This window comes from Tistrella mobilis (assembly GCF_041468085.1).
Taxonomy (GTDB): domain Bacteria; phylum Pseudomonadota; class Alphaproteobacteria; order Tistrellales; family Tistrellaceae; genus Tistrella; species Tistrella mobilis_A.
On record NZ_CP121017.1, the window covers coordinates 1016186 to 1245735 of the forward strand.

Consider the following 229550-nt stretch of genomic DNA (forward strand, 5'->3'; position numbering starts at 1 on the left):
AGATGCTGGGCGACCTGGCGTTTGTAGAAATCGGTGGCCATGCCGGGCAGCTTCAGCTCGCCATGGAGCGGCTTGTCCGAAACGCAGAGCAGGGTGCCGTAGGGTACGCGGAAGCGGAAGCCGTTGGCGGCGATGGTGGCCGATTCCATGTCGAGCGCGATGGCGCGCGATTGCGAGAAGCGCTGGACCAGGGCGCTCTGGTTCCAGAGTTCCCAGTTGCGGTTGTCGATCGAGGCGACGGTGCCGGTGCGCATCACCTGTTTCAGATCATAGCCGTCGAGGCCGGTGACATCGGCCACGGCATGTTCCAGCGCCACCTGAATCTCGGCCAGCGGCGGGATCGGCACCCAGACCGGCAGGTCGTGGTCCAGAACATGATCGTCGCGGACATAGCCATGGGCGAGCACGTAATCGCCCAGCCGCTGGCTGTTGCGGAGGCCGGCGCAATGGCCCAGCATCAGCCAGGCATGGGGGCGCAGCACCGCCACATGGTCGGTGATGGTTTTGGCGTTGGAAGGGCCGACGCCGATATTGACCAGGGTGATGCCGGACTGGTCGGGCCGGGTGAGGTGATAGGCCGGCATCTGCGGCAGCTTGCCGTCGGGCAGGGCGAGGCCGCGGCCGGTTTCGCCCGCACGGGTGACGAGATTGCCCGGGGCCACGAAGCTTTCATAACCGCTGCGGGCATCGGCGAGCAGGCCCGACGCCATGCGGCAGAATTCGTCGACATAGAACTGGTAGTTGGTGAAGACGATGAAATTCTGGAAATGCTCCGCCGCGGTGGCGGAATAGTGCTGCAGGCGGTGCAGCGAATAGTCGACCCGGGGGGCCGTGAACGGGGCGAGCGGCATCACCCCGTCCGCCGCCTCGTAGGTGCCGTTGGCGATGGCGTCGTCCATCAGCTTCAGATCCGGCAGGTCGAAGATGTCGGCCAGCGGCCGGTCGATGCGCAGCGCCGCGGCGCCCTCGACATATGTGCCGTCCCAGAAGGCGAAATGCAGCGGAATGGGCACGGCCGAATCGCCGATCAGCACCGGCACGTCGTGATTGCGGATCAGCAGCGAGATCTGTTCGGTGAGATAGCGCCGGAACAGGTCGGGGCGGGTGATGGTGGTGGCATGCACCCCCGGCCCCGAGACGAAGCCATAGGAGAGCCGGCTGTCGACCCTGGTATGGCTGTCGGTGACCAGGCGGATCTGGGGGTAGAAGGCGCGCACCCGTACCTCGCCCAGGCTGCCGTCGAGCAGCCGGGCGAAGGCCTCGCGCAGCCAGCGGGTGTTACGTTCGAACAGCTCGACCAGCCGGTCCACCGCCGCCACGGGGTCGCGGAAGGGCTGGAGCGGCGCGGCCGGTGCCTGCTCCAGCGGGCGGCTGCCGGTCGCCCGGCCGGTGGTCTCGGGGTAGGGCACGGGGCTCGTCTCCGTTCTCGCCATATGATCAGGCAAGATCGGGTGCGGCGGCGCCGGTATCAAGGGAAGAGCCTGTGACGGCGCCGGCCGCCCGGCCTCAATACCGGCCCTTGCGTCAATGTCTGTCCTCGCGCGAATAGGGGCGGCCCAGGGCGGCCGGCCCCATGGCGCCGTCGCGGCGCAGGATGGCGGTGGCAACCAGCACCACCAGGGCGGCGAGATAGGGGGCCATGAACAGGATGAAGGTGGGCACCGCCACACCGGCGGCCTGCAGCCGGGGCACCAGCGCATCGACCGCACCGAAGAGCAGCGCGCCGCCGATCGCCGCGACCGGGTTCCAGCGCGCCAGGATGACCACGGCGATCGCGATCCAGCCGCGGCCGTTGGTCATGCCCTCGATCCACATCCGGCTGCCGGCCAGCGCCAGATAGCCGCCGGCCAGGCCCGAAAGCGCACCGCCGGCCAGCACTGCGCCCATCCGGGTGGCGGTGACCGGCACACCCGCCGCATCGGCGGCATCCGGCGCCTCGCCCACCGCCCGCAGCTTCAGCCCGCCATCGGTGCGGGCGAGATACCACCAGACCAGGGCGGCCAGCGGCAGGCAGGCATAGAGCAGGGCATCCTGGGCGAAGAGAACCGGGCCGATGCCGGGCAGATGGGCGAGGCCATGATCTTCCAGCCGCGGGAAGCCGGGCACGCCCTTCTGGGCATAGTCGCGGCCCAGAAGCCCGGTGATGCCCGCGCCCAGCGCCGCGAGGGTGAGGCCGGTCACCACCTGGTCGGCCTTGAAGATCAGGCAGGCGACGCCGAAGACCAGGGCGAGGCCGGCCCCGGCCAGGATCGCGGCGGCGGCCCCGGCGACCGGGCTGCCGGTGGCGAGCGAGGCGACGGCACCGGCAAGTGCGCCGCACATCATCATGCCCTCGGTGCCGAGATTGAGCACGCCCGCCCGGCCGGCGAGAATGGTGCCGAGCGCCGCCAGCAGCAACGGCATGGTCATCGGCAGCGCCGCCGACGCCCAGTTGATCAGGAAGATGCCGTCGGTCATGGCCGGTCCCCTCTTCCGGAATGCGGGCCGACGCGGTGCAGGCGGATGCCATAGCGGGCGAGCATGTCGGCCGAGACCACCGAGACCAGGATCACGCCCTGGATCAGCAGCACCACCGCCCGCGGCAGCTGGTAGAAGACCTGGGCGGTATCACCCGCGACATAGAGACCGGCGGTCAGGATCGCCACGATCACCACCGGGATGACGCCGAAGCGGGCGAGGAAGGCGATCACGATGGCCGAGAAGCCGGTGCCGGTGGCGAGCGCCTGGGTCAGGCGGTATTCCTGGCCGGCGGCGATCATGAAGCCGCCGAGGCCGGCAAGCGCGCCCGAGAGCAGCACGGCGCCTGCGATCACGCCCGCGACCGGCAGGCCGCAGGCGAAGGCGACCCGGGCATCGGCCCCGACCGCGGCCACCCAGGCGCCGATGCGCGAGCGTTCCGCCACCAGCCAGAGCAGGGCGGCGAGGACCAGCGCCACGATCAGCCCGACATGAACCTTGCCCCAGCCCAGCCCGGCCAGACGCTCCACGCCCGGCTCGAAGCTTTCGGAATAGGGGAAGCTGGAGGCGGGATCCTTCCAGACCCCGAAGACCAGATGCTGGACGAAGAGGGCGGCGACATAGTTCAGCAGCAGGGTGGTGATGATCTCGTTGACGCCGAGGCGGCGCTTCAGGATCAGCGGCGGCAGGGCCATCAGCGCCCCGCCGGCCATGGCGGCCAGGGCCATCAATATCAGCCGCGCACCGGGGCTGCCGATATCGGCGACGGCGACCCAGGTTGCGCAGACGGCGCCCATCCAGGCCTGGCCCTCGATGCCGATGTTCCAGAAGCCGATGCGCAGCGCCGCGGCGGCGGCAAGCCCGACCACGATCAGCGGCGTGGCCGCGACCAGGGTCAGCGCCAGACCTTCGCTGCTGAAGAAGGTGTAGATCACGAATTCGTTCAGCACGTCGCGCGGCGGCACGCCGGCGGCGGCGAGCATGGCGACGGTGGCGCCGAGCCCGACCCCCAGCCCGACGGCGAGGGCGAGCAGGGTGTGACGGGGCCGGACATCGCGGCGCGGTGTGGCGATCAGCCGGACGGGCAGGCGCGGCCGGCGGCCGGCGGGAACGGTCAGGTCAGCCATGGGCCGTGCCTCCTTGATCGCCGACCATCAGGGCGCCGATGGCGGTGCGATCGGCCGCGCCCGGCAGCTCTCCCACGATGCGGCCACGGTTGATCACCCCGATCCGGTCGGCCAGCGCCAGGATCTCGTCCAGATCGTCGCTGATCAGCAGCACGGCGGCGCCGGCATCGCGGGCGCGGACCAGGCTGGCCCGCACCGCCTGGGCGGCGCGAACGTCGAGCCCGCGGGTGGGCGAATGGGCCAGCACCACCGCGGTTGCCGGATCACCCAGTTCGCGGGCCAGGACCAGCTTCTGGGCATTGCCGCCCGACAGCAGCCGCGCCGTGGTCCAGGGGGTGGCGCCGGCGACGCCGTGGACCGCGATCAGCTTGCGGGCACGATCGGCCAGGGCCTTGCGGTCGAGCAGGAAGCGGCCGCGGCGAAGCCCGGTGAGGGCGAGGTTGAGCGCCACCGGCAGATCGGCGGCAAGTGCCGCGGCGAAACGGTCGGCCGGCACGATGCGCAGCCCCGCCTGCCGGCGTGCGGCCGGGTGCTGGCGGTCGAAGGCATGGCCGTCGATCACCACCTGGCCGGCATCGGCGCGGCGCAGCCCGGCGATCATTTCGGCCAGTTCGGTCTGGCCATTGCCGCCGACGCCGGCAAGGCCGTAGATCTCACCGCCATGCACGGCCAGCTGCACGCCATGCAGCATGGGCGCGCCGTCATCGCGCCGGCCGGCGAGGTCGTTGACATAGAGCCGGACCTGGCCCGGCCGCGCCGGCGCGGGCGCGATGGCCGGCCCCGGCTCCCCCACCATCAGCCGGGCAAGTTCGGCAGGCCCCAGGCCGTCGGCGGGCAGGTCGGCGGCGACCGTTTCGCCCGCGCGCATCACCGTCACCCGGTCGGCGACGGCGGCGATTTCATGCAGCTTGTGGCTGATCAGCACGATCGCCCGGCCCTCGTCGGCCAGGCGGCGGAGCGTGGCGAGCAGGGAGGCCGCCTCGACATCGGCCAGAACCGCGGTCGGCTCGTCCAGGATCAGGATCCGGGCGCGGGTGATCAGCGCCTTGACGATCTCCACCCGCTGCATCTCGGCGACCGAGAGATCGGCGACGCGGGCCTCGGGATCGAGGTCGAGCCCGGCCTCCGCCCCCGCCTCCGCGATCCGGCGGGCGATCTCGGCCCGCGAGAGGCCGGCGAGCGCCTTCGCGCAGGCGAGGCGCAGGTTTTCGGCCACCGTGAACGGCTTCACCAGCTTGAAATGCTGGTGGACCATGGCGATGCCGAGACCGGCGGCGATGTCGGGGTCGAAGCCCGGCACCGGTACGCCCGCCACCGCCACCCGGCCCCGGTCGGGGGCGTAGAGCCCCGTCGCCACGGTCATCAGCGTCGATTTGCCGGCCCCGTTCTCCCCCAGCAGGGCGTGGATCTGGCCGAAACGGGCGATGAAGCCGGCGGCCTTCAGCGCCGGCTTGCCGTCGAAGGCCTTGTCGATACCGGCGAGCGACAGCGCCTCTGCCCCCACCGCAGGCGCGGCGGGAGCGGGTGAGACGGTCGATCGCGCGCGGGGCGGGGCGGCGGTCATTTCGGCAGCGTGCCGGAGGTGCCCTCGACCAGGAAATCCATGCCGAAGAGCTGGGCGGTATCGAGGGTGGCGCCGTCTGCGACCACGACCTTGCCGGTCTGGTCCTTGATCGGCCCCTTCCAGATGTCGAGCCTGCCCTCGGCGATGGCGGTTTTGGTCTCCAGAATCTTCGCCTTCTGGTCGTCGGTCAGCGCCGTGCCGGTGAAGGCGGAGATGCCGACCAGGCCGGTTTCCAGCCCCTCGAAATAGGTGCCGCCCTCGAAGGTGCCGGCGATCGCCTTTTTGATCTGCGGCACCACGAAAGCGCCCCAGTTCCAGGTGGCGGCCATGATATGGGCATTGGGGGCCGAGGACGACATGTCGGCGTTGTAGCCGATCGACTTCACACCGGCGCGTTCGGCCGCGATCTGCGGTCCGGGGGTGTCCTGGTGCTGCCCGATGACGTCGGCGCCCTGTTCGATCAGCGCCTTGGCGGCGGCCTCTTCCCGCACCGGATCATACCAGGTGTTGGTGAAGGAGACGGCGACCTCGGCCGCCGGGTTGACCGAGCGCGCGCCCAGCGCGAAGGCATTGGCGTTCCACAGCACCAGGCCCAGCGGATAGGCGGCGACGAAGCCCAGCTTGTTGGATTTCGTGGCATAGCCCGCCGCCATGCCGGCCAGATAGAGCGATTCGTAGGACTTGCCGTAATAGGAGGCGAGGTTGGGTGCCGAGGTGTAGCCGGCGGCGTTCATGAACACCACCTCGGGATGGCGCGTGGCGGCTTCCTTGAAGGCATCCGAATAGCCGAAGGCGGTGCCGACGATGATGTTGAAACCGCGCCCGACATAGCGGTCGATCACCTGCGACACCCGCTCGGTGACCTCGGGAATGCTCTCGGTATAGGCGGTCTGGACGCCGAGTTCCTTTTCGACCGCCTTGCGCGACTGGTCGTGGGCCCAGGTCCAGCCCAGATCGCCGACCGGGGCGATATAGATGAAGGCGACCTTGGGGTCCCCCTTGATGCCCATCGCCGCATCGGCCGGCGCCGGCACCGCCGACATCAGGCCGAGCGCCATCATCGCCGCCGTCAGGGCTGCGCGTATCCGCATGTGTCCGGATCCTCGGAAAGATCGTGGAAGAGGAGAAGATCGTAGAAGAGGGGGGATGAGAGAGGGCGGCCGGTCAGTCGAGCATCTTGTTGATCCGGAAGACATTGCCCTCGGGATCGAGCAGCACCGCCTGGTACCAGTCGTAATAGGTGCGATAGGGCGCCTTGATCAGCGTGGCACCCTTCTCCACCGCCTTCGGCACCATGGCGTCGACCTCGTCCACCGTGTCGACATCGATGTTGAGCAGGAATTTAACGCCCCTGGTGTCGGCGAAATCCTGCAGTTTCAGCAGCTCGTAGGCGTCGAGCGCGTTGAAGCCGATCGCGGTGCCGCCGGCATCGATCCCCCGGAAGATCGGCGAGCGGATCGCCTCGATTTCGGGGAAGCCGAAGACCTCGGAATAGAAGCCCGACAACGCGACCACGTCGCGGGCGAAGACGTTCACATAGCTCAGATGCGCCATCGGGCGTCGCTCCGACTCGGGGTGGATGCGCAAGGGGCGCCGCCGCTCAGGCGGCGTCGCGGCCCTGGGCGGTCTGCTTGGTGAACTTCATGTAGAGATGATCGCCGGACGAGACGGGCGCGTATCGGGCCGGGTTGCCGGGGCCTTCGCAGCTTTCCAGGCACGACACCGTCGCGTCGTAATTCGGCTGGTGGAAGAAGACCAGCGAGATGCGCCGACTGTCGAGCGCCTTGTCACGCGGCGGATTGATCACCCGGTGCATGGTCGAGATCCAGGTGTCGTTGGTCCACTGCATCATCAGATCGCCGATATTGACGACGAAGGAGCCGGGGATGAAGGGCACGTCGACCCATTCGCCCAGCTTGTTGCGCACCTGCAGCCCGCCCGGCCGGTCTTCCTGACGCACGATGGTCAGGCTGCCATAGTCGGAATGGGCGCCGGCCCGCATCTGGCCGGGCAGCGGCTCGTCCTTCTGGTCGGGATAGTTCAGCACCCGGAACATGCTGATATGGCGGTCGATCTTGTCGTCGAAGAAGGTCTCGGGCAGGTCGAGCGCCAGCGCGAACAGCCGCATCAGATCGGCGGCCAGCGTCTCCTGACTCTTGAAATAGGCCTCCCAGATCGGGCGCAGCGCCGGCAGATCCTCATCCGGCCAGAGATTGGGCGCGAAATGCACCGCGGCCGATCCCTCGGTGAAATAGGGATCGTCGGCGGGCACATCGATCGGGCCGACCGAGAAGCTCTCTTTCAGGTCGGGCGGGGTGGGGTCGTCCAGGCTGTAGGACAGGCCCTCTTCGCAGAGCCCGCTATAGCCGCGGACCTGATCGGGCGAGGGCTGGGCGACCTTGCGCTTCACCGGCTCGGGCAGGTCGAAGAACTGCCGCGAGATGTCGTAGGTGGAGGCGACCAGATCCGCCGGCACCTGATGGCCGGTCACGACCATGAAGCCGATATCGCGGCAGGCGCGGCCGACCTCGGCGGCGACCTGCGCCTTGCCTTCGGGCGTGCCGTCGTAATAGCCCGCAAGGTCGATGATGGGAACGTTTTCGAGTGGCATGACTGCCTCCACAACGCGGGGACCACCGTCCGGCGTCGTTCATCGCGCGCCGGCCCTGTCTTTGCTTGGCGGTTGCGGCGACTCGCCCCCGATCCCCGCCGCCCCCCTTTGGGGGTGCGGACGTCTCCCGGATCCGGGCCGTCATCGCCGTGTGCGCATGCGGGGGCATTGCGTCACCACCCCCGTCTCCCCGGGGGCGCTGGCGGCTCGGAAGGTTAGCAAAAGCCGTGCCATGGCACGGACGCAGCCCTGCCATGGCATGATGGCGGAAACCCTGACCAACTGGTCAGAAAATGCGGCCGGAACCGGGAATGTCTGCATAAAAATTATGCGATTGCCCGATTCCTCGTCATTTTGCCTGTTTTTCGCTCAGATCCTGGTCGTGAGGATCCCACGACCGCGCGGCAACATGTTGCAACAGATGATCGCGTGCCGGTGACGGAGTCCGCAGGCAATCTCGCTGTGTGATTCCGGATGGATCGGCATCCGGAAAGATGGAGCGAAGACATGGCTGACATGATCGTGGTCGATACGCTGGCGGATCTTCTGGCGATTCCTGCAGGTTCGCGGGGGCCCGCGCAGATTCTGGGCCGCAATGTGGTGAATGACGGGGGCGGCGGTGTGTTTCAGTGGGATGCCGCCAGCACGGCGACGCCCGACCGTGGCACCGTCTTTCAGCCGACGGCGGGCGGGACCGGGCGCTGGATCCGGATCTGGTCGGCGATCGCCGACCTGCCCTGGTTCATCCGTGCGGCGGACGGCAGCGCCAGCCCCGGCCTTGCCGCGGCACTGGAGGTGGCCGATGTGGTCCGCATCCCCGTGGGCAGCTGGAGCCTGGCCGACATGCATGTTCTGGAAGGCAAGCGCCTGATCGGCGACGGCATGGGGCTTTCGGTCCTGACGCTTGCGAATACGGCTGCCGGCGTGACGCTGTCGGGCCAGGTCGACGGCACCGGCATCTCGGGGCTGACGATCGACGGCGGCCAGCTGACCGATACCACCGGCGCCTCGGGGCTGATCTTCCGCAATGCCCGCCACAGCCGGGTCGAGAATGTCGAGACCCGCGCGCTTCCCGCCGGCACCGGCTTCGACTTCGTCAATGTCGATGGCGGTTTCAACGAGAGCAACATCCTGATCGGCATCCGTGCGACCGATTGCGGCTGGGGCCTGCGTTTCCGCCGTGCCGCCGGCTCGACCGCCGACAGCTTCTACTACAACACCATCATCGGCACCGTGAGCCGGATGCCCGAAGGCGGCACCGGTCTTGCGGTGGAAAGCGTCACCGATGGTGGCACCACCCGCTTCAGCGTGCTTTCCGGTGCCTTCGTGCGTCTGAACGTCTACGGCAATGTCGCTGCCGGTTCGCGCATCGTGGACATCGGCGGGCGGGTGACCTCTTCGGCGCTGTTCGTGACCGGCGAGGCGGCGGGCGGATCGACCGCACATACCACGCTGCGGCTTGGCCCCACGGCCTGGTTCCGCGAGAACACCGGCCAGATCACCTATATCAACGGCAGCTTCGACATCGATGCCGGGGCCACCATCGCCAACAACAAGATCCTGCTGCAGGCGGGCGAAGACATTCGGGTGTTCGAGACCGCCACGGGCGGTGCCGAGCGGCTCAGCACGGCCTTCACCTTGTCGACCGGCAGCTGGGTCGCGCTCGACGCGGCAAGCTGGACGCGGATCTACGACCGGCCCAGCCCCTGGACCTCGGGCGAGCAGATGAATGGCGGCCGCTTCGTCACCGTCGTGACGGCGCGCTACCAGATCGCGGCCGCCCTGCTGATCTCGGGCGTGTCGGCCGGCCAGACGGTGGAGCTGCAGGCGGTGCTCGACGACGGCACCCGGCTGATGATCGACACCCGCACGGCCGGCGCGGCCGGTGACCTCGCCATCGGCGGCATCGTCGCCACCACGCTTGCCGCCGGTGTCACGGCGACGCTGGAAGTGCGGGTGACCGGCGGCAGCTCCGTTCAGGTCGTGCCGGGGGCGGGCGTCCAGGCCTCGACCTGGTCGGTCACCAGCATCGGGACCTGAACGATCGTCCCGGCCTGCATCACCCCACCCGCGGCCGCACCGGATGCAGGATCGCCTCGCCCGCCTGAAGGCGGGCGAGGTTGGTCATGGTGACGGCGGCCAGGCGCTCGTCGATGGCGCATGATCCGCCGCCGGCGACATGGGGGGTGATCATCAGATTGGGCGCGCGCCAGAGGGGGGCATCGGCGGGCAGCGGCTCGGGGTCGGCGACGTCGATGCCGGCGCCGGCGATCGAACCCGAGAGCAGGGCTTCGAGCAGGGCGGTCTGGTCGATCACCGGCCCGCGGGCGACGTTGATCACCAGGGCATGGCGGGGCAGGGCCGCCAGCACCTCGCGCCCGATCAGCCCGCGGGTGGCATCGCCCAGCGGCAGGCAGGCATAGAGCACGTCGCTGCGGGGCAGAACCGCTGCCAGATCGTCGATGCGGACGGCCTCGTCGGCCAGATCATGCGGGCGGGCGCTGCGGGTGACCGCGATGATGCGGGCCCCGAACGGCTTCAGCCGCTTCGCCGTCTCTTCACCGATCGAGCCGAAGCCGAGCATGGTGACGGTGCGACCTTCGAGCGAGCCCATCTCGCGCAGGATGCCCCGATCCCAGTTCTGATGCGCCTGGGCGATGCCGGCCTGGGGCAGGCGGCGGAGCAGGGCGAGCATCATGGCGACGGCATGTTCGGCGACGGTCGGCGAATACGAACCGCCGGCATTGGCGACCATCAGCCCGGCGGGCACGCCATGGGCGTCCAGCGGGTCGAAACCGGCGGTCAGCAGCTGGACCAGTTTCAGCCGCGGCATCGCCGCGGCCACCAGATCACGCACCTTGGGTGACCAGTATTGCGAGATCATCGCCACCATGTCGGCGCCTTCGGCCAGAATGCGGGCGAAGTCTTCACCGTTCTGGGCCACCGCCGGCTCGTGCCCGGCCGCAGCGACACGAGCGGCGATCAGGTCGCGGGCGTTGGGGGTCCAGATGGCAATGCGCATGCGGGCCGTCTCCTCGGGCTTTGTCGAACGGGTAGAGTGACTGCTTGCAGACTACCTGCGCGCGCGGTTTCCCGGTACCCCCTTCAGAGGGTCACCTTTCGGGTGATGCTGCATCGAGATTTCCTCTGGCGACGCGGCCCCCGGGACGGCATATCCTTGATACTCAAGAATGGCGACCGGCGGGGCAACCGCGGGCGGCAGTGGAGGAGGCAGTTACAATGTACAGCATCGAACCCGTGGCGCCGCGGGGTCTGGAACGGCTGGTCGACCGCCTGGCCGGCTATGGCGCCTATCACCGCGACGCCCGTAATCTGGCAACTCATCTGATCGGTATTCCGATGATCGTGGTCGCGGTCGCGATTCTGCTGTCGCGGCCGACGCTCGATCTGGGCGCCATTCATCTGAATCCGGCCATGGTGGTGGCGGGGCTGGCTGCCGCCTGGTATCTGGGCCTGGATCTGCGCTTCGGCGCGGTGATGACCGTGCTGCTGACGGCAGCCGTGGTGACGGGCGACGCCCTTGCAGAGCGCAGCACCAGCGTCTGGCTGGGCTGGGGGCTTGGCCTGTTCGTGGTCGGCTGGATCTTCCAGGCCGTGGGCCATGTCTTCGAAGGCCGCAAGCCCGCTTTCCTGGATGACATCGCCGGCCTGCTGATCGGCCCGCTGTTCGTGGTGTCGGAGACCGCCTTCATGATCGGGCTGCGCCGCGAGGTTGCGGCGGCGATCGAAGCCCGGGTCGGCCCGCTTCGGGTGCGCGAACGTCGCCGGCCGGTGAGGCCGCACTGAGGTCGTGAATTTTCTGTGGTTGCCCGACGGGGCGGTGGTCAGTCCACCGCCCCGTCGTCGTCTGTGGGGGTGGGGCGCGGATATGCCGGCAGGGCGCCCGACGAGCCGTGGCGGCCGAAGGTGAAATAGCGCAGCGCCGCCTCGTCGGTGATGCCGGGGCCGGGCTCGGGAGTAACGCGGCGCGGATCCAGCGGTTCGCCGCATTCCGAGCACGAAACCACCGGGCGGAAGTGGTGGCCGCAGTCCAGATGGCGGTGCAGCACCGGCACGCCCTCGCTGTCGGTGCGCCAGCGATCGCCCCAGCTGAGGATCGACATCAGCACCGGGTAGATGTCGAGCCCCTTTTCCGTCAGCCGGTATTCCTCGCGCAGCGGCCGTTCCTGATAGGGCACGCGCACCAGCAGCCCCGCCTCGACCAGCTTGCGCAGCCGGTCGGCCAGGACATGGCGGGTGATGCCCAGCCGGTTCTGGAAATACTCGAACCGGCGCACGCGCATGAAGCATTCCCTCAGGATCAGCAGCGTCCAGCGATCGCCGATGATCGAGAGGGTGCGCGCGATCGAGCAATGCTCCTCGTCCAACTCGTTCCACCGCATCGGGCGGGCTCTCCCAGGGTCTACGGGGGTGCATCGGGGCCAGGCGACCCAGACCTTGATGCGCTTGACAGGTTCCGATTTGGAACGCACTCTGTCAATACAGGGTTCCGATAAGGAACGGACTACCTGAACCGACAGGACGGGCGCCCGCATCGAACGACGGTCGCCCTTGGGGGACAACGCCTGGGAGACGCTTCGAGATGAGCCTGCCCGACAGCCTCGCACGCCGCCTGCAATTGCCGGTGATCGGCTCGCCGCTGTTCATCGTGTCGAACCCCGATCTGGTGATCGCCCAGTGCAAGGCGGGCATCGTCGGCTCGTTCCCGGCGCTCAACGCCCGGCCCGGTCCGGTGCTGGAAGACTGGCTGAAGCGGATCCGCGACGAGCTTGGCCAGTGGGACGAGGAAAACCCCGACCGTCCCTCGGCCCCCTATGCGGTGAACCAGATCGTCCATCGCTCCAACGACCGCCTCAATCACGACATCGACATGTGCGTGAAATACGAGGTGCCGGTGGTGATCTCGTCGCTGGGCGCGCGGGAAGAGCTGAACCAGGCGATCCATTCCTATGGCGGCGTGGTGCTGCACGACATCATCAACGACACCTTCGCCCGCAAGGCGATCGAGAAGGGCGCCGACGGGCTGATCGCGGTGTCGGCCGGCGCCGGCGGCCATGCCGGTACCTGGTCGCCCTTTGCGTTGATCCAGGAAATCCGCAAATGGTTCGACGGGCCGCTGGCGCTGTCGGGCTCGATCGCGAACGGCGCCTCGATCCTGGCGGCGCAGGCGATGGGCGCCGATCTCGCCTATATCGGCTCGGCCTTCATCGCCACGAAGGAAGCCAATGCGACCGATGCCTATAAGCAGGCGATCGTCGACCATGGCGCGGGCGATATCGTCTACACCAATCTCTTCACCGGCGTGCACGGCAACTATCTGAAGCCCAGCATCGTCAATGCCGGTCTCGACCCCGACAATCTGCCGGTCAGCGACCCGTCCAAGATGAATTTCGGCTCGGGCGGCAATACCAAGTCCAAGGCCTGGCGCGACATCTGGGGCTGCGGTCAGGGCATCGGTGCGATCGATGCCGTGCTGTCGGCGGGCGAGCTGGTCGACCGCTTCAAGCGCGAATATGCCGCTGCCCGCGACAGCCTTGCCGCCCGGTCGGCGCCCTATGTCTGATTTCTGAAACCTGTGGGCCCGGGCATTCCGCCCCGGCCCCGGATCCCGCACCCTCCCGGTGCAGACGCCTGGTTGCGGGCACGGACCGGCCGCCTTCCATCCCCTCCGGCCGCCCGTTCCGCACGCCGCCCCCGGTCGCAAGACCGGGGGCTTTTTTCATGAGCGGCCGGCGGCAACCAGCGTCGCCATCTCGCGATCCGCCGGGCGGTCGCTTGCGGCCAGCCCGGCCGCGACGCCTTCACGATCGGCGGCGGGCCGGTTCTGGCTGGCCTTGCACTTGCCCTCGATCCGGCTGATCTGAAGGCGCAGCCCGACGATGCCGCGCAGCTGGGCGCGGATGAAATCTTCCGGCGCATCGGCCACCGACCAGGGCATCGGCCGGCCGGCTTCGTGGCGCTCGGTCAGGCGCCGGACCAGGTTCAGCAGCCGGTCGGCATCGTCGAACAGCTCCAGCGTTCCATAGGCGTGAACGGCGACATAATTCCAGGTCGGCACCACCCGGCCGGTCTCCCGCTTGGTGGCGTACCATGAGGGTGTCACATAGGCATCGGGGCCGGTGAACATCGCCAGCGCCTCGGCCGTTGCGGGCAGCCGCCCTTGCGGATTTGCGCGGGCCAGATGGCCGTAGAGCGTGCCAAAGGGTCCCTCGGTCTGGTCCAGCAGCAGCGGCAGCGGGGTCGCCATCAGCCCCTCGGCCGTGGCGGTGACCAGGGTGGCGAGGCCGGCGGCGTGCATGGCGGCGAAAAGGCTCTGCCGGTCGTCGATGCGGAAGGCGGGCGGGGTGTACATGGTGAAACTCCCTTGCGTGCGCCCCCAGAATGCCGCGAGTCTGGACCGGCAGGAATGTCCGGTTCCGGAGAAATCAGGTGGGCCAGTTTGACGAGGACGGCATTGCCCGCCGGATCGTTGCGTCGATCCGGGCGCGGATCGACGAGGGCGTCTGGCAGCCGGGGGAGCGCCTGCCGTCGACCCGCAGCTTCGCCGCCGAATGGGGGGCGTCGCGCACCACCGTGACCGCCGCCTACGGCCAGCTGGTGGCCGAAGGCTACATCACCACCCGGCCGGGGGCGCGGGCCGAAGTGGCCGCAGGGCTGGGGCGGGACGTGGTGCCGGCGGCGCCCGAATCGGCCCCGCCGCGGCAGCTGTCGGCCTTCGCCCGGCGGCTTGCCGACCTGCCGGCCCCGGCGCCGGCGCGCGTGTTCCGGATCGCGGATTTCCGCTATGGCGATCTGGCGGGAGCCGATTTCCCGGTGCTGGCCTGGCGGCGGGTGATGAACACGGTGCTGCTGCGCCGCCCCGACCGGCTGGCCTATGGCGATCCGCAAGGGGTGCCGGCGCTGCGCCGGGCACTGGCCGACTATCTGTGGCGGGCCCGCGGCATCCGCTGTGGCCCCGACCGGATCATCGTGGTCAACGGGTCGCAACAGGCGCTGGACCTTGCAGCGCGGCTGCTGCTCGATCCCGGCGACTGCTTCGTGATCGAAAATCCGGGCTATCTGCTCGCCCGCGGGGCTTTCGCCGCGGCGGGTGGGGTGGCGGTGCCGGTGCCGGTGGATGCCGAGGGTCTGAGCACCGATCGTCTGCCCTCTGCCCGGCTGGCCTATGTCACGCCTTCGCACCAGTTTCCCCTGGGCGGGGTGCTGTCGGCGGCGCGACGGCGGGCGCTGCTCGCCTGGGCCCGGGCCCGGGCGGCGCTGATCGTCGAAGACGATTACGACGGTGAATACCGCCACGACGTCGCCCCCGTCCCTGCCTTGCAGACGGCGGATCCGGCGCGGGTGATCTATGTCGGCACGGTCTCGAAGACGCTCTCGCCCACCCTGCGCCTGGGGTATCTGGTGGTGCCGGCCGATCTTGCCCCGGCCTTTGCCGAAGCCAGGCGCGTGACCGACCGGCACACCGCCCTGATCGGGCAGGAGGCCCTGGCCCTGATGCTGGAGAGCGGCGCCTATGAGCGCCATGTCCGTGCCATCCGCCGTCGCAACGCCGCGCGGCGTGCGGTGCTGCTCGACGCGCTGGCGGGGCTGCCGGTGACGGTTGCGGGGGCCGCCACCGGCCTGCATCTGGTCGTCTGGCTGAATGGCGTGCCGGCCGGCCGCGAAGCCGCGGTCATTGCAGCCGCGGCGGCGGCCGGGGTGGGGCTTTACCCGGTCTCGGCCCTGTATGATCCGGCAGCCCCCCGGCCGGAGACGGCCGGGTTGATCCTCGGCTATGCCGGGCTCGACCCGGCCGCGATCCGGTGCGGGGTGGCGGTGCTGGCCCGGGTGCTGGGGCGCTGAACGCCGCCGTCAGCCCAGGGCGGCATCCAGATCGGCGATGATCGCCGCCGGATCCTCGAAGCCGAGGCCCAGGCGGATCAACCCGGCGGGCAGGCCCGTCAGGGTCAGTTGATCCGGCGTCATCATCGCCGACCACATCGCCGCCGGATGGACCGCGACCGTCATCGGCGTGCCGAAACTGGCCGAGCGGCGGATCAGCCGCAGCCGGGACATCATGGCCTCTGCGGCATCCAGCCCGCCGGCCACCTCGAAGGAAAGCAGGCCGCCAGCGCCGTCGGGCATCTGCCGGCGGGCCAGATCGCGCTGCGGGTGGCCGTCGAGGCCCGGATAATGAACGGCTGCGATCCGCGGATGCGCCGCCAGATGGCGGGCGACGGCAAGTGCCGTGGTGTTCTGGCGCGCAACCCGCATCGGCAGGGTGCGCAGGCCCCGGAGCACCAGCCAGGCGGCGAAGGGATCGGGCGTCGCCCCCAGCAGATGCGCTTCCTGCCAGACCCGTTCGACCAGATCGGCACGGCCGGTGATGATGCCGGCCGAGACGTCGCCATGACCCGACAGATATTTGGTGGCGCTGTGCATCACCAGATCGATCCCGAAGCCGAGCGGGCGCTGGTTGAGCGGGGTGGCGATGGTGTTGTCGATCATGGTCACGATGCCGCGGTTGCGCGCGAAGGCCGCAACACCGGCCAGATCGGTCAGCCGGAGCAGGGGGTTGGAGGGGCTTTCCAGCAGGATCAGCGTCGTGTTCGGACGGGCGGCCCGGGCGAAGGCGCCGGTATCCTCCTGATCGACCAGATCGACGGTGATGCCGAGCCGGGGGGCCAGACGGGTGAGCAGGCCGGTGGTGCCGCCATAGAGCAGGCGCTGCGCCACCACGTGATCGCCCGCGCCTGCGAAGGCGAGCAGCACGGCGGTGATCGCCCCCATGCCCGAGGCGGTGGCGACCGCGGCCGGGCCGCCTTCGAGCGCCGCCACCGCCTGTTCCAGGGCGCGGGTGGTGGGGTTGCCATAACGGGTGTAGAAGCCCTCATGCATCGGCGTCGTCGCCATCCGGGCGAAACCTTCGGCGTCCTCGGCAGAGAAGGCGGCGGTCTGATAGAGTGGCGGGGCGATCGGCACCGAGCCCTCGGGCAGGGTGACGGCAGCCTGCGACAGCAGGGTCCAGGGATCGGAATGCGGAAACATGGGCCAGAACCTCGATCGACAGCGGAAGACCTCTGCCGAGCCTAGCGATCCGGCGGGCCGGGTCTTGTCCGATCCTGCGCAGGGTTATGCCGGGCTGACCGACGGCGTGCGGCTGGTCGCCGCCGGGACGACCGGGGTGGAGGCCACCTTCGCCCGCCTGCGCCGGCACCGCTTCCGCCCCCATACCCACGACACGCTGATGCTGGGGCTGATCGAGGCCGGGGTGAAGGAATTCCGTCGGGAACGGGCCACCCATGCCGCCGCCCCCGGGCGGATCTCGGTGGTCGATCCGGGGGATCTGCACACCGGCAGCCGGGTGGTGGGCGACGAGCTGCGCTATCGCGCGCTCTATCTGCCCATGGCGCTGCTGACCGAGGCGGCGGCAGCGGCCGGATTCGGCCCCGGCGGCGGCGTTGCCGGCGGCGATGCGCCCGAGGTGGGGTTCCGATGTGCGGTGATCGAGGATGCCGGGCTTCACGCCCGGCTGATCGCCACCCATCAGGCGCTGTGCCGGCCCGAAACCCGGCTTGCCCGCGACGTGCTGCTGCGCGAGGCGGCGGTGATGCTGGTCGCCCGCCATGGCAGCGGCCGCACGGCGCGGGTTGAGGCCGCCGCCGCTTCACCCGAAATCGCCCGCGCACGGGCGCTGATCGATGCCCGCTTCGCCGAAGACCTGCCGGTGACCGAGATCGCCGCCGCGGCCGGCCTCAGCCCCTGGCATCTGATGCGCCAGTTCCGCCGGCTGGTGGGCCTGCCGATCCATGCCTATCAGATCCAGCTCAGGGTCGAGGCGGCGAAGCGGCTGCTGGCGGCGGGCTGCCCCACGGTTCAGGCGGCGCTGGAGACCGGCTTTGCCGACCAGGCCCATTTCAGCCGCCGTTTCAAGGATCTGGTCGGCGTGTCGCCGGCCGCCTGGGCGCGCGACCGGCGGGGGGCCGCCGGTGCCTGAGCGTTGACACTGCGTCACCGCCGCCGGGACTATCCTGGCGGGGAGCTGCGGGCTAGCCTCAAGGCAATAACGGGCTTTGAGCGAGGACGGATCCTATGAGCAGGTTCGAGGACGGGATGGCCGGCGAGGCCGCCCCCGGCGGGTGCCCGGCGGTGGAGATGGTGATCCGCGGGCGGGTGCGCGATATCGGCGGGCTGAACGTCGCCCGGCTGCTGCCCTATGCGAAGCGGCGCGCGATCGGGCCCTTCGTGTTCTTCGACCGGATGGGACCGGTCGGCTTTGCACCCGGCACCGGGCTCGACGTGCCGCCGCATCCCCATATCGGCCTCGCGACGCTCACCTATCTGTTTCAGGGGGCCATCGTTCATCGCGACAGCCTGGGCACGGTTGCGACCATCCGCCCCGGGGCGGTGAACCTGATGACCGCCGGCCATGGCGTCGCCCATTCGGAACGCACCGCGCCCGAAGACCGGCCGGGAGGATCGGTGCTCGACGGGGTGCAGATCTGGCTGGCGCAGCCGAAGCCCGAAGAGCAGGGGGCGCCCGGCTTCGCCCATCATGCCGCGGAAGACCTGCCCGAACTGCGCATCGGCACTGGCATCATCCTGCGTGTGGTGGCGGGGGAGGCCTATGGCGCGCGCTCGCCGGTCGAGGCGCCGGGCGGCGCGCTCTGCCTGGATCTGGCGCTGGAAGACGGCACGGCATTTGAGGTACCGGATGCCGCACCGGAACGCGGGCTGGTGGTGATCGACGGCGCGGTTCTGATCGACGGCGAACCCCACGAGGCCGGCATGCTGGCGGTGCTGCGCGCGGGCAGCCGGCCGCGGCTTCAGGCCGCAGGCGGCGCGGCGCGGGTGATGCTGATCGGCGGCCCGCCGCTGGATGGGCCGCGGTCGATGTGGTGGAACTTCGTCGCCAGCGATCCGGCGTTGATCGAAGACGCCAAGCGCGACTGGGCCTCGGGCGATCCCCGCTTCCCGGCGGTGGCAGAGGAAGACAGCCGCCTGCCCCTGCCGCAGTCCTGACCCCGCGACCGACCGATGGTGACACCGGCTTGCTCCCGGATGCTCGCAGAGGATCCGGGCGGCACGAACCATATCTGAACAGGAGACCCCGCCCCGCCAGAACAGATGAGAGGCCGCCATGATCGATGCCGCAGGACTGATCGATGCCCCCGGAGTTGTGGCGCTCTACCTGTCGGCCGTGATGCTGGGGGCCATGGTGTTCTTCTCAGGGATCGTGGCGCCGACCGTGTTCACCACACTGGAGCCGCAGCCGGCGACGCGGCTGATCCGGCGGATGTTTCCGCGCTATTACCTGCTGATCATCCTGACCGGCTTCGTCACGGCACTTGCCGCGGCCTTTGCCGCGCGCTGGCTGCCGGCGCTGCTGTTCACCCTGGTGGCGGCGCTCGGGTTGATCGCCCGCCACGGCATTCTGCCCGCGGTGAACCGCGCCCGGGATGCCGAACTTGGCGGCGATCCTGCCGCCGGCCGCCGCTTCGCCCGGCTGCACCGGGCAAGCGTGACACTGAATGTCGTTCAGCTGGTCATTGCGGCGGTGGGGTTCGGGCAGCTGGCCTGAGGCTGCGGCCGCCCCGCGCCAGCCATTGCAGCTGCGGCCGGACCACCAGGAAGCCGCGATAGCCGATCTCCAGCAGCCAGGGCAGGGGTGGGATCCGCAGCAGGCGCGCGGCGACGCGAAACCCCGGCAGCTGCTGCCAGAGGGTGAGCATGGCGCGGGCGCCCGTCTCCACCCGGCCGTCGGCGGTGATCAGATGCAGCCGCGCCATGGCCCGGCGCCGGTCGATGCCGGCGGGCAAAGGGCGGCCGTCTTCCGCCGAGACATCCAGGAAGCCGACGCGGCCGTCTTCGGGGGCAAGGCGCCGGTAGAGCGCCACCTCACGCGCGCAGAGCGGGCAGCTGCCATCATGCAGCAGGGTGCAGGCGGGGACAGGGACAGGGACAGGGACAGGGCGTTCGGTCATCGGCGGCTCTCGTCGGTGAGGCAGACCTCTTCCGCCCCGCCCGAGAGGGCGAGATCGACCAGCGGTGGCAGGCCCTCGCGGAAGCGGAAATAGCCATGGGTGGCACCGGCCCAGGCGGCGGCATCCCAGCGCCGCAGGCGGGTGGCGAGGCGCAGGCCCGCAGCCTGCAGCCGCGGCGCCAGCTGATCCACCACCATGGCGGCATGACCGGCGGCGGGATGGGGCAGCACGATCTGCCGGGCGCCGGCGGCGTGGGCATCATCGATCAGCGTCGTGGCAAGCGCCCGGAGTGTGGTGGCACTGACCGGCAGGGCCGGGGGGCCGCCGGCGGCGGCCAGCCGGGCGGCGGCATCGGCCAGCGCCCCCCGGGCGAAAGCCGCGGCCGGCTCTGCGACCGGGCCGGCGACGGCGCGGAAGGGGGTGAGGTCCAGCGCCACCGCGCCGCGCATATCCAGCCCGTCGAACAGGGTTTCGGGCCGGCCGTCATCCTCCGTCAGCACCAGCAGGGCGGGCAGGCGCGGATCGGCCGGGTATGGCCGGGGCACCGGGCCGGCGGGTGGCGGTGGCGCCTCGTCCAGCGGCTGCGGGGATTCGTTCAGCCGGCCCGCAGGGTTGAACCGCCCGTCGGTGAAGGCATGGATGTTGGCGGCGCGGGCGGCATAGGCCTTGCCCCGGCTGTGCAGCCCGGCAACCTGGCGCCAGGACAGGGTGTTGGAGGCCGGATCGGCATCGATCAGCCGGCGCATGAACAGATCCGCCCCCAGCCGCCAGGGCAGGTTCAGCGTGAAGATCCAGATGCTGGCGAACCACATCCGGGCATGATTGTGCAGATAGCCGGTCCGAGTCAGTTCCCGGGCCCAGTGATCGAAGCCGTCGATGCCGGTCCGCCCGGCTTCGGCCGCCTCGACCGCGGCCGCCAGGCGGCGGTCGAGGGCGAGCCGGGCCAGATCCTGCCCCACCCCCTGCCGCCAGGCCGCCCAGACACCGGGCCGGCGGGCCAGCCACCCCTTCCAGTAGCAGCGCCAGCCCACCTCCTCGACGAACTTCCCCGCCGCCGCCCCGTGCCGCCCGACCGCGGCGGCGATCACCTCCGCCTCGCTGACCAGCCGGTGGCGCAGAAAGGGCGAGAGCATCGACACATTGCCCCGCACCACCGCGGCTCCGCGATCATGATTGCGATCGCGGGCATAGGCGGTGCCGGCGCGCGGCAGAAACCCGTCCAGCCGCTGCAACCCGGCAGCCCGACTGGCCTCGGGGAAGAGGGGCAACAGGGGAAGCTCCATCCATCCGGCCTCGACATGTGGTCCCGGCGGTTCTACGTGGCCGGCGGCCGGTCGGATGCCCCGCCAGTCCGCTCAACCGGATCGGGGGGGCGTTTTAAGGTTTTAATTAGTTTTATATAGTTTTAGGGCTCCATGAGGCTGATTTTCATGTTGATTTTCAATGTATTATCAGAGGGTGGTGGTTCCTAATAGACGGGTTTTGGTTCCTAAAAGACGGCTTTTGGTTCCCAATAGACGGCGCGCGGGCATTTTCTGATGTTCCCGGTTCCCAAAAGACGGATTTTATCCACAGGAATATACCGCACTGCGGAACTATATCAGACAGTGGGCGGCCTGGTCCTCCCGAGACGGGCGCGCGACCATCCGCCCCACATCTCCGCCTTGCACGTGTGGTGATCGCATCGTAACCTGCTGGGGCCCCATTCCCCGCATGCGGTCACGACATGCCGTTTTATGCCCATTCGCTGAAGGACCGGCCCGAGACCGCGTGGCATCTGCTGGCCGATCACCTGCGGGCGGTGGGCGAGGGCGCGGGGTTTCGGGCGGCGCGGTTCGGGCAGGAGAGCGTTGCCCGGACGGCCGGGCTGCTGCATGACAGCGGCAAGTATTCCCCGGAATTTCAGGCGCGGCTGCGCGGGGATGTCGCCAAGGTCGATCATGCGACCTGGGGCGCGCGGGTGATGTCCGACATGATCCGCGACCGCGCCGGCGGGCTGGCCGGGGGTCTGCCCGGGGCGCAGGCGGTGCTCTATGCCGTGGCCGGGCATCATGCCGGGCTGGCCGATTTCGAGGATCAGGGCGATGGTGGCCGCGGCAGCCTGCGGGAGCGGGTGGAGAAGAAGCGGCTCGATGATGCCTCGGCCTGGAAAGACGAGATCCCGCCGCCCGAACCGGATGAGAGCTGGCTCCGTCTGCCGCCGCCGCGGCCGGGGGAGGCGCCGGACGACCGCGCCGGGTTCCGCTTCGCGGTGATGACCCGGATGGTGTTCTCCTGCCTGGTGGATGCCGATTACGCCGACACCGCCGGTTTTCATGCCGCCGCCGAGGGCCGGGAGGATCCGGAGGCGGGTTTCGCACCCGCGCCCATGGCGGTGCTGCGGGGGCGGGTGGACGGGTTCATCGACGGCCTCGCCGCCGATGCTGCGGCCAGGGCCGCCGGGCAGGCGGGGGCGGAGCGGGTGGTGGCCGCCCGCGCCGGGGTGTTGGCCGATTGCCGGGCGGCGGCATCGGCAGGGCAGGGGGTGTTCTCGCTTTCGGTGCCGACCGGCGGCGGCAAGACGCTGGCCTCGCTCGCCTTCGCGCTGACCCATGCCGAGGCGCATGGCCTCGACCGGGTGATCATCGTCATCCCCTATACCTCGATCATCGAGCAGACCGCCGGGGTGATCCGGGCGGCGCTCGGGCCGGAGCTGGCCGATCAGGTGCTGGAACATCACAGCGCCTTCGATACCGAAGCCGATCTGGACCGCCGCAACATCCCGCCGGAGGCCCAGGAGCGCTGGCAGGGCCGCGACAAGCTGCGCCGGGCGATGGAGCGCTGGAACCGGCCGATCATCGTCACCACCGCCGTGCAGTTCCTGGAAAGCCTGTTCTCGGACCGCCCGGCGCGCTGCCGCAAATTGCAGGCGATCCCGCGCTCGGTGGTGATCCTGGACGAGGCCCATATGATGCCCCGCGGCCTGCTGCGCCCGACGGTCGCGATGCTCGACGAGCTGGCGGCGAATTACCGGGTGACGGTGGTGCTGGCGACGGCGACGCAGCCGGTGCTGGTGGCGCCCGACGACAGCCAGGAGGTCGTGGACGAATACGCCCAGGTGTTCGGGCTGGAGGGCGGGTTCCGGGCGGTGCGCGAGATCGTCTCCGACGCTTCTGCCCTGCATCAGCGGCTGGCGCGGGTGCGTGTGCAGGATGCGGGCAGTCTGGACGATGCCGGCGTGATCGCGCGGCTTCTGACCACGCCCCAGGCGCTGGCGGTGGTCGACACCCGCCTTCATGCCCGGCGGCTTTACGAGGCACTGGCGGCAGCGGCGCCCGAGGGCGCGTTCCACCTGTCGGCGCTGATGACCGCCGCCCATCGCAGCCGGCGGCTGGACGAGATCCGCGCCCGGCTGGCGGCGGGCGGGGCCTGCCGGATCATTTCCACCACCGTCATCGAATGCGGCGTCGATATCGACCTGCCGATGGTGCTGCGCGCGGCGGCGGGTTTCGATTCGATCGCCCAGGCCGCGGGGCGCTGCAACCGCGAGGGCCGGCTGGGCCAGGGCGGGATCGTCGAGGTCTTCACCCCCGCCGACCCGGCGGACCAGCCCAAACGCCTGGCCCAGGCGCTGGCGGCGGCCGCGACGGCGCGGACATTGATGGCCGAGCAGGGCATCGCCGACCCGCTCTCGCCCGAGGCGATGCGGCTCTATTTCGACGCTCTGTTCTGGCAGATGCTCGACAAGCTGGACGGCGCAAACATCATGGCGCTGCACGACAGCCCGCGGCGCCTCGCCATCCCCTTCGCCACCATCGCCGCCCTCTACCGGATCATCGAGGACGGCATGCTGCCGCTGATCATCCCGACCACGCCCGAGGCCGAAGCCTGCGTGGCGGCACTGGATGCCGCCGACCCGGCCGCCCTCGACCGCTTCGGCGGCGCTGGCGGGGCCGCACGGCTGCTGCAACGCCATGTCGTGACCCTGCCGCCGCGGATCCGGAAGATGCTGGTGGAGGCAAGTGCGGCGCGTGTGGTGGGTGGGGAGCGGTATGGGGAGCAGTTCATGGTTCTGACCAATTCCAGCCTGTACCGCGAGGATGTGGGGTTGGTTTGGGACGAGCCGGCGTTTGTGGCGGTGGAAAAACTGCTCTTCTGACGTTTTCAAAATCATCAGAAATAGCGCTTGACGCTCATTCTTCCAAAAGGGAATAATGTGGTTACAAATTACTCTGTCGGCTGATATTTCACATCGGCCGTGGGTTGAAACTGATGTTTTTGGAAGACGGTCATCCGGGGGCCGGCGGCGTCGGCCCCCAACGACCCTTCATGTCTTCTCCCTCGGAAAGGTGAGGACGATGGCTTTCGGCGTTCGGCTCCACGTCACCGGTCCGCGTGCGCTCTACACACGCCCGGAGATGAAAGTGGAGCGCGTGTCATATGATGTTATGACACCTTCTGCGGCGCGCGGGATCATAGAGGCGATCCACTGGAAACCGGCGATCCGCTGGCGGATCGACCGGATCATCGTGCTCAACCCGATCCGCTTCGAGACCATAAGGCGCAACGAGGTCGGCTCGAAGATCGCGGCCGGGGTGGTCAAGCGGGCGCGGGCGGCCGGGAGTACCGCGGGCGTCTATACCATCGTCGAGGAAGACCGCCAGCAGCGCGCCTCGGTGGTGCTGCGCGATGTCGCCTATATCATCGAGGCCCATTTCGAGCTGACCGCGGCGGCGGGGCCGTCGGACAACGAGGGCAAGCATCTCGACATCTTCAACCGGCGGCTGGCGCGCGGGCAGTGCTATCAGCAGCCTTGCCTGGGCACGCGCGAATTCGCCGCCGATTTCGGGCCGGTGGAGGGTGATCCGGTGCCACATGCGGACCTGGCCGGCACGCGGGATCTGGGCTGGATGCTTTATGACATCGACTATGCCCATGGCATGCAGCCGCGTTTCTTCCGGGCACGGATGGTCGATGGCGTGATCACGGTGCCGCCGCCGCAGTCGGATGAGGTGGTGTCGTGATCCTGCAGCAGCTGTCCGAGTATTACGACCGCCGGATCGAGGGCGGGGATACCGATCTTCCCGAAGAGGGGATGTCGGAACAGGCGATCGACGCCGCGGTCGATCTGGAGCGGTTCCAGCCGGGCGGCGTGCCGCCGGTGCTGTTGCTGGGCGACCGCAGCGGCAAGAAACCGAAACCGCTGCGCATGACGGTGCCGGCGGCGATCAAGCGCACCTCGGGCGTGGCGGCCAATTTCCTCTGGGACAAATCCGCCTATGTGCTGGGCGTGAAGCGCGCCGGCAAGACGCCGGATGCCGGTGCGGTGGCGGCCGAGAAGGAGTTCGAGGCCTTCCGGCAGCTGCATACCGAGGCGCTGGCGGGAACCGAGGACCGCGCCCTGCTCAAGCTGCTGGAATTCCTGGAGGACTGGACACCCGAACGGGCGGTGGCGGCGGTCGAGGCCGGCGAAATTCCGATCGAAGCCGTGGACGGTAATCTCATTTTCCGCTTCGGCCGTGGCACCGTGCGTGATCTGCACCGCTTCCGGGCGGCCCGGGCCGCCTGGGCAGCACGACGCGAAGCGGTGGCGGGGGCGGCCGGGCGTTGCCTGGTCAGCGGCATCGTGGCCCCGATCGCCAAGCTGCACCCCTCGATTAAGGGCGTGCGTGGTGCGCAGACCGCTGGTGCCTCTCTCGTCTCGTTCAATCTGAGTGCCTTCACCTCCTTCGGCAAGGAACAGGGGGCGAATGCGCCGATTTCGGAACGGGTCGCCTTCGCCTATGGCGCGGTGCTGAACAAGCTGCTGGCGCCCGATGGCGCACACCGGGTGCAGATCGGCGATGCAACCACGGTGTTCTGGACCGACGCCCCCAACCCCGCCGACGACACCGCAAGCCGCGTGCTCGTCAATGCCGTCTCCCCCACTTACGGGCTGATGGACGAGGACGCGGGTGCAGAGGTCGACGAGGCGGGCGAGGACGGCACCGCAAAAAAGCCCAAAATCGACCTGAAGATGAGCGACGAGGAGGCGAAGCGGGTTCGCACCGCGCTCTCGGCGCTCGCCCGCGGGCGGACGATGGGCGAGGCGATCTCGGCGGATCTCCACCCCGATACCCGGCTCTGGGTGCTGGGGCTGGCGCCCAACGCCGCCCGGCTGGCGCTGCGCTTCTGGTACGAAGACCGGCTGGGCGATGCGGTCGATCATGTCCGCCAGCACTGGCACGACCTCCGCCTCGACCCCGGCATCGATCCGGGGCGGCCGGTGTCGGTTTATGCGCTGCTGAAGGCCCTGGCGCCGCAGGGCAAGCTCGACAATCTGCCGCCCAAGCTTGGCGGCGACATCATGCGGGCGGTGCTGAGCGGCCGCCCGTACCCCGCCAATATGGCGGCACTGGCGCTGATGCGCATCCGTGCCGACGGAGAGATTTCCGCCCTCAGGGTCGCCATGCTCAAGGCCTGGCTGCTCCGGCGGTCGGGAAAGGAACCCCTGGAGAGGGAGGGCGATCTCGTGAGTCTGGATCCTGCCGAAACCAATACCGGCTACCGGCTGGGGCGGCTGTTTGCGGTGCTGGAGAACCTTCAGCGGGCGGCACTGCCGGGGCTGAACGCCACCATCCGCGACCGGTTCTACGGCGCGGCCTCGGCAACGCCCGGGTCGATCTTCCCGGTGCTGATGCGGGGGAGCACCCATCACGCGGCGAAGCTGCGCAAGGATCGCGGCGGTCTTGCCCACTGGTACGACACGACGATCGCCGAGGTGATCGACGGCCTGCCCTCGAACCTGCCGCGCCATCTGGGGGTGGAGGATCAGGGCCGGTTCGCGATCGGCTATTTCCATCAGCGTCAGGCGATGATGACCCGCGCCCCGGCCGAGGTGAAGGCCGCGGAGGCCGGCGAGCCGGCCGCGGTCGGCGACGACGACGCCTGACCGCCGCATCGCCCTGTTTCAGGATATGAGCCCCGTCTTTGAAAGCGCCCGTTTCCCATGACCGCGATCAGCAACCGCTATGATTTCGTCTATCTCTTCGACGTCACCAACGGCAACCCGAACGGCGACCCGGATGCCGGCAACCTGCCGCGACTCGACCCCGAGACCAATCAGGGGCTGGTGACCGATGTCAGCCTGAAGCGCAAGGTGCGCAATTTCGTCGACATGGTCGCCGGCAGCACGCCCGGCCATGAGATCTACATGCGGGAGCGCTCGTATCTGAACGAGCAGCACGAACGTGCCTACAAGGCGCTCGACATCAAGCCTGAGCCGAAGAAGCTGCCCAAGAAGGAGGAAGAGGCGCGCGCGGTGACCGCCTGGATGTGCGCCAATTTCTTCGACATCCGCACCTTCGGCGCGGTGATGACCACCGAGATGAACACCGGCCAGGTCCGCGGCCCGGTGCAGCTGACCTTCGCGACCTCGATCGACCCGATCATGCCGCTCGAAATCTCGATCACCCGCATGGCCGCGACCAAGGAAGAGCCGGGCAAGAACGACATCCGCACCATGGGCCGTAAGCATATCGTGCCCTACGGTCTCTATCGTGCCCATGGCTTCATCAGCGCCCATCTGGCGGGGCGGACCGGCTTTTCTGACGACGACCTCGCCTTGTTCTGGGCGGCGCTGCAGAACATGTTCGACCACGACCGCTCGGCTGCACGCGGGGAGATGACCGCGCGCGAACTGGTGGTGTTCCGGCATGACAGCGCCATCGGCAACGCCCCGGCGCACAAGCTGTTCAAGCGCGTAACCGTCACCCGCGCCACCCCCGACGAGGCCCGCCCGCCGCGCAGCTTCGACGACTACCGCGTGGAGGTGGACACCGCCGGGCTGCCCGAGGGGATTACGGTCGAGCGGATGATCTGATCCGCAGGGCGCGCTGGTGCGGGGGATGGTGCCATATCGAAAGCCTTCGCGATGGCGGTCGTCATAGGCACCATCTGGACCGGCATGGCTTCCGCCGAGGTCATTGCCCGCTGCGGCAAGCCTGTCGGCCAGTCCTGACGCATGCCCGGCACGCCGCTGCCCGGCGGGGAAGAAGGATGGATCGAAGAGGAAGGATATGCTGATCTACCCTCGTATGCGCACTCTTGGCGACCGCGTTGTTGGAGCTCTGATGTGAGCTGCTGTCCTTATTTATTTGATTGTCCAGCAGAAAGGTTTTTATATTCGCGCTCATGCCGGCCTTGTATTGAAAAGGTGCAATGTCAATGCAGGACGACGAGTTCTGCTGCCCGCCTGCATGAAGGGTGCACAACGATCACCTTTAGTATATGATTAATTTCCTAACCGCGCGTAAATATCGTGGGCTTCAAAACACGGATTTAGTAAACTTGAGAGGTATTTAATGTCGGCGGGGTCAAACGCAGGCCGCGGTTTCCGTTATCAGGACCATCTGGGGGCATTATTTGCCATAAGAATGGTAACTGGGGAAATCAATTTTCATGAACTCGTCCCCGAGGGCTCCGATGACTACGAATTACGCGCGAATGATGGACGAATTATGCTGGTGGATGCCAAGTCAACGCGCCCCGGTGCTCGGCCTCGTAGCAACGCTGAAGACATTAAATCGTTCAAGAATTTGTGGCGCAGGTCAGTAGATTTAGATGCCAATATTGTGCAATATATTCTCGTTTGTGAGCGTTCGAAAAACATCAATAAAGAAAAAATTGTTCCGGCGAGTATATTATTTAAAAATTCTCCGCCTGAGGCGCGACAATCTTTCTTGATGATTGAGCCTGATCCTTTGGCATCAGCAATGTCATTACTTATAGATTATAAGAATGTGACGCCGATCTCAGCTGAATTAACGGCGATCACACTTGCTCGCGAAGTGGGGCATCTAGCGAGTCTGAATGGGGATCGATCAGGTGAAAATAAAAGATATTTAACTGTAAACGATATAGACAAGATTATCTCACATGTACTCTTAGCAGTAGATTCATCTCGACTCAAACAACTTCTTGTGTCCGGATTCTGTGCGTTTGTAGATTTAGATTCTCAAATATTTGATGATGGGTTCTATTTGGGGGTCGATGTACAGCCGGGTCATTTTGCGGCTGGCCTCGCTATCGATCGGCCTGATGCTACCGCACCTATCCTCCATGGGCTCGAAAAAACACGTGCGGTTATTGTCACGGGGCCTTCAGGAGCGGGGAAATCGGGGTTGATGTGGAATGCGGTAATTGCTGCACGCAGTCATCGCCGTTGGCTCAGGGTCAATGGTGTAGATGCTCCTGACAACGACGCACTGACAGCCTTTCTGGAGGCATATGCAAGTGTACCAATCGGCTTCGTTGTGGATGATGTTGGCCGAGGGAGACTGGAGGCCTGGAATGCTCTCCATTCTCGTTTGGCTTCGCACCCGAATTTAGTATTGCTCGGATCTGCACGTTCGGAAGATATAGCGCTTCTGTCAAGTCGACACAATATTCTTGAAATATTTGCAAAGCCAGATGAAAATCTCGCTAAAAATATTTGGGAGAAGATGCAAAAATTATTACACACAAAGTGGCCTGGCTGGCGCGAACCCTGGAACAGATCCAACGGTCTTCTACTTGAGTACACCCATATTTTAAATAAAGGTCAGCGTCTTGATGCTATAATTTCTGATCAAGTAAGTGTCAGACTCCGGGAAAAAAGAGACGATGAGCTAAATATTCTATCAGCAACAGCTCTCATTGCTGCTCACGGAGGCACAGTTCTTTTAGATGATTTGTGTAACTCAATTCAAATAAATCGAGGAGATATGACTCGTGCTCTAGGTAGACTAATTGATGAGCATCTGCTGCGAATCAACGAGGACCGTACACGAATCGTGGGTCTGCATTCGTTGCGAGCTATTGCGATCAGTAAGGTACTTTCTGCAGTGGGTTATTGTTCGGAACGTGAGCAGGCTGTTATTGCGTTGCAATTGGCAGCTCCTGACTCACTTGTTCAATGTGGCCGAGGTATTATAACTAGCGAAATCATAAACGAGACAGAAGCTACCAGAATCATCTCCTGCCGCTTTTCGTCAAACTCTGTTCCTTCAGAGGTCAGTAACGCACTTCGTGGTTTGCGAGAAGGTGTACTTATATTATTGGCTCGTCAATGGGTAGAGGAGCTGGAAGTCCACGGTATACCACCTAAATTTGCAACATTTTCTGTTATAGTAGGGAATTCACCAAGTCAATTTCCAAATACTACAGATTTGCAGAAAGTAGCAGATCGGGGACGAGCTCTGATGGAGCGGGCGAGGTCGCGATTTCATCCTCCGTATATAACTTCAATAATATTTGAAGCACTTTTGTCGGAGAAAAAGATAGCTCCAGATGATCTGATCTGGATGCTCCGAATTCTTGTGAGTTCAAATTTGGATCTGCTTCAGAAAAACATCCTAGCTGAAATTTGCATTCCTTTTGAAAATTATGAGTTAGGGCAGATTATAGAGATAATGGATGCAGCTGAAGCAATAGATATTTTGATATCAAAATCCTATAAATCAAAATATATTAATAAAAATAAACAAAATTTAATCGAAATTTTTGTGAAAAACACGCCTTTTTTTCTTCCGATTGTTTTTGATTTCTCTGATGAAAAAAAGATTGCGCGCGCTGATATTTTTGAAGCAGTTTTGGATCGTAATGAAAATCCGAGCGAGCGGTTGTTTCGATACGCAAAATGTATTCTGCGACTTGACCCGTCAATTGATATCGCCTGCGTTAGGCTTGTAGATTTTTCTGGCAGAAAGTCACTTCAATTGGATGCAGAAAAAAGAATTTCTCGAGAAGTGGGATGTCCAGATGCTCTAGTTTATTTAAATCATAGCGTGGTGGAAGCGGTCGCACGTGCCGTGGGTACTGATAGCTGGTCTGTGTATCTGTCACGAGGGATAAACCTTCTTACACAAGGATACCACGCGCTCAATAAGTTACTGGATAGCGCTATGGTTAATTCGGTAAATGATAATGCTCTCAAGATATTGAACTCAATCGTGGATGAATGCGATAATTTACTTGCGCCGGCCGATCCCCCGACAATTTCAGATATTTCGTCTATGCCAATTAATATTACTTTGACACCTCTGCAACACTTGGTTTTCAGTTTAAATGGCCGAATTGCCTACAATATTTGCAGCCTTCCGGAGGGCGCTCTACCGTTTGCGGTAAATATCTACGAATTGCGGCTTCACGTGGAAAAGGTTCGTGGGGAGCCGTGGTCGCTCATATATAAATCTGCACCTAAAATACTAGATTTTGTTGAGGAATTACTTATGGACATAGAGATCGTGGCGCTTGAAGCGGCTGCGTCCGGTGAGAAAATACAGAAACGCTGGACCATGCGTCACTCATCTTCAAAATCTGCATTTAAGGCTATCGTAACTAGATCAAAGAGTTCTCTTTCAAGAAGAATAATGGCGCGGGCGTGTATAATTAAGGAGATTGCGATGGAGGAGATTCCTAATATCAAGATATATGCTCCTTCTTTGGAAGATGGATGGCTATGGCCTTCGCGGTTTGTTGCGTCATTTCAGATTGAAGATTATGACAACTTTAAGAATTGGATAAGCAAGGCTACAGAAATAGGTGAAAGAATATATAATAAACTTTCATATAATGAAGACATATGTGTAGCTCCGGTAATTAACAACATGATTCCTATGGACTATGCATATTTGTTGAGCCGTAGAAATCAACACAGCATTTTGAGTGAACAGGTGGGAGAGCCGATTCTGAGGATGATGTTGGGCGTTTATGATGAGAAAATACTCTCGCGTACAGGCATCACGCTCTTCAGGCGACCTCCTGAGTTCGATGAATTTTTTATTGCTCTGCGCGACTTTGTTGGTATGACGGCCCTGGGCCTGGGAGTAGAGGGGCGGCCGAAGCCCGAAGTGGAATATTATATGAAAATCCCGTCTTTTATCCGCAGTAAAGGGGAATATCTCCTCTCTTTTTTTGAAAAAATAACACACCAAGATGTCCAAGGTCTGCGAGAAATTCTAAGAAAGGCGTCAATTTTTGAAATGAAAGATCAGCACGAGTTGGGCGATATTTCACTAGAAGAGTGGCGAGATGCTTATGCTCGGCTCGCATGGGAGCTAGCATTTACCAAGTGCTGAATGGATGATCTGTATACTCCAGAAGCGGGACTTAACCACTCTTTTAATCCGGCGATTACTATCAAATTGTAAGGGCCGCATGATAATATAGAACAGAATGTTTTAGCTCGCTCTGATGTAACTATATCACTCGCCCCGCCCCACCGGCGGCGGCACATCCGTCGCACCCGGGCGGTTCGCCGTCATCATCCGCAGCGTGGTGAGATAGCGAAGCAGGTTTCGGGCGCCCGTCGCCGCGGCGATCAGGGTGCGGGTGCGCTCGTCGTCCGGCATATCACCGCAGGCGGCGGTGGTGATGTCGAGTGCGATCAGATGGGCCTGGAAGGCGGCGCCTGCGGCCGAGGTCGGCGCCAGGGCCAGGGCGCGGGCGGTCAGGGCGTTGCGCCAGGTGTCGAGGGCCAGGCACAGCCCGCCCTCGGTTTCCGGGTTTGACCAGAGTGCCGTGACGTGATCGTCGAGGATCGCCCAATCCGCAGCGAGCAGGGCGACGGGGCAGGGGGCAGGCATCTGCCGGTCGCACATGTCGTTGTCCGGCAGGCCCCCGGTCGGGGCACTGTCGCCGATCGTGCTGCCATTCACGGTCGTCTCTTCATTCCGGGGCATGGGCGTTTCCTCGACGATCCGGCCGCGACGGGGCGACAAGTCCGGCCGTTCGTCATTTTGAGCACCAAAATGGTGTATTATCAAGAATGATTCACCGGAATGGTGCTATTCCGGTGCCGGTGCGATCTGGTGGGATCGCCCCTATGACCACGCGACCCAAGGAGGCCGCCCGGCTGACGATCCTGCGCGAGGCCGCAGGGGTGTCGCGACGGGAACTGGCCGATCGCCTCAATACCAGCTATCAGCAGATCCACCGTCTGGAGACCGGGGAGCGCAAGCTGTCGCCCGACTGGATCAGGCGGATCGCCCGGGTGATCGGCGTGCGCGAAGAGGCGTTGCTGTCTGATGGGCCGGTGGTCGACGCTTTCCTGGCCGGAGCACCCTCTGGCGGTGTGTCGGCTCGCTCCGCAACTGGTGCGACGCTGCTGCCGGTGTTCGGTCGCCGGGAGAGGTCCTGCGAGGGCATGCTTTGGCTCGACGGAGATGCTGTTCAGTACATTGACCGTCCCCGCTCGCTGGACCGCGCGCCGGCCGCTTATGCCGTGTTCGTGCATGACACGAGCATGGAGCCGCGCTATTCGCCGGGACAAGTGGTCCTGGTGAACCCGGCCCGGCCGGTGACGCCCGGGTGCTATGTGGTGGCGCGTTTTCCCGGCGCGGACGGTGTCACCCTTGGCGCCGTGCGGCGGCTGGTCGCGCAGGCGGAGGGTGTCGTGGTGACCGAAACCCTGAACCCGCTGGTACGGCATCGGGATACAGAGGACATCGTGGCTGCGCTGCACCGGGTGGTCGGGGCGCTTGACGTCTGAGACGGCCCGGCGAAGGGCATCACGCGGCACCAAAGGTGGATCCCCGCCTGCGCGGGGATGACGGAATTCTCAGTTTTTTAGGGAATACGGAAAGAAAGATGTCTGGCCCGTGCGGGGAGGGGGCGCTTACTGCGGAGGGAGCGGGGGCGTCGGCTGATGATCCCGCTCGACATCAATATCCACACCGCCGGCTTCGCGACCGATCGCGGCAAGCAGGGAGCCGAGCCGCACCGGCTGATCTTCGGCAGCCTGGCGTTCGGGCCGGACGGCTTCTTCCAGAATCACCCGCAATTCGGCTTCAGCGCTCCGTCCGTTCATGGCGGCCCTGACGCGCAGCGCATGATCGGTCTCGTGAGAAACATCCCTGACCGTAATCGACGGCATGCCGGCCTCCTCGGGCTGCGGGCGTTGTAGACCCTATGTGGGGGACGGGGGCGCGCAAGGCTGAGCGCCAGCCACGGCGTCTCGTCCGGTGTGCGGATCATGCCGCTTATGCCGCCGTGCCCTTCGAGGCGCCGGCATCCGCCGCATCCCGCCGGTCCAGCGCGCCGATGCCCTTGACGATGATCCGGGTGATCTGCTCGGCCGCGCGGTCGAATTCGGCGCGGGGCAGCCGGTCGCGGTCGAGCACCGCCTGGATCTGGCACGAGAAATCGGCGTAATGCTGGGTGACCGCCCAGATCATGAACAGCAGATGATAGGGGTCGACCGGGTCGATGCGGCCCTGGGCGACCCAGCGGTCGATATCCGCGGCGCGTGTGGCGGCCCAGTTGCGCAGCGTCGTGCGCAAATAGACCATCAGCTGCGGCGCACCGTGGATGATCTCGTTCGCGAAGACCTTCGAGGCGGCGGGGCGGGTGCGCGACAGCTCCATCTTGGCGCGGACGTAATGGTCGATCGCCTCCACCGGGTCGTCACTGACCCCGAAGCGGTCGGCGGCCTCGAACCACTCGGTGATGATGCTTTCCAGCACGCGGGCGTAGAGTTGGTTCTTGGTGCGGAAATAGTAGTGCAGATTGGCCTTGGGCACGCCGGCGCGTTCGGCGATCGCCGCCGTGCTGGCGCCGCGAAAGCCCATCTCGGCGAAAACCTCTTCCGCCGCCGCCAGGATGGCGACGGTGTTCTCCTCGCGGATCTGGGCCTTGCGCGGCAGGGGCTGCCGGGGGGACTCGGGAGCAGGTCCGGCGGGGTCGGGCATCGATCGGGGGCGTCCTTGGGAAGATGGAAGTGGGGCAGAGCGCAGAGGCACGGGGGCGGACATGGGAGGCGGGGCGGGCATGGGAGGCAATGGCACAACGGTCGCGCGATGCGGACCGATCTGTCAAAACCCGTTCAGGACATCTTGACCGCTTGGTCAGGATACGTCTAACCTGTTCTTCAGGCGATGAAGATCGAGAACGATCACGTCGCTCCCGGGACCGGTGAAGCGCCCCCCGCGCACATCGTTCCAGGATCAGGAAGACAGAGGCCGCGTCAAGCGGCCCGGTGAGGGCGAGCACCGGTGGGAGAGACCCGGCGCCGTCTGACAGTGGAGCAGTATGGCCGAGCCGAGCGGGCGTGTGGACACCCTCCACCCGTTTCGACCGATATGCCGGGAGGCCCTTTGAGAATGACCAGCTTCGACTGACCGACCCTCGGTGACCCATGTCGGGTGACCTGCGCGGGACGCTATCCGCCCCCTGACCCCCTGGGGCCGGGCTGCGTTGTCGTTTCCGAAGCCCGACATCCGCCGCATGGATATGTGACGACGCCCGCTTTCCGTCTGCGGACTGCCCGCGACGCGACGGGAGAGCTGCGTCCGAAGCCGGCTACGCCCAGGCGGCCGCCCCCTTCCGACCATTACCCGCTTCCGACCATTACCCGCTCCCGACCGGTATTCCCCCCGCAAACATCCCGCCCGATGGCGTTCAGCCGCCAGGGCGGCCCGCAGAGGACGAAAGACCACCCCATGTCCCGGACCATCGAGCATCTGATCGGCGGCGCGCGCGTCGCCCCCGCAGGCCCCCGCCGCAGCCCGGTGTTCAATCCTGCAACCGGCGAGCAGACGGCCGAGCTTGGCCTTGCGACCCGGGCCGAGGTGGAGCGCGCGATCGGCGTGGCGGCAGAGGCCTTCCCGGCCTGGGCGGCGACCCCGCCGGCCAAGCGCGGCCGGATCATGTTCCGCTTCAAGGAGTTGCTCGATGCCCGCGCCGACGAGATCGCCCGCGCGATCAGCGCCGAACACGGCAAGACCCATGCCGATGCGCTGGGCGAGGTGGCCCGCGGCATCGAGGTGGTGGAATTCGCCTGCGGCATTCCGCAGCTGCTGAAGGGTGAATACAGCCGCAATGTCGGCCCGGCGATCGACAGTTTCGATGTCCGCGAGCCGCTGGGCGTGGTCGCCGGCATCACGCCGTTCAACTTCCCGGCCATGGTGCCGCTGTGGATGTTCCCGCTGGCGATCGCCGCCGGCAACACCTTCATCCTGAAGCCGTCGGAGAAGGATCCGAGCGCTGCGCTGCTGGTGGCCGAAATCGCGCACGAGGCCGGCCTGCCGGCGGGGGTGCTGAACGTCGTCCATGGCGACAAGGAAGCCGTGGACGTGCTGCTGACCGATCCGCGGATCGAAGCGGTGAGCTTCGTGGGCTCCACCCCGATCGCCGAATATGTCTATGCGACCGGTACCGCGGCCGGCAAGCGGGTCCAGGCGCTGGGCGGCGCCAAGAACCACATGGTCATCCTGCCCGATGCCGATCTGGACCAGGCGGTGGATGCGCTGATGGGGGCCGGCTACGGCTCGGCGGGCGAGCGCTGCATGGCGATTTCGGTGGCCGTGCCGGTGGGCGAGGAGACCGCCGACCGGCTGGTCGAAAAGCTGATCCCGCGGGTCGAGGCTCTGAAGGTCGGCCCCGCGACCGACAGCGCCGCCGAAATGGGGCCGCTGATTTCCGACATCCACGCCCGCAAGGTGCGCGGCTATATCGACAAGGGCGTGGAAGAGGGCGCGAAACTGCTGGTCGACGGCCGCAATTTCCGCCTGCAGGGCTATGAGAACGGCTATTTCGTCGGCGGCACCCTGTTCGACCGGGTGACGACCGACATGACCATCTACCGCGAAGAGATCTTCGGCCCGGTGCTGTCGGTGGTACGCAGCGGCTCGTACGAAGAGGCGGTGGGCATGATCAATGCCCATGAATACGGCAACGGCACCGCGCTCTTCACCCGCGACGGCGATGCGGCGCGCGATTTCGTGAGCCGGGTCCGGATCGGCATGGTCGGCGTCAACGTGCCGCTGCCGGTGCCGGTCGCCTATCACAGCTTCGGCGGCTGGAAGCGCTCGCTCTTCGGCGCCCATCATATCTACGGACCGGAAGGCGTGAAGTTCTACACCCGCCTCAAGACCGTCACCCAGCGCTGGCCCACCGGCATCCGCGCCGGCGCGCAGTTCAATTTTCCGACGATGGGATGAGCGGGCACGGCAGATCCGATGCCGCCGCCCATGCGGCACGGGTGTAGACTCATCTCATCGCATCGTATTCGAGACACAGGATCAGGGGACGATCACACCATGTCGAACATCCGGATCAACGGCGAGCGGCTCTGGGACAGCCTGATGGAGATGGCGAAAATCGGTGCCACCGAAAAGGGCGGCGTCTGCCGCCTGGCGCTGACCGATCTGGACCGCCAGGGCCGCGATCTGTTCGTGAAATGGGCGAAGGAGGCGGGCTGCACCATCACGGTGGACAAGATGGGCAACATCTTCGCCCGCCGCGAAGGCCGCAACCCCTCGCTGCCGCCGGTGATGACCGGCAGCCATCTGGACAGCCAGCCCACCGGCGGCCGTTTCGACGGCGTCTATGGCGTGCTGGCGGGTCTTGAGGTGCTGCGCACGCTCAACGACCTCAATTACGAGACCGAGGCGCCGGTCGAGGTGGCGGTCTGGACCAATGAGGAAGGCTCGCGCTTCGCCCCGGCCATGGTCGCGTCGGGCGTGTTCGCGGGGGTGTTCGACCTGGAATACGGTCTCAGCCGCGCCGATCTGGACGGCAAGACCATGGGCCAGGAGCTGGAGCGGATCGGCTATGCCGGCGACCAGCCGGTGGGCAAGCCGGTCGGCGCCTATTTCGAGGCCCATATCGAACAGGGCCCGATCCTGGAGGCCGAGGGCAAGACCATCGGCATCGTCACCCACGCCCAGGGCCAGCGCTGGTACGAGGTGGTGCTGACCGGCCAGGAAGCCCATGCCGGCCCGACCCCGATGCCGATCCGCCGCGACGCCCTGCTGGGGGCGGCGAAGATCGTTCAGGCGGTCAATAAGATCGGTCTCGACAATGCGCCGGTCGCCTGCGCGACGGTGGGGCTGATGCAGGTTCATCCCAACAGCCGCAACGTCATCCCGGGCCGGGTGTTCTTCACCATCGACCTGCGCCATCCCTCGGACGAAGTGCTCTCCAAGATGGATCGCGAGCTGCGCGCCGCCATCGACGAGGTGGTGGCCGACGGCCGGCTGGACGCCAAGGTCGAGCAGATCTTCTACTACGCGCCGGTGCCCTTCGAAGAGGGCTGCGTCAACGCCGTGCGCGCCGCCACTGCGGCCGCGGGCTTCAGCAACCGCGACATCGTCTCGGGCGCCGGCCACGATGCCTGCTATCTGGCGAAGGTCGCCCCCACGGGCATGATCTTCATCCCCTGCATCGACGGCATCAGCCACAACGAGATCGAGGATGCGAAGCCCGAATGGGTTGCGGCCGGGGCGGAAGTGCTGCTGGGCGCGATGCTGGAACGGGCCAATGCCGGATCGGGGGCCGCTGCCGACGCGGCCTGATCCGACGCTTTCAGGAACGTGACGACCCCCTGCGGCACCCGAGGGTGCCGCAGGGGCAACGGATCGGCGGACCCGCGAAGGGCAGGGGTGGTTCTACCGTCTCTATCCTTGGTTGAGAGAGCCCCGGCCGACAACCAATGACAGACGAAGGACGAGCTTCATCATGGACGAGACGGGTGACATCCGGGCCGGCCGTCTGCCGGCGGAAGACCTGGGCCGGAACTTCCTCGATGCCCATCCGCCGCTGAACCGGCGGGCGGCGCTGGTCGAGGCGAGCCGCTGCCATTTCTGCTGGGACGCGCCCTGCGTGAAGGCGTGCCCCACCTCCATCGACATCCCGAGCTTCATCCGCAAGATCGCGACCGAGAACATGAAGGGGGCCGCGACCGATATCCTGTCGGCCAACATCATGGGCGGCATGTGCGCCCGGGTCTGCCCGACCGAGATCCTGTGCGAACAGGCCTGCGTGCGCCACGACCAGGACGACAAGCCGGTCGAGATCGGCCTGCTGCAGCGCCACGCCACCGAATGGGTCTATGGCAGCGACACCACGCCCGCAACCCAGCTGTTCCGGCGGGCCGCCCCCAGCGGCCGGCGGGTGGCTGTCGTGGGCGGCGGGCCGGCGGGGCTTTCCTGTGCCCATCGCCTGGCCGTGCTGGGCCATGACGTCACGGTGTTCGAGGCGCGCGAGAAGGCGGGCGGGCTGAACGAATACGGCATCGCCGCCTATAAGACGGTCGATGATTTCGCCGCCCGCGAGGTCGCCTGGATCCTGTCGATCGGCGGCATCGAGGTGAAGACCGGCCAGATGCTGGGCCGCGACATCACCCTGGATCAGCTGCGCGCCGAGTATGACGCCGTGTTCCTGGGGCTTGGCCTGGGTGCGGTCCGCGCGCTGGGCGCCGGGGGCGAGACGCTGGCGGGGGTGGAGCCCGCCGTCGACTTCATCGCCCGGCTGCGCCAGGCCGATGACCTTTCGACCCTGCCGGTCGGCCGCCGGGTGGTGGTGATCGGCGGCGGCAACACCGCGGTCGATGCGGCGGTGCAGTCGAAGAAGCTGGGCGCCGAAGACGTCACCATGGTCTATCGCCGCGGCACCGGCCAGATGAGCGCCACGCCGGTGGAGCAGGATTTTGCCCGGTCGAACGGCGTGGTGCTGCGCACCTGGATGCGGCCGGTGAAGGTTCACGGGACCGATGGCCGGGTGACGGGGGTGGAATTCGCCTATACCCGCGCCGGCGAGGACGGGCGCGCGGTGGATACCGGCGAGACCCGGCTGATCGCCGCCGATCAGGTGCTGCTGGCGATCGGCCAGGTGCTGCTGCCCGACGGTTTCGGCGGTGCGGCGGTGTTGGAAATGGCCGGCGACCGGATCGCCGTCGATGCCGGCTTCGCCACCTCGCTTGTCGGCGTCTGGGCCGGCGGCGACTGCGTCGCCGGTGGCATCGACCTGACCGTTCAGGCGGTGGAGCACGGCAAGCAGGCGGCGCTTTCGATCGATGCCGCCCTTGCCGCCGCCCAGGGCCGCGCGGCCTGACCCAGAATTTCGGAAGGATATCCCGTCATGGCCGACCTTTCCTGCGACATCGCCGGCATCCGCTCTCCCAATCCGTTCTGGCTGGCATCCGCCCCGCCGACCGACAAGGAATACAACGTCGTCCGCGCCTTCGAGGCCGGCTGGGGCGGCGTGGTCTGGAAGACGCTGGGCATCGACCCGCCGGTGGTGAACGTGTCCTCGCGCTATGGCGCGGTGTCGTATAACGGCCAGCGCATCGCCGGCCTGAACAATATCGAGCTGATCACCGACCGGCCTCTGGCGGTGAACCTGGAAGAGATTGCGCGGGTGAAGCGCAACTGGCCCGACCGGGCGGTCGTGGTCTCGCTGATGGTGCCCTGCAACGAGGCCGACTGGGCCTGGATCCTGCCCAGGGTCGAAGAGACCGGCTGCGACGGGCTGGAGCTGAATTTCGGCTGCCCCCACGGCATGTCGGAACGCGGCATGGGTGCGGCCGTCGGCCAGGTGCCGGAATATGTCGAGATGGTCACCCGCTGGGTGAAGAAGCATTCGCGCCTGCCGACCATCGTGAAGCTGACCCCCAACATCACCGATGTCCGCCAGTCGGCGCGGGCGGCGAAGAATGGCGGCGCCGATGCGGTGTCGCTGATCAACACCATCAACTCGATCGTCTCGGTCGACCTGGACGTGATGGCGCCGACGCCGACGGTCGACGGCAAGGGGACCCATGGCGGCTATTGCGGCCCGGCGGTAAAGCCGATCGCGCTCAACATGGTGGCCGAAATCGCCCGCGATGCCGCGACCCGCGGCCTGCCGATCTCGGGCATCGGCGGCGTGCAGTCCTGGCGGGATGCGGCGGAGTTCATCGCGCTGGGCTGCGGTGGCGTGCAGGTCTGCACCGCCGCGATGCATTACGGCTTCCGCATCGTCCGCGACATGATCGACGGGCTGAACAACTGGATGGACGAGAAGGGCTATGCCCGGATCGACGACTTCCGCGGCATGGCGGTGCCGAACGTCACCGACTGGCAGTTCCTGAATCTGAAATACGACATCAAGGCGCGGATCGACCAGGACAAGTGCATCAAATGCGGCCTGTGCCACATCGCCTGCGAGGATACCTCGCATCAGGCGATCACGGCCGAGAAGGACGGCGCGCGCTATTTCGACGTGGTCGACAGCGAATGCGTCGGCTGCAATCTGTGCATGCTGGCCTGCCCGGTGGACAACTGCATCACCATGGAACGGGTGGATGCCGGCACCGAATACCTGAACTGGACCCAGCACCCCAACAACCCGATGGCGCAGCCCGCCGCCGCCGGCACCCCGGAGACGGTCGACGCCGCCGAGTGATGGCCGACGAAGGGGGCCGGCTTCCCCGGAACCGGTGCAGAAGATAAGAACAGGCTGGACGATCACGGACCACCGGCATCCATGCCCCCGCATCCCCCGTCACACCCCCGCGTCCGCGCGCGACGGAGGATGGCCAGGGGCGGGCTGCCGGCGGTCCCATGCCCGGGAGGATGAGAGATCCCATGTCGGATCGCATGGAGTACGGTGCTGCCGCGCGCGGTGCGGCCCCGAAACCGAGCGCGGCGCACGGCGCCGCATCACGGCATGCCGCCGTGCACGACCCCGCCCTCTGGAACGAGGATCTGGCCCCGACCACGGCCGATCAGCGCAATTGGGACTGGCCGTCGATCGCCGCCCTCTGGGTCGGCATGGTGGTCTGCGTGCCGACCTATATGATCGCCGCCGGCCTGGTGTCGGAAGGCATGACCTGGTGGCAGGCGGTTGCGACCGTGCTGGTCGGGAACCTGATCGTGCTGGTGCCGATGATGGCGGTGGGCCATGCCGGCGCCAAACACGGCATCCCCTTTCCGGTGCTGCTCAGGGCATCCTTCGGCACCCGCGGGGCAAGGCTGCCGGCGCTGATGCGCGGCCTGGTCGCCTGCGGCTGGTTCGGCATCAACACCTGGGTCGGCGGTCAGGCGATCTATGTGATCCTGAATGCGATCACCGGCGGCGGCGTCACCGGTGCGCCCCTGCCGGGGCTGGGCATTGATGTCGCCCAGCTGCTGTGCTTCCTGGCCTTCTGGGGCCTGCATCTGTGGTTCGTGGCCAAGGGCACCGAATCCATCCGCTGGCTGGAAAAGGCCGCGGCCCCGGTGCTGCTGGCCATGGGGCTGGCGCTGCTGGGCTGGGCCTATGTCAATGCGGGCGGCTTCGGCGCCATGTTCTCGCAGCCGTCGGCCTTCGGCCCCGGCGGTGCCAAAGAAGGGCAGTTCTGGTCGGTGTTCTGGCCCGGGCTGACCGCCATGGTCGGCTTCTGGGCGACGATGGCGCTGAACATCCCCGATTTCACCCGCTTCGCCCGCAGCCAGCGTGACCAGTTCCTGGGCCAGGCGATCGGCCTGCCGCTGCCGATGGCGCTGTTCGCCTTCATCGGCGTCGCCGTCACCTCGGCCACCGTGGTGATCTATGGCGAGGCGGTCTGGGACCCCGTGGCGCTGGCCGGCCGCATGGGCGGCATGGGCGTGGTGCTGGCGCTGTTCGCCCTGCTGGTGGCGACGCTGACCACCAACATCGCCGCCAATATGGTGGCCCCCGCCAACGGCTTTTCCAACCTGGCGCCGGCAAAGATTTCGTTCAGGATGGGGGGCTACATCACCGCCGCCATCGGCATCGCGATGTTTCCCTGGAAGCTGATGGAGAGTGCGGGCGATTATCTCTTCGTCTGGCTGGTGGGCTATTCGGCGCTGCTGGGCCCCATCGCCGGGCTGCTGATCGCGGACTATTTCTTCCTGCGCCGCACGCGGCTGGACATCGACGGGCTGTTCTCGTCCGACGGCCCCTATACCTACAAGGGTGGCTGGAACCCGGCCGCCATCATCGCGCTGGTGCTGGGCATCCTGCCCAACCTGCCGGGCTTTCTGTCCAAGGCCGGTATCATCGGCGCGGTCGCCCCGTTCTGGACCGATCTTTACGGCTATGCCTGGTTCGTCGGGCTCGCCGTCTCGGCCGCGATCTATCTGGTGCTGATGCGCGGCCGCACCGCCGACTGACCCGTCCCTTCCGGCCCCCCGCCTGGAACCCCGTCCGAACCGTCACCAAGGAGCAGATACATGTCGTTGCTGATCAAAGGAGGCACGGTCGTCACCGCCGACGCGACGACGCGGGCCGACGTCTACTGTGCCGATGGCCGCATCGTCGCGGTGGGCGAAAACCTGGACGTGCCCGCGGGCGCCGAGGTGGTCGATGCCGGCGGTGCGCTGGTGATGCCGGGCGGCATCGACCCGCACACCCATATGCAGCTGCCCTTCATGGGCACGGTCGCGAGCGAGGATTTCGAGACCGGCACCGCGGCGGGGCTGGCCGGGGGGACCACCTCGATCATCGATTTCGTGATCCCCGATCCGCAGCAGCCGCTGATGGAGGCCTATCGCACCTGGCGCGGCTGGGCGGAGAAGGCGGTGGCCGACTACGGCTTCCACGTCGCCGTCACCTGGTGGGACGACAGCGTCCATGCCGATATGGGCACGCTGGTCCGCGAGGAAGGCGTCAACAGCTTCAAGCACTTCATGGCCTATAAGGGCGCGATCATGGCGCCCGACGAGGTGCTGGTCCGCAGCTTCCAGCGCTCGCTGGAACTGGGCGCCATGCCGACCGTCCATGCCGAGAACGGCGAACTGGTCTGGACGCTGCAGCAGAAGATCAAGGAGATGGGCATCACCGGCCCCGAGGGTCACCCGCTGTCGCGGCCGCCCGAGGTGGAAGGCGAGGCCGCCAACCGCGCGATCCGCATCGCCCAGGTGCTGGGCGTGCCGATCTATGTGGTGCATGTCAGCTGCAAGGAGGCGCTGGAAGCCATCACCCGCGCCCGGCTGGAAGGCCAGCGGGTGTTCGGCGAGGTGCTGGCCGGCCATCTGGTGGTCGACGACAGCGTCTATCGCCACCCCGACTGGGATACGGCGGCGGCCTATGTGATGAGCCCGCCCTTCCGGTCGAAGGAGCATCAGGAGGCGCTGTGGCGCGGCCTGCAATCCGGCAATCTGCAGACCACCGCCACGGATCATTGCTGCTTCTGCGCCGATCAGAAGCGGATGGGCCTGGGCGACTTCACGAAGATCCCGAACGGCACCGCCGGTGTCGAGGACCGCATGGCGGTGCTCTGGCATCACGGCGTCAATGCCGGCCGGATGACCCCCAACGAGTTCGTTGCCGCAACCTCGGCCAATGCCGCCAAGATCTTCAACATCTATCCGCGCAAGGGCGCGATCACGCCCGGCGCCGATGCCGATCTGGTGGTCTGGGATCCCAAGGCCACCAAGACTATTTCGGCCAGAACCCATCATCAGCGCATCGACTTCAACATCTTCGAGGGCATGACCGTCGAGGGTCTGGCGGCGGTGACCGTCTCGGCCGGCGAGGTGGTGTACCGCAACGGCGCGCTGGACGTGAAGACCGGCCGTGGTCGCTATGTCAAGCGGCCGAACTTCGCGCCGATGTTCGACGCACTGGGCAAGATCGCAACCGCGAAGACCCCGGTGCCGGTGGATCGCAAACTGCCCGACGCGGCAGAGTGACACGACGCGGCGGAGTGATCGCGCCGCTGTAACGGATCCGGACCATTTTCGGCCCCGGCTGGGATGCATCCCCCTGCCGGGGCCTTTTCGTCCGATGGTCCTGCATGACGCGGGTGACCGGCCGGTGTATCGTTGAACCGAGAGCACGAGAGCGAAGCGCGGCCGGCGGCCGCGAAGCGGGAGTCTGGGATGGCGATCGATCCGGTCGCGCTGAACCGGAGATTGTTGCGTGCAGCTGCCGATGCCGAAGGGCCGGCGGCGGCTCTGCTGGCATGGACCGCCGCTCTCGGGGACGCGACCGGGGCGGTGAGGGCCACGCTCTGGCAGCCCGGCCGGACAATGGCGGCCATCCGTATCCTGGTCGACTGGAAGGCGCCGGATGTCGATGGGACAGCCGATGGGCCGCGCTGCGAGCAGGTGATCCGCCTGTTGGTGCAGCCGCGCCAGGTGCTCGCGACCCTTGTGATGCCGGGCAGCGCCGGCGAGGGCCTGGACCCTGAGCTGGTCCGGGATATGGCTGCGCAGCTGAAGATCCTGTTGCACGGCATTGCTGCGGAGGAACGTGCCACGGCACTGGCGGCCGGAATCGATGCCGGCCGGGACGGGGTGGTGATCGTCGAGGCGCGCCCGGTCGACGGCCCGCCGGGCCGGCTGGTCCATGCCAGCCGCCATTTCGCGCCCGCGGTTGAACCGGCGGTGCTGCCGCCGCTGCTCGACCGGCCCGGCATGACCAGACCGCTGCGCGAGGCGGCGGCACGGGCCGCGGCCCTGGGGGAGGCGCAGGCCCTGGAGATGCTGCATCCCGGAGACGGCGCGCCCAGGGTTCTGAACATGACCCTCTCCGCCCTGCCGCCGACGCGGCTGTTCGAGGGCGGCTGGCTGGGCGTGGTGCGCGACCCCGGGGCGCCCCCCGGCCAGGCCGAGGTGATCGCCAGCCAGCAGAAGATGATCCAGGCGCTCTACGATGCCAATCCGCTGCCGATGTGGATCTATGACGAGCAGGATTTCCGTCTGCTGTCGGTCAACGAGGCGATGGTGCGGAAATACGGGTACGACCGCGACACGCTGCTGGGCATGACCCTGCTGGATCTGCGCCCGGCCGAGGATGTGCCGGCCCTGATGACCCGGCTCACCACCCGGGCCAGCGGCCACGAGGTCAGCGGCCCCTGGCGGCACAGGGCGGCCGATGGCGGGACCTTCTATGTGGAGATCGCCACCCATCGGCTGGACTGGGAGGGGCGGCCGGCGATCCTGACGGCTGCCATCGACATCACCGGCCGGGAACTGGCCAATCATGTGCTGCGCAGCCGTCAGAGCGAGACCGACCGGCTGCTGCGCATGCAGACCGCGATCATCGATACCATTCCGGCCCAGGTCTGGCTTCTGGATGTGGCGGGCAATGTGATGGCGGTGAACCGCGCCTGGAGCCGGTTCGCCGAAGAGATGGGCGAGACTGCGCCGGATGTTCAGGTCGGCCGCGACTTCCGCGGCGCGGCCGGCGGCTATGGCGGCGCCGAGCCGGCCGGCCCGGCCCGCATGGCGCCGCCGATCCAGGCCGATGCCGTGGCGGCAATCCTGTCGGTGGTGACCGGCCGGCTGCCCGAAATCACCCATGAATACCGGCTGAAGGTGCGCGACCAGACCCGCTGGTTCCGGATGACCGCGGTGGGCGTCACCGACGGGTCCGGGCTGCCGAACGGTGCGGTGGTGATGTCGGTGGAGATCACCGACATGAAGCGCGCCCAGTTCGAGATCATGGCGGCTCAGAACCGGGCGATCGCCGCCAGCGCCGCCAAATCGCTGTTCCTGGCCCATATGAGCCACGAGCTGCGCACGCCGCTGAACGCGGTCATCGGCTTTGCCGATGTGATCGAAGGCCAGATGCTGGGTCCCGTGGGGGTTGGTACCTATCGCGATTATGCCGGCCATATCGCCGTGGCCGGTCGGCATCTGCTGCAGATCATCGACGGGCTGCTGGACCTTGCCAATATCGAAAGCGGCCAGCTGTCGCCGGAACGGCGGGCGGCCGCGCTCGATGGGCTGGTGCGCGAGGCGGCGACGTCCTGCACCGCCGTGCTGCGCCGTTATGGCGCGACGCTGGATATCGGGGCCCGCGGCAACACCACCGCCGATGTCGATGCCCGCCTGACCCGGCGCATGATCGGCTTCCTGATCGACAATGCCATCCGCTACGGCCATAGCGGCGGCCGTGTTCAGATCCGCATCGACGGCAGCGCCGATGATCGTGTGTCGATCGACATCACCGACGACGGGCCGGGTGTGTCGGCGGAGCGCTTGCAGACCGTGACCGAACCGTTCTCGATGCCGTCGGGGTCGGTGCGGCCCGAACGCGCCGGGGTGGGGTTGGGCCTGCCGCTCGCCCGCCATTATGCCGAGCTGCATGGCGGGCGGCTGGAGCTGACCGACCGGCGTGCGGCGGGGGAGGCCACAAGCGGGCTTCGGGTCCGGATCACTCTGCCGCGGCATCCGGACGCCTGACGCTTACGTCCCTATCGCCAGACCCGGGCCAGCGCATCCAGAACCCGTGACGCTGTCTCGGCATGGATCGCGGCCCGGTCGCGGCCCTCGCCATCCCGGCAGAGCACGCCGTCACCCGGCTGCTCCCGCTCCAGGATCGCCGCCCCCTGAGGTTTGCAGAGGCCGATGAAGCTGAAATGGGCGGCATCGGCGATTTCATGGACGCGGGTCTGTGCTGCCGGCAGCAGGGCGGCGAGGCGCCGGGCCTCGGTTTCAGCCGGCAGATGGATCCGGTCGACACCGGCGGCGATCACCAGCACCGGAATCGTGATGCCCTTGAGGCTGGCTTGCGTGAAGCCGCCGATGCCGCCCGGATCCAGGGTGATGACCGCACTCACACGCGGATCCGCCAGATCCGCCGTCATGCGCGACCGCCAGTCGGGATCCTGCAGCCGGCCGATCCGCGCCAGGATGGTGCAGGCGATGCTGGCGGTTTCGGCGCAGTTTCGGATGAAGCCGTTGGCATCGAACCGGCCGCCGGCGATTTCGATGGCGGTCCAGCCGCCCAGCGAATGGCCGATGACGGCGATGCGGCCCGGATCGACCATGGCAGAGAGATCCGCATCCCCGGTGAGATGATCGATCACCCGGCTGAGATCGGCCGGGCGCTTCCAGAGTGCGGCCGCCTGATCGGGATCGCGGTCGAAGGTGGAGGTGCCCGGATGATCGGTCGCGGCAACCACATAGCCCGCGTCTGCAAGTTGTACGGCAAGCCAGGCCTGGTTAAAGCGGTTGCCGCCGAAGCCGTGGGAGAGCACGACCAGCGGGTGGCGGCCGGAGAGGGGGGTGGCGGCCTCGCGGACCGCGACGCCCTGGAAGACCGGGTTGTCGCCCACCAGCCGGGGCGTGCCGTCATCGGCCGCCGGGTACCAGATCGCGAGCGTGAGAGGCTGTGGCCGGTCGGGGGTCTCGATCGTGGCGGCCCGGAAACCGGGCGTGGCCGACGCGCCGGTGATGCCCAGCAGGAACCAGGCGAGGGCGAGCAGGAGGCGGGAGCGCAGACGGGGCATGCAGAGAGCCTTCAGGTGATGGGAAACACCCGGCCGTCATGCCCGATCTGCTGCCGCGCGGCGTCCTTGATCACGATCGAGAACGTCCGGGATCGCGATTCAGGTCAGCCGATCCGCGAAAAAGCGCAGAATCTCGTCCCGCGCGGCCAGGGTCGGCTGGCCGGCTTCGTCGATCAGATGGGCGGTGACCACGCTGTGGGGGGTGGGGACATGGCGGGCGAAGAAGGGGGAAAGCCCCTCGCGCCGGGCAGCCGTGTCGGGCAGGGTGCGCGGCAGGAAGCGGTCGCCCAGCGCGCGTTCATAGGCGGCGAAGCGCTCGGCCCGGCAGACGGCATCGCCGGCGAAGCGATAGGCCAGCACCGTCAGATCCTCGCGCTCCAGCCGGGCGCGGACCGCGGCCAGTTCCCCGGGCGGGCTCTCGATTGCTGCGGGCGCATCCAGCGGCAGAGAGGGCTGGCAGAGCACGGGGGCGAGCACGGCCGGCTCCAGCATCATCGACAGCGCGTAATTGCCGGTAAAGCACATGCCGATCGCCCCCACGCCCGGCCCGCCGCAGGCCTGGTGCGCGATCCGGGCGAGACCACGCAGCCAGGCGGTGACGGCATCCGCGCCGCCGGTCGCCACGGCCCGGAAGGTGGCGGAAATACAGGTGCGTCGGAAGATCTCCGCGCCCTCATCCGCCCCCGGCACCGCGCCGTCGCGGCCGAAGAGCGAGGGCATCCAGACGGTGAAGCCGGCATCGCGCACCCAGCGGGCGAAGCGGGCGACCTCGGGGCTGATGCCCGGCATTTCGGTCATGACGATCACGGCGGGCCCCCCGGCTCCTGCTCCCTGGCCGCCCACCCAGACCCGGCGGGTGACATCGTCGATTGTGATGTCGCGCGGCTCGAAATCCGCCAGATCGTCGTCCCGATGGGGGCTGTACATGGGATGCCATCCTTTTCGCCGGTTGGTCTTGCCGGAAGCATGCCGGGCGGTCATGCTGGCTACCAGTGGCCGGATTGACATGTTTCGGGGATTTTTCGCCAGAATGATCATCGAGCTGATCGCCCTCGACGGCATGATGGCCTCGGGGCTCGCCATCACCGCCGATCTGGTCGAAACCGCCAACCGGCTGCGCAGACAGGCGGGGCGGACGCGGCTTTTCACCCTGCGCCTCTCCGGCGCCGGCGCCGCGGCGGCCGGGGGATTTCTGAACCTGCCGCTGGCCGGTGACGCGGCACCCGCTGCCGATCTGCTGGTGGTGCCGGGGCTGGGCTTCGCGACGCCGGAAGCGCTGACGGCGGGGCTGGCCCGTCCGGATGTGCTGGCGGCGGGTGCGCGGCTGGCGGCGGCGGTCGGCCGCGGGGCCGAGGTGGCGGCGGCCTGCTCCTCGGTCTTCCTGCTGGCGGCGGCGGGCCTGCTCGACGGGCGGCGGGCGACGACCAGCTGGTGGCTGGCGCCGCTCTTCGCCCGGATGCATCCGGGGGTCCGGCTCGATGCGGATGCGCTGGTGGTGCGCGACGGGCCGGTCACCACCGCCGGTGCGGCGATGGCGCAGATGGATCTGATGCTTCAGATGGTGGCGCGCCATGGCGGACCGGGCCTGGCGCAGGATTGCGCGCGGCTGCTGCTGCTGGACCAGCGGTCATCCCAGGCACGCTATATGGCGCCGGGTTTCATGGCCGCGGCCGATGACCGCATCGCCCGCGCCGAGGCCTGGGCGCGGGCGCGGCTGGATCAGCCCTTCACCGCGGGCGACATGGCGGCCGCCGCGGGGCTGTCGCCGCGAACCTTCGCCCGGCGCATGGCCCGCGCCACCGGCCTGTCGCCGGTGGGCTTCATCCGGCGCCTCCGGCTGGAGCGGGCGACGGAACTGCGCGAGACGACCAGGCTGTCGATGGAAGAGATCGCCGTCCGGGTCGGCTATGCGGATGCGTCCACGCTCCGCCGGCTGATGCGTCGGGTCGGCACAACCGGCCGGCGGAGGTGATGCGGTCGGATCAGGCCGGCTTCTGCCAGGCCATGACCACGAAATAGGGCACGCGGGCATATCGCGCCGCCTGATCCGCGGGGCCGCCGGTGGGGGAAGGTTCGTCGAACCAGGTGAGGCGGAGGCCGGCTTTCAGGAACAGCTGCATATAAGTCGACAGCGGCCGGTGCCAGTTCACGATCCGGATGCCGCGCCAGCCGACCTGCATCGGCCGGGTTTCCAGATAGCGGTCGAGCGCGAAATGGTCGGGCCGGCCGTCGGCATCATACTGCCAGCCGCGATCGGCCGAGGCGCTGGTGAAGCCGGTCAGATTGGCGACCAGCAGGCAGCCGCCCGGCTTCAGCACCCGCGCCATTTCGGGGATGGCGGCGTCGATGTCGGGGATGTCGATCAGGGTCAGATAGCTGACCACCAGGTCGAAGCTGGCCTCGGGAAAATCCAGAGCCTCGGCGCGGCCAGGGCGGTAATCGCCCTCGGGGTCGCGCGCGCGGGCGACTGAGAGCAGGTCCGGCGTGGGGTCGATACCGGTCGCCCGGATGCCTTCGCGGGCGAGGATCCGGCAGAAGCGGCCTTCGCCGCAACCCACATCGAGTGCGGTGCGGAAGCCCCGGCCGCGAAGCCAGGGGATCAGAACCGGGTCGAGCACATGGGCGCGGCCGTAATCGCCGTGCTCACCCTGCTCGCGCACCCAGGCCCCGGCAGATGCCTGCCAGCCATGGTCGTTCTCACCGGTCATGATCCCGTCTCCCGGAAGCGGTCAGCGTCCGCCGGCCACCCTGAGGATGGTGCCCGACACGTAAGAGGAGGCGTCGGATAGCAGGAACAGAATGGTCTCGGCAACCTCTTCCGGGCTGCCGGCGCGGGCGAGGGGGATGTTGGGGGCCAGGCGCTCGACCCGGTCGGGCATGCCGGCATCGGCATGGATGCCGGTATCGATCAGCCCGGGCGAGACGGCGTTCACCCGGATGCCGTCGGCCGCCAGTTCGCGCGACAACCCGATGGTCAGGCTGTCGATCGCGCCCTTGGAGGCGGCATACCAGACGAATTCTCCCGGGCTGCCAAGGGTTGCGGCTGCGGAAGAGACATTGACCATCACGCCGCCCCGGCCGCCGCGGCTGGTGGCCATGGCCTGCGCTGCCGCCCGGGCGACCATGATCGCGCCGGTGACGTTCAGATCGATCACCCGGGTGATCATGGCCGGATCGGCATCGGCCAGGCGCGCGCCGGTGCCGGTGATGCCGGCATTGTTGACCAGATGGGTGAGGCCGCCGAAGCGTTCGACCACGGCTGCCACCAGCGCGTCAGCGGCACCCGGCTCGGCCATGTCGCCCCGAAAGGCCGCCGCATCGGCCCCGGCAGCCGTGAGTTCGGCGACCAGCGCCGCCGCTGCCGCCTCGTCGCGGGCATAATTGACCGCCACCCGATAGCCGGCCGCCGCCGCCAACCGGCAGGTCGCCGCCCCGATGCCGCGCCCGCCACCGGTCACCAGCAGGATCTTCTCAGCAGCCTGGGTCATCCTGTCTCTCCCTTGCCCATGGAAATCACCCCACGACCGCACATCCGCGCATTGACCGCAAGGCCTGGACGTGAAGATACTTGATGATCTTTGATCAAACAATGCGGGCCGAGCGAGCGATGTCCACCGACAGCATTCCTGCCACCGATCCTGCTCCCGTCACCGACCCCTGGCCGGCGGACGAGCCGCGCTCGCTCACCCTCGCCAACCGGACCATGGTCGATGCGCTGGCGGCAACGGCGGCGCGGCTGCCGGACCGGACCGCGCTGTTCTATTACGGTGCCGTGCTGGATTATGCCGGGCTCGTTTCCCGGGTGGAGCGGCTGGCGGCCGTGCTGGTCAGCCGCTTCGGGGTCGGGCGGGGCGATCGGGTGCTGATCGCGCTGCAGAACTCGCCCCAATATGTGATCGCCTATCATGCCGTGCTCAGGGCCGATGCGGTCGGCGTGCCGGTGAACCCCATGTATCGCGGGGCGGAGCTCGGCCATATTCTCGCCGACAGCGGCGCCCGGGTCGCGATCGTGGGCGATGAGCTGGTGGAGAGTTTCGCGGCGCTGTCGGGCGCGGATGGCCCGTTGAGGACGGTGATCGCCGCGCATTACGACGACATGGCGGGCCGGGATCCGCGCTTTCCGAAACCGGTGGTCATGACCGCCGGCCGGGCGGTGCTGCCCGAGGGCTGGCACGACTGGCGGCAGGTGATGGCGCAGGAGACGGCACCGCTGCCGCCGGCCGCGGGCGGGCCGGACGATCTCTGCCTGATGCCCTATACCTCGGGCTCGACCGGGCGGCCCAAGGCCTGCATGCACACCCATCTCGCGGTGTTGTTCACGGCGGAGGCGCAGCAGCGGCTTTATCGGATGACCGCGGAGGACGTCGTCACCGCCTTCCTGACCCTGTTCCATGTCGCTGGCATGCAGGCCTCGATGAACGCGGCCCTGGTTGCGGGATGCGAAATCGTGCTGATGACCCGCTGGGACCGCGATCTGGTGCCGGTGCTGCTGGCCGACCGGCGGGTGAGCTTCTGGAACGCGGCACCGGCGATGGTGGTCGACGTGCTGGGATCGGAGAGTTTCGATCCCGCCTGCCTGGATCGGGTGCGGGTGCTGACCGGCGGCGGCGCTGCGATGCCCGAGGCGGTGGCCGCCGAGCTGAAGCAGCGCTACGGCCTGACCTTCATCGAGGGCTATGGCATGACCGAGACCATGTCGCCCACCCATATGAACCCCATGCATGCCCCCCGGCCGCAATGCCTGGGCATTCCGATCCACGACACCGACGCCCGCATCGTCGACCCCGACACCCTGGCCGAACTGCCGGTGGGGGAGACGGGCGAAATCGTGGTGGCCGGGCCGCAGATCCTGAAGGGCTACTGGCGGCGCCCCGATGCCGATGCCGAAGCCTTTTTCGAGCGCGACGGCAAGCGCTTCCTGCGCACCGGCGATCTGGGCCGGCGCGATGCCGCCGGCTATTTCTATGCCGTGGACCGGCTGAAGCGGATGATCAATGTCGGCGGTTTCAAGGCCTGGCCGGCGGAGATCGAGACGACATTGTTCCGCCATCCCGCCATACGCGACGCCTGCATCATCTCGGTGCCGGACGACCGCCGCGGCGAGGCGGTGAAGGCGGTGATCGTGCTGAAGCCCGAGGCCAGGGGCCGGGTGACGGCAGAGGACATCATCACCTGGGCTCGCGGCGAGCTTGCCGCCTACAAGGTGCCCCGCTTCATCAGCTTCGCCGACGACCTGCCGCGCACCGCCACCAACAAGGTCGACTGGCGCGGCCTGCAGGAGGCGGAGCGGGGGCGGCTCAGGCAGACCGGGCCATGACCTGCCGCATCTCGTGCATCACCCGGTCGGTTTCCTCTGAGGCGGTCAGGGATTCGCCGCAGGCCGGGCAGTAATCTGCACGTACCTGCCGTATGACCGTCGTGGTGCCGTTGCAGGTGAACGTCCGATCGTGCGTGTCGGGCACAAGCTCCGCTGCACCACAAACCGGGCATTTCATCCGGGGACCTCCTTGAACCAGGGGTGGGCGGGTAAGAGCGGGCAATTCTTCACCCCCGCCGCCCGCCCATCAACCGCACTCCGATCACGGCGGCGGCGGCGCCGAAGCAGAGATACCAGGCCGGGGCATGCGGGTCGCCGGTGACGCCGATCGCCCAGGTGGCGATGAAGGGGGCGAAGCCGCCGAACAGGGTGACGGCGAAGTTGTAGGCGATGGACATGCCCGTGGCGCGGGTCTCAGGGGGGAACAGGCCGGCCATGGCGCCGCCGGCCGGGCCGGTGAACGCGGCGATCGGGATGGCCAGCGCCGCCTGGACCAGGATCAATGTCGGCAGCTGCGGGAAACTGGTGAGGGTGGCGAGTGCCGGCCAGCTGGCGGCGAGCAGCACCAGCGCCGCCGCGGTCATCACCGGCCGCGGGCCCCGGCGGTCGGCCAGGATGGCGAAGCCCGGCACGAAGAGGACGGCAACCGCCAGCGCCACGGCATTGGAGATCAGCGCCCCGTCGGCGGCGATGCCCAGTTCGCGGATGGCATAGGTCGGCATGTAGACCAGGAAGAAATAGGTACAGATCGTCCAGAGGATGGTGATGCAGAACCCGGCCAGCGCCGCGCGGGGATGGGCGCGGATGACGCTGGCCGGAGAGATCCGTGGCGCATGGGGGTCGCGGGCGGCCCGGCGGGCGGCGAATTCCGGCGGCTCTTCCGTATGACGGCGGATGTACCAGCCGATCGGCCCGATGATCAGGCCGACCATGAACGGCACCCGCCAGCCCCAGGCCTCGACCTCGGCGGGGGAGAGCAGGCCGGTGACCAGCGCGCCGGTCAGCGAGCCGGCGAGCAGCGCGGTCAACTGGGTCATCTGCTGAAAGCTCGCCTGGAGCATGCGGCGGCCGGGGCCGGCATATTCCACCAGCCAGGCGGTGGCGACCCCCATTTCGCCCCCCGCCGAAAACCCCTGGATCAGGCGGCCGATCACGATCAGCACCGGCGCCCAGAGGCCGATTTCGGCATGGGTGGGGGCGAAGGCGATGAGCGCGGTGCCGAAGACCATGGTGGTGATCGTCAGGCTGAGCGCCGCCTTGCGGCCGTGCCGGTCGGCCAGCGTGCCCAGCACCAGCGCACCCACCGGCCGCATGGCGAAGCCCACCCCGAAGGTTGCGACCGCCAGCAGCAGCGAGGTCCAGTCCGAGCCGGTCGGGAAGAACAGTTTCGCGATCACCACGGCGAAATAGCCGTAGACCGCGAAATCATACCATTCCAGCAGACAGCCCACCGTCGCCGCGATGATCGGCCTGAGGCGCCGCCGCCGCGTGGTGGCGACCGGAAGCGGTATCGTGGACATGGGCGCTTCCCCCTTCGCCGGTGCCCGTTATCAACCTATGATTATGCGATGGGGCGGGAGAGGCAAGCCCCTTCGGCGGCGGGCGCGGATCCGGTCGATCCCGGTCCTGTTCCTGCAGGCGCCGCAGCTGCGCCGGCGGGCGGTGCCCGTCACCAGCCAGAGGCTGATCTTTGCAGCCTTCCCCAAGGCGCGAAGCCGGCTGGTCGGCGGTCTGTCCGTTGGGGCGGGGATCAGTGCGGCCGGCCTGATCTTCCATCTCGTGACAGGCCGCGGTTCGCCTCAGGCGAAAGATGCGCATCCGCGGGAGACGGGAGGGGAGGAGACGCTGCCTCCCGCGGATGCAGGGCGGTGGAGATCGGATCGGGAGCTACCGGGGAGGAGCCGTCCTCATTCCGCCGCCGCGATCCCGGAGGCGGTGCCGTAGCCGCCACCACCGGGGGTCTCGAAGATGACCTTGTCGCCGCGCTTCAGCGCGATATTGGCCTTGCCGGGCAGGTCGGTGCGGCTGCCGTCGGGGCGCAGCAGGGTCGCGCGCGCCGGGGCGCCGGGCTGGCCGCCCTTCAGCCCATAGGGCGGCACGATCCGGCGTTCGAACATGGTGGTCAGCGACATGCCGTCGGTCAGCACCTCGTAGATGCGGATCTGGCCTTCGCCGCCCTTGTGCGCACCACCGCCGCCCGAGCCGCGACGAAGGGTCTGGCGTTCCAGGCGGAGCAGGTATTCCGCCTCGATCACCTCCACCGGCGTGTTCATGACATTGGTCAGGTGCACGCGGACCACGCTCATGCCGTCGCGGTCGATGCGCGCACCCTCGCCGCCGCCATGGGGTTCGTAGAAGGTTGCCCAGCGGCCATGGGGGCCGGGGCCGCTGAAGATCAGCAGCCCGGCCGAGGTGTTGCCGCCGGCGGTCATCCGCTCGCCCAGCACCGGCTCGAAGGCCATGAACAGGGCGTCCACCGCGCGCTGCGAGGTCTCGTGATTGCCGCCGACCACCGGCTTGTCGGGGCCGGGATCGAGCACCGATCCCGGACGGGTGATGATCTCAAGCGGCCGGTAGCAGCCGCCATTGGGCTGGATGGCCGCCCCCGCCAGCGATTTCACCACGTAGAAGACCGCGGCACCCGCGATCGAGGGCGTGGTGTTGAGCGGGCCTGCGATCGCATCATCGGTGCCCGACCAGTCGAAGCGCGCCCGATCACCCGAAATCTCGACCCGCACCCGGATCGCAACCGGCCGGTCGCCCGGGCCGCCGTCGTCCAGATAGTCGACACCCTCATAGACGCCGTCGGGCAGGGCCTGGATCGCCGCGCGCATCTGCGCTTCCGAGATGTCCTGAAGGGCGGCCATCGCCGCGGCGACGGTGTCGGCGCCGTGGCGTTCGACGATCTCCAGGATCCGGCGCTCGGCGACGCGGGTTGCCGCCACCTGGGCCAGCAGGTCGCCCTCGCGCTCGGCAGCGCCGCGGACATTGGCCAGAATCAGGCCGATCTTTTCGTGGTCGGGCTGGTCGCCGGCGAAGATCCGGGTCGGCGGGATCCGCATGCCTTCCATCCAGGCATCGGTGGCGGCGGCGTAATAGCTGCCGGGCGCCGCCCCGCCGATATCCGCCCAATGGGCGAGCTGGACCGAGAAGGCGAGCAGACGATCGCCGGCGAAGACCGGGCGGATCACCTTGACGTCGGGCAGATGGTTGCCGCCGACATCGGGCAGGTTGAGGATCCAGACATCGCCGGGGGCCAGACGTTCCGCCGGCACCTTTTCAAGGAAGGCGCGGATGGTGAAGGCCATCACGCCCAGATGCACCGGCACGTCATGGCCCTGGGCGATCAGCCCGCCGTCATGATCGGTCAGCGCCGAGGACAGGTCGCCCGCCTCGCGCAGCAGCGGCGACCGGGCCGAGCGCATCACCACCAGCGACATCTCCTCGGCAGCCGAGGTGAGGGCGTTGCGGATGATCTCGACGACGAAGGGATCGACGGTGGTGGGGAGATCGGTGCTCATGGGCTCAGCTCCCGGTCGCGAGGCGGATGTGCAGATGGCCGAACCGGTCGGTCCAGGCGGTGGCGCCCGGCTCGACCACCACGGTCGAGACCGCGTCCTCGATGATCGCCGGGCCTTCGACCTTCAGGTCGACGGGCAGGCGGTCACGGTCGATGCGCGGCGTGTCGACCGGGCCGGTGCCGTCGAACCAGCAGGTGTTGCGGGAATTGACCGGCAGCGCCGCACCGGCCTCTGCGGCGGCCACCGGGGCGGCGGCGATGTCGGTCGCCGGCACCGAGGCGCGCACGCGGATCGATTCCACCTCCCAGGGCTCGTCGGTGGCATAGCCGTAGAGCCGGATATGGGCCGCATGGAAGGCGCGGGTGATGTCGTCCGCCGCCCGCATGCCGGCGACCGGCACCTCGACCGCGTCGGACTGGCCGACATAGCGCAGCAGGGCGGTTTCGGCCGCGGTGATCAGCCCGGCGTCGAAGCCGGCCTCGATCAGCGGCTCGGCCGCCTGGGCGCGCAGCTCGGCGAGCGCGGCGTCGAAGCGGTCTTCCGACCAGTCGCTGCGCTTCAGGCGCACGGTGCGCTGGAGCGTAAAGGAGGGCTCGGCCGAAATGCAGCCATAGGCCGAGAAGCCGCCGGAGACGCCCGGCACCAGGATGTGGTCGATGCCGACCTCGCGGGCGAGACCGCAGGCATGCATCGGGCCGGCGCCGCCGAAGGCGATCAGCGTGCAGCCGCGGATGTCGACGCCGCGTTCCACCGTCACCCGGCGCAGCGCCCGGGCCATGACCGCATTGGCGACCTGCACCACGCCGAGGGCGGTGCCGTGGGTGTCGCGGCCCAGCGCCTCGCCGATCGGCGCCAGCACCTTCGCCGCCGCGTCGAGGTCGAGCCTGATGGAGCCGCCCAGGATCCGCTCAGGATCGAGATAGCCCAGGATGGCATTGGCGTCGGTGATCGTCGGCCGGGTGCCGCCGCGGGCATAGACCGCAGGTCCCGGATCGGCACCGGCGCTGTCGGGGCCGATGGTCAGCCCGCCATGGGCGGCGCGCACGATCGAGCCGCCGCCGGCACCGATCGATTCGATCGCGACCATCGGCTGGCGCACCGGCCGGCCGGCGAGCCGGCGGTTGCTTGCGATCTCGACCACGCCGTCGACGATCAGCGACACGTCGGTGGTGGTGCCGCCCATGTCGAAGGCGAGGGCATGGCCGATACCGGCCTCGGCTGCGGCACCGGCGGCCGCGGCCGCCCCCGCTGCGGGACCCGACATCGCGAGCGAGAGCGGCCGTGCCCGCGCGGCGGCAAGAGAGGTCATGCCGCCCGCAGAGTGGAAGAGATGGACATGGGTGCCCGCCGGCACATGGCCCGCCAGCCGTTCGACATAGGTGGAGGCCAGCGGCATGACGCCCGCATTCAGCACCGTGGTCAGCGTGCGTTCGTATTCGCGCGCCTCGGGGCTGACCTCGTGCGACAGCGAGACATGGGGCATGGCCTCGCGCAGCTTCGCACCCAGCTTCGCCTCGTGGGCCGGCTCGGCATAGGCGTGGAGCAGGGCCACGGCCACGGCGCCGGCGCCGCTTGCCCGGACCTTGCCGACCAGGCGCTCGATCTCGGCATCCGAGGGCGCGACCAGCACCTGACCCTGGGCGTCGACGCGCTCGTCGAAGCCGAAGCAGCAGTCCTGGGGCACGTCGGGGGCGAGCCGCGGCGGGGTGGCGAGGTCGTAGAGGGTCTGCCGGCTCTGCCGGGCGATCGCCAGCACGTCTTCGAAGCCGCGGGTGGTGACCAGCGCCACCGGCGCGGTCTTGCCCTCGACCAGCGCGTTGGTGACCATGGTGGTGCCATGGACGAGTTCCGAGACGTCGGGCCAGCCGAGGCCCACGGCGTCCAGCGCCGCGACCAGGCCGCTCAACGGGGCGGAGGGGACGGTCGGGACCTTGGCCAGGCGACGCTCGCCGGTGACGGTATCGATGGCGACGACATCGGTGAAGGTGCCGCCGATATCGATGCCGACCCGCCAGCGGCGCGGGTTTGCGGAGTTGGTCATGATCGTTCCCGAAGTCATGCGGCGCGGGCCTGGGCGAGGACGGTGTCGAGGGTGCGGGCCAGCTTGTCCACGATCTCGGCCAGTTCCTCGCGGCTGGCGGTGAAGGGCGGTGCCAGCAGCACGTGATCGCCGCGGATGCCGTCGGCGGTGCCGGGCGAGGGATAGCAGATCAGGCCGTTCTCGAAGGCGGTCTCGGCCACCCGGGCGGCGAGGCCCAGTTCGGGGGCGAAGGGGGTCTTGCTCTCGCGATCGGCGACCAGTTCGATGGCGCGGAAGAAGCCGCGGCCGCGGATGTCGCCGACGAAGGGGTTCTGGCCGAAGCTCGCCGTCAGCATGTCGTGAAGCGCCAGGCCGTCGACCCGGCATTTCTCGGCCAGATTGTCGCGGCGGATCACGGTCTGCACGGCAAGCGAGGCGGCGCAGGCAAGCGTGTGGCCGGAATAGGTATGGACGCTGGCGACACGGCCGTCGGCGGCGATGATGTCCTGATAGACCTGTTCGGAATAGATCGCGGCGCCGATCGGCATGTAGCCGCCGCCCAGGCCCTTGGCGATGGTCATGATGTCGGGCTCGACCCCGTCCACCGCCAGCGCCCGCCAGGCCTCGCAGCGTCCGACGCCGCACATCACCTCGTCCGAAACCATCAGCACGCCATAGCGGTCGCAGACCTCGCGCATCCGCCGTGCATAGCCGGCAGGGGCCGGCACGGCGCCGCCGGCGGCCCCGACCACCGGCTCGAAGAAGAAGGCGGCGACGGTCTCGGGCCCCGCGGCGAGCAGCGCCTGTTCGAATTCGACGGCCAGCGCCTCGGCCAGCGCCTCCGGGCCGGTGCCCGTGGTGGCGATCGGCCGGTAGTCATTGGCGGCCGAGACGTGGATCACGTCGAGCAGCGCCTTTTCGTAAGGTGCGCGGCGGGCGGGATGGCCTGACAGCGACAGCGTGCCGATGGTATAGCCGTGCCAGGACTGGTTGCGGGCGACGAAACGGGTGCGGTTGGCGAAGCCGCGGGCGCGCTGAACCTGCAACGCCAGCTTCATCGCGGTCTCGTTGGCTTCCGACCCGCCCGAGACATAGGACACGCGGGTGAGATTGCCGCCCGCCTGTTCCACCAGCAGCTCCGACAGCGCGTCGATCGCATCGGTGGTGAAGGTGGTGGTGTAGCCGAATTCCAGCGCTTCCAGCTGGCCGCGCATCGCTGCCAGAACCTCGGGATGCGAATGGCCCAGGCAGAACAGCGCCGGGCCGCCCGAACCGTCGATATAGCGACGGCCGGCGGCATCGTAGAGATACACGCCCTCGCCTTTCAGCGCCTTGGGCAGGATCTGGGTGGGGGCATGCTGGTTGACCCAGCGATGGGGGCGTCCGGACATCAGGCCACCTCGTATCTTCGATCTTTGATCAAACTTTACGCGCATGCCGACGCCTGTCAAGCGGCACCGGCCGGAGGGGGAGCCGGCACCCCGTCAGGGGCGACCGGGAGCCGGACGGTGCCTCAGCACCCGCCCGGCGAGGGGCAAACAAACTACTCCTCGTCGAGGACGTGTACCTCGGCGGTCGGCTCGACATCGGTGAAGGCTGTGGGATTGACCTCCTGGATGACCTCGGCGGCCTCCATCAGGTCCATGCGGATGGCGTTGGCCGCCGCGACGGGGTCGTGGGCGCGGAGCGCCGCGATCGCCTCGCCATGATTGACCTCGGTGGCCTTCACGCCGCTCTGGTTGTAGCTCAGCCGGATGAACGGTCCCATCTTCAGCCACAGCATACGGATGTGCTGCATCAGCACGTCCGAGTTCGAGGCCTTGTAGATGGTGAAGTGGAAATCCTGGTTGAGCGCGAAATAGGTCTCGGCGTCGTTGCGGGTCAGCGCCTCCGCCATGCCGTCGGACAGCTCCTGCAGGCGGTCGCACTGGGCATCGGTGAAATGGGGCGTGGCCAGTTCGGTCGCATGGCCTTCCAGCAGCAGGCGGATGCCCAGGATCTGCCGGAAGCGTTCATGGGTCATGACCGGCACCTTGACCATGCGGTTGGGCAGCATTTCCAGCGCACCTTCCGCAACCAGCTGGCGCAGCGCCTCGCGCACCGGCATCGCGCTGACATTCAGCGCCTCGGCAAGCGCGATGATGCCCAGATGCTGGCCCGGCAGGAACCGCCCGGCCATGATCGCCTCGCGCAGCCGCGTGTAGATCTGGTCGCGCAGGGTCGTCTTCATGGGCCGGTCGATGCCCGCCAGATCCAGCAGATTTTGCGTCACGTGCGTCTCCTTGGCCCCTGGTCCTCAAGTCTTCCGGCCGATGGCCCGATCGCCGGTTGCCACCGGTGTCAGGCCGCGTCGGGTTCGAAATGCGGGATCGCCGCGATCAGCTCGGCGGTGTAGGGATGGGCCGGGCGGTCGAAGACCGCGGCACTTTCCCCCGCTTCCACCACCTGGCCGCGCCGGAGCACGACCACCGTCTCACACAACATCCGCACCACATTCAGGTCGTGGCTGACGAAGAGATAGGTCAAGCCGGTTTCGCGTCGAAGGCGATCCAGCAAACCCAATACCACCGCCTGAACCGACACGTCGAGTGCGGCGGTCGGCTCGTCCAGGATCAGCAGGCGCGGCTCTACCGCGATCGCGCGGGCGATGCCGACGCGGGCCTTCTGGCCGCCCGACAGCTGGTGGGGGAAGCGGTCGAGCAGCTCGCGCGGCAGGCCGACCCGATCGGCCAGTTCCTCCGCCCGTGCCCTCAGCCCGCGGGTGCCCTGAGGCCCCCCCAGCCGGCGCAGCGGGTCCACGATGCTGTCGAAGGCGGTGAAGCGCGGGTTCAGGCTCTCGGTCGGGTCCTGAAACACGATCTGGATGTCGCGCCGCAGCCGGTGCCTGTGGAAGACCGCGGCCGGGACCTGAGAGATGTCCTCGCCATCGAACAGGATTTCACCCGCGGTGGCATCGACCAGCCGGCAGACCATGCGCGAGATGGTGGTCTTGCCCGATCCGCTCTCCCCCACCAGACCCAGCGCCTGACCGGCTTGGAGACGGAAGGCGACGTCGTCGACGGCATTCACGTCGCCGAAACGCTTGATCAGGCCGCGCAGTTCCAGAAGCGGCGTCGCCGGACTGGCGGTCGCCGCCGCCCGATGCGCCGTCACCTGGGGCCGGGCGGCGAGGGCGGCGGCTTCAGGAGCGGCGGCGACCAGATCGTCGAGCGTCGACTCCCGCCGCGGCGTCGCGGCGACCAGACGGCGGGTATAGGCATGCTGCGGCCGGGAGAACAGCGCAGCCGACGGCGCCGCCTCGACCAGCAGGCCGCGTTCCATCACCGCGATCCGGTCGCAATAGGCGGCGGCGAGGCCCAGATCATGGGTGATCAGCATCATCGACATGCCGCGCTCGCGGGTCAGCGTCGCCACCAGATCCATCACCGTCTTCTGGGTGGTGACGTCCAGCCCGGTGGTCGGCTCGTCGGCGATCAGCAGATCCGGGTGGCAGGCGAGCGCGAGCGCAATCATCACCCGCTGGCACATGCCGCCCGACAGTTCGTGCGGATAGGCTTCCAGCCGCTTCGCCGGATCGTTGATCCGGACCTGGTCGAGCAGTTCGACCGCCTTGGCCCGGGCGCGCCTGCCGGTCAGCCCCTCATGGGCCATCAGCACATCGGCCAGCTGGTCGCCGACCCTGCGGATCGGGTTCAGGGCGGCGCGCGGATTCTGGAAGATCATCGAGATCGCACCGCCGCGCAGCCGCTTCATGGTCGACCGCGAGGCGCCGACCAGATCCCGGCCGCGATAGAGGATGCGGCCGCCATCGATCCGGCCCGCCCGGTCGAGCAGGCCGGTGATCGCATAGGCGGTGACCGACTTGCCCGAGCCGCTTTCGCCCACCACGCCCAGCGCCTGGCCGGGGGCGATGTCGAAAGAGATGCCGCGGATCGCCTCCACCCGGCCGCGGCGGGTGGAAAAGCCGACCTTCAGATCCTGGACGGAGAGCAGCGGCTCTGCGGCATCGGCGCCGGTGTTGCGGCCAGGGGTCCGGGTCATCGTTGCGTGATCCACCATCATGTCCGCATCCTGGGGTCGAGCATGTCGCGCAGGCCATCGCCGAGCAGATTGAAGCACAGCACGGTCGCGACCAGGGCGAGGCCGGGGAAGGCCACGGTCCACCAATAGCCGGTGGTGATGAAGCGGGCGCCTTCGGCGACCATGATCCCCCATTCCGGGGTCGGCGGCTGGACGCCCAGGCCGATGAAGGAAAGGCCTGCGGCGTTCAGGATCGACCAGCCCAGATTGAGCGAGATCTGCACCATCATTGCCGGCATCACATTGGGCAGCAGAAAGCGGAACAGAACCGCGGCCTTGCCGTTGCCCGAGGCGCGCGCGGCCTCTACCCAGCCCAGATCGCGCCGGACATTCACCTCGGCGCGGGCGAAGCGGATGTAGAAGGGCAGGTTGATGATCGCGGTCGCATAGACCACGTTCTCGACCCGGTTGCCGAGGGCGGCCACCAGTGCCATGGCCAGCACGAAAAGCGGGAAGGCCATGACCACGTCGACCGCCCGGCCGGTCACCTTGTCGAAGGTGCCGCCCAGATAGCCGGCCGCGCCGCCGATGGCGGTGCCCAGGGCGAAGGACAGGATGACGGCCGCGACTGCGATGCCCAGGTCGAGCCTGGTCGCCACCAGCACGCGGCTGAAGATGTCGCGGCCGAGCCGGTCGGTTCCGAACCAGTGCTCCGCCGAGGGGGGCGTCAGGGCGTTGGCCACATTGGAGGTGAGCGGGTCGTGCGGCGCGATCGACGGCCCCAGGATCGCGATCACCACCAGCAGCAGGGTGACCAGGGCGGCGCCGGCGGTGACGAGGTTGCCCCGCAGCACCCAGCCCACATGTTTCAGCGTTGCCGTGCTCATTCGATCACCACCCGCGGATCGGCGATCCCATAGGCGAGATCGACCACCAGATTGACCACCACGAAGATGCCGGCCATCAGCAGCACGAAGCCCTGCACCGGGGCGTAATCCGAGGCGAGCAGCGCATCCAGCGTGTAGGAGCCGACGCCCGGCCACGAGAAGACCTTCTCCACCAGCACATTGGCGCCCAGCATGGTGGAGAACATGATGCCGGTGGTGGTCAGCACCGGCAGGATGGCGTTGCGCAGCGCATAGACGTTGACCACCTTCCAGCCCGGCAGGCCGAGCGAGCGGGCGGTGCGGACGAAATCGCCGCCCAGCGCCGCCAGCATCGAGGCGCGGGTCATGCGGGCCAGGGGCGCCAGCACGAACAGGGCCATGGTGATCGCCGGCAGCATCAGCTGGCCGAGGGCGGCCCGGAAGACCTCCATGTCACCGGCGAGCAGCGAGTCGATCAGCAGGAAGCCGGTCACGGATGGGGGGGCGACCAGGAAGACGTCGATCCGGCCGGTGGGGTCGGGCGCCCATCCCAGCAGATAGTAGAAGATGAAGATCAGCAGCAGGCCCGAGACGAAGGTCGGCATCGCCACCCCGGCGGTGCAGACAACCCGGACCATGTGGTCCAGCACCGATCCGGGCATCAGCGCCGCCAGGATGCCGAGCGGCAGGGCGGTCGCGAGCGCCAGGATCAGGGCGACCACGGTGAGTTCGAGCGAGGCGGGCAGGCGTTCGGCCAGATCGTCCAGCACCGGACGGCCGGTGGTCATCGAGGTGCCGAGATCGCCGGTCGCGACATCGCCCAGATAGAGGATCAGCTGTTCGGGCAGCGAGCGGTCGAGGCCCAGCTTCTCGCGCATCGCCTGGATTTCGGCCTCGCCGGAATTCGGGCCAGAGGCGAAGAAGACGGCCGGATCGCCGGGCAGAAGCCGCATCAGCACGAAGGTGAAGACCAGCACGCCCAGCAGCACCGGCAGGGCGGCGGCCAACCGTCGGGCGGACCGGTATGCGATCGAGCGCATGGGGGTCGTCCTTTCCCTGAGGCGGGTGGCTGCCCCCTCCGCCAGGCCGGAACCCGGCGGAGGGGACAGGGCGGCATCACTTGGTCCGGGTCAGGCTGCGATAGTCGGTCTGACGGTGGAACCAGTAGGTGAAGCCGTCGATGTTCCTGGCCATCACCGCATCGAGGGCGGGCTGCCAGAGCATCACGACCGGGACCTCGTCGGCGGCGATCTTGACCATGCGCTTCGCGGCCGCCTCATAGGCCGCAGGGTCGCGCTCGTAGCGCGCCTTGGTGGTCAGCTCGGCCAGTTCCTCGTTCACGAACGAGCCGTAATTCCACCGGGTCTCACCCTGGAAGAACACCCGGAAGAAATAGTCGGCCGACGGCAGCCAGGCGATCGCGCTCTCGGTGAAGAAGGGCAGCTTCTTTTCCGAGATCAGGGTGCCCATCTGCGCATCCGGCACCTTCTCGACGGTGACGTCGATGCCGATCTTGCCGAGCGATTCCTTGATCAGCGCCGCGATCGGCTCGCTGGTTGCAGCCGAGCCGACATTGAACGAGAAGGTGGTCTTGAAGCCGTTGGGGAAACCGGCTTCGGCCAGCAGGCCCTTGGCCTTGTCGAGATTGGTGGCATAGGGCAGGCGCTGCGGGAACTTGCCGTTGTCGGGCAGGTCCTTCCAGCTGGCTCCCCAGAGCGGCGCGCCGCGGCGATAGAGCGCGGCGGTGAACATGTCGTCGAAGGGCAGCGCATGGGCAACCGCCTGGCGGACCTTGACGTTGTCGAACGGCGCCATCCGGGTGTTGAAGGCGATCATCTGGAAGGCGTTGACCTGCGGGATCGACACCACCTTGACGGCGCCGCGATCCTTCAGCGCCAGCACGTCGCTGGACTGCAGGTCGATCGAGAGATCGGCGTCACCACGCTCGATCAGGCTGGCGCGGGTCGATGCCTCGGGCACGGTCTGGACGATGATCCGCTTGAAATAGGGCAGCGGGCCGCTCTTCCAGTCGTCGAAACGGTCCAGCACCACCTGCTGACCGGCCTTGAAGGACGAGACCTTGTAGGCGCCGCCCGAGGCCTGGTTCTCCTTCAGCCACTCGGTCGCCCAGGGGTCCTCGGCGGTGGCATGCTGCCTGGCGAGCTTCGAATTCAGGATGACCGGGAAGACCACGGCTAGGTTCGGCACCGCCAGCCGGTCGGGCTTGTCCAGTGTCACCTGAATGGTGCGCGCGTCGATGATCTTGAACTGGTCGGGCGACTTCAGCGAGCCGGTGGCCATCTGTGCGCCCGGGCCCTTCAGCGACACCGCGCGGTCCAGCGACCACTTCACGTCCTCGGCCGTCACCGGCGAGCCGTCGTGGAAGGTGGCGTCGGGGCGCAGCTTAAATGTGACGGTCAGGCCGTCATCGCTGATCGTGAAGCTTTCGGCCAGTTCGCCCTTCATCTTGTCGAAGTCGTAGATATAGCCGTCGCCGAACTTCTTCCGGTCCCAGCTGACCAGCCGGTCGTAGATGTTCCAGTTCAGGCCGAAGCCGTCGCGGGTGATCCCCTGCATGCCGGCGTCCAGGGTGTTGACCTGGCCGCCGGTCACCACGCGCAGCGTCTCTTCCCGGCTCTGGGCCTGGGCGGCGCCGGCAATGGCCGTCAGGGTCAGCGCCGCCGAAGCGGCGGCGGCAATCAGGCGGGCGCGCAGGCGCCCCCTCGGCCGTGTGTGCAGCATTCCTGCCTCCTGTCGATGGTCCCGTGTGGTTTTTTTGCCCGTGCGGTTCTTGTCTGGTCCGTCTCGGTCTGGGTCGTCTCGGGGGCTTCAGACGGGTGGTTTGCCGCTCGCCGCCCGGTGCCTTGCGCTCCCCGCAAGGGGCCACCGGACGGGAGGGGGATGGTGCGGAAGGTCTGCGTCCTGGCAATCAGGCGGCGGCGGCCCTCGACGGCACGCCCAGCATGGCGCGCGCCTCTTCGGGGCTCGCGATCGGGCGGCCCAGTTCCTCGACGATCCGGCGGATCTTGGCGACCTGCTCGGCATTGCTTTCGGCCATCTTGCCGGGGCCGGCATAGAGGCTGTCCTCAAGCCCGACGCGGACATGGCCGCCCATGGCAGCCGCCATGGTCGCGAAATTGATCTGGTGGCGGCCGGCGGCCAGCACCGACCATTCGAAGGCGTCGCCGAACAGCCGGTCGGCGATGGTCTTCATGTGCATCAGGTTGTCGGGGTCGGCGCCGATGCCGCCCAGGATGCCGAACACCATCTGCACGAACAGCGGCGGGGTCGCGAGCTTGCGGTCCAGGAAATGCGCCAGCGTGTAGAGATGGCCGACGTCGTAGCATTCGTATTCGAACCGCGCCCCGCGACGCTCGCCCATCTCGCGCAGGATGGTTTCGATATCGCCGAAGGTGTTGCGGAAGATGACGTCCTTCGTCGCCTCGACATAGGGCTTCTCCCAGGGGAAGCGCCAGTTCTGGTAGCGCTGGCCCAGGTCGGAATAGACGAAGTTCATCGATCCCATGTTGAGCGAGCAGATCTCGGGCGAGAGGCCGAGGGGGCCTTCCAGCCGCTGTTCCATGGTCATGGCGGTGGAGCCGCCGGTGGTGATGTTGATCACCGCATCGCATTGCTGGCGGATGCGCGGGACGAAGCCCTCGTAATGGGCAAGCTTCGGGCTCGGCCGGCCGTCCTCGGGGTCACGCGCATGCAGATGCAGGATCGCGGCACCGGCTTTCGCCGCATCCACCGCCTGGGTGGCGATGTCGTTGGGCGTGTAGGGCAGATGCGGGGACATGGTCGGCGTGTGCACGGCACCGGTCACCGCACAGCTGATGATCAGCTTCTTGCCGCGGGTGCGGGTCTTTGCGGGCGCATCGGCCGCGGTTTCAGGCGCTCCTGCCATCGGGGAGGGTCCTCGTCCTCGGGGGTATGAAATCAGGGGGCATGCCCGTCCGGCCACGGTTGGTTCCATGCCATCGTATTCATACGACGGCCAGAGGATACCGGGCCCGCCGGGCGGGGAAGACGCTCGACGGAAAGCCGCCGGGGGAGGCGGCCCACCGGGCAGGCATGCGGGGGGAAGCTGGTGGTGAGCGATTGATGCTCGATCTTTGATCAAAGATTTGATCATCTGGCCCCCGCTTGTCAAACTCCTTTCTGCCCCGGCCGTCGTCGAAGACGGCCTTCGGACATGAGCCTCCGGGTATGGACCCGGGGCATGACACACCACAGACGGGGGTAACCGATGCTGAGAGGCAGCCTGCCCGAACCGACGCCGCAGACGGCCTGGTTCTGGGATGCGACCCGCAGGGGAGAGCTTTACGTTCAGGAATGCACGGCCTGCGGCGGTCGCCATTTTCCGCCCCGGCCCTTCTGTCCGGCCTGCGGCGGGCGGGAGGTGACGGCGCTGAAATGTAGCGGCCGGGCGACGCTGTGGAGCTATGTGATCAACCACATGGTGCCCAAGGGCGGTGACGGCCCCTATGTGGTGGCAGTGGTGCGGCTGGAAGAGGGGCCGCTGATGATGACCAATATCGAGGGCTGCCCCCAGACGCCCGAGGCGCTGCCGCTCGACATGGCGCTGGAGGTGGTGTTCGAGCCAGTGTCCGAAACCATCACCCTGCCGAAATTCCGCCCGGCGGCCGACAGCAACGGAGCCGGCGCATGAGCCTGACCCGCCCCCTGGCCTCGATCGTGGGTGCCGCCGAGACCACCCGGCTCGGCGTGCTGCCCGACATGTCGGAACTGGATCTGCATGCCGATGCGGCGCTGAATGCGCTGGCCGATTGCGGCCTCACCCCGGCCGATATCGACGGCATCGCGACCGCGGGCGAAAACCCGGCGATGCTGGCCCAGTATCTGGGCATCACCCCCACATGGGTGGATGCCACCAATATCGGCGGCTGTTCCTTCATGACCCATGTCGCCCATGCCGCGGCGGCGATCCGGGCCGGGCTCTGCCGCACGGTGCTGATCACCCATGGCGAAAGCGGCCGCTCGCGGGTCGGCCATGTTCCCTGGACGGTGCCGCCCCATTCGCTGATGGGCCAGTTCGAACTGGGCTACACCCCGACCATGGCGGCGACGCTGTTCACCCTGCCGGCGCTGCGCTACATGAAGACCTTCGGGGTGACCGAGGAAGATCTCGCCCGGGTGACGGTGGTGCAGCGGCAATGGGCGGGTTTTCACCCGCGCGCCTTCCGCCGCGATCCGGTGACGATCGACGAGGTGCTGGCCTCACGCATGATCGCCTGGCCGTTCCGCATCCTGATGTGCTGCCTGGTCACCGATGGCGGCGGCGCGCTGATCCTGACCGCCCCCGACCGCGCCGCCGATTTCCCGACCCGCCCGGTCGACGTGATCGGCACGGGCGAAAGCGTCGAGCATCTGATGATTACCGAGATGAAGGACTACACCAGCTCCCGCGCCTTCCGGGTGGCCGGTGATCAGGCCTTCGCCGCGGCCGGTATCGACCGGGCCGATGTCGACCATCTGATGATCTACGACGCCTTCGCCCATGTACCGCTTTACGGGTTGGAGGCCCTGGGCTTCGTGAAACCAGGCGAGGCGGCCGGCTTCATCGCCGACGGCCACACCGCCCCCGGCGGCCGCCTGCCGATGAACACCAATGGCGGCGGCATCAACTACATGCATTCCGGCATGTACGGCATGTACGCGCTTCAGGAAGCCGTCCGCCAGATGCGCGGCACGGCGCCCCAGGGGGCACAGGTCAGGGACGCCCGCATTTCGGTCGTCCAGGGCGTGGGCGGCATGTTCGGCACCGCCGGCACGGTCATCCTGGCCCGCCGCTGACGGGGGCCGCGGGTGGGCCGGTCGGCCGTTCGAGCAGTTGCAGGCCGTGCCCTTGCGGGGGGGCGACGATTGCGCGGATCGTGCAATCCGCCTCACGCGGGTGGAAAGCTCTGCGGATTGGCGGTGGCCGGCCTCGCGGCATCCGGGGCGGGTCAGTCGACCGCCATGTCTTTCAGGTTCTGCCGGAACTGCCCGGCGGCCGCTTTGGCGGCTTTGACCAAGGCGTCAAAGTCGTCTGGCGGGTTGCCTCCGTCGAGCATCGCCTGGAACACGGCATAGGCATCCGTCCGGCTGCCATAGGCGCGGAGGGTTTTCTCGTCGTTGACCCAGGTTATGACGATGATCTTTTCCCGGCTGTCGAAGCGGTAGAACAGTCGGTATTGCTGGAGGAATTTCGCACGGAACCAATGCTTCCTGTGGTCTCCGAGAGTGCCGCCCTGTCGAAACTGAGGCGCGCCCGGATCCGCCGGGATGATCTCGCTGATCAGCCGCAGGACAGCAGCCAACCGTTTCGCGCTGTTCTTCTTGTGCCAGGTTTGGGGATCACGCTCCCGGCGGGTCTTGACATCCGCCAGCAGGTCCGCAGCCTGTTCCAGGAAGAGCGGATGCGCGTAGACGGACCAGCCGTTGGCGATGATCGGTGCCGCAGCCGACCCCATTACTCGTCGTCGTCGGACAGAGGGGCGTCGAGATCGACATCCACATCCTTGAGCAGCACCTTGAGCTGCTCGACGAAGCTGCTGTCAATGGCCATCAGGCGCTCAGGGTGTGCGCTGATATCGGCTTCAAGAAGATCGAGGAAGGCACCAAGTGCCGGATCGCCATCATCCGCATGGGCAGCTTCGATATAGACCCGCCCGTTCGGCTCGGTGAGATAGCGGATATGATCGCCCTTTTCGAGGTTCAGCTGCTTCCGCACGCCGCTTGGCACCGTCGTCTGATAGCGATCGGTCAGCTTCGAGATTTCCTGAGCGAGTGCAGGCATGGCTGCCTCCTGTTCGGCCGGTCTAAATCACTTGAAACAAAAAGTAATGCATTTGCATTGTCGCGTCAAGCTACACCATTCCCCGCCCCCGCCGATCCCGCCGCCAGCCGCTGGGGGTGGTGCCGGTGACCCGGCGGAATTCGCGGTTGAAGTTGGATTTGGTCTGGAAGCCGGCATCGAACATGATCCGGGTGACCGGCTCGTCGGTGGTGGAGAGCAGGCGGCAGGCCTCGGCCACGCGGTGGTCGTTGACCAGCTGCGAGACATTGCGATCCAGGCGGCGGTTGACCGCGGCCGAGAGGCGGCGGGCCGGCAGGCCCAGGCGGCGGGCCAGGCGGTCGAGGGTGAGATCGGGGTCGCGATAGGGCGCGCGGTCCCGCATCAGGGCGTCGAGGCGGTCGATGATCGCCTGATCTTCGGCGAGGTCGTCCTCGTCAGCCGCAGGCTCGTCATCCTGTGCCGTCTTCGCTTGTGGCGGTTCCATCGGCGCCGCCGGCCGGGGCGGCGGGGCAAGGCCGGTGGTGGCGATGGCCCAGGCGCCGGCGGGCAGGGCGATCAGATTGGCGGCGGCCACGATCAGCGCCGCATGCCGGCCGGCCGAGACTGCGACGTCGAGGGCGATGGCGAGGTCGACCAGGGCGAAGCCGGCCAGCACCAGCCCGACCAGCCGCATGGCCCGGATCGCCGCCGGGGCATCGCCCAGCCGCGCCGCCGCCAGCGCATCGGGGCCGCGGGACGCGAGGCGCAGCAAGGCCGCGGCATAGCCGAGGAAGATCACCGCCAGCACCGCATCGATCGGCGCCCGCCAGACCGTCCAGATCCCTGAGAGCAGGGCCACCAGGGCGACGGGCAGCAGATGCCACCAGAGGGTGCGGGTCCGCGGCCGGGTCAGGCCGGCGAAGCACAGCCAGGCGAGCGGTGGCAGGGTGGCGGCGACCACCGGCTGAAGGGCGCGGATGGCCGCGAGATCGGTGCTCCAGCGCAGCCCGACCACGACGAGATCCAGCGTGCAGGCGGCAACGAACACCACCTGCGGCGTGATCCGCCGGCCGGGCTCTCCGCCCGCGACCAGCCGTGCGCCGAGGATGGCGAGCAGCAGCGCGCCGACGAAGGGCAGAGGCAGGGACGGCATCATGCGTGGCGGGCAAGCTCTGCCACCGCGCGGGCGAAGGCCGCGGGCGCTTCCTGGGGAATGTTGTGGCCGATGCCCGGCAGCACCTCGTAGGACCGGGGCCCCTGAAACTGCCGGCGGTCGCCGTCGCGGCCCTGGGGCGGATCGACCCCGTCGCTGCCGCCCTGAAGCACGATCGCGGGCACGGTGATCGGCGGCTGGGCCGCAAGCCGCTGCTCGATCGCCGCATGGGCGGGGTCCCCCGCCACCAGCGCATAGCGGTGGCGATAGGAATGGATGACGACCTCGACGAAATCGGGGTTGTCGAAGGCTGTGGCGGTTTCGGCGAAGGTCGCGTCGTCGAAATCCCAGTCCGGCGACCAGAGTTTCCACAGCAGCCGGCAGAGATCGCGGCGGTTCCGTGTGAGACCGGCCCGGCCGCGCTCGCCGTGGAAATAGTACTGATACCACCAGCGATGCTCGGCTTCGGGCGCCGCCGGTGCAGATGATGCGGCGATGTTCTGGATGTTGTAGCCCGATCCGCCGCTCACCAGCCCGCGCACCCGTTCGGGCCAGAGGGCCGCCACGATGCAGGCGGCGCGCCCGCCCCAGTCATAGCCGGCCAGCACGGCGGGCGGCAGGTCGAGCGCCTCCAGAAAGGCCAGAAGATCGGCGCCGAGTGCCGCCTGTTCGCCCGATCGCGGCGTTGCGTCGTCGAGGAAGCGGGTCGGGCCATAGCCGCGCAGCCAGGGGATCAGCACCCGGTGCCCCGACGCGGCAAGGATCCGTCCCGCGCCGGTCATGGCATGAACGTCGTAGGGAAAGCCGTGGAGCAGGACCACCGGCGGGCCATCCGCCGGGCCGGCTTCGAGATAGGCGGCCTCCAGCTGCCCGGCCCGGATGCGCTTCATGTCCATGCGCCTGGTCTCCCTTCCTGTCACTGATCCACGACTCACCGGCCCGCGGCAATGCCTTCACGCCTGGGATCGGAGCCGCCGAGCAGGGTGCCGTCGGGGTGGATCCGGATCAGGTTCAACCCGCTGGTCATCTCGGCGGTCGCGGTCTGATCGCCCAGCAGGCCGAGCCCGGTGATCAGGGCTTCGGCCCCGGTCCCGGCCTCGATCTCGGTCGGGCCGTTGCGGTTCAGCACATGGGGCAGTTCCGCCGCCGCCTGCGGGTCGAGGTCGAAATCGATCATCGCAGTCAGCGCCTGGGCGACATAGCCGATGATCCGGCTGCCGCCGGGGGAGCCGGCGACGATCGCCGGCCGGTCGTCCGGGCCGTAGACGATCGTGGGCGCCATGGAACTGCGCGGCCGCTTGCCCGGCTCCACCCGGTTGATCACCGGCCGGCCGTCGATCTCGGGCCGGAAGGAGAAATCGGTCAACTGGTTGTTGAGCAGGAAGCCGCGCACGAACACGCCCGATCCGAAGGCGCCTTCGACGCTGGTGGTCATGGAGACGACATTGCCGTCGGCATCGACGACCGACAGATGCGAGGTGCCGTTCTCGTGCCGGCCCGGATCGGCCGCCAGCGCCAGGGTCTGGGCCCCCGGCGGCAGGCCGGCCGGGGCCGGCGCCGGCAGCGCCTTGCCCGGCTCTATGGTACGCGCGCGGGTATCGAGATAGACCGGGTTGATCAGCCCGGCCACGGGCACCGGCACATGGTCGGGATCGGCCACCCAGCGGTCGCGATCGGCGAAGGCGAGCTTCGATGCCTCGGCGAGCAGATGGATATTGGGCAGGCCGAGCGGCCCCTGCGCAGGATCGAGCCTGTGGCGATCCAGCAGCCCCATGATCTGGCCGATCGCAAGCCCGCCCGACGAGGGCGGACTCATGCCGCAGACGTCGTGGGCATGATAGGGCACGCAGACCGGCGGCCGCTCCACCACCTGATAGGCGGCAAGATCGGCCTCGGCGATCCGGCCGGGATTGTCGGCGCGCGCAGCGGCGGCCGCGACCAGATCGGCCCCGATCGGCCCGGCATAGAAGGCGGCGGCGCCGTCTTTCAGCAGGGCGCGCAGCGTGTCGGCATAGTCGGGATTGGGCAGCAGCGTACCCGGGACGGGCGGCTGGCCCCCCGGCAGGAAATGCGCCATGGCCTGCGGATCCTTGCGGAGCGAGGCCGAGGCGCGGGGATCGGCGAGCAGGGCGGCGAGACGCGGCGAGACCGGCACGCCGGCCTCCGCCAGCGCAATGGCCGGCTGGAACAGCCGTGCCAGCGGCAGCCGGCCCCAGCGCTCGTGAAGCGCAAAGAGCAGCGCCGGCACCCCCGGCACCCCCACCGACCGGCCGCCGGGCACCGCATCGCGGAAGCCCATCGGGCTGCCGTCGGCGGTGAGGAAGAGGTCGGGCCCGGCCGCGGCGGGGGCGGTCTCACGCGCATCCAGCGTGGTCAGCCGGTCTGTGGCGGCATCATGGTAGAGCACGAAAGCGCCACCGCCGATACCGCTCGACTGCGGCTCCAGCAGGCCCAGCATCAGCTGCACGGTGATCGCGGCATCGGCGGCGCTGCCGCCATCCGCCAGCACCGCACGCCCGGCATCGACCGCGAGCGGATGGGCTGCGACCACCATCATCCGTGTGGCGGCAACCGGGCCGCGCGCCGCGGCCCGACCGGTCGCGGCCTCGGGCGCCGCGCGGCCATCGGTCATCGACGGTCCGGCGGGGGCGGCGGTCGTCTGGGCCAGAACCGGTGTGATCACCACCGGGCCGGTCAGAACCGAGGCGAGCAGGGCCGCCGCTATCCCGGCGGCGGCGGATCGGCGGAGGCGGGCAAGCATTGGCGGATCCGGCTTTCATGGCCGGCGGCGGTGATCTCCGCCGGCGGAGACGGGGCAGGGCCGTCATCATGCCACCTCGGGCGGAAGGCGTCAGCCCCGCTGCGCGTCTGCGGCGATTCCGGGCGGGGCCTCCCACACCGGCACCGGCCGGCCGATGCGGTGCTGAAGCGCGTCGACGAAACGCCGCACCCGGGCGGGGGTCAGGGTGGCCGAGGGCTGCACCGCCCAGATGCTCCATTCGGGCAGCGGCACGACCCCGTCCAGCAGGGCCACCAGCCGGCCGTCGCGAAGATCCTCCGCGACGTCCCAGAGCGATTTGACCGCGATACCCTGGCCTGCACGGGCGGCGTCCGAGATTGCCTCGCCATGATTGGTCTCGTAGCGTCCGGTGACATGCACCGCCACCTCCCGGCCATCGGCCAGGCGGAAGCGCCAGATGCGGCGGCCGGCCTCGATCAGGCAGTCGTGACCGGCCAGATCGGCGACGTCGGCCGGTGATCCGCGGCGGGCGAGATAGGCGGGGGCCGCCACCACCAGCCGCCGGCCGGGGGCCAGACGGCGGGCGACGAGCCGCGAGTCCGACAGCGCGCCCACCCGGATCGCCAGATCGAAGCCGCGTTCCACCATGTCCTGGACGCTGTCGGTCAGTTCCAGTTCGATTCTGAGATCGGGATGGGCGGCCAGGAAGTCGCCGATCCAGGGCGCGATATAGCGCCGGCCGAATGTCGCGGAGGCGGTGACCCTGAGCGTGCCGGCCACCCGTTGCGTGCCGGCCAGGGCGGCCCGCGCCTCCTCGACATCGGCCATCAGCCGTGTCGCATGCTCCAGGAACAGCGCGCCGTCGGTGGTGAGCGCCAGCCGCCTTGTGCTGCGGGCGAAGAGCCGCGTGCCCAGATCCTCTTCCAGTGCCCGCAGACGCTGGGTGGCGGCCGTCGCCGACAGGCCCATCTCGCGGCCGGCACGGCCGATGCCGCCGGTGGCGGCGGCACGCAGGAACAGCTGAACGGACCGCAGGTCGAGGCTCATTCTTCTGGAAATCCAAAATGTCTCTGGTGATCTGCCCAGATTATCCGGGCGAGACGGAATGTCTATCGTCGGGGCATCACACACCGCCCCATGGAGAGGCAGCCATGAAAGCCGTCGGCTTCTTCCGCTCCCACCCGATCGATCATCCCGAAGCCCTGCTCGATCTCGACCTGCCCGAGCCGGTGCCGGGCCCCCATGATCTGCTGGTCAGGGTGGCTGCGGTCTCGGTCAACCCGGCCGATGCCAAGATCCGCAGCCGGTCTGCCCGTGACGCCCGGCGCGAGACGGCCCGGGTGCCCGGCTATGATGCGGTGGGCGAGGTGGTGGCCATGGGCGAGGCCGTCACCGGCTTTGCGCCCGGCGACCGGGTCTGGTATGCCGGCGACGTCACCCGCCAGGGCTCAGACGCCGAGTTGCAGGCGGTGGATGCCCGCATCACCGCCCATGCGCCGAAAAGCCTGGACGATGCCGCGGCCGCTGCCCTGCCGTTGACGGCGTTGACCGCCTGGGAAGCCCTGTTCGACCGGCTGGAGATCCCGATGGGCCGGGCGGCGCCGGGGGCGACGCTGCTGATCATCGGCGGTGCCGGGGGTGTCGGTTCGATCGCAACCCAGATCGCCCGGCAGTATACCGGCCTGACCGTGATCACCACGGCCTCACGCCCGGAAAGCCGGGCCTGGAGCCTGGAGATGGGGGCCGATCACGTCGTCGATCATCGCAATCTGGTGGCGGAGGTGCGGGCACTTGGCTTCCGGACGGTCGATTACATCTTCAACACCGCCGATACCGCCGGCCATTGGGAGGCGATGGTAGAGCTGATCCGCCCCCAGGGCCGGATCTGCGGCATCGTGGAGCATGATGGCGGCATCGACCTGTCGCGCCTGCAGGGCAAGTCGGCCGGCTTCGTCTGGGAATGGATGTTCACCCGTCCCGTCTGCCAGACCGCAGACATCGCCCGTCAGGGCGAGATCCTGGCCACCGTGGCGGCCGCGGTGGATGACGGCCGCCTGAAGACCACGCTCACCCGGCGGATCGCCGGGATGGATGCCGCCGGCATCCGGGCGGCGCATCGGGCGATCGAAAGCGGCATGACCATCGGCAAGATCGCGATCACGCGCTGACGCCGGTCGATTTCACCACCAGATCCGACACATGGCCTGCCTTGTGTCCGGTCTCGCGCCGCTCGGAATAGCGGTCGACCAGCTGGCCCGCATAAGGGCGGAGCAGGATGGTGAAACGGACCAGTTCCTCCATCACGTCGACGATCCGGTCGTAATAGGCCGAGGGGCGCATGCGGCCGGCCTCGTCGAATTCCTGCCAGGCCTTGGCCACGCTCGACTGGTTGGGGATGGTGAACATCCGCATCCAGCGGCCGAGCAGGCGCAGCGTGTTGACGGCGTTGAAACTCTGCGAGCCGCCCGAGACCTGCATCACCGCCAGCGTCCGGCCCTGGGCGGGGCGCAGGGCGTTCATCTGCAGGGGCAGGTGGTCGATCTGCGCCTTCATGATGCCGGTGATCTGGCCATGGCGTTCCGGGCTGCACCAGACCTGGCCCTCGGACCAGAGCGACAGGGCCCGCAGTTCATGCACCGCCGGGTGGTCGTCGCCCGGCACCTGGTCGGGCAGGGGCAGGTCGCGCGGGTCGAAGATCCGGGTTTCGGCCCCGAAGGCTTCGAGCAGCCGGGCCGCCTCTTCGACCGCGAGGCGCGAGAAGGAGCGGTCGCGCAGCGAGCCGTAGAGCAGCAGGATCCTGGGCTTGTGATCCGGCCCGCCCGGTGCCAGACCGGCGGCGGGATCGGGGATCACATAGCGCGGGTCCAGCGCCGGCAGGTGATGGGGGTCCGGAAGCGGGCGCAGGCGGGTGATGGTGGTCATCGACGGACGGGCCTTGAGGTTGGGGTGGTCCAGAAACGCGCGGCGCGGCGGGCGGCCTGGACCAGCAGGATCAGCACCGGCACCTCGACCAGCGGCCCGATCACGGCTGCGAAGGCAGCCGGGGAAGCGAGGCCGAAGGCGGCGATGGCGACGGCGATCGCCAGCTCGAAATTATTGCCGGCGGCCGTGAAGGCGATGGCGGTGGTGCGCGGATGATCGGCGCCGATCCGGCGGCCCATGGCGAAGGAGATCGCGAACATCAGAACGAAATAGATCACCAGCGGCAGGGCGATGCGCAGCGCATCGAGCGGCAGACGAACCACGTCGCCACCTTTCAGCGCGAACATCGCGACGATGGTGAAAAGCAGGGCCGCCAGCGTCACCGGGCCGATCCGGGGCAGGAAGCGGGTTTCGTACCAGTCGGGGCCGCGGGCGGCGATCAGAGCCCGACGGGTGAGGAAGCCCGCGAGGAAGGGGAGGCCCAGATAGATCGCGACCGCCTGGGCCACCGTGCCGAAGCCGACCTCGATCACCACGCCGTTGAGCCCGACGAGCGGCGGCAGCACGGTCAGGAAGAACCACGCATAGAGGCCGAAGAACAGCAGCTGGAAGATGGCGTTGAAGGCGACCAGCCCGGCCACGTACTGGCCGTCACCGCCGGCCAGCCGGTTCCAGACCAGGACCATGGCGATGCAGCGGGCCAGGCCGATCAGGATCACCCCGGTCATGTAGCCCGGCTGGTCGTGCAGGAAGATCACGGCCAGCGCGAACATCAGCACCGGGCCGATCAGCCAGTTCTGGACCAGCGACAGCAGCAGCACGCGACGGTCGGCGAAGACCTTGGGCAGGTCTTCATAGCGCACACGGGCGAGCGGCGGATACATCATCAGCACCAGCCCGATCGCGATCGGCAGGTTGGTGGTGCCGATGGTCAGCCGGTCCAGCGCGGCCGGCAGGCCGGGCAGCAGATGGCCGAGCGCGATGCCCGTGGCCATGGCCGCAAAGATCCAGAGGGTGAGCCAGCGGTCGAGGAAGGAGAGGCGGCCGGTATCAGGCATGGGTCGGCTCAGTCATGGCAGGTATCCGGGGATCCGAGGGGCGGCAGACCGCAGCCGGCCGGATTGCCGCCGCAGCAGTTTTCGGTGAGGAAGCCGACCAGCCCGGTCATCCGGTCGAAGGCGGCGGAGTAGATCAGCGAGCGGCTTTCGCGCCGGCAGAGAACCAGCCCCGCCTGTTTCAGCTGGGCCAGATGAAACGAGGCGGTGGGGGCGGCAAGACCGATCGTCTGGGCGATCTGCCCCGCGGGCAGACCCTCCGGCCCCGCCTGGACCAGCAGGCGGAAGATGTCGAGCCGGGCCTCGTGGGCGAGCGCCGCCAGGGCGGTGATGACCTCTGTTTTTTCCATATTTCTAGAATAATAAAAATATAAGAGCCGTCAAGCCGTCAAACCGTCTCGCGGGAGGGGGAGGGGGAAAGGGGGGGCATGGGCCCCCCCCCGCGAGACGCGATCAGGCCGGGATGAGCGGGTCGCCGAGGCCGAGCAGGTGGAAGCCGGCCAGCAGCAATGCGCCGGCGAGCAGCACGTAATAGATCGTCGGCAGGATGGTGATGCGGAGCGTCGAGCCCTCGCGGCCGAGCAGGCCGACCGTGGCCGAGGCGGCGACGACATTGTGGATGGCGATCATGTTGCCGGCGGCGGCGCCCACCGACTGGCCCGCGACCATCAGCGCCCCCGACAGGCCGAGCAGTTCGGCGACGCTGAACTGGAACTGGCTGAGCATCAGGTTCGAGACGGTATTCGATCCGGCGAGGAAGGCGCCGAGCGCGCCCACCGTGGGGGCGAAGAGGGGGTAGATGTCACCGACACCATCGGCGACGGCGCGGGCCATCATCACCGGCATGCTGGCAAGCCCTTCGGCATTCACGCCGGAATTGATCATCACCCGCACCATCGGCACGGTGAAGATCAGCACGAAACCAGCGCCGAGCAGGGTGCCGGCGCTTTCGCCGACCGCCCGGCCGAAGGCGGCGGGCTTCATGCCGTGGAGCACCAGCGTCACCAGGCAGACGATCACCAGAATGCCGCCCGGCAGATAGAGCAGGGCGAAATCGCCGCCGATCCCGGTCTCGCCCAGAATGTCGGTGGCCCGGAAGGTGGCGGATTTGAGCGCGTCGCCCACGGCAGGCACCGTGCGGCTGACCACCAGAATGACGGCGAGCAGCACATAGGGCGCCCAGGCGAGCGCCACCGGGATGCGGCGGGCCGTCAACTGGTCGAGCCGGATCTCCACCCGGCCCATCCAGCCGGCCGGCCATTCCGAGGGCGGGGCGAAATCCCAGCGGTCGCGGGGCACCAGGAAACCGGCCCGGGCGGCGGCGGTGACGACGCCGAGCCCGATCAACCCGCCCAGCAGCGACGGGAATTCGGCCCCCAGGAACATGCCTGCCGCGACATAGGGAATGGTGAATGCGAAGGCTGCGAAGATTGCGAAGGGCAGGATTGACAGACCTTCGCTCCAGGACCGGTTGCGACCGAAGAAGCGGGTCATCACCATGATCAGGAACAGCGGCATCAGCGTGCCGCAGATCGCATGGATGATGGCCACTTCCGAGGTGATCAGGCCGAAAAACGCATCCCAGGACGAGCCCCGGGCGGTGAGCGTCGCCGAGAGCGCCGCCCGGTCGAGCCCGGTCTGCACGCCCACGATCAGCGGTGTGCCCACCGCGCCGAACGAAACCGGCGTCGACTGGATCATCATTCCGAAGACCACGGCCGCTGCGGCCGGGAAACCCACCGCCACCATCAGCGGGGCTGCGACCGCAGCCGGGGTGCCGAAGCCCGAGGCGCCTTCGATGAACGAGCCGAACAGCCAGGCGATCAGGATCACCTGCACCCGGCGGTCGGGGCTGATCGCGGTGAAGCCCGAGCGGATCGCGGCGATGCCGCCCGAATGCTTCAGCGTGTTGAGCAGCAGGATGGCGCCGAAGATGATCCACAGCAGGCCGGCGGTCTGGATCAGGCCCTGAAGGGTGGAGGCGAGCACGCGGTTTCCGCTCATCCCCCAGGCGCCGAGGGCGATGGCGACGGTCAGCAGATACACGATCGGCATGGCACGCGCCGCCGGCCAGCGCAGGCCGATCAACATGATACCGGCCACGAGGATCGGCAGGAAAGCCAGCAGGGCCATAAGCCCGGAGGTCTCGGTGGGCACGGGAGTCATACCTCCTGGAACGGGCGCCCGGCCCGGTCGGCGGCGGGCGGCGGTTGCTTCCGGCGGGTACTCTTCAAGAAGTATGACTAATCAATGACGGGATTCATAGGATGGATCTGCAACCCGTGATTTTGTGATCCGCTTTACGCGATCGGGCGGAGCGGAGCCGGTGCCGGGTGCGGATCCAGCAGCCGGGCCAGGCGGTCGAGCGCCTTCAGGAACACGGCGTCGTCAGGGGCGGCGGCCAGCGACAGGCGGGCAGCGGCGGGAACGGGAACCGGTGGCACGGTGAAGGCGCGGGCCGGGGCGATGCGCACGCCGGCGGCTTCGGCAGCTTCGGCGAAGCGGTCGGGATCCCAGATATGGGCGGGGTTGCGGCCGGGGCCGAGGCCGATCCAGGCATGGGCGCAGGTTGGGGCGAGGGTCAGATCCAGCCCGGGCAGGCGCTGGTCGAGCAGGGCGCGGCGGCGCAGATTGGCCGCACGGGCCGCGGTGGCGAGGGTTTCGGCCGTGCCGTCGGCAATCCAGCGGGTGACGATTTCGGCACCAAGCGGCGGCGCCATCCAGGCCGAGGCCCAGAGGGCGGCGGCGATGCGGTCGTCGAGGGCGGCCGGCGCCGCCAGCCAGCCGACCCGGAGCCCAGGCCCCAGCACCTTGGACGGGCTGCCGACCAGCAGCACCTGATCGGGGCAGAGCGCCGCGACCGGGGCCGGCAGGGCGGCCGGGGGGGCAAGGGGGGCGTGAACATCGTCCTCGATCAGGAACAGGCCGCGGCGGGTGATCACCCGGGCCAGATCCGCCCGGCGGGCCGGCCCCATGCTGGCACCGGTGGGGTTGTGCAGGGACGGCGAGAGAATGGCGCCGCGAAGCCGGCCATCCTCGGCGGCCAGCCGGTCCAGCGCGCCCGGGTCGGCGCCTTCCGCATCGATCGGCAGGGGTTTGAGGCGGATGCCGCGGAAGCGGGCGGCGGCCAGGATGGAGGGATTGGCAAGACCTTCGACCGCCACCGCCTCGCCCGGGGCGGCGATGGCGGCCAGCGCCACCACCAGCGCATGCTGGGCACCGGCCGTGACCGTCAGCCGGGCCGGATCGGGCGACCAGCCGGCCCGGCCGAGCCAGAGCGCGCCGGCCTCGCGATGGCGTGCGGCGCCGCGGGCCGGCTGATAGGCCAGCAGCTCCGCCGCCTGCGACCCGGCGGCCATGGCGGCAAGCGTGCGCGAAAGGGCGGCGGCCGCGGCGGGGTCGGCAGGCTGGGCCAGCGACAGATCGATGAGGCCGGTCTCGTCCTCGCCCTCTGCCGAGGTCTCGCGGCGGCGGCGCGGGCGGGCCGGCTCCCGCGGGGCGATCACCCCGTCATCGGCGCGGCGGCGCCGGCCGACCCGGGTTCCCCGGCCGACCTCCGCCGTCACCAGGCCGCGCGCCGACAGTTCTTCATAGGCGCGGGTGACGGTGGCGATGGCGACGCCCAGCCCCCAGGCAAGGCGGCGCTGCGGTGGCAGGGCGGCTCCGGGGGCGAGACGGCCGGCGGCGATGTCGGCGGCGATGATATCGGCGAGGGCGCGATAGACCGCGCCGCCACGCGCGGTCTCCACCGCCTGCCGCCAACCGTCCTGCAGCGCCTCCATGATTGCACGCCTCCATCTGGTGAAATTTGCCCTCAGGACAATCGCGCCGTTGACGGCCGGCCGGTGAAGGCGTGTCCTGAGGGTGATGTCAGGACGATACAACCATCTGAGCTGACAAGGTGATTTTAAAGATTGTCCTTAGGACGATTTCGGACGGGAGACCCTGAGATGACCGATGCCGCGCTGGAGGATGCCCGCCGGATCGTGGGTGAGGCCATGGCGCCCACGCCGCAGATCGCCTGGCCGCTGCTGGCCCGGCGCCTGGGGGTCGAGACCTGGGTGAAGCACGACAACCATACCCCGATCGGCGCCTTCAAGCTGCGCGGCGGGATCGTCCATGTCACCCGCCTGCTGCGGGCGCGGCCGGAGGTGCGGCATCTGATCGCCGCCACCCGCGGCAATCACGGCCAGGCGGTCGCCTTCGCCGCCCGGCGTCACGGCATTGCCGCCACCATCGTCGTTCCCCGTGGCAACAGCGCCGAAAAGAATGCCGCGATGCGTGCGCTGGGGGCCGAGGTGGTGGAGGGGGGCGCCGACTATCAGGCGGCGCGCGATCATGCCGCGGCCATGGTCGAGGCCTCAGGCGGGCGGGCGGTGATGGTGCCGGCCATCTCTCCCGACATCGCCGACGGCACCGCCACCCAGTCGCTGGAATTCCTGACCGCGGCGCCGGCGCTCGACCGGCTTTATGTGGCGGTGGGCATGGGCTCGGGCATCTGCGGCGCGGTGCGTGCCCGCGATGCGCTGGGGCTTGGAACCGAGATCGTGGGCGTGGTCGCGGAAGGTGCACCGGCCTATGCGCTGTCCTTCGCCGCCGGCCGACGGGTCGAAACCGACCGGGCGGACACTTTTGCCGACGGCATCGCCTGCCGGTCGCCGGATCCCTGGGCACTGGAGGTCATCGGCCGCGGGGTGTCGCGCTTCGTGACCGTGTCGGAAGACGGGCTTGCGAAGGCGGTCAGGGCCTATCATGCCGATACCCACAATCTGGCCGAAGGGGCAGGGGCAGCCGCCCTGGCCGGGGCCATGGCCGATGCCGCCGCCGGCCGTCTGGCGGGCTGTCGGCGGGTGGGCGTGGTGCTGTCGGGCGGCAATATCGATGCCGCGCTCTATGCCGGGCTGATCGCAGCACCGGAAGCGGCCTGAGCATACAAGGCCTGAGCACACAAGGATTGCCGCCGCCTGCCGGATCGCGGGCGGCCCCGCAGGGCCGCCCGCCGTGTCGGGATCCGTGGATCAGGCCGCGTCGCGGTCGATGCGCAGATCACTGACCAGCAGATCGCGGCAATCCGCCGCCGCCCGGATCACCCGGTCGAGATCGGCCTGGGTGAGGCCGGAATTGACCGTGAGCCGGACCAGCGACCGCCCCTTGGGCGTGGCCGGCGCACAGAACACGGCGCCGAAGATGCCGTGATCTTCCAGCCGGTCGCGCAGCTGCGCCGTTTTTGCCTCGGCACCGCCGATCAGCGAGATGATCGGCGCCGGGCTGTTGCCGACATTGATACCGGCCTCGGCCAGACCCGCGCGCAGATAGGCGGTGTTGGCGAAAAGCCGCGACCGGCGGTGCTCGTCGGTGCGGATGACGTCGAGCGTGGCACGGAAGCCTGCGATTTCATGCGGCAGGACGGTCGAGCTGAAGATCGCCGGCCGCGAGGTGTAGCGGAAGTATTCCAGCGTCTTCTTCGTGCCGGCGACGATGCCGCCGCGGCCGACCATGGCCTTCGACAGGCTGAAGGTGCGGAAATGCACCCGGTGTTCCAGCCCCATGGCGGTGACGAGGCCGGAGCCCTGCGGCCCGAACACGCCGACGCCATGGCTTTCATCGACCACCAGCATGCAGCCGGTCTCTTCGGCAAGGTCGCAGAGCTGGTCGAGCGGGCAGAGATCGCCGCTGGTGCTGTAGACCGAATCGACCAGGATCACGCCCGGGCCGTTCTTGGCGATCACGCTGCGCAGATGGGCCATGTTGTTGTGGCGGAAGGGCCGCGGCTTCGCGCCCGCGCTGTGGATGCCCTGCCAGAGCGAGGCATGGCCGTAGAGATCGACATAGACCGGGGTGTCGGCATCGGCGATCGCCTGGATCAACCCGTCATTGGCGGCCCAGCCCGACTGGCAGAGGGCGACACCCTCGGCGCCGAGGAAGCGCGCCATCTCGCGCTCATAGGCGCCCTGGGCGTCGAGGAACTGCACGAACACGCCCGACATGAAGGTTTCGGTCTTCACGTCATCGAGCGCTGCGCGGAGCGCGCCGATGATCCGGCCGTCGTCGGCGAGCGAAAGATAGTCGTTGTTGGCCAGCATGATGGATCCGGCCTGCGGCGCGCGGCCGACCGTGACATGATGCTCGGGGTACTCGGCCTTCCACTCCGCCATCCGGCGCTGCAGGCCCGGCAGTTCGGGGGCAAGACCGCCCTGGCTGCGGGGCTGCGCCGCGGCGAAGGGCTGGGGCCCCGACAGGGTGCGGTGCAGGCTGTCGATGGCGGCGTTGCGCACGGCGGCGATCTCATTGGTGAGCATGTGTCTTCTCCTGAGGTACAGGTCCGGGGATTCGGACAGGGGGATGGCGCGTTTCTCGCGCAACCGGGCGGCCATCGGCGCGTTCTGCCCGATGTTCGCAATCCGGAGCTGCGTCCATGGACGCGGGCTCGCTCTAAGCTACATGGGGAGAGGAAGGGATCGAATCATGAACTGAAACTTAACGACGATATTGAATCACATGTCATTCATCTTCAGGCCATAGAAGACACACGTATGAAGGGTGGCATGGCCGGAGATCCTTCAACGGTGTTTTGATTTATTCACACAACTTATAGACGTATAGAATTTCGGACGATTCCCGCACTATCGGCGCCGGGGGGGCGTCACGCGGGACGCACGAAATCGTGAAGACGACGGGGCACAGGGTGATTGGCGGCCGGATCGATATCCTGGCTATGCTCATCTCAAGGACGGCAGGGATGCGGACGGGTTCCAGGGGGAACCGGCATTGCCGCCCGACCGAGAGGGAGCAGACTCCGATGACCATGCGTATCGACACCGTCACCGCCGCCATTGCCGCCGCCATGTCGCTGGCCGCGGTGACCCTCGCCACCGTGCCGGCCACGGCGGCCGAGACCGAGAAGTGCTACGGCATCTCCAAGGCCGGGCAGAACGACTGCGCCAATGCCGCCGGCACGCATTCCTGCGCCGGCATGTCGAAGACCGATTATGACGGTGCCGACTGGAAGGCCGTTGCCAAGGGCAGCTGCGTCGGCATGGGCGGGATGCTGGAGCCCTTCAAGGGTATGAACCCGAAGAAGAGCTGATTTTTCCGCAACGTGAAACGACCTGTCCGGCAGGAGGTGCGGTGATATGGCAGGCACCAGTGCAACCGCAGGCATCGGCCTGCGCCCGCCGCACCTTCCCGGTCTTCTGGCAGGAGAGGTCGCCCGGCCCGGCTGGGTGGAAATCCATGCCGAAACCTTCATGGCCTCCCGCCCCGGGGCCGGATCGCATCCCCGGCTGCGGGATCTGGAACGTCTGCGGGCCGATCTGCCGGTCTCGATCCACGGTGTGGGCCTGTCGCCCGGCAGCGTCGGCGGGATCGATGCCGATCATCTGGCGCGGCTCGCCGATCTGGTCGACAGGCTGGAACCGGTGCTGGTGTCGGAACATGCGGCCTGGTGCCGGACACCCGCCGGCTGGATCGACGACCTGCTGCCGGTGCCGATGACCGTCGGGGCGCTGCGCATCCTGGCCGACAATGTCTGCCGCATTCAGGACGTGCTGCGGCGGCCGCTGCTGATCGAGAACCCGTCCACCTATCTGCCGCTCCGGGCCGAGATGGACGAGCCGGCTTTCCTTGCCGATCTCGTCCGGCGAACCGGCTGCGGCCTGCTGCTCGACGTCAACAACATCGTGGTCAGCGCCCATAATCTGGGCCGCGATGCCGGCGCCTGGCTGGCGGCTATGCCGCTTGCGGCTGTGGGCGAAATCCACATCGCCGGGCATGCGGTGGAACCCGATCCCGACGACCCCGCGGCGCCGGCGCTGCTGATCGACGATCACGGCCATCCGGTGGCAGATCCGGTCTGGGATCTGCTCGACCGGGCGCTGGCGGTGACCGGCCCGGTGCCGGTGCTGCTGGAACGCGACACCGACCTGCCGCCCTGGGCGGCGCTGGTCGCCGAGGCGGCGCGGGCCGACCGGGCCATCGATCGGGTGCGGCCATGAGCCTGGGCGACTTCCAGGACCGGATGGCGGCAATGGCGTTCGGCCGGGCGCCGGTCGATCCGGCGGCGATCGCCGGCTGGACCGATCCCGGCTGGTCTGCCGCCGCCCTGCAGCGCCGGCTGGCGGTCCATCGGCGCAATGCCGCAGGGGCCGCGATCGAGGCGCTGGCCGCGGTGTTTCCGGTCACCCGGATGATGATCGGTGACGCAGCATTCGCAATCTTCGCACGCGCATATCTGCGTGATCACCCCCCGGCCGTGCCGCAGCTGTCGGCCTGGGGGGCGGATTTCCCCGACCAGCTGGCGGCGGAGGCCGATCTCTGGCCGGCGGTCGCCTGGGTGGCACGGCTGGAATGGGCGCGGGTGGCGGTCTGGTTCGCCCCCGAGACCGCATCCTTCCACCCCGGAGACGCGCCGCCCGACCGTCTGGCGCTCCGGCCCGCGGCCATGGTGGTCGATGCACCCTGGCCGGTCCAGGCGATCTGGGCGGCCCATCAGCCGGATGCCGCCATGGATCTGGCCGATGCGGTGGCGCGTGGACCGGACTGCGTGCTGGTGGTGCGGGGCGTCTCGGGCCTGCCGGTCCATCATCCGATGCCGGCCGGGACCGGCATCCTGGCCGGGCTGTTCCGCCCGGACGACGAAGGGCGGGTGCCGGCGCTCACCGCCGTGGTCGCGCTGGCGCTGGACCGCCGCCCCGATCTCGACCTGCCGGCGGCTCTGGGCGGGCTGATCGCGGCAGGCGCGCTCGGCCCCGTCGGCTGATCATCGAAGGATCTTCACATGCGACGCATCCTGCAGGGCTATTACCGCCTGCCCGGCGCCGGCGACGGCTGGATCGCGGCCGGTCTGCTGGCGGCGCTCCGCCTCTGGCTGGCCTGGCCCTTCTTCCATACCGGCATGCTCAGGGTCGAGCGCTGGTCGACCCAGACTTTCCTGTTCGGCGAAATCCATCCGCTGCCGGGCGTCGATCCGTGGATCGCGGCCCTGCTGACCACCACGGCCGAACTCACCCTGCCGGTGCTGCTGGCCGCGGGGCTCGCCGGCCGGCTTGCGGGGCTTGGCCTCGCGGTGATGTCGGCCACCATCCTGCTTGTGGTGGGCCAGACCCCCCAGGGGCTGGAGAACGGCATTTCGCAGCCGGCCGAACAGATCCCCTGGATCCTGGCCGGTCTGGTCATCGCGCTGGCAGGGCCGGGGCGGCTGGCGCTGGATCGGGTGATCGCCGCCCGGCTGGCACCGGCGCGGATCAGATCTTGACCACGTAGTCCTTGAGAGTGGTTTCCACCACCTCCCAGGTGCCGGTGAAGCCTTCCTGAAGGATGAAGGCATCGCCCGGGCCGACCTTGCGGGCGGTGCCGCCATCCTCGGTGATGATCGAGACGCCCGAGCGGATGCGGCAGTATTCCCAGCAATCGCTGACGAAGCGCCATTTGCCGGGTGTCGCCTCCCACAGCCCGGCGGCGAGGCCGTCGGCCCGTTCCTCGACACTCCAGGTGCGAAAGGCGGGCGCCCCCTCCAGAACATTGGCGGGGTTGGGGGTGGACTCCTCCGGCTCGATGCCGTCGATGTCGAGTGCAGTGAACATGGCCATGGCATCGTTTCCCCTCTGATCCGGGGCGCGCACCGCCCCCCGGGGGGAGAGCATAGCCCGACGATTGCGGAACGAAAACGGGCGCCGCCTCGGCGAAGAGGCGGCGCCCGTTCGAATTCCGTCGCCGGGGGCTCAGCCGATCGGCATGCCCAGGGCGCGCTTGTAGAGTTCGAGCAGTTCGTCCTGCTCCGCCACGTCGTGCGGCTCCATCTTGCGGAGCTTGAGCACCTGGCGCATCACCTTGGTGTCGAAGCCGTTGCCCTTGGCTTCGGCGAAGATCTCGCGGATGTTCGCGGCGATGCCGGCCTTCTCTTCCTCCAGCCGCTCGATCCGCTCGATATACGAGCGCAGCACGTCGCCCGCGATGCCGCCGACCTCGGTCATGGATCGTATCCCCGTCTCTCAAGGCAGATGACCATCGGAACCCCCGACTGCGGGGATCCCGTGCAAGGGCGGCAAGATAACGGCTGGCGCGGGCCGGCGCAATCGCGGCGATGCGGTGGCAGACCGGCTCAGCCCTCGCGGAATCGGGCAGGGGTGACGCCGAAGCTGCGCCGGAAGCGGGTGGTGAGGTGGGCCTGGCTGGCGAAGCCGGTCGCGGCGGCGATCTCGGCGATCGGCAGGCGGGTGCGGGCCAGCAGGTCGCGGGCCCGTTCAAGCCGCAGCCGCATGACATAGCCGAGCGGGGTCTCTCCGGTTTCGCTGCGGAAGCTGCGGGCGAAATGATAGGGGGTGAGGCCGGCGGCCCCGGCCAGATCCGACAGGCGGATCGGCTCGTGCAGCCGGTCCATGATCAGAGCATGCACCCGGGCGACCCGCCCGCCCGGCAGGCCGGATCCCTGCGGATCCCCGACCGGTGTGGCGCGGTGGCGGCGCAGCAGGTCGAGGGCGATCAGATAGGCGCGGGAATCCATCTCGATCGGCCCGGGCGGGTCGGCGGTGTCGAAGGCGCGGGTCAGATAGGCCGCCACCTGCCCCGGCAGCTCGCCATCCGGCTGGCCGAAGAAATCCGCCAGCCGCCCGGCGCCGCGCCGCCCGCCATGGCCGTCGTCGACCTCGTCCAGCAGCGACTGACGGAAATAGAGATGGGCGTAGTCGACCGGCGCCGCCGCCTCGGCCCGGAAACGGCCGCCGCTTCCGGGGGCCTGAAGCGAGACGGCGCCGTCTCGCGCAGCCTCGTCGACCACCGGGCGGTCGACCCGGCGGACCACCGGCCCGGCGATCTGGATGGTGAGCACGTAATGGTCGACACCGGGGAAGTCGGTCGCCTCGCCAAGCCGCGCCACCTGGCGGCTGACCGGCGCATTCCATCGTTCGGCGACGCCTACCGGGCTGGTCGCCACCGCCCCGCCCAGCCGGCGATAGAGCGCCAGATGCGCGGGTTCCTTATCGAAGGCGTGAACGCCCATCTCCGCCCTCCCTCGCCGGACAGCAATCTGCGGCTAAGAATTAAAGCAATCCTGTGAAAGACGCATCAGGCCGATGGCGGGAAGCTGCGCTGACACTGTCGTCGCTCAGGCGACAGTGTCACAGACCCTGGCCACAGACCTTGCGGAGCGGAGGCCGCAGCACCCCATGAAGATGTATGTCCTCTCCCTTGGTGCCGGCCTGCTGAATGTGCGCTCGCCCGCGCCGCCGGTCATCGCTTTGCTCGGACTTCTGGGTATTCTGATCGGCGAGCAGGTTGTGCCGCTCGCGAAGCGCGCGCTCGGCGGCGAGGGCATCACCCTGTCGTGGATGCGCGAGGAATGCACCCCGCACATCTTCGGTGATCTGCCCCGGCGGGCGTCGAAGACCGGGGGGCGCGATGATCCTGCATCCGATCCCACCCGCCCCGCCTGATGCCCCGCCCAATCGAAGGATCGCCATCCATGTCTGCATCCAGCGGATCACCGACAGCCGACCTGCTGCTGGTCAACGGCCGGATCACCACGCTTGACCCAGCCAACCCGGAGGCGGATACGGTGGCGATCGCCGACGGCCGCATTCTGGCCGTCGGCCGCCGCCAGGATCTGGCGGTGACGACCGGCCCCGAGACCCGGGTGCCCGAGACCCGGGTGATCGATCTGGGGGGCCGGCGGGTGATCCCGGGGCTGAATGACAGCCATACCCATCTGATCCGTGGGGGGCTGAACTACAACATGGAGCTGCGCTGGGAGGGGATCGAAAGCGTTCACGACGCGCTGGCCCTGCTCAAGGCCCAGGCGCGGGTAACCCCGGCGCCGCAATGGGTGCGGGTGGTGGGCTCGTTCACCATGTACCAGTTCCGCGAGAAGCGGCTGCCGACGCTCGACGAGATCAATGCCGCCGCCCCCGACACGCCGGTGTTCATTCTGCATCTCTATGACCGGGCGCTGCTGAACCGGGCGGCGCTCCGCGCGGTGGGCTATACCCGCGACACGCCGGAACCGCCGGGCGGCGAGATCCGGCGCGATGCCCATGGCGAGCCGACGGGGTTGCTGCTGGCCAAACCCAATGCCGCGATCCTTTATGCGACGCTCGCCCGCGGGCCGAAGCTGGAACCGGAGGATCAGATCAATTCCACCCGCCAGTTCATGCGCGAGCTGAACCGGCTGGGCGTGACCAGCGTGATCGATGCCGGCGGCGGTTTTCAGAACTACCCGGACGATTATGCGATCATCCGCAGGCTGGCCGAGGACGACCAGCTGACGGTGCGCATCGCCTACAACCTTTTCACCCAGCGTCCGGGCGCCGAGAGAGAGGATTTCGTGAACTGGGCCGCCCAGGTGAAGCCGGGCGATGGCGGCGACTGGTTCCGCCACAACGGTGCCGGCGAGATGCTGGTGTTCTCGGCCGCGGATTTCGAAGACTTCTTCATGCCGCGCCCCGAACTGCCGCCCGAAATGGAGGGCCAGTTGGAACAGGTGGTGCGGGTGCTGGTCGCCAATCGCTGGCCCTTCCGCCTGCACGCCACCTATGACGAAAGCATCGGCCGCGCGCTCGACGTGTTCGAGCGGGTGAACCGCGAGATCCCCTTCGATGGGCTGCACTGGTTCTTCGACCACGCCGAAACGGTCACCCCGCGCAATCTGGAGCGGATCGCGGCGCTGGGCGGCGGCATTGCGGTTCAGCACCGCATGGCCTTCCAGGGTGAGGCCTTCGTCGACCGGTATGGCGCCCGCGCCGCCGAGACCACGCCACCGGTGCGCCGGATGCTGGATATGGGCCTGCCCGTCGGCGGCGGGACCGATGCGACCCGGGTCGCCAGCTACAACCCCTGGACGGCGCTCGCCTGGCTGGTGACCGGCCGCACGGTGGGCGGCCTGCAGCTCTATCCGCCATCGACCCGCCCTTCGCGGCTGGAGGCGCTTGGCATGTGGACCGAGGGCTCGGCCTGGTTCTCGACCGAAGGGGGGAAGAAGGGTCGGATCCAGGCCGGGCAGTTCGCCGATCTGGCGGTGCTGTCCGAGGATTTCATGACGGTCGCCGACGAGGCGATCGCCGGCATCGAAAGCCTGCTGACCATCGTCGGCGGCCGGATCGTCCATGGCGCCGGCCCCTTCGACCGGCTGGCGCCGCCGCCACTGCCGGTCAGCCCCGACTGGGCGCCGACGAAGCGCTATGCGCTGGATCAGGTGAAGCAGCGCAAGGCGGCGATGGCGGCCGACGGTATCGACCGGTCGGTCGCGGCCGCGGGCAGCTGCTGCGTCAGCGCCTGCGGCATCCACGGCCATGCCCATGCCCGGCCGCGCGCCGCGGCCCTGCCGGTGCAGGACGGCGACCTGGCCGGCTTCTGGGGTGCCGTCGGCTGCGGCTGCTGGGCGGTCTGATACCGCCCGGAGGGGCCGGGCGAAGCCGGCCACCGTCGCGTGCGGTGGTCAGGCCTTGTGTGCGTCGGCCTGCTTCGCGGCGAAGGCCGCCTGCTGTTCGGGCGTCGCCTCGGTCTGGTGGCGGGCCTTCCATTCGCCATAGGGCATGCCATAGACCAGCTCGCGCGCGGCTTCCTTGTCGATCGGTTCCCCCTTTTCGGCCGCGGCCTCGGCATACCAGTTCGACAGACAGTTGCGGCAGAAGCCGGCCAGGTTCATCAGATCGATGTTCTGTACCTCCGGCCGGTCGCGCAGATGCTGGACCAGGCGGCGGAAGACGGCGGCTTCGAGTTCGGTGCGGGTGTCGGTCATCTGGCTGGTCCTCATCAGACGGTAGATGCGGGATGTGGGGGGTTGAGGCCGGTCAGTCCAGCCCGGCGAGTGCTGCCGAGAGGGCGGCCGCGATCAGACCGGCCATGATTGCCGCGCCATCCGGCGTGGCGATCAGATCCTGGCGGATCTCCAGCGCCACATAGGGCAGGCCGCGCCGTTCGGCATGGATGTCGGTGGTGTAGCCGCGCATGGTCTTCAGCGAATAGGGCTGGTTGTCGCCGACCACAAGACCCGGAACCCCGCGCAGACGGCCGAGCAGCGGGGTTGCCAGCCGGTCGTTCAGGGCGTGGAGCACGCCGATATGCCAGGGGCGGTGCCGCCCGTCCATCCGGTCGGTGCAGGAATGGACCGAGACCACCGCCGGGTGCAGCCCGGCGGCCACCAGGGCCGTGATCCGGCGGTCGACCGCGGCATGATAGGGGTGAAAGATCCGCGCGGCGCGGGCCTGATGCTCCGTTGCATCGGCCCGGCGGTTGCCCGGCACCTCGATCCCGTCGGACCGGCCGGGCATCGAGGCCGGATCGTCCAGGAAGCGGTTCACGTCCAGCACCAGCCGGGACACCGTGGTGAGCACGGCGGGGGCATTGAAGGCGCCGGCCAGGCGCCGGGTCACCTCGGCCGCGCCGATATCCCAGGCCACATGCCGGTCGAGCACGGCCGGATCCAGGCCAAGCCCGTCATATTCGGGCGGGATATGGTTGCTGGCATGATCGCAGAGGAAGATCACGCCGCTGCGGCCCTCGGGGCGGATCACTTCGGGCAGGAAGGGTGCGGTCAAGGACGGCCTGCGTCAGCTGTCGTCGCCGGAGGCGAGGACGGCGGCGCGGACGATCTCGGTCGCGCCGGTCGCCCCAAGAGCGGCGAGCAGGGCATGGCCCTTGTCTGCCGAGGCGGCGGACGGGTCGCCGATCACGCCGCTCCGGGTATAGGCGGCCATGCCCAGTTCCGTCAGCCGCGGCCGCTCGCGCGCGCCATCGGCCGCAGGCAGGGGCATCGCCACGGCATCCGGGGCGGCAGCCAGCAGGATCGAGGTCTCGATCTCGCCTGCATGCATGTCTTCCGAGAGGCTGCGGGCGATCCCGGCCGCCTGCAGGGCTTCTGCCCAATGGTCACGGCCGGGCAGCAGCAGGGTGCGGGGATGGGCGGTCAGGTTCAGCTCCTGGACCAGATTGGCCAGCACGTAATTGCCGCCATGGGCATTGACGATGGCGAGCACGCCGATGCCCTGATGGCGCAGGCTCGCCGCCACATCTTCGATGAAGGCGGAAAGCGCGCGGGCGCCGACCCAGATCGCACCGGGAAAGCCCGCATGTTCCTGGGAACAGCTGACCGGCAGCGGCGGCAGCACCAGCGTCGCGGCCGCCATGTCGGCCGGCAGGGCGTCGTGGATGGCGGCGGCCACGGCGCCCGCGATCAGCGTGTCGGTGGTCATCGGCAGATGGGGGCCGTGCTGCTCGAACGACCCCACCGGCAGGATTGCAGCCAGCGGTGCCGTGGCGGCCAGATGGGGCAGGCGCTGTCGTGACGGGATCATCGGATGCGGATCTCTCGGACGAAGCGGATTGCTCGACGAAGGGGATCTCCCGGCGAAAGCTGGCACAGCCGGGATGGCCGGCCGGGCGGTCGCCGGAAGGGTGGCCCAAGAATGGCCCGTCCGGCAGGACTTGCCAAGCCGTGCGACCTCCGGTCACGATCTTAAACCCCGCATGTTCCCCCGAAGAGACGGATCCGCCGCTCATGACCCTCGCTCCCGACGCCCTGCTCCGGCGCCTGTTCGATGCCGGCCTGGCGGCCAGCCTGCCGTCGGCGGCGCTGCTGGCCCCGCATATGCCGGCGCCCCCCAAAGGCCGCCTGCTGGTGCTGGGCGCGGGCAAGGCCGGGGCGACGATGGCGGCGGCGGTGGAAGAGCTGACCGCGGGCTGGCCGATGCGGCCCGAAGGGCTGGTGATCGTGCCCTATGGCCATGGCCTTGAAACGCGGCATATCCGCGTGGTCGAAGCCGCCCATCCGGTGCCGGACGAGGCCGGGCGGCGGGCGAGTGCGGCGCTGATCGATCTGGCGCGCGGCCTGGGCCCCGACGATCTTCTGCTGGCGCTGATTTCGGGCGGCGGCTCGGCACTGGCCGCGGCACCGGTGGCGGGGGTATCGCTCGACGACAAGCGGGCGGTGACCCGGGCGCTGCTGGCCTCGGGCGCGCCGATCGGGGCGATGAACACCGTCCGCCGGCATCTCTCGGCGATCAAGGGCGGCCGGCTGGCGGCCGCGGCGGCGCCGGCCCGGGTGGTGACGCTGGCGGTTTCCGATGTGGCCGGCGACGACCCGGCCACCATCGCCTCGGGCCCGACCGTGCCGGACGCGACCACGCTGGCCGATGCCAGGCGCGTGCTGGCCGACTGGGGCATCACCCCGCCCGAAAGCGTCGCGCGGGCCCTCTGCGACCCCGCAAACGAGACCCCGAAACCCGGTGATGCGGTCTTCGATCGGGCACAGTACCGGATGATCGCAACCCCGATGCTGGCACTTGAGGCCGCGGCGGCAGAGGCGGCGCGCCTTGGCCTCACACCCCTGGTGCTGGGGGACCGGATCGAGGGCGAGGCCCGCGAGGTCGCCCGCGCCATGGCCGGCATGGCGCTTTCCGCCCGTGCCCATGGCCGGCCGGTGCAGGCGCCCGCGGTGCTGCTTTCAGGGGGCGAGACCACGGTGACCGTGCGTGGAGACGGGCGCGGCGGCCGCAACGTCGAATTTCTGCTGGCCCTCGCCCTGGCACTGGGCGGTGCCCCCGGCATCCACGCCCTTGCCGCCGATACCGACGGCATCGACGGCGCCGAGCCGGTGGCGGGTGCCGTGATCGGCCCCGACACGCTCACCCGCAGCCGCACGCTCGGCCTCGACCCGGCGGAGGTGCTGGCCCGCAACGACGCCCACACCCTGTTCGCCCGGCTGGAGACCCGGATCGTGACCGGGGCGACGCGGACGAATGTGAATGATTTCAGGGCGATTCTGGTCATGTGACCTGTCGGCCCCGCGCCCCGAGAATCTGGCGGTTACAGCCTATCCGCCCCATCTATGGAGGGGTAAGCTGAGGCCGGAAGGCGGCCCGTCTGCGAAACAGGGGGATGTCATGAGTCTGAACGTCAAAGATCCGGAAGCCCGGCGTCTGGCGCAGGCTATTGCCGATGCGACCGGCCAAAGCATGAGCCGCGTCGTGACGGAAGCCCTGCGCGAGCGCTATGCACGGCTCCGACAGCCCTCCGCCAAGGCGAGCGTCGAGGAGCTTCTTGCCATTGCAGATCATGCTGCAGCCCACGTAAAACGCCCATATCTTGAACATGGCGATTTGCTTTACGATCAACGTGGGCTGCCGAAATGATTGTGGATACCTCCCCTGGCGAAGGACATGGCAGAGCCTTTGCTTTTTAAGGGCAATGACTTCGGCGAGACGGATCTTCCGAGAGCAGCGCCGACGTCGTCATTCCGCTGACGGCCGCTGCTGCCGGATTGACCCGCATCAGATCAGGCCGTCGCGTGCCCAGTCGGCCAGGTCCCGCGCCGGTACCGGCAGCCAGTCGGGGACAGGGCGGCGGGCGGGGTCGCCGTGGAAGGCGGCGAGCCAGCCGAGTGCGCGGGCGTTCAGCTCCACCATCAGCGCATAAAGATCCAGCGCCCGGCGGGCATCGTCGCGGCCCAGATGCGGGATTTCGGCACCCAGCCGGCGGGGCATGGTGGTGTGATCGAGGCCGATATTGATCTGCTCATGGGCGCGGACCTCGGCATCGTCGGCGGCGGCGATGCCGGCGGCGGCCAGCCGGCCGTTCATCGGGTTCGGCCGGCCGGGCAGGCCTTCGGTGACGATCAGCACGGCCGGGAAGGCTGCGGGCGCACGATCGGCGATCAGGCCCAGGATCTCGACATAGGCCGTGAAGGGCGGCAGCGGCAGACCGTTGATCACCGCCTCTGCATCCAGCCCCAGCCGGCGGCAGGCCTCCAGCTCGTGCGTTTCATGGCCGCTTTCCTCGACATGATAGCGCCGCATGCGGCCGCGCAGCCCCGGGCGCAGCGCCATGCGCATCGCCGGCAGGAAGATGTCGGTGATCCGCGCCGAGACATGGTACTGCGCCAGATAGACGCCGCGCGCGACCGCGGTCGCGATGCCGGAATCCCGGGCTGCCAGCAGGGCACCGATCCGGTCGTCGCCGATGGCGGCAAGCAGGGCAGGCGTCATGGCCTCGGCAGCCAGGATCAGGCCGATCCCGGTTTCGGGGATCGGCGCATCCGCGGGCGGCAGCGCCCGGCGTGCAGCCCCGGGCAGACCGGCCAGGACCAGCGTGGTGGCGACCACGCCCAGATGGCGCTCGGCCTCGGCGATGTCGTAGAGGCAGCCGGGCGGGGGCGAGAACCGGGCTTCGGTCCCGGTCAGCCGGGCCAGCAGGCGGCCGGTGGCGACCAGGCTCAACGGCGCGGTTACCGCCCAGCCTTCGACCAGCATCCGCAGGATGGCAGCATGGAAGCCGGTGCCCCGCGGCAGCTCCGGGGGCGGGGCGAAGGGGCCGGCCTGGCCGCCGCCGGCGATCAGGTCGCGGATCCGGTCGAGCAGGCTGCGGGCGAGATCCAGCAGCGCGGCATGATCGAGCCCGCCGATCTCGCGCCGCCCGGCGGCGATCCAGCCTGCGGCCCGGTCGAGGGCGGCATCCAGCCGGGCGTGATCGGCGACCAGAACGTCATGGCCGTCATCGGTTTCGGCGATCAGCCCCAGCCGGTCGAGCCCGTCCAGAAGATCGACCAGACCGTCGGGATCGGGATCATGACCGGTGGCGAGCTGTTGCGCGCGGGCGGCGGAGGCCCGGCGCAGGGTCGCCCACTCGCCTGCCGCCGGATCGCGCAGCCGGTCGAGCCGGGCGGCAAGCTCGGCCGCCCCGATGCCGGTGACGTCGAGTTCGGTCACACCGCCCTCGTGGATGAGGGCAAGGCTGTCGGCGCTGCGGGGCTCGATCTGCAGCACCGCCAGTCGCGGCCGGCGATAGGCACCGAGGCTCCAGGGGGAGAAGGGGGCGGCAGGGGCGGGCGCGGTCATCGGGCAGGCTCTCCGCGGGGGGCGGTCATCGAAAGCGGCAGGCGCAGGGCCGGGGTCGGGTCGGTGCCCGGCCCGTAATGGCTGAGGATGCGGCGCTCCAGCCGGTCGAAGGCTTCAAGCAGCGTGACGGCTGCCTTGAGCGTCACCAGACTCTGCTCCCGGCCGATGAAATCGCGCAAGCCCATCAACCGGGACGAGATGTCGCCATGGGCGCCCTCGTCGTTCAACCCCGCATGCCAGACCAGCGGCGACCAGAAGCCTTCGGGCAGGTCGAGCATCCTGGCCCGTTCGACCAGCAGATCATGGAAACGTTGCGCCGGCCGTTCGAACAGGAAAAGCAGGGCCTCGAACGAGATCGGATCCTGTGCGGCGAGCACCGCCAGCGTCGAGGTGAGCGCGAAGGTTTCGGGCAGGGGCACCAGCCGGTCGAGCAGGGCCTCGTCGATGCCGACCGCCCCCAGCGCATCGGCAAGGGTGCGGTCATGGCCGACCTCCTCGGCAAGGAAGCCTTCCAGAAGCCGGGTCCGGGCCGGCGGTCCGGCATGGCCGAGCGCCGGGGCAACCGCCCGCGGCCCCATCCTGACCACCTGATGATATTCGATCGCATAGCCGATCAGCTGCGCGCGCGAGGCGCTGCCCTCGGCGAAGGCCCGGCCGAGGGCGCCGGCGCAGATCCGGGTCTCGGCGGCGGCGACGAAGCGGCGCAGCTCGCGCATCGCCTGCGCACCCGACACGCCATGGGCGATGCCTGGATCGGCATCCTCCAGCAGGCCCAGCCCGTCGAGCGCCTGCAGGATCTGGCCGACGCCCGCGGCACCGAAACCGGGGGCCACGGCCGCCAGCCGTTCACGCGTGGCGCCCTGAGCCAGGGCCGCCATCAGCCGGCGGGCCTCGTCCAGCCCTTCCGGCAGAATGTCGATCGCACAGCCCTGATCGCCATAGTCGAGCCGGATGGAGGCGGCCTCGATCGCCACCCCCACCCCATCGCGCAGCCTTGGCCGGCGCGGCACCGCAGCTTCGGGCGCCGACGGATCGGTGGTGACCATGCCTGCGATCGCCGGCAGATCGGTACCGGGGGCGAAACCTTCCACCCGCCGCACCCGGTCGCCCGGCACGGCGTAATGGTCGAGAATCGCGCCGTAGAAGTCGTCATACAGCTCGACGAACAGGTCGAGCCCGTCGATCACCCGGCCGAGTTCGTCCTCGCCGATACCGTCGAGCGCGTCGAAGATCTCGCGGGTGAGCAGGCCGTGGCCGCCGTTCATGTTGATGCCGGCATGGGCGCGGATCGGGCCGATGAAGGCCTCGTCCATGCCGCGGCGCTCGGCCGCGCGCACGAAGCTGTCGACATCGATGTCCCGGCCTTCCAGCACGCCCAGCGTCGCAAAGAACAGGATCGGATCGGTGCGCGCCCAGTGCGACAGCGCATTGGCGAGCGCCATGGTCTCGGGCAGCGGCACGGTGCGGGCCAGGATTTCGCGGTCGAGCCCCACGGCTTCGAGCGCTTTCAGGATCAGCTCGTCATGGCCGACCTCTTCGCCGTAGAAGCGGTTCATGGCCACGCGGGCCGGCGTGCTGCCGGTCCAGGCCAGAACCGGGCTGTCGAACCAGCTTTCGCGGAACAGGAAGTGGTAATTCTCGATCGCCATGCCGTGAAAGACCCGCTCGGGCACGGCATGGGGGTCGTCGAGCATCGCCCGCCAGAACCGGTTGCGATAGAGCCGGGTGAAGAGCAGCCGGTTGGTCCGGTCCTCGATCGCGAACAGGGCGGCCCGACCCGACCGGGCAGCCGGCGGTGCCGCCTCGTCGACCAGATCGAAGGCGGCGAGGTCGCGGATCAGCCGGGGCATGTCGGCACCGCCGGCTTCGCGGTGGAGCGCGTCGGCATCGCGGCCGCCATCGATCAGGCGCAGCACCCGGCCGAGCGCCGGGGCATCGACGCCCCGGGCATCCAGATGGAAACGCTCGCCGCCGCAGTCGAGGGCGATGCCGTCCGCGGCCTCGATGATGCGGGCGGCGAGGCGGGGCCGGCGGAGGGGAGAGGCTTGGGGCGGAACGGGTTCGATGGACATGGGGAGCGGCCCCCTCGTGATCGTGACGTGTGAACGCTCAGGACTTGAAGGCGTCGGGATCGCCGCCGCCGAAGGCTGCGGCGATCGCCTTGCCCGAGACGGCGCCCGCCGGGCGGCGGGCGGCCGGATCGAGCATCACCTCGACCACGGCAGGCACGCCCGCCTCGGCGGCACGGGCGGCGCGGGCCAGGGCGGGGGCAATGCCCGATGCCCTGTCCACCCGCTCTCCATGGCCGCCCAGCGCTTCGGCCAGGCGGTCATAGCGGGTGGCGCGGCTCAGGAACTGGCCGTCGAGATTGGCGTCGCCGAAGATGTCGTCATGGAAATTGCGCATCTCGCCCCAGGCGCCGTCATTGCCGATCAGCACGACGAAGCCGGTCCCGGCGCGCACCGCGCTGTCGATCTCCATGGCGTTGAAGCCGAAGGCGCCGTCGCCCTGTACGGCCAGCACCGGGCAGTCGGGCCGGGCCAGGCGGGCTGCGATGGCAAAGGGCAGGCCGATGCCCAGGCAACCGAAGGGCCCGGGATCCATCCAATGGCCCGGCCGGCCGACCGGAATGGCGCCGGCGGTCTCGGCAATCACGTCGCCGCCATCGCCGATGGTGACGGTATCGGGGGTGACGAAGCGGGCGGCCTCGGCGGCAAAGCGGGCATGGTCGATCGGGCCGTCGCCGTCCAGGCTCTCCCGAAGTGCCCGGGCCGCTCTGGCATCGCGGGCGGCAAGCTGTTCGGGCCACGCGACGGGCACCCGGTGGCCGTCGGCCTCGAAGGTTTGGGCAAGGGCGGTCAGGAAATGGCGCGGGCAGGCGGTGATCCCCATCACCGCGCCGCGATTGCGGCCCAGTCTCGCGGGGTCTGCATCGACATGGACGATCACGCAATCGGGGTCGATCAGCGGTGCGCGGCCATAGTTCAGGCGGAAGTCGAAATCGATGCCGACCGCGATGATCAGATCGGCCGCGGGCAGGGCCCGGGCGCGTGCCGCGGTATGCATCTGCGGATGATCCGGCGGCAGGATGCCGCGTGCGGCACCATTGGCGAAGACGGGGCAGCCAGTCTCGCGCGCGAACCGGTCGAGCGCGTCTTCGGCCCCCGCCCAATAGACACCCGAGCCCGCCAGCAGCAGGGGTGTGCGGGCGGCGCGGAGCAGGGCGGCGGTCTTGGCCACGGCATCCGGGTCGGCGGCGGGGGCGTGGCTCTGGCCGCGACCCTGCGCAAAGCTGAGGGCGTCGGCCGGCAGCCGGCCCATCAGCAGGTCGAAAGGCAGATCCAGCGCCACGGGCGCCGGGCGCGGCACCATGGCGGCCGCGGCCGCCTCTGCCAGCAGCTCGGGCAGGCGCCACAGGTCGCCAGGGGTTGCGGTCATGCGGGTGACCGGTTTCAGCATGTCGAGCTGGGGGGCCTCCTGCAATGCGCCCATGCCTTCGGTCGCCCCCGGATTGCGGCCGGCAAGCAGCATAAGCGGGCTGCCGGCCGCCCAGGCATTGGCGACCGCGACTGCGGCCCCCACCACGCCCGGCCCGGCGGTCGCCGCCGAAACCTGAACCTGACGGGTCAGGCGGGCCATGGCATCCGCTGCATGGGCGGCGGCCTGTTCATGGCGGAAATCGACCAGCCGGATGCCGGTGCGCGCGCAGCCGTCGAACAGCGGCGACAGATGTCCGCCGGTCAGCGTGAAGAGATGGCCGATGCCCAGCGCGCGCAGCTGCGCGGCGGCGACGATGCCGCCATGGAGCAGGGGCGCCGGATCGGCATCGATCCGCGATGCAGCCGGATCGGGGGCGGCGTGGCTCATCGGGAGGGAGCTTCCTTCGGGGGGGCACAGGGAAGGTGCCGGCCCGGCTCTGCAGGCCGGCACCCGACGGCTCAGAGATGCACGGCGATCAGCACCGGCTTCTCCTGGGTCGCCGGCCGGATCTGGACCAGGAAGGTCTTGCCGCCGGTCAGCCCCGTGCGCAGGGCAATGTCCGGCTCCTTCGCGTCCAGCCCGAGTGCGGCCACCGTATCCCTGACGTCCACCACTTTGTCGCTCATGGCGTCTCCCTCCATACGGGGATTGCAGAAACACCAGCATTCTACCTTAGGTTAACAAAGAGTCACGACTAATCGGAATCAAATGATTAAAAATAATATACATAAGGTTGTAAAAATCATGACGGATCGCGGTAAAGAGCCGTTGTTCCGCATGGCGATTTGATGGAGCCTGGCCGATGCATCCTGCTATGCTGGCCCCGGCAAATCGTGGTGAACCGGAGGTTGCTTCATGTCCGCCCCCAAGCCGCAACCGGACCCGAAGGGGCCCGGTGGTCAGATCGCAGCCTGGCTGCATGAAATGGTGGCGCTCCGCCACGATCTGCATCGCCATCCGGAACTGGCGTTCGAGGAGCGACGGACGGCGGCGCTTGTCGCCCGATCGCTGGCAGACTGGGGCTGGACGGTTCATGAAGGTCTGGGCGGGACCGGCGTCGTCGGCACCCTGACCACCGGGCCGGGGCCGGTGATCGGCATCCGTGCCGATATGGACGCCCTGCCCATCACCGAAACCACCGGCCTGCCCCATGCCAGCATCCATGACGGCCGGATGCATGCCTGCGGCCATGACGGACATACCACCATCCTGCTGGCCGCGGCGCGTTGCCTGGCCGGGCGGCGGCAGTTCCGCGGCACCGTGCGGGTGATCTTCCAGCCGGCCGAGGAACATGGCGGCGGGGCGGCGGTGATGATCCGCGACGGGCTGTTCACCCGCTTTCCGGTCGACCGGATCTATGCCCTGCACAACATGCCGGGCCTGCCGGCCGGCGTTTTCGGCTTCCGGCCCGGTGCGCTGACGGCGGCCTCGGACGATTATGTGATCACGGTCCGCGGCCGTGGCGGTCACGGAGCCTATCCGGAACGCGCCGTCGACCCGATCGTGGCCGGGTCTGCCATCGTGCTGGCGCTGCAATCCGTGGTTGCGCGCAATGTGCCGCCCACCCGGCAGGCCGTGGTGACCGTGGGGGCCTTCCGCGCCGGCGAGGCCGCGAACGTCATCCCCGAAACGGCGGTGCTGAAGGCGAGCGTGCGGACCACCGACCCCGAGACCCGCAGCCTGATCGAGGCGCGGATCCGCGAACTGGTCGCGGGCCAGGCGGCCGCCTGGGGCGCCACGGCGACCGTTCAGGTGGACCGGGGTTATCCGGCGGTGATCAACGACGCCGGGGCGACGGCCTTCGCCCGGGCGGTGGCGGTGGACGCCTTCGGTGCCGGACGGGTGATCGACATCCCCGAGGCATCGATGGGCAGCGAGGATTTCGCCTATATGCTGGAGGGCGTTCCCGGCTGCTATCTGGTGGTGGGCAACGGCATCGAATCAGGACCGACCAGCTGCATGATCCACAACCCCGGCTATGACTTCAACGACGCCGTCCTGGGCGATGCCGCCGCCTTCTGGGTGGCATTGGCCGAAGCCTCGGCGCCGGCAGGTGCCGCCTGAACATGGACCCGGTCACGGCCCGCCATTGCCTGCGCCTTGCCCTGGCCTGGATGCTGCTGCTGGCATCCGCGCTGGCCGGGGGCGGCCCGCTGCGGACAGCCTCTGCCGCGGAGGCGCCGGTCGTGACGATCCGGGGCATCGAGGCCGGCCTGGATCTTGCGCCCTTCGCCCGTATCCTGCCCGATCCGGGCGGCCGGATGGATCTGGAGGCGGCGCGCCGGGCCACCGGCTGGCAGACCACGCCGAACCGGCTTCTGCGTTTCGGCTATGCGCCCGACATGGCCTGGTGGGCCCGTGTGACGCTGACCAATCCGTCGGCGCGGGCGGCACGGGTGGTGATCGATCTCGGCACGTCGCAACAGGATTATGTCGACTGGTACGTCACGGCGCCCGACGGGCAGGTCCTGCTGACCAATCAGACCGGTGACCGGCGATCCTTCGCAACCCGGCTTCTGCCCTATCGCGACCTCGTGCTGCCCTATCACCTGCCGTCGGATGCGACCGTCACGGTCTATCTGCGCCTGGGAACCCATGACGGCCTGTTCGCGAGCATGCCGTTCCGATTGTACGACTACACCGGGTTCTTTACGACGTCAGGACGTGAAAGCGCGCTGCTTTCCATGTTCCATGGCGGACTTGCCGCACTGGCCTTGTTCAATCTCCTGGTTTTTCTGGTCACCCACCAGGGCGCGGTGGGTCTCTACGTCCTGCATCTTCTGGCGGTGCTGACCGGCAGCGTCAGTTTCCGCGGCTTCGGTTTTCAGTATCTCTGGCCGGATCTTCCGGGCCTCAGCAATGCCATGACCGCGGGCTCGATCATCCTGGCCTTCGTCACCGGCAGCCTGTTCGTTGTCCGTTATGTCCGTCTGCACCGCCATGTATCGGTGGCCACCCGCCGTGTGGTCAGCCTGCTGATGATCGCGGCCCTGTCCGGCCTGGTGCCGCTGGCGTTCGGGCAGTATGCGCTGGCGGTGGGGTTCAGCCTGATCGGCCTCGGCCTGGTGGTGGTGGTCTACCTGCTGAATGTCCGTCTGCTGTTCAGGGGCGTGCGCGAAGCCCGGTTCACCGTGCCGGCCTTCTTCGCGCTGATCGTCGCCGTGGCCCTGCATTACCTGGAAATCAGCGAATTGCTGCCGCCCAGCGGCTTCCGGGTCTGGCCCCTGATCATCGGGTCGTCGATCGAGGTGATGCTGCTGGCCTTCGGCCTGGCGGATGCCATGAACCAGCAGCGGGAGCGGCGCTTCGCCGCCGAACGCCGGGAAGAGCTGGCCCGGCTGCACATGGCGGAGATCGAGCGTGAGGCCAGCCACAAGGCGCGTCATGACGAACTGACCGGCCTGCTGAACCGTCGGGCGGCTGAAGAATGGCTTGAGGCGGCGGTGGAGCGGGGCCAGCCGGTGGCCGTGCTGCATCTGGGCCTGAATGATTTCGGCGCGGTGAACGAGGCGGTGGGCCATACCGGCGGTGATGCCGTGCTGCGCCAGCTGGGCCGCCGGCTGGAAACGGCGATGGCGCCGGGGGAGATTGCGGCACGGCTGCTGGCCGATGAATTTCTGGTGCTGATGCCCGATACCGATCAGGCGCGGGCCGTGATCGCCGCCGATCGCATCCAGCGGCTGTTCGCGGTGCCCCAGCAGGTGAGCGGCACCGACATCTCGATCGCCTGCCGGGTGGGTATCGTCATCTTCCCGGTGGATGCGCGCACGGCCGAGGATCTGCTGCGTCGGGCGGCGATCGCCATGCAGGATGCCGCACGTCTGCCGCGGCGGATTCAGGTCTATCAGGCCGGGCGCGACGACGACCATCGCCGCCGGATCGCCCTGATCCGCGACCTGCGCCATGCGGCGGAGCACGGCGAATTCCGGCTGCTCTACCAGCCCAAGATCCGGATCGCGACCGGCACGCTGGTTGCAGCAGAGGCGCTGATCCGCTGGGAACACCCGACCTACGGCATGATCTCGCCGGCCGAATTCATCCCGCTTGCCGAACAGAGCGGCGCCACCCGGGGCATGACCCGCTGGGTGATCGGCGAGGCCGTGCACCGGATGCGCAGCTGGCGGGCGGCCGGGCTCGACATCGGGCTGTCGGTCAATATCTCGGCGCTCGATCTGGATGATCCGGATCTCATCGGCTTCGTCGGCCGCAGCCTGGAGGCGGCAGGCATCGAGGCCGGCCGGCTGACGCTGGAGGTGACCGAAAGCGCGATCATGACCAATCCGGAACGGTCACGCGCCATTCTGGAAGACCTTCGGGCGAGCGGCGTGATGATCTCGGTGGATGATTTCGGAACCGGCTATTCCTCGCTTGCCCATCTCAAACGGCTGCCGGTGCAGGAGCTGAAAATCGATCAGTCCTTCATCCGAGATCTGTCTGAGGCGAGTGAGGACGCCGTGATCGTGCGCTCCACCATCGGCATGAGCCACAATCTGGGGCTGACGGTCGTGGCCGAGGGGGTGGAGAGCGTCGAGACCCTGGCGCTGCTGGGCAGCTGGGGCTGCGATGTCGCCCAGGGCTACGCCATCGCCCGGCCGCTTGCCGCCGCCGATTTTGAACGGTGGGTGGCAGAGCGCGGGGGAGCCGGGGTGAGCGGAGAAACCGGAGCGAGCGGAGAAGCTGGGGCGACGGACGCGTCGGGAGATGATGCGACGTCCGAGGCCGACTGACCGATCAGCTCAGTTGGCGGCCTCTTGCGTGCGGCGACGCGCCCCGATCGCGGTGGCCGCCCGACGCAGTCTGACTGCCCACATGGCGATCATCGGCAGGGTGACGGCAACCGGCACCACCCAATGGGCACCTTCGGCAACGATGTCCGCCCCCAACCCTGCAAGGGGCCGGTGCAGCACAAGGGTGAGCGTGGTGGTTGCGGCCAGCGCGGTGAGCATGCGCACCATGTGCCGGCCGATCCGCACGCGGCCCGGTTCTTCCAGAACATCCTGAACCGCCAGGAAGGCGCCGACCAGGCCCAGAACCGGCAGGGCGACGCTGGCTGCAACCGGCATCACTGCCGCCAGCGCCGGGTCCACCGCGCGGCCGATCATGCCGGTCAGCCCGGCCATGACGGTCAGCAGGCCGGTGCCGATCACCACACCCGACATCATCCGATCGGCCGTGGACGGCTCGGCGGTCTGACGGGTGGTGGCCCGCCAGCCAGCGATCAGGGTGTAGGTTGCAAGCAGGGTAACGATCAGCAGCAGCACCGAGGGTTGCACGATCGCAAGGCCCAGCCCGGCCAGGATCGAGATGCCCATGAGCACGCTGAAAATCCGGCTCATCGGCCGGATGCGCGCATCCTCATGCGGCAGAAGCGCAAGCCTGAGGGCCGCGAGCACCGCGGCCGACGCCGCAGCGGTCTGCGTGGCCAATAGCCCGTCCACAACCATGGTTTGCCCCTCCCGATGTCACGCTTTTGCCCCGCCGTCCTGAAGGGTCATATGGGCCCCCCGGAACACGGAGCAAGCGTAAACCATCTGTTAACCATGATTTTTATATCAAGGATTTTGACGGCATTTTATGTAGCGGAGGCAACCATCTGATTTCCTGCGGGATTCCGGATAATGTCACGGCTGGCCGTGCCATACGGCCCGTCTGCCCTGAAAATGACATGCGGTGGCCGGCTCCACGGCCGCCTTTGCGGAACCGGCCAATGATCAGGCACCCATCGTCAATCGATCGGGCGGTCCAGATCCACCGCCGCCAATGCCGCATCCTGGCGGCGGGTCAGGGCGTCGACATCGAAGTCGTCGATCAGATCGCGGAACATCCGATGCCAGTTGATTTCGGCCTTCAGGTGCAGGAAGACCGAACCCAGGCCGATCGCCGCGCGGTCCATCAGCACGAATTCGCGGGGCGGGGTAACCCCGCCCAGCCGCTTCAGCTCGGCATGGACCTTTTCGGCAACCGCGCGCCCGTACTGGCCGCTGCTTTCCTCCTGGATCCGCTGCACCCGATCCTCCAGCAGCGGGCGGTACAGGAAGCCTGCCCAGGTGTTCAGCACCTCAAGCAGCGTCTTGTCGATCTTCTGGAAACCCCAGGCGCGATAGGCTTCCACCGCCAGCTCGTCATCCTTGCGGTCGAGCGCGTGATAGAGGTCGATCACCCCTTTCACGAAGCCCGGCCGGAACACGCGTATGCAACCGAAATCGAGCAGGTTGATGCCGTGATCCCCGGGGCGGACGGCGTAATTGCCCAGATGCGGGTCGCCATGGATCACGCCGTACTCGTAGAAGGGCACATACCAGGCCCGGAACATGTTCATGGCGATCCGGTCCCGCACCGTCTGATCTGCATCGCGGAACGACATCAGCCGCGCGCCCTCAAGCCAGGTCATGGTCAGCAGCCGCTTCGTCGACAGTTCGGGCAGCCACTCCGGCACATGAACGTCGGGCTCGTTCTTCAGCATATGGTCGTAGAGCCGCATCTGCCGGCCTTCGCGGCCGTAATCCAGCTCTTCCCTGAGCCGCGCCGACAGTTCGGCATGAATCTCGTCGGGATTGATCGCGCGGTCATAGCGGCGGTAGATGCCGAAGATCAGCTTCAGCTGGCGCAGATCCGCCTCCACCGCCGAGGCCATGTCGGGATATTGCAGCTTGCAGGCCAGCGCCCGGCCGTCATGGGTGGTGGCCTTGTGGACCTGTCCCAGAGAGGCGGCGGCCACGGCCTCGCGCTCGAAACTGCCGAACCGGCTGCGCCAGTCGGGCCCGAGTTCGGTCGCCATGCGCCGTTTGACGAACAGCCAGCCCATCGAGGGGGCATCGGCCTGAAGCTGGGCCAGTTCTTCGGCATATTCGCGCGGGAGCGCGTCGGGGATGGTGGACAGGATCTGGGCCGCCTTCATCAGCGGGCCCTTGAGCCCGCCCAGGGCTGCGCGCAGATCCTCGGCATGGCGGCCGCGATCCAGCGGCAGGCCGAACAGGCGCTCGCCCGCCAGCCGGGCGGCCAGGCCGCCGACGCCGGTGCCGACCCGGGCATAGCGCCGGATCCGGCCGCCAAGGCGGTCGTCTTCGTCGGACGTGGCCGCCGCCCCGGTCGGGGCGGCGGTGTCGTCATGAGAGGTGGGCGAGGTCATGGGGGAGGAGGCTCCTTCCGGGCGGGCGGCGCCGGAGGCCCGGCGGCCGGGCCCTCAGAGACCCGCCGCCGCGACTTCCGCTTCCAGACGATCGATATAGCCCTCGATCAGCTGAAGGCCACGGCTCCAGAACGCCGGATCGCCGGCATTCAGACCGAAGGGCGCCAGCAGTTCGCGATGATCCTTGGCCCCGCCGGTGGCGAGCAGGGTGCGATATTTGGCGACGAAATCCGGATCGCCCTGTTCGTGCACGGCATAGAGCGCATGAACCAGGCATTCACCGAAGGCATAGGCATAGACATAGAAGGGGGTGTGGAAGAAATGGGGGATATAGGCCCACCAGTTCCGGTAGTCTTCGGTGAAATCAAAAGCCGGTCCCAGGCTTTCGGTCTGGACCTCGAACCACATCCGGCCCAGATCTTCGGGGGTAAGCTCGCCCGAGCGGCGTGCGTCGTGGACCTTCATCTCGAAGCTGGCGAAGGCCACCTGGCGCACCACGGTGTTGATGATGTCCTCGATCTTCGAGGCCAGCATCAGCCGGCGGCGGGTCGGGTCGGTCTCGGCATCCAGCAGGGCGCGGAAGGTCAGCATTTCGCCGAAGACCGAGGCGGTCTCGGCCAGGGTCAGCGGGGTTTCCGACAGGAACAGGCCCTGATGTGCCGCCAGCGTCTGGTGCACGCCGTGGCCCAACTCGTGGGCCAGCGTCATCACGTCGCGCGCCTTGCCCTGATAGTTCATCAGTACGTAAGGATGGGCACCGGGAACCGTCGGATGCGAGAAGGCGCCGCCGGCCTTGCCATGGGCGACCGGGGCATCGATCCAGTTCTCGGTGAAGAACCGGCCGGCGATCTCGGCCATTTCGGGCATGAAGCGGCCGAAGGCGTCGAGCACGATCTCACGCGCCCGGTCCCAGTGGATCGCAGCATCGGCATCCTGGGGATAGGCGGCGTTGCGATCCCAGTAGTTCAGCTTCTCCATGCCGAGCAGCCGGGCCTTCAGCGCATAATACCGGTGCGAGATCCGCGGATAGGCCTCGCGCACCGCCTTGATCAGCGCGTCCACCACCTCGTCTTCGACCTGATTGGACAGGTTGCGCGACGAAATCGGCCGGGCGAAGCCGCGCCAGCGATCCTCGGTCTCCTTGTCCTTGACCACGGTGTTGTAGATGAGCGTCAGCATCGGGATGCGCTGGCTCAGGCCGTCCGAGAAGGCGGCCGCGGCCTTGCGCCGACGCTCGGGGTCGCGGTCGCCCAGGCGCGAGAGCACGGCATCCGAGGTCAGCTCTTCGCCGTCGATGGTGAAGCGGGCGGACGCCCAGCTCTCGTCGAACAGCCGCACCCAGGCGGACCGGCCCGAGACCGACTTCTCCAGCACGAATTTCTCCAGCCGGTCCTCCAGCTGGTGGGGGCGGAAGGCGCGTTGCCGCTCGATCCAGGGCCGGTAGCGGGCAAGCCGCGGCTCGGCCTCGTAGGCGGCGGCAAGTGCCGCATCGTCCAGCCGGTTGAACTCCAGCACGAAGAACAGCAGCCGGCTCGAAATCTCGGTCAGCTGTTCCGACACCGTCTGATAGCGGCGGCCGGCCTCGGCCTGGTCCAGGCGGGTGACGTGCATCAAGCCGATATAGGACCCGATCCGCCCCATCGCCTCTTCGATGCGCTCGTAAGTCTCGACCGCATCGGCCAGGGCCGCGGGGACAAGCTCCGCCAGCCGGCCTTCATGGGCCGTGGCGAAGGCCTCCGCATCGGCACGCGCCTTCGCGACATCGGCATCGATCGCCGGATCGTCCGGGGCCGCGTAGAGATCGTCGAGGCGCCAGCGGGGCAGATCACCGATCTCGGGGCGAAGGGGCTCGTGGCCGTCGGGCATGGGAAGGCTGCTCCTCAAGGAACCGTATCGTTGTGGTGGACACAATATAGGCCGCAGGTCGCGACCCACCAACCCGAACGAACATGCGTCATTGATTTCAATGAAGCGTCACTGGTCAACCCTTACCGTCAAGCCATCGCGCGGTTGGCGTTGGCCAACTTGGTAAATGGACGTGATACGCTTATCTGATTAAATATGCAGTCCTCAGCGGTCGGCCGGCTCTCCGTCCCTCCGTCCACGGTATCGGAACGGCGCATCCATCATATGACACCCACCATCCTGATCGTCGATGACGACCCCGCCCAGCGCCGGCTGCTGGAGGCGACGATCGGCCGTTTCGGCTATCGGCCGCGGCCGGTGGGCAGCGGCGAGGAAGCGGTGCGTCTGCTGATGCCGGGGCGTGAGCGGGTCGATGCCGTCCTTCTCGACCTCACCATGCCGGGGCTGTCCGGCATCGACGTGCTGAACCAGGTGCGCCCCATCCGGCCGCATCTGCCGATCCTGGTCTTCACCGCCCATGGCGGTATCGATGTGGCGGTGCAGGCGATGCGGGCCGGGGCGACGGATTTCATGGTCAAGCCGGTCTCGGCCGACCGGCTGCAGATCGCGATCCGCCAGGCGCTGCGCCCGGGCGTGGCCGATGATCTGGACGGGGTGGCGCCGCGGCGCGGCCGGCCGATGCCGGTGACCGATATCCTGGGCGACAGCCGGGCGATCCGCGCCGTGCTGGGCCTGGTGGCGCGGGCGGCCAATTCCACCATCCCGATCCTGATCGAGGGCGAAAGTGGTGTCGGCAAAGAGCTGATCGCACGCGCCATCCATGCCCGCAGCGATCGTACCCACGGTCCGCTGGTGACCGTGAACTGCGGTGCGATCCCCGAGAACCTGGTCGAGACCATCCTGTTCGGCCACGAGAAGGGTGCCTTCACCGGGGCGAGCGAACGCCATATCGGCAAGTTCCAGGAAGCCTCCGGCGGCACCCTGTTCCTGGACGAGATCGGCGAGCTGCGGCCGGATCTGCAGGTCAAGCTGCTGCGTGCCCTTCAGGCGGGCGAAATCGATCCCGTGGGCTCAAAGCAGCCGGTGCCGATCGATATCCGGCTGATTTCGGCCACCAACCGTAATCTGTGGGATCTGGTCCAGACCGGCCAGTTCCGCGACGATCTCTATTACCGCCTCAACGTCTTTCCGATCTATGTGCCGCCGCTGCGCGACCGGCGCGACGATATCCTGGTGCTGGCCCGCCATTTCATCCAGCGCTTCGAGGCGGCCGAGGGCAAGCGCATCCGTGGCCTGACCGAGGCGGCCGAGCGGCTGCTGACCACCTATCACTGGCCGGGCAATGTCCGCCAACTGGAGAACGCGATCTTCCGGGCCGTCGTGCTGTCGGATGGCGACATCCTGGATGTGGAGCATTTCCCCCAGGTCCAGCAGGCGGCCTATCGCGCCAACGGCTTCGGCGATACCGCACTGCCCGGCGATTACGGCGCCGGTCCGCCAGTCTATGCCGCGCCCGGCGGCCAGGCGCCGCTGGCACCGACGCCGGGCGGGCTCGCCTATCCGCAGGCGGTGGGCCAGATGCCGGGTACTCCGATGCCGGGGACTCAGATGGCGGGGGGGCGCCCGATGCTGGTCACGGCCGGCGGCGGCCAGCCGGCCCCGATGATGCCCCAGGGCTTCGCTCAGGCGCCCATGCCTGCGCCGATGCCGCCGGCGCCTCAGGGCCAGCTGACGGCAACCGGCCTGCGCCCGCGCGACGACGAGGCCGAGGCGCCGATCCGCGCCTTCGACGAGGCGGGCCATATCCGGCCGCTGGAAGAGATCGAAGCCGACATCATCCGCATGGCGCTGCGCCAGTATCGCGGGCGGGTGAGCGAGATGGCCCGCCGCCTGGGCATCGGCCGGTCCACCCTCTATCGCAAGCTGCGCGATCTGGGCCTCGACGGCACCGATTGACCCGGGGCAAAAAAATGCGGGCGAGCATGAGCCCGCCCGCCGTGCCGGTATTCGGCCTTTCCCGTCCTCAGGCGTAGCGCGCCTGACGGCGGGCGTTCTTCTGTCCCCGTTTTGCATCCGCATGCAGCCTGCGTGCCGATTTCACCAGCTCGACCGCATCCGGCCCCCACATCATCCTCAGGAAATAGCGTTCGATCGGGCCGCGCTGGAGGAGCCAGATCAACGGCATCATCGCCAATCGTGCCGCCAGGATCATTTTTTCCCGGCCCGGCGTCACACCGCTGTTTCGGCGTGTCTTCGATGAGACGGCACTCATGGCAATGAGTTTGAACAGACCTTCCTGGAAGAACAGCTGCCGTTTGACCTTGCGCTGTGATGGGTGGTAGTTCTTTTGAATCGACGATTTCCACAGGTCATGGAAGTCATCTCCCGTTTCCGGAATGATGCTGAGCGTCTTTGTCACGCCGAAGAGATGGTCGTATTTTCTGTAGAGCGCTTTCAGATCTGCCATTGAGGCAGGGAGTTCCGATTCGTCATGCGGGAACAGGCGGCAGTAGTCGCTGACCTCGCGGATGTATTGATCCCGTTCCTCGGGTGAGAGGCGCCGTGGGAGCCGGAGGCCCCGGAAGCCGAGGCGTTCATAAGCCCAGAGCATCGAATGCATCTCGGTCAACGCGGCCCACATCGACTCGCGCGGCGAATTGGCCCGATACCCACCGATCTCGGGCGCGCCGACATCGATGACATCACCGGCGACTTTCTCGTGGACCCGTATCAGGTGCTGAGAGACGCGTCGGGCCGTGTCCAGGTCGCCCAGCCACATCGGCGCATGAATGCCCGAGTTGCGCTGGGCGCGGTCGAAGACGTCGAACATCGTCAGCTCACCCCGGTGCGCCTTGCGGGAGATGGGATCCCAGTCCCGAACCCCGGCCACAACCGGCTTGTAGGTGAGCTGCAGGATGAACTGTGCCGGCGACTGAAAGACGATGACCGCCGGATGCAGAAGAACATCCCAGGCGACTGAGCCCGGGCCGAACACGCCGCGGTTCCCGACGTCTCCGGGGCGGGCGACCTTCGGCTGACCATGGCGTCGCCAACGGGTCGCCTTTCCAAGCAGGCGCTCTCTGGTGACGATGACGTTCGGCCGGCGTTCTTCGGTTTCTGATTGTACGCTCATGGGCTTGGCCTCCCTAATTCCCTCTCGGGAATAAACAATATTCCCGAGAGGGAATACGAGTCAAGGCGCGCGGGCGTGCTGCATCGGCGCCGGGGGCGTGATAAGGAAGACCCTCGCCTGACCATCAAAGCCGGGCAGACAGTGAGCGGGGATGACATGGCATTGCGGCGAACCCGCCGGCCGGGAAAGCGGGCCGGCCTGGACCTTCGGCAGATCGTTCAGACCGCACGACAGTTCGATATCGCGGACCTGTCCATACAGTCGCTGGCGGATCGCCTCAACGTCGATCGCAAGGCGCTGCACTATCATGTGAAGGACAGGCAATCCCTTTTCGAACTCGTCGCTCTGGACAGGTTTGCGGAACGTCTGAAGGGAGAAGGTGTTGCGGCGGCCGAAGACTGGCGCGAGGCGTGCCGGGTCTATGCCAGAGAGTTCGTGGACAGTGTCACCTCGCTGGGTGATCTGTCCGAGCACCTGTGGTTCAACGAAGCGGTGACCGCCTGGGCGCTCGAACCGGCCGAGGCACTTTTCGCACAGTTGAACGCGGCCGGATTCCCGGACGAAGACGCCGTTCGGATGGTGACCATGCTCGCCACCCTCTGTCTCGGCCATGCGCGCGACATCGTCCAGGCGGGCCGGGAGACGGAACGGCCCCGTCCCCGTTCACTTCGCGCGGCTCTGTCCGAGGTCGGACAGCCCGGATTTCCCCATCTGGAGCGGATCGCCGGTCTGGGGGTCGATACCTACGGCGCGGCGCAGCTGGCCTTCGGCGTCGAGGTTTTTCTTGAGGGGGCCGAAGCGGTTCTCAAGCGTGGCCAGGCTCCGGTCCCCCGACCTGCCGGCATGTGATCGAAGGGCAGGCTGCGCGTTGAGCCGACGAGGCGCCGCGCGATAATTTTCTGCATATTTTCAAGAGATATCAGAGGTTTCCTTTCGGGAAACGCTCGGAAACCCGCGCCGTCTTCCCCTGGGACAAGGATATTGCGACATGGCCCGCATCCATCGTATAACCGGGAAAATAGGTCACTAATACTGACCTAATTTGATCTGCCGGCAAGCTGGCCGGCCAGGATCGACAAGACGAGCCCGGCCCGGCGCCTCGATGCCCCACGCATCGATTGCGGTGAAGGCGGGGCCATGACCCGGGAACCCGCCCGCGGCGGGGACGATGTCGTGTGGAGACGCCAAGATGACGCTGCCCGAATTGTCGCTGGACGATAAGTACACCGTCGAACGGGGACGGATCTTTCTGACCGGCACCCAGGCCCTGGTCCGGCTGCCGCTGATGCAGCGCCAGCGCGATCTGGCGGCGGGGCTGAACACTGCCGGTTTCATCTCGGGCTATCGCGGCTCGCCGCTGGGTGCGCTCGACCAGCAGCTCTGGAAGGCGCGCAAGCATCTGGAGGCGCATCACGTCGTCTTCCGGCCGGGGGTGAACGAGGATCTGGCGATGACCTCGGTCTGGGGCAGCCAGCAGGCCAATATGGACAACCTGACCCGGCCGGAACATGCGGCGCTGGCGAAATACGACGGCGTCTTCGGCATGTGGTACGGCAAGGGACCGGGCGTGGACCGTTCCGGCGACGTGATGAAGCACGGCAACATGGCCGGCTCGTCGCGCCATGGCGGGGTGCTGCTGCTGGCCGGCGACGACCATGGCGCCAAATCGTCCACCCTGCCGCACCAGGCCGAATACACCTTCATGGACTGCCTGATCCCGATCCTGAACCCGTCGGGTGTGCAGGAAATTCTGGATTACGGCCTGATCGGCTGGGCGTTGTCGCGCTTCTCGGGCGCATGGGTCGGCATGAAGACCATCGCCGATACGGTCGACAGCTCGGGCTCCATCAATGTCGATGCCGGCCGGGTCCGCATTCTGCTGCCGGAGTTCGAGTTTCCGGCCGATGGCGTGCATATCCGCTGGCCCGATGCGCCGATGGATCAGGAATACCGCCACCATCGCTACCGGCTGGCCGCAGTCGCGGCCTTCGCCCGCGCCAACCGGCTGGACCGGGTGGTGATGGACGCGCCCCGCGCCCGCATCGGCATCGTCACCGCCGGCAAGAGCCATCTGGACGTCTGCCAGGCCCTGGACGAGCTGGGCATCGACGAGGCCCTGGCGGCCCGGATCGGCATCCGGCTCTACAAGGTCGCCATGCCCTGGCCGCTGGAACCGGAAGGCATCCGCCGCTTCGCCGAGGGGCTGGAAGAGGTGCTGGTCGTCGAAGAGAAGCGCGCCGTCGTCGAGCCTCAGCTCAAGGAGCATCTTTACGGCTGGCGCGCCGATGTCCGCCCCCTGGTGGTCGGCAAGTTCGACGAGGCCGGCAACTGGATCCTGCCCTCGGCGGGTGAGCTGCGCCCCAGCCGGATCGCCCAGGTCCTGGCCGACCGTCTGACCCGCTTCCTGCCCGACGAACCTGGCCTGGCCGAACGCATCCGTGCGCGGGTGACGCATCTGCGCCAGCTGGAGGATGCCTCGTCGGGCAAGGCCGCGATCGAGCGCAAGCCTACCTTCTGCTCCGGCTGCCCGCACAACACCTCGACCGTGGTGCCCGAGGGCAGCCGGGCGTTGGGCGGCATCGGCTGCCACTACATGGCGACCTGGGTGATGCCGCGTACCGAGACCTTCAGCCAGATGGGGGCCGAAGGAGCATCCTGGATCGGTCAGGCGCCGTTCACGACCGAAACCCATGTCTTCCAGAATCTGGGCGACGGCACCTATTTCCATTCGGGATCCCTGGCGATCCGCGCCGCGATCGCGGCCAAGGTCAACATCACCTACAAGATCCTGTTCAATGATGCGGTCGCGATGACCGGTGGCCAGCCGATCGATGGTTCGCTGACCGTGCAGCAGATCGCCCATGAACTGCTTCAGGAAGGTGTGCGCCGCCTGGTGGTGGTGACCGACGACACCATGGCTTACGAGGGTGGGGCCGGTCTGCCACAGGGCGTCACCGTTCATGACCGCAGCGAACTCGACGCCGTGCAGCGCATGCTGCGCGAGGTGGAGGGCTGCACGGTGATCATCTATCAGCAGACCTGCGCCACCGAAAAGCGCCGCCGCCGCAAGCGCGGCACCCTGGCCGATCCCGACCGGCGGGTGGTGATCAACGATCTGGTCTGCGAAGGCTGCGGCGACTGCTCGGCCAAGAGCAACTGCGTGTCGGTGCAGCCGCTGGAGACGGAGTTCGGCCGCAAGCGGCAGATCGACCAGTCGAACTGCAACAAGGATCTGTCGTGCCTGCAGGGCTTCTGCCCCAGCTTCGTGACCGTTTCGGGCGCGAAGATCCGCAAGCCCACGCCCAAGGCCGCCGATGCCACCCCCTTCGAGGTGCTGCCCGATCCGGAGCTGCCGGAGGTGGGCAGGCAGCCCTATGGCATCCTGGTCGCCGGCGTCGGCGGCACGGGCGTCGTGACCATCGGTGCGCTGATCGGCGTTGCCGCCCATCTGGAGGGCAAGGGCGTCGGCGTGCTGGACATGACCGGCATGGCCCAGAAGGGCGGGGCGGTCTTCACCCATCTGCGCATTGCGCAAAGCCCTGAAGACATCAAGTCGATCCGCATCACCACCGGCGGTGCCGATCTGATGCTGGCCGCCGATCTGGTGGTGGGCGCGCGCCCCGATGCGCTGGGGCTGCTGGACCCCGGGCGCAGCAGGGCCGTGATCAACGACCAGGAGCTGATGACGGCGGCGTTCATCAAGGACCCGGATCTGGCCTTCCCCGGCCAGGATCTGCGCGCGGCCTATCGCCGGGCCGCCGGCCCTGCCGGTGTCGATTTCATCGAGGCCGGGCCGATCGCGACGGCCCTGCTTGGCGACAGCATCGCCACCAACCTGTTCCTGCTGGGCTATGCCTGGCAGCGCGGGCTGGTGCCCCTGGCCGAGGCCAGCATCCGGAAGGCGATCGAACTGAACGGTATCGCGGTGAAGCTCAACCTCGACGCTTTCCTCTGGGGGCGGCGTGCGGCGCATGACATTCGTCGGGTGCGCGAGCTGGTCGCCCGCAGCCGGCCGGTTGCCGAAAGCGCGCGGCTGTCGGAGACGATCGACGAGGTGATCGCCCGGCGGGCCGGTTTCCTGACCGACTATCAGGACGCAGACTATGCCGGCGCCTATAGCCAACTGGTGGAGCGGGTGCGCCGGCGCGAGATGCGGGTGATGCCCCGCAGCACCGCGCTGACCGATGCGGTGGCGCGGTCGCTGTTCAAGCTGATGGCCTATAAGGACGAGTACGAGGTGGCGCGGCTTTATACCGACGGCGCCTTCCGCGAGAAGCTGGAGCGGCAGTTCGAGGGCGATGTCAGGCTGACCTTCCATCTGGCCCCGCCGCTTTTTGCCCGGCGCGACAAGACCACGGGCCGGCCGCGCAAATCGAGCTATGGCCCCTGGGTGATGGGGGCTTTCCGTCTGCTCGCGCGGATGAAGCGACTGCGGGGCACCGTCTTCGATCCCTTCGGCCATACGGCCGAACGCAGGACCGAGCGGCGGCTGATCGCCGATTACCGGGCCACGGTGGAACGGCTGGTCGCGGGGCTGACGCCGGAAAACCATGGTCGAGCGGTGGAGATCGCGAAGCTGCCGATGGACATTCGCGGCTTCGGTCACGTGAAGGACGAGAACCTGAGGCGGGTTCGCCTGAAGGAACGGCGTCTGATGGCCGCCTGGGACAGGCCGGACGGAATGGTTCAGGCGGCCGAGTGACGGGCCGGACCGGCAGAAGCCGGCCCCTGGCAGGCGTCGGCCCCGGATGCATGCCGGCGCCGGATATGCATCGGGGCCGGCTGCCCGCACCGGTTTCGCAGAAACATGTGGCTCTTGATTTTATCTTCTCGCAGGCTTTGCACGTTATAAGTGCATCCTGACTTCCGTGCACAACGCTCCATCGCCAACGGCTTCGAATGTCGCCATAATGGCCGGACATGTTTCGAGGGCCGGGATAGAGGGCATATCGGCACATCATGAACGTGCGGCGTGACGGTGGAGCGGAGGTTAAGACGGCGACGGTGACGGCGCGCATGCGCGCCGCACAGCTCGACGCGCTCTATCGTGCCGCCCGGATCGGCATCCTGATGGAACCGCTGGTTTCCATCTGCCTGGCGGTGCTGATCTGGCCGGCAGCTGCCCAGCAGCAGATTGCGCTCTGGCTGGTCGCGGTCAACTGCCTCGTCGGCCTGCGCTTTGCCGCCATTCAGCGTGACCTGCGCGATGGCGAGGCCGAGAGCGAGCCCGAACAACGCGCCCTGCCGATCATGATGATCATTGCCGTCAGCGGTGTGATCTGGGGTCTGGCGCCGCTGGTCCTTTCACCTGCCGCTGCATCCATCGACATGGCCAAGGTGCTGTTCGCCACGGCCGCGATCGGCGTGGCCGGTACGGTGATGATGTCGTGCCATCTGACGGCGGCCCTGGTCTGGCTTGGGGTGACCTCTGCCGCGCTGACGGCCGGTCTGGTGATTGCAGGGCGGGTGGATCCGCCGCTGCTGCTGGCGATCCTGACATCGGCCGCCGTGCTGGCGGTGGGGGCGCATTATCTGGCCCGGCTGCTGGATGACGGGCTGCGCCTGCGGATCGAACTGGCCGATGCGGTTCAGGCGGCCCAGGCGGCCAATATCGCCAAATCCGATTTCCTGGCCAATACCAGCCATGAACTGCGCACGCCTCTGAATGCGATCATCGGTTTCTCGGAGATCCTGATGAACGATCGGCCGCGCACCGACGCCCAGATCGATGAACAGATGGAATTCGCCCGGCTGATCAACGAGAGCGGCGTCCACCTGCTCGACATCGTGAACGACATTCTCGACCTGTCGAAGATTGAAGCCGGCGCCTACAACCTTGACGAGAGCGTCTTCACGCTGGAGAGCATCGTCCGGGCCACCACCAATCTGATGCGCGGCCAGGCCGACAAGGCCGGGCTGAAGCTGGTCAACCGGCTGGCACCCGATCTGCCGGCGCTGCGTGGCGACCAGCGGGCGATGAAGCAGGTGCTGCTGAACCTGCTGTCGAACGCGGTCAAATTCACCCCGATCGGTGGCAGTGTCACGGTCGAGGCACGCATTGCCGAGGAGGGGGGCTTGACGATCGCAGTGGTCGATACCGGCATCGGCATTGCGCCGGAAGACATTAACCGGGCGATGGAGGCCTTCGGACAGGTGGACAGTGCGCTCAACCGTCGCTATGCGGGCACCGGGCTGGGCCTGCCGCTGGTCCGGTCGCTGATCGAGATGCATGGCGGCCGCTTCCAGCTGATCAGCCGGGTGAACGAGGGCACCCGTGCCGAGATCGCCTGGCCGGCGGCGCGCGTGGTGGGCAGCGGTCGGCGGGGCGGCCCCCATTCGGGGGTCAACGACCCCGGCATTGGCGACCGGGGCACCGGCGGCCGGCTGGGCAGTGGCGGCCGCAGCATCGAAGGCTCTGGCGGCGATGGCCGGCGGCCGGGGCAGGGCGGCATGCCGACAGGCCCGAGCACGGTGATGGGCTGAACCATGTCGGGCAGCAGCATTTTCAGATCCGACCCGAGGCCGGCTGGCGAGATCGCGCGCGCCGGTACGGAAGTGCCGGCAGGCAGCCTGCGCGGCATCATCCTGAACGGCTTCCGCCATATCGAGCCCAATCTCGTGCCGGTATCGATCGCCGGTGCGGTGATGATGCCGGCCTATTGGATGGTCTGGACCTTCCTCTTCCCCCAGGCCTACGAAAATCTCGGTCTGCGTCTGGCCGGCTCGGTGCTCTGCCTGGCGCTCGCCTTCAGCAGGCGCTGGCCTGCCCGCCTGCAGGCGTGGATCCCCGCGGTCTGGCTGGTGATGCTGGGCTATTGCCTGCCGTTCTTCTTCACCTTCATGACGGTGATGAACGGCGGTTCGGTCATCTGGCAGATGTCGACCCTGACCGCCCTGTTCCTGCTGGTGCTGCTGGTCGACTGGTTCAGCCTGATCATGCTGTTCCTGATCGGCACCGGGCTTGGTGTGCTGATGGCCCTGATCACCGGCCCGCCCGAACATGACGTGGCGATCTATGCCGAATATGCCCCGATCCTGGCCTTCGGCCTGCTGGGCGGCGCGATCTTCAACTACAACGCCGCCAATTCGCGGGCGGTGCGGGAGAGGGCGCTCGCCGAAAGCGGCCGGGCCGCCGGGCGTATGGTGCAGACGCCGCTGATGAGCATCCGGACCTCGGCCCGGTCGCTGGAGACCTATCTGCCCGGGCTGGTGCGCAGCCATCGCATCGCCCGTGCCCAGGGCGTGCCGGTGGAGAGTTTCGACGACGCCCATCTGGAAGCCTTGCTGCACGTACCGACCCGGATCGACGATGATTGCGCCGAAGTCGCCCGGCGCCTCCAGGCCCTGGGCGAGCCGGGTGACCATCGGCGGCGCGGCTGAGATCCCGTTCTCAAGCGGATTTTACGTCACCATCACTTAAACCGTGTTCGATCGCACAAGCCTCGGGCGCCGGTGATGATTATGATGAAGATGAAGCTGCGGCGGCCGGAGCCGGCCGCCGTGCAGGACATGAGAACGGGGCAGGCATGATTTCGACGGCGTTTCTGGTGCTGCATGTGGGTGCGGGCGCCCTGGCACTGGCGAGCGGACTGACCCTGATGGTCCTGCCTGGCAAGGGCAATGACCGCCACCGGCGGATCGGCCGGATGTTCGGCTGGTCGATGGCGGTGTCCCTGGCGGCCGCGGTGGTGCTGGCGCTGGTAAATTTCTCGTCCTTCCTGCTCGCCATTGCCGGCTTCTCGGCCTATCTGCTCGCCGCCGGCTGGCGCGCCGCCCGCCGGCGCAAAGCGGAGCCGGGCATGGCCGACCGGCTGATCGCCGGGCTGATGCTGGGTCTGGGGCTGGTGATGATCGTGGCCGGGCTGACCGGTGCGGTGGGCGGGGCCGCCAATATTGTGATGCCGATCTTCGGTGTGATCGGCGGGGCGCTCGCCTGTCAGGACCTGATGGAGGCGAGTCGTGTCGGCCCCCGACGTATTGCCCGCCACCTGTCGCGCATGATGGGGGCGCTGATCGGCACCATCACCGCCGCCCTGGTCGTCAACGGCCCGGCCCTCGGCCTGCCCCCGATCGCCGCCTGGCTGGTGCCGACGGTGCTGGTGGTGCCGGCGATCGTGTGGTGGAACGTCCGGCTGCGGCGGGCGAGCGGGCAGGGCTGACGGTCAGCAGCAGCGTGAAGGCAACCCCCGCGACCGGCATCAGGCAGATCCAGGCCGCGAGGCCGATGCCCCAGCCGCGGTCGTGGACGGCGAGAGCCATCGAGGCGATGAGGGCAAGACTGCCGGCAAGGCGCAGGGCGGCAGCCTGTGATCGGCGCGGCGGGCGATTCCACAACTGTCGGTGGTGGCGTTCCATGGCAAGGCCGAGACCCGCGAACCCCGCCAGGGACAGGAACAGGGCGGCGAGCAGGATCATGCCGCCTCCTTCCGCAGCCTGCGGCGCAGGCGGAGACTGATCAGGCCGAGCCCCAGGCCCGCGATGATCGCCGACAGATGCACGCCAATCACAACGGCATCACCCGTCCGCCATCCGTCGAGGGCATAGTTGCCGGAACTCCCGAGATCGAGCACCGGCAGCGCGATGCACAGCAGGGCCGAGAGACCGCATTGCACCGGCCAGCCACGCCCCGTCGGCACGGTGAAACCGTGGAGGATCGCGGCGATCCAGACCGCCAGAAAGCAGCCGAGTTCGGCCGGCGCGCGCAACGGCATGTCCGCGGGCAGCAGGCGATTGGCCCAGAGCAGGGCAATGCAGGCAAGCAGCAGCCCGGCGACGGCCCCGACATTGGCCCTGGCCACACGGTCGGGGAACCGGTCCCCGTCCTTGCGGGGACGGCTGGTGAACAGCACCAGGCCGGTTGCGATCATTGCCGAGCCGGCGGCGCCGGCGGCGAAATAGAACCAGCGGATCCAGGGATCGGCGAAGGATACCCGGTGCAGACCGATCATCGCCCCCTGGACGTGGTGGGCGGGCCGCAGATCTTCGGGCCCGGAGAGGCGGATGCCGGTGACGCCGTCGAAGCGGGTGACCTGCGCGATGCGGACCAGACGCCGGTCCCAGGCATCGTGGAGCTGGACCAGGGCTGCGGCGTCGCCCGGATGGTCGATGATGATGACGCGCACACCCTGGCTGCCGTCGGGGCGGCGGAGGCTGTCGAGCATCGGTTCGAGGGGAGCCGGAGGCGCGGGACGGCCCGCGGCAGGGCGCGTCGGCGGCTCCGGTGCCAGTTCCGCCAGAAAGCTGCCGCGGCTGCCGTCATAGAGCCGGTCCACCGCTGCCGGCATGTAAGTGTCGTAGAGGATGGCGAGGCCGGTATAGGTGATCATCAGATGGAAGGGGAGAAACAGCACCCCCGCCAGCAGATGACCGTCGAGCCAGGCCCGCCTGGGGCTCGACGCCGGGCGGAAGGTGAAGACGTCCTTGAAGATCCGCTTGTGGATCAGCACGCCGGCCGCCAGCGTCACCAGCATGGCCATGGCCGCCGCCCCCACCACCCATTTGCCGAAACCGCCGGGCAGATAGAGCCGGTAGTGGAGGCGGAAAAAGAAGTCACCGCCGATGGTCTCGCGGGGTGTGAGTTCGGCGCCGGTTGCCGGATCGATCAGCCGCAGCCGGAAACTGCCGTCCTGGAACCAGCCGACGGAGGCCTGGGGCCGGCGGGTATCCGGCAGGGTGATGATCCAGCGCGGCGTGGGCGGCAGCTCTTCCAGCAGCCGGGCTGTGACCCGGTCGGCGTCGAAGGGGCCGGTCGCGGCCAGTTCGGGGCGCATCCAGCGGTCGAGTTCATCATCGAACACCGCCAGCGTGCCGGTGGTGAAGATCGCAAACAGCAGCCAGCCGAAGATCAGCCCGGCCCAGGCATGCAGCCACGACATTGATCGGATCAGGGGGAGCGGTTTCGACATGGCGGTCCGATCGTCAGCCCGGCGCCGCCAATGCGCCGCCCAGGACGGAGAGCCCTGCGAGTTCGATCCAGGCACGTGCCGGACGGGCAACCGCAAAGGCACGCAGCGCCAGCAGGGCCTGGATCAGGAAGGCGGGCAGGGTGGCGGTGACCACGGCGTCCGGGCGGCCGATCGCAGGGGCGAGGAGCACGGCCAGACCGGCGGTCAGGGCATAGGCCGCAGCCCATGCCCCGGGACCGGCAGCCAGAATCCGCCAGGCGATGCCGTTCATGCCGTTACCAGCGATAGGACAGCGTGCCGATGACGGTGCGCGGGTCGCCGTAGCGGCAGCCGTCGACGGTATTGCAGGTGAGGTAGTCCTCGTCGAAGAGGTTGCGGGCGTTCACACGGAATTCCGTCCCGGCGAGGTTCGGCGACAGCTCCGCCAGGTCGATGGAGACCATCGCGTCGGTCAGGGTATAGGCCGGTGCCTCCGCGCCTTTCGGCTCGCCGATCAGGTTCGACGAGCCGATGCGACGGATGCCCGCTCCGGCCCTCATGCCCGAGAGACCCAACCCGTCCAGCCCGACATCGGCCCAGACCGACAGCATGTGACGCGGCACACCGTTCTGGCTCTCGCCCTTTTCGCCCGGGGTGTCGCTCCGGGTGATCTCGGTGTCGGTATAGGCATAGCTGGCGATGAGCTGGAGAGGGCCGAAGCGGCTGCGGGCCTCGGCCTCGAAGCCGCGGGCGCGGACCTGTCCGGTCTGGACCGTGTCACCCAGGGCATCGGTATCGACCACATCGTCCTGGGTCAGCTGATAGACCGCCGCGCTCAGCATGGTCTCGCTGCCCGGGATCTGCCAGCGCAGGCCGGCCTCCACCTGTTCGCCGGTGGTGGGATCAAGCGCGCGACCGTCGCGGTCGACACCGGCATTGGGCGAGAAGGACTGGCTGAAGCTGACATAGGGGGCGACGCCGTTGTCGAACAGATAGACCAGCCCGGCCCGGCCGGTGAAGGCATCGTCGGTCGTCGTCTCGGCGGTGCCTGCCGCCTTGCCGGTGACGTCGCTCTCGACCCGGTCGTAGCGGCCACCCAGCACCAGCACCCAGCGGTCTGCAATCTTCATCTGGTCCTGAAGATAGAGGCCGGCCTGATCGCTTTCGGTGCGTGAGCCGCTGTTGGCGCCGAAATTCACCGCGGGATCGGTGCCATAGACCGGATTGACCGGGTCGAACAGGCTGAAGCTGCCCCGGTAGCGGTCGGTGTCGTAGACCCGGCGATAGAGATCGATGCCGCCGAGCAGGGTATGGTCGACCGGACCGGTGGTGACCCTGTATTCGACGGAGTTGTCCGATGTCAGGCCGGTGGAATGCTCTTCGCGATCGCTGGCCCGGCGCAGATATGCGGCAAATGATTCGGACCAGCCGATCTGCATGTAATCCCAGGTGACATCGGCGCGGTAGTAGCGCAGCGCATGGCGCAGGGTCACGTCATCCGAGGCCTGATGTTCCACCCGCCAGCCGATGCTGTTCACCCGGCTGTCATAGGTGTCGTAATCGGGCTCGCCCAGGAAGGTGTCCCGGCCGATCACCTCTCCGCCGGGGCCGGGATAGAGCGTCCCGGTGTCGGGAAGGGGCGGGCCGAACTTCGTCTTGATCCGCTGATGGCTGGCCTGAAGCGTGATCCTGGTGTCGTCATCGGGTTCGAAGGCGATGGCCGGGGCGATGTAGAGCTTGTCGTCTTCCACCTCGTCGACCCAGGTATCGGCATCCCGGTAGAGGGCGGTCAAGCGATAGGACCAGCGCCCCTCGTCGTCGAGGGCGCCGCCATGATCGGTCTGAAGCTGGATCCGGTCGTAGCTGCCGTACTCGACGCCGATTTCATGCAGCGGATCACGGGTCGGCTGTTTGGTGACGGCATTGACGACGCCACCCGGGCCGAGCTGGCCGTAGAGCACCGAGGCCGCTCCCTTCAGCACCTCCAGCCGCTCCAGCCCGTAAGGCTCCTGGCTGCCGTCATAGACGTTCGATTGCAGCTTCATGCCGTCGCGCAGCATGCCGGTATTGCCGTTGGCGACGTTGAAGCCGCGGATGGAGACGTCGTCGGCAAGCCGACTGAATACCGAGGGCATGGTTACCACCGAAGCGGTGTAGCCGAGCGCATCGGCCAGGGTCGATGCCTTCTGCACCCGCATCTGGTCGGCGGTGACCACACTCACCGATTGCGGGGTTTCGATCAGCGGCGTGTCGGTTTTGGTGCCTGCGGCGCTGCGGGTGGCGACATAGCCTGCGACCGGTCCGTTGGCCCGCTCTCCCGTGCGGGCTCCGTCGACGCGCAGCGGGTCGAGCCGCACCGCAGTGCCGCCCTCGGGCAGGGCTTCGAGCGCGACGCGATCCGGGCCGGTATAACGCCAGGTGAACCCGGTGCCGGCCAGCAGAAGGTCGAGGGCCTGATCTGCGGTCAGATCGCCTGCCACGGCGGCGCTCCGCCGGCCGTCGAGCCGGGCCGGATCATAGGCGAGCTGAAGGCCGGCGCGGGTTGCGAAACTGAGCAGCGCCTGGTTCAGATCCTGGGCAGGGATATCGAAGCGCATCGCTGCGCCCGCTGCCACAGCGGATGCGGCCGGCAGCGTCAGTGCCGCCGTCATTGCCGCAAGGCTGGTTGCGCCCGCCAGCGCCATGGCCAGCCGGCGTGCCTTGCCAGCCCCCGAAAGCCTTGTCGTCGCCCGTGCCGTCATCCCTGCATCCTTCCCGGTCCGATGCCTTGTGCCCATGCCTGCCGGGGGATCGTCGCTTATGCGATTGCGTATCGATCGCGCCGGTCAGGGGAAGACGTTCGAGGCGGAAGATCCGGTAACGCTGCCGGGCATTTTTTTCGAAAGGCTGGCGGGGGCTTTGCGGAACGGCCGGCGGATCCGCTCAACCGCCGGGGCGGATGACGGTCAACAGCGGCAGGATGTCGATGCGGGCGCCGAGTTCGCGGGCGATCGCAGCAAGCGCGCCCGCCGGGTCGTCGGCGCGGAACACGCCACTGACCGGTCGTGCCGCCAGGGCTTCGTCCAGAATCAGCACATGGCCCCGGCCATGACGCTCCAGCACCGCTGCCACCTGTGCGAGCGGCTGGCGGTCGAAGATCAGCCGGCCGTCGCGCCAGGCGGTGGCGCGGGCGGGGTCGATCGCCGCGACCGCACCGATATGTCCCGTGCCGTCATAGGTGACGGCCTGACCGGTTCCGATCGTGACGGCCGTTTCGGGCCCGGTTTCGACGCGGACGCTGTGTTCCGTGACCGCCACCCCGGTGCGATCTTCCGCCTCCCGGCTGACGATGAAGGCCGTCCCCAGTGCCCGGACATGGCCGCGGCCGGCGGTGACGACGAAAGGCCGCCCGCCGGTATCCGCCGCGGCGGCGACCCTGAACCAGGCGCGGCCGGCCAGCAGGTCGATCCGCCGTTCTCCGCTGCCGAACTCCACCGCGATCGCACTGGAGGCATCGAGGATCGCGACACTGCCGTCGGGCAGCGTGATCTCCGCCACACCCGCGGGGCCGTTCACATGGTCGGCGGCGATCATCAGCCGGGGGTCGATGCCGAGCATGCCCAGCCCGACGGCGGCTACCAGACAGGCGGCGGCCGCAAGCCCGGTCATCCGCCGGAGCGGGGATCCCTTGCGGCGGGCGAAGCGCATCGGCATGGGGGCGACGGGCATGTCGGCCGTCTGCCCAAGCCGCTGCCAGAGGGCGTCTGCATGGTTGAAGGCGGCCTGATGGGCGGGGTCGGCTGCGAGCCAGAGATCCAGGCGCCGGCGTTCCTCGGCGTCGAGCGGCACGCCGCCCAGCCGGACCACCCAGGCTGCGGCCCGGGCCTCTATGCTCCCGTCGGTTTCCCGATCTTCGGCGGCCATCATCCTGCCTCAGACATCCTCGGGTCTCACCTCGCGCATGATCACCGCCAGCGCCTTTGCCAGATGCTTCTGCACCGAGCTTTCCGAGATGTCCAGCCGTCGGGCGACATCGGCATAGCTCAATCCCTCGATCCGGTTGAGGCGGAAGATCTCGCGCGTGCGCGGCGGCAGGCCCTCGACCACCCGGTGCATCCGGTCCAGCGTCCGCCGGCCGTCGGTCTCGCGGTCGGCGCCGGGCCGGTCTTCCGGCAGGCGGGCGAGTTCGTCGGGGGGCAGCGGCCGGGTGCGCCGGCGCAGCCCGGCCCGCTGGTGGTCGATCATCAGATTGCGGGCGGTGCGGTAAAGCCAGGCACGGCCATCGGTGACCTCTGCGCCCTGTTCGGCATAGCGCAGGAAGGTCTCCTGGGTCAGGTCGGCCGCCGTCTCCGCGTCCCGCATGCGGCGCGTCAGATAGGATTGCAACTCCCGGCCATGTGCCAGGAACAGCCGTTTGAGCGTGGATCCCGACAAGGAACAGCCTCGGCACCGCCTCGGGATCCGCAGCGGACCCGACGGCGCTGACCGTACGGTTATTGCGAGTCAGTCGCAATAACGAAAACCAAGACCTCCCCTTGGGATCAGTTCGCCCGGGGCGTGAAAAGATGCGGCACGAAACGGCTGCCGACCCCGGTGATCTCGCCCGCATCCTCGCGCAGGCCCATGGCCACGGCCTTGTCGCCGATGATCCACACGCCCAGCACCGCATGCCCGCCCGGGGCGGGGGCAAGCGGCGTGAAGGCCTGGTAGACCCAGCCCTCGTCGCCGGCGATGCGCGGGCCGGGGCTTGCCTGGCGGACCACGCTGTCGGCCGCCGGCATGCCGTCGGGGCCAAGCGTCACGATCTCGACGCCATCGCCTTCGCGGCCGGCGAGCGGCTTGGCCACCACCCGGTCGCCCGGGGCGAACAGGCCGGGGGCGAATCCCGCCTTCAGCAGCCCCGGATGGTCGGGCTCCAGCTCGTACATGAAGGCCAGGATGCCCTTGGAGAAGAGCTGCTTCCACAGCGGTTCGAACAGCACCAGCCGCCCGGCCTCCACCGCCTCGATCAGGGGGACGCCCCAGTCTTCGCGCAGCATCCATTCGACCGGGTACAGGCTGAACAGTGCCTCGATCGGCGTGCCGTCGGGGTCGTAGAAGCGGCGATCGCTTTCATCGAAGGCGATGTCGCCGATCGCGACCAGCTTGGTGGCGAGCCCCGCTTCGGTGGCGATCGCCTGCAGATAGCCGGCCGTCGCCATGTCTTCGACCACGTCGCCCGCGGTGAAATGGATCGGCCGCCCGGCCATGGCGGCCCCCCGCGCCGCCCAGGCCTCGACCAGAGCCTCGTGCAGGCGGTTGAACTGGTCGGCGTCGGGATGGGTCTCTTCCAGCCAGTGCCACTGGACGACCGCCGTCTCGTAGAGGCTGGTGGGGGTGGCGGCGTTGTATTCCAGCAGTGCCGGCGCGCCCTCGCCGGTCCAGGCGAGGTCGAGCCGGCCATAGACCGGGGCTTCCAGCGGGTCGCCCTCGCGGAAGCGGCGCCAGCTGTCGGCGACCGCCGCCACCGCATAGCCGGGAATGCCCAGCTCCGACAGGCGGTTCTGGGCGACGGCACGATCGGCCGCACGGATGGCGAGCGCATGAAAGGCGTCGGCCGCATCCTCGATCCGGTCGATCTCGTCTTCGGTGAAGGTCCAGTGGGCGGTTTCGTCCCAATAGACCGTGCCGTCGGGGGAATGGAAGACGAAGCCCAGCTCCTCTTCCATCCGTCGGGCCCAGTCGGGGCGGGGCGGGTGGGTGACGCGATGCATGGGGGATGTCTCCGTCAGCCGCCGAAGGAATAGCCGCTGCGGGCACCGGTCGCGCCGAAGCCGCCGGAACGCCGTGCGGGCGAGACCTCGCCGGCGGGCCTCGCCGGGCTGGTCACGGTGCTGCGCGCCACATTGGCAGAGCCTGCCCAGTTGGTCGGCCGGCCGTTGCGGAACACGTTCTCGCGCCGCGTCTGCCCGAAGCGGTCGGCGCCGCTGTACATGTAGCCGTTGCGGTCGACATAGACCGGACGGCCGTGATAGCCACCGCCGCCGCCCATCATCCGGCCGAGCATGAAGCCCGCAAAGGCGGGCATGAAGAAGCTGCCCCCGGACGAGGCCTGCTGCTGGGGCACCGGCTCGCAGCCCTCGGCACCGAAATCCTCTTCGCAGGCGGCCAGGCTGTCGAAACGCGGCGCGGTGGCGACATGCGCCTCGCGGGCCTCGGCCTCGGCCGCGGCGCAGTCGGCGGCGGTCATCTCGGCGCTGCAGGCCTCGCTGGTGCCGTAGATCTTCACCTGTTCGGTGTCCTCGCCGCAGCCGGCAAGGGTGAGGGCGGTACCGGCGATGAGCAGGGTGGTCACGGCGCGGGAGCGGCGCATCGGGGAAAGACCTCGTGCGGTGAAGGAGGGTGATCGACAGATGGGGATTGCGGGACCCTGAAACGAGGGCTCCGCCCCCTCGGGCCGGCTTTAATAGGTCAGTGCGCCGGCATTCACCAGGCCGGTTGCGACCGACACGCCGCCGAGCAGGATGCCATAGCCGATCCGGTCGTCTTCGATACCGGCCGACAGATCGCCCAGCAGCCGGGCGACGATCAGATAGACCACCAGCTGGCTGACGCAGGCGATGGCACCCCAGAGCGCCATGTCGAGGATCGAGACCGCCCCGGCCGCGACGGTGTTCAGGGCGATGGCAAGGCCGATGATCGTGCCGGACAGCGAGATGGCGGCCGCCCGGTTGCCGGCGCGGATCAGCCTGATCTCACGATAGGGCGTGATCGCCTGATAGATCGCGGTGAACACGGCGATCAGCGCCGCCATGGTGCCGAGGAAGCCCAGATAGTCGGGCAGGGCGGCCAGGGTGTAGTCGAAGAACATCTCGGTCGGCTGCATCGGCGCGTCCTTTTGCGGCCGGCCGGCGGGATCATGACCGCCGGCCCGTCGGGGGGCACCATAGCGCGGCTGCGGGGGTGGGACAATCGGGAGGGGGCCGGAGGGTATGGGAGACGGGGGCCGGGAGACGGGGGCCGGGCCCCTCGCCGTCAGACGTGCTGCCCGCCATTGATGTGGATTTCGGCGCCGTTGATGTAGGAGGCTTCGGGCGAGCACAGGAACATGATGGTGCGGGCGACCTCCTTGGGATCGCCCAGGCGCTGCATCGGGATCTGGGTGCGGACGATGTCTTCGGTGCCGGGGGAGAGGATCGAGGTGTCGATCTCGCCCGGGGCGATCGCATTCACCCGGACGCCGAAGCGGCCGAAATCGAAGGCCTGTTCGCGGGTGAGCGTGGCCAGCGCCGCCTTGGAACAGGCATAGGCGACACCCGCGAAGGGGTGCACGCGCGAGCCGGCGATCGAGGTGACGTTGACGATAGTGCCGCCGGTGGCCTTCAGTTCCGGCAGCAGGTTGCGCGAGAGCAGCGCCGCCGAGAACAGGTTGACGTTGAATACCGCCGCCCAGGTGGCATAGTCGGTATCGGCCACCCCCATCCGTGCGCCGCCCGGCCGCTTGGGCGAGATGGCGGCGTTGTTGACCAGCGCGTTCAGCCCGCCGCCGCCAAGTCTGCGGCGGACATCGGCGGCGATCGCCTCGAAGGCGTCAGGATCGGCAAGGTCGCCCTGGATATGGTTTTCCCGGCCGCCCGGCCAGGGGCATTCGGGATCGAAGGGCGCGCGCGAGAGGGTAAGTACCCGCCAGCCATGCTGGTAGAAAAGTTTCACCGTGGCATGACCGATGCCCCGGCTGGCGCCGGTCAGCAGCATGGTCTTGCGGGTGGCGGGCGAATCCTGGTCCTGCATCTCAAACCTGTCGCTGTCTCGATGTCCGGAACCGGACCATGGGGCGCTTCCGCCAGATGGGGGGAAAGCCGGCTGATTCAACCCGTGCCGCGGGCGCTTTGCAATCGAGAACCATCCGCGCATCATCGCAAGCACCCGCCATCGATCGGAGAGGCCCTGATGGATACCGAACTGCGCCCGCATGAAGAGACGGTCACCGCGCCCGAGCCCGGTGATGCCGGGCTGGTCTTCATCGGCCGGATCCGCACGCCCTGGACCGGCCGGGGCGAGTGTCCGCGCCAGGGCCGGGCGGGGGAGGGTCCGATCTGCCGGGTGGAGATCGATCCGCTCTGGGCGCCGGCGCTGGCCGGGCTCGATGAGTTCGGGCGGCTTGAACTGCTCTACTGGCTCGATCGGGCGCGGCGGGATCTGGTGGTGCAGAATCCCGGCCATAGCGGGGCGACGCGCGGCACCTTTTCGATCCGCTCTCCCAACCGGCCCAACCCGATCGGCACGGCCGAGGTGACGCTGGAGGGGCGCGAGGGCTGCACGCTTCTGGTCCGCGGCCTGGACTGCCTGGACGGCACGCCGCTGCTCGACGTCAAGCCGGCCCGCCGCCAGCTGGCCGTGATCGACGAGACCGGGACGGCCGGCGGGCCGCGTCATTGCGTGAAGGGGGGATAAGGCAGACGCGGATCAACCCATGGCGCGGATGCGCGCGATCCGGTCATCGATCGAGGGATGGGTGGAGAACAGCCCGGCCCGACGCCGACGGCGGCCGCTTTCGCCCGGCCCGTCCAGCGGGTTGACGATCCAGAGTGCTTCGAGCGCCCGGGCGGAGGTCGGGGCGTCGCGGCCGGTGGCGGCCGCCGCCTCGTCGAGCCGCATCAGCGCGCCGATCATCGCCTTGGGATTGCGGGTGAGCTTCACCGCCGTGGCATCGGCCAGATATTCGCGCTGCCGCGACAGCGCGAACTGCATCGCCTGGGCCGCGACGGGGGCGAGGATGGCAACCACCATCAGCAGCAGCGCCACCAGCGCCAGGGCATTGCCGCCATTGCGGTCGCTGCCGCGGCGGGAGCCGCCGCCGAAATAGGCCAGTCTGCGGGCCATCGCCGCCACGATCACGATCAGCCCGACCATCACCGACACCACGACCATATAGCGGCTGTCGCCATTGGCGAGATGGCCGGTCTCGTGCGCCACCACCGCCTGCAGCTCGTCGCGGCTGAGCCGGTTCAGAAGCCCGCGGGTGACCGCGATCGTGCCTTTTTCGGGGCTGAGCCCGGCGGCGAAGGCATTGGGCATCTCGGTCTCGATCACCATCACCCGCGGCTTGGGCAGGCCGGCGGCGATGGCCATTTCCTCGACCACATTGTGCAGCCGGCGATCGGCGACCGGGTCGGCCTCGCGCGCGCCGGCAATGCCGAGCGCCATCCGGTCGCCGGTGGTCAGCGCCAGCGTGGACCAGAGCCCGCCCGCCACCGCCATCACCGCCGCCCCCACCGCGCCGCCGCCCGAGAGCAGCAGGGCGAGCGTGCCGGTACTTTCCGGGGCATAGGGTGGGGCGACCCACCAGCCCACCAGATAGCCGAGCGCCATGCCGAACAAGGTGAGGCCCAGGCAGATCGCCAGGCTCTTGCGGCGGTTGGCGCGGATGGCGCCGGCGAAATCGGTGCGGTCGATCCGGATGCCCTCGACCGGTTCCGGCCGGTCCTCGGTCTCGCGGATCGGATCGGGTGCCGGATCGGGCATGGTGCCCTCGTCGGGCACCGGGTCGGTACCGGTGTCCCAGGGGCCCCGACGCGCCCAGGGGGAGGCCTGCCTCTGCCAGGGCCGCCAGCCTTTGCCGCGGGCCATGGGATCAGCGCAGCGACACGGTCGGCACCGCCGTTTCGGCGGCATCGACCTGGAAGAATTCCTCGGTCCGGAAGCCGAACATGCCGGCGATCAGGTTCGAGGGGAACATCTGCACCCGGTCGTTATAGGACTGGATGCTGTCGTTATAATGCTGGCGGGCGAAGGCGATACGGTTCTCGGTGGAGCGCAGCTCTTCGGTCAGCTCCGACACATGGGTGCCCGAGCGGATTTCGGGATAGGCTTCGACCACGGCGAGCAGCCGGCCGAGCCCGGCGCCCAGTTCGCGTTCCGCCGCCAGCGCCTGGGCGCGATCGGCGGCACTGCCGCCCTGTTCCGCCCGCTGCGTTGCGGCGACCGCCTTGCCGCGCGCGGCGACCACCGCTTCCAGGGTCTCGCGCTCGAAGGCCATGGCATCGCGCACCGCGGCGACCAGGTTCGGCACCAGATCATGCCGGCGCTTCAGCTGCACCGAGATCTGGGCAAAGGCATTGCGCACCCCGTTCCGCCGCCCGACCAGGCCGTTATAGGTGGCGATGGCATAAAGCGCCACCAGCGCCACGATGCCGAGGATGATCCAGATTTCCATCCGCCTGCGCCTTCTCTCGTCTGCGCCAGAACCGCCGCCCAGACTATGCCGCCGCAGGGCGGCGGGCAATTGCCGCGGGTGGATGACACATGATGATCATCCGGCCCCGCATTCTTGTCCTCATTTCTCCGGCCACGGCATGATCGGCACGGTGGAGATGGCGTTCTTGGGCGAGCCGTCGACCAGTTCGTCGGAATAGGTCAGGTAGACCAGGGTGTTGTTGGGCTCGTCGTGGAAGCGGACGACCTGGAGGCGCTTGAACAGCCAGGAACGGCTTTCGCGGAAGACGTCTTCGCCCTCTTTCAGCTTTTCGCGGATGGTGATCGGGCCGACCTGGCGGCAGGCGATCGAGGCGTCGGAGGTGTCTTCGGCCAGGCCCACGGCGCCCTTCAGCCCGCCGGTCTTGGCGCGGCTGACATGGCAGACCACGCCGTCGACCTTGGGGTCGCGGAAGCTGTCGATGCAGATCTTGTTGTTGGGGCCGATCAGCTTGAAGGTGGTGCTGACGCAGCCGACCTCTTCGGCCTTGGCCGGCGCGGGCGCGAGGGCGAGCGTCGCACCGATCAGGCAGGTGGCGCCGGCAAGGCCGGCGAGCAGCAGGGGGCGGGAGGAGGACATGGCGGGTGGGGCCTTCCGGAGGAGGGACGGGAACGCCCCGATCCTGCCTTGAACCCCGCCCGCTGGTCCAGGTCTCAACCCGTCCTGTCTGGTTTCATTGCGCGGTCCAGCCGCCGTCGATGACGAGCGCCGTGCCGGTGGCATAGGACGAGCGGTCCGAGGCCAGAAAGACCACGGCATCGGCAATCTCGCGCGGCTCGCCCAGCCGCCGCATCGGCGTCACCGCCGTCATCCGCCGGTCGAAGCGGTCGCCGCCCAGCCTGTCGGCGATCTGCCCGGTCATCGGCGTGCGGACATAGCCGGGATGGACCGAATTCACCCGGATCGCATAGCCCAGATGCGCGCATTCCAGCGCCGCGCATTTGGTCAGCATATGCACCCCGGCCTTGCTGGCATTATAGGCGCCGGTGATCGGCATGCCGATCATGGCAGCGACCGAGGAGACGTTCACGATGGCGCCGCCCCGGTCCTTCATTGCCCGGATGCCGTGCTTCACCCCCAGGAACACGCCGTCGAGATTGACCGTCATCACCCGCCGCCATTCGGTCAGGCTGGTGTCTTCCAGCCGGCAGAGTTCGGGCAGCACGCCGGCATTGTTGACCAGCACGGTCATCGGGCCGAAACGCTCCGCCACGGCCGCCGTCGCCGCTTCCCAGCCAGCCTCGTCGGTCACGTCCTGGGGCAGGGCGGCCACCCGGCCCGGATGGTGTTCGGCCAGCTCTGCCGCAAGCAGATCGAGCCGGCCTGCATCGAGATCGGTGATCATCACCCGGGCGCCCTCGTCGAGCATGGCGCGGGCGGTGGCGGCACCGATGCCCGAGGCGGCACCGGTGAGCAGAACGGTCTTGCCGTCGAGCAGTGTGGTCACCGGCAGGCTTCCTCTCCGACAGGGTCTTCCAGGGGCGCAGAGGCGATCTGGCTTCCGTGCCCTGCCGGGCGGAGCACATAGCCCTGGCGGGGCAGATGGACCATCACCTCGCCGACGGCGGGGTGAATGCGGCGCAGGCTGATCCGGCCGGCATCGGCGCGGACCAGTTCGCCGGTCACGGGTTCGGTGACATAGCCTTCGGGGCGGACCTCGACCAGGCTGCCCGGCGCCGGGGCCGCCCCGTCGGCCGAGGCGAGCAGCGGATCCGGATAGGCCGCGGCGGCGGCATCCAGCGCCTGTTCGGCCGTGAACGGGCTTTCCCGGCCATGGCCGAGGGCGGCGACACGCCCCATCCAGGCGCGGATGGCGGGGTAGAGGTCGAGCGCGGTGCCGCAGCGGATCGGCAGAGCGTCGAGGAACCAGAGGCCGTGATAGACCGCAAGATCGGCCAGACCCGGCCGCTTGCCGCCCAGCAGGAATGCCCGGCCGTCGCCCAGCATCTGGTCCACCCGGCGGATCTCGCCCAGCGCCTGCCCAAGGCTGTCGCGCGCCACCTGCTGCAGCCGGGCCAGCGACGGCTCGGGCTTGCCGCGCAGCGCCGCCCGGTCGGCATTCAACCCCGGCTCGGTGCGTTCGGCATTGACCCCGGTGATGTAACGGGCGAGCGGCCAGAACAGATCGCGCTCCGCCCAGGCCTCCACCACCCCGGCGAGGCCCTGTTCGGCCAGGCTGGCGAAGAGCGGCGGCGTCGGAAAGCGGCGCTCCAGCTCGCGGGCGATCAGCCGGGTGTCGCAATAGACGTCGGCGCCGATCTGCATGACCGGCGTGAAGCGATAGCCGCCGGTCAGCGGCATCAGCTTCGGCTTGGGGTTGATCGCCGGCACGATCACCGACCGCCAGTCCAGCCCCTTCAGCCCGAAGATCAGCCGGATCTTCTCGGAAAAGGGCGAATAATCGTAATGGTGCAGGATGATCGTGCTTGTATGAATTCCACTCATCGGGCCGTCTCCTGGTAGGATGTTTGGCCTGATAGCCGGGAGAGGGTCGCCGCGTTGCGCTCGAAGGATGATCTTCGTGCATGAGATTGGCGCCCTCGCCCGGTGCTTTTTGCCCGAACGGTATCCGGCGGTGTCGTGGCGAGGGGGCGGATGACCGCCCCGATCGGGGCGGTCATCCGCGCATGGACAAGCAGGGGCACGAGCACCGGCTCCGAGGCTTCCGGCTCATCCGCACGGGAGGCGCCATGCAATTCGTCGGCATCGACATCGCGTCGGAAACCCATGTCTTCGCCATCCTTGATGCGGACGGCACGGTCCTGGCCAAACCCAAGCCGTTCACCGAAGACGCGGCCGGGCACGGCGCGTTGCTGGCCGCGCTGGCCCCGCCGGGTGAGGCGCTGGTGGTCATGGAGGCGACCGGGCATTACTGGAAGAACCTGTTCGCCGTGCTGGCGGCCAAGGGCTACGAGGTCGCCCTGATCAACCCGCTGCGCACCCACCGCTTCCAGGGCGAGAGCCTGGAGCGCACCAAGACCGACGCCATCGACGCCCTCGGCCTGGCCCGCTTCGGGCGGGAAAAGCGCCCCTCCCCGACCCGGCTGGGCAGCCGGGCCAGCGAGGAGCTGCGCGAACTGGTTCGCCACCGCGACCGGCTGCGCCAGGATTTCGACGACCGCGTCCGCCAGCTCCGCCGGCTGGTCGATCTCGGCTTCCCGGAATTCCGACGCTATGTCCGCACGCTCGACAGCATGCTGGCCACCGCCATCCTGGCGGAATACCCCACCGCCGAGGCCGTCGCCAAAGCCACGCCACGCCGGCTCGCCAAGCTGCGCTACGATGGCCGCCACGCCGTCGGAAGCGAACTGGCCGACCAGATCATCGCCGCGGCCAAGCGCTCGGTCGGCCAGCACCACGGCCCCGCCTACCGCGTCCAGGTCCGCGACATCTGTCAGGATCTCGATCTGTGGCGCCGCCGCTTGGCCGACCGTGACGACGACATCACCCGTCTGCTCGACGAGCACGAGGTCGGCTCGCTGCTGACCTCCATCGACGGAATCGGTCCCAGCACCGCAGCACGCCTCATCGCCGAACTCGGCGATCCGGCCCGCTTCGACAGCCCCGCAGCCCTGGCAGCCTACGTCGGCGTCATCCCAGCCCTGCGCCACTCCGGAAAGCGCCGCCCCACCCGCGCCGGCATCACCCCGATCGGCAACGCGCGCCTGCGCACCGCCTTGTGGATGCCAACCCTCACCGCTGTCCGCCGAAACCCGTGGCTCAAAGCCTTCTACGACCGACTGCGCGCACAGGGAAAGCCACCAAAGCTCGCCCTCGTCGCCGCCATGCGAAAACTCCTCGTCGCCGTCTACGCCGTCGCCAAGGCTCGAAAACCCTTCGTGCCAAAGCTCGCCGACTGAAAAAAGCGCTTGCTCAGCGTGACGGTATCTCATGCGGCGCTCTCCCCGGCGATGGCGTCCCCGGCGGGCCGCGTCGTGTCGGCCTGAAGCTGCATCTCCAGCGTCTTGCGCTGGACCTTGCCGCTGGTGCTGCGCGGGAAGTCGTCGCGCGAGGCCATGAAGCGGATCTCACGCGGACATTTATAGGTGGCGAGCCCTGCCCGGCACCAGGCGGTCAGCTCGGCCGCCGTCACCGGGGGAGCATCGTCGTTGAGCGCCACGAAGGCGACCGGAACCTCGCCCCAGCGCTCGTCGGGGCGGCGCACGACCACGGCTTCGCCCACGGCCGGATGGGTCATCAGCACCCGCTCGATTTCGACCGGATAGATGTTCTCGGCCCCCGATTTGATCATGTATTTGGCCCGGTCGACGAAATCGAGCCGGCCATCGGGGCGTTCCACGAACATGTCGCCCATATGGAACCAGCCGCCGCGGAAATCCTTGGCATTCGTCGCGGCCGCATTCCAGTAGCCGCTGAAGACCGAGGGGCCGCGCACGGCGATCTCGCCCGCCATGCCCGGGGGCACGTCGCGGTCGTCCTCGTCGACCAGCCGCCAGAGATGCAGGCTGTTCGGGGCCTTGGCGAGGTCGGCCGGCGCCTCGCCCGGTGCGAAGCGGGTGCCGGCGGCCGGCAGCATGCCGGTTTCGGTGGAGCCGAAACTGTTCCAGTAGGGCGCTTCCAGCACGCCCGAAATCTCGGCGATCAGGGCCGGCGGCACCAGATCGGCCAGCGCGCCGACCATCTCGATCCGTGCCGGCCGCCAGTCTGGCCGGGCGGCCCGGCGGCTGCGGATCTCGGCGGCCACCCGCTCGATCATGCCCGGGATCAGCACCAGCCACCAGTGCGGCCCGGTCTCCACCAGATCGACCAGCCGCGGGATGTCGGCGCCGTCGACGACCACCACCCGGCCGCCGGTCATCAGCACATGCATCGCATGTTCGATCGAGACCATGTGGAACATCGGTGCCCAGGCGACGAAGACATGATCGGGTCTGAGCCCGAGTTCCCGGCGGCTGAGGGTGAACCGCGCCATTTCGGCCCGGGCGCTGATCATGGCGCCCTTGGGCAGGCCGGTGGTGCCGCTGGTGTAGAGGATCAGCAGCCCGTCCTCCTCATGCGCTTCGGCCTGGGCCTCGGCGCCCGGGATGGCGGTGGTCTCTTCGCCGTCGAGCGCCGCCTCCCAGTCGGGCCCGAAGACCAGCGGATCGAGGCCGAGCCGGAGCGCGGTGTCGCGGAAACGCGGTGAGGCGATCACCAGTCGTGGATCGACCAGGCCGACGCAGTGGCTGAGCTCACCGTCCGACAACCTCCAATTGAGGGCAGCCAGAATGATACCAGTGCGAGCGGCGGCGAAGGCCAGCACCACATAATCCAGCCGGTTTTCGGAGAGCACGGCCATCCGGTCGCCGCGGCCGAGGCCGCGCGCCGTCAGCAGACGGGCGGTGCGGTTCACCCGTGCGTCCAGACCGGCATAGTCCAGCACCTGGCCTTCTCCCTCGATCGCCGGCCGGTCGGGGAAGCGCGCCGCGATCTCCGCCAGATGCCCGCCCGGTGTACCGGGCAGCACCTCATGCGTTTTTGCTCCGGCATCCCGGATTGCCTGTGATATATCAAGATCGTCTACAGGTTGGGTCTGGGGGCGCGGGTCGACCGTCATCTTTGCTCTCCGTCCGACGGGGGCGACCGGGCTGGCCGGCGGATGATCCGGCAAAGCTGCATGATGCGGCGTTCTCCGGATGGCCGATACGGGTGCGGACGTCATTCACCCGATGGTGGCCCCTTTAAAAAATGAGTATGGACTCATTACTTATCCACTGGCAAGTGCGTGCATGAGGGTGCATGCTCGCCACAGGATATGTCCGGACCGGAGCCCCCAGCCTTGGCCTACCGACAGACGCCCGAGACCCGGCGCCGCCTTGCCGAGCGCCGGATGATGATCCTGAAGGCGACCCGCGAACTGATCGCCGAAGTCGGCTTCCGGGGTGTGCGCAGCCGGCTGGTGGCGGAAAAGGCCGGGATCTCGGAAGGCACGATCTACCGTTATTTCCCGACCATGACCGCGCTCTACACCGAGGTCTTCCGGACGGCGGCCTTGCGCGAACTTGCCGCCTCGGTCGAGGCGGCGGACCGGCCGGGCCCGCATGGCGAGCGGCTGGCGGCTGCCGTGCGGGTGCATGTCGAACGCGCGCTGCGCCGGCCGCGCCTGGCCCATGCCCTGCTGGCGGAGCCCGTCTCGCCCGAGATCGAGGCGGTGCGGCTGGACTGCCGCCACCGCTTCCATGTGCTGTTTTCCGAGATTCTGCAGGACGGTATCGCGGCGGGTGAATTCACCCCCTTCGACACCGAACTTGCCGCCGCCTGCATCACCGGCGCGCTGGACGAGGCGATCATCTGGCCCTTCGCCAAGGTGGCCGACGATGCCCGCGACAAGCCGGTGCTGGTCGATTTCATGGTCGGGTTCTGCATGGCCGGGCTCGACCGGTTCCGGACGGCGGGGGCCGGGGGGGTACGCCGCCCCGCCTGACGGGTCAGCCGCCGCTGCGGCGCAGCTGCCGCTGGCAGGCCTCCACGAAGGCGCGAAGCTTGGGGTCGCTGCGGCTGGCCCGGGGATAGCACAGAAACAGGGCGTCACGGGCGGGCATGAAGGCATCCAGCACCGTCTCCAGCCGCCCGGCGGCAAGATCGTCCGCCAGCATCAGCTCCGACCCATAGACCAGCCCCAGCCCCTGCAGGGCGAAGGTGCGGACCAGCTTTGTGTCGTTGGTGACGATCTCTCCCGGCGGGTCGACCGAGAGTGCCTGCGCCGTGCCGTCGGGGCCGGGGCGTTCGAACTCCCAGCGATAAATCCGCCGGCTGCGGGCCAGGCGGAAGCGGATGCAATCGTGACGGGCGATGTCTTCCGGCACCTCCGGCCGGCCGCGGCGGGCCAGATAGTCGGGCGATCCGGCCACCAACCAGCGGAAGGGGCGCGAGACCCTGACCGCGATCATGTCGTGATCGATGAACTCTCCGATCGCGATATGGGCGTCGTAGCGGCCGGCGATCTGGTCTTCCAGCCCGTCATCGATGGTGATGTCGACGGTGACCCCGGGGCAGGTGGCGCGGAAGGTCGGGATCAGCGGGTGGATCACCGTCTCCACCGCCAGCCGGTGGGCGAGCAGGCGAAGCGTACCCGACGGTTCCGCCGTCATCCGGCGCAGCCCGTCGATGGTGCCGGTGATGGCCTCGGCCGCAGGACCCAGTCGCCCGAGCAGGGTTTCCCCGGCCTCGGTGAGCGAGATCCGCCGGGTGGTGCGGTGGAAAAGCGGCAGGCCCAGCCGCCGTTCCAGCCCCTGAAGCGCCTGGCTGACCGCCCCTGGTGTAACGCCAAGCTCGGCTGCGGCACCCCGGATGCTGCCGCGGCGGGCGATGGCCAGGAATTCATGCAGACCGTCGAACGGGTCGCTGTTCGCCATGAAGCAAGGGTCCGGGGCACAGGAGCGGGGGTGACGGATCGCACCATCATTGTTCAGGCATACTATACACGGCGTGACTGATCCACGCGGTTATCCGATGCACAGCCCCATGCCATATCGGCCCTGTCGACAACGACAGCGATCGAATGGGGAAAGCGATGCGCTACAACACCCTTGGCGGCACGGGCCTGCTCGTGTCGGAACTCTGCCTCGGCACCATGACCTTCGGCGGCCGCGGCGGCTTCTGGACTCAGATCGGCAGGCTCGATCAGGCGGGCGCGGATGCGATCCTCGCCCGGGCGCTGGATCGGGGCGTCAACTTCATCGACACCGCCGATATCTATTCGGGCGGGCTCTCGGAAGAGATCACCGGCCATGCCATGCGTAATTCCGGCCGGCCGCGCACCGACATGGTTCTGGCGACCAAGGTGCTGGGGCAGGTGGGGGAGGGGCCCAATGACCGCGGCGCCTCTCGCGGGCATATCATGGATGCGGTCAAGGCCAGCCTGCGCCGGCTCGGCACCGACTATATCGATCTTTACCAGATCCACGGTGTCGATCCGGTAACGCCGATCGAGGAGACGGTGCGGGCGCTGGATGATCTTGTCCGTCAGGGCCATGTGCGCTATGTCGGCGTGTCCAACTGGTCGGCCTGGCGGATCATGAAGGCGCTGGGCATCGCCGACCGTGGCGGTTTCAGCCGCTTCGCCACGCTCCAGGCCTATTACACCATCGCCGGCCGCGATCTCGAACGCGAGCTGGTGCCGCTGATCGAGGCCGAAAAGCTGGGTCTGATGGTGTGGAGTCCGCTGGCGGGCGGCCTGCTCTCGGGCAAGTACGACCGTGACGGCAACGGCCCCGAAGGGTCGCGCCGGGCGACCTTCGACTTCCCGCCGGTGAACCGCGACCGTGCCTTCGACTGCATCGACGTGATGCGCGAGATCGCGGATGCGAAGGGCGTGTCGGTCGCGCGGATCGCGCTCGCCTGGCTGCTGCATCAGCGGTCGGTGATGTCGGTGATCATCGGTGCCAATACGGTGGAGCAGCTGGACGACAACCTGGCCGCGACCGAGGTCGAGCTGTCGACCGAGGATCTGGCGCGGCTGGATGCGGTGAGTGCGCTTCCGCCCGAATATCCGGGCTGGATGCTGGAACGCCAGGGGGCCGGACGCGCGGCTTCCCGGCGGCGGGGAGACGATCGGTGAGCGAGGCTGCGGCCACCTCTGGACCATCCGCGTCGCGAGGGCCCTTCGGGGCCCTCGTGGCGCTTTTTGCCGTCGCGACCGGTGCGCTGGTCGCCAATCTCTATTATGCGCAGCCGATGGTGGCGGCGATCGGGGCGGATCTGGGGCTCGACCCCGATCTTGCCGGCTCGCTGACCGGCATCACCCAGATCGGATACGGCGTCGGCCTGTTCCTGCTGGTCTCGGCCGCCGATCTGGTCGAAAACCGCCGGCTGGTGCTGGCGACGCTGGTGCTGACCACCTTGGGCCTCGGCGGCATTGCGCTCTCGACCGAGGCGCTGCCGCTGTTTGCCTTCTGCTTCATGGTCGGCCTGTGTGCGACCGGCGCCCAGGTGCTTGTGCCGTTCATCGCGAGACTCGCGCCCGACGAGCGCCGCGGCCAGGTGGTCGGCACGGTGATGGCCGGCCTCTTGACCGGCATCATGCTGGCGCGGCCGGCCGCCCTGTTCATTGCCGGCAGCTTCGGCTGGCGGGCAGTGTTCTGGGCTTCGGCCGTGCTGATGCTGGTGGTGGGGGCCGCCCTCTGGCGGATGATGCCGGCCTGGCAGCCGGGGCGAAGCCGCAGCGGATCCGGGCTGGTCGCCTATCTTCGCATCCTGGGCTCGATGCCCGGCCTGTTGCGCCGCCTGCCCGCGGTGCGCCGGCGGGCCGCCTATCAGGCGCTGATGTTCGCGGCCTTCAACCTGTTCTGGACCACGGCGCCGATCATGCTGGCGGAGCGCTTCGGCCTCAGCATTCACCAGATCGGCCTGTTCGCACTGGCGGGCGCCGGCGGTGCCCTGGTCGCTCCGGTCGCGGGACGGCTGGCCGATCGCGGCTACAGCCGGGTGCAGACCGGGGTGGCGATGGTGCTGGTGGTGGTGTCGTACCTCGCCTCGGGGGCGGCGGTTTCCGCCGGCTCGATCATCGCCATGGCGGTGCTGGCGGTGGTGCTGGATGCGGCCATCCAGGCCAATCAGATCACCGGCCAGCGCATCATCTTCTCCACCGCGCCCGAGATCCGCGGCCGGGTCAACGCCATCTACATGACGATCATGTTCTTCGCAGGCGCCTCGGGTGCCGCACTCGGCACCGTGATCTATCACGCCGGCGGCTGGGCAGGCGTGGTTGCAGCCGGTGCCGGGCTCGGCCTCGCCATGCTTGCGATCTATGCCACCGAATTCCGACGTGGCCGGGCCGGCTGAGCACGGGGCCGGGACCTGAAGGCCAGGTGCAGCCCCACGATCCCGAGCCCCGCCATGGCCACCACCGCGGCGGGGCGCGGGAAGACATCGGGCATCAGATTGGCCGCCACCACCCGGCCGGGATCCAGGCTGGTGCCGAAGGCGAACCAGGCCGCCTCGATCCCGACGGTCAGAAGCCCCGCGGCCAGGGCGAGGCCGACGAGGCCCGGCACCCCCCGCACCCAGGCGGGGCGCCGGGCATCGGCCAGCCGCCAGAGCGCGGCCCAGCCCAGAATGCCCGCCAGAATGGTCGCCTCCCCCGGCTCCAGCCGGGTCTGCATGAAGAAGTGCAGGGCGCCGAGCAGGGCGGCGGCATAGACCGCCTTGTGCAGCCGCTTCCAGGCGCTGCCGCCCAGCCGCTTCGCCATGCCGTCGGTCGAGGTGGCGAGCAGGGCCGCCAGGATCAGCACGGCCACGAAGCCGATGGTGAGATAGGTTCTGAGCCAGATTTCGGACGCGATCCGGACGAGATCGAGCTTCATCCAGACGAGATAGAGCCCGAAATGGGCGAGCGTGTAGAGCCCGGCCGCCACCCCGATCATCCGCCGGAGCTGGCCGATCTTCGGCCGGCCGAGGGAGAGTTTGAGCGGTGTTACCAGCAGTGACAGGGTCAGCAGCCGCACGGCCCACAATCCCGCGAGCAGCAGTGTCTCCTTGACCTGGGGCACGCTGAGCCCGGCTTCGTCGATGCCGCCGGCCGGCCCGCCCGGCCCCAGCAGTCCCCGATCCGGCAGCCCCTGAAGCCCGATCCCGGGGCCTGGCTGCTGCGGCATATCCGGTGCGGCTGCGACCAGAGTCCAGATCATCCACATGCCCGGCAGCAGCAGCAGGCCGAAGACCAGCGCCTTCATCGGCGAGAAACGGCCGCGGGGGTCGTTCCAGGGCAGGGCAGGCTTGCGGGCTGCGGACATCTGTCGGGTCCCTGAGACGGGTGGGGCTTCCCCACAGATGTCGGCAGATCGGCCGGCGGGGCAAGCCGCAAGCCGCTCGCGGCGGGTCACGTTCCTGTGAGAGCCGGCCCGGGAGAGGCGGGACCTCGCGCAAATGATGAATTTTTACGACGCATATCGACTCAGTGGTTCAATCCATGGTGGAATCCCAACCTGCCGGCGAAGCACCGGTGCCCCTGCCACGCCAGGAGAGGAGATGTGTGTCATGGACGTTCATGCCATCGGAAAGATCGCCGGCGATCTGCCCCTGTTGACCATCGGCCCGGATACCCGACCGGAAGACGCCATGGCGGCGATGCGGCCGCTGGCCGCGGCCAATGGCTGCATGGCCTATCTGCTGCGCTATGCCGGCCAGGTGCCGTGGGAACGCCACCCCCATGACGAGCAGGTCCAGGTGCTGGACGGCGCGATCCAGCTGACCCTGCTGCACGAAAGCGGCCCCGAAACCGTGAAGATCGAGGCGGGCGGCTTCGTGGTCATCCCCGCCGGCATCTGGCACCACCCGGCCCCGGCCCCCGAGGCCACCACTTTCGCGGTAACCTCCATGGCCGGCACCGAACATTCCGTCGCCCAGGACCCCCGCGCCGGCTGATTTGCCAGGATCTGTCTCAGGCTGTGCCTATGGAGCTGCACCAGCCATCACCGATGGCTGGTGCAAGCCGCCATTGCGGCGGCGGCCAAGGCCACGGTAGTGGCCGCCCGGCGAGGGGCTAAAAAAACTCCGCCATTGCGGCGGCGGCCAAGGCCACGGTAGTGGCCGCCCGGCGAGGGCCAGACAGACTCCCCCCGCCCGGCGAGGGACCAAAAAACGACTCCCTCCTCCTACGTATACAGCAACCGCCCCGGCCGCATGCTGTCGGCCAGGGCCCGGGCGACGGTTTCCTCTTCGCCCGGATGGAGACTGGCGATGCCGACACGCACCCCGGGGCCGCTGCGCAGGCGGAAGATCTCGCCGGCCTGGATCGACCAGCCGCGGGCGAGCATCCCCTGGACGACCTCGGCCTCGCGCTGGACGGGCACCCAGACATGCAGGCCTGAACGGCCGAGCGCGATGACGCCATGATCGGCCAGCCGGGCGGCCAGCGCCTCGCGCCGGGCGCCATAGGAGCGGGCGGCCCGCTCGATCACCTGATCGGTGCCGGGGGCCGTCCACAGCCTGAGCACCAGACGCTGGATGATATGGCTGACCCAACGAGGACCCAGCGCCTGCTGGTCCTGCATGCGGGCGATGGTCATCGGGTCGCCGGCAACGATCGCAAGCCGCAGATCCGGTCCCAGGAATTTCGACACCGATCGGATCACCGTCCAGGGACGGGCGGCCATGCGGGCGGGGGCGAGCGTCTGGGCCGGAACACCGGAGACCGCGCTGGCGTGGTCGTCTTCGATCACCAGCACCTCCGGATGGCGGTCGAGCAGGGCGCGCAGCCGGGCGGCCCGTTCCGCGCCGAGGCAGGCGCCGGTCGGGTTCTGGGCGCGGGGTGTGGTCACCACCGCGCGCACCCCGGCGGCGAGGGCGGCATCCAGCGCTTCGGGCAGCACGCCGTCTTCGTCCAGCGCCATCGGCACGGGCCTGAGGCCCAGGGAACGGACCAGCAGCAGGGCCGAGACATAGCCCGGATCCTCGATCGCGATCGGGTCGCCGGGCCGGAGATGCGCGCGCAGTGCCCGTTCCAGCCCGTCCATGGCGCCCGAGACGATGGCGATGCGGCCGGCCTGCAGGCCGTCGGCGCGGAAGACCCGCTGGGCATGGGCGACCAGTTCGGGGTCGTCTTCGACCATTTCATACCCGCCCGGGGGCAGATCGAGCCGGGCAAGGAAGGGGGCGAGGTCGGGCAGCAGCGAGGCATCGACATTGCCCGAGGCGAGGTCGCGGACATCGGCCGGGATCTCGCTGCGGTAGATCTCGACCGAAGGCGGCGCGGCCACGCGGGAGCCCTGGCGGCCGTTTCCAGTGACGAGACCGGCTTCACGCAGACGGGCGTAGGCGGCTGTGACGGTGTTGCGATTGACGCCCAGCCGTTCGGCCACATCGCGCACCGAGGGCAGCTGCTCGCCGGGGGAGACCTGGCCGCTGCGGATCGCCCGCTCGACGCTGGCAGCGATCTCTGCCGCCGATCTGCCGGTGACGAAATGCATCGGGTGAGGGACTCCGGTGAGTGGGGCATGGGTCCGGGTCGGACCGAGTGTCTCGGACATTTATGGCGTCATCCGCTTTCGGGGGCAATCGGCGAGCCGGTCTCCACCCCTGGCGACAGGGGCCGGGGAGAGGGGCGGCGGCGGTGGTGTGTTGCGGCAGGTGGAACCGTGCTGCCCGGGCTGTGCATTTCGGGCGAACGTCATGGTTGCAGTGCGGTGAGGAAGCCGCTAGATATATCGGCACATGCCAAATGAGATATTGGCATGTGTCATTAATCGGAGGCAACGATGCTGAAGACCGCCGTCGCCATTCGCCACCTCGCCTTCGAGGATCTGGGCTGCTTCGGGCCGGTCCTGGAGCGCGCCGGCTACAAGGTCCACTACTACGATGCGGGTGTGGACGAGCTCTGGACCCTGGATCCCCTGACCACCGGGCTGATCGTGGTGCTCGGCGGGCCGATCGGTGCCTATGAGGAGGAGAAATATCCCTTCCTCACGGAAGAGCTGCAGCTGATCGAGCGGCGCCTGGCCGCCGGCAAGCCGATCTTCGGCATCTGCCTGGGCGCGCAGCTGATGGCGCGGGTGCTGGGGGCAAAAGTCTATCCGGGCCCTGCCAAGGAAATCGGCTTTTCGGAGCTGACGCTGACCGAAGCCGGCCGCCGGTCCTGCCTGAACGTGTTCGACGGCGGGCCGGTGCTGCACTGGCATGGCGACCGCTTCGACCTGCCCGAGGGGGCGGAGGCGCTGGCCTCCACGGAAATCTGCCCGGTGCAGGCCTTCTCTTACGGCGCCAACGCCTTCGGCGCCCAGTTCCACCCCGAGGCGGGCGGCGAGGGCTTCGAGCGCTGGCTGATCGGCCACACCATCGAGCTTGGCGGCGCCGGCGTCGACGTGCCGCGGCTGCGGGCCGACAACGAGCATTGGGGCCCGATCCTGAAGCCGCGTGCCGAGGCCTGCCTGGAGACCTGGCTGCGCAACCTCGACGCGTGAGAGGTGGGAGGTTTTTTTAGTCCCTCGCCGGGCGGCCACTACCGTGGCCTTGGCCGCCGCCTCAATGGCGGCTTGCTCCCGCACGGGGCCGTGCGGGAGCGGGAGTTTGTTAGTCCCTCGCCGGGCGGGGGCTGCCGCCCCCTGGCCGCCGCCGCAATGGCGGAGGTTTTTTAGCCCCTCGCCGGGCGGCCACTACCGTAGCCTTGGCCGCCGCCTCAATGGCGGCTTGTACCAGCCACGCCGGATGGCTGGTGCGGGTCGCGTCCTGCTTTCGTCGTTGCTCCTTCCCCCCCCCCCCGCTGCCTTCGGAAATCGCCACCATGCTGAAGACTGCGCCTGTTTCCGTTCCCGATCGTGATGCGCCGCTTGCCGCGATCGATCCCGATCTCGCCCGTGCCATCCGCGCCGAGGAACGCCGTCAGCAGACCCAGATCGAGCTGATCGCCTCGGAAAACCTGGTCAGCCGCGCGGTTCGCGAGGCTCAGGGGTCGGTGCTGACCAACAAATATGCCGAGGGCTATCCCGGCCGGCGCTATTACGGCGGCTGCGATCCGGTCGACCGGGCCGAAACGCTGGCGATCGACCGGGTCCGCCGGCTGTTCGGCGCCGCCTATGCCAATGTCCAGCCGCATTCCGGCGCCAATGCCAATCTGGCGGTGCTGTTCGCGCTGCTGGAGCCGGGTGACACGGTGATGGGGCTGGATCTCGCCTGCGGCGGCCATCTGACCCATGGTTCGCCGGTCAGCCTGTCGGGACGCTGGTTCAAGGCGGTCACCTATAAGGTGCGGGCCGATGACGAGACGATCGACTGGGACCAGATGGCCGCGGAAGCCCGGCGGACCCGGCCGCGGCTGATCTTCGTGGGCGGCTCCGCCTATCCGCGGCAGATCGATTTTGCCCGCGCCCGCGCGATCGCCGACGAGGTCGGCGCCTGGCTGATGGCCGATATCGCCCATTATGCCGGGCTGATCGCCTGCGGCCTCTATCCCGACCCGGTACCCCATGCCCATGTGGTGACGTCGACCACGCATAAGACCCTGCGCGGCCCCCGCGGCGGCATCATTCTGACCAACGATCCGGATATCGCGCGGCGCATCGACAAGGCGGTGTTCCCCGGCGTTCAGGGCGGGCCGCTGATGCATGTCATCGCCGCCAAGGCGGTCGCCTTCCACGAGGCCCTGCAGCCGGATTATCGTGCCTATATCCATGATGTCGTCGCCAATGCCGCGGCGCTGGCCCGCACGCTGGATGCGGGTGGCCTGCGTCTGGTGACCGGCGGCACCGATTGTCATCTGGTGCTGGTCGACCTCAGGCCCTTCGCGCTGACCGGCAAGGCCGCGGTCGAGGCGATGGAAGAGGTGGGGTTGACCGCCAACAAGAACGCCGTGCCCTTCGATACCGCCACGCCGATGGTCACCTCGGGCATCCGGCTCGGCAGCCCGGCCTGCACCACCCGTGGTTTCGGCATCGCCGAATTCGAAACCGTGGGCCGGCTGATCCTGCAGGTGCTGGGCGCCCTGCGTGACAATGGCGGGCTGGATCCCGCGACCGCAGCCGCCGTCCGGCAGGAGGTCGATGCCCTCTGCGCCCGTTTCCCGCTGCCGGCTGCCTGATTTTCAGGGGACTCCCACGTCGCGGGTGATCGAGCCTCACCTGCGACGCCACTGGAGCCGTCCGGCGACAGCCGGGCGGCTTTTTTTCATGACAGATATGTGAAATCGCAACCATAGCGTGTTGCACAAAGCCAGATCATCTGACCTATGCAGCTGAGTTGAAAAGAAAACGATCCCAATCAGACATGAAAATTTCTCAGGATTCTTTGACCAATGGTTGTGTTTGCGCTGGACAGGGATAGGGCGGATCGCTAGTTTATGGCACAGGCCGTTACAAATAATGACATAGGCCAAAAATGAGACACGGGCCACCCAGGACCCGTGCCAGCACCAAGGAGAGCGGCCCGCCGCGCGACCCCGCCGGACGAGATGCCGTCGTTCGAAGATCGACCGAGAGAGATGGATGCCGCCACCCGATCGAGCCACGGGCAGGCGGACCAGTGACCCTGTCCCTTCGCACATGTTTTCGGAGAGCCCTGTCATGACGACGATGAGCGCCCCCGCCATCGCCCCCGGTGGTACTGACGCTGCGCATCAGCACGAGCAGTCGGAAGTCAAAGCCCTGCTGCAGCGGATCGGCGACGGCTGGATCAAGCGCGCCAAGGTGCGTCGCGATGCGATCGATCTGACCTTCGATCCCGCCCGGCCGGATTTCCTGGAAGAGCTGCTGCCCTTCCACGCCCACCCGCTCTACCAGCGGCTGGCGCCCGAGCTGAAGTCGAAGATCCTGTCTGCCGGCTGGATCATCTACAACGAGAAGACCGTCGCCATCGAAAGCGCGATCGTCTCGCCCTCGTGCTACGACGCACTCGATGGCCGCATCCCCGGCCTCACCGACGAGACCAGCCGCCAGATCGTCTGTGAAACCCTGGTCGACGAGGCCTATCACCTGCTGCTGGTGGCCAACGCCAACCGGCTGACCCGCGCCCATCGCGGGCTTGACGATCTGAAGATCCCGGGCTTCAACCTGGTCACGATGATGAACCGCGAAAAGGCGCTGCAGTCGGAAGACTGGCAGAAGATCCTGGTTCATCTTGCGACCTCGGTCGTGTCCGAGATCTTCGTCAGCGACTATCTGCATCAGCTGTCGGATTGCACCGAGATCCAGCCGATGAACATGGCGACCGTGGCCGCCCATCGCCATGACGAGCTGGCACATTCGAAGATCTTCACCCTGATGACCAAGACCTTCTACCCGGCGCTGAGCCCCCGGGAACAGGCCTTCTTCGCCAGCGTGCTGCCCAAGCCGATCGAATGGTTCGCCGATCTCGAACTCGACATCTGGTCGTCGGTGCTGGAGCAGCTGCGCGTGCCGGGTGCCGCAACCATCGTCGCCGACTGCCGGCCGCTGAATGCAGCTGCGCGCGAGCGGCTGGACTATACCGGCATCGTCGGCCTGTCGCACGAGGTGGGCATTCTCTCGACCGATGCCGGCCGCAACAGCTTCACGGCCATGGGCATCGCGATCTGACGCCGGGCCCTGCTCACCACATCCGACACCAACCGGGAATTGTTTCCGTGCCCATGACCGCCAAGATCGAGGCTGACGCCGGCGCCGCCGCCGGCAAGGCCTGGAAGTGCCTGCTCTGTACCTATGTCTACGACGAGGCGACGGGGTCGCCGGCCCATGGCATTCCGCCCGGCACCCGCCTCGAAGATCTGGATGACGACTGGTCCTGCCCCGATTGCGGGGCGGGTCGCGAGGATTTCGAGCTGCTCGACGCCTGAGGCGCGCCGGTTCGTGATCCCGCTGCCGCCGGCCGGGTGCGGCGTACCCCCGCACGCAGCCCCCGGCCGGCCTTTCCGTTTCCCCCCGGGAGCAGGACGATGACCTGGACATTCGACATCGCCATCGCAGGCGCCGGCCATGCCGGGGCCCAGCTCGCCATCAGCCTTCGCCAGGGCGGTTTCGACGGCACGATCGGACTGATCGGCGCCGAGCACGAAGCCCCCTATGACCGGCCGTCGCTGACCAAGGACTATCTGACCGGTGCGGCCCTTGCCGCCGATATCCGGCTGCGGCCCGACGGCTTCTGGGCGGAGCGCAACATCACCCGGCTGCCCGGCACCCGGATCACCGATCTGGACCCTGCCGCCCATCGCCTGTTCACCGCAGATGGCCGCCGGATCGGCTATGGCCGGCTCGCCTGGGCGACCGGCGGTGCCGCCCGCCGGCTGACCTGCCCGGGATCGGACCTGTCCGGCATCCACACCATCCGCAGCCTCGCCGATGCCGACCGGCTGCGGGCGGATCTGTCCGGCCGCCCGCGGGTGGTGGTGGTCGGCGCCGGCTATGTCGGGCTCGAAGCCGCTGCGGCGCTGGTCGGTCAGGGTCATCGGGTGACGGTGATCGAAGCCGCCGACCGTGTGCTGGCCCGGGTGTCGGGGCGGAGCGTCGCCGCTGCCGTCGAGGCACGCCACCGTGATGCCGGGGTCGAGATCCGCACCGGTGTGGGGGTCGAGGCGCTGACCGGCGATGCCGCCGGCCGGGTCGCCGGCGTGATCCTGTCCGACGGCGACTGCCTGCCCGCGGATCTGGTGATCGTCGGCATCGGCCTGGTGCCCGAGGTCTCGGCGCTCGCCGCCGCCGGCGCCACCACCGGGGCCGAGGCGGCGGGCGGCGTTGCGGTCGACGGCCTCTGCCGGACCGGCCTGCCCGATGTCTGGGCGCTTGGTGACTGCGCGGCCCATGTCAACCGCTTCGCCGGTGGTCGCCGGGTGCGGCTGGAATGCGTGCAGAACGCGGTCGATCAGGCGCGGGTCGTGGCCGGCGCCATGCTCGGCGGCGACCAGCCCTACGATGCCGTGCCGCGCTTCTGGTCGTCGCAATACGACCTCAAGCTTCAGACCATCGGCATCGTCCAGGGCCATGATACCGAAATCCTCCGCGGCCGGCCCGACGGCGGCAGTTTCTCGGCCGTCTATCTCCGCGATGGTCGGGTGGTGGCCATCGACTGCGTCAATGCTCCGCTCGATTTCGCCCAGGGCCGCGGCCTGATCCAGGCCCAGGCCGATGCCCTGGCTCCCATTCTCGATCCGGCTGCGCTCGCCGACCCGGCGCGGCCGCTCAAGACGCTTCAGGCCGGTACGGTGGCGGTCCCGGCCTGAAGCATCGGACGGCGCCCCCATTGGCTGCCCCCGTGGGGGCGCCGTTCGAGAGTCGTTTTTTAGCCCCTCGCCGGGCGGGCGCTGCCGCGCCCTTGGCCGCCGCCTCAATGGCGGCTGGGGGCGCTTATCGGCATGTCTCGATCACTTTTCGAGGGCCGATCACGTTTCGAGAGTCTTGCGGTACTCCGCGACGGGGAGGCCGCCCACGCCCCAATTTTCCAGGTCGACTTCGTCGATGACGACGAAGGTTGCCGCGGGGTCCTTGTCCAGCACGTCCGCGAGGAGTTTGGTCACGCCTTTGATGAGTTCGGCCTTCTGCGCAGCCGTCGCGCCCTCGCGCGTGATCTTTATATTCACATACGGCATATTCCTGGCTCCTTATGACGGGCGTTGGATGATCTGAAAGACTTTGGCGATGATCCGCCACTGGCCGTCGGTGCGCACCAGGGTCAGGAAATCGACGAAATCGCGCGGACCTATCGAACAGCGCGCGCGGACCATGGCGGTATTTTCTCCGGCGAGGTCGATGGCGTCGATATGGTCGCGCCGGATTTCGTTGCGCGAGGCCGGCGATTGCCGGGCAGCCACCACCGGTACGTACTCGTCCATGGTGCGGTAGAGCAGCGGCGTCTCGTCGGCGGTCGCATAGATCGCCTTCGGGTGAAAGACGCGCTGAAGCCTGTCGACGTCGCAGAAATAAAGCGCGTCGAAATAGTCCTGGATGACGTCGGTGATGTCGTTCTGGGTTCGGGTCATTCTGCGGCCTCGTCGGCAATCAGCCCTTCCTGGCGCATGGCCGTGCGAACGGACGGACGCGCGGCGATGCGCGCCACATAGGCTGCCACGGCCTTCCAGCGGTTGAGATCGAGCCCGATGAAGCCCGACCAGTTCAGGACGACGAACAGATAGGCATCGGCCACGGTGAAGCGATCGCCGAGTATGAAGCTCCTGCCGTCGCCGAGGCCGCGTTCCACGTCGGCGATGCGTCGCGCCAGGCGGTCTTCGACCTGTTCTCTTTCCGCCCCGGTCAGCGGCTGGCCCCTGAAATAGGGGCTGAAGGCCTTGTGCAGCTCAGACGAGGTGAAGTTCAGCCATTCCTGGAGGCGCGCACGCTCCACACCGCCAGAGGCAGGTACCAGGCCCGCTTCGGGATGGCTATCGGCGAGAAACTGAAGGATTGCCGGATTCTCGGTGAGAACGACGCCGCCTTCCAGCTCAAGAGCCGGCACATAGCCCTTGGGATTGATGGCCCGATAGGCCTCCCCGGTTTCGGTCAGGCCGGTTTCGGTATCGACGCGGATGGTCTCATAGGCCAGGCCGATCTCGGTAAGCACGATCCGCGACGACAGTGAACACGCGCCGGGTTTGTAGTAGAGCCGCATGGAAACCTCCCTGGTTGCAGGCTCGGTTACAGGACCGACCCGACCCTATTGGGGCAGGTTACCCTTGCCAAGCAGGTTTCCATTGGTTATCAGATATCCGGGTTTCCCGGCAGTAACCTGGTCGTGCAGATGAGCCTGAAACTCCGCAAGAACCGAAGTGCGCCCCCGCCACCGACCTGCGCCCTGACCGAGTGCATGGCGGTCATTGCCGGGGCCTGGGCACCGAATGTGATCTGGCACCTGCGTGCAGGCCCGCGGCGCTTCAATGAATTGCGCCTCGATATTCCGCCGGTTTCGGCCAAGGTGCTGTCGCAGCGGCTTCGGGAACTGGAAGGCCGTGGCGTGATCACACGCACCATTCAGCCAACGACGCCGCCTTCGGTAGAATACAGCCTGACGCCGCTCGGCACCGAACTGCTGCCGGCCCTGGATGCCATCGTCGAGGTCGGCCACAAGCTGAAGGCCAGGAACCAGATGGATGGCCATCCGCAGGGATGAGGCCGGTCAGGCGAAACGCCGTGCGGCGGCGACGCAGCCGATCACCAGGATCATGACGACCAGAAGAGACCAGCCGACCGGCTCTCCAAGGATGGCGGCGGCCAGGGCCAGCCCGAGAAAGGGCTGAAGGAACTGCAGCTGGCCGATGCTGGCGATGCCGCCCTGGGCCAGGCCGCGATACCAGAAGATGAAGCCGATCAGCATGCTGAACAGGCCGACATAGAGCAGCGCAAGCACCGCCGGCGGGGTGACCTCCGCCAGATTTTCCGGCCAGGCGAACAGCGCGAGAGGCAACATCACGGGCAGCGTCATGAGCAGGGCCCAGCTGATGACCTGCCAGCCACCCAGGCGGCGCGAGAGACGGCCGCCTTCGGCATAGCCCAGTCCGCAGAGAATGATGGCCGCGAGCATCATGAGATCGCCCGGCAGGGTGCCGGCGACGCGCCCGGTCGAGACGGCGAAGGCCATGACCAGAAGGCTGGCTGCGAACGAAAACAGCCAGAACGGAAGACGTGGCCTTTCTCCCGCCCGCACGACTGCAAAAAGGGCCGTCATCACCGGTAGCAGGGCGATGTAGAGAAGCCCGCGTGCGGCGGTGATGTGCTCCAGCGCCAGGGCCGTCAGCAGCGGAAAGCCGATGACGACGCCCGCTGCGACCAGGATCAGGCCGGCCATCTCTTCCCGGCGCGGCCGCTTCTGCTTCAACAATGAGAGCGCGAGGGCGCCGGCCGCGGCGGCGATCGTGGCGCGCGCATAGGTGAGGAAAAGCGGATCGAACCCCAGAAGGGCCAGGCGCGTGGCGGGGAGCGAGCCGCTGAAGATCACCACGCCGACCAGACCGTTGAGCCAGGCGGTTGGACGCGCCGGCATCATCCGGCCGCCGTGCCGGAACGCTGCGCTTCGTAGGCCTGCATGTTTGCCAGGCTGAGCCGGAGCAGCGGAGCAGGCACGCCCGCCTTCCGTGCGCGGGCGAGCATGTCGCCGATGACATGCTCGTGTTCGGTCCTGCCGTTGCGCGCCATGTCGCGGAACATCGACGCCGTGCCTGCCGAACCGCGCTCGGTCAGGGAAGAGGTCATCTGCGCCATGGCATCCGGACGCGGGGGATAGCCGCCGGCGGTCGCCGTCGCCAGACATTCGTCCAGCATCTCGCGCATGATCGCCTCGCCGTCGTCGGCAGCCATGATGGCGCCGATCGGCGCACGCATGAGCGTCGTCATTCCCGCATATGTGGCGAGAAACGTGAACTTCTCCCACATGTCCTGCACGATGGCGGGGCTGAGGGCGAGGTCGAAACCGCCCGGCTGGATGGCCTCGAACAGCCGTTCCACCGCATCCGCCTGGTCCGCGCTCCGGGCCCCGAAGACAAGGCGCTGCAGCGTGTTGAGGTGCAGGATCTGGCCGGCCGGGTTCACCGTTACCCCGATGTGACACAGCCCGCCCAGCACATGTTTGCGGCCGAAACGGGCGTCGAGCATGTCAAGCTGGCGGACGCCGTTCAGAAGCGGCAGGATCACGGTGGACGGGCCGATGGCAGGCGCCACCGCCTCCATCGCCTCCGTCAGGTCGTATGCCTTGCAGGCCAGCAACACCGCATCGACCGGGGCCGTTGCCGCCGTCAATGTCGTGACGGGAGTATGGAGATCCCCCAGAGGGCTTCTGACGACCAGCCCGTCCCGGGCCAGCACCTCTGCACGGGAGGGTCTGACCAGGAACCGGATGTCGGCCCCGGACGACGCCAGTCGGCCGCCGAAATAGCCGCCGATTCCGCCGGCCCCCAAGATCAAGATACGCATGCCTGTCTTCTCCTGTCCTATCCCGGAAGCGGTCGCGTCGCGTTGTTATCTTGAAATACTCTTCAGATAATCAATGATATCCGACCTGTCCTGCTCGGATCGAATGCCGGAAAATGCCATCCGGGTGCCCCGTAGAAAACCTTGAGGGTGCTGGATAAACTGGCTGATATTGTCTTCACTCCAGACGATCCCGCTTTGGCTCATCGCCCGGCTGTATCGGAAATCGTCCAGGCTTCCTGCGGGTCGTCCGATTATTCCCCGAAGACTCGGGCCCGTGCGGCTGCTGGTCTGGCCTGTCTGATGACAGGCCGCGCAAGCGGCGAAGAGCGTTTCCCCCCTCGCCGGGTCAGCCCTGGCGGGGGTAGCCGAGGCAAGGATTGCCGCCAGACCCAGGATCGTTTTTCCGACAGTATTCATCCCAGGCGCCTCGGGCCGGACAGATACGACAGAAGATCTTCCGCCAGTCTCAGACCCAGGGCGCCCACAGGTCCGGTGGGGTTGTACCCTGAATTCTGGGGGAACACGCTTGCCCCCGAGATGAACAGGTTCTCCACATCCCAGCTCTGAAGGTGCGGGGACACGACGGAAGAACCGGGATCGGAGCCCATGATCGTCCCACCGGTATTATGCGTCGACTGATACTGTCTGGTGTCGTACGGGCTCTTGCGGACACTCGCCTTGCCGACGATCTTTGCACCGGCCGCGGCGGCAATCTCTTCCATCTTGCCGTTCACGTACCGACACATGAGAGCATCGTTGTCGTCGAAGTCGAAGGTGATGCGCAGAAGCGGCCGCCCCCACTGGTCTTTGTAATCGGGGTCCAGGTCCATGTAGTTCCGGGCATTGGCATAATTCGACCCGTGAACCGAAAGGCCCATGGACCGCAGATACCAGTCGGCATTTGCCTTTTTCCAGGCCGATCCCCAGCGGGGCGTGCCGGGCGGCAGGCGTCTCGTATCGATCGGGCGGCCATTCGTCTGGGTTGCGGAGATGTATCCGCCGCCATGGAAGCCCAGGCCGGTGTGATCGAAATTGTCGTTGTTGAAGTCGTCGATGACGAAACCCAGCGCCCCGGCCCCCATGAAGGGGTTTATGTATCTGTCCGGGAAGAACATGTTCAGGCCGGATGTCACCTGATAACAATAATTCTTCCCGACCGTACCGGTGCGGGTGACCGGATCATAGGGCGTGCCGATCTTCGACAGAAGAAGCAGGCGGACATTGCTCAGCGTGTAGCTGCACAGAACGAAGAGTGAGCCGGGTTGGATGAATTCCTGTCCTGTCGCCACGTCGACATAGCTCACGCTCTCCAGACGGGTCCCGTCGGCGGTCGTGTTGAGACGGATGACCTCCGCACCGGCGCGCAGTTCGAAATTCGGGCGGGACCGGACGAGCGGAAAGAGCAGAGAGGCCGGCGTTGCCTTCGCGTTCGCTTCGCAGGTGAAGCGTTCGCAATGGCCGCAATACTGGCATTGCCCCAGCTGCATCCCGTCCGGGTTCCGGTATGGCTGGCTGGCATTGGCAGCCGGCAGCGGAAACGCCTCATAGCCCAGCTGCCCGGTCGCGTCCTTGAAGATCTGCGAGGCCTCCGACATCTCCAGCGGGGGAAGCGGATATTCCGTGGCGCGCCAGGGTTCGAAGGGATTGCCGCCTGCCTGCCTGACGCCCCTCAGATTGCCCGCCTTGCCGGCAATGCCGAAAAGCGCTTCGAATTCCTCGTAATAGGGCTGGAGATCGCGGTAGGTGAGCCCCCAATCCTGGATCGTCATCCCGTCCGGAATGGATTTTGCCCCATAACGCTCCGTCAGATGCTGTCTCAGAACATAATCGGATTCGGAAAAGCGCCAGGTCTGGCCGTTCCAGTGTTGAGCCGCCCCGCCCACGCCGAAGCCGGGCAGGAAGGACAGCAACTGCCGCATCGGCAGCGCCTCCTCGTCCGGGCTGTGGCGCAGGGTGTAGGTCTCGACGTTTTCGCGGCGGGTCATGCCGCGATAGGTCGCCCACCGCAGCTCGTCCCGCTGATGCGGCAGCTCGCCCACCGCCGACCCCGACCAGTCCGGGCCGCGCTCCAGAACGAGCACCTCTCGTCCGGCGGGTACCAGTTTGCGGGCCACCAGACCTGCGGTCAGGCCGCCGCCGATAACAACGATCTCTTTTTCAGGGAGTCGCGTCGCCATTGCTGCCTCGCTGAAGCCATTTCGGAGGAGTGCTCGGGCGCCTGAACGGCGCTCCCGGTCTCAGGAGAAATCCTGAATCGACATGGGCGAGTCAGACGCCGGATGCCTGCGGCCGCGCCAGGTCACGATGTCGGTCGCATAGGTGGCCGGCAGACCGGGATAGCCGATCATCCGCCACGCCTGTTTGCCGCGGTTGCCGCCATAGATCGGATCGGCAAAGGCGCCGCGAACGAACAGCGGGTAGAACAGCTCGTTGAACCAGGTATTCAGTGCGAAAGCGGCGGGCTGCGGCGGCGCTTGCGATATGACGTGCAGCAGCTCTTCCAGTTGATCTGTCGTCAGACGATCCGGCGGTGCCGCGTAACGTTGCGCCGAGACCTCCGCGACCTGGCGCAGCCCGGCCTTGAAGTACTGCTCCGGCGTACAGGCAAGCTGATAACCGTGCTCCGGCTTTCCCTGTCTGAACGGGCCGCTCAGATACAGGCGATCGCCCTGCCCGTAAGCTCCCGCCAACTGGCGGTCAATGAAGGTGGCGATCCCGAGCGCGACGCCGTCGGGCGACAGATCGTCGGCCGGCCACATATGGCCGACCAGCGCCTCCACGATCGCGGCGTCGTCCAGGCTGAGGCTCTGATAGCCGTCGACCGCATCCGGCTGTGCCGCATCGGCCGCCTGCTGCGCCTCTGCATTTTCGCCGGTATCCCCGGCCTGCCGGGCGCGGGCCAGGCCAACCGGCGCTGCAAGCACACCAACGCCGAGCGCGCCGGCACTGGTGAGCAGCGACCTTCGGCTGAGGCCTTGCGGTTCATCTGGCGACATCACCCACCTCCGATAACTCGACGGTTGAATCGTTATAGAATAGTAGACATATGTCTACCGACTCGTCCAGCCGGGCAGATCGGGAAAATTTTGGTAGTGTTGCGGCAAGGTCCTGGATGCAACCTGCGAGCGGCGCAGCGGAGAGGCAATGGCACAGCAGTCGGCTGAAGATATTGGCAAGAACCTCAGAGCGATCCGCCAGTTGCGCGGGCTGTCGATGTCGGCGCTCGCCGCGGCATCCTCGGTCAGCAAGGCGATGATTTCGAAGATCGAGCGCGGTGACGGCGGTGTTTCGGCCACGACGCTCGGCAAGCTTGCCGAAGCCCTGGAGGTGGGAATTTCAGACCTGCTGAGCAAAGACGACATAAACAGCATCATATATCTGCCCGCCGATGCGCAGCCTGTCCTTCACGACAGCGCACGTGGCTTCGTCCGCCGCGCTCTTTCGCCCATTTTTCCAGGGCGTGGGGTCGACGTCGTCCATAATGAACTCGGACCCGGCGGGCGCACGGGCCCTTTTTCCCCGCACAAGAAGGGCATTCACGAATACATCTTCGTTCTGGCGGGCCAATTGAGCGTCCACTTGAACGATCGGAAAATCATCATGAAAACAGGCGATAGTCTTTTTTTCGATGCCGATTGCACCCATGAAATGGTCAACGACACGACGGAAGCGGTCTTGTGGCTTCTCGTGATCGATGGCACGAAATACGTCAAGTCGATCACCTGACCGGCCAAAGATGCCGCGCCGGCACCGGAGGCGGGACCAGGTCCCGATCAGCTGAAATCGCCTGATCGGGACCTGAGCCGCTGCGCTGCGTTCAGGCGGCGCGACTGACTTCCGGCCGCTGATACCGGGTCGCGGTGGAGGCGAGCAGCGCTGCGATGATGGTCTCGGGGCTGGTCGACAGATAGGTCAGGCCGGCCGGGGCAAGGAATCGCGCCAGCCACTGGACGGAATGCCAGTCGGTGGTCAGCTCGCCCGCAAGACCCCAGGTGAACTGTTGATCCAGTTCCAGGGCAAGGCGGGTGGACCGCTGCAGCGCTTCATGCATTGCGCGACCGACCACGGATACCTGGACATGGGTGAACGGGCTGGAGGCAAAAAAGCCCTGTTCGACATAGCCGGGGATCAGATGGCGCGGCGCGTCACTGCGGTTCATGTTGAGGCAGGCGGTCGTGAAATCGTTGGACCCGATCAGGCCGCCGACCATGCCCAGCTCGTGGCCGCGCTGCCGGAGGATGCTTTCCAGGCAGATGAAGGCGCCGCCGGTCTCCAGCATGGTGGCCGCCCCTTCAATCGGGGCCGCCTTCACGCTGCCGAAGATGGAAGACGCGACCTCTTCGAGCGTCACGATGAAGCGCGAGGCCTCGTCGGGAAGCGTGAGCGTGGCAAGCAGGAACCGGACCTTCACCGCGGCGCCGTCTGCATTTGCACGCGCGAGCGCGCCCAGCACGGTCCGCAGCCACAGGCGCGCCAGATCCGGGCGGATCGAGAAGAGGCGGATGCCGCGGCAGCCGTGATAGACCTCCCGCTCGCCGCTCAACCGGCGGAAGGCGCTTTGCGTCTTTGCAGGATCAAGACCGTGCCTCGCTGCAAAATCCGCAATGTCGAAGTTGTCGGGCAGAAACTTGCTGAACGGCATGCACAGGGTTCTGACGACGCAGATCGCGCCCGGCCGGGCGGAGAAGATCGAGTAGTAGCGATCTCCGTGCCGGCGCTCGTACTGGCGGACGATGCGGTCGTAATGCTCTTTCGTCGTGCAGTCGTCTCCGAGGAACAGAATGCGCAGGATGTCGATGTCCGACGGCTCGATCCACATCCTTTCGTCACGAAGCAGACCAACCCCCAGCGCGGCGTCGTTGCAGTCGATCGACAGGCCGGACTCATCGAAGGTCAGCGTCGAGGCGAGCAGCCGTGCCCGGACCACACAGGCGGTGTTGTGAACGTTCACATAGACCCGCAACGGCGACTGGGCACGACAGAAGCCGATCAGGGACTGGAAGCCCGAGAATTCATCCGACCCGACAATCTCCTGAATGTCCGCGCGATGGGCGGCAAAGAAGCTCGTATCCGAGATGCGTTCCCAGGCAAAGGCCGGCCCGAATTCCGTCTCGGCCGCCAGATAGGCGTCGGTCAGCAGGGTGTAGAGAGTGTCGATCCGGGACGGCGCGACCAGACGTGCGCCTGCGAAGACCAGGCCCCGTGATCCGGACATCGCCACCATGTCGCCTTCATATATCCGGGCTTCGCGGCCATCGATATCGACCGTCGAGATCCAGCGCTTTCTGGTCCTGACGACGCGGGATTCGCCGCTCTTCGTCCGGAAGTGAAGGTCAACGGGCTCGTCGCTTTCGTGATAGTCGATATTCGCGGCGATGATCGTCGATTTTCCCTCTGATACGGATTGCACCGGAGAGAATGTGGTCTTGCCCGGATGGTTGGTAAAAAAACCCGCGGCCCCCTTGATCGCCGCGAAATCGTCAATGTCCCCTTCGGCGACCGAGTAGATATAGTCGGGAGCGTCGGAGCTGTCGCCGGGGCCCTCGGACATCTGCTGTACCGTGCTCCGGTGGAGCACCAGGTATCCCGAATGATCGCCATCATGGATGGCCTCACCCGAGGCAAAGGGCGTGTACTCGTCGTCGGAAAAGCGCGGGAAGATGACGCCTTCAAGATCAGATGCGCGGATGCCGGACAAGATGTCTTCCGGTCTCCGGGTTCGGGTACTTATTCCGGTCAGCAAGTCCGTGAAGTCAAATTTGCTCAGCATCGCCATGACGACCTCGATCAACCTGTTGATAGATTCTGTATAGAGCAAGATTGCATGCCTGAGGTTCGCGCCATGTATCCATTCACGGTTCTTAAACCCCCGCACAAAGCCCTTTTAGGTAGACAAACACACGCGTTATGATTGTACAGAATAGTAGACGATAGTCCACGGAGAGATTTGACGGGAGGGCAGCCGCACGGGCGGTACCGACCGTGGCGACCGGTCGATGACCGCTTCGAATCGGCTGCGATTCCAAAGCTTTGTCGCCTGTCCGGCGAGTGCCGCAGGGGGCGGCACCGTGCCGGGCGGCCGCTATCGTATCAGGACGGGCGGTGGCGATGATGGTGGCGGCGGGTGCGGCTTTCACGGGCCAGGCGGCTGGCGGCGCGGGCCTCGATGCGGCGGATCAGGGTTTCCAGATCCTCGCGGCTGATGTCGACCGCGGTGCCCATGTCATCGACCGCGCCGGCAATGTCTTCCGGGGTAAAGCGGCGGGCGCCCACCGGCTGGCTGGCCGGCTGCGTGGCGCGAAGCGGCCAGTGCTGGCGCGACAGGCGGTGGAACAGGAAGCCGGTCGCGACCAGGATCAGCGCGTTCAGGCCCAGCGGTACGAAGGCATAGGCGAAGCCGGTTTCGGTGATGGTGGGGCCCCCCAGCACGGCCGACAGGGCGACCGCGCCGCCCGGCGGGTGCAGGCAGCGCAGCACCGACATCATGCCGATCGCGGCGGCGACCGCGAGCCCGGCGGCGAGTGTCGCATCCGGCACCAGCCGGGCGGTGGCGATGCCGACCAGGGCCGAGATCACCGTGCCGCCGACGATCGGCCAGGGCTGGGCCATCGGGCTCGACGGCAGCACGAAGAGCAGCACGGCCGAGGCGCCGGTGGGGGCGACCAGCACCGGCAGATGCCAGCCCGGCCCCAGGATCCAGTGGGCCACCAGGCTGGTTGCCGCCACGGCAGTGAGCGCGCCCACCGCGCCGATCGCCCGGGCACGGATCGTGGCGCCGGGGAGAATGGGATTGAAGATCCGGGCTGCAAGACGGCGGCGGAGCTTCAGCTTGCGTTTCAGGCTGCGATTGCGGCGGGACGACGCGCGGGGGGAGAGCGTCGTCATCACGCAACCTCTGCCAGCAGGGCGGCCAGGGTCTCGAAGCCGGCGCTGCGATAGTCCCGGCGCGCCACCAGCACGGTCTCGACCGGGCCAAGGCTGCGGACCCGCAGATCTTCGGGCGGGGCCAGGAGAGTGAAGACCGAGCGTGGCATCACGCCTGAAGCCGTGCCGGCCGCCACACAGGCCATGACCGCGTGATAGGAATTCAGCTGGTGCACCCGCACCATCCGGCCTTCGGCGGCGGCTGGCCGGACCAGCAGGTTTTCGGCGATCCGGCGGTAGGTGCAGCCCGGCTCCAGCACCGCAAGGGCGGCCGGCGGCTGGTTTTCGCCGGCCCCGGCCGGTGCGACGAGCAGGAGGTCTTCGGTCACCACCGTGCGTTCGGTCAGCTCCGGATGGGGCAGGGGATCGTCGGCCAGAAGCCGTATCGGCGGTCGGGCAACCAGCGCGCAATCCAGCCGATGCCCCACCACGTCGCCGACCAGCCTGTCGGTCGGCCCGGTCACCAGATCGATCACGGCGTCGGGTCGGATGGCGCGGAACCGTGCCAGCGGCCCGGGCAGCCGGCTCGCGGCCGTGCTCTCCATGGCGCCGAGCCTCAGCCGTTCGGCCCCCGGCATCAGCGCCGCACGGGCTTCGGCCACCAGCGATTGCAGGCGGTGGGCGTAATCGAGCAGCACGCGGCCTTCATAGGTCAGCGTCATGCGCCGGCCATCGCGGCTGAACAGCGCCACCCCCAGATCGGCTTCCAGCTGGCGCAGCCGCGTGGTGACGTTGGACTGCACCCGATCCAGCCGCCGGGCGGCGCCGGTGACGCTGCCTTCTTCGACGACGGTGCGGAAGATGTCGAGGGAGACGAGATCCATGGGGGGTGGGATCATCTTGTTTTGAGAACGTACCGGGGCATTACGTCTCAGAACGAGATGGGTCTGTCAAGACGGGCGGGCGCAGGGCTGGTATTACCGGGATGGTGCGAAGCGTGGATCGATGGCCAGCCGTTCCTGGCCGAGAAGCGTGTACCGGCCGGCTGCGGCGCCGGCGGTGAATATCAGGTTCCAACTGTTGCGGGAGACGACGCTCGGAATCAGGATGAACGGATGAATGGCGAGCAGTTCGTTGCCGAAGGCCTGCTGGCCTCTGGTCGGCGGCCCAGGCATAAGCCAGTTCGGATTGGGGAGATCATCCGGCTGTACGACATGGATCGAAGCCGTATCATCGATCCGAAAGGCCGTAAGCACATGCGGGACGGTATCGAGCGTGTCGAAGCCCTTGTGCACGGCGACCTCGGCGATGGCCGTTGCCGGGTCGATGGAGGCATAGACGGCACGCACACCCCGTCCGTTCCAGCGCCCGCCGACCCGGAAGGCACCTTCGCCGCTGTCCCAGGCCGGGGCATGTCGCTGTGTGTCGATTCGCCAGCCATGGATCTCACCCGTGCCCAGCCTGCCCGGCAACGGGGTCACGTATAGACCCCGTAATCCAGGCGGGTGAGCAGTGTTTCGACCAGCGTCAGCCCGTCATGCGTGCTGAGCAGGTCGATCGGCCGGCGCCGATCCAGGGCAAGAGCCGGCATCTCCAGCCAACGCTCAGCGGCTTCCTGGCTGCCGAAAACCTCCGTCGCTCGTGCCAGGATCCTGGCGAACTGCCAGGCTCGCCCGCTCTGGTCGGGGTCGAGCGGCCTTGAATCGGTCTTGCGCCGCTGGAAGGTGCGGATGCTGACCCCGAGTGCTGCCTCCAGCTGCTCTGGCCGCTTAAGGATAATCAGGGCATCGACGAGATGACCAAGGGCTTCGGCGGGGAGACCACGTCTGACAAGATCGTGGGCTTCCAGCTCCGTGGCCGGCAGATGCTTCAGCACCTTTCGGCCCCCCAGCATCTGCCCTGCCTGCTCCAGCTCTGCTGGGCGTACCATCGTTTCCGACATGGCCTGACTCCGACATGTGTCGTGCAAGACATGACATCTGCCGGCAGTGCATTCAAGTGATCACGGCAAACGCGTCGGGCCGACCCGATGCAGTTTGCCCGCCGGGACCACCAGCCGATACCGCCGGTGGTCCCGCCCGGTCAGAGTGACGTCGCCGCCCGCGCCGCCTGATCATAGAGGCCCGAGAGGGCGCGCAGCCGCTGGGCCAGATCGCCGATCTCCTGGTTGGAGAGGCCGAGGGAGTGGAGCGAGTCGATCAGGCAGCGCTCGCGGACTTCGCGATAGGTGAGGCAGGCCTGCTCGCCTTCGGGCGTGGTGGCATAGAGCGCCTCCTTGCCCTTGCGGGCGGCGGAGACCAGCCCCGCCTTCTGCAGCTTCTTCAGGCTGTAGGCGACGGTGTGGCTGTCTTCGATGTTCAGCACGAAACAGATATCGGCCAGTTTCTTCAGCCGGGCGCGGTGGTTGACGGTGTGCAGCACCAGCACGTCGAGCTGCCCCAGATCGCGCAGCCCCGCCGCCCCCATGCACCGGGTCATCCAGCGCTGGAAGCCGTGGGCGGCGATGATCAGGCCGAATTCGAACTCCGACAGTTCGGGGCTCTTGTCTGAGACCAGATGGGCGGAGTTCACGATCCCGCGCCCGCCCCCCGGCCGCGATGCGGCAGGGGTGGACGGGTCGGGGAGGGTGGCGGCCCGGGGGGCCGCCTTGCTGGTGCCGGATGTCGTCATGGGGAGGGTCTCATCTGTCCTGGGGCGGCTCACCATAGCCGCCGCCGCCGGGCGTTTCGATCACGAACACGTCACCGGGCGTCATCTCGACCGTGGCGCAGGCCCCGAAGTCTTCGCGGCTGCCATCGGTGCGTTCCACCCAGTTGCGGCCGGGGGCACCGTCGCCACCGCCCGCAAGGCCGAAGGGCGCCACCCGGCGGCGGTTCGAGAGCAGGGAGACGGTCATCTCTTCCTCGAAGCGCAGCCGGCGGCGGGCGCCGTTGCCGCCGTGATGCCGCCCGGCCCCGCCCGAGCCCGCGCGGATCTCGAAGGCTTCCAGCACCACCGGGAAGCGCCATTCCAGCACCTCCGGATCGGTCAGGCGCGAATTGGTCATATGGGTGTGGACCGCATCGGTGCCGTCGTAATCCGGGCCGGCGCCGGAGCCGCCGCAGATGGTTTCGTAATACTGGTGGCGGGCATTGCCGAAGGTGAGGTTGTTCATCGTGCCCTGGGCGGCCGCCTGCACGCCGAGCGCGCCATAGATCGCATCGGTCACGACCTGCGAGGTCTCGACATTGCCGGCCACCACTGCCGCCGGGTAGAGCGGGTTCAGCATCGAGCCTTCGGGGATGCGCAGGCGGATCGGCTCAAGGCAGCCGTCATTCATCGGGATCTTGTCGTCGACCAGGGTGCGGAAGCTGTAGAGCACAGCGGCCCGGCAGACGGCAGAGGGGGCGTTGAAGTTGTTGTCGCGCTGGGCCGAGGTGCCCTCGAAATCGACCACCGCCTCGCGGGCCTCGCGGTCGATGGTGATGGTCACCTTCACCACCGCGCCGTCATCCATCTCGTAGGCGAAGCTGCCGCCGTCGAGCTTGGCGATCGCGCGCCGCACCGCCTCTTCGGCATTCTTGCGGACATGGATGGTATAGGCCTTCACGACGTCCAGCCCGAACTGGCGGACCATGCGCCGGATCTCGGTCACGCCCTTCTCGCAGGCCGCGATCTGGGCCTTGAGATCGGCCATGTTCTGGTCGGGATTGCGCGAGGGATAGCTGCCCGACGACAGCAGGTCGCGCATCTCCGCTTCCAGCAGCCGGCCCTGATCGACCAGGCGGATGCCGTCGATCAGCACGCCTTCCTCGTCGATATGGCGGCTGTCGGCGGGCATGGAGCCCGGGGTCTTGCCGCCGATATCGGCGTGGTGGCCGCGTGAGGCCACGAAGAACAGCGGTTCGTCTCCCGCCGCCGCATCCTCGGCGAAGACCGGGGTGATGACGGTGATGTCGGGCAGATGGGTGCCGCCGTTATAGGGCGCGTTCAGCACGAAGACGTCGCCCGGTTTCATGGCGCTGCCATGCTTGCGGATCACCGCGCGCACGCTTTCGCCCATCGATCCCAGATGTACCGGCATATGCGGGGCATTGGCGACCAGCGCGCCGTCGCTTTCGAAGATCGCGCAGGAGAAGTCCAGCCGTTCCTTGATGTTCACCGAATGGGCGGTGTTCTCAAGCGTGGCGCCCATCTGTTCGGCGATCGACATGAACAGATTGTTGAAGATCTCCAGCATGACCGGATCGGCATCGGTGCCGATCGCGACCCGCTTGGGCCGCGGGATGACGCGGGTCAGGATCAGATGGCCGCGCTCGTTCAGCTCGGCCGCCCAGCCGTGTTCGACCACGGTGGTGGCGGTCGCCTCGATCACGATCGCGGGGCCCTGCACCCGGTCGCCCGGCTGCATGACGTCGCGATCATAGACCGGCGCCTCGTGCCACTCGCCGTCGGAATAGAAGCGGGTGGTGGCCATGGTGCCGAGGATGTGGCCGGCCGGGGCGGCGGGCAGCACGGGATCTTCGGGCTGGTCGGTGGCGCCGATCGCCTCCACCTCGACCGCCTCGACCACCAGCGCCTTGCCGGACATGACGAAGCCGAAGCGCTGGCGATGGGCATCTTCGAAGCGCGCGACGATCTCTGCGGCGCTGCCATGATCGACCGAGATGGTGCTGTCGCTGCCGCGATACTTCACATGCAGCCGGCGTGCGACGGTGATCCGCTCTTCCGGCATCGACTGGCCGGTCAGCTCGGCCGTGGTCTCGGCGGCAAGCTCGGCCAGCAGGGCATCGAGGTCGGCGATGGTCGCGTCCGAAACCTCCTGCTCGACCGCCCGCTCGCGCATCGCCCGGATATCGGCCAGGCCCATGCCATAGGCCGAGAGCACGCCGGCCAGCGGATGCACGAAGACCCGGGTCATGCCCAGCGCATCGGCCACCAGACAGGCATGCTGGCCGCCGGCGCCACCGAAGCAGGCGAGCACATAGGACGAGACGTCATAGCCGCGCTGAACCGAGATCTGCTTGATGGCATTGGCCATGTTGTCGACCGCGATCTTCAGGAAGCCGTCGGCGATCGCCTCGGGCGCCCGGCGCTCGCCGGTCGCGGCCTCGATCCGGTCGGCCAGCGCCTCGAAGGCCAGGCGCACCGCTTCGGCGTCGAGCGGCTGGTCGCCCTCGGGCCCGAAGATCTTCGGGAAGTATTCCGGGCGGACCTTGCCGACCATCACATTGCAGTCGGTGACCGCCAGCGGACCGCCGCGGCGATAGCAGGCGGGGCCGGGATTGGCGCCGGCGCTGTCGGGGCCGACCCGGAAGCGGGCGCCGTCGAAGCCCAGGATCGAGCCGCCGCCGGCGGCCACCGTATGGATGCGCATCATCGGCGCGCGCATGCGCACCCCGGCGACCACGGTGTCGAAGGCGCGTTCATACTCGCCCGCGAAATGCATCACGTCGGTCGAGGTGCCGCCCATGTCGAAGCCGATCAGCTTGTCGAAACCGGCCATGGCGGCGGTGCGCACCGCACCGACCACGCCGCCCGCCGGGCCCGACAGGATGCTGTCCTTGCCCTGGAACAGATCGGCGTCGGTGAGGCCGCCATTGGAGCGCATGAACATCAGCGGCGCGCCGCCCAGCGCGCCCGCCACCTTGTCGACATAGCGGCGCAGGATCGGGGTCAGATAGGCATCGACCACCGTGGTGTCGCCCCGGCCGACCAGCTTCATCAGCGGGCTCGCCTCGTGGCTGACCGAGATCTGGGTGAAGCCGACCTTCGCCGCCAGCGCCTTTAGGGCCAGCTCGTGATCATGCCAGCGATAGCCGTGCATCAGCACGATCGCGACCGCGCGGATGCCGGTCTCGTAAACCTCGCGGAGGGCGGCTTCGGCCGCCGCCTCGTCCAGCGCCTCCAGCACCCGGCCATCGGCGGCGACGCGCTCGTTCACCTCGACCACGCGCTCATAGAGCAGCTCGGGGCGGGTGATTTCACGGGCGAAGATGTCGGGGCGGTTCTGATAGCCGATGCGCAGCGCATCGCGGAAGCCGCGGGTGATGACCAGCGCCGTGCGCTCGCCCTTGCGCTCCAGCAGCGCATTGGTGGCGACGGTGGTGCCCATCTTCACCGCGGCGATCCGCTCGGCCGGGATGGCGGCACCCGCCTCGACTTCCAGGAAGGCGCGGATCGCGGCCAGCGCCGCATCGTCATAGCGCTCGGGGTTCTCGGACAGAAGTTTCATCGTATGCACCGTGCCCCCGGGGGCGCGGGCCACCACGTCGGTGAAGGTGCCGCCGCGATCGATCCAGAACTGCCAGGCGTCGCGGGTGAGGGGAGCGGAAGCGGTCATCGTTGAAACTCGATCCGATGCGCGGGGTGGGTGAGGACGGAAGATCGTGGCCGAAGGCGCGGGAGCCGCGGGCGTCAGCCCACGTCCCGCACCATGCCGCCGGGCAGAAGGGTGACGATTTCAGGCACCAGCGTGATCAGGATCAGCATCACCACCATCACCGCGAACATGGGTGCGGCGACCCGGGCGATGTAGGTGATGCTGCGTCCGGTCATGCCCTGGAGCACGAAGAGGTTGAAGCCGACCGGCGGGGTGATCTGGGCGGTTTCCACCACGATCACGATGAAGACGCCGAACCAGATCAGATCGATGCCGGCCTGGGTGATCATCGGCATGACCACGGCCATGGTCAGCACCACCGCCGAGATGCCGTCGAGGAAACAGCCGAGCACGATGTAGAACAGCGCCAGCGCCACGATCAGCTGGAGAGGCGAGAGGTTGAAGCTCGCGATCAGATCGGCCAGTGCCCGCGGAATGCCGGTGAAGCCCATGGCGAGCGTCAGGAAGGCGGAACCGGCCAGGATCAGCGAGATCATGCACGAGGTGCGCACGGCGCCCATCAGGCTGGCCGAAAAATTGGCCCAGGTCAGATCCCGGCCGATCGCGGCGACGGCGAAGGCGCCGATCACGCCGAAGGCGGCGGCCTCGGTGGCGGTGGCGATGCCGGTATAGATCGAGCCCAGCACGAAGGCGATCAGCCCCACCACCGGCAGCAGTTCGCCGAGCGCCCGGAACTTCTGGCCCCAGCCCGGCGCCTCGTCATCGGCGGGGATCTGGTCGGGGTGGAGCAGCGACCAGACCACGATATAGCCCATGAACAGGCCGGCGAGCACGATGCCGGGCAGGATGCCGGCCATGAACAGCTTGGCGATCGACACTTCGGCCGCGACGCCATAGACGATCAGGATGATCGAGGGCGGGATCAGCAGGCCCAGCGTGCCGCCGCCGGCCAGCGTGCCGATCATCATGTTCTCGGGATAGCCGCGGCGCTTCATCTCGGGCAGCGCCATCCGGCCGACCGTGGCGGTGGTGGCGGCCGACGAGCCGGAAATCGCCGCGAACAGCGCGCAGCCCAGGATGTTGACATGCAGCAGCCGGCCGGGCAGCGGGCGCATCCAGGGGCTCAGGCCCTTGAACAGGTTCTCGGACAGCTTCGTGCGGAACAGGATTTCGCCCATCCACACGAAAAGCGGCAGGGCGGTCAGCGTCCAGCCGGACGAGGCCGTCCAGACATTGATCGCCATCGCCTCGCCGATCGGCCGGGGGCTGAACAGCGCCATGGCGATATAGGCGACGCCCATGAGCGAGAGCCCGACCCAGATGCCGCCGCCGAGCAAGGCGAGCAGGGCCACGAGCAGCACGATCAGCTGATAGGTCTGGTCCATCATCGGTCGAGATCCCGTCTCAGCGATCCGCAGCCGCGTCCAGCCCGGTCTCGCCTTCGGGAACGAAGGGCCGGCCGGTGACGAGCGTCTCGATCAGCGTGTGCAGCAAAGAGAGGGCGAAGAGCGCGCCGCCCACGACCATGACGATCTGCGGGATCCACATCGCCACCGCGACGTCACCCTGCGAAATCTCGCCGATTTCCCACGAGATATAGGCGAGATCCCAGGCCCACCAGGCGAACCAGGCGCCGATCACGGTCGCGACCGTGAGCCCCATCACGTCGAGGATGAGGCGCGCCCGCCCGGGCAGAGCCTGGAGCAGGATGGTGATGCGGATATGGGCGTGGCGCCGGAAGGCGTGGGGCAGGGCCAGGAAGGTGGCTGCCGCCATGGCGTAGCCGGCGAACTGCGCGCCGCCGCGCAAGGGGTAGGCGGCGAGGCGGGCACCCACCTGCGCCAGGATGATGAGCACGATCGCAATCATCGCAATGCCGGCGAGAACGCCTGCGGCATCATAGATCCGGTCGAGCAGTCGCGAGAGGGCCAGCCCGGAATGGGCCGGTCGTGAGAGGGCCATTGGGGCCTCCACCGTCGTCGGGCGTCTGGTCGGGAACGACTGATCAGGGACGGGCCGGCGGGGGGAGACGGCCGTCTTCCGTGGCGGACGCTGCGGAGGCGGGGGCGGGATCGCGCCCCGCACCTCCGTCCGGTCACGCAGGCGGCAGGATCACTTCGCCCGATAATCGGCGATGATCTTCTTGCCGGTGTCGCCGGCACCCGCTTCCCATTCGGCGGTCATCTTCTCGCCGATCGTGGTCATGTCCGAGGCCAGCGCAGCCGAGGGCTTCGAGACGGTCATGCCGTTTTCGGCCAGGGTCTTCAGATAGCCCTGGGCCAGTTCCTCGCTCATCTTCCAGCCCTTGGCCTCGATGTCGGCGGCGGCCCGGGTGACGGCCTCCTGCGTCTTCGGGTCCAGCTTGTCCCAGGCGCGCTTGTTCACGAACACCATGTTCTTGGGCAGCCAGGCCTGCACGTCGTAGAAGTACTTCACCTGCTCCCACACCTGGCTGTCGACGCCGGTGGCGCCCGAGGTGATCATCGCCTCGACCGTGCCGGTGGCCAGCGCCTGCGACAGCTCCGCCGCCTCGATCTGGGTCGGCACCATCTGCAGCAGCTCGGCCAGGCGGGCCATGGTGGCGTTGTAGGTGCGGAACTTCAGGCCCTTCATATCGGCCGCGCTCTCGATCGCCTTGTTGGCGTAGATGCCCTGCGGCGGCCAGGCGATGGCATAGAGGAAGTGCAGGTTCTCCTTGGCCAGACGCTCGGTCAGCGCCGGCTTGGAGGCCTGATAGAGCTTCCAGGCCTGATCGTAATCGGTGGCGAGGAAGGGCACGGCGTCCAGCGCGAAGAGCGGATCTTCATTCGACAGGGCCGAGATCAGCCGCTCGCCGATCGGCGCGGTGCCACGCTGAACCGCGCGCTTGATTTCGTCGCCCTTGAACAGCGAGCCGCCGCCATGGACGGTGATCACCACCTCGCCATTGGTGTCGGCCTTCACCTTCTCGGCGAATTCGCGGCCAAGCTTGGTGTGGAAGTTGCCGTCGGGATAGGCCATCGGCATGTCCCAGGCTTCCGCCGCCTGTGCCGCAGCGCCACCGAAACCCACCATGCCGGCGACCAGCGCCGCACCGATCCACGTCCTGAACATCTCTGCTCGTCTCCCCTCACGCGACCGGCGGCAGCCGGTGCGTCATGTGTTGCCGTAAAACCCCGATCCGTCCGGCTCTGGTGATGCGCGGGGGCACCCGGCCGGTTCGGACCCGACGGCGCCGCCTCCCCGGCAGCTCCCGTCCCGGAAACGATCGCGTCTCAGTGACAAAATGTCAATAAATCGTCGGCAAAATGTCTTATCTTTTTGGGGCGAAACCCTTCGGCGAAACGATCGCCTTGGTGCGCACGGCATGATCATCGGGCGGGCGGCAGGGCGTCCTTGCGCGCGCGGGCCGATTGGTGTTTGCTCCACCCCATGGTGCAGCGCGGCAGCAGGGCCGCGCCGTGGCCGCAGCAGAGGGCGCGGGGGTCCGGCGCAGATGAGTTTCTGGGGCAAGGTCGTCGGTGGGGCGGCGGGTTTCGCCATGGGCGGCCCGATCGGCGCGCTGGTGGGTGCCGTGATGGGGCACGCGGTGGACCGCTACAACGAAGCCGGCGAGGCCACGGCCCTGCCGCTGGATCGCGCCCATCGTGAACAGGCCTTCGCGATCGCGGTGATCGTGCTCGGCGCCAAGATGGCCAAGGCCGACGGCCGGGTCACCCGCGACGAGATCGCCGCCTTCCGCCGCGTCTTCACGGTGCCGGAGCACGAGGTCGGCCGGGTTGCACAGATCTTCGACGAGGCGAAGAAGGATGCCGAGGGCTTCGAGCCCTATGCCCGTCAGATCGCGGCTCTGTTCCACGATCGCCCGGCGGTGCTGGAGGAACTGCTCGACGCCCTGCTGGAGATTGCCCGCGCCGACGGGTCGGTGGGCGAGGCCGAACGCCGTTTCCTGACCGAGGTCGCCCGGCTTTTCGGCCTGGACCGCGCCGTGCTCGACCGGCTGCTGGCCATGCGCGGCATCGAACCCGGCGGCGATGCCGACCCCTATGCCATTCTGGGCATTTCCCGCGACGCGCCCATGGAGGAGGTGAAGGCCGCCTATCGCCGGCTTGCGCGGGAGCACCACCCCGACCGTCTGGTGGCCGAAGGCCTGCCCGAAGAGATGATCCAGATCGCGACCCGCAAGATCGCCGCGATCAACGAGGCCTATGACCGGATCCTGAGGCTGCGCGGGGCGCGCTGAGGCGGCTGCCGGCCATGCATATCCGGCGCTTGCACGACCGGGCGCATCGACGCATCCTGCCGGCCCGGCCAGCACGGCCGTCCTGGCCGCATGTCGTCCCGTCCTTCGTCCGGAAGCCCGTCATCCCATGTCCGCACCGCTCATCTCTCTCACCGGCATCCGCGTCACCCTGGGTGGTGGCGGTGATCTGATCGAGGAGGCGACCATCGCCGTCTCGGCCGGCGACCGGATCGCGCTGGTCGGGCGCAACGGTGCCGGCAAGTCGACCATGCTCCGGATCATGGGCGGGCTGATCGAGCCCGATGGCGGCGAGATCGCCCGGCGGCCGGGCCTGCGCGCCGCCTATATGGCCCAGGACCCGCAGACGCCCGCCGGTACCACCGTGCGCGCCTATATAGAAGAGGGGCTGGCCGAGGCGGGCCAGGCCGACCGGCATTACCGGGTCGACCAGGTGGCGGTGCCGCTGTCGCTGGATCCCGAACGGCAGATGAGCGAGCTGTCGGGCGGCACCCGGCGCCGCGCGGCCCTGGCGCGGGCGCTGGCGATCGAGCCCGAGCTGCTGATGCTGGACGAGCCGACCAACCATATGGACCTGCCGACCATCGAATGGCTGGAAGGCGAGCTGCAGCGCTTCCGCGGCGGGCTGGTCGTCATCAGCCATGACCGCGCCTTCCTGGAGCGGGTGGCGGGGTCGGTCGCCTGGCTCTACCGGCGCCGCCTGACCCGCTATGACCTGGGCTATCAGGCCTTCGAGACCCAGATCGAGGATCTGCGTGCCGAAGAGGATCAGCGTCTGGCCAAGATGGCCGACAGGCTGGCCCGCGAGACGCTGTGGCTGAACGAGGGGCTGACGGCCCGGCGCAAGCGCAACGAGCGCCGCGCCCGCGCCGTGCATGAACTGCGCGCCCAGCTTGCGACCGAGCGCCAGGATATCGAGCGCACCCGCGCCCGCGCCGGCATCGCGGTCGCCACCGCCGATACCAGCGGCCGGCTGGTGATCGAGGCCGAAAACCTGGTCAAGCATTTCGATACGCCCTCGGGGCCGATCACCGTCGCCGACGGGTTTTCGACCCGGATCATGCGCGGCGCCCGGGTGGGCATCATCGGCCGCAACGGCGCCGGCAAGACCACGCTGGTCAAGATGCTGATCGGCGAGCTTCAGCCCGATCAGGGCGAGGTGCGGCTCGGTACCAATCTGGAGATCGCCTATTTCGACCAGCATCGCGCGGCGCTCGACCCCGAGGCGACGCTGTGGGATACGCTGGCCGATGGCGGCGGCGATCAGGTGGTGGTGCGCGGCCAGCCGCGCCATGTCGTGGCCTATCTGCGCGACTTCCTGTTCGACGAGGGGCAGGCCCGGCAGAAGGTCAAGGCCCTGTCGGGTGGTGAGCGCAACCGGCTGCTGCTGGCCAAGCTGTTCCTGAAGCCGTGCAACCTGCTGGTCATGGACGAGCCGACCAACGATCTGGATCTCGATACGCTGGATCTGCTGGAAGACGTGCTCGATCAGTATGACGGTACGGTGCTGCTGATCAGCCATGACCGCGCCTTCCTCGACCGGCTGGCGACTTCGGTGATCGCGGTCGATGGCGATGGCGTGATCACCGAATATGCCGGCGGCTGGAGCGATGCCGATGCCCAGCGTCGCAAGGCGGCCGAGGCGGCGCGCGAAGCCGGACGGGTTGAGGCTGCCGCCCGCAAGGCCGAGGCCAGGCCGCAGGAGAAGCCTCGCGCCCAGGCACCGCAGAAGCTGTCGTTCAAGGAAGCGCGAGAGCTGGATCTGCTGCCGAAGACCATCGAGAAACTGGAAGCCGAGATCGCCCGGCTGGCCGAGAAGATGGCCGATCCCGGGCTTTATGCCCGGGATCCCGCGGCAGCCCAGGCGGCCGCGGCGCGCACCGCCGCGGCGCGGGCAGAGCTGGATGCGGCCGAGGAACGCTGGCTGGAACTGGAAGAGAAGCGCGAGGCCATCGCCGCCGCGAAGGCCCGGCCGTGAGCCGCGCCGCCTCTGCTCCGGCGGCGGCACCGGCCATCACGCCGATGACGCCCGGCCATGTGCTGCTGGCGCTGCTGGTGGTGGCGATCTGGGGCGGCAATTTCGTTGCGGTCAAGATCGCGACCGCGACCGTGCCGCCGCTTTTCCTGGTGGCGCTGCGCTTCGGCGTGCTGTTTCTGATTCTGGCGCCCTTTCTGCCCTGGCCCCGGCGCAGCCAGCTGCCCTTGCTGGCCGGTATCGGTCTTACCCTGGGGGTCGGGCATTTCGGGCTGATGTTCGTGGCGCTGTCGCTGGGCGTCGACGCCTCGACGATGTCGGTTGCGATCCAGATCGAGGTGCCGTTCGCTGCGGTCTGTGCCTGGGCAGTGCTGGGCGAGAAGCTGACGACGCGCCATATTGCGGGTCTGGTGCTGGGCATGATCGGTGTCGTGCTGGTCGCAGGCGACCCCAAGGTGCTCACCCAGCTCGACGGGCTGGCGGTCGGGCTGATGGCCGGCGGGCTCTGGGCCTATTCCAATGTCCAGATCAAGCAGCTGGGTCGGCACGGCGCGCTGTCGCCGCAGATGCTGAACGCCTGGCTCGGCCCGTTCTGTGTCGGGCCGCTGCTGATCCTGTCTTTCCTGTTCGAGGACGGCCAGGGGGATGCGCTGGCCAGCCTGGACTGGGCGACGGTGGTGGCGCTTGCCTACATCCTGGGCGGGGCCTCGCTGATCGCCTACGGCGCCTGGTATTTTCTGCTCGGCCGCTATTCGGTGGGGCAGGTGACGATCTACATGCTGCTGGTGCCGGTCTGCGGCGTGCTGGCCGGCGTGCTGCTGATGGGCGAGACCGTGGGGATGATGGAGATGGCGGGCGGCGTGCTCATCGTCTCGGGCGTCGCCGTGGTCCAGCTTCGTCGTCTGCCGGGGCCGCTCAGGCGGCTGCGCTGATCCCGATCCGGGGGGTTCCGTCCCATGTCTGCCCAAATCGCCGATCGTTTTCCCGAACTCGCCCGCTTCCCGCTGGCCGAACGCCCCTCGCCCAATCACGACGAGCGGCCCGACGGCGCGCGGCCCGACATGGTGGTGCTGCATTATACCGGGATGCCCACGGCCGAGGTCGCGATCGACTGGCTGGCCGATCCGGCATCCCGGGTGAGTGCCCATTGGGTGGTGGAGGAAGACGGCCGCATCACCCGCATGGTGCCGGAAGACCGTCGCGCCTGGCATGCCGGCGTGTCGTGGTGGCGCGGGCGCGAGCGTTTGAACGACGTCTCGATCGGCATCGAAATCGTCAATCCCGGCCATGAATGGGGCTATCGCGACTTTCCCGAACCCCAGATGCAGGCGGTGGAGGCGCTGCTGGGCGGCATTCTGGCCCGGCACGACATCGCGCCGGCCCGGGTGGTCGGGCATTCCGACATCGCGCCGGCCCGCAAATATGATCCGGGGGAGCGGTTCGACTGGTACCGTCTGGCGGCAAAAGGGCTCGCCCTGATGCCGGCCAACCGGCCGGTCCCGGGCGAGTTGGGCCTGACGCTCCGCGAAGGCGACAGCGGCCAGGCGGTGACCGATATCCAGCGGGCGCTGGCGGCCATCGGCTACCGTATCCAGACCGACGGCATCTATGATCTGGTGACCCGGTCTGTGGTCCATGCCTTCCAGTCGCGTTTTCTTGGCCTGGCTGGCGGGGTCTGCGGGCCCGACACCGCCCAGATGATCTTCGCGGTGGAGCAGGTTTTCGCCCGGGATCCGCGGGCAGGCTGATCTGCCGTCGCCGGCCTTGACCCGCCGGGGGCGCTGCTGCATGGTGGCGCCGGGTTCAGACGGCCGGATGGCCGCCCTGCCGGCGCCCTCGGGCGGATGGCGGGGAGGAAAGTCCGGGCTCCACGGAAACACGGTGCCGGGTAACGCCCGGCGGGGGCGACCCCAGGGAAAGTGCCACAGAGAGCAGACCGCCCGGCCGGCGCATATGAAACCTTCGGGTTGCCTGTGCGTGCCGGGCAAGGGTGAAAGGGTGCGGTAAGAGCGCACCGCGCCCCCGGCAACGGGGGCGGCATGGTAAACCCCACCGGGAGCAAGACCGAATAGGAACCGCGTGCCGAACCGAAACCATCGGTTGCGGCAGGGCCTGTTTCCGGCCTGGCGGTTCGGGTTGGTCGCGAGAGGCGTCCGGCGACGGGCGTCCCAGAGGAATGGTCATCCAGCGCCCCTTCGGGGGTGTGGACAGAACCCGGCTTACAGGCCGTCTGAACCCCTCATCCCACCCTCTCCCACATGTGCGCACGCAAGCGCGGACCATCGGCCACCGGTATCGGTCCGGGCAGGGTTGGGACGGCTGAGTCATTTTTGGGAAAACCTGGGACAATCCCCCCTCCGGACGTATGCTCGGAGATGCTGCCACTGTTGCATACTGCAAGGATTCATAAGTTCACCTTTTGTTCACGGATAATCGAACACTGTCCCGTGATTTCAAGGCCCTGCGCCGTGTTGCTGACATATGTGCGCAGCATTTGCCAAGCATCTGTTTCATCGAAGAATTTTCAAGGACTTCCAGCGGAATGTCCGCTTGACCCCCCAAGGTCCATTCGATACCTTCGGCTCAAGGATCCAAAGATTCCCAGCTTTACCCATCTCGGCCCAATCCGTTCCAGGACGGCGGGTGGAAACGGGTGGCGGGGCAGAGGGATCCGCTTCGGAAAGTCCTGGTCCAGATTTCGGGGCCTGGCCTGAAGGATCGCCCCGGTGGCGATCGGACCGGTCAGCCATGGAGGGCAACGCCAGCAGGGCTCCGGTCCCTCCGGAGCAGAGTGGTCTCGAGGAGTTCGCCGGGTGGCGCTGTTCCTGTCGACATTCGAAAAGACGATCGACAAGAAGGCTCGCGTGTCCGTGCCCCCTCAGTTCCGTGCTGCTCTTGGCAACCAGGAGTTCAAGGGTATCGTCGCCTATCCGTCGTTCATCAACCCTGCGGTCGAAGCCTGTGGCTACGATCGTATCCTTCAACTGTCGGAAAGTATCGAGACGTTCGATCCGTTTTCGGAAGAACGTGACGCCTTCGCGACCGCCATCCTCGCCGAATGCCAGCAGCTGCCCTTCGATCCCGAAGGCCGTGTGGTGTTGTCGAAGCGGCTGATGGAGATCGCCGGGCTGGAAGACAAGGTGATTTTCGTGGGCAAGGGCCGTACCTTCGAGCTGTGGCAGCCGGAGCGCTTCGCCGAGCATCAGGCGGCGGCGCGCGAACTGGCGCTGGCCAATCGTGGCCGGCTGCGGCTCGACCCCGCACGTGCGCCCGCGATCGCGCGGCCGGCTCCGGCCGCCGCCCCGGTCGAGCCGTCCGAAGGCGGGGAGGGCGCATGATCATGTCCGCTCCCGCGACCAACACCCCTCATGTTTCGGTGCTGCTGCCCGAGGTGCTGGCCGCCTCCGCCCCGGTCGATGGCGCGGTGGTGGTCGATGCGACCTTCGGGGCCGGCGGCTATTCCCGCGGCTATCTGGCGGCCGGCGCCGCCCGGGTCTATGGCATCGACCGCGATCCGACCGCGGCCGAGGCCGGGCGGGCGCTGGAGGCCGAGAGTGGCGGCCGCTTCCGTTTCCTGCAGGGCCGGTTCGGCGACATGGACGCGCTGCTCGATGCCGCGGGCGAGCCGATGGTCGATGTGGTCGCCTTCGATTTCGGCGTGTCGTCGATGCAGCTCGATCAGGCCGAGCGCGGTTTCTCCTTCCGCCATGACGGTCCGCTCGACATGCGGATGGAGCGGGCGGGCATGAGCGCCGCCGATTTCGTGAACACCGCCGAGGAACGCGAGATCGCCGATGTGATCTGGCTCTATGGCGAGGAGCGGGCGTCGCGCCGGGTGGCGCGGGCGATCACCCGCGGCCGGCCGTTCGAGACCACGGCGGCGCTGGCCGATGCGGTGCGCTCCGCCCTGCCGCCGCGCGGCCGCGACCAGATCGACCCTGCGACCCGCAGCTTCCAGGCGATCCGCATCCATGTGAACGACGAGCTGGGCGAGATCCTGCGCGGGCTGGTGGCGGCCGAGCGCCGGCTGAAGCCCGGCGGCCGTCTGGCGGCCGTCACCTTCCACAGCCTGGAAGACCGGCTGGTCAAGCGGTTCCTGACCGCGCGTGCCGGCCGCGGCGCCAACCCGTCACGCCATGTCGCCGTCGTGGCCGATCGCGACCGCACGGCCCCCAGTTTCGCCATCACCGGCACCCGCCCGATCGTGGCGGGAGAGGCCGAGACTGCCGTCAATCCGCGTGCCCGCTCCGCCAAGCTGCGGGTCGCCCGGCGCACCGATGCCGCCGCCTGGGATGCCCCCGCCGATGCCCAGGGCCTGTTCAGGGAGCCTGCCCGATGATCCGTCCCGGCACCGTCCTGCTTCTGGGCTGCACGGCCGCGATCGCGGCCGGTCTGTTCTGGGTGAAATACCGGGTGGCCAGCCTGGAAGACGCCTATGTCGCGCGCAATGCCGAACTGCTGCGCGAGCAGGAGGCGATCCATGTGCTCAAGGCCGAATGGGCCTATCTGAACAACCCTGAGCGGCTGGAGCGTCTGGCCGGCGAATATCTCGACATCCGGCCGCTTGAGGGGGCGCAGCTGGTGAGCCTGGCCTCTCTGCCGCTGCCGCGCGCCGAGACCGAGCCCAGGCCCAGATCCAAGCCCGGCACCCCGCCGGCCACCTGGCCGCTGGTCGACCATGTCCCGGAACCGCGCAGCACGACGGTCGCGTCTGCGCCGCGCAACGCAACGGTCGCGTCTGCACCGCGTGATGCAACGGTCGCCGCGGCACAGCCGGCGCCCCGGTCTTCGATCGATGCCGCGATCGACAGCGTTCTCGATCAGAGCGGCGTGGTGCTGACAGGGGGTGCGCGATGAACCGCGACGACCGCTTCGGCCCCCGCCGCGAGGATCGCGGCCGCCCGCAGGAAGCGGCGCCCGAGGCGCCGCGCAAGCCGCGCGTGCCGCTGCCGCGTGCCCGCCGGGTGCGGCTGGGTGTTGCGCGGGCGGTCAAGCTCGACGGCAATGTGAAACAGGCGCTGGAGACCGGCCGCAATCGCGTGCTGTTCACCGCGGCCTTCTTCGCGCTCGCCTTCATTGCGCTGTCGATCAAGCTGATTGCGGTGGGCGTGCTGCATGAAGGCGGCGAGCCCCGGGTCGCCCGCGGCGCGCCGCCGCCGCAGCTGGTGCTGGACCGTGCCGACATCACCGATCGCAACGGCGTGCTGCTGGCCTCCAACCTGATCACCGCCTCGCTCTATGCCGATCCCAAGCTGGTGCTTGATCCGGTAGAGGCGGCGGTGAAGCTGCGCACCGTGCTGCCCCATCTGAACCAGACCGACCTGATCGCCCAGCTGTCGGGCGACCGGCGTTTCGTCTGGATTCAGCGCGGGCTGAAGCCCGAACAGCAGTACGAGATCAATGCGCTCGGCATTCCGGGGCTTTATTTCCAGCGCGAGCAGCGCCGGATCTATCCCCAGGGCCGGCTGACCTCGCATGTGATCGGCTTCACCAATGTCGACAACACCGGCCGTGGCGGGCTGGAGCAGGGGCTTGACCGCACGCTGCGCGAACGTGCCGAGACCGGCCGCGGGCCCCTGGTCACCTCGATCGACATCCGCGTTCAGCAGGTGATGCGTGAGGTGCTGCGCGACGCGGTGCAGGAATTCCAGGCGATCGGTGCGACCGGCATCGTGATGGATGCGCGCAACGGCGAGATCCTGGCCATGGTCTCGCTGCCCGATTTCGACCCGAACGCCCCGGTCAACCCCGAAGATCCGGCGATGTTCAACCGGGCGACGCTCGGCGTTTACGAGATGGGCTCGATCTTCAAGGCCTTCACCGCCGCAGAGGCGCTGGATGCAGGCGTGGTGAAGATCGATGGCGGCTTCGATGCCACCGATCCGATCAAGATCGGCCGCTTCACCATCCGCGACTTCCATCCCGAGCGGCGCTGGCTGAGCGTGCCCGAGATCATGCTCTATTCGTCCAATATCGGCGCCGCCAAGATGGCGCTGGCGGTGGGGGCAACCCGGCAGCAGGACTATATGCGCCGCTTCGGCTTCCTGACCCCGGCCCGGATCGAGCTTCCCGAGGTGGGTCTGCCCCAGGCCCCCAATCCCTGGCGCGAGGTCAACGTCATGACCATCGGCTTCGGCCATGGTGCGGCGGTGAGCCCGCTTCAGGCCGTGGGCGGCATGGCGGTGCTGATGAATGGCGGTTTCAAGGTGCCCGCCACCCTGGTCAAGCATCAGCCGGGCGAGCGGGTGGTCCGCGAGCAGGTGATCGCCCCGGAGGTCACCGCCCAGGTGCGCAGGATGATGGTCAGCGTGGTTCAGGACGGCACCGCCAAGAAGGCGCAGGTCCCGGGCTATCTGGTCGGCGGCAAGACCGGCACGGCGGAAAAGGCGGGTGCCGGCGGCTATCGGCGCAAGGCGCTGCTGACCTCGTTCCTGGGCGGCTTCCCGATGCAGGATCCGCGCTATGTGGTGCTGGTCACGCTCGACGAGCCCAAGCCCACGCCCAAGACCTATGGCTATTCGACCTCGGGCTGGAACGCCGCCCCGACGGCGGGTGAGCTGATCCGCCGGATCGCGCCGATCCTGGGTGTGCGGCCGATGTCGGCCGACGGCAGCCCCAACCCGATGCCGGTGCTGCCGCAGAACCGCGACAACGAGCTGCGCTATGCGCTGGTGGGCGACGAGGACGAAACCTCCGTCACCGCCGATCTCCCCCAGTCGGATACCGAGGTGACGAATGCGGCTTATTGAGCTGATCGACCGCGATGCGACCGCGATCGGCGGTGATACCCGGATCACGGGCATCACCGCCGACAGCCGCGCCGTGCGGCCGGGCATGCTCTTCGCCGCCGTCCCGGGCACGGTGCGCGACGGGCGTGACTTCATTCCGGAAGCCATGGCGGCGGGCGCCGTCGCCGTGCTCGCCCCGACAGGGACGGTGGTGCCGGCGGGTGTGGTGCTGGTCGAGACCCGGGACGTCCGCGGCGCACTCGCCCGCATGGCCAGCCGCTTCTATCCGAAGCGTCCGGGCGTGATCGCGGCGGCCACCGGCACCAACGGCAAAAGCTCGGTGGTGTCGTTCACCCGCCAGATCTGGGTGCGGCTGGGCCTGGCCGCCGCCAGCCTCGGCACGCTCGGCTATGACGGGCCGGGCGATCTGGCTGCGCCGGGGCTGACCACGGTCGATCCCGTGGCGCTGCACCGTCTGCTGGATCAGGCGGCGCGGGCCGGGGTGGGGCATCTGGCGATGGAGGCGTCCAGCCACGGGCTGGATCAGCACAGGCTGGACGGCATCGCGCCGGTCGCGGTTGCCTTCACCAACCTGACCCATGACCATCTGGATTATCACGGCACGATCGAAGCCTATCGCGACGCCAAGCTGAAGCTGTTCGCCGAGATCGCGGCGCCGGCCGGCTATGCGGTGATCAATGCCGACAGCAGCCATTACGACCATTTTGTCCGCGCGGCCCTGAAGCGGCCGCTGGCGGTGATCGATTACGGCCGCAAGGCCCGGGTCCTGCGCCTGGTTTCGGTGGAGCCGATGGCCGGCGGCGGCCTGCATGTGGCGATCGAATATCGCGGCCAGCGTCATGAGTTCGGCCTGGGGCTGACCGGCAGCTTCCAGGCCCATAACGTGCTGGCCGCCATGGGGCTGGCCATCGGCTGCGGTGCTGCGCCCGAGGCGGTTGTCGCGGCACTGCCCTATCTGAAGGCGGTACCCGGGCGCATGGAGCAGGTCGGCACCAGCGCTGCCGGTGCACCGGTGCTGGTGGATTACGCCCATACCCCCGATGCGCTGGAGACGGTGCTGAAGGCGGTGCGCCCCCATGCCCATGACCGGGTGGTGACCGTGTTCGGTTGCGGCGGCGATCGCGACCGCACCAAGCGTCCGGCGATGGGCAGGATCGCGCTCCGCGAGGCCGACCACGCCATCGTCACCGACGACAATCCGCGCAGCGAGGACCCGGCGGCGATCCGCGCCGAGATCCTGGCGGCCGGCCCCGATCTGGTCGAGATCGGCGACCGGGCCGCGGCGATCGACACCGCCATTGCCGGCCTGGGGGCCGGCGACGTGCTGGTGATCGCCGGCAAGGGCCACGAGACCGGCCAGAAGGTCGGCGATCGGGTGCTGCCCTTCGACGACCGCGAGGTTGCGCGCGCAGCCCTGCGTGCCCATGGCGGTACGGTGATCGGGGGAGGGGCGGCATGAGCATCACCCGGCCTCTCTGGACGATTGACGCGGTCGTTGCGGCAACCGGCGGTTCCTCTGCGGGGGCTGATGCCGCCATTTCGGGTGTCGCGATCGACAGCCGCGAGGTCCGCCCCGGCGATCTGTTCGTGGCGCTGCTGGGCGATACCAATGACGGCCACGACTATCTGGCGGCGGCGCTGGCCAATGGCGCGGCTGCAGCCCTGGTCCATCGGGTGCCCGAAGATCTGCCCGCCGATGCGGCCGCAAGGCTGATCCGGGTGGGCGACACCATGGCCGCGCTGCAGGCGCTGGGTGCGGCTGCCCGCGCTCGTTTCGCCGGCCGGGTGGTGGCGGTGACCGGCAGTGTCGGCAAGACCGGCACCCGCGGCGCCATCGCTCGGGCGCTCGGCGCCTATGGAACGGTTCATCAGAGCCTGCGCAGCTTCAACAACCATTGGGGCGTGCCGCTGTCGCTGGCGCGGATGCCGGCCGATGCCGACTACGCGGTGCTGGAACTGGGGATGAACCATGCGGGCGAGATCGACGTGCTCTCGCGCCTCGCCCGGCCGCATGTGGCGCTGATCACCAAGGTGGCGCCGGCCCATCTGGGCAATTTCCGCGACGAGGAAGAGATCGCCGACGCCAAGGCCGAGATCTTCAACGGGCTGGAAGCCGATGGCGTGGCGGTGCTGAACCGCGACAACCGGCATTTCGACCGGCTGGCCGCGGCTGTGCTGCTGGGCCATCCCGCAACCCGCGTGGTCGATTTCGCCGCCAGCCGCCATGGTGCCCAGCGCGCCATGATCCGCCTGATCAAGGCGACCCCGGCGGGCGGCGGTACGGCGATTGCAGCCGAGGTGGCCGGCCGGCCGGTGGATTTCGTGATCGGCGTGCCGGGCGCCCATTGGGTGGAGAACGCGCTGGCGGTGCTGGGCGTGCTGCACGGGCTGGGGCTGGAGGCGGGCCCGGGGGCGGCGGCGCTGGCGGCGCTGGAAGCGCCCGAAGGCCGCGGCACCCAGATCCGCATCCCCACGGCCGGCGGCGGGCTGCTGGTCATCGACGAAACCTACAACGCCAACCCGGAATCGATGCGGGCGGCGATCGCGCTCGGGGCCGATCTGGCCCGGGCCGAAGGCGGCCGGCTGGTGGCGGTTCTGGGCGACATGCTGGAGCTGGGCGATCACGCCGAGCGCCTTCATCGAGAACTCACAGCTCCCCTCGTTGACGCGGGGGTGGCGGTCGTCTACACCGCCGGGCCGGCCATGATGCATCTGCACGACGGGCTCGATCCCGATCGTCGGGGCGGCCATGCCGGCACGGCGGAAGATCTGGCACCTGCTGTCGTCCGGGGCGTGGCCCCGGGGGATGTGGTGCTGGTCAAGGGGTCGCGCGGCATGCGCATGGAACGGGTGATCGCAGCCCTGAAGGCTGCGGGCGCCCGACCTGCGGACACGGGTACGGACAAGGGTTAACGGGCCGCGGCACCGGCAGGGTTGCCGGTGGCCGACACGGTTTTGGAGCACGCATGCTTTTCAATCTGCTCTATCCGCTTTCGAGCGATCTGAGCTTCCTGAACGTCTTCCGGTACCTGACGTTCCGGACAGGCGGCGCTTTGATCACGGCGCTGCTGATCAGCTTCGTGCTCGGCCCCAGCCTGATCCGCTGGCTGCGCCGCAAGCAGCGCGAGGGACAGCCGATCCGCAGCGACGGCCCCGAGCGGCATCTGATCGAAAAGCGCGGCACCCCCACCATGGGCGGCGTGCTGATCCTGACCGGCGCCGGTCTCTCCACCCTGCTGTGGGCGGACCTGACCAGCGCCTATGTCTGGATCGTGCTGATGGTGACGCTGGGCTTCGGCCTGATCGGTTTCACCGACGACTATCTGAAGGTCGTCCGGCGCAACCCCAAGGGTCTGCCCGGCAAGATGAAACTGCTTCTCCAGACCGTGATCGGCGTCGCCGCCGCGGTCTGGGTACAGTACATCGCCCTCGACGACCAGGCCTCGGGTCTTGCCATCCCGTTCGTGAAGAACGTTCTGCTGGATCTGGGCCTGCTCTACGTGCCCTTCGCGGTGTTCGTGATGATCGGGTCGAGCAATGCGGTGAACCTCACCGACGGTCTCGACGGCCTCGCCATCGTGCCGGTCATGATCGCGGCATCGAGCTTCGCCTTCATCGCCTATCTGGTCGGCAATGCGATCTATGCCGAATACCTGCAGGTTCATTACGTTCCCGGCACGGGTGAGCTGACGGTGCTCTGCGGGGCGCTGGTGGGCGCAGGGCTCGGCTTCCTGTGGTTCAACGCGCCGCCGGCCATGGTGTTCATGGGCGATACCGGCTCGCTCTCCCTTGGCGGCGCCCTCGGCGCGATCAGCGTCGTCACCAAGCATGAACTGGTGCTGGCGGTGATCGGGGGGCTGTTCGTGCTGGAGACCGTCTCGGTGATGGTCCAGGTCGCCTCGTTCAAGCTCACCGGCAAGCGCGTCTTCCGCATGGCGCCGCTGCACCATCACTTCGAGAAGAAGGGCTGGGCCGAGAGCACCATCGTCATCCGCTTCTGGATCATTGCCTTCGTCCTGGCGCTGATCGGCCTGTCCACCCTCAAGCTGCGCTGAAGAGGCGAGCCCGTCCCATGAGCCCGAACCAGATGTCCGCCCTTATCCCCGATGCCTCGCTGCCGACCCCGGTCGTGCCCGGCGTCGCGGATCGCTGCGTGGTCGTGGCGGGGCTGGCGCGGTCGGGCCTTGCCGCCATCCGGGCACTGAAGGCCGGCGGCGCCCGGGTGATCGCCTGGGACGACAACGAGGCCGCACGCGCCGCCGCGGTCGGGGCGGGGGCCGAGGTGCTGGCGCCGGATGTGATCGACTGGAAGGCGGTCGGCCTGCTGGTGGCCGCCCCCGGCCTGCCGCTGCATTTCCCACGCCCGCATGAAACCGTGCGCCGGGCACGGGCCGCCCATGTCGCCATCACCGGCGATGTCGACCTGCTCTTCGCCGCGTGTGGCGCTGCGCGCTATGCAGCGATCACCGGCACCAACGGCAAGTCGACCACGACGGCGCTTCTGGGCCACATCATCGGCCGGATCGCCGGCGGCACCGCCGACGGCGCACCGGCCCGCCTGGCGGTCGGCGGCAATCTCGGCATCGCGCCGCTGGCCCTGCCGGCGCTGGGGGCGGGCGATCTTTATGTGCTGGAGCTGTCGTCCTACCAGCTGGACCTGACCAGCCGGTTTGCGGCCGATGTCGGCGTGCTGCTGAACCTGAGCCCCGACCATATCGACCGCCATGGCGATTTCGCCGGCTATGTCGCGGCCAAGCGCCGGCTGTTCGACCAGCAGCCGGCGGGAGCCACCGCGGTGATCGGCTGCGATGACGGCCCCTCGATCGAAGTCTTCGACGATCTTGCCGCCGAAGGCCGGCTTCGGGTGATCCCGATCGCCTCCACCCGCCCGGTGGCCGGCGGTGTCTGGCTCGACGACGATTTCCGGCTGATCGACGACATGAATGGCAGTGCCAGGCCGGTGATGAGCCTGGCCGGCATCGAGACGTTGCGCGGCCGCCATAACGGCCAGAACGCCGCCGCCGCCTATGCCGCGGCCCGGGCCCTGGGGCTTGCCCCCGACGACATCGTCGCCGGCATCCGCAGCTATCCCGGCCTGGCCCATCGCCTTGAGACCGTGGGCCGTATCGGCCCCGTCGCCATCGTCAACGACAGCAAGGCGACCAATGCCGATGCGACCCGCCCGGCGCTGGACGCCTTCCGCCGGATCTACTGGATTGCGGGTGGCGTGGCCAAGGCCGGCGGCATCGCCCCGCTCCGGCCGTGGTTCGACCGCGTGGCGCATGCCTATCTGATCGGCGAGGCCGCAGAGACCTTCTCCCGGACCCTGGGCGATGAGGTGACCTGGACGATCACCGTAACGCTTGAGGCAGCCCTGGATCAGGCGCTGGCCGATATTGCCGCCGACCCGCAAGCGGGGGAGGGAACGGCGCTGCTGCTGTCGCCGGCCTGCGCCTCTTTCGACCAGTTCAAGAGCTTCGAGCATCGCGGCGACGTCTTCCGTGCCGCGGTCGCCGCCCGGCTGGAGGGACGGTCATGATCGCCTTCGCCCGAACCGATACAAGCCTCGTCGCCCGCTGGTGGTGGACCGTCGACCGGGTTGCCCTGCTGCTGATCCTGCTGCTGGTCCTGGCCGGTATCGTGCTGACCATGGCGGCCTCGCCCGCCGTCGCCAACCGCATCGGCGCGCCGACCTATCATTTCGTCATCCGTCAGGCGCTGTTCGTGGTCCCGGCGGTGCTGGTGATGATCGGCCTGTCTATGCTCAGCCCCGAGCAGGTGAAGTCGGTGGGCGGAATCTGCTTTTGTGTCTTCCTGCTGTTGCTGGCGCTGGTGCCAGTGGTCGGCAGCGAGATCAAGGGCGCCCGCCAGTGGATTGGCGCCGGCCCGATCGCCATTCAGCCTTCGGAGTTCGTGCGCCCATTCTTCTGCATTGCCACCGCCTGGGCGTTGGCCGATGCTCGGGTGCGCCGCAACCTGACCGGCTATCTGGTCACACTCGCCATGCTGGTTGCTGTGGTGGGTTTCATCGTGGCTCAGCCCGATTTCGGCATGACGATGCTGGTGCTGGGCACCTGGTCGGTTCAGGTCTTCGTCGCGGGCCTGCCCTGGATTCTGGTGGCGCTGGTGGTCGGCGGCGGCCTTGCCGGCCTGGTCGGCGGCTATCTGATGCTCGACCATGTGGCGAGCCGCATCGACCGTTTCCTCGACCCGGCGAGCGGCGACAACTATCAGATCATGACCTCGCTGTCGGCGATCCAGAATGGCGGGCTGATCGGCCGCGGCCCGGGTGAGGGGCTGGTTAAGGCGGTGCTGCCCGATGCTCATACCGACTTCATCTTTGCGGTCACCGCTGAAGAATTCGGCGCGCTCGCCTGTCTGCTGATGATCGCGGCCTTCGGCGGCATCATCCTGCGCGGCTATATGCGGATGATGCAGGAGCGTGACCTGTTCGTGGTGCTGGCGGTCTCGGGCCTGCTCGGCAGCTTCGGCCTGCAGGCTTTCATCAATATGGGCGTCGCCGTCCATCTGATGCCGACCACCGGCATGACCCTGCCCCTGATCTCTTACGGCGGCTCGTCGCTGGTCGCGACTGCGGCTGGCCTGGGCATGATGCTGGCGCTGACCCGCCGCCGCTATCTGGAGGGCACGCGATGAGCGCTCTGCGTCCCGTTCAGACCCGCGGCCGCATCGTCGTCACCACCGGCGGCACCGGCGGCCATGTCTTCCCGGCCCGGGCGCTTGCGGCCGAGTTGATCCGGCGCGGCTGGACGGTCGATTTCGCGACCGATGCCCGCGGCGTCGCCCATGTCCGCATGCCCGAGGGTGTCGATGTCCACGCGCTGCCCGCGGGCGGCGTCTCGGGCATGGGGATCGGCCGTCGGATCAAGGGGGCCGTGGACCTGCTGCGCGGCGTGGGCCGGGCCCGCGGCCTGATGCGGCGTCTGGCGCCTGCGGCCGTGGTCGGCTTCGGTTCTTACGCCGCGCTTCCGGCGACGCTCGCGGCCCTGCTCGCCGGCCTGCCGGTGGGCCTGCATGAACAGAATGCGGTGCTGGGCCGCGCCAATCGTCTGCTCGGCCGCAAGGCCCGCCTGCTGGCATTGTCGGTCGCCGACACCAGGTCGGTTCCCGATGCGGCGCGCGGTCGGGTGCGGGTGACCGGCAATCCCGTCCGGGCCGAGGTGGCGGCGGTGGCCGACATGCCCTATGCCGCCCCCGCGGCGGGGGCGGATTTCGTGCTGTTCTCGACCGGCGGCAGCCAGGGCGCGCGCTTCCTGGGCACCACCCTGCCCAAGGCCGCGGCCCTGCTGCCGGCGGCGCTGAAGGCCCGCACCCGGCTGGTGATCCAGGTCCGGCCCGAGGACATGGCCGGGGCCCAGGCGGCACTGGCCGGTCAGGGCTTCGCCGCGGTCGAACTGGCGCCCTTCTTCGCCGACATGCCCGAGCGCCTGGCGGCGGCGCATCTGGTGGTCGCACGCTCCGGCGCCTCTACCGTCGCCGAACTTGCCGCTGCCGGCCGGCCGTCGCTGCTGGTTCCGCTGCCGGGGGCGATCGACGACCATCAGACCGCCAATGCCCGCGCGCTGGTTGATGCCGGCGCCGCCATCGCCATGGCCCAGCCGACGGCCACGCCCGAGGCTCTGGCCCGGGCGATCGCCGATCTGGCGGAAGATCCCGCCCGGCTGGCACGCATGGCAGAGGCAGCGCGGAGCGTCGGTCGGGCCGATGCCGCATCCCGGCTTGCCGATCTGGTCGAGGCGCTGGCCGAAGGCCGGGCGCTGCCGGCCGACACCGAGGGTGGCCTTCGCACCACCACGACCAACCAGACCCCGACGGGCGGCCTGTCGCCGTTCGGCGGGCGCGAGGAGACCGCATGAGGCGCATTCCGCTCACCATCGGCACGCTGCATTTCGTCGGCATCGGCGGCATCGGCATGTCGGGCATCGCCGAGATCCTTCAGGGCCTCGGCTACGACGTGCAGGGCAGCGACATCGCGGAAAACGCGAATGTCCGCCGGCTGCGCGCGAAGGGCGTGCGCGTCGCCATCGGCCATGTGGCGGATAACATCGCCAACGCTGCGGTGGTGGTCGTCTCTTCGGCGATCCGTCAGGACAATCCGGAACTGGTCGAGGCGCGGCGGCGCTTCCTGCCGGTGGTGCGCCGGGCCGAGATGCTGGCCGAACTGATGCGGCTCAGATCCGCGGTCGCGGTGGGCGGCACCCATGGCAAGACCACCACCACCTCTCTGGTGGCGGCGGTGCTGGATGCCGGCGATATCGACCCCACCGTCATCAATGGCGGCATCATCAATGCCTATGGCACCAATGCCCGCCCGGGTGAGGGCGAGTGGATGGTGGTGGAGGCCGACGAGAGCGACGGCAGCTTCCTGAAGCTGCCGGCGACCATCGCCATCGTCACCAATATCGACCCCGAGCATCTGGACCATTACCGCAGCTTCGCCGCGGTGCGGGAAGCCTTCCGGACCTTCGTCGAGAACATTCCCTTCTATGGCCTGGCGGTGCTGTGCAGCGACCATGCCGAGGTTCAGGCCCTGATCGGTCAGGTGCAGGACCGCCGGATCGTGACCTATGGCTTCAACCCCCAGGCCGATATCCGCGCGGTCGATGTGCGCCATGATGTCGACGGCGCCCGCTTCACCGCGGTGATCCGCGACCGGCGCGCGGGATCGGAGCGGCGGATCACCGATCTGCATCTGGCCATGCACGGGCCGCACAATGTCCAGAACGCGCTGTCGGCGATCGCCGTCGCCGACGAGCTGGGCATTCCCGACGACGCGGTGCGCAAGGCGCTGGCCGGTTTCGCAGGCGTGAAGCGGCGCTTCACCGTGACCGGAGAGGCGAACGGGGTTCGGGTGATCGACGATTACGGCCATCACCCGGTCGAGATTGCGGCGGTGCTGCGCGCGGCCCGTGGTGTTGCCCAGGATCACAGGGTGGTGGCGGTCGTGCAGCCGCACCGCTACAGCCGGCTGATGAGCCTGTTCGAGGAATTCTGCACCTGCTTCAACGACGCCGACACCGTGGTCGTGGCCGATGTCTATGCGGCGGGCGAGACCCCGATCGAGGGCATCGATCGTGATGCGCTGGTCGAAGGGTTGCGGGCCCGTGGCCATCGTCATGTCGTGGCGCTGGACGGCCCCGAGACGCTGGCCGCCGTGGTGAAGCCGCTGGTGTCGCATGGCGACATGATCGTGTGCCTGGGCGCCGGCAACATCACGGCCTGGGCCGAGAAGCTGCCGCGCGAGCTGGCCGCACTTGAAGAGGAGGACGGCGCGTGATGGCCGATGCCGCCCTGACGCACACCATCCGGCATGCCGCCGCCGACGGAGAGGGCGGTGCCGCCGCCCTGCCTCTGGCCGGCCGCCTGCCGGCGGTGCGCGGGCGGATCAGCCATGGCGCGATGCTGGACCGGGTGACCTGGTTCCGGGTCGGCGGCCCGGCCGAGGCGCTGTTCAAGCCGGCCGGGGTGCAGGATCTGGCCGATTTCATGGCCGCATTGCCCGCGGATGTGCCGGTGACGGTGATCGGCGTCGGCTCCAACCTGCTGGTGCGCGATGGTGGCGTGGCCGGTGTGGTGGTCCGGCTGGGACGCGGTTTCGTCGATATGGAGGTGGACGGCACCGATGTGATCGCCGGCGCCGGCGCGCTGGACGTGAACGTGGCCGAGCTGGCGCAGCGGGCGGGTCTCGCCGGTCTTGAATTCCTGTCGGGCATTCCGGGCACCATCGGTGGCGCGCTGCGGATGAATGCCGGTGCCTATGGTGCCGAGATCGCCGATGTCCTGGTCTCTGCCACCGCGGTCGACCGGGCCGGGCGCATCCACGAGGTGCCGGCCGGGGCGCTGGGGCTCAGCTATCGCCACTCGGCCGCACCGGCCGACTGGATCTTCACCGCTGCCCGTCTGCGCGGCCGGCCGGGTGATCCGGCCCGGATCCGGGCGCGGATGGACGAGATCAGGGCAAAGCGCGAGGAAAGCCAGCCGGTCCGGTCCCGCACCGGCGGCAGCACCTTCCGCAACCCCGAAGGCGCCAGGGCCTGGGAACTGATCGACCGGGCCGGCTGCCGGGGATTGCAGATCGGTGCCGCTCAGGTGTCGGAGCGGCACTGCAATTTCCTCATCAACACCGGCGGGGCCACGGCGGCCGAGATCGAGGCGTTGGGCGAGGAGGTGCGTGCACGGGTGCGGGCCACTTCGGGCATCGAACTGACCTGGGAAATCCGTCGCATCGGCCGCCCGGCCGGCGCGGTGCCCGGCGCAATCACGGACGAAAGCAGGAGCGAGGCATGACCACGCAGCATGTGGCGGTACTGATGGGCGGCATGTCGGCGGAACGCGAGGTTTCGCTGACCAGCGGCCGCGCCTGTGCCGAGGCGCTGCGCGGCGAGGGCTATCGGGTGACCGAGATCGATGCCGGTGCCGATCTGGGGGCCAGGCTGGCCGAGATCCGCCCGGATGTCGTGTTCAACGCCCTGCATGGCCGTTTCGGCGAGGATGGCTGCGTGCAGGGGGTGATGAACCTGATGCGGCTGCCCTATACCCATTCCGGCCTGCTCGCCTCTGCCATCGCCATGGACAAGCCGGTTGCCAAGCGGCTCTACGCCGCCGCCGGCCTGCCGGTGGCCGAAGACCGGGTGATGCATATCGACGAGATCGGCCGCGAACACCCGATGCCCGTTCCCTATGTGCTGAAGCCCGCCCAGGAGGGATCGAGTGTCGGCGTGCGCATCGTGCGCGACGAGAGTGAGACCCCGCTCGGCAACCGCAGCTGGACCCACGGGCCCGTGGTCCTGGTGGAACGCTACATTCCCGGCCGCGAGCTGACCGTCGGCGTGATGGACGGCAAGGCGCTGGGGCTGACCGAGATCCGGCCGGTTCAGAACTTCTACGACTACGAGGCCAAGTACACCGATGGCCGCGCGGTGCATCTGGTTCCGGCCCCGGTGCCGGAAGAACTGGCCGCGCGGGCGAAGGAGATCGCCGAGACGGCCCATCGGGCGCTCGGCTGCCGCGGTGTCAGCCGCGCCGATCTTCGCTGGGACGATACGAAGCCCGGCACCGAGGGGCTGATCCTGCTGGAAGTGAACACCCAGCCGGGCATGACGCCGCTCTCGCTGGTCCCCGAACAGGCCGCCGCCGCGGGGATCGCGTTCGGACCTTTGGTCAGATGGATGGTGGAGCACGCCGCATGCGACGCCTGAGCACCGAAGACATCCGCGTCAAGCGGGTCACCACCCATGGCTTCGAAGGCGCGGAGGAAGCAGCCGCCCTGGCGGAAGCCTTGCGTCGTCGCCGGCGTCGGCCGAAATGGCTGCGGCCCGCGGCCATCTGGGGGCGCAGGCTGGGGGTACTGGCGCTGGTCGGCGGCGCCGGCTGGTGGCTGTGGTCGTCCGGCACCGCGGAGACGGCGGCGGATGGTGTTCATGATTTTGCGGTGGTCCAGGCCGGCCATCTCGGGCTGGCGGTGAAGGAAATCTACCTGGAAGGCCGGTACGAAACGAAGCCCGGACAGGTACTTGGGGCAATGGCTGTTGACCAGGGCACGCCGATGCTGGCGCTGGATCTCGATCAGATGCGCCTCAGGCTGGAACAGCTGCCCTGGGTGGAGCGCGCCTCGATCGAACGGCGCTGGCCGGACACGCTTTATGTCCGCATCCGCGAACGTCAGGCGGCGGCCCTCTGGCAGGTCGGCGAGGGGCATATCCTGGTCGACCGCAAGGGCGCGCTGATCGAAGGCGTGGATGTCGGCCGCTTCGCCCATCTGCCGGTGGTGGTGGGCGACGACGCCCCGCAGCTGGTGGCGCAGCTGCTGGATCTGGTCGAGACCGCCCCCGATCTGGCTGATCGTTTCGTGGCCGGGGTGCGGGTCGGTGGCCGGCGCTGGGATGTGCATCTGAAGGACGGCGTGGTGGTGCGCCTGCCGGCCAGGGATGCAGTGGAGGCCTGGAAGCGCCTCGCCGAGGTGGAGCGCGATCACGGCATCCTCGAAAAGGCGATCACCTCGGTCGACCTCAGGATCGCCGGCCAGTTCGCGGTCAGGCTGACGGATGCGGCAGCCCTGACCGAGCGGATGAAGCCGGTGGTCAAGCGCCCGCCGGGGGTGGCTGCGACCGGCCCCGGTCTCGACGCCTGACGATCTGACGACGAAGAAGACGACGGACTCCGAACGGCCCCAAGGGCCACTCAGTGTGTATCGCACAAGCGGGAAGGTGGGAAAACATGGCGAAGGGGCGCGGCGGCCTGATTGCGGCACTCGACATCGGCACCACCAAAGTGGTGTGCTTCATCGCCGAAGGTGACGGCCATGGCCGCTGGCGCGTCCGCGGCATCGGCCATCAGGCGGCGCGCGGCCTGCGCGCCGGGCTGATCGTCGACATGGTACAGGCCGAGGCCTCGATTCTGGCGGCGGTCCATGCGGCCGAGCAGATGTCGGGGGAGACCATCGAACGGGTGGTCGTGGCACTGCCGTCGACGGTGATGTCGAGCCATCTGATCGATCTGGAGGTCGAAATCGCCGGCCATGCCGTGGCCGATGCCGATATCCGCCGGATCTATGCCGAGGGCCGTCGCATGTTTCTGGGCGACGACCGGGCCGTGATGCATGCCCTGCCGGTCGATCATTCGATCGACGATGCCGGCGGCATCCGCGATCCGCGCGGCATGTATGGCGAGCGGTTGGGCGTCAGCATGCATGTGGTGACCGCTCAGTCGAGCCCGTGGCGCAATCTGGAGCTGTGCATCGCCCGTTGCCATCTGGAGATCGAGGCGGTCGTCGCCTCGCCCTTCGCCGCCGGCCTCGCCTGCCTGGTGGAGGACGAGCGCAACATGGGCACCACCGTGGTCGACATGGGCGGGGGCACCACCACCATGGCCGTGTTCTTCAACGGCAGCCTGATCCATGTCGACGGTTTCGGCGTCGGCGGCCTGCATGTCACCCGCGACATCGCCCAGGTGCTGGAGACGCCGCTGGTCCATGCCGAGCGGATGAAGACGCTGTACGGATCGGCGATCGCAACCCCGTCGGATGCCCGTGAACTGATCGAACTGCCCCGGGTGGGGGAGCCCGATGGCGTCCAGAACGTTCCGCGTTCGCTTCTGGTCAACATCGTCCGCCCCCGGGTCGAGGAGACCCTGGAGCTGATCCGCGAGCGCCTTGAGAAGAGCGGCCTTGCCGAGGTCGGCGCCAAGCGCGTGGTGCTGACCGGCGGGGCGTCGCAGCTGCAGGGCCTGCGCGAACTCGCGGGCCGGGTTCTGGGCCGCCAGGTCCGGCTCGGCCGGCCGATCGCGGCCTCGGGAGAACTGGAACAGTCCGGCGGCGCCGGCTTCTCGGTCGTCACCGGACTGATCGCCCATGCCGTGGCGGATTGGGGCGAGGTGGGCGAGCGCGATGCCGGACCGGATGCCGGCCGCGGCACCTTCGGCCGGCTGGGCCGCTGGCTGAAATCGAATTTCTGAAACCCTGAAGTTTCCCGTCCCCGTGTCGGCGATCGCGGCGGGGGCGGATCCAAGTCCGAGCGACCAGGAGGCAACACGTCATGTCCCTCAATCTCAGTATCCCCGACAGCATGCAGCTGACCCCGCGGATCACCGTGGTCGGTGTGGGCGGCGCCGGCGGCAACGCCGTCAACAACATGATCAACGCGCAGCTGGAAGGCGTGGAGTTCATCGTCTGCAACACCGATGCGCAGGCGCTGAACCAGAGCCAGGCCGAACGCCGCATCCAGCTGGGCCAGATGATCACCCATGGCCTGGGTGCGGGTGCGCGCCCCGAGGTCGGCCGCGCCGCCGCCCAGGAGACCATGGAAGAGATCTCCGAATATCTGGACGGCAGCCATATGGTGTTCGTCACCGCCGGCATGGGCGGCGGCACCGGCACCGGCGCGGCGCCGGTCATCGCCCAGATCGCGCGCGAGAAGGGCATTCTGACCGTCGGCGTGGTCACCAAGCCCTTCCACTTCGAAGGCACCCGCCGCATGCGGCTGGCGGATTCGGGCATCGACGAGCTGCAGAAATATGTCGACACCCTGATCGTGATCCCGAACCAGAACCTGTTCCGGGTCGCCAACGAGCGCACGACCTTCGCCGATGCCTTCAAGATGGCCGACGACGTGCTCTATGCCGGCGTGCGCGGCGTGACCGACCTGATGGTCATGCCCGGCCTGATCAACCTGGACTTCGCCGACATCCGCACCGTGATGAGCGAGATGGGCAAGGCGATGATGGGCACCGGCGAGGCCGGCGGCGACAACCGCGCGATCGAGGCCGCCGAAGCCGCGATCTCGAACCCGCTGCTCGACGACGTGTCGATGAAGGGCGCGCGCGGCGTGCTGATCAACATCACCGGCGGCGGCGACATGACCCTGTACGAGGTCGACGAGGCCGCCAACCGCATCCGCGAGGAAGTCGATCCCGAGGCGCATATCATCTTCGGCTCGACCTTCGATCCCAGCCTGGAAGGCACGATCCGCGTGTCGGTGGTGGCCACCGGCATCGATGCCGAAGAGGTCGCCCGTCAGCGCGCCCGTCGCGAGCAGGAGGCGGAAGCCGCCGCCCGCGGTCAGTCGCAGGCCCGCCACGAGGCCCAGCAGGCGGCGGCCATGCAGCAGGCGCCGCAGATGGCGGCTGCCGGCGGCACCCGTCGCACCGTGGTGGAAAGCCCGGCGCCGGCCGTCACCACCGCCCGCAGCGAAGGGGGCCGCCCGTCCCAGCCGCAGATGCCGCGCGGCGAGGTCGAGGATGGCAGCTTCATCGCCCCCGAGCCGGTGCGTGCACCGGAGCGCCAGCCGACCCGTATCGAGATGGCGGACGAACCGCTGGCACTGGAGCCGGCGCCGCGTGCGGTGGAGCAGCAGCCCGCGCGTGCGGTGGTCGATGATCGCCCGGCAACCGAGGCCGCACCGCGCAAGTTCTCGTTCCTGCAGCGGATGACCGGCGCCCATCGCCGCGAGAGCGAGGCGACTGCGCGTCCGGCGCCGGAAGAGCCGCGCCGTGCGCCCCGCCTCGACCATGTCGACGGTGGCGCACCCGTGCGCCAGCAGCCGGCCGACGAGGAGAATGATCTGCTGGAGATCCCGGCCTTCCTGCGCCGCCAGGCGAACTGACGGCTGCGGCGACGCCGCAGATCGACGACGACCCCACGGGGGACCCCGGGGCTGCACGCGCTCCGTCGCGCGTGCAGCCGGTCCCTCCGACATGAACGCACCGCCTCCGGCCCCACCGCGGCAGCCTCCGCCGGTGGGGAGGGTGGTTGCGAACGCTCTTGCGCGTCCGGTCGCTCGGCATCGCGCAGGCGGGCGCCGGCTCGTGCCCCAGCGGCACGGGCCGGCGTTTTCATGCAGGGCCGGCGTTTTCATGCAGCGGTGTTGTTACAATCGGTAACAAAGAGTGATTTGAGCCTGTACGTCGGGCTTGCTACCTGTTCACTGACGGATCGCACCCGATCCGGACGTGGCCGCAACGGAGCATGACCCGTGTACCTCAATGACATCCGCGACAGCGCCGATTTCCTCCGCACCGCCGCGCCGCAGGGCGTGGTGCGCCAGCGGACGCTGGCTGTGCCGATGCGGTGCAGCGGCGTCGGTCTTCATAGCGGTACGCCGGTGGAGATGGTGCTGCGCCCGGCCGCTGCCGATACCGGCATCATCTTTCGCCGCACCGATATGGACGGCGCGATGGTGCCTGCCCGCCACGACATGATCGTGAACACCCGGCTGTGCAGCATGCTGGGCGTGCCCGCCAGCGGCGACCGGCCGGCCGTAACGGTGTCCACCGTGGAACACCTGATGGCGGCACTGGCCGCCATGGGCATCGACAATCTGATCATCGACATCGACGGGCCTGAAGTGCCGGTGATGGACGGCAGTTCGCGCCCCTTCATCCAGGTGATCGAGCGGGCCGGCATGATCGAGCAGCCCGTGGCACGGCGTTTCATCGAGGTGTTGAAGCCGGTGGAACTGGTGCAGGGCAACTCGGTGGTGCGCCTGCTGCCCGCAGACCGCTGGACCCTGGACGTCACCATCGATTTCGCCAACCCGGTGATCGGACGCGAGCGGATCGTGATCGACCTGACCGCCCGGGGCTTCTCGTCGGAGCTGGCGGCGGCCCGCACCTTCGGCTTCGCCCACGAGGTGGAGCAGATGCGCGCAGCCGGCCTCGGCCGCGGCGGCTCGCTCGACAATGCAGTGGTGGTCGACGGCGACCGGGTGTTGAACCCCGAGGGCCTGCGCTATGCCGACGAATTCGTGCGTCACAAGGCGCTGGATGCCGTCGGTGACCTCTACCTTGCCGGTGCGCCCCTGCTGGCGCGTTTCGAGGGGCTGGCGCCCGGCCATGGCGTGAACAACGCCCTGCTGCACGCTCTCTTCGCCGACCCGACCGCCTGGCGCTATACCAGCTGCCGCGAAGTCGATACCGCCCGGGCGGTCGAGGCCGCCTGAGACCGCCTCTCCGACACCAGCCGTAACAAGCCAAAGGCCCGCATCGTGTTTCGCGATGCGGGCCTTCAGCGTTGGATCAGGTGTATGCGGCCAACGGCCGGCGCTCAATGCTGCCGGTCGTCGTCCAGAAGATCGGTCATGTCCAGGTCGTCGGTGTGTTCGCCCCGCTGTCCGTTTCCCTCGGCCAAAGCCTTGATCAGGCGGATGATCGCCGTCCTCAGGGTCTGATCGGTAATGTCGGTGAAGTACCGGACGAGTTCAATGGTCGAGCGGTTCTTGCCGCCATGTTCCTTGGGCGCGTCCGGATCGATGCTGTCTGCCATCTCTTCCAGACCGTCGAAGAAGAAGGCGACCGGTACACCGAGTTTGGTCGAGATTTCGTACAGGCGGCCCGCACTCACACGATTGAGCCCGGTTTCGTATTTCTGTACCTGCTGGTACGAAATATCGAGAGCCGCCGCCAGGTGTTCCTGGGTCATGCCAAGCAGCGTCCGCCTCAGACGGATCCGCTCCCCGACGAAATTATCGACACGTCTAGCCAGTTCCCCCATAGCGCAGGCGTCTCTATGCATGTTTTTGTTGCTCATATTTGCGGTCTCATGAACAACTTTGTCAAACAGAACTTCGAGTAATCATTCATTGCAGGCCAAGAGACATAGCGGGCACCAAAACAATCGTTTATGGCTTTTTCGCTAGAAACTGATCTAATCCGATAACACCGTCGGTTGCTTGCGAAGTGCGAAGGGCTGGGTAGCCTCACCTGTTTTATGACAATTTGCAAAAAGCAGTAATGTAATGATCGCGGGATGATTGAGTTTCAGGAGATATATCCGAACATCAATGTGTCTTCATCGAGTATTCTCGGAAATATTTAGCGTGGTGAAGAAATGGTAAAAGCTTCGATCGGGTTCATTTCTGACAATGTGAACATGGCGTTTCTTAGTGTTGCTACTCTCTGACTGCAAACGCCGGGTTGCAGTCGCATCCTCTGCGAACGATACCCGGTCCGGGACTTGAAACCACGGGCACGTGGTGCGGAGCCTGCGGGGGTGGGCTCGGGTGTACATGACCGGAAGGCATTGACGTCGCGCATGTTGCACCATCGCCTTGCGCAGACCATTCGCATCAACGTTCCCGTCCCCGGATCGTTGCGGCGGCATTTTTGCCGGGGAGGCGACGTGTTTTGAGGCAGCCATGATGCCGATACGTCACATGTCATCCGCTTCACGGCCCGTTTCTGCGGATATGCAGTGCGGGTGCCACGGCTCTGTTCGTGCGGATCAGGAGTGGTATAGTAGCGGCCGCTTGGCCAGGGCCGGCAGAGACGTGACATGACACCGAGCAGCATGACGGGGAACGGATGGCGAAGGCAGTCGCAACGGAACGGGCGATCGCGATGCGGACGGCGACAGCCGTGACCCGCGCCTACAGGATCCGGGCCCATAGAATCCTGCGGGCCGGCCTTCTGGCGGCGTGTGTGGCGGGGCTTGCCGCGTGCTCAAGCGATGACGACGACCGCCCTGCTTATGTCGAGCGGCCGGTGGAGCAGATCTACAGCCAGGCGGCGAACGAACTGGACCAGGGCGAGTATCGCAAGGCGGCGCAGAGCTTCGACGAGGTCGAACGTCAGCATCCCTATTCGACCTGGGCCACCGAGGCGCAGCTGATGGCCGCCTATTCCTACTACCAGGCCAATCAGTATGAAGATGCGATCGCAACCGCGCAGCGCTTCATCGACCTGCATCCCGGCAACCCCAATGTGGCCTACGCCTATTATCTGGTCGGGCTCTGCCATTATGAGCGGATCTCGGATGTCGGCCGCGACCAGGAGATGACCCGCAAGTCGCTGGAGGCTTTCCAGGAGGTGGTGCGTCGCTTCCCCGACAGCGCCTATGCCCGTGACGCCCGGCTGAAGATAGACCTTGCCCGCGACCATCTGGCCGGCAAGGAAATGGAAATCGGCCGCTACTATCTGACCCGTGGCATGTACATCGCGGCGATCAACCGCTTCCGCACCGTGATCGAACGCTACCAGACCACCACCCACGTGCCCGAGGCGCTGCACCGGCTGGTCGAGGCCTATCTGTCGCTGGGCATCGAGCGCGAGGCCCAGACGGCCGCTGCCGTGCTGGGCTACAACTATCCCGGCAGCGACTGGTACCAGGACAGCTATGCTCAGCTTACCGGCCGCAATCTGCAGCCGTTGGAAGACAAGGGGTCGTGGATCAGCCGGGCCTTCAAATCGGTTTTCTGATCCGGCACCCGCCCGCCGCCCCGTTCCGCCATCCACCTGACCCACTGTTTCCTTCGCAATCGTCACGGAAGACCGGATGCTCGCCAGTCTCTCGATCCGCGACGTGGTTCTGATCGACCGGCTCGATCTCGACCTCGGCCCCGGCCTCGCCGTCCTGACCGGCGAGACCGGTGCCGGCAAGTCGATCCTGCTCGATGCGCTGGGGTTGGCGCTGGGAGCCCGGGGTGACAGCGGGCTGGTGCGCGCCGGCGCCGCCCAGGCCTCGGTCACGGCCGTGTTCGAGGTGGCGGAGGATCATCCGGCGCTGGCCATGCTGGCCGGGCAGGATATCCCGGCCGCGCTGCCGCTGATCCTGCGGCGCACCGTCACTCCCGATGGCCGCAGCCGTGCCTGGGTGAACGACCGGGCCGTCGGCGTGGGCCTGTTGCGCCAGCTGGGCGAGGTGCTGGTCGAGATCCACGGTCAGCACGATCAGCACGGCCTGCTGGATCCGCGCACCCATCGCGAGGTGCTGGACCAGTTCGGCGGCCACGAGGCGCTGAAGGCAGAGGTGGCGCGTCGCTTCCGCGAGATGCAGGCTGCGGACACCGCCCGCGATCGCGCCGAGGCCGAGGCCGAGGCGGTGCGGCGCGAAGAGGACCATCTTCGCACCAGCCTCGCCGATCTCGACAAGCTGAAGCCGCAGCCGGGAGAGGAAGAGGATCTGGTCCATCGCCGCCAGCGGCTGCAGAATGCCGACCGGATCGTGGCGGCGCTGAATGCGGCACTGGATGCGCTGAACGGTGAGCCGACGCTTGAGGTGCGGCTGCTGGATGCCGATCGCGCCCTGCAACGCCTGCCCGATGCCGAAACCGACGAGCGGGTCCGCCAGCTGCGGGCCGGGCTGGAGCGCGCCTCGATCGAGATCGGCGAAGGCGTCGCGGGGGTCGAGCGGCTGCTCGCCGATCTGGACCTGGGCGAAGACAGCCTGGAAGTGGTCGAGGACCGGCTCTATGCCCTGCGTGCCGCCGCCCGCCGCCATCAGGTCACGACCGAAGACCTGCCCGAGCTTGCCCGGAAGCTGCGTGCCCGGCTGGAATTGATCGACGGCGGCGGTACGGTCGCGGCCAAACTGACCGCCGCGGCCGCCGAGGCGCGCCGGGTATACCGCAAGGCTGCCGAGGCCCTGAGCCAGGCCCGCAAGGCGGCAGCAGACGAGTTGATCAAGGCGATCGCGGCCGAACTCGGGCCGCTGCGCATGGGCCGGGTCGAGATCGCGGTCGCCTTCGAGCCGCTGCCCGAAGACGCCTGGGGGCCCGAAGGCATCGAACGCTGCCAGTTCATGGTCCGCACCAATCCGGGCGCGCCGGCAGGCCCGCTCGCCAGGGTGGCATCGGGCGGTGAGCTGTCGCGGCTGATGCTGGCGCTGAAGGTGGTGCTGGCCCGCACGGCCAGCGCCGGCACCCTGGTCTTCGACGAGGTCGACAGCGGCATCGGCGGTGCGGTGGCCGATGCGGTGGGCGAACGGTTGCAGCGCCTGGGCGGCCATGCCCAGGTCCTGGTCGTCACCCACAACCCACAGGTTGCGGCACGTGGTGATTTGCATCTGAGGGTGGCGAAGCGGATCGAGGGCGAGACCACCCTTACCGAAGTGCGCGCCCTGACGGCTGCCGAGCGGCGTGAAGAGGTGGCCCGCATGCTGTCGGGGGCCGAACTCACCGCCGAGGCACGGGCCGCGGCCGACCGGCTGATGAGCCTGGCCGTGCGCAGCTGAGCGGGACGCTGTGCCGGGCTTGCCCCCGGCCCGCCATCGTCGTACATCTCGCGCCCCGATCCTTCGATACCGCGTCTTGAGGGAGCCTTCCGGCCATGACCGACCGCGACGAGACCGTGATGCAGCCCACGCTCGAAGAGGCGCGTCAGAGCCACAAGGCCCTGGTCCAGCGCATCCGCTATCACGATCAGCGCTATTACAAAGAGGCGGCACCCGAGATCAGCGATGCCGATTACGACCGGCTGCGCGCCGATCTGATCCGGCTGGAGACGCTTTACCCGGAACTCCAGACGGCGGACAGCCCGACCCGGATGGTGGGCGCGGCCCCGGCCGAGGGCTTCGCCAAGGTCCGTCATGCCCGGCCGATGCTCTCCCTCGGCAATGCCTTCGAAGACGAGGATGTGGTGGAGTTCCTGGCCCGGGCCCGCAAGGGTCTGAACCTGAAGGAAGACGACGAGCTTGCGGTGGTGGCGGAGCCTAAGATCGACGGGCTCTCGGCCAGTCTGCGCTACGAGAACCGCCGGCTGGTGGTGGCGGCGACCCGCGGTGACGGCACCGAGGGCGAGGACGTCACCCGCAACATGCTGACGATCGACGACGTGCCCGAGACCCTGCCCGAGGATGCCCCCGATCTGGTGGAGGTGCGCGGCGAGGTCTATATGGGCAAGGCCGATTTCGCCGCCCTGAACGAGCGTCGTGCCGAAGCGGGCGAGGCGCTGTTCGCCAATCCGCGCAATGCCGCCGCCGGCTCGCTGCGCCAGCTCGACCCCGAGATCACGCGCAAGCGGCCACTGAAATTCTTTGCCTATGCCTGGGGCGAGGTCTCGGAGCCGCTGGCGGCAACCCAGTCGGGCGCGCTCGACCGGCTTGAGCATTTCGGCTTCACCGTGAATCCGCTGCGCCGGCTGTGCCGAAGTGCCGACGAGCTGCTGGAACGCTATCGTGAGATCGGCGATGGCCGCCATGCGCTCGATTACGACATCGACGGCGTGGTCTACAAGATCGACCGGCTGGACTGGCAGGCGCTGCTGGGCCAGGTGGCGCGGGCGCCGCGCTGGGCAATCGCGCATAAATTCCCGGCCGAACAGGCGAAGACCCGGCTGCTCGGCATCGAAATCCAGGTCGGCCGCACGGGTGCACTCACCCCGGTCGCGCATCTGGAGCCGGTGACGGTCGGCGGCGTGGTCGTCTCGCGCGCAACCCTGCACAACGAGGACGAGATCGCGCGCAAGGACATCCGGATCGGCGATCTGGTGGTGGTGCAGCGTGCCGGCGACGTCATCCCGCAGGTGGTGGAGGTGGTGGTCGCCGAACGCCCGAACGATACCGTCCCCTTCGAGGCGCCGACCGTCTGCCCCGCCTGCGGGTCGCATGCGGTGCGCGAGCCGGGAGAGGCGGTGCGGCGCTGCACCGGCGGGCTGATCTGCCCGGCCCAGGCGGTGGAGCGGCTGAAGCATTTCGTGTCCCGCGATGCCGCCGATATCGAGGGGCTGGGCCGCAAGGAGGTCGAAGCCTTCTTCGAAGACGGGCTGATCCGCAGCCCGGTCGACATCTACACTCTGCCCCAGCGTCAGGAAACCGGCGAGATCGACCTGACGAAGCGGGCCGGCTGGGGCCGCAAATCGGCCGACAACCTGCTGGCGGCGATCGAGGCGCGGCGCCGTCTGCCGCTCGACCGCTTCATCTTCGCCCTGGGCATCCGCCATGTCGGCCAGAACACGGCGAAGTTGCTGGCGCGCAATTATCGAAGCTTTGAGGCCTGGCGCGCCGGGCTCGAAGCCGCCGCCGATCCGGAAAGTGCGGCGCGGGCCGATCTTGACGCCATCGCCGGCATCGGCCCGGTGGTTGCCGAGGCGCTGACCGATTTCATGGCCGAGGCGCATAACCGCGAGGTGCTGGAGGCGCTGACCGCCGAGGTGGAGGTGATCGAGGCGGATATCCCGACGCAGGTGTCGGGCAGCCTGTCGGGCAAGACCCTGGTCTTCACCGGCAAGCTGGAGAAGCTGACCCGCGATTCCGCCAAGCGCCGCGCCGAACAGCATGGCGCCACGGTGGCAAGCTCGGTGTCTTCCGCGACCAGCATCCTGGTTGCCGGGGCGGCTGCCGGCTCCAAGCTTGCCAAGGCGCGCGAGAAGGGCATCGAGGTCTGGACCGAGGACGAGTTCCTTGAGGCAACCGGTGGGGCAGCGGGGAACGGCGAAGGCTGACGAGGCTGGCAGAAACGGGCATACTCCTGCGGATCAAACGTTCGTTTCAAGGGTCCGCAGGAAGAGACCCGCAGCAAGGTAGCCCGATCCCATGTCCGCAGACACCGCCGCCAGCCCACCCGTGACCGACCTCCATTTCGAGGATTTCGCCGCCGGGCAGGTCTTCCGTACGCCCGCGCGCAGCGTCACCGAAGACGAGATCATCGCCTTCGCCAGCCAGTTCGACAACCAGCCCTTCCATGTCGATCGCGAGGCGGCTGCCGCCAGCATCTATGGCGGGATCATCGCCAGCGGCTTCCATACCCTCGCGCTTGGCTTCAGGCTGGTGCTGGAGGCGCAGATCGTCTCGACCGCGTCGATGGGCTCGCCCGGCCTCGACGAGGTCCGCTGGCTGAAGCCCATGCGCCCCGGCGATACCATCCGTCTGGAGCTGGAGGTCACCGAGGTCGTGCCCAGCCGGTCCAAGCCGGATCGCGGCATCGTCAAACTGCTCTACAAGACCTTCAACCAGAATGACGAGGTGATCTGCACCATGCGCAGCATGTGGATGCTCCGCCGGCGGGTGGTGGTGGCATGAGATACCGTCACGCTGAGCAAGCGCTTTTTTCAGTCGGCGAGCTTTGGCACGAAGGGTTTTCGAGCCTTGGCGACGGCGTAGACGGCGACGAGGAGTTTTCGCATGGCGGCGACGAGGGCGAGCTTTGGTGGCTTTCCCTGTGCGCGCAGTCGGTCGTAGAAGGCTTTGAGCCACGGGTTTCGGCGGACAGCGGTGAGGGTTGGCATCCACAAGGCGGTGCGCAGGCGCGCGTTGCCGATCGGGGTGATGCCGGCGCGGGTGGGGCGGCGCTTTCCGGAGTGGCGCAGGGCTGGGATGACGCCGACGTAGGCTGCCAGGGCTGCGGGGCTGTCGAAGCGGGCCGGATCGCCGAGTTCGGCGATGAGGCGTGCTGCGGTGCTGGGACCGATTCCGTCGATGGAGGTCAGCAGCGAGCCGACCTCGTGCTCGTCGAGCAGACGGGTGATGTCGTCGTCACGGTCGGCCAAGCGGCGGCGCCACAGATCGAGATCCTGACAGATGTCGCGGACCTGGACGCGGTAGGCGGGGCCGTGGTGCTGGCCGACCGAGCGCTTGGCCGCGGCGATGATCTGGTCGGCCAGTTCGCTTCCGACGGCGTGGCGGCCATCGTAGCGCAGCTTGGCGAGCCGGCGTGGCGTGGCTTTGGCGACGGCCTCGGCGGTGGGGTATTCCGCCAGGATGGCGGTGGCCAGCATGCTGTCGAGCGTGCGGACATAGCGTCGGAATTCCGGGAAGCCGAGATCGACCAGCCGGCGGAGCTGGCGGACGCGGTCGTCGAAATCCTGGCGCAGCCGGTCGCGGTGGCGAACCAGTTCGCGCAGCTCCTCGCTGGCCCGGCTGCCCAGCCGGGTCGGGGAGGGGCGCTTTTCCCGCCCGAAGCGGGCCAGGCCGAGGGCGTCGATGGCGTCGGTCTTGGTGCGCTCCAGGCTCTCGCCCTGGAAGCGGTGGGTGCGCAGCGGGTTGATCAGGGCGACCTCGTAGCCCTTGGCCGCCAGCACGGCGAACAGGTTCTTCCAGTAATGCCCGGTCGCCTCCATGACCACCAGCGCCTCACCCGGCGGGGCCAGCGCGGCCAGCAACGCGCCGTGCCCGGCCGCGTCTTCGGTGAACGGCTTGGGTTTGGCCAGGACCGTGCCGTCCGCATCAAGGATGGCGAAGACATGGGTTTCCGACGCGATGTCGATGCCGACGAATTGCATGGCGCCTCCCGTGCGGATGAGCCGGAAGCCTCGGAGCCGGTGCTCGTGCCCCTGCTTGTCCATGCGCGGATGACCGCCCCGATCGGGGCGGTCATCCGCCCCCTCGCCACGACACCGCCGGATACCGTTCGGGCAAAAAGCACCGGGCGAGGGCGCCAATCTCATGCACGAAGATCATCCTTCGAGCGCAACGCGGCGACCCTCTCCCGGCTATCAGGCCAAACATCCTACCAGGAGACGGCCCGATGAGTGGAATTCATACAAGCGCGACCGGAGACGCCGAGGCCCACGACATTGCCGGCCTCGACGGGCTGGCGCAGCTGCAGGCCTATATCGATGGCGGCCGGTCGCTGTCGCCGATCGCCGAGACGCTGGGCTTCCGCCTGGCGCGGATCGAACGCGGCGAGGCGGAGATCGTCGCCGAGCCCGGGCCGCATGTGCTGAACGGCATGGGCGTCGCCCATGGCGGCTATATGGCGACCCTGCTGGATGCGGCGGTCGCCTGTGCCATCCACAGCCTTATGCCGGCAGGGGTCGGCTCCACCACCGTGGAGTTGAAGGTCAATATGGTGCGGGCCCTGCCGGTGACGGTCAGCCCGGTGCGTGCCATCGGCCGCGCCATCCATGCCGGCCGCATGCTGGGCACCGCCGAAGGCCGGCTGATCGGCCCCGACGGCACGCTCTACGCCCATGCAACGACGACCTGCGCGGTGTTGCACCCGCGCAAATGACCGGGCCCGCGCCCGTGCATACCCGAATCCGGGGGACGGACCCGCCTGCCATCGTGCAGGGCCGGGCCGTCCTCCGAAATCTTTCCGGCCCCTGCACACGTCCATCATCCGGATCACATCGGAGTCGAAGATTACGAATCAATGGTAGATTATGATTCATCTATTTCGTGCATTGCGATAGATCACAACCACAGGTATATTTTGAACCGAGTTTGAGTCCCCAGGGCAGCCAGCCGTCCACACCGGATGCGTGCCCGTCCGCAGACACGACCCGATGCTCTAAAAATCAATAATTCGATGAGGACGCCATGGATCACGCCACCCAGGTGCATCTGATCGACCGTGTGTTCGACATGATCGATCGCCGCACCACGGAAATGGACCCGGCCGAGTATCACAACCCGGTCAGCCGCTATATCGATCCCGAGCGCTACAAGCGCGAGGTCGAGATCATTTTCCGCCGCAACCCGATCATCGTCGCCCATGGCAGCGAGCTGCCCAAGCCCGGCGACTACAAGACCATGGACGTCACCGGGGTGCCGATCCTGCTGGTCCGCACCCAGGACGGTTCGGTCAATGCCTTTCTGAACGCCTGCCGCCACCGCGGGACCAAGCTGGTCTGGGAGGAATGCGGCAGCCACAAGCGCAGCTTCGTCTGCCCCTATCATGCCTGGACCTACGGCACCGACGGCAAACTGGTCGGCGTGCCCGCGGCGGAAGGCTTTCCGAACATGAAGCGCGAGGAGATGGGCCTGCGCCGGCTGCATTGCGCCGAGCGTTACGGCTTCGTCTTCGTTCAGGTGGACCCGACCGCGCCCAAGGTGGATGTCGATGCCTGGCTCGGGCCCATGGCGCACGAGCTGGAGCATATCGGCACCGCCGATTACGTCGTCTGGCGGCCCGCCCAGCTGGAGAAGAAGACCAACTGGAAGCTGGCGCTGGATACGTTCCTTGAGAACTATCACACCCGCCGCACCCACACGAAGACCATCTGGCCGGTCTTCCTGGACAACACCGCCGCCTTCGACCGGCTGTCGCCACATGCCCGGGTGGTGCTGCCCAAGCGCTCGATCCCCGAGATCCGCGACCAGGATCGCGAGACCTGGAACCTGCGCGACCATTCCACCGTGCTCTACACCATCTTCCCGAACCTGATGCTGGCGGTATTGCCCGATCATTGCGCCATCTTCCAGGTCTGGCCCGATGGCATCGACAACTGCAAGCTGCCGGCCTACACGCTGGTGCCGCCGAAATATCTGGAGAGCGCCACCGCCCAGGACATCTGGTCGAAGAGCATGCATGTCGTCTTCGAGGTGACCGAAGAGGACAGCGACCGCTCCGAGGCGATCCAGGCGGCGCTCAATTCCGGTGCCAACGACCATTTCGTCTTCGGCCGTTACGAACAGGCCCTCGCCTGGTTCCACCAGGAGGTGGAGGCGATGCTGAACGGTCAGGCCGAGTGGGTCCGCTATGCCGAAGCGGCCGAGTGATCCCGGGACCCGTGATCCCATGATCCCGGACCCCGTGATTGCCGGGTCCTGAGCCGGCGCGGCGAAACGACACCGACACGACGATCAGATCTCCTGCGGGCGCGTGGGCTCCACGCGCCCGGCCGGGGGAGGTGCGCGCCCGCCCGGCTCTCAATCTGCGACCCCCGCCGATCCGCGAAACGACACCGCGAAACGACGACGACGAAGGGGCTGCCTCGGATGAAGACCGACGAAAATCGCAATGTAACGCGTGAGCGCATGCAACGCCTGGAGGCGTTGCTCGACGGCGAGGACGAGCTTCGCGACCGCCTGCAGGCGGTGCTGCGCTTCTCCCGCAAGATCCGCGTCAGCGAATATCACCTCACCAATGCCTGCAACATCCGTTGCAAGGGCTGCTGGTTCTTCGAATACGGCCACGACACCGCCACGCGGGAGGCCAAGGATGCCGAGGCGCTGGAAGCCTTCCTGATCAAGGAGACCAAGGAACGGCGGGTGAATGCTGCCCTGGTGATCGGCGGCGAGCCGACCCTCTTTCCCGACCGGCTGCGGCTGTATGTCAAGCACATGCCCTATGTGACGATCTCGTCCAACGGGCTGCGCCGGCTGCCGATGGAGGGGTTCGAGAACGTCGCGATCGGCCTGACCCTGTTCGGCGGCGGGCCGATGGACGACCAGCTGCGCGGCATCAAGCCCAGCGGCCGCACCTTCACCGGCCTGTTCGAAACCGCGCTTGCCAATTACCGCGACGATCCGCGCGCCGGCTTCATCTATGCGCTGACCGAGACCGGTATCGAGCATATCGAAGAGACGGTGGTCCGGATCCGCGACAACGGCAACCGGGTCAACTTCAACTTCTACAGCGCCTATGACGCCGAGGATCCGACGGCGCTTGCCCGGCAGGAAGAGCTGCTGGAAGAAGCGCTCCGCGTGCGGGCGAAATATCCCGAGACCGTGGTCAGCACGCCTTACTACATCCGCACCATGATCACCGGTCGCAGCCATTTCGGCCGCTTCGGCTATGACGTCTGCCCGTCGCTGTCGCAGGACCATGCCGGCCATGCCGACCGGCTGGTCAACGGCAACCCGGTGCTGCCCTTCTTCAACACCTGGGCGGCCGATCTCAAGACGGTCAAGTTCTGCTGCACCTCGGGCCATTGCAACGGCTGCCGCGACAGCCAGGCGGTGATTTCGTGGATGGTGGTCAGCATGGACCGCTTCCTCACCGACAAGGTGATGCTGGAAACCTGGGTCGAGATGGCCGAGAGCTACTGGAAGCAGTTCATCTGGGGTCCGTTCCACTGGACGAAGGATGCCGGCCGCCGTCAGGCGGTGATGGACCCGATCGGCGACGGCCATGCCACGCAGGTCTCGGTCGATCTCGCCCATGGCGAAACCCTGCCCAACCCGCTGCTGGCCGCGGTCGCCGGTCGCGAGGCGGCAGAGGCCGGGGACGCGCGGGTTCGGGTACCGGAGGTGGTGGCGTGACGATGCTGCCGGCCGATGCACCGGAAACCGTTGCCGCAGCCGGGATCGCCCTGGCTGCGGCCCGGCTTTCGGCCGAGCCGGTGGCACTGCACAACGCGATCCGGGTCGAGGCCGACGGCTCCGATGCGGCGATCGCGACCATCACCCGCATCCAGCCCTTTCACAAGGGCGGCGCCGAACGCGCCCTGATCAATGGCGGCATCCTGCAGGCGCTGATGGAACGCGCCATGCGGGCCGCCGCCGCCGCCGTTCTGGGCGATGCCCCCTCGCGTCTGGTCTCGCTGGATCAGCGCTGGCTGGGGCCCGTCCTGCCCCGGGGGGTCATCGCCCGCGCAGAAATCGAGGGTCAGGCCGGCACCGGCACGGTCCTGCTTGCCGCCACCATTTCCGATGCCCGCGGCGGCCCCCGGGTCCGCGCTGCCGGCATCGTCACTGTCGCAGACCAGTCACCGACGTCCACCAATCCCCCTCTTTGAACTGACCCCCAGATCGGTTCAAGCCGCCATCGATGCGGCGGCCAAGGGCGCGAAGCGCCCGCCTGGGCAGAGGGACCACCAAAAAAGGAACGCTCAAGATGACCGAACAGACCGCTCATGCTGCCGCCGGGGAGCGGCTGCTCGTGCCGGATGCCAAGGCCTTCCGTGAGATGCCGGACGAGTACCAGGAACTGGTGATCCATCAGCTGCGTGCTCATACCGAGGGTGAGCTGACCGGTGCCGACGACTACATCCAGATCTTCTATCCGATGGCGCCGACGGCCTTTGAGCGCAAGGTGTGCTGCGAGCGCGCCGCCGAGGAAATGGATCACTACATCCGCGGCAAGGCGGTGCTGGACGAGATCGGCGTCGACACCGCCTATATGCTGAAGCAGCATCTGGATCAGCGTGAATTCTACCGCACCGAGGGCGTGCGCCGGATCGAGAACTGGCTGGGACGTGGCATGTTCTCGTTCATCGGCGAGGCGGCCGTGCTGGCGCAGATCCACGAGATGTCGAAGAGTTCGTACAAGCCGCTGGCCGACATGTGCACCAGCGTCATCATCGACGAGCACAACCACGTCGCCCAGGGCTACCGGATCGTCTGGGAGTACTGCCAGACCGAAGAGGGGCTGAAGGATGCCCAGGCGATGCTGGAAAAGGCCTGGCCGATCACGCTCGACCTGTTCGGCAGCTCCGAGAGCAAGCGCTCGCCGCTTTATGTGAAGTGGGGTCTGCGCCAGTACACCAATGAAGAGGCCCGCCAGCGTTTCATCGCCCAGATCACCCCGCGTGTCGAAGTGCTGGGGCTGAAGGTGCCGGCGGCCGAGGCGAACCGCAAGTTCCTCTGATCGTCGCCGGTTTTCGTCGGGGGCGCGCGACGGCCGGCCGATGGCCGGATCACGTCGCGCGCCCAATGATTGACGTATACGTAAATCAATCTATCCTTAAGGCAAGAACAAGAGGCGTGATCCGCGCCCGATGCCATCCGGCCGGAGCAGCCAGGCCCATATCGGCCCAGGTCCGTATCAGTCAGGGGACGAGACATCCATGCCCGAGACCACCAGCGTCAGCCGGAGCGGTGCCTTCCGCGCGGTCGGACCGGCCGGCTTTCTCGATCAGATCCGGGTGCCGCGCTATGCCGAGCGCACGGATCTCTTCGACGAGATCATTGCCGAGACCCATCGCCATTTCTGGGACCCGCTCGACACCGCCTATATCCGCTTCGACGAGCCGTTCGACATGGCGACCGAGACGGTCATGCCCGCCTCGATCGTGCCCGAGCTGAACAGCGCCGTCGCCGACCGGCTGACGCCGGAACAGCGGATCTGGTTCGCCAATGAGAGTGCGCGCTGGTGGCTGTCCAGCGTGCTGCATGGCGAACAGGGGGCGCTGTCGCTGTCGGCCAGTCTCTGTCACGTGCTCGCCGATCCGGGTGTGGTGGAATATGCGGCCAATCAGGCGCGCGAGGAAGCCCGCCACGTGACCGCCTTCAGCCGCTATATCCACACGCGCTGGAGGGCGCCGCTGCCTGCCTCCGACGTGCTGGGCGGCCTGCTGAAGGAACTGGTCGACCTGACGGACGTGCCGCGCAAGATCGTCGGCATGCAGCTGCTGGTCGAAGGCCTCGCCATGGGCATCTTCGCCAGCCTGCATTCCAAGAGCCAGGATCCCGTGCTGCGCCGGCTGACCCAGCTGGTGATGACCGACGAGGCCTTCCACCATCGCGCCGGCAAGCTCTGGGGCCGCGACGCCCTGCCGATGATGGATGAAAAGGCGCGCAACGGCGTCGAGGACTGGGCGGCGCAGTGCTTCCAGATCCTGATGTTCAACATGCTCCATCCCAGCCAGAAGCAGGCGCTCTACGCGCCGCTGGGGCTCGACTGGGAATGGGTGCGGGATGCCATGAAGGAGAGCTATACCTCCGACGTGCGCCGCGCCGAGATGTCCGAGAGCACCAATGTCTTCCGGGTGCTGGTCAAGACCCTGCTGCATGCGGGCATCATCACCGACCGGACCCGGCCGCTCTATGCCCAGTGGGTCGATCTGGGCGCGCTGGCGGGGGAGGGCGAGGGCACGGTTGGCGATGCCATCGCCGCCGAGGGCCTGGAATTCCTGGCCGGCGTGAACGCCGCGCGCCGCAGCCGCCACGAGACGGCGGCCTGACCGGCAAGACCCCGGGGACGGGAGATGATCGGGAGGGGCTGATCCCGACGGGGTCAGCCCCTTTCCCGTGCCCTGAGCCGCTGAGCCCCGATGCCCGGTGTCCGGTTTCCCGCCGGTGTCTGATCCTGTGCGCCATGTGCGCCGCTGGCCGCGCGCGTGGCCAGATGGGTCAGCAGCTGCTGCAGGCCGATGAACAGGAACAGCAGGATGCCGGTCACGATCTTGATCCACCAGCTGGACAGGCTGCCGTCGAAGGTGATGTAGGTCTGGATCAGCCCCTGGATCAGGATGCCGATGAAGGTGCCGAACATGCTGCCGGCGCCGCCCGAGAGCAGGGTGCCGCCGATCACCACCGCGGCGATGGTATCCAGCTCCACGCCGACACCCGTCAGGGAATAGCCCGAGGCGGTGTAGAACGAGAAGACGATGCCCGCCAGCCCCGCCAGCAGGCTGGACAGCGTGTAGATGGCAATGGTCGTCCGGCCGGTCCGGATGCCCATCAGCGCCGTGGTGTCGCGACCGCCGCCCAGGGCGAAGACATTGGTGCCGAAGCGGGTGTAGTGGAGCAGGATCCCGCCCAGGACGAAGGTCGCCAGCATGATCATGCCGATGATCCGCAGCCGCCCGCCCCCGGGCAGGCGGATGGAAAAGGCCGAGATCTGCTGATAAAGGGCGTCGTCGATCGGCAGGCTGTCGGTGGACAGCAGGAAGGCCACGCCCCGGGCCAGGAACATGCCCGCCAGGGTGACGATGAAGGGCGGCACCTCGAAATGGTGGATGATCGCCCCCATGGCCGCGCCGAACAGGGCGCAGATGGCCAGCACCAGGCAGAAGGCGAGAAGCGGCGGCAGGCCCCAGCTGCCGATGCCGAGCGCCAGGAAGACCGTGGTGAAGGCGACCACCGATCCGACCGACAGGTCGATGCCGCCCGAGATGATCACGAAGGTCATGCCCACGGCCAGGATGCCGAGGAAGGCATTGTCGGTGATGAGGTTCATCACCACCCGGGTGGAGGCGATGTTGGGGTATTGCAGGGCGCAGAACAGAAAGCCCAGCAGGAAGACGGCGGTGGTGACGATGACGGGCAGGTGGCGGCGCATCAACGCGTCTCCCGAAGCGGGCGGCCCCGGGGCAGACGGCCCCGCAGCAGGCGATCCCGGGCGGCGGCGAGGCGCGGGGTCTGAAGCAGCAGGACCGCCAGGACCACCGTCGCCTTGATCACCAGGTTCAGCTCCGGCGGATAGCCGCTGAGCAGAATGCCGGTGTTCATGGCCTGGATGATCAGCGCACCGACGGCGGCCAGCACCAGGCTGAACCGCCCGCCGAAGAGCGACGTTCCCCCGATCACCACCGCCAGGATGGCGTCCAGTTCCAGCCACAGGCCGGCATTGTTGGCATCCGCGCCGCGGATGTCGGCGGCGGCGATCACGCCGGCAAGGGCGGCGCAGAAGCCGCACCACATATAGACCGCCAGGATCATCAGCCGGGTATCGATGCCGGCAAGGCGGCTGGCCCTGGCATTGGCGCCGGTCGCCTCGATCATCAGGCCGAGGGCGGTGCGCCGCACCAGCAGGGCGGCCGCCAGCAGCGTTGCCCCGGCCAGGACCACCGGGGCCGGAATGCCCAGCAGCGCGCCGCCGCCCATCCAGGCGAGATCTGGCGAGGAGAAGGTGACGATCCGGCCCTCGGTGATCAGCTGGGCGATGCCGCGGCCGGCCACCATCAGGATCAGCGTGGCGATGATCGGCTGGATCCGCAGCACCGCCACCAGCAGCCCGTTCCACAGCCCGCAGAGCAGCCCGGCGCCGAGTGCCGCGGCCAGCGAGACGGCCAGCGAATGACTGTCGGCAAGGCTTGCGGCCACCGCCCCCGAGATGGCCATGACCGCACCGACCGAAAGATCGATGCCGCGTGTGGCGATCACCAGAACCATGCCGGTCGCCAGCAGCACCACCGGCGCGCCCCGATTGAAGACGTCGACCAGGCTGCCGAACAGGCGCCCGTCCTGAAGGCGCAGGTCGAAGAACTGGGGCGACACCATCCAGTTGATCAGCAGGATCAGGATCAGGGCGCCGATCTGGGCGCTGCCTTTCCTGGGATAGGCGATGGACACGATCTTGCTCCCCCCGTCCTTGTTCCGGATACCGTGTTCTTGTTCTGGATTGGCCGTCAGTCTGCGGCGATGGCGGCCAGCACCCGTTGTTCGTTGACGGCCGTGCCGGTCAGATGGGCCACATGGCTGCGGTCGCGCAGCACGGTCACCCGGTCGGAATAGGACACGATCTCTTCCACTTCGGACGAGATCACCAGCATGGCCAATCCGCTGTCGCAGAGACTGCGGATCAGGCGGATGATCTCGGCATGGGCGCCGACATCGATGCCCCGGGTCGGCTCGTCCAGGATCAGGATCCTGGGTTCGGTCGCCAGCCAGCGGGCCAGGATCGCCTTCTGCTGATTGCCGCCCGACAACAGGCCGATGGGTTTTTCCGGATCGGCGGGCCGGATGTCGAGCGCCTTGATGAAGTGGTCGGCGATCTCTTTCTGGCGTTTGCGCGACAGGGGGCGTGTCCATCCCATCCGGGCCTGCAGGGCAAGGATGATGTTCTCGCGCACCGACAATTCGGCGACGATGCCCTCGGTCTTGCGTTCCTCGGGGCAGAAGCCCAGCCCCTGTTTCAGGGCATCGCGCGGCCCCAGGATCCGCGCCGGGCGGCCGTCCAGATGCAGCGTGCCGCCGTCGGCCCGGTCTGCACCGAAAATCAGCCGCGCGGTTTCCGTCCGCCCCGACCCCAGCAGGCCCGAAAGGCCCAGCACCTCGCCACGCCTGAGGGTCAGATCGAAGGGGGCCACCGCTCCCTTGCGGCCCAGCCCTTCGGCGCGCAGCAGCGGCGGGGTGTCGTCCTGGTCTTCCGTTTCGCGGAGGGCGCGGGCACGATCCTGCTCCAGGCCCTGAAGCTCCCGCCCCAGCATCATGCCGACCAGCTCCATGCGCGGCAGCCCGGCGACCGGCCGTTCGCCGACCAGGCAGCCATTGCGCAGAACCGTCAGCCGGTCGCAGATCTCCTGCACCTGATCCAGGAAATGGGTGACGAACAGGATGGCCATGCCCTGGTCGCGCAGCTGGCGCATCACCCGGAACAGCACCTCCACCTCGCGGGCATCCAGGCTGGCGGTGGGCTCGTCCAGGATCAGCACCTTCGCCGACATGTCGACGGCGCGGGCGATGGCGACGATGTGCTGAACCGCCACCGGATAGTCGCCCAAGGGCGCGCCGACATCGATCCTCAGGCCGAAGCCCTGCAGAAGATCGCGGGACCGGCGGCGCATCTCGCGGTCGCGGACAAGGCCGAAGCGGGTGGGCTGGCGGCCGAGAAACAGGTTCTGCGCCACCGTCAGATTGGGCAGCAGCGCCACTTCCTGATAGACCGTGGCAATGCCCGCGGCCAGGGCCTCGTCGCCGGATCGGGGGCGGATCTCCGCGCCCGACAGTCTCACCTCCCCGGCATCGCGGGGCGTGATGCCGGTGACCGTCTTGATCAGGGTCGACTTGCCGGCCCCGTTCTCCCCCAGCAGGGCGTGGATCTCGCCCGCGCGCAGGGTCAGATCCACCGATTTCAGGGCCTGAAACCCGCCCGGAAAGGTCTTGGACAGGCCGCGCACACAAAGCAGTTCCGGCGCCTCGTTCATGGGTCTCTCCCTCCCGGCGATCAGGGATCGCGTTGCCCGCCGGCCCCGGAAACCGGCTTCCCGGGGCCGGCGGGCAGGCGGTCAGTAGCCGAGCGACTTGCGCGCGTCGTACTGGCCCATCGGGTCATCGGCCTTGGTATAGAGCTTCGATTCGGTCTGGATCCACTTCGGCGGCGCCTTGCCGTCCTTGTAGGCGGCCAGCGCGTCGAAGGCCGGGCCGGCCATGTTCGGGGTCAGCTCCACCGTGGCATTGGCCTCGCCCTCGGCGATCGCCTTGAAGATGTCGGGCACCGCGTCGATGGAGACGACCAGGATGTCGGTACCCGGCTTCAACCCGGCTTCCTTCATCGCCTGGATGGCACCCAGCGCCATGTCGTCGTTATGGGCATAGAGCGCGCAGATGGTCTTGCCGCCGCCTTCGGCCTTGATGAAGCTCTCCATCACCTCCTTGCCCTTGGCGCGGGTGAACTCGCCGGTCTGGCTGCGGATGATCTTCACATTGTCCGCGCCGGCGATGCCCTTCGCGAAGCCTTCCTTGCGGTTGGTGGCGACCGAGGCGCCGACCGTGCCCTGAAGTTCCACGACATTGCAGCTCTTGCCGGCGACGGTGTCGACCAGCCATTTCCCGGCCACCTCGCCCTCGTGCACGCTGTCGGAGGTGACGGCGGTCAGATAGAGCGAGGGATCCCTGGTCTCGATGCTCCGGTCCAGAAGCACGACCGGGATCTCGGCATCCTTGGCCTCTTCCAGAACGGCATCCCAGCCGGTGGCCACGACCGGGGCCAGGAAGATCGCGTCCACGCCCTGCGCGATGAAGGACCGGATCGCCTTGATCTGGTTCTCCTGCTTCTGCTGAGCGTCGGCGATCTTCAGCGTGATGCCCCGCTTTTCTGCCTCGACCTTGGAGACCGACGTCTCCGCGGCGCGCCAGCCGGATTCTGAACCGATCTGCGAAAAGCCGACGGTCATATCCGCCGCGACGGCGGGTGTGGCCAGGGCCGCGAGCAGAACGCCGGCCAGCAACCGGGTTTTCAATGTCATCTCCGTGATCTCCCTAGATGCCGCCCCGTCTGATCGGGGGCGGTCATGTGCGTGAGCGAGCGGTGCCGATGCGCAACCGGCAGAGGGGGGCCGCCCGCGCACCCCCGCCGGTTCAGCCCTGACCCTCTTAACGCGTATTGGTGAAGGCCAGGGCGGTATGCTGTTCATAGACCTCTCCCGGCCGCAGACGGGCCGGGGGAAAGCCGGGGTGATTGGGGGCATTCGGCCAGAGCTGGGGTTCCAGCGCCAGGCCGGCATGGGGGGCGAGGGGGCGGCCGTCCAGGCCGGGCATGCCGGCGGCGATCATCGCCCCGTCATAGACCTGCAGACCCGGTTCGGTGGTCGCCACCACCAGGCTGAGCCCGCCCTCCGGCGCCGTCAGCCAGGCCACCGGCCGGATCGGGCGGCGGTCGTCGGACAGGCAGAAATTGTGGTCGAAGCCGCCGGCCGGCCCATCCTGTATCAGCGTCACACCCCGGCGCAGATCGAAGGGCGTGCCGGTCACGGGGCGGCGTTCGCCGGTCGGGATCAGGTCGTCATCCACCGGCAGATAGCTGTCCGCCGCGACCCTGAGGCGATGGCCGGCGATGGTCGGGCGCCCGGACAGGTTGAAATAGGAATGATGGGCGAAATTGCAGAGGGTTTCCGCATCGCTCGTCGCCCGGACATCGATATGGAGCACGGGGCCGGGCGCGATCCGGAAGCCGACCTCGACCTCCAGATTGCCCGGGAAGCCCATATGGCCGTCGGGCAGGCGATCGGTGAAGCTGACCCGGTCCTCTGCGACCGCACGGATGCGCCAGATCCGGCGGGAGGATCCGCCGGCCCCGCCATGGAGCAGGTGCCGTCCGCGGAAATTGGCATCGAGGCTCACCGGCCGCCCGCCGATCACTGCCCGGGCGCCGCCGATGCGATTGGCATAGCGTCCGACCATGGCGCCCAGATAGAGGTCGGGATGGGCGAGATAGCCGGCGAGGGTGTCGAAGCCCAACACCAGCGGATGGCGCAGGCCGTCGAGGCGCAGATCCTGAAGGATGGCGCCGAGCGTCAGGAAGCGGGCGGTCAGGCCCTGGGCCGAGATCGTGATCCGCTCCACCGCCTCGCCGGTGGGAAGATGGCCGAATCCGCTCACCGGCCCGCCTCCGGCATCTCCTGCGCCAGAACGACCTGGGGTAGAACAACTCGGGGTAGAGCAACTCGGGGTTCGGGCAGGCCGGTCACGGCCATGTCCGCCACCAGCCAGGTCAGGCCGGCATCGGGGGATGTGTCGCCATCGGCGGCGCTGGTGACGTAAAGGCTCTTGAGGTCGGTACCGCCGAAGGCCGGGCAGGTCGTCTGGGCGACCGGCAGGGCGATGCTGTCGATCACCTTGCCCTCTGGGGAATACCGCACCACCTGGCCCGCCCCCCAGCGGGCATTCCACAGGCAGCCTTCGGCATCCACCACCGCGCCGTCGGGATGGATGCCCTCGGGCCGCAGATCCACAAAGACCTGAGGGGCGCCTTCCGGCCAGCCCGCGGCATCCAGCGGCTGGCGCCAGATCACCGCGTCGCTGGTATCGGCGTACCAGGCGGCCGAGCGGTCGGGCGCGAAGCAGATGGCGTTGGGAATGCCCATGCCGCCGCGCAGCCGCTCCAGCCGGCCGCCGTACCAGCGATAGATGGCGCCGTGCCCCGGCGCACCGGTTTTGGCCATGGTGCCGATCCAGAACCCGCCCCAGGGATCGGCCCGGCCGTCATTGGAACGGGTGAGCGGGTCGTCCGCCTCCAGCGCCGCCAGATCCGTCCGGTTGCCGGTCTCAAGGTCGAAGACGAAGAGTGCCCGTTCCGAGGCGATGAGCAGGCGGTCGTTATCCACCCATCCCGCCGCGGAGACCATCTCGGGGAACAGCCAGGACAGATCCTCCCCGGCCGGGCTGCGCGACAGCAGGCGGCCGCCCAGGATGTCGAACCAGAACAGCTGGCCGCGGCGCGGATGCCAGAGCGGCCCCTCGCCGAGCCGGCAGATCCGGGTGTCGTAGATGCGTGCGTCGTGGCTGGGGACGGTCATGATGGAGACCCCGTCATCTGGCATCTGGCGGCAGAAGATCCACCGGCAGGTTCTGATAGCATACCGGCCGCAGGAAGCGCCGGATCGCCAGCGTGCCGACCGATGTGGCGCCGAAATTGGTGCTGGCGGGGTAGGGCCCGCCATGGACCATGGCGTCTGCCACTTCAACCCCGGTGGGGAAGCCGTTGGCCAGGATCCGCCCGGCCTTGCGCTCCAGCACCGGCAGCAGCGCGGCCGCCAGCCCGGCATCTTCCGCGTCCATCTGCAGGGTGCAGGTCAGCTGTCCGGCCAGGCCACGGGCCAGCCTGAGCATCTCGTCGGCATCCGCCACCCGCACCAGCAGCCCGGCGGGGCCGAAGACCTCGTCCGCCAGTTCCGGATGCGCGAACCAGGTGGCGGCGTCGACCTCGAAGAAGCCGGGGGATGCCCGGCGCGCATCATCGTCGCCCAGAACATGGGTCGTCACCCCCGATATGGCGGCGATCCGCGCCCGTCCGCGCTGATAGGCGGCACAGATGCCTGCGGTCAGGGTGGTCTGCGGCCCGGTCGCGGCCAGCACTTCCGTGGCCGCGCCGATGAAGGCATCGGCATCCGGACCGTCCATGGCGACCACCACGCCCGGATTGGTGCAGAACTGCCCGGCGCCCATGGTGAGCGAGGCCGCCCAGCCCCGGGCGAGTTCCGTGCCCCGTGCGGCGAGCGCATGGGGCAGCAGGAAGACCGGGTTGATCGAACCCAGCTCACCGAAGAAGGGGATCGGCTCCGGCCGCGCGGCGCAGAGGTCGAAGAGCGCCCGGCCGGCACCGAGCGAGCCGGTGAAGCCCACCGCCCGCACCGCCGGATGGGTGACCAGCGCCGCGCCCAGATCATGGCTGTCGCCCTGGATCAGCGCGAAGACACCGGGATCGATGCCGCAGGCGGTGATCGCCTCCAGGATCGCCTCGGCGACGATCTCTCCCGTGCCGGGATGGGCGGGGTGGCCCTTCACGATCACCGGGCAGCCGGCGGCGAGCGCCGCGGCCGTGTCCCCGCCGGCGGTGGAGAAGGCGAGCGGGAAGTTGGAGGCACCGAACACGGCGACCGGGCCGATCGGGCGCTGGATCATGCGCAGCTCGGGCCGCGGCAGCGGCGCGCGGTCGGGCAGGGCGGCGTCATGGCGCCGGTCCAGACAGGCGCCGGCGCGGATATGGTCTGCAAACAGGCGCAGCTGGCCCACCGTCCGGCCCCGCTCCCCCTCCAGCCGTGGGGCGGGCAGGCCGGTTTCCCGGGTGCCGATATCGGTGATGGCGGCGCCCCGGGCCTCGATCGCCGCGGCGATGGCCTCAAGGAAACGGGCGCGTGCCTCGCGGGGGGCGGCGCCATAGCTTTCGAAGGCCCGTTCAGCCGCGGCGGCGGCGCGGTCGATCTCTGCCCTGCCGCCGATGGCGAAGGCATGGGCGCCACCATCGGCCGGCCCGGACAGGAATGTCCCGGAACCGGCCAGCCAGCGGCCATCGATGAGATGCTGTCCCCGGGGTGTGAAACCGGGGGGTGAAACAGTGGATGCGGTCGAGGTCACGCCGGGCGATCCTTTGTCATGAAGGGGCCCCCCTCACTCGATGAAGGGTCGTTCGATGAGGGGTTACTCGATGAAGGGATCGGTGGTCAGGCGGCGGCCCAGCATGAAGGCGTCGGCCACATGTTTCAGTGGCGACAGGTCCACATCGCTGGTGCGGGTGGCGATCAGCCGGGCGAAGCGGGCATAGAGCCCGTCATATTCCGAGCCCAGCGCCTCGCCCTGCGACAGGTTCCGCCCGCCGGCCGACACGGTGGCGCCGCCATCGGCAAGCGACAGCACGCCGTCATCGGTTTCGAACTCCATGGCCCAGCTCTGCGGGCCTTCCTGGCGGAAGTCGAAATCGGCGGCGATGGGGGCGGCACCGGTCAGGTAGGACAGGCGCGCGGCGATGGGGGTTTCCTGGTTTTCGGGAAATTCCAGCTCGGCACCGGTCAGACGAAGCGAGGCGGGCAGGATCTCGGTCAGGATCGACAGGGCGTTGATGCCCGGGTCGAAGACGCCGAGCCCGCCGGCCTGCCAGATCCAGCGTTGTCCCGGATGCCAGCGGCGCACATCCTCTCGCCAGGTGATGGTTCCGCGGAGGATCTGCCGCCCGGCGAGCCAGGCCTTGGCCGCCGGTACGCCCGCAGCGAAGCGGGAATGCCAGGTGGCGAACAGCACCCGTCCCCGTGCCGCCGCCAGGTCGACCAGGGCTTCGACCTCGGCGATCGTCGCCCCCGGCGGCTTTTCCAGCATCACGTCCAGCCCCGCCTCCAGCGCCTCGCAGGCCATGGCATGGCGGACCTGGGGCGGCGTGCACAGGGCCACCGCGGTGACCTCGGGCTGGGCCGCGATCAGCGCGGCCAGGGTTCTGTGGGCGGGAATGCCCTCCAGCCCGGCATTGCGGCTGACGGTCGCCGCCAGACGGAAGGCGTCGGATTTCAGGATCGAGGGATGATGCTGGTCGATGGCGATCTTGCCCAGCCCGACCAGGGCGATCGGCGTTGCGGCCAGGGTATCAGTGGCTGTCACGGGGTACCTCCTTGCCGCGGCAGCCGCGCAGGAAATCGAAGTCGGCGCCGGTATCGGCGCCCGTCACATGTTCGTGGAACAGGCGGACATAGCCGCCCTCGGGGGGCGCGACCGGGCTGGTCCAGGCGGCGAGGCGCCGGGCGATCTCGTCTTCGGGCACGTCCAGGTGCAGGGTTCTGGCCGCCACATCCAGTTCGATCATGTCGCCGTCGCGCACGATCGCCAGCGGCCCGCCCACCGCCGCTTCGGGCGAGGTGTGGAGGACGACCGTGCCATAGGCCGTGCCCGACATGCGGGCGTCGGAGATGCGCACCATATCGGTGATGCCCTTGCGCAGCACCTTGGGCGGCAGCCCCATATTGCCCACCTCCGCCATGCCCGGATAGCCGCGGGGGCCGCAATTCTTCAGCACCATCACGCAGCTCTCGTCGATATCCAGGCTCTCGTCACTGATCCTGGCCTTGTAGTGTTCGATGGTCTCGAACACCACGGCCCGGCCCCGATGCTTCATCAGATGCGGGCTGGCGGCCGACGGCTTGATCACCGCGCCCAGGGGCGCCAGATTGCCGCGCAGCACGGCGATGCCGCCATGGGGGGTGAGCGCCTTGTCCACCGGCCGGATCACGTCCTCGTTCCAGTTCCGGGCGTCCTTGACCTCGTCCCAGAGCGTTTCTCCCGAGACCGTGAGCGCGTTGCCGTCCAGCAGGCCGTCCTCGCAGAGGCGCTTGATCACCACCGGCAGGCCGCCGGCATAGAAGAACTCTTCCATCAGGTATTTGCCCGACGGCATCAGGTTGACGATGGTGGGCACGTCGCGGCCCAGCCGGTCCCAGTCGTCGAGCGTGAGGTCGACCCCCACCCGGCCGGCGATGGCCAGAAGATGCACCACGGCATTGGTGGACCCGCCGATGGCGCCGTTGACCCGAACGGCATTCTCGAAGGCCGTGCGGGTCAGGATGTCCGATGGTTTCAGATCGTCCTTGACCATCTCGACGATGCGCCGGCCGGTCAGATGGGCCATGACCCGGCGCCGGGCATCCACGGCCGGAATGGCGGCATTGCCGGACAGGGCCATGCCCAGGGCCTCGACCATGCTGGCCATGGAACTGGCCGTGCCCATGGTGTTGCAGGATCCGGCGCTGCGCGACATCGCCTGCTCGGCCTCAAGAAAATCCTCCCGGGTCAGCTTCCCCGCCTTGATGTCTTCCGACATCTGCCAGAGCGCCGTGCCCGAGCCGACCCGCTCGCCCCGGAACCAGCCGTTCAGCATCGGGCCGCCGCTGACCACGATGGCGGGCAGATCGACGCTGCAGGCGCCCATCAGCAAAGCGGGGGTGGTCTTGTCGCAGCCGGCCATCAGCACCACGCCGTCGACCGGCTGGGCGCGCAACGCCTCTTCCACATCCATCGCCGCCAGGTTGCGATAGAGCATGGCGGTTGGCCGCAGGCTGCTTTCGGCGACGGAGAAGACCGGAAACTCCACCGGCAGCCCGCCCGCCTCGTAGACGCCGCGCTTCACCCGCTCGGCCAGATCGCGCAGATGGGCGTTGCAGGGGGTCAGTTCCGACCAGGTGTTGCAGATGCCGATCACCGGCCGCCCGTCGAACAGATCGTAGGGCAGGCCCTGATTGCGCATCCATCCGCGGTGATAGATGTTGTCCCGGCTGGTGCCGCCATACCACTCCTGGGAACGGAGCCGGCGCGGCCATGGTGCCTTGGTGAATGCCATGAGCGGTGCCCCTTCCCGTCAGAGTGATGTCACGCAGAGCGCGCCGCCGCCCGCGACCGGATCGGGGGCGATGGCCAGGCGGTTGCGCAGCGGCAGGCCGAAACCGGGCACCTCGATCTCGAACATATCGCCGGCTTCCGTGCGCAGCCCGGCCGCAAAGGAGAGCGTCGCGGTCCCGAACATGTGGACATGCACGTCGCCCGGCTGGCGGAACAGGTCGTATTTGAAGTGGTGGTGCTCCAGATTGGCGAAGCTGTGGGACATGTTCTCTTCGCCCGACAGGAAGGGGGCGTCGAACAGCACCTCGTCGCCGCGCAGCACGCGGGACCGGCCCTGGATGTTCGCGGGGGGCGGGCCGACCCGCAATTCGGGGCCGAAGGCGCAGCGGCGCAGCTTGGAATGGGCCAGGAACAGATAATTGGCCCGCTCCGTCACATGGTCGGAGAATTCATTGGCCACCGCGAAGCCCAGCCGGCAGGGCGTGCCATCGGCGGCGATCACGTAAAGGCCTGCGATCTCGGGCTCTTCGCCGCCGTCCAGGGCGAAGGCGGGGGAGATGAGATCGGCCCCCGGTGCGGCAACGATCCCACCATTGCCCTTGTAGAACCATTCCGGCTGGACGCCCACCTGGCCCGGGGCCGGCTTGCCGCCTTTCAGCCCCATGCGGAACATCTTCATCGAGTCGGTCATGCCAGCCTCGTCGTCGCTGCCGCCATGCATGCTGTTGCGCGTCGAGGCCGAGCCCAGATGGGTGAGCCCGGTGCCGGTCACGAAAAGATGGGCCGGGTCGGGATGGTCGAGCGGCGGCAGGATCCGCCCCTCGCGATAGGCCAGCTCCAGGTCGACCGCACGGCCGGGGGTGATCTGGCCCAGGGCCTCGGCCAGCGTCCGTCCCCGCTCCAGGCAATGCATGGCCAGCGCATAGGTGGTGTCGAAGCCGGTGACCTCGTGGGCCTCGGTGCCGTCGCGCACCACCACCGCCCGTGTGCCGTTGGTCCGCACGATCTGGGAAAGCAACATGGCCTCAGCCTTTCTTCTTGTTGTAGACGTCGAACACCACCGCAGCCAGCAGCACCAGGCCCTTGATGACCTGCTGCCAGTCGATGCCGATGCCGAGAATGGACATGCCGTTGTTCATCACGCCCATGATGAAGGCGCCGACCACCGCGCCGACCACGGTGCCCACACCGCCGGCCATCGACGCGCCCCCGATGAAGACGGCGGCGATCACGTCCAGCTCGAACGACACGCCCGCCTTGGGCGTGGCGGTGTTCAGGCGGGCGGCGAAGACCAGGCCGGCAAGGGCTGCGAGCATGCCCATATTGGCGAAGGTCAGGAACACCAGCTTCTCGGCCGGAATGCCCGACAGCTTGGCCGCCTTCTCGTTGCCGCCGATGGCATAGATCCGTCGCCCGACGACCGTGCGGTTGGTGATGAAGGCATAGATCGCGATCAGCAGGGCCATGACGATGAACACGTTCGGCAGGCCCCGGAAGGTCGCCATCAGATAGCTCATATAGATCAGCGCGATGGTGATCAGGGCGTACTTGCCGGCGAAGAAGGCGAAGGGCTCTTCCACCAGGCCGGTGGCCGCCTGCTTGCGGCGGCTGCGCACCGCCATCACCAGGATGCCCGCCGCGACGGCGATGCCCGTCACCAGCGACAGGGTGTTGAAGCGTCCCGTGCCGAAGATGTCGGGCACGAAGCCCGAGGCGATCAGCTGGAAATTGGCCGGAAACGGCCCCACGGACTGGCCGGCCAGCAGCCAGAGCGTCAGGCCCTTGAAGACCAGCATGCCCGCCAGCGTCACGATGAAGGACGGGATCCTGAAGAAGGCGACCCAGAACCCCTGGGCCATGCCGATCAGCGCGCCCACGGCCAGGCAGATCACGCCCGCCAGGACATAGGGCACGTCCCAATGGACGATCATCACCGCCGCGAGCGCACCGATGAAGCCCATCACCGACCCCACCGACAGGTCGATATGGCCCGAGACGATCACCAGCAGCATGCCGACCGCCATGATGACGATATAGCTGTTCTGCAGGATCAGATTGGTCAGGTTGACCGGCTTCAGCAGGATGCCGTCGGTGGCGACCTGGAAGAACACCATGATGACGATCAGCGCCAGCAGGATGCCGTATTCCCGCATATGCTTGCGCAGATAGGCGCCCATGGTGAGCCCGGAAGCGGGGCCGGTCTCACGCTCGGATGGTTTCGCCAGGTCCATGGGTCTGGTCTCCGGAAGTGACGATCATCGCCATGATCTTTTCCTGCGTGGCCTCGGCCGTCGGCAGTTCGCCCACGAAACGCCCCTCGTTCATGACGTAGAGACGGTCGGTGATGCCCAGCAGTTCGGGCATTTCAGAGGAAATCACGATGATCGATTTCCCCTGGGCCGCGAGGGCGGCGATGATCGAATAGATTTCGAATTTTGCGCCCACATCGATGCCGCGGGTCGGCTCGTCGAGGATCAGGATCTCGGGGTCGGCGAAGAGCCATTTGGACAGCACCACCTTCTGCTGGTTGCCGCCCGACAGGTTGACGGTCTCCTGCTCGATCGAGGCGCATTTGATGTTGACCCGCGCGCGGTATTCTTCGGCCACGCCGGCTTCGCGGTGCTCGTCGACCACGCCGGCACGGGCCACCGCATCCAGGTTCGCCAGCGGCACGTTGCGGCGGATGCTGTCGGCCAGCACCAGCCCCAGCCCCTTGCGATCCTCGGTGACATAGGCGAGCCCGGCCCTGATCGCGCGCGGGATGGTGGTGAGATCGGCGGGCCGTCCGTGGATCCTGACCTCGCCTGAAATGCCCTGGCCATAGCTGCGTCCGAACAGGCTCATCGCCAGTTCGGTGCGGCCGGCCCCCATCAGCCCGGCGATCCCCAGAACCTCGCCCTGCCGCAGGTGGAAATCCACGCCCTTGACCACCAGCCGGCCCTGATGTGTGGGGTGGTGAACCCGCCAGCCCGTGACCTCCATCACCGTCCCGCCGATGCGGGGCGTGCGCGGCGGATAGCGGTCGGACATCGACCGCCCCACCATGTCGCGGATGATCTCCCCTTCGCCGTAAGAGGTGTCGGACATGTCACGACTGGTGACGGTGGTGCCGTCGCGCAGCACCGTCAGGCTGTCGGCCACGCGGGAGACCTCGTTCAGCTTGTGAGAGATCAGGATGGCGGTCAGCCCCTCGCGCGTCTTCAGCTCGACCAGCAGGTCGAGCAGGGCCTCGCTGTCGCGTTCGTTGAGCGAGGATGTCGGCTCGTCCAGGATCAGCAGCCTGACCTTTTTCGACAGCGCCTTGGCAATCTCGACCAGCTGCTGTTTGCCGAGGCCCAGATCGTCGACCCGGGTATCCGGGTTCTCTTTCAGGCCGACTTTGGCGAGCAGGGCCGCGGTGCGGCGCCTGGTCTCGGGCCAGTCGATGACCCCGCGCCGGGCAATCTCGTTGCCGAGGAAGATGTTCTCGGCGATCGACAGTTCGGGCACCAGGGCCAGTTCCTGATGGATGATGATGATGCCCCGGGCCTCGCTGTCGGCGATCCCGCGGAAGGCCATGGGCTGGCCTTCATACAGGATTTCTCCGTCATAGGACCCGGCCGGGTAGACCCCGCTCAACACCTTCATCAGGGTGGATTTGCCCGCCCCGTTCTCGCCCACCAGCGCCCGGATCTCTCCGCGCCGCACGGCGAGATTGACGCGGTCCAGCGCCTTCACCCCAGGAAATTCCTTGGTGATTCCGCGCATCTCAAGGATGGCGTCCATCCGTTCCTCCCAAGGGCCCGCCCGGAGCCATCCTTTCTGCCCCGGGCGAGGGCTCCTGCCGGTTATTCGACCTCGGACGCCTTGTAGTAGCCGCTGTCGATCAGCACCGGCCGCCAGTTGGCGGCAGTGACCGGAACCGGCTCCAGAAGATAGGAGGGAACGACCTTCTTGCCGTTGTCATAGGTGGTGGTGTCGTTGATTTCGGGCTCGCTGCCGCCCAGCACGGCATCGACCATGCCGACCGTCACCCGGGCGAGTTCGCGGGTGTCCTTGAAGATCGTCGAATACTGGTCACCGCGCAGGATGGCCTTGACCGAGGGGACTTCCGCATCCTGGCCGGTGACGATGGGCATGGCCATGTCGCCCGAGCCGTAACCCACCCCCTTCAGCGAGGACATGATGCCGATCGACAGGCCGTCATAGGGGGAGAGCACCCCATGGATCTTCTTGCCCGTGTAATTGGCGGACAGCAGATTGTCCATGCGTGCCTGGGCCACGGCGCCGTCCCAGCGCAGCGTGCCCACCTTGTCCATGCCCATCTGGCCCGAGGGGATCACCACCGAGCCGTCCTTGATCAGCGGATCGAGCACGGACATGGCGCCGTTGTAGAAGAAATAGGCGTTGTTGTCGTCGGGCGAGCCGCCGAAGAGTTCGACATTCCAGGGCTTCTGGTCGGGGAAGCGCTGTTTCAGCCCGTCGACCAGGGTGCTGGCCTGCTGCACGCCGACCTTGAAGTTGTCGAAGGTGGCGTAATAGTTCACATGCTCGCTGTCGCGGATCAGCCGGTCATAGGCGATCACCTTGATGCCGGCAGCGTCGGCATTGGCCAGCACATTCGACAAAGTGGTGCCGTCGATGGCGGCGATGACCAGAACGTCGACACCCTTGGTCACCATGTTCTCGATCTGGGCGAGCTGGTTGGGGATGTCGTCTTCGGCATATTGCAGATCGGTCTCGTAGCCGGCGGCCTTGAACTGCTCGACCATCGAGCTGCCGTCGGAGATCCAGCGGGCGGATGATTTGGTCGGCATGGAGATGCCCACATATCCCTCGCCGGCCGATGCCAGATCCGCGCCCGCCAGGGCGATCACGGACAGGCCGGCCGCAAGCGCGACCGTCTTCAATCCCCTCATCTTTTCCTCCCTTTGCGGCGTCCCTGGTTCCAGCTCCGCTTCTGCGGAGTCCGCCGGGACGGCCCCTGATTTTTCTGTCGCAACTCATCGGCGGAGAACCCGGCCGGTCATTGCCGCGAGATCTATTCGTAGGGGGATTGGATATGTCGGTCAAATCGGCATAATCGCATCAGATATGCCATTTCTGGCATATCGAATACGGGGGCAGGAAGGGGCGGCCGGCATGGATATCGGCGTGAACAAGGTTGCGCGACGCGACCGGCTGATCGGGCGTGGCATCAAGTTCCGCCATCTGCGGGTGCTGGCAGAGCTTCTGGACACGCCGCAGGTCAGTGCGGCGGCCGCCCGGCTGAACATGACCCAGCCCACCGCCTCGCGCCTGCTGGCCGAGGCGGAAGCCATTGTCGGCGTGCCCTTGTATGAACGCCATCCGCGGGGAATCCGCCTGACCGTGATGGGGTTGACCCTGGCCGACCGCGCCCGGCGCCTGCTGCGGGATCTGGATCAGACCGATCGCGAGATAGAGGAGATGGGCCGCGGCACCCGCGGCACCGTCAATATCGGCGCAGTGACGGGGCCGGCGCTGGAGATCATTCTGCCGGTGATTCGTCAGCTGCGCGTGACCCATCCCGACATCCGGGTCAATGTTTCGGTCGACCTGTCGGACAAGCTGGCCGGGGAGCTTCTGGCGGGGGATGTGGATTTCTACATCGGCCGCCTGCCGGCCGACCGGGATCCGCGGAGCTTCGTGATCCGCACCATCGGCGAGGAACCCCTGAGCCTGGTGGTCCGCAAGGGCCATCCGCTGACCCGCAAGGCGGCCCTCACGCTGGAAGACTGCGTCGCCTATGACTGGATCCTGCAGCCCCAGGGCGGGCTGATGCGGACCACGGTCGAAGCCTATGTGCTCAGCCGCGGATGTACCCTGCCGGATCGGGTACTGGGCACCTCGTCGATCCTGCTGACGCTGGCCCTGATCGCCAGTTCCAACGGCATCGGCACGCTGGCGCGCACCGTGGCGCGGTTCTATGCCGATCACGAAGGCATGGGCATGGGCATCGTCACCCTGCCGGTGGCCGAGGATATGCGGGTGACGCCCTATGCCCTGATCCGATCGCGCGATGTCAGCCCGACGCCCGCGGCGCAGACCCTGCTCGGCATGATCCACGAACGCATCGACAGCCTGGTTCCGCCGGTCTGACAGATCCGGCGCGGCCGGCTTGACCCGATTACTGAATCAGATTAATTTAATCTCATTCAGTAATGGAGGCCGCCCATGGCACGCCCGCGCAAGGACCAGGCGATCGACATTCCCGGCCGGGCGGTGGTCGAAACCATCCGCCTGCTGGAGGACCGCGAGCCCATGGCGCTGACCATGGCCGAGGTCGCGGCCGCCATCGGCTGCAGCGCGCCTGCGCTCTACAACCATTTCCGCAACCGCGATGCCCTGCTCCGGGCGGTCCATGACGAAGGCTTCCGGCGGCTCTACGACACCAAGCTCGCCGTCGCCGCCCGCACGGCCGGCGATGCGGTGGCGCGGCTGCGCGAGGGCGGGCTTGCCTATCTCGCCTTCGCCGCGGAACATCCGGCGCTCTACCGCCTGATGTTCGCGCCCCCGCCGCTGCCGGATCTTGCCGGCGATCCCTTCGCGGCCGATCCGGGCATGACCTCGCTCACCCTGCTCAGGGGGGCGGTAGAGGCGGTGCAGGCCGAAGGGCTGCTGCCCGGGCGCGA

196 protein-coding genes, 1 other RNA gene and 1 pseudogene (2 of these 198 running past the window's edge) are annotated in these 229550 nt (G+C 68.0%); 89 read left to right on the forward strand and 109 right to left on the reverse strand.

Annotated elements, in window-relative coordinates; all coding sequences use genetic code 11:
* The 7 genes from P7L68_RS10445 to P7L68_RS10475 all read right to left on the reverse strand — a co-directional run.
* Window positions 1-1433, reverse strand: partial view of an AMP nucleosidase gene (locus P7L68_RS10445; RefSeq protein WP_372004941.1) — the 5' portion only. Its footprint begins 100 nt before the window's first position; the window shows 1433 of its 1533 coding nt (coding positions 1-1433); its start codon is at window positions 1431-1433; the stop codon falls past the left edge of the window.
* A gap of 91 nt (window positions 1434-1524) precedes the next feature.
* Window positions 1525-2457 (reverse strand): ABC transporter permease, encoded by a 933-nt coding sequence (locus P7L68_RS10450; RefSeq protein ID WP_372004943.1) that lies wholly within the window; start codon window positions 2455-2457, stop codon window positions 1525-1527.
* A complete protein-coding gene (locus P7L68_RS10455) occupies window positions 2454-3584 on the reverse strand; it encodes an ABC transporter permease (RefSeq protein WP_372004945.1) in 1131 nt (376 codons plus the stop codon). The genes P7L68_RS10450 and P7L68_RS10455 overlap by 4 nt, the downstream gene beginning before the upstream one ends.
* Window positions 3577-5148, reverse strand: a complete 1572-nt coding sequence (locus tag P7L68_RS10460) for an ABC transporter ATP-binding protein (protein WP_372004948.1) — start codon at window positions 5146-5148, stop codon at window positions 3577-3579. The genes P7L68_RS10455 and P7L68_RS10460 overlap by 8 nt, the downstream gene beginning before the upstream one ends.
* The gene (locus P7L68_RS10465; RefSeq protein WP_372004950.1) at window positions 5145-6239 is read right to left on the reverse strand and encodes a BMP family ABC transporter substrate-binding protein; all 1095 of its coding nucleotides are present in this window, start codon (window positions 6237-6239) and stop codon (window positions 5145-5147) included. Before P7L68_RS10465 ends, P7L68_RS10460 begins: the two co-directional genes overlap by 4 nt.
* 73 nt (window positions 6240-6312) lie before the next feature.
* Entirely contained in the window at window positions 6313-6702 is a 390-nt protein-coding gene (locus P7L68_RS10470; protein WP_372004952.1) for a VOC family protein, read from the reverse strand.
* 46 nt (window positions 6703-6748) lie between these two features.
* A complete protein-coding gene (locus tag P7L68_RS10475; RefSeq protein ID WP_372004955.1) occupies window positions 6749-7759 on the reverse strand; it encodes an isopenicillin N synthase family dioxygenase in 1011 nt (336 codons plus the stop codon).
* 507 nt (window positions 7760-8266) lie between these two features.
* Here P7L68_RS10475 and P7L68_RS10480 point away from each other — a divergent pair.
* Window positions 8267-9799: a hypothetical protein gene (locus P7L68_RS10480; protein ID WP_372004958.1), complete on the forward strand. Its 1533-nt coding sequence runs from the start codon at window positions 8267-8269 to the stop codon at window positions 9797-9799.
* 19 nt (window positions 9800-9818) lie between these two features.
* Here the strand turns inward: P7L68_RS10480 and P7L68_RS10485 are convergent, their stop codons facing one another.
* On the reverse strand, window positions 9819-10781 hold the full coding sequence (locus tag P7L68_RS10485) for a D-2-hydroxyacid dehydrogenase (protein WP_372004961.1): 963 nt from the start codon (window positions 10779-10781) through the stop codon (window positions 9819-9821).
* Between the two features lie 251 nt (window positions 10782-11032).
* Between P7L68_RS10485 and P7L68_RS10490 the strand changes: the two genes are divergently transcribed.
* Window positions 11033-11566: a DUF962 domain-containing protein gene (locus P7L68_RS10490; protein WP_372006814.1), complete on the forward strand. Its 534-nt coding sequence runs from the start codon at window positions 11033-11035 to the stop codon at window positions 11564-11566.
* A 38-nt stretch (window positions 11567-11604) separates the two neighbouring features.
* Here P7L68_RS10490 and P7L68_RS10495 read toward each other — a convergent pair whose 3' ends face one another.
* On the reverse strand, window positions 11605-12162 hold the full coding sequence (locus P7L68_RS10495) for a winged helix-turn-helix transcriptional regulator (protein WP_372004963.1): 558 nt from the start codon (window positions 12160-12162) through the stop codon (window positions 11605-11607).
* 200 nt (window positions 12163-12362) lie between these two features.
* Between P7L68_RS10495 and P7L68_RS10500 the strand changes: the two genes are divergently transcribed.
* Window positions 12363-13343, forward strand: a complete 981-nt coding sequence (locus P7L68_RS10500; protein WP_372004966.1) for an NAD(P)H-dependent flavin oxidoreductase — start codon at window positions 12363-12365, stop codon at window positions 13341-13343.
* Between the two features lie 156 nt (window positions 13344-13499).
* Here P7L68_RS10500 and P7L68_RS10505 read toward each other — a convergent pair whose 3' ends face one another.
* Window positions 13500-14132 (reverse strand): FMN-binding negative transcriptional regulator, encoded by a 633-nt coding sequence (locus tag P7L68_RS10505; RefSeq protein WP_372004969.1) that lies wholly within the window; start codon window positions 14130-14132, stop codon window positions 13500-13502.
* A 77-nt stretch (window positions 14133-14209) separates the two neighbouring features.
* Here P7L68_RS10505 and P7L68_RS10510 point away from each other — a divergent pair, with 77 nt between their 5' ends.
* On the forward strand, window positions 14210-15622 hold the full coding sequence (locus tag P7L68_RS10510; RefSeq protein ID WP_372004971.1) for a PLP-dependent aminotransferase family protein: 1413 nt from the start codon (window positions 14210-14212) through the stop codon (window positions 15620-15622).
* Between the two features lie 9 nt (window positions 15623-15631).
* Here the strand turns inward: P7L68_RS10510 and P7L68_RS10515 are convergent, their stop codons facing one another.
* A complete protein-coding gene (locus P7L68_RS10515; RefSeq protein ID WP_372004973.1) occupies window positions 15632-16807 on the reverse strand; it encodes a PLP-dependent aspartate aminotransferase family protein in 1176 nt (391 codons plus the stop codon).
* 64 nt (window positions 16808-16871) lie between these two features.
* Between P7L68_RS10515 and P7L68_RS10520 the strand changes: the two genes are divergently transcribed.
* The 3 genes from P7L68_RS10520 to P7L68_RS10530 all read left to right on the forward strand — a co-directional run bounded on the left by P7L68_RS10520 (window position 16872) and on the right by P7L68_RS10530 (window position 19340).
* Complete coding sequence (locus P7L68_RS10520) at window positions 16872-17756, forward strand: helix-turn-helix domain-containing protein (RefSeq protein ID WP_372004975.1); 885 nt, start codon at window positions 16872-16874, stop codon at window positions 17754-17756.
* Between the two features lie 95 nt (window positions 17757-17851).
* Complete coding sequence (locus P7L68_RS10525; RefSeq protein WP_372004977.1) at window positions 17852-18781, forward strand: pirin family protein; 930 nt, start codon at window positions 17852-17854, stop codon at window positions 18779-18781.
* Window positions 18782-18899: 118 nt separating this feature from the next.
* Complete coding sequence (locus P7L68_RS10530) at window positions 18900-19340, forward strand: DUF4149 domain-containing protein (protein ID WP_372004980.1); 441 nt, start codon at window positions 18900-18902, stop codon at window positions 19338-19340.
* Here the strand turns inward: P7L68_RS10530 and P7L68_RS10535 are convergent.
* Both P7L68_RS10535 and P7L68_RS10540 read right to left on the reverse strand, forming a co-directional pair.
* Window positions 19306-19743, reverse strand: coding sequence for a thiol-disulfide oxidoreductase DCC family protein (locus P7L68_RS10535; protein ID WP_372004982.1), 438 nt, complete (start codon window positions 19741-19743; stop codon window positions 19306-19308). The genes P7L68_RS10530 and P7L68_RS10535 overlap by 35 nt on opposite strands.
* Window positions 19740-21026, reverse strand: coding sequence for an FAD-binding domain-containing protein (locus tag P7L68_RS10540; RefSeq protein ID WP_372004985.1), 1287 nt, complete (start codon window positions 21024-21026; stop codon window positions 19740-19742). Before P7L68_RS10540 ends, P7L68_RS10535 begins: the two co-directional genes overlap by 4 nt.
* Before the next feature lie 443 nt (window positions 21027-21469).
* On the opposite strand from P7L68_RS10540, the gene P7L68_RS10545 reads away from it, so the two are divergent.
* The 5 genes from P7L68_RS10545 to P7L68_RS10565 all read left to right on the forward strand — a co-directional run bounded on the left by P7L68_RS10545 (window position 21470) and on the right by P7L68_RS10565 (window position 31820).
* Entirely contained in the window at window positions 21470-23881 is a 2412-nt protein-coding gene (locus P7L68_RS10545) for a CRISPR-associated endonuclease Cas3'' (RefSeq protein WP_372004987.1), read from the forward strand.
* Window positions 23882-24080: 199 nt separating this feature from the next.
* On the forward strand, window positions 24081-24746 hold the full coding sequence (cas5c, locus tag P7L68_RS10550) for a type I-C CRISPR-associated protein Cas5c (RefSeq protein WP_372004990.1): 666 nt from the start codon (window positions 24081-24083) through the stop codon (window positions 24744-24746).
* A complete protein-coding gene (gene cas8c, locus P7L68_RS10555) occupies window positions 24743-26653 on the forward strand; it encodes a type I-C CRISPR-associated protein Cas8c/Csd1 (protein WP_372004993.1) in 1911 nt (636 codons plus the stop codon). The genes cas5c and cas8c overlap by 4 nt, the downstream gene beginning before the upstream one ends.
* Window positions 26654-26710: 57 nt before the next feature.
* Window positions 26711-27583 (forward strand): type I-C CRISPR-associated protein Cas7/Csd2, encoded by an 873-nt coding sequence (cas7c, locus tag P7L68_RS10560; RefSeq protein ID WP_372004995.1) that lies wholly within the window; start codon window positions 26711-26713, stop codon window positions 27581-27583.
* A 481-nt stretch (window positions 27584-28064) separates the two neighbouring features.
* Window positions 28065-31820: a hypothetical protein gene (locus P7L68_RS10565; RefSeq protein ID WP_372004997.1), complete on the forward strand. Its 3756-nt coding sequence runs from the start codon at window positions 28065-28067 to the stop codon at window positions 31818-31820.
* A gap of 126 nt (window positions 31821-31946) precedes the next feature.
* Here P7L68_RS10565 and P7L68_RS10570 read toward each other — a convergent pair whose 3' ends face one another.
* The gene (locus P7L68_RS10570; RefSeq protein ID WP_372004999.1) at window positions 31947-32423 is read right to left on the reverse strand and encodes a hypothetical protein; all 477 of its coding nucleotides are present in this window, start codon (window positions 32421-32423) and stop codon (window positions 31947-31949) included.
* 143 nt (window positions 32424-32566) lie between these two features.
* On the opposite strand from P7L68_RS10570, the gene P7L68_RS10575 reads away from it, so the two are divergent.
* Window positions 32567-33232 (forward strand): XRE family transcriptional regulator, encoded by a 666-nt coding sequence (locus tag P7L68_RS10575; protein WP_372005002.1) that lies wholly within the window; start codon window positions 32567-32569, stop codon window positions 33230-33232.
* A gap of 126 nt (window positions 33233-33358) precedes the next feature.
* On the opposite strand, the gene P7L68_RS10580 is transcribed toward P7L68_RS10575, so the two are convergent.
* Both P7L68_RS10580 and P7L68_RS10585 read right to left on the reverse strand, forming a co-directional pair.
* On the reverse strand, window positions 33359-33616 hold the full coding sequence (locus P7L68_RS10580; protein WP_372005004.1) for a plasmid stability protein: 258 nt from the start codon (window positions 33614-33616) through the stop codon (window positions 33359-33361).
* 106 nt (window positions 33617-33722) lie between these two features.
* Window positions 33723-34430 carry a TetR/AcrR family transcriptional regulator gene (locus tag P7L68_RS10585; RefSeq protein WP_372005006.1) on the reverse strand — a complete coding sequence of 236 codons (708 nt, stop codon included), beginning with the start codon at window positions 34428-34430 and terminating at the stop codon, window positions 33723-33725.
* A 750-nt stretch (window positions 34431-35180) separates the two neighbouring features.
* On the opposite strand from P7L68_RS10585, the gene P7L68_RS10590 reads away from it, so the two are divergent.
* The 7 genes from P7L68_RS10590 (at window position 35181) to P7L68_RS10620 (ending at window position 46637) form a co-directional block, all read left to right on the forward strand.
* Window positions 35181-36680, forward strand: coding sequence for a CoA-acylating methylmalonate-semialdehyde dehydrogenase (locus P7L68_RS10590; RefSeq protein WP_372005008.1), 1500 nt, complete (start codon window positions 35181-35183; stop codon window positions 36678-36680).
* A 99-nt stretch (window positions 36681-36779) separates the two neighbouring features.
* Window positions 36780-38036, forward strand: coding sequence for a Zn-dependent hydrolase (locus P7L68_RS10595; RefSeq protein WP_372005010.1), 1257 nt, complete (start codon window positions 36780-36782; stop codon window positions 38034-38036).
* Between the two features lie 163 nt (window positions 38037-38199).
* A complete protein-coding gene (locus P7L68_RS10600; protein ID WP_372005012.1) occupies window positions 38200-39573 on the forward strand; it encodes an NAD(P)-dependent oxidoreductase in 1374 nt (457 codons plus the stop codon).
* A gap of 27 nt (window positions 39574-39600) precedes the next feature.
* Window positions 39601-40905 carry an NAD-dependent dihydropyrimidine dehydrogenase subunit PreA gene (gene preA / locus P7L68_RS10605; RefSeq protein ID WP_372005014.1) on the forward strand — a complete coding sequence of 435 codons (1305 nt, stop codon included), beginning with the start codon at window positions 39601-39603 and terminating at the stop codon, window positions 40903-40905.
* A gap of 182 nt (window positions 40906-41087) precedes the next feature.
* Window positions 41088-42617 (forward strand): NCS1 family nucleobase:cation symporter-1, encoded by a 1530-nt coding sequence (locus P7L68_RS10610; RefSeq protein ID WP_372005016.1) that lies wholly within the window; start codon window positions 41088-41090, stop codon window positions 42615-42617.
* Window positions 42618-42677: 60 nt separating this feature from the next.
* Window positions 42678-44138: a dihydropyrimidinase gene (hydA, locus tag P7L68_RS10615; protein ID WP_372005018.1), complete on the forward strand. Its 1461-nt coding sequence runs from the start codon at window positions 42678-42680 to the stop codon at window positions 44136-44138.
* Window positions 44139-44327: 189 nt separating this feature from the next.
* A complete protein-coding gene (locus P7L68_RS10620; protein ID WP_372005021.1) occupies window positions 44328-46637 on the forward strand; it encodes an ATP-binding protein in 2310 nt (769 codons plus the stop codon).
* A gap of 11 nt (window positions 46638-46648) precedes the next feature.
* Here the strand turns inward: P7L68_RS10620 and P7L68_RS10625 are convergent, their stop codons facing one another.
* Both P7L68_RS10625 and P7L68_RS10630 read right to left on the reverse strand, forming a co-directional pair.
* Window positions 46649-47686, reverse strand: coding sequence for an alpha/beta hydrolase family protein (locus P7L68_RS10625; protein WP_372005024.1), 1038 nt, complete (start codon window positions 47684-47686; stop codon window positions 46649-46651).
* 99 nt (window positions 47687-47785) lie between these two features.
* The gene (locus P7L68_RS10630) at window positions 47786-48613 is read right to left on the reverse strand and encodes a dienelactone hydrolase family protein (protein WP_372005026.1); all 828 of its coding nucleotides are present in this window, start codon (window positions 48611-48613) and stop codon (window positions 47786-47788) included.
* Window positions 48614-48716: 103 nt separating this feature from the next.
* On the opposite strand from P7L68_RS10630, the gene P7L68_RS10635 reads away from it, so the two are divergent.
* On the forward strand, window positions 48717-49658 hold the full coding sequence (locus P7L68_RS10635; protein WP_372005028.1) for a GlxA family transcriptional regulator: 942 nt from the start codon (window positions 48717-48719) through the stop codon (window positions 49656-49658).
* 10 nt (window positions 49659-49668) lie between these two features.
* Here P7L68_RS10635 and P7L68_RS10640 read toward each other — a convergent pair whose 3' ends face one another.
* Together P7L68_RS10640 and P7L68_RS10645 are read right to left on the reverse strand one after the other, a co-directional pair.
* Window positions 49669-50394 (reverse strand): class I SAM-dependent methyltransferase, encoded by a 726-nt coding sequence (locus P7L68_RS10640; RefSeq protein WP_372005030.1) that lies wholly within the window; start codon window positions 50392-50394, stop codon window positions 49669-49671.
* A 21-nt stretch (window positions 50395-50415) separates the two neighbouring features.
* Window positions 50416-51174, reverse strand: a complete 759-nt coding sequence (locus P7L68_RS10645; RefSeq protein WP_372005032.1) for an SDR family oxidoreductase — start codon at window positions 51172-51174, stop codon at window positions 50416-50418.
* A 119-nt stretch (window positions 51175-51293) separates the two neighbouring features.
* On the opposite strand from P7L68_RS10645, the gene P7L68_RS10650 reads away from it, so the two are divergent.
* A complete protein-coding gene (locus tag P7L68_RS10650; protein ID WP_372005034.1) occupies window positions 51294-53003 on the forward strand; it encodes a long-chain-fatty-acid--CoA ligase in 1710 nt (569 codons plus the stop codon).
* Here P7L68_RS10650 and P7L68_RS10655 read toward each other — a convergent pair.
* The 11 genes from P7L68_RS10655 to P7L68_RS10705 all read right to left on the reverse strand — a co-directional run bounded on the left by P7L68_RS10655 (window position 52984) and on the right by P7L68_RS10705 (window position 67337).
* On the reverse strand, window positions 52984-53181 hold the full coding sequence (locus P7L68_RS10655) for a type II toxin-antitoxin system MqsA family antitoxin (RefSeq protein ID WP_372005036.1): 198 nt from the start codon (window positions 53179-53181) through the stop codon (window positions 52984-52986). The genes P7L68_RS10650 and P7L68_RS10655 overlap by 20 nt on opposite strands.
* A 49-nt stretch (window positions 53182-53230) precedes the next feature.
* Window positions 53231-54523, reverse strand: a complete 1293-nt coding sequence (locus P7L68_RS10660; RefSeq protein ID WP_372005039.1) for an MFS transporter — start codon at window positions 54521-54523, stop codon at window positions 53231-53233.
* A 387-nt stretch (window positions 54524-54910) separates the two neighbouring features.
* A complete protein-coding gene (locus P7L68_RS10665) occupies window positions 54911-56524 on the reverse strand; it encodes a hydantoinase B/oxoprolinase family protein (protein ID WP_372005041.1) in 1614 nt (537 codons plus the stop codon).
* A 4-nt stretch (window positions 56525-56528) separates the two neighbouring features.
* On the reverse strand, window positions 56529-58565 hold the full coding sequence (locus tag P7L68_RS10670; RefSeq protein ID WP_372005043.1) for a hydantoinase/oxoprolinase family protein: 2037 nt from the start codon (window positions 58563-58565) through the stop codon (window positions 56529-56531).
* Window positions 58566-58579: 14 nt separating this feature from the next.
* The gene (locus tag P7L68_RS10675) at window positions 58580-59935 is read right to left on the reverse strand and encodes an aspartate aminotransferase family protein (RefSeq protein WP_372005044.1); all 1356 of its coding nucleotides are present in this window, start codon (window positions 59933-59935) and stop codon (window positions 58580-58582) included.
* A gap of 152 nt (window positions 59936-60087) precedes the next feature.
* Window positions 60088-60816 carry a GntR family transcriptional regulator gene (locus tag P7L68_RS10680; RefSeq protein ID WP_372005047.1) on the reverse strand — a complete coding sequence of 243 codons (729 nt, stop codon included), beginning with the start codon at window positions 60814-60816 and terminating at the stop codon, window positions 60088-60090.
* Window positions 60817-60884: 68 nt separating this feature from the next.
* A complete protein-coding gene (locus P7L68_RS10685; RefSeq protein ID WP_372005048.1) occupies window positions 60885-62585 on the reverse strand; it encodes a dipeptide ABC transporter ATP-binding protein in 1701 nt (566 codons plus the stop codon).
* Window positions 62586-62602: 17 nt separating this feature from the next.
* Entirely contained in the window at window positions 62603-63451 is an 849-nt protein-coding gene (locus tag P7L68_RS10690; protein WP_372005050.1) for an ABC transporter permease, read from the reverse strand.
* On the reverse strand, window positions 63448-64470 hold the full coding sequence (locus tag P7L68_RS10695; RefSeq protein WP_372005052.1) for an ABC transporter permease: 1023 nt from the start codon (window positions 64468-64470) through the stop codon (window positions 63448-63450). Before P7L68_RS10695 ends, P7L68_RS10690 begins: the two co-directional genes overlap by 4 nt.
* Before the next feature lie 76 nt (window positions 64471-64546).
* Window positions 64547-66172 (reverse strand): ABC transporter substrate-binding protein, encoded by a 1626-nt coding sequence (locus P7L68_RS10700; protein ID WP_372005055.1) that lies wholly within the window; start codon window positions 66170-66172, stop codon window positions 64547-64549.
* 187 nt (window positions 66173-66359) lie between these two features.
* Window positions 66360-67337 (reverse strand): 3-keto-5-aminohexanoate cleavage protein, encoded by a 978-nt coding sequence (locus P7L68_RS10705; protein ID WP_372005057.1) that lies wholly within the window; start codon window positions 67335-67337, stop codon window positions 66360-66362.
* 342 nt (window positions 67338-67679) lie between these two features.
* Here P7L68_RS10705 and P7L68_RS10710 point away from each other — a divergent pair, with 342 nt between their 5' ends.
* Entirely contained in the window at window positions 67680-68102 is a 423-nt protein-coding gene (locus tag P7L68_RS10710) for a Zn-ribbon domain-containing OB-fold protein (protein ID WP_372005059.1), read from the forward strand.
* Between the two features lie 2 nt (window positions 68103-68104).
* Complete coding sequence (locus tag P7L68_RS10715; RefSeq protein WP_372006815.1) at window positions 68105-69247, forward strand: thiolase; 1143 nt, start codon at window positions 68105-68107, stop codon at window positions 69245-69247.
* A 152-nt stretch (window positions 69248-69399) separates the two neighbouring features.
* Here P7L68_RS10715 and P7L68_RS10720 read toward each other — a convergent pair whose 3' ends face one another.
* From P7L68_RS10720 to P7L68_RS10745, 6 genes are all read right to left on the reverse strand, one after another.
* Window positions 69400-69906: a type II toxin-antitoxin system YhaV family toxin gene (locus tag P7L68_RS10720; protein WP_372005061.1), complete on the reverse strand. Its 507-nt coding sequence runs from the start codon at window positions 69904-69906 to the stop codon at window positions 69400-69402.
* Window positions 69906-70232 carry a type II toxin-antitoxin system PrlF family antitoxin gene (locus P7L68_RS10725; protein ID WP_372005064.1) on the reverse strand — a complete coding sequence of 109 codons (327 nt, stop codon included), beginning with the start codon at window positions 70230-70232 and terminating at the stop codon, window positions 69906-69908. Before P7L68_RS10725 ends, P7L68_RS10720 begins: the two co-directional genes overlap by 1 nt.
* A gap of 70 nt (window positions 70233-70302) precedes the next feature.
* Window positions 70303-71367, reverse strand: coding sequence for a helix-turn-helix domain-containing protein (locus P7L68_RS10730; protein ID WP_372005066.1), 1065 nt, complete (start codon window positions 71365-71367; stop codon window positions 70303-70305).
* Window positions 71364-72254, reverse strand: coding sequence for an alpha/beta fold hydrolase (locus tag P7L68_RS10735; RefSeq protein ID WP_372006816.1), 891 nt, complete (start codon window positions 72252-72254; stop codon window positions 71364-71366). Before P7L68_RS10735 ends, P7L68_RS10730 begins: the two co-directional genes overlap by 4 nt.
* Before the next feature lie 41 nt (window positions 72255-72295).
* Window positions 72296-74125 (reverse strand): gamma-glutamyltransferase, encoded by a 1830-nt coding sequence (gene ggt, locus P7L68_RS10740; protein ID WP_372005069.1) that lies wholly within the window; start codon window positions 74123-74125, stop codon window positions 72296-72298.
* Window positions 74126-74215: 90 nt separating this feature from the next.
* Complete coding sequence (locus P7L68_RS10745; RefSeq protein WP_372005071.1) at window positions 74216-75151, reverse strand: LysR family transcriptional regulator; 936 nt, start codon at window positions 75149-75151, stop codon at window positions 74216-74218.
* Between the two features lie 104 nt (window positions 75152-75255).
* On the opposite strand from P7L68_RS10745, the gene P7L68_RS10750 reads away from it, so the two are divergent.
* Complete coding sequence (locus P7L68_RS10750) at window positions 75256-76272, forward strand: zinc-binding alcohol dehydrogenase family protein (protein ID WP_372005073.1); 1017 nt, start codon at window positions 75256-75258, stop codon at window positions 76270-76272.
* Here the strand turns inward: P7L68_RS10750 and arsH are convergent.
* The 5 genes from arsH to P7L68_RS10775 form a co-directional block, all read right to left on the reverse strand.
* Window positions 76262-77026 (reverse strand): arsenical resistance protein ArsH, encoded by a 765-nt coding sequence (gene arsH / locus P7L68_RS10755; RefSeq protein WP_372005075.1) that lies wholly within the window; start codon window positions 77024-77026, stop codon window positions 76262-76264. The genes P7L68_RS10750 and arsH overlap by 11 nt on opposite strands.
* Window positions 77023-78084, reverse strand: a complete 1062-nt coding sequence (gene arsB / locus P7L68_RS10760; RefSeq protein ID WP_372005078.1) for an ACR3 family arsenite efflux transporter — start codon at window positions 78082-78084, stop codon at window positions 77023-77025. Before arsB ends, arsH begins: the two co-directional genes overlap by 4 nt.
* A gap of 8 nt (window positions 78085-78092) precedes the next feature.
* Window positions 78093-78431 carry an ArsR/SmtB family transcription factor gene (locus P7L68_RS10765; protein WP_372005080.1) on the reverse strand — a complete coding sequence of 113 codons (339 nt, stop codon included), beginning with the start codon at window positions 78429-78431 and terminating at the stop codon, window positions 78093-78095.
* A 103-nt stretch (window positions 78432-78534) separates the two neighbouring features.
* Window positions 78535-80214, reverse strand: a complete 1680-nt coding sequence (locus tag P7L68_RS10770; RefSeq protein WP_372006817.1) for an L-lactate permease — start codon at window positions 80212-80214, stop codon at window positions 78535-78537.
* A 167-nt stretch (window positions 80215-80381) separates the two neighbouring features.
* On the reverse strand, window positions 80382-81863 hold the full coding sequence (locus P7L68_RS10775; RefSeq protein WP_372005082.1) for a PLP-dependent aminotransferase family protein: 1482 nt from the start codon (window positions 81861-81863) through the stop codon (window positions 80382-80384).
* A 168-nt stretch (window positions 81864-82031) separates the two neighbouring features.
* Between P7L68_RS10775 and P7L68_RS10780 the strand changes: the two genes are divergently transcribed.
* Window positions 82032-83009 (forward strand): threonine dehydratase, encoded by a 978-nt coding sequence (locus P7L68_RS10780; RefSeq protein WP_372005084.1) that lies wholly within the window; start codon window positions 82032-82034, stop codon window positions 83007-83009.
* Window positions 83010-83099: 90 nt separating this feature from the next.
* Here the strand turns inward: P7L68_RS10780 and cqsA are convergent, their stop codons facing one another.
* Window positions 83100-84380 (reverse strand): alpha-hydroxyketone-type quorum-sensing autoinducer synthase, encoded by a 1281-nt coding sequence (gene cqsA, locus P7L68_RS10785; protein WP_372005087.1) that lies wholly within the window; start codon window positions 84378-84380, stop codon window positions 83100-83102.
* A 500-nt stretch (window positions 84381-84880) separates the two neighbouring features.
* Here cqsA and P7L68_RS10790 point away from each other — a divergent pair, with 500 nt between their 5' ends.
* The 4 genes from P7L68_RS10790 to P7L68_RS10805 are packed head-to-tail and all read left to right on the forward strand — an operon-like array spanning window position 84881 to window position 87334.
* Window positions 84881-85168 carry a DUF2282 domain-containing protein gene (locus tag P7L68_RS10790; protein ID WP_372005089.1) on the forward strand — a complete coding sequence of 96 codons (288 nt, stop codon included), beginning with the start codon at window positions 84881-84883 and terminating at the stop codon, window positions 85166-85168.
* Window positions 85169-85214: 46 nt separating this feature from the next.
* On the forward strand, window positions 85215-86075 hold the full coding sequence (locus P7L68_RS10795) for a DUF692 family multinuclear iron-containing protein (protein WP_372005091.1): 861 nt from the start codon (window positions 85215-85217) through the stop codon (window positions 86073-86075).
* Entirely contained in the window at window positions 86072-86839 is a 768-nt protein-coding gene (locus P7L68_RS10800) for a putative DNA-binding domain-containing protein (protein WP_372005094.1), read from the forward strand. Before P7L68_RS10795 ends, P7L68_RS10800 begins: the two co-directional genes overlap by 4 nt.
* A gap of 18 nt (window positions 86840-86857) precedes the next feature.
* Window positions 86858-87334, forward strand: coding sequence for a DoxX family protein (locus P7L68_RS10805; RefSeq protein WP_372005096.1), 477 nt, complete (start codon window positions 86858-86860; stop codon window positions 87332-87334).
* On the opposite strand, the gene P7L68_RS10810 is transcribed toward P7L68_RS10805, so the two are convergent.
* The 3 genes from P7L68_RS10810 to P7L68_RS10820 form a co-directional block, all read right to left on the reverse strand.
* Window positions 87324-87668 carry a cupin domain-containing protein gene (locus P7L68_RS10810; RefSeq protein WP_372005098.1) on the reverse strand — a complete coding sequence of 115 codons (345 nt, stop codon included), beginning with the start codon at window positions 87666-87668 and terminating at the stop codon, window positions 87324-87326. The genes P7L68_RS10805 and P7L68_RS10810 overlap by 11 nt on opposite strands.
* A gap of 132 nt (window positions 87669-87800) precedes the next feature.
* Window positions 87801-88052: a DUF2312 domain-containing protein gene (locus P7L68_RS10815; RefSeq protein ID WP_014747925.1), complete on the reverse strand. Its 252-nt coding sequence runs from the start codon at window positions 88050-88052 to the stop codon at window positions 87801-87803.
* Between the two features lie 128 nt (window positions 88053-88180).
* Window positions 88181-89077, reverse strand: a complete 897-nt coding sequence (locus tag P7L68_RS10820; RefSeq protein WP_372005101.1) for a helix-turn-helix domain-containing protein — start codon at window positions 89075-89077, stop codon at window positions 88181-88183.
* 166 nt (window positions 89078-89243) lie between these two features.
* Between P7L68_RS10820 and P7L68_RS10825 the strand changes: the two genes are divergently transcribed.
* Together P7L68_RS10825 and P7L68_RS10830 are read left to right on the forward strand one after the other, a co-directional pair.
* Window positions 89244-89510: a DUF1427 family protein gene (locus P7L68_RS10825; RefSeq protein ID WP_372005103.1), complete on the forward strand. Its 267-nt coding sequence runs from the start codon at window positions 89244-89246 to the stop codon at window positions 89508-89510.
* 29 nt (window positions 89511-89539) lie between these two features.
* A complete protein-coding gene (locus P7L68_RS10830) occupies window positions 89540-91459 on the forward strand; it encodes an amidohydrolase (RefSeq protein ID WP_372005105.1) in 1920 nt (639 codons plus the stop codon).
* A 48-nt stretch (window positions 91460-91507) separates the two neighbouring features.
* On the opposite strand, the gene P7L68_RS10835 is transcribed toward P7L68_RS10830, so the two are convergent.
* From P7L68_RS10835 to P7L68_RS10845, 3 genes are read right to left on the reverse strand one after another with little or no spacing between them, the layout of a single operon-like run.
* The gene (locus tag P7L68_RS10835; RefSeq protein ID WP_372005108.1) at window positions 91508-91810 is read right to left on the reverse strand and encodes a DUF1244 domain-containing protein; all 303 of its coding nucleotides are present in this window, start codon (window positions 91808-91810) and stop codon (window positions 91508-91510) included.
* 52 nt (window positions 91811-91862) lie between these two features.
* On the reverse strand, window positions 91863-92609 hold the full coding sequence (locus P7L68_RS10840; protein ID WP_372005110.1) for an N-formylglutamate amidohydrolase: 747 nt from the start codon (window positions 92607-92609) through the stop codon (window positions 91863-91865).
* A gap of 12 nt (window positions 92610-92621) precedes the next feature.
* Window positions 92622-93365: a creatininase family protein gene (locus tag P7L68_RS10845; RefSeq protein ID WP_372005113.1), complete on the reverse strand. Its 744-nt coding sequence runs from the start codon at window positions 93363-93365 to the stop codon at window positions 92622-92624.
* Window positions 93366-93568: 203 nt separating this feature from the next.
* Here P7L68_RS10845 and P7L68_RS10850 point away from each other — a divergent pair, with 203 nt between their 5' ends.
* Together P7L68_RS10850 and P7L68_RS10855 are read left to right on the forward strand one after the other, a co-directional pair.
* Window positions 93569-94843 (forward strand): glycerate kinase, encoded by a 1275-nt coding sequence (locus tag P7L68_RS10850; RefSeq protein WP_372005116.1) that lies wholly within the window; start codon window positions 93569-93571, stop codon window positions 94841-94843.
* A 109-nt stretch (window positions 94844-94952) separates the two neighbouring features.
* Window positions 94953-95201, forward strand: coding sequence for a type II toxin-antitoxin system VapB family antitoxin (locus P7L68_RS10855; RefSeq protein ID WP_372005118.1), 249 nt, complete (start codon window positions 94953-94955; stop codon window positions 95199-95201).
* A 138-nt stretch (window positions 95202-95339) separates the two neighbouring features.
* On the opposite strand, the gene P7L68_RS10860 is transcribed toward P7L68_RS10855, so the two are convergent.
* From P7L68_RS10860 to P7L68_RS10875, 4 genes are all read right to left on the reverse strand, one after another.
* A complete protein-coding gene (locus tag P7L68_RS10860; RefSeq protein WP_372005121.1) occupies window positions 95340-96902 on the reverse strand; it encodes a hypothetical protein in 1563 nt (520 codons plus the stop codon).
* Window positions 96899-98974 carry an iron-containing redox enzyme family protein gene (locus P7L68_RS10865; protein ID WP_372005124.1) on the reverse strand — a complete coding sequence of 692 codons (2076 nt, stop codon included), beginning with the start codon at window positions 98972-98974 and terminating at the stop codon, window positions 96899-96901. Before P7L68_RS10865 ends, P7L68_RS10860 begins: the two co-directional genes overlap by 4 nt.
* A gap of 37 nt (window positions 98975-99011) precedes the next feature.
* Window positions 99012-100769 (reverse strand): thiamine pyrophosphate-binding protein, encoded by a 1758-nt coding sequence (locus P7L68_RS10870; RefSeq protein ID WP_372005126.1) that lies wholly within the window; start codon window positions 100767-100769, stop codon window positions 99012-99014.
* 71 nt (window positions 100770-100840) lie between these two features.
* Window positions 100841-101008 (reverse strand): hypothetical protein, encoded by a 168-nt coding sequence (locus P7L68_RS10875; protein ID WP_372005128.1) that lies wholly within the window; start codon window positions 101006-101008, stop codon window positions 100841-100843.
* A gap of 298 nt (window positions 101009-101306) precedes the next feature.
* Here P7L68_RS10875 and P7L68_RS10880 point away from each other — a divergent pair, with 298 nt between their 5' ends.
* Both P7L68_RS10880 and P7L68_RS10885 read left to right on the forward strand, forming a co-directional pair.
* The gene (locus P7L68_RS10880; RefSeq protein WP_372006818.1) at window positions 101307-102446 is read left to right on the forward strand and encodes a M20 aminoacylase family protein; all 1140 of its coding nucleotides are present in this window, start codon (window positions 101307-101309) and stop codon (window positions 102444-102446) included.
* A gap of 2 nt (window positions 102447-102448) precedes the next feature.
* The gene (locus P7L68_RS10885) at window positions 102449-105109 is read left to right on the forward strand and encodes an EAL domain-containing protein (RefSeq protein ID WP_372005130.1); all 2661 of its coding nucleotides are present in this window, start codon (window positions 102449-102451) and stop codon (window positions 105107-105109) included.
* A 9-nt stretch (window positions 105110-105118) separates the two neighbouring features.
* Here P7L68_RS10885 and P7L68_RS10890 read toward each other — a convergent pair whose 3' ends face one another.
* From P7L68_RS10890 to P7L68_RS10900, 3 genes are all read right to left on the reverse strand, one after another.
* Window positions 105119-105808, reverse strand: a complete 690-nt coding sequence (locus tag P7L68_RS10890; protein ID WP_372005133.1) for a hypothetical protein — start codon at window positions 105806-105808, stop codon at window positions 105119-105121.
* 299 nt (window positions 105809-106107) lie between these two features.
* Window positions 106108-107511 carry an ABC1 kinase family protein gene (locus P7L68_RS10895; RefSeq protein WP_372005135.1) on the reverse strand — a complete coding sequence of 468 codons (1404 nt, stop codon included), beginning with the start codon at window positions 107509-107511 and terminating at the stop codon, window positions 106108-106110.
* Window positions 107512-107565: 54 nt separating this feature from the next.
* Window positions 107566-109377, reverse strand: a complete 1812-nt coding sequence (locus P7L68_RS10900; RefSeq protein WP_372005137.1) for a M3 family oligoendopeptidase — start codon at window positions 109375-109377, stop codon at window positions 107566-107568.
* A gap of 264 nt (window positions 109378-109641) precedes the next feature.
* Here P7L68_RS10900 and P7L68_RS10905 point away from each other — a divergent pair, with 264 nt between their 5' ends.
* Window positions 109642-111333, forward strand: a complete 1692-nt coding sequence (locus P7L68_RS10905; RefSeq protein WP_372005142.1) for a sigma-54-dependent transcriptional regulator — start codon at window positions 109642-109644, stop codon at window positions 111331-111333.
* Between the two features lie 67 nt (window positions 111334-111400).
* Here P7L68_RS10905 and P7L68_RS10910 read toward each other — a convergent pair whose 3' ends face one another.
* Window positions 111401-112510 (reverse strand): oxygenase MpaB family protein, encoded by a 1110-nt coding sequence (locus tag P7L68_RS10910; protein WP_372005144.1) that lies wholly within the window; start codon window positions 112508-112510, stop codon window positions 111401-111403.
* A 75-nt stretch (window positions 112511-112585) separates the two neighbouring features.
* Here P7L68_RS10910 and P7L68_RS10915 point away from each other — a divergent pair, with 75 nt between their 5' ends.
* The 5 genes from P7L68_RS10915 (at window position 112586) to P7L68_RS10935 (ending at window position 120669) form a co-directional block, all read left to right on the forward strand.
* The gene (locus P7L68_RS10915) at window positions 112586-113359 is read left to right on the forward strand and encodes a TetR/AcrR family transcriptional regulator C-terminal domain-containing protein (RefSeq protein WP_372005146.1); all 774 of its coding nucleotides are present in this window, start codon (window positions 112586-112588) and stop codon (window positions 113357-113359) included.
* 340 nt (window positions 113360-113699) lie between these two features.
* On the forward strand, window positions 113700-117212 hold the full coding sequence (locus tag P7L68_RS10920; RefSeq protein WP_372005149.1) for an indolepyruvate ferredoxin oxidoreductase family protein: 3513 nt from the start codon (window positions 113700-113702) through the stop codon (window positions 117210-117212).
* Between the two features lie 314 nt (window positions 117213-117526).
* Window positions 117527-118993 (forward strand): sensor histidine kinase, encoded by a 1467-nt coding sequence (locus P7L68_RS10925; RefSeq protein WP_372005151.1) that lies wholly within the window; start codon window positions 117527-117529, stop codon window positions 118991-118993.
* Window positions 118994-118996: 3 nt separating this feature from the next.
* A complete protein-coding gene (locus P7L68_RS10930; protein ID WP_372005154.1) occupies window positions 118997-119890 on the forward strand; it encodes a CAI-1 autoinducer sensor kinase/phosphatase cqsS in 894 nt (297 codons plus the stop codon).
* 146 nt (window positions 119891-120036) lie between these two features.
* Window positions 120037-120669 carry a hypothetical protein gene (locus tag P7L68_RS10935; protein WP_372005156.1) on the forward strand — a complete coding sequence of 211 codons (633 nt, stop codon included), beginning with the start codon at window positions 120037-120039 and terminating at the stop codon, window positions 120667-120669.
* Here P7L68_RS10935 and P7L68_RS10940 read toward each other — a convergent pair.
* The 10 genes from P7L68_RS10940 to P7L68_RS10985 form a co-directional block, all read right to left on the reverse strand.
* Window positions 120551-120925: a DUF3325 domain-containing protein gene (locus P7L68_RS10940; RefSeq protein WP_372005158.1), complete on the reverse strand. Its 375-nt coding sequence runs from the start codon at window positions 120923-120925 to the stop codon at window positions 120551-120553. The two genes, P7L68_RS10935 and P7L68_RS10940, sit on opposite strands and share 119 nt — an antisense overlap.
* On the reverse strand, window positions 120922-122415 hold the full coding sequence (locus P7L68_RS10945; protein ID WP_372005161.1) for a PepSY-associated TM helix domain-containing protein: 1494 nt from the start codon (window positions 122413-122415) through the stop codon (window positions 120922-120924). Before P7L68_RS10945 ends, P7L68_RS10940 begins: the two co-directional genes overlap by 4 nt.
* Window positions 122416-122428: 13 nt before the next feature.
* Window positions 122429-122686 (reverse strand): iron transporter, encoded by a 258-nt coding sequence (locus P7L68_RS10950; RefSeq protein WP_372005163.1) that lies wholly within the window; start codon window positions 122684-122686, stop codon window positions 122429-122431.
* A 4-nt stretch (window positions 122687-122690) separates the two neighbouring features.
* Window positions 122691-125135: a TonB-dependent siderophore receptor gene (locus P7L68_RS10955; protein WP_372005165.1), complete on the reverse strand. Its 2445-nt coding sequence runs from the start codon at window positions 125133-125135 to the stop codon at window positions 122691-122693.
* A 181-nt stretch (window positions 125136-125316) separates the two neighbouring features.
* The gene (locus P7L68_RS10960; protein WP_372005167.1) at window positions 125317-126300 is read right to left on the reverse strand and encodes a FecR domain-containing protein; all 984 of its coding nucleotides are present in this window, start codon (window positions 126298-126300) and stop codon (window positions 125317-125319) included.
* A 6-nt stretch (window positions 126301-126306) separates the two neighbouring features.
* A complete protein-coding gene (locus tag P7L68_RS10965) occupies window positions 126307-126807 on the reverse strand; it encodes an RNA polymerase sigma factor (RefSeq protein ID WP_372005169.1) in 501 nt (166 codons plus the stop codon).
* Between the two features lie 107 nt (window positions 126808-126914).
* A complete protein-coding gene (locus tag P7L68_RS10970) occupies window positions 126915-128126 on the reverse strand; it encodes a glutathionylspermidine synthase family protein (RefSeq protein WP_372005171.1) in 1212 nt (403 codons plus the stop codon).
* 14 nt (window positions 128127-128140) lie between these two features.
* Window positions 128141-128725: a DUF1190 domain-containing protein gene (locus P7L68_RS10975; RefSeq protein ID WP_372005173.1), complete on the reverse strand. Its 585-nt coding sequence runs from the start codon at window positions 128723-128725 to the stop codon at window positions 128141-128143.
* 90 nt (window positions 128726-128815) lie between these two features.
* Window positions 128816-129238 (reverse strand): DUF350 domain-containing protein, encoded by a 423-nt coding sequence (locus P7L68_RS10980; protein ID WP_372005175.1) that lies wholly within the window; start codon window positions 129236-129238, stop codon window positions 128816-128818.
* A 149-nt stretch (window positions 129239-129387) separates the two neighbouring features.
* The gene (locus P7L68_RS10985) at window positions 129388-130143 is read right to left on the reverse strand and encodes an SDR family NAD(P)-dependent oxidoreductase (protein ID WP_372005178.1); all 756 of its coding nucleotides are present in this window, start codon (window positions 130141-130143) and stop codon (window positions 129388-129390) included.
* Window positions 130144-130302: 159 nt separating this feature from the next.
* Here P7L68_RS10985 and P7L68_RS10990 point away from each other — a divergent pair, with 159 nt between their 5' ends.
* Window positions 130303-130806 carry an SAM-dependent methyltransferase gene (locus tag P7L68_RS10990; protein WP_372005180.1) on the forward strand — a complete coding sequence of 168 codons (504 nt, stop codon included), beginning with the start codon at window positions 130303-130305 and terminating at the stop codon, window positions 130804-130806.
* A 12-nt stretch (window positions 130807-130818) separates the two neighbouring features.
* Here P7L68_RS10990 and P7L68_RS10995 read toward each other — a convergent pair whose 3' ends face one another.
* The 5 genes from P7L68_RS10995 to P7L68_RS11015 form a co-directional block, all read right to left on the reverse strand.
* Window positions 130819-131982 (reverse strand): M48 family metallopeptidase, encoded by a 1164-nt coding sequence (locus P7L68_RS10995; protein WP_372005182.1) that lies wholly within the window; start codon window positions 131980-131982, stop codon window positions 130819-130821.
* 4 nt (window positions 131983-131986) lie between these two features.
* Window positions 131987-132568 (reverse strand): LemA family protein, encoded by a 582-nt coding sequence (locus tag P7L68_RS11000; RefSeq protein ID WP_372005184.1) that lies wholly within the window; start codon window positions 132566-132568, stop codon window positions 131987-131989.
* 120 nt (window positions 132569-132688) lie between these two features.
* Window positions 132689-133186 (reverse strand): CreA family protein, encoded by a 498-nt coding sequence (locus tag P7L68_RS11005; RefSeq protein ID WP_372005187.1) that lies wholly within the window; start codon window positions 133184-133186, stop codon window positions 132689-132691.
* 94 nt (window positions 133187-133280) lie between these two features.
* Window positions 133281-134054, reverse strand: a complete 774-nt coding sequence (locus P7L68_RS11010; RefSeq protein WP_372005190.1) for a glucose 1-dehydrogenase — start codon at window positions 134052-134054, stop codon at window positions 133281-133283.
* A complete protein-coding gene (locus P7L68_RS11015; protein ID WP_372005194.1) occupies window positions 134051-135052 on the reverse strand; it encodes a glutathione S-transferase family protein in 1002 nt (333 codons plus the stop codon). Before P7L68_RS11015 ends, P7L68_RS11010 begins: the two co-directional genes overlap by 4 nt.
* Window positions 135053-135234: 182 nt before the next feature.
* Between P7L68_RS11015 and P7L68_RS11020 the strand changes: the two genes are divergently transcribed.
* On the forward strand, window positions 135235-136467 hold the full coding sequence (locus tag P7L68_RS11020) for an IS110 family transposase (protein ID WP_372000016.1): 1233 nt from the start codon (window positions 135235-135237) through the stop codon (window positions 136465-136467).
* A 29-nt stretch (window positions 136468-136496) separates the two neighbouring features.
* Here the strand turns inward: P7L68_RS11020 and P7L68_RS11025 are convergent, their stop codons facing one another.
* Entirely contained in the window at window positions 136497-138074 is a 1578-nt protein-coding gene (locus P7L68_RS11025) for a class I adenylate-forming enzyme family protein (RefSeq protein WP_372005197.1), read from the reverse strand.
* A 312-nt stretch (window positions 138075-138386) separates the two neighbouring features.
* Here P7L68_RS11025 and P7L68_RS11030 point away from each other — a divergent pair, with 312 nt between their 5' ends.
* Complete coding sequence (locus tag P7L68_RS11030) at window positions 138387-139031, forward strand: TetR/AcrR family transcriptional regulator (protein ID WP_372005199.1); 645 nt, start codon at window positions 138387-138389, stop codon at window positions 139029-139031.
* 4 nt (window positions 139032-139035) lie between these two features.
* Here the strand turns inward: P7L68_RS11030 and P7L68_RS11035 are convergent, their stop codons facing one another.
* On the reverse strand, window positions 139036-139962 hold the full coding sequence (locus tag P7L68_RS11035) for a LysR family transcriptional regulator (protein WP_372005201.1): 927 nt from the start codon (window positions 139960-139962) through the stop codon (window positions 139036-139038).
* A gap of 158 nt (window positions 139963-140120) precedes the next feature.
* Between P7L68_RS11035 and P7L68_RS11040 the strand changes: the two genes are divergently transcribed.
* A complete protein-coding gene (locus P7L68_RS11040) occupies window positions 140121-141167 on the forward strand; it encodes an aldo/keto reductase (protein ID WP_372005203.1) in 1047 nt (348 codons plus the stop codon).
* Between the two features lie 56 nt (window positions 141168-141223).
* On the forward strand, window positions 141224-142390 hold the full coding sequence (locus tag P7L68_RS11045) for an MFS transporter (RefSeq protein ID WP_372005205.1): 1167 nt from the start codon (window positions 141224-141226) through the stop codon (window positions 142388-142390).
* On the opposite strand, the gene P7L68_RS11050 is transcribed toward P7L68_RS11045, so the two are convergent.
* Window positions 142354-143340 carry a sulfite oxidase heme-binding subunit YedZ gene (locus P7L68_RS11050; RefSeq protein ID WP_372005207.1) on the reverse strand — a complete coding sequence of 329 codons (987 nt, stop codon included), beginning with the start codon at window positions 143338-143340 and terminating at the stop codon, window positions 142354-142356. The genes P7L68_RS11045 and P7L68_RS11050 overlap by 37 nt on opposite strands.
* 244 nt (window positions 143341-143584) lie before the next feature.
* Between P7L68_RS11050 and P7L68_RS11055 the strand changes: the two genes are divergently transcribed.
* Window positions 143585-143971 (forward strand): cupin domain-containing protein, encoded by a 387-nt coding sequence (locus tag P7L68_RS11055; protein ID WP_372005209.1) that lies wholly within the window; start codon window positions 143585-143587, stop codon window positions 143969-143971.
* A gap of 230 nt (window positions 143972-144201) precedes the next feature.
* On the opposite strand, the gene P7L68_RS11060 is transcribed toward P7L68_RS11055, so the two are convergent.
* Entirely contained in the window at window positions 144202-145515 is a 1314-nt protein-coding gene (locus P7L68_RS11060) for an aminotransferase class I/II-fold pyridoxal phosphate-dependent enzyme (protein ID WP_372005211.1), read from the reverse strand.
* 288 nt (window positions 145516-145803) lie between these two features.
* On the opposite strand from P7L68_RS11060, the gene P7L68_RS11065 reads away from it, so the two are divergent.
* From P7L68_RS11065 to P7L68_RS11085, 5 genes are all read left to right on the forward strand, one after another.
* Complete coding sequence (locus P7L68_RS11065; RefSeq protein WP_372005213.1) at window positions 145804-146505, forward strand: glutamine amidotransferase; 702 nt, start codon at window positions 145804-145806, stop codon at window positions 146503-146505.
* Between the two features lie 320 nt (window positions 146506-146825).
* On the forward strand, window positions 146826-148118 hold the full coding sequence (gene glyA / locus P7L68_RS11070; RefSeq protein WP_372005216.1) for a serine hydroxymethyltransferase: 1293 nt from the start codon (window positions 146826-146828) through the stop codon (window positions 148116-148118).
* A 481-nt stretch (window positions 148119-148599) separates the two neighbouring features.
* Window positions 148600-149589: a diiron oxygenase gene (locus P7L68_RS11075; protein WP_372005218.1), complete on the forward strand. Its 990-nt coding sequence runs from the start codon at window positions 148600-148602 to the stop codon at window positions 149587-149589.
* A gap of 53 nt (window positions 149590-149642) precedes the next feature.
* Window positions 149643-149846: a rubredoxin gene (locus tag P7L68_RS11080; RefSeq protein ID WP_372005221.1), complete on the forward strand. Its 204-nt coding sequence runs from the start codon at window positions 149643-149645 to the stop codon at window positions 149844-149846.
* A 99-nt stretch (window positions 149847-149945) separates the two neighbouring features.
* Complete coding sequence (locus tag P7L68_RS11085) at window positions 149946-151226, forward strand: NAD(P)/FAD-dependent oxidoreductase (RefSeq protein WP_372005223.1); 1281 nt, start codon at window positions 149946-149948, stop codon at window positions 151224-151226.
* Window positions 151227-151385: 159 nt separating this feature from the next.
* Here the strand turns inward: P7L68_RS11085 and P7L68_RS11090 are convergent, their stop codons facing one another.
* From P7L68_RS11090 to gstA, 3 genes are read right to left on the reverse strand one after another with little or no spacing between them, the layout of a single operon-like run.
* Window positions 151386-151592, reverse strand: coding sequence for a 4-oxalocrotonate tautomerase family protein (locus tag P7L68_RS11090; RefSeq protein WP_372005225.1), 207 nt, complete (start codon window positions 151590-151592; stop codon window positions 151386-151388).
* A 12-nt stretch (window positions 151593-151604) separates the two neighbouring features.
* Window positions 151605-151982 (reverse strand): nuclear transport factor 2 family protein, encoded by a 378-nt coding sequence (locus tag P7L68_RS11095; RefSeq protein WP_372005227.1) that lies wholly within the window; start codon window positions 151980-151982, stop codon window positions 151605-151607.
* Window positions 151979-152608 carry a glutathione transferase GstA gene (gene gstA / locus P7L68_RS11100; RefSeq protein WP_372005229.1) on the reverse strand — a complete coding sequence of 210 codons (630 nt, stop codon included), beginning with the start codon at window positions 152606-152608 and terminating at the stop codon, window positions 151979-151981. Before gstA ends, P7L68_RS11095 begins: the two co-directional genes overlap by 4 nt.
* A gap of 123 nt (window positions 152609-152731) precedes the next feature.
* On the opposite strand from gstA, the gene P7L68_RS11105 reads away from it, so the two are divergent.
* Window positions 152732-153106 carry a winged helix-turn-helix transcriptional regulator gene (locus P7L68_RS11105; protein WP_372006819.1) on the forward strand — a complete coding sequence of 125 codons (375 nt, stop codon included), beginning with the start codon at window positions 152732-152734 and terminating at the stop codon, window positions 153104-153106.
* 6 nt (window positions 153107-153112) lie between these two features.
* Here P7L68_RS11105 and P7L68_RS11110 read toward each other — a convergent pair whose 3' ends face one another.
* The 5 genes from P7L68_RS11110 to P7L68_RS11130 are packed head-to-tail and all read right to left on the reverse strand — an operon-like array spanning window position 153113 to window position 157898.
* Entirely contained in the window at window positions 153113-153976 is an 864-nt protein-coding gene (locus tag P7L68_RS11110) for a DMT family transporter (protein WP_372005231.1), read from the reverse strand.
* Window positions 153976-154902 (reverse strand): 2-dehydropantoate 2-reductase, encoded by a 927-nt coding sequence (gene panE, locus P7L68_RS11115; RefSeq protein WP_372005233.1) that lies wholly within the window; start codon window positions 154900-154902, stop codon window positions 153976-153978. The genes P7L68_RS11110 and panE overlap by 1 nt, the downstream gene beginning before the upstream one ends.
* Before the next feature lie 45 nt (window positions 154903-154947).
* Complete coding sequence (locus tag P7L68_RS11120) at window positions 154948-155319, reverse strand: cytochrome c family protein (protein WP_372005235.1); 372 nt, start codon at window positions 155317-155319, stop codon at window positions 154948-154950.
* Complete coding sequence (locus P7L68_RS11125) at window positions 155316-157079, reverse strand: GMC family oxidoreductase (protein ID WP_372005238.1); 1764 nt, start codon at window positions 157077-157079, stop codon at window positions 155316-155318. The genes P7L68_RS11120 and P7L68_RS11125 overlap by 4 nt, the downstream gene beginning before the upstream one ends.
* Window positions 157080-157139: 60 nt before the next feature.
* On the reverse strand, window positions 157140-157898 hold the full coding sequence (locus P7L68_RS11130) for a gluconate 2-dehydrogenase subunit 3 family protein (protein WP_372005240.1): 759 nt from the start codon (window positions 157896-157898) through the stop codon (window positions 157140-157142).
* A gap of 148 nt (window positions 157899-158046) precedes the next feature.
* On the opposite strand from P7L68_RS11130, the gene P7L68_RS11135 reads away from it, so the two are divergent.
* Window positions 158047-158628, forward strand: coding sequence for an XRE family transcriptional regulator (locus P7L68_RS11135; protein WP_345958503.1), 582 nt, complete (start codon window positions 158047-158049; stop codon window positions 158626-158628).
* Window positions 158629-158719: 91 nt separating this feature from the next.
* Here the strand turns inward: P7L68_RS11135 and P7L68_RS11140 are convergent, their stop codons facing one another.
* From P7L68_RS11140 to P7L68_RS11185, 10 genes are all read right to left on the reverse strand, one after another.
* The gene (locus tag P7L68_RS11140; RefSeq protein WP_372005242.1) at window positions 158720-160693 is read right to left on the reverse strand and encodes a putative PEP-binding protein; all 1974 of its coding nucleotides are present in this window, start codon (window positions 160691-160693) and stop codon (window positions 158720-158722) included.
* A gap of 299 nt (window positions 160694-160992) precedes the next feature.
* Complete coding sequence (locus P7L68_RS11145; protein WP_372005243.1) at window positions 160993-161787, reverse strand: HPP family protein; 795 nt, start codon at window positions 161785-161787, stop codon at window positions 160993-160995.
* Window positions 161787-162650, reverse strand: a complete 864-nt coding sequence (locus P7L68_RS11150; RefSeq protein ID WP_372005244.1) for a LysR family transcriptional regulator — start codon at window positions 162648-162650, stop codon at window positions 161787-161789. Before P7L68_RS11150 ends, P7L68_RS11145 begins: the two co-directional genes overlap by 1 nt.
* Before the next feature lie 93 nt (window positions 162651-162743).
* Complete coding sequence (locus tag P7L68_RS11155) at window positions 162744-163247, reverse strand: RES family NAD+ phosphorylase (protein WP_372005246.1); 504 nt, start codon at window positions 163245-163247, stop codon at window positions 162744-162746.
* Window positions 163244-163708 (reverse strand): antitoxin Xre/MbcA/ParS toxin-binding domain-containing protein, encoded by a 465-nt coding sequence (locus P7L68_RS11160; RefSeq protein WP_372005248.1) that lies wholly within the window; start codon window positions 163706-163708, stop codon window positions 163244-163246. The genes P7L68_RS11155 and P7L68_RS11160 overlap by 4 nt, the downstream gene beginning before the upstream one ends.
* A gap of 140 nt (window positions 163709-163848) precedes the next feature.
* The gene (locus tag P7L68_RS11165; protein WP_372005250.1) at window positions 163849-164436 is read right to left on the reverse strand and encodes a winged helix DNA-binding protein; all 588 of its coding nucleotides are present in this window, start codon (window positions 164434-164436) and stop codon (window positions 163849-163851) included.
* A 10-nt stretch (window positions 164437-164446) separates the two neighbouring features.
* Complete coding sequence (locus tag P7L68_RS11170) at window positions 164447-168088, reverse strand: hydantoinase B/oxoprolinase family protein (protein ID WP_372005252.1); 3642 nt, start codon at window positions 168086-168088, stop codon at window positions 164447-164449.
* A 74-nt stretch (window positions 168089-168162) separates the two neighbouring features.
* Window positions 168163-169473, reverse strand: coding sequence for a TRAP transporter large permease (locus tag P7L68_RS11175; protein WP_372006820.1), 1311 nt, complete (start codon window positions 169471-169473; stop codon window positions 168163-168165).
* Window positions 169474-169492: 19 nt separating this feature from the next.
* Entirely contained in the window at window positions 169493-170050 is a 558-nt protein-coding gene (locus P7L68_RS11180; RefSeq protein WP_372005255.1) for a TRAP transporter small permease, read from the reverse strand.
* Window positions 170051-170200: 150 nt separating this feature from the next.
* A complete protein-coding gene (locus P7L68_RS11185; protein WP_372005258.1) occupies window positions 170201-171181 on the reverse strand; it encodes a TRAP transporter substrate-binding protein in 981 nt (326 codons plus the stop codon).
* A gap of 382 nt (window positions 171182-171563) precedes the next feature.
* Between P7L68_RS11185 and P7L68_RS11190 the strand changes: the two genes are divergently transcribed.
* The 22 genes and pseudogenes from P7L68_RS11190 to lpxC all read left to right on the forward strand — a co-directional run bounded on the left by P7L68_RS11190 (window position 171564) and on the right by lpxC (window position 197506).
* On the forward strand, window positions 171564-172310 hold the full coding sequence (locus P7L68_RS11190; protein WP_372005260.1) for a TerB family tellurite resistance protein: 747 nt from the start codon (window positions 171564-171566) through the stop codon (window positions 172308-172310).
* A 127-nt stretch (window positions 172311-172437) separates the two neighbouring features.
* Window positions 172438-174306: an ABC-F family ATP-binding cassette domain-containing protein gene (locus P7L68_RS11195; RefSeq protein WP_372005262.1), complete on the forward strand. Its 1869-nt coding sequence runs from the start codon at window positions 172438-172440 to the stop codon at window positions 174304-174306.
* Entirely contained in the window at window positions 174303-175235 is a 933-nt protein-coding gene (locus P7L68_RS11200; protein WP_372005264.1) for a DMT family transporter, read from the forward strand. The genes P7L68_RS11195 and P7L68_RS11200 overlap by 4 nt, the downstream gene beginning before the upstream one ends.
* Window positions 175236-175259: 24 nt before the next feature.
* Window positions 175260-176051, forward strand: a complete 792-nt coding sequence (locus tag P7L68_RS11205) for an N-acetylmuramoyl-L-alanine amidase (protein WP_372005267.1) — start codon at window positions 175260-175262, stop codon at window positions 176049-176051.
* Between the two features lie 55 nt (window positions 176052-176106).
* Window positions 176107-176541: RNase P RNA component class A (gene rnpB / locus P7L68_RS11210), an RNA gene on the forward strand.
* A 575-nt stretch (window positions 176542-177116) separates the two neighbouring features.
* Window positions 177117-177554: pseudogene (locus P7L68_RS11215) on the forward strand (division/cell wall cluster transcriptional repressor MraZ); the annotation flags it as partial.
* An 83-nt stretch (window positions 177555-177637) separates the two neighbouring features.
* Window positions 177638-178642 carry a 16S rRNA (cytosine(1402)-N(4))-methyltransferase RsmH gene (rsmH, locus tag P7L68_RS11220; RefSeq protein ID WP_372005270.1) on the forward strand — a complete coding sequence of 335 codons (1005 nt, stop codon included), beginning with the start codon at window positions 177638-177640 and terminating at the stop codon, window positions 178640-178642.
* Window positions 178639-179160, forward strand: a complete 522-nt coding sequence (locus tag P7L68_RS11225) for a hypothetical protein (RefSeq protein ID WP_372005273.1) — start codon at window positions 178639-178641, stop codon at window positions 179158-179160. The genes rsmH and P7L68_RS11225 overlap by 4 nt, the downstream gene beginning before the upstream one ends.
* Window positions 179157-181052 carry a peptidoglycan D,D-transpeptidase FtsI family protein gene (locus tag P7L68_RS11230; protein ID WP_372005276.1) on the forward strand — a complete coding sequence of 632 codons (1896 nt, stop codon included), beginning with the start codon at window positions 179157-179159 and terminating at the stop codon, window positions 181050-181052. The genes P7L68_RS11225 and P7L68_RS11230 overlap by 4 nt, the downstream gene beginning before the upstream one ends.
* The gene (locus tag P7L68_RS11235; RefSeq protein ID WP_372005278.1) at window positions 181039-182511 is read left to right on the forward strand and encodes a UDP-N-acetylmuramoyl-L-alanyl-D-glutamate--2,6-diaminopimelate ligase; all 1473 of its coding nucleotides are present in this window, start codon (window positions 181039-181041) and stop codon (window positions 182509-182511) included. The genes P7L68_RS11230 and P7L68_RS11235 overlap by 14 nt, the downstream gene beginning before the upstream one ends.
* Window positions 182508-183965, forward strand: a complete 1458-nt coding sequence (murF, locus tag P7L68_RS11240; RefSeq protein ID WP_372005280.1) for a UDP-N-acetylmuramoyl-tripeptide--D-alanyl-D-alanine ligase — start codon at window positions 182508-182510, stop codon at window positions 183963-183965. Before P7L68_RS11235 ends, murF begins: the two co-directional genes overlap by 4 nt.
* Before the next feature lie 53 nt (window positions 183966-184018).
* Window positions 184019-185107, forward strand: coding sequence for a phospho-N-acetylmuramoyl-pentapeptide-transferase (mraY, locus tag P7L68_RS11245; RefSeq protein ID WP_372005283.1), 1089 nt, complete (start codon window positions 184019-184021; stop codon window positions 185105-185107).
* A gap of 32 nt (window positions 185108-185139) precedes the next feature.
* On the forward strand, window positions 185140-186591 hold the full coding sequence (gene murD, locus P7L68_RS11250) for a UDP-N-acetylmuramoyl-L-alanine--D-glutamate ligase (RefSeq protein ID WP_372005285.1): 1452 nt from the start codon (window positions 185140-185142) through the stop codon (window positions 186589-186591).
* A complete protein-coding gene (locus tag P7L68_RS11255; RefSeq protein WP_372005287.1) occupies window positions 186588-187709 on the forward strand; it encodes an FtsW/RodA/SpoVE family cell cycle protein in 1122 nt (373 codons plus the stop codon). Before murD ends, P7L68_RS11255 begins: the two co-directional genes overlap by 4 nt.
* Entirely contained in the window at window positions 187706-188929 is a 1224-nt protein-coding gene (gene murG / locus P7L68_RS11260) for an undecaprenyldiphospho-muramoylpentapeptide beta-N-acetylglucosaminyltransferase (protein ID WP_372005289.1), read from the forward strand. Before P7L68_RS11255 ends, murG begins: the two co-directional genes overlap by 4 nt.
* Window positions 188926-190350, forward strand: coding sequence for a UDP-N-acetylmuramate--L-alanine ligase (gene murC / locus P7L68_RS11265; RefSeq protein ID WP_372005291.1), 1425 nt, complete (start codon window positions 188926-188928; stop codon window positions 190348-190350). The genes murG and murC overlap by 4 nt, the downstream gene beginning before the upstream one ends.
* Window positions 190350-191360: a UDP-N-acetylmuramate dehydrogenase gene (murB, locus tag P7L68_RS11270; protein ID WP_372005294.1), complete on the forward strand. Its 1011-nt coding sequence runs from the start codon at window positions 190350-190352 to the stop codon at window positions 191358-191360. The genes murC and murB overlap by 1 nt, the downstream gene beginning before the upstream one ends.
* Window positions 191357-192271 (forward strand): D-alanine--D-alanine ligase, encoded by a 915-nt coding sequence (locus P7L68_RS11275; RefSeq protein WP_372005297.1) that lies wholly within the window; start codon window positions 191357-191359, stop codon window positions 192269-192271. The genes murB and P7L68_RS11275 overlap by 4 nt, the downstream gene beginning before the upstream one ends.
* Window positions 192259-193203, forward strand: coding sequence for a cell division protein FtsQ/DivIB (locus tag P7L68_RS11280; RefSeq protein ID WP_372005299.1), 945 nt, complete (start codon window positions 192259-192261; stop codon window positions 193201-193203). The genes P7L68_RS11275 and P7L68_RS11280 overlap by 13 nt, the downstream gene beginning before the upstream one ends.
* Before the next feature lie 86 nt (window positions 193204-193289).
* Complete coding sequence (gene ftsA / locus P7L68_RS11285; protein ID WP_372005302.1) at window positions 193290-194525, forward strand: cell division protein FtsA; 1236 nt, start codon at window positions 193290-193292, stop codon at window positions 194523-194525.
* Between the two features lie 80 nt (window positions 194526-194605).
* A complete protein-coding gene (gene ftsZ, locus P7L68_RS11290; RefSeq protein ID WP_372005305.1) occupies window positions 194606-196171 on the forward strand; it encodes a cell division protein FtsZ in 1566 nt (521 codons plus the stop codon).
* A 369-nt stretch (window positions 196172-196540) separates the two neighbouring features.
* Window positions 196541-197506: a UDP-3-O-acyl-N-acetylglucosamine deacetylase gene (gene lpxC, locus P7L68_RS11295; RefSeq protein WP_372005307.1), complete on the forward strand. Its 966-nt coding sequence runs from the start codon at window positions 196541-196543 to the stop codon at window positions 197504-197506.
* Between the two features lie 104 nt (window positions 197507-197610).
* Here lpxC and P7L68_RS11300 read toward each other — a convergent pair whose 3' ends face one another.
* The gene (locus P7L68_RS11300) at window positions 197611-198093 is read right to left on the reverse strand and encodes a helix-turn-helix domain-containing protein (protein ID WP_372005310.1); all 483 of its coding nucleotides are present in this window, start codon (window positions 198091-198093) and stop codon (window positions 197611-197613) included.
* A gap of 773 nt (window positions 198094-198866) precedes the next feature.
* Between P7L68_RS11300 and P7L68_RS11305 the strand changes: the two genes are divergently transcribed.
* The 4 genes from P7L68_RS11305 (at window position 198867) to P7L68_RS11320 (ending at window position 204297) form a co-directional block, all read left to right on the forward strand.
* Window positions 198867-199760, forward strand: a complete 894-nt coding sequence (locus P7L68_RS11305; protein ID WP_372005313.1) for an outer membrane protein assembly factor BamD — start codon at window positions 198867-198869, stop codon at window positions 199758-199760.
* 76 nt (window positions 199761-199836) lie between these two features.
* Window positions 199837-201513: a DNA repair protein RecN gene (gene recN, locus P7L68_RS11310; protein WP_372005316.1), complete on the forward strand. Its 1677-nt coding sequence runs from the start codon at window positions 199837-199839 to the stop codon at window positions 201511-201513.
* Between the two features lie 95 nt (window positions 201514-201608).
* Window positions 201609-203720 carry an NAD-dependent DNA ligase LigA gene (gene ligA / locus P7L68_RS11315; RefSeq protein WP_372005318.1) on the forward strand — a complete coding sequence of 704 codons (2112 nt, stop codon included), beginning with the start codon at window positions 201609-201611 and terminating at the stop codon, window positions 203718-203720.
* Window positions 203721-203811: 91 nt separating this feature from the next.
* Window positions 203812-204297: a MaoC family dehydratase gene (locus P7L68_RS11320; RefSeq protein WP_372005321.1), complete on the forward strand. Its 486-nt coding sequence runs from the start codon at window positions 203812-203814 to the stop codon at window positions 204295-204297.
* A gap of 29 nt (window positions 204298-204326) precedes the next feature.
* Here P7L68_RS11320 and P7L68_RS11325 read toward each other — a convergent pair whose 3' ends face one another.
* Entirely contained in the window at window positions 204327-205559 is a 1233-nt protein-coding gene (locus P7L68_RS11325; RefSeq protein ID WP_372000016.1) for an IS110 family transposase, read from the reverse strand.
* 182 nt (window positions 205560-205741) lie between these two features.
* Between P7L68_RS11325 and P7L68_RS11330 the strand changes: the two genes are divergently transcribed.
* The 6 genes from P7L68_RS11330 (at window position 205742) to P7L68_RS11355 (ending at window position 211844) form a co-directional block, all read left to right on the forward strand.
* Entirely contained in the window at window positions 205742-206227 is a 486-nt protein-coding gene (locus P7L68_RS11330) for a PaaI family thioesterase (protein ID WP_372005323.1), read from the forward strand.
* A gap of 308 nt (window positions 206228-206535) precedes the next feature.
* Window positions 206536-207717 (forward strand): aromatic ring-hydroxylating dioxygenase subunit alpha, encoded by a 1182-nt coding sequence (locus P7L68_RS11335; RefSeq protein WP_372005325.1) that lies wholly within the window; start codon window positions 206536-206538, stop codon window positions 207715-207717.
* A 219-nt stretch (window positions 207718-207936) separates the two neighbouring features.
* Entirely contained in the window at window positions 207937-209202 is a 1266-nt protein-coding gene (locus P7L68_RS11340; protein ID WP_372005328.1) for a radical SAM protein, read from the forward strand.
* Window positions 209203-209204: 2 nt separating this feature from the next.
* A complete protein-coding gene (locus P7L68_RS11345; RefSeq protein ID WP_372006821.1) occupies window positions 209205-209678 on the forward strand; it encodes a hypothetical protein in 474 nt (157 codons plus the stop codon).
* 98 nt (window positions 209679-209776) lie between these two features.
* Window positions 209777-210529, forward strand: a complete 753-nt coding sequence (locus P7L68_RS11350; RefSeq protein WP_372005331.1) for a Phenylacetic acid catabolic protein — start codon at window positions 209777-209779, stop codon at window positions 210527-210529.
* A gap of 199 nt (window positions 210530-210728) precedes the next feature.
* Complete coding sequence (locus tag P7L68_RS11355) at window positions 210729-211844, forward strand: ferritin-like domain-containing protein (RefSeq protein ID WP_372005333.1); 1116 nt, start codon at window positions 210729-210731, stop codon at window positions 211842-211844.
* 53 nt (window positions 211845-211897) lie between these two features.
* Here the strand turns inward: P7L68_RS11355 and yjfF are convergent, their stop codons facing one another.
* The 13 genes from yjfF to chvE all read right to left on the reverse strand — a co-directional run bounded on the left by yjfF (window position 211898) and on the right by chvE (window position 227816).
* A complete protein-coding gene (yjfF, locus tag P7L68_RS11360) occupies window positions 211898-212944 on the reverse strand; it encodes a galactofuranose ABC transporter, permease protein YjfF (protein ID WP_372005336.1) in 1047 nt (348 codons plus the stop codon).
* Window positions 212944-213957, reverse strand: coding sequence for an ABC transporter permease (locus P7L68_RS11365; protein WP_372005339.1), 1014 nt, complete (start codon window positions 213955-213957; stop codon window positions 212944-212946). Before P7L68_RS11365 ends, yjfF begins: the two co-directional genes overlap by 1 nt.
* Before the next feature lie 56 nt (window positions 213958-214013).
* Window positions 214014-215531, reverse strand: coding sequence for a sugar ABC transporter ATP-binding protein (locus P7L68_RS11370; protein ID WP_372005342.1), 1518 nt, complete (start codon window positions 215529-215531; stop codon window positions 214014-214016).
* A gap of 81 nt (window positions 215532-215612) precedes the next feature.
* Window positions 215613-216572, reverse strand: a complete 960-nt coding sequence (gene ytfQ, locus P7L68_RS11375) for a galactofuranose ABC transporter, galactofuranose-binding protein YtfQ (protein WP_372005345.1) — start codon at window positions 216570-216572, stop codon at window positions 215613-215615.
* A 127-nt stretch (window positions 216573-216699) separates the two neighbouring features.
* Entirely contained in the window at window positions 216700-217704 is a 1005-nt protein-coding gene (locus P7L68_RS11380) for an aldose epimerase family protein (RefSeq protein ID WP_372005347.1), read from the reverse strand.
* Window positions 217701-218621: an SMP-30/gluconolactonase/LRE family protein gene (locus P7L68_RS11385; protein ID WP_372005349.1), complete on the reverse strand. Its 921-nt coding sequence runs from the start codon at window positions 218619-218621 to the stop codon at window positions 217701-217703. The genes P7L68_RS11380 and P7L68_RS11385 overlap by 4 nt, the downstream gene beginning before the upstream one ends.
* 13 nt (window positions 218622-218634) lie before the next feature.
* Window positions 218635-220179 carry an aldehyde dehydrogenase (NADP(+)) gene (locus P7L68_RS11390; RefSeq protein ID WP_372005352.1) on the reverse strand — a complete coding sequence of 515 codons (1545 nt, stop codon included), beginning with the start codon at window positions 220177-220179 and terminating at the stop codon, window positions 218635-218637.
* Between the two features lie 63 nt (window positions 220180-220242).
* Window positions 220243-221190: a Gfo/Idh/MocA family protein gene (locus tag P7L68_RS11395; protein ID WP_372005354.1), complete on the reverse strand. Its 948-nt coding sequence runs from the start codon at window positions 221188-221190 to the stop codon at window positions 220243-220245.
* On the reverse strand, window positions 221177-222919 hold the full coding sequence (araD, locus tag P7L68_RS11400) for an L-arabinonate dehydratase (RefSeq protein WP_372005356.1): 1743 nt from the start codon (window positions 222917-222919) through the stop codon (window positions 221177-221179). Before araD ends, P7L68_RS11395 begins: the two co-directional genes overlap by 14 nt.
* Window positions 222920-222937: 18 nt before the next feature.
* Window positions 222938-223939 (reverse strand): AraD1 family protein, encoded by a 1002-nt coding sequence (gene araD1, locus P7L68_RS11405; RefSeq protein ID WP_372005359.1) that lies wholly within the window; start codon window positions 223937-223939, stop codon window positions 222938-222940.
* 4 nt (window positions 223940-223943) lie between these two features.
* Window positions 223944-225149, reverse strand: a complete 1206-nt coding sequence (gene mmsB, locus P7L68_RS11410) for a multiple monosaccharide ABC transporter permease (protein ID WP_372005362.1) — start codon at window positions 225147-225149, stop codon at window positions 223944-223946.
* Window positions 225121-226683 carry a multiple monosaccharide ABC transporter ATP-binding protein gene (mmsA, locus tag P7L68_RS11415; RefSeq protein WP_372005365.1) on the reverse strand — a complete coding sequence of 521 codons (1563 nt, stop codon included), beginning with the start codon at window positions 226681-226683 and terminating at the stop codon, window positions 225121-225123. Before mmsA ends, mmsB begins: the two co-directional genes overlap by 29 nt.
* 62 nt (window positions 226684-226745) lie before the next feature.
* The gene (chvE, locus tag P7L68_RS11420) at window positions 226746-227816 is read right to left on the reverse strand and encodes a multiple monosaccharide ABC transporter substrate-binding protein (RefSeq protein WP_372005368.1); all 1071 of its coding nucleotides are present in this window, start codon (window positions 227814-227816) and stop codon (window positions 226746-226748) included.
* 223 nt (window positions 227817-228039) lie between these two features.
* Here chvE and P7L68_RS11425 point away from each other — a divergent pair, with 223 nt between their 5' ends.
* Together P7L68_RS11425 and P7L68_RS11430 are read left to right on the forward strand one after the other, a co-directional pair.
* Entirely contained in the window at window positions 228040-229017 is a 978-nt protein-coding gene (locus P7L68_RS11425; RefSeq protein ID WP_372005370.1) for a LysR family transcriptional regulator, read from the forward strand.
* A gap of 75 nt (window positions 229018-229092) precedes the next feature.
* Window positions 229093-229550 carry the 5' portion of a TetR/AcrR family transcriptional regulator gene (locus P7L68_RS11430; RefSeq protein ID WP_372005372.1) on the forward strand. It continues 166 nt past the right edge of the window, so the window shows 458 of its 624 coding nt (coding positions 1-458); its start codon is at window positions 229093-229095; its stop codon lies off the right edge, out of view.

Bases quoted from the DNA above. Each gene is read 5' to 3' on its own strand.
- P7L68_RS10985 (WP_372005178.1), bottom strand. From the start codon at position 130,143: ATGCAGGACCAGGATTCGCCCGCCACCCGCAAGACCATGCTGCTGACC.
- P7L68_RS10610 (WP_372005016.1), top strand. From the start codon at position 41,088: ATGTCGGATCGCATGGAGTACGGTGCTGCCGCGCGCGGTGCGGCCCCG.
- P7L68_RS10655 (WP_372005036.1), bottom strand. From the start codon at position 53,181: ATGAAATGCCCGGTTTGTGGTGCAGCGGAGCTTGTGCCCGACACGCAC.
- P7L68_RS10580 (WP_372005004.1), bottom strand. From the start codon at position 33,616: ATGCCGTCGATTACGGTCAGGGATGTTTCTCACGAGACCGATCATGCG.
- P7L68_RS10945 (WP_372005161.1), bottom strand. From the start codon at position 122,415: ATGTCGAAACCGCTCCCCCTGATCCGATCAATGTCGTGGCTGCATGCC.
- P7L68_RS10565 (WP_372004997.1), top strand. From the start codon at position 28,065: ATGTCGGCGGGGTCAAACGCAGGCCGCGGTTTCCGTTATCAGGACCAT.
- P7L68_RS10875 (WP_372005128.1), bottom strand. From the start codon at position 101,008: ATGAGCGACAAAGTGGTGGACGTCAGGGATACGGTGGCCGCACTCGGG.
- P7L68_RS10625 (WP_372005024.1), bottom strand. From the start codon at position 47,686: ATGCCCCGTCTGCGCTCCCGCCTCCTGCTCGCCCTCGCCTGGTTCCTG.
- P7L68_RS10515 (WP_372004973.1), bottom strand. From the start codon at position 16,807: ATGTTTCCGCATTCCGATCCCTGGACCCTGCTGTCGCAGGCTGCCGTC.
- P7L68_RS10955 (WP_372005165.1), bottom strand. From the start codon at position 125,135: ATGACGGCACGGGCGACGACAAGGCTTTCGGGGGCTGGCAAGGCACGC.
- P7L68_RS10870 (WP_372005126.1), bottom strand. From the start codon at position 100,769: ATGAGCCACGCCGCCCCCGATCCGGCTGCATCGCGGATCGATGCCGAT.
- P7L68_RS10935 (WP_372005156.1), top strand. From the start codon at position 120,037: ATGATTTCGACGGCGTTTCTGGTGCTGCATGTGGGTGCGGGCGCCCTG.
- P7L68_RS11225 (WP_372005273.1), top strand. From the start codon at position 178,639: ATGATCCGTCCCGGCACCGTCCTGCTTCTGGGCTGCACGGCCGCGATC.
- P7L68_RS11145 (WP_372005243.1), bottom strand. From the start codon at position 161,787: ATGACGACGCTCTCCCCCCGCGCGTCGTCCCGCCGCAATCGCAGCCTG.
- P7L68_RS10830 (WP_372005105.1), top strand. From the start codon at position 89,540: ATGTCTGCATCCAGCGGATCACCGACAGCCGACCTGCTGCTGGTCAAC.
- P7L68_RS10665 (WP_372005041.1), bottom strand. From the start codon at position 56,524: ATGAGCACCGATCTCCCCACCACCGTCGATCCCTTCGTCGTCGAGATC.
- ftsA (WP_372005302.1), top strand. From the start codon at position 193,290: ATGGCGAAGGGGCGCGGCGGCCTGATTGCGGCACTCGACATCGGCACC.
- P7L68_RS11015 (WP_372005194.1), bottom strand. From the start codon at position 135,052: ATGAGTGGAATTCATACAAGCACGATCATCCTGCACCATTACGATTAT.
- P7L68_RS10845 (WP_372005113.1), bottom strand. From the start codon at position 93,365: ATGATCCCGTCACGACAGCGCCTGCCCCATCTGGCCGCCACGGCACCG.
- P7L68_RS10885 (WP_372005130.1), top strand. From the start codon at position 102,449: ATGGACCCGGTCACGGCCCGCCATTGCCTGCGCCTTGCCCTGGCCTGG.
- P7L68_RS11090 (WP_372005225.1), bottom strand. From the start codon at position 151,592: ATGCCGTATGTGAATATAAAGATCACGCGCGAGGGCGCGACGGCTGCG.
- P7L68_RS10545 (WP_372004987.1), top strand. From the start codon at position 21,470: ATGCCGTTTTATGCCCATTCGCTGAAGGACCGGCCCGAGACCGCGTGG.
- P7L68_RS11275 (WP_372005297.1), top strand. From the start codon at position 191,357: ATGACCACGCAGCATGTGGCGGTACTGATGGGCGGCATGTCGGCGGAA.
- P7L68_RS10940 (WP_372005158.1), bottom strand. From the start codon at position 120,925: ATGATCCTGCTCGCCGCCCTGTTCCTGTCCCTGGCGGGGTTCGCGGGT.
- P7L68_RS10980 (WP_372005175.1), bottom strand. From the start codon at position 129,238: ATGCAGCCGACCGAGATGTTCTTCGACTACACCCTGGCCGCCCTGCCC.
- P7L68_RS10895 (WP_372005135.1), bottom strand. From the start codon at position 107,511: ATGACCTCGCCCACCTCTCATGACGACACCGCCGCCCCGACCGGGGCG.
- P7L68_RS11175 (WP_372006820.1), bottom strand. From the start codon at position 169,473: ATGGACCAGACCTATCAGCTGATCGTGCTGCTCGTGGCCCTGCTCGCC.
- P7L68_RS10685 (WP_372005048.1), bottom strand. From the start codon at position 62,585: ATGACCCGGACCCCTGGCCGCAACACCGGCGCCGATGCCGCAGAGCCG.
- P7L68_RS10775 (WP_372005082.1), bottom strand. From the start codon at position 81,863: ATGGAGGCGCTGCAGGACGGTTGGCGGCAGGCGGTGGAGACCGCGCGT.
- P7L68_RS11320 (WP_372005321.1), top strand. From the start codon at position 203,812: ATGTCCGCAGACACCGCCGCCAGCCCACCCGTGACCGACCTCCATTTC.
- murF (WP_372005280.1), top strand. From the start codon at position 182,508: ATGAGCATCACCCGGCCTCTCTGGACGATTGACGCGGTCGTTGCGGCA.
- P7L68_RS11230 (WP_372005276.1), top strand. From the start codon at position 179,157: ATGAACCGCGACGACCGCTTCGGCCCCCGCCGCGAGGATCGCGGCCGC.
- P7L68_RS10815 (WP_014747925.1), bottom strand. From the start codon at position 88,052: ATGACCGAGGTCGGCGGCATCGCGGGCGACGTGCTGCGCTCGTATATC.
- P7L68_RS10745 (WP_372005071.1), bottom strand. From the start codon at position 75,151: ATGAGCCTCGACCTGCGGTCCGTTCAGCTGTTCCTGCGTGCCGCCGCC.
- P7L68_RS10450 (WP_372004943.1), bottom strand. From the start codon at position 2,457: ATGACCGACGGCATCTTCCTGATCAACTGGGCGTCGGCGGCGCTGCCG.
- P7L68_RS10690 (WP_372005050.1), bottom strand. From the start codon at position 63,451: ATGAGCACGGCAACGCTGAAACATGTGGGCTGGGTGCTGCGGGGCAAC.
- cas5c (WP_372004990.1), top strand. From the start codon at position 24,081: ATGGCTTTCGGCGTTCGGCTCCACGTCACCGGTCCGCGTGCGCTCTAC.
- P7L68_RS11355 (WP_372005333.1), top strand. From the start codon at position 210,729: ATGCCCGAGACCACCAGCGTCAGCCGGAGCGGTGCCTTCCGCGCGGTC.
- P7L68_RS11125 (WP_372005238.1), bottom strand. From the start codon at position 157,079: ATGGCGACGCGACTCCCTGAAAAAGAGATCGTTGTTATCGGCGGCGGC.
- P7L68_RS11110 (WP_372005231.1), bottom strand. From the start codon at position 153,976: ATGCCGGCGCGTCCAACCGCCTGGCTCAACGGTCTGGTCGGCGTGGTG.
- P7L68_RS11300 (WP_372005310.1), bottom strand. From the start codon at position 198,093: ATGAGCAACAAAAACATGCATAGAGACGCCTGCGCTATGGGGGAACTG.
- P7L68_RS10960 (WP_372005167.1), bottom strand. From the start codon at position 126,300: ATGATGGCCGCCGAAGATCGGGAAACCGACGGGAGCATAGAGGCCCGG.
- P7L68_RS10880 (WP_372006818.1), top strand. From the start codon at position 101,307: ATGGTGGCGCTCCGCCACGATCTGCATCGCCATCCGGAACTGGCGTTC.
- P7L68_RS11305 (WP_372005313.1), top strand. From the start codon at position 198,867: ATGGCGAAGGCAGTCGCAACGGAACGGGCGATCGCGATGCGGACGGCG.
- P7L68_RS10470 (WP_372004952.1), bottom strand. From the start codon at position 6,702: ATGGCGCATCTGAGCTATGTGAACGTCTTCGCCCGCGACGTGGTCGCG.
- P7L68_RS10995 (WP_372005182.1), bottom strand. From the start codon at position 131,982: ATGGCCCGCGGCAAAGGCTGGCGGCCCTGGCAGAGGCAGGCCTCCCCC.
- panE (WP_372005233.1), bottom strand. From the start codon at position 154,902: ATGCGTATCTTGATCTTGGGGGCCGGCGGAATCGGCGGCTATTTCGGC.
- P7L68_RS10645 (WP_372005032.1), bottom strand. From the start codon at position 51,174: ATGACCCAGGCTGCTGAGAAGATCCTGCTGGTGACCGGTGGCGGGCGC.
- P7L68_RS10730 (WP_372005066.1), bottom strand. From the start codon at position 71,367: ATGATGCCGTCCCTGCCTCTGCCCTTCGTCGGCGCGCTGCTGCTCGCC.
- P7L68_RS10530 (WP_372004980.1), top strand. From the start codon at position 18,900: ATGATCGATGCCGCAGGACTGATCGATGCCCCCGGAGTTGTGGCGCTC.
- P7L68_RS10500 (WP_372004966.1), top strand. From the start codon at position 12,363: ATGAGCCTGCCCGACAGCCTCGCACGCCGCCTGCAATTGCCGGTGATC.
- P7L68_RS11095 (WP_372005227.1), bottom strand. From the start codon at position 151,982: ATGACCCGAACCCAGAACGACATCACCGACGTCATCCAGGACTATTTC.
- P7L68_RS10485 (WP_372004961.1), bottom strand. From the start codon at position 10,781: ATGCGCATTGCCATCTGGACCCCCAACGCCCGCGACCTGATCGCCGCT.
- P7L68_RS11340 (WP_372005328.1), top strand. From the start codon at position 207,937: ATGAAGACCGACGAAAATCGCAATGTAACGCGTGAGCGCATGCAACGC.
- P7L68_RS11330 (WP_372005323.1), top strand. From the start codon at position 205,742: ATGAGTGGAATTCATACAAGCGCGACCGGAGACGCCGAGGCCCACGAC.
- P7L68_RS11350 (WP_372005331.1), top strand. From the start codon at position 209,777: ATGACCGAACAGACCGCTCATGCTGCCGCCGGGGAGCGGCTGCTCGTG.
- P7L68_RS10535 (WP_372004982.1), bottom strand. From the start codon at position 19,743: ATGACCGAACGCCCTGTCCCTGTCCCTGTCCCTGTCCCCGCCTGCACC.
- P7L68_RS10640 (WP_372005030.1), bottom strand. From the start codon at position 50,394: ATGACCGGTGAGAACGACCATGGCTGGCAGGCATCTGCCGGGGCCTGG.
- P7L68_RS10620 (WP_372005021.1), top strand. From the start codon at position 44,328: ATGGCGATCGATCCGGTCGCGCTGAACCGGAGATTGTTGCGTGCAGCT.
- gstA (WP_372005229.1), bottom strand. From the start codon at position 152,608: ATGCGGCTCTACTACAAACCCGGCGCGTGTTCACTGTCGTCGCGGATC.
- P7L68_RS11185 (WP_372005258.1), bottom strand. From the start codon at position 171,181: ATGTTCAGGACGTGGATCGGTGCGGCGCTGGTCGCCGGCATGGTGGGT.
- P7L68_RS10590 (WP_372005008.1), top strand. From the start codon at position 35,181: ATGTCCCGGACCATCGAGCATCTGATCGGCGGCGCGCGCGTCGCCCCC.
- P7L68_RS10910 (WP_372005144.1), bottom strand. From the start codon at position 112,510: ATGAGCGTACAATCAGAAACCGAAGAACGCCGGCCGAACGTCATCGTC.
- chvE (WP_372005368.1), bottom strand. From the start codon at position 227,816: ATGAGGGGATTGAAGACGGTCGCGCTTGCGGCCGGCCTGTCCGTGATC.
- rsmH (WP_372005270.1), top strand. From the start codon at position 177,638: ATGATCATGTCCGCTCCCGCGACCAACACCCCTCATGTTTCGGTGCTG.
- P7L68_RS11085 (WP_372005223.1), top strand. From the start codon at position 149,946: ATGACCTGGACATTCGACATCGCCATCGCAGGCGCCGGCCATGCCGGG.
- araD (WP_372005356.1), bottom strand. From the start codon at position 222,919: ATGGCATTCACCAAGGCACCATGGCCGCGCCGGCTCCGTTCCCAGGAG.
- P7L68_RS11190 (WP_372005260.1), top strand. From the start codon at position 171,564: ATGAGTTTCTGGGGCAAGGTCGTCGGTGGGGCGGCGGGTTTCGCCATG.
- P7L68_RS10600 (WP_372005012.1), top strand. From the start codon at position 38,200: ATGGACGAGACGGGTGACATCCGGGCCGGCCGTCTGCCGGCGGAAGAC.
- P7L68_RS11065 (WP_372005213.1), top strand. From the start codon at position 145,804: ATGCTGAAGACCGCCGTCGCCATTCGCCACCTCGCCTTCGAGGATCTG.
- P7L68_RS10930 (WP_372005154.1), top strand. From the start codon at position 118,997: ATGTCGGGCAGCAGCATTTTCAGATCCGACCCGAGGCCGGCTGGCGAG.
- P7L68_RS10475 (WP_372004955.1), bottom strand. From the start codon at position 7,759: ATGCCACTCGAAAACGTTCCCATCATCGACCTTGCGGGCTATTACGAC.
- ftsZ (WP_372005305.1), top strand. From the start codon at position 194,606: ATGTCCCTCAATCTCAGTATCCCCGACAGCATGCAGCTGACCCCGCGG.
- ytfQ (WP_372005345.1), bottom strand. From the start codon at position 216,572: ATGACATTGAAAACCCGGTTGCTGGCCGGCGTTCTGCTCGCGGCCCTG.
- arsB (WP_372005078.1), bottom strand. From the start codon at position 78,084: ATGCCTGATACCGGCCGCCTCTCCTTCCTCGACCGCTGGCTCACCCTC.
- P7L68_RS11120 (WP_372005235.1), bottom strand. From the start codon at position 155,319: ATGAATACTGTCGGAAAAACGATCCTGGGTCTGGCGGCAATCCTTGCC.
- P7L68_RS10720 (WP_372005061.1), bottom strand. From the start codon at position 69,906: ATGGGGTCGGCTGCGGCACCGATCATCGCCAACGGCTGGTCCGTCTAC.
- P7L68_RS11205 (WP_372005267.1), top strand. From the start codon at position 175,260: ATGTCTGCCCAAATCGCCGATCGTTTTCCCGAACTCGCCCGCTTCCCG.
- P7L68_RS10860 (WP_372005121.1), bottom strand. From the start codon at position 96,902: ATGACCGCGCCCGCCCCTGCCGCCCCCTTCTCCCCCTGGAGCCTCGGT.
- P7L68_RS10810 (WP_372005098.1), bottom strand. From the start codon at position 87,668: ATGGCCATGTTCACTGCACTCGACATCGACGGCATCGAGCCGGAGGAG.
- P7L68_RS10820 (WP_372005101.1), bottom strand. From the start codon at position 89,077: ATGGGCGTTCACGCCTTCGATAAGGAACCCGCGCATCTGGCGCTCTAT.
- P7L68_RS11335 (WP_372005325.1), top strand. From the start codon at position 206,536: ATGGATCACGCCACCCAGGTGCATCTGATCGACCGTGTGTTCGACATG.
- P7L68_RS10710 (WP_372005059.1), top strand. From the start codon at position 67,680: ATGCTGAGAGGCAGCCTGCCCGAACCGACGCCGCAGACGGCCTGGTTC.
- P7L68_RS10770 (WP_372006817.1), bottom strand. From the start codon at position 80,214: ATGGCCCTGCTGGCTTTCCTGCCGATCCTCGTGGCCGGTATCATGTTG.
- P7L68_RS10660 (WP_372005039.1), bottom strand. From the start codon at position 54,523: ATGTCCACGATACCGCTTCCGGTCGCCACCACGCGGCGGCGGCGCCTC.
- P7L68_RS10765 (WP_372005080.1), bottom strand. From the start codon at position 78,431: ATGGAAAAAACAGAGGTCATCACCGCCCTGGCGGCGCTCGCCCACGAG.
- P7L68_RS10725 (WP_372005064.1), bottom strand. From the start codon at position 70,232: ATGCCTGCACTCGCTCAGGAAATCTCGAAGCTGACCGATCGCTATCAG.
- P7L68_RS11170 (WP_372005252.1), bottom strand. From the start codon at position 168,088: ATGACCGCTTCCGCTCCCCTCACCCGCGACGCCTGGCAGTTCTGGATC.
- P7L68_RS10850 (WP_372005116.1), top strand. From the start codon at position 93,569: ATGACCCTCGCTCCCGACGCCCTGCTCCGGCGCCTGTTCGATGCCGGC.
- P7L68_RS10800 (WP_372005094.1), top strand. From the start codon at position 86,072: ATGAGCCTGGGCGACTTCCAGGACCGGATGGCGGCAATGGCGTTCGGC.
- P7L68_RS10925 (WP_372005151.1), top strand. From the start codon at position 117,527: ATGCGCGCCGCACAGCTCGACGCGCTCTATCGTGCCGCCCGGATCGGC.
- P7L68_RS11325 (WP_372000016.1), bottom strand. From the start codon at position 205,559: ATGGACAAGCAGGGGCACGAGCACCGGCTCCGAGGCTTCCGGCTCATC.
- P7L68_RS10990 (WP_372005180.1), top strand. From the start codon at position 130,303: ATGGATACCGAACTGCGCCCGCATGAAGAGACGGTCACCGCGCCCGAG.
- murG (WP_372005289.1), top strand. From the start codon at position 187,706: ATGAGCGCTCTGCGTCCCGTTCAGACCCGCGGCCGCATCGTCGTCACC.
- P7L68_RS10585 (WP_372005006.1), bottom strand. From the start codon at position 34,430: ATGCCCGACCCCGCCGGACCTGCTCCCGAGTCCCCCCGGCAGCCCCTG.
- P7L68_RS11165 (WP_372005250.1), bottom strand. From the start codon at position 164,436: ATGACGACATCCGGCACCAGCAAGGCGGCCCCCCGGGCCGCCACCCTC.
- murC (WP_372005291.1), top strand. From the start codon at position 188,926: ATGAGGCGCATTCCGCTCACCATCGGCACGCTGCATTTCGTCGGCATC.
- P7L68_RS11040 (WP_372005203.1), top strand. From the start codon at position 140,121: ATGCGCTACAACACCCTTGGCGGCACGGGCCTGCTCGTGTCGGAACTC.
- P7L68_RS10595 (WP_372005010.1), top strand. From the start codon at position 36,780: ATGTCGAACATCCGGATCAACGGCGAGCGGCTCTGGGACAGCCTGATG.
- P7L68_RS10460 (WP_372004948.1), bottom strand. From the start codon at position 5,148: ATGACCGCCGCCCCGCCCCGCGCGCGATCGACCGTCTCACCCGCTCCC.
- P7L68_RS11370 (WP_372005342.1), bottom strand. From the start codon at position 215,531: ATGAACGAGGCGCCGGAACTGCTTTGTGTGCGCGGCCTGTCCAAGACC.
- P7L68_RS10695 (WP_372005052.1), bottom strand. From the start codon at position 64,470: ATGCGCTCGATCGCATACCGGTCCGCCCGACGGTTGGCCGCCGCCCTG.
- P7L68_RS10905 (WP_372005142.1), top strand. From the start codon at position 109,642: ATGACACCCACCATCCTGATCGTCGATGACGACCCCGCCCAGCGCCGG.
- P7L68_RS10970 (WP_372005171.1), bottom strand. From the start codon at position 128,126: ATGCATCGCGTCACCCACCCGCCCCGCCCCGACTGGGCCCGACGGATG.
- mmsB (WP_372005362.1), bottom strand. From the start codon at position 225,149: ATGGACCTGGCGAAACCATCCGAGCGTGAGACCGGCCCCGCTTCCGGG.
- ligA (WP_372005318.1), top strand. From the start codon at position 201,609: ATGACCGACCGCGACGAGACCGTGATGCAGCCCACGCTCGAAGAGGCG.
- murB (WP_372005294.1), top strand. From the start codon at position 190,350: ATGGCCGATGCCGCCCTGACGCACACCATCCGGCATGCCGCCGCCGAC.
- P7L68_RS10575 (WP_372005002.1), top strand. From the start codon at position 32,567: ATGACCACGCGACCCAAGGAGGCCGCCCGGCTGACGATCCTGCGCGAG.
- P7L68_RS10630 (WP_372005026.1), bottom strand. From the start codon at position 48,613: ATGTACAGCCCCCATCGGGACGACGATCTGGCGGATTTCGAGCCGCGC.
- arsH (WP_372005075.1), bottom strand. From the start codon at position 77,026: ATGACCACCATCACCCGCCTGCGCCCGCTTCCGGACCCCCATCACCTG.
- P7L68_RS10865 (WP_372005124.1), bottom strand. From the start codon at position 98,974: ATGTCCATCGAACCCGTTCCGCCCCAAGCCTCTCCCCTCCGCCGGCCC.
- P7L68_RS11050 (WP_372005207.1), bottom strand. From the start codon at position 143,340: ATGTCCGCAGCCCGCAAGCCTGCCCTGCCCTGGAACGACCCCCGCGGC.
- P7L68_RS11195 (WP_372005262.1), top strand. From the start codon at position 172,438: ATGTCCGCACCGCTCATCTCTCTCACCGGCATCCGCGTCACCCTGGGT.
- murD (WP_372005285.1), top strand. From the start codon at position 185,140: ATGTCCGCCCTTATCCCCGATGCCTCGCTGCCGACCCCGGTCGTGCCC.
- ggt (WP_372005069.1), bottom strand. From the start codon at position 74,125: ATGCTTGCCCGCCTCCGCCGATCCGCCGCCGCCGGGATAGCGGCGGCC.
- P7L68_RS10465 (WP_372004950.1), bottom strand. From the start codon at position 6,239: ATGCGGATACGCGCAGCCCTGACGGCGGCGATGATGGCGCTCGGCCTG.
- P7L68_RS11005 (WP_372005187.1), bottom strand. From the start codon at position 133,186: ATGTCCTCCTCCCGCCCCCTGCTGCTCGCCGGCCTTGCCGGCGCCACC.
- P7L68_RS10480 (WP_372004958.1), top strand. From the start codon at position 8,267: ATGGCTGACATGATCGTGGTCGATACGCTGGCGGATCTTCTGGCGATT.
- mraY (WP_372005283.1), top strand. From the start codon at position 184,019: ATGCTTTTCAATCTGCTCTATCCGCTTTCGAGCGATCTGAGCTTCCTG.
- P7L68_RS10700 (WP_372005055.1), bottom strand. From the start codon at position 66,172: ATGCTGCACACACGGCCGAGGGGGCGCCTGCGCGCCCGCCTGATTGCC.
- glyA (WP_372005216.1), top strand. From the start codon at position 146,826: ATGCTGAAGACTGCGCCTGTTTCCGTTCCCGATCGTGATGCGCCGCTT.
- P7L68_RS10805 (WP_372005096.1), top strand. From the start codon at position 86,858: ATGCGACGCATCCTGCAGGGCTATTACCGCCTGCCCGGCGCCGGCGAC.
- P7L68_RS10835 (WP_372005108.1), bottom strand. From the start codon at position 91,810: ATGACCGACACCCGCACCGAACTCGAAGCCGCCGTCTTCCGCCGCCTG.
- P7L68_RS10505 (WP_372004969.1), bottom strand. From the start codon at position 14,132: ATGTACACCCCGCCCGCCTTCCGCATCGACGACCGGCAGAGCCTTTTC.
- P7L68_RS10635 (WP_372005028.1), top strand. From the start codon at position 48,717: ATGATCATCGAGCTGATCGCCCTCGACGGCATGATGGCCTCGGGGCTC.
- P7L68_RS10950 (WP_372005163.1), bottom strand. From the start codon at position 122,686: ATGAACGGCATCGCCTGGCGGATTCTGGCTGCCGGTCCCGGGGCATGG.
- P7L68_RS11075 (WP_372005218.1), top strand. From the start codon at position 148,600: ATGACGACGATGAGCGCCCCCGCCATCGCCCCCGGTGGTACTGACGCT.
- P7L68_RS11055 (WP_372005209.1), top strand. From the start codon at position 143,585: ATGGACGTTCATGCCATCGGAAAGATCGCCGGCGATCTGCCCCTGTTG.
- P7L68_RS10540 (WP_372004985.1), bottom strand. From the start codon at position 21,026: ATGGAGCTTCCCCTGTTGCCCCTCTTCCCCGAGGCCAGTCGGGCTGCC.
- P7L68_RS10525 (WP_372004977.1), top strand. From the start codon at position 17,852: ATGAGCAGGTTCGAGGACGGGATGGCCGGCGAGGCCGCCCCCGGCGGG.
- P7L68_RS11345 (WP_372006821.1), top strand. From the start codon at position 209,205: ATGCTGCCGGCCGATGCACCGGAAACCGTTGCCGCAGCCGGGATCGCC.
- P7L68_RS11280 (WP_372005299.1), top strand. From the start codon at position 192,259: ATGCGACGCCTGAGCACCGAAGACATCCGCGTCAAGCGGGTCACCACC.
- P7L68_RS10650 (WP_372005034.1), top strand. From the start codon at position 51,294: ATGTCCACCGACAGCATTCCTGCCACCGATCCTGCTCCCGTCACCGAC.
- P7L68_RS10570 (WP_372004999.1), bottom strand. From the start codon at position 32,423: ATGCCCCGGAATGAAGAGACGACCGTGAATGGCAGCACGATCGGCGAC.
- P7L68_RS11020 (WP_372000016.1), top strand. From the start codon at position 135,235: ATGGACAAGCAGGGGCACGAGCACCGGCTCCGAGGCTTCCGGCTCATC.
- P7L68_RS10780 (WP_372005084.1), top strand. From the start codon at position 82,032: ATGACCGATGCCGCGCTGGAGGATGCCCGCCGGATCGTGGGTGAGGCC.
- P7L68_RS11425 (WP_372005370.1), top strand. From the start codon at position 228,040: ATGGATATCGGCGTGAACAAGGTTGCGCGACGCGACCGGCTGATCGGG.
- P7L68_RS10795 (WP_372005091.1), top strand. From the start codon at position 85,215: ATGGCAGGCACCAGTGCAACCGCAGGCATCGGCCTGCGCCCGCCGCAC.
- P7L68_RS11150 (WP_372005244.1), bottom strand. From the start codon at position 162,650: ATGGATCTCGTCTCCCTCGACATCTTCCGCACCGTCGTCGAAGAAGGC.
- P7L68_RS10455 (WP_372004945.1), bottom strand. From the start codon at position 3,584: ATGGCTGACCTGACCGTTCCCGCCGGCCGCCGGCCGCGCCTGCCCGTC.
- P7L68_RS11080 (WP_372005221.1), top strand. From the start codon at position 149,643: ATGACCGCCAAGATCGAGGCTGACGCCGGCGCCGCCGCCGGCAAGGCC.
- P7L68_RS10975 (WP_372005173.1), bottom strand. From the start codon at position 128,725: ATGCGCCGCTCCCGCGCCGTGACCACCCTGCTCATCGCCGGTACCGCC.
- cqsA (WP_372005087.1), bottom strand. From the start codon at position 84,380: ATGCTCACCAATGAGATCGCCGCCGTGCGCAACGCCGCCATCGACAGC.
- P7L68_RS10495 (WP_372004963.1), bottom strand. From the start codon at position 12,162: ATGCGGTGGAACGAGTTGGACGAGGAGCATTGCTCGATCGCGCGCACC.
- P7L68_RS10825 (WP_372005103.1), top strand. From the start codon at position 89,244: ATGAAGATGTATGTCCTCTCCCTTGGTGCCGGCCTGCTGAATGTGCGC.
- P7L68_RS11135 (WP_345958503.1), top strand. From the start codon at position 158,047: ATGGCACAGCAGTCGGCTGAAGATATTGGCAAGAACCTCAGAGCGATC.
- P7L68_RS10920 (WP_372005149.1), top strand. From the start codon at position 113,700: ATGACGCTGCCCGAATTGTCGCTGGACGATAAGTACACCGTCGAACGG.
- P7L68_RS10855 (WP_372005118.1), top strand. From the start codon at position 94,953: ATGAGTCTGAACGTCAAAGATCCGGAAGCCCGGCGTCTGGCGCAGGCT.
- P7L68_RS10670 (WP_372005043.1), bottom strand. From the start codon at position 58,565: ATGACCAACTCCGCAAACCCGCGCCGCTGGCGGGTCGGCATCGATATC.
- araD1 (WP_372005359.1), bottom strand. From the start codon at position 223,939: ATGTTGCTTTCCCAGATCGTGCGGACCAACGGCACACGGGCGGTGGTG.
- P7L68_RS11060 (WP_372005211.1), bottom strand. From the start codon at position 145,515: ATGCATTTCGTCACCGGCAGATCGGCGGCAGAGATCGCTGCCAGCGTC.
- P7L68_RS11180 (WP_372005255.1), bottom strand. From the start codon at position 170,050: ATGGCCCTCTCACGACCGGCCCATTCCGGGCTGGCCCTCTCGCGACTG.
- P7L68_RS10900 (WP_372005137.1), bottom strand. From the start codon at position 109,377: ATGCCCGACGGCCACGAGCCCCTTCGCCCCGAGATCGGTGATCTGCCC.
- hydA (WP_372005018.1), top strand. From the start codon at position 42,678: ATGTCGTTGCTGATCAAAGGAGGCACGGTCGTCACCGCCGACGCGACG.
- P7L68_RS10735 (WP_372006816.1), bottom strand. From the start codon at position 72,254: ATGAAGCGCATCCGGGCCGGGCAGCTGGAGGCCGCCTATCTCGAAGCC.
- cas7c (WP_372004995.1), top strand. From the start codon at position 26,711: ATGACCGCGATCAGCAACCGCTATGATTTCGTCTATCTCTTCGACGTC.
- recN (WP_372005316.1), top strand. From the start codon at position 199,837: ATGCTCGCCAGTCTCTCGATCCGCGACGTGGTTCTGATCGACCGGCTC.
- preA (WP_372005014.1), top strand. From the start codon at position 39,601: ATGGCCGACCTTTCCTGCGACATCGCCGGCATCCGCTCTCCCAATCCG.
- P7L68_RS11255 (WP_372005287.1), top strand. From the start codon at position 186,588: ATGATCGCCTTCGCCCGAACCGATACAAGCCTCGTCGCCCGCTGGTGG.
- mmsA (WP_372005365.1), bottom strand. From the start codon at position 226,683: ATGGACGCCATCCTTGAGATGCGCGGAATCACCAAGGAATTTCCTGGG.
- yjfF (WP_372005336.1), bottom strand. From the start codon at position 212,944: ATGCGCCGCCACCTGCCCGTCATCGTCACCACCGCCGTCTTCCTGCTG.
- P7L68_RS11235 (WP_372005278.1), top strand. From the start codon at position 181,039: ATGCGGCTTATTGAGCTGATCGACCGCGATGCGACCGCGATCGGCGGT.
- P7L68_RS10675 (WP_372005044.1), bottom strand. From the start codon at position 59,935: ATGTCCGGACGCCCCCATCGCTGGGTCAACCAGCATGCCCCCACCCAG.
- P7L68_RS11160 (WP_372005248.1), bottom strand. From the start codon at position 163,708: ATGTCGGAAACGATGGTACGCCCAGCAGAGCTGGAGCAGGCAGGGCAG.
- P7L68_RS11035 (WP_372005201.1), bottom strand. From the start codon at position 139,962: ATGGCGAACAGCGACCCGTTCGACGGTCTGCATGAATTCCTGGCCATC.
- P7L68_RS11385 (WP_372005349.1), bottom strand. From the start codon at position 218,621: ATGACCGTCCCCAGCCACGACGCACGCATCTACGACACCCGGATCTGC.
- P7L68_RS11000 (WP_372005184.1), bottom strand. From the start codon at position 132,568: ATGGAAATCTGGATCATCCTCGGCATCGTGGCGCTGGTGGCGCTTTAT.
- P7L68_RS10705 (WP_372005057.1), bottom strand. From the start codon at position 67,337: ATGGCAGGAGCGCCTGAAACCGCGGCCGATGCGCCCGCAAAGACCCGC.
- P7L68_RS11130 (WP_372005240.1), bottom strand. From the start codon at position 157,898: ATGTCGCCAGATGAACCGCAAGGCCTCAGCCGAAGGTCGCTGCTCACC.
- P7L68_RS10750 (WP_372005073.1), top strand. From the start codon at position 75,256: ATGAAAGCCGTCGGCTTCTTCCGCTCCCACCCGATCGATCATCCCGAA.
- P7L68_RS10790 (WP_372005089.1), top strand. From the start codon at position 84,881: ATGACCATGCGTATCGACACCGTCACCGCCGCCATTGCCGCCGCCATG.